This is a genomic window from Enterobacter cloacae complex sp. P38RS (assembly GCF_014930775.1).
Classification (GTDB): Bacteria; Pseudomonadota; Gammaproteobacteria; order Enterobacterales; family Enterobacteriaceae; genus Enterobacter; species Enterobacter bugandensis.
On the sequence record NZ_JADBRS010000004.1, the window covers coordinates 1 to 229,554 of the forward strand.

The window sequence follows — 229,554 nt, forward strand, 5'->3', positions numbered from 1 at the left end:
GCGGGGCGGGGGGGATACCCTTTCCCAGTATGCCCCCAAGGCGCGGGGGTGGGTGGGTCCGTGGGGGTTGTCGAGATGTAAAGCACCGAACGGATATAAAACGGGTGATGTTGATCCACATGGTAATCTTTCTCCTGGTGTAAACAGGGCGTCGGGCCACACAAATAGTAAAAATGATGGGTTTGTACAAAGTCACCACCCAATACAAGATGCTTGGGCTAAGAAAAGAATTAACGGTTACCAGAGAAATACTGCACCTGCTACGTTACTTAAATCCGCATCAGGCAGTCCGCACGATAATATAAGTTCTGCTCAACGAACTCGTAGAGCTTTACCGGGAGGTTGGGATACAACGTTGAAACAAGAGTTTCATATCAGTTACAAAGAAATGATTGATGCAGGTTTTCCAAAGCAGCAGGCAAGGAAATCGATTAGTGACTCGTATAAATATTTTGACCAATTGAGAGAGTCTAATAATAGTAATATTTATTTTGATATATAACCTATTCATTAATAGGTAAGCCGATATGGAAAAACAGGATTTAATTGATCAGTTAAATGAAATTGAAAAACTCATACGCAGGTCTTTACCTTCTGAATATAAGCGCTTTATGATTGAGAACGTCAAGGACACTGATTCTTATGAAATTCAACGAGCAAATGGTGACCTGCTTTATGTATTCAATTGTTTTGATTTACTTGAAAGAAATAATACATATACAATTCAAGAGGTTGAGCCTGACGTTTTATTAATTGGTCAAGATGGTGATCTTGGGTACTTTTTGAATTTACGCAAAGGTACTGATGAGATTTATTCTTTAGATCTTGGAGCGTTAGGAAGCCTGGACATGGATAAAGAAAGTAATAGCATATTTATGCTATAATATTTTTATTTATTAAACGAATTAGTTCAGTATATTGGTAAAATCCACGCCAAAGCGTGGATTTTTTTCATTCAAAACAAATCAAACGTTAAACAGGAAGTTCATCACATCGCCATCTTTAACGATGTAATCTTTACCTTCCGCACGCATCTTGCCTGCTTCTTTCGCGCCTTGCTCACCCTTGTAGGTAATGAAGTCTTCAAACGCGATAGTCTGCGCACGAATAAAGCCCTTCTCGAAGTCGGTGTGGATCTTACCGGCCGCCTGAGGCGCAGTCGCACCCACAGGAATCGTCCACGCACGCACTTCTTTCACGCCTGCGGTAAAGTAGGTTTGCAGGTTCAGCAGCTCATAGCCCGCGCGGATCACGCGGTTCAGGCCTGGCTCTTCCAGACCCAGTTCGGCCATGAACTCTTCACGGTCGGCGTCGTCCAGCTCGGCGATATCGGACTCAACGGCTGCGCAAACCGCCACAACCACAGAACCTTCCGCCGCGGCGATTTCACGGACTTTGTCCAGGTACGGGTTGTTCTCAAAACCGTCTTCGTTAACGTTGGCGATGTACATGGTTGGCTTCAGGGTCAGGAAGCTCAGGTATTTGATCGCCGCTTTGTCTTCGTCAGTCAGGTTTTTCAGCGCGCGCAGCATGCCCGCGTTTTCCAGCTGTGGCAGGCATTTTTCCAGCGCAGCCAGTTCCGCTTTTGCATCCTTATCGCCGCCTTTCGCTTTCTTCTGCACGCGGTGAATCGCGCGTTCGCAGGTGTCGAGGTCAGAGAGCGCCAGCTCGGTGTTGATGACGTCGATGTCGTCAGCCGGATCCACTTTGTTGTTTACGTGGATGATGTTGTCGTTCTCGAAGCAGCGCACAACGTGGCCGATCGCTTCAGTTTCACGGATGTTGGTCAGGAACTGATTACCCAGACCTTCGCCTTTGGAGGCACCCTTCACCAGGCCCGCGATGTCCACGAACTCCATGGTGGTTGGCAGAATGCGCTGCGGCTTCACGATTTCCGCGAGCTGGTCCAGACGCGGGTCCGGCATTGGCACAACGCCGGTGTTAGGTTCGATGGTACAGAACGGGAAGTTCGCCGCTTCGATACCCGCTTTGGTAAGCGCGTTAAACAGGGTGGATTTGCCCACGTTTGGCAGACCGACGATACCGCATTTGAATCCCATTTCTAAATCACCTTAATATCTTGATAATCAATCCGTTAACGATAACCGATTGATGAAAAGTAAATAACTACGCCTATTATACACGTAACCCGCATGACGCGCGGTAAAAAAGCCGTATCGGGCGGATTATTGCGCTTTGAAAGCGTGTAAGCGATTTGTCGCTTTGGTTAAGCCGTCTTGCAACCAGATTTCAGTGCAGCGCGCCGCTTCGTCTACCGCCTCGTCAATCAGTTTTTGTTCGGAAACCGGGGGCTTACCGAGCACAAAACCGACAACTTTGTTTTTATCGCCCGGATGGCCGATTCCCACGCGCAAACGGTGGAAATTCGGGTTATTGCCCAACTTGCTGATGATGTCTTTAAGACCGTTGTGACCGCCGTGTCCGCCGCCCAGCTTGAATTTTGCTACGCCAGGCGGAAGATCCAGCTCATCGTGAGCCACCAGAATTTCATCCGGATTGATGCGATAAAACGTTGCCATCGCCGCCACCGCTTTACCGCTCAGGTTCATAAAGGTGGTGGGCACCAGCAGGCGAACATCCGCGCCTGCAAGGTTGATACGTGAGGTATAGCCGAAGAATTTTGGTTCTTCACGCAGGGGAGCACGTAACCGTTCGGCCAGCAGATCGACGTACCATGCCCCGGCGTTGTGGCGGGTGGCCGCATACTCCGCGCCCGGGTTGGCGAGGCCGACAATCAGTTTAATCGTCACGATTCAATTCCTAATGGGTTCCAGATCTGGCGCGTAGTTTACTGTCTGGCGCGCCGCTTGACAAAATTCTGCGGTTATCCCGGCGAAATTCGAATAATTACTCATCTGAACAATTAGAATTTCAAGCTGTTCAACGCCTTATTTGTAAACTTTTGTTTGTGCGTTATCCGTAATTGTGATCATTCACGCAACTCATAAAAGGGGCGTTGTCTATACTTTACACACAAGGATTAGGGGCTTTTCCCCTGACAACCCAAAGTTCCGGAGGTGACACATGAAACGCAAAAACGCTTCGTTACTCGGTAACGTGCTGATGGGGTTGGGGCTCTTCGTGATGGTAGTCGGCGTAGGTTATTCCATTTTAAACCAGCTGCCGCAGCTTGATCTCCCACAATACTTCGCGCATGGCGCGGTATTGAGCATCTTCCTCGGTGCAGTATTGTGGCTCGCCGGGGCGCGCGTAAGCGGACATGAGGAAGTCTGCGATAAATACTGGTGGGTGCGCCACTACGACAAACGCTGTCGTCGCGACCAGCATAAGCACAGCTAGTGCATGATGAAGAACATCGAAACGACTCCATCCGGAGTCGTTTTTTTTTTGCATAGCATATTGACCCTCACGTAACGTAAGGCTCCAGAGTGGTGGCACTGGCAAAGTAAAAAGGAGCAGTTATGTTGATTCAGGTGGGTGAGCTGGCGAAACGAGCCGGTATCACCGTGCGGACATTGCATCACTACGAGCAAACAGGGCTGTTGCTGCCTTCTGCCAGAAGCGCGGCAGGTTACCGGCTTTACAACCTGGCGGATGTACAGCGTCTGCACATGATCCAGGCGCTGGCAAAAGCGGGGCTGGAACTTGCCGAAATCAGGGATTTTCTGGAAAAGGAGTCGCTGTCGTTGACCGAGCTACTCGATGCGCAAATCACGCAGCTAGATAAACAGCTGCGCAGTATACACACGCTGCGCGACCGGCTGGTGGAGCTGCGTACCGGGCTTACCGACGATGCGACGCCGGATCTGGAGTCCTGGCTACAGACTCTGGAGTTAATGAATATGTACGATCGCTGGTTTAGCAAAGAAGAGTTACAGCAGTTGCCGTTTGCGGTACAGAAGGATGCGCTGGCGGCTATCTGGTCAGGGCTGGTGGCAGAGGCTAACGCGCTGCTGGAACAGGATATACCCGTTACTGAAACGCGGGCGATGGATCTGGCGACGCGCTGGATGGAACGTCTTGAACAGGACACGGCGGGCAAGCCGGAGTTTCTCACCCGGCTGAACGAGATGCACAGCGTAGAGCCACAGATGCAGGCGCAGACCGGCATCACCCCGGAGATGACAGATTACATCACGCGCGCGTTTGCGGAATCTAAGCTCAGCATATGGGAGAAGTATCTCACTGCCGAAGAGATGGCCTTTACCCGGGCGCATTATTTTGACCGCATGATGGAGTGGCCGCCGCTGGTGGCGAAACTGCATCAGGCGCAGCGGGACAATATCGCTCCTGACTCGAAGGAGGCGCAAAAGCTGGCTGAAAACTGGCTGGCATTGTTCCAGTCCTACGCAGGCACCAACCCGGAGACCCAGCAAAAGTTTCGTACGGCTATGCAGCAGGAGCCGCATCTGATGAAAGGAACCTGGATGACGCCTGCCGTGCTTGCATGGCTCCAGCAGGCGATCGGGGTGATGATGCAGAGACGTTTCTCTGCATCAGGTAACTCACAGATCCGCTAACGCGGCTTCACGGTTAGGATAAAAGGCAAGGCGGCCAGGGATCGGCTGCACGCCCGCACGCGCCATGGTGCGCAGGGGCTGGAATTCCAGGTTGCTGACCCGCAGCTCGCAGCCTTCCGGCAGACGTTTCACAAAGCGCTGGAAGGCATCCAGACCGCCGGCATCCAGCACCGGGACGGCATCCCACTTCAGCACCACAACCCGTTTCCCCGCGATGCGGGACTCCAGATCGCTGAACAATCCTTCCGCCGCGGCAAAGAAGAGCGGGCCAATCACGCGCAGCACCAGCACATCCTCAGGCACCTCCACGTTAACCGGAGAGAGGCGCGTCATCTGCGCGATGCGGCGCATAAATAGCAGGGACGCGAGCACGATCCCGACGCTGATGGCGATAACCATATCGAACAGCACGGTCAGAGACATGCAGATTAGCATCACGATGATGTCGTCTTTCGGCGCGCGACGCAGCAGGTTCACCACCTTGTGCGCCTCGCTCATGTTCCAGGCCACCATCAGCAGCAGGGCGGCCATGGCGGAAAGCGGCAGCCAGGAGAGCAGTGGGGCAAGGATCAGCAGCGCCAGAATCACCAGCACGGAGTGGATAACCGCCGAAACGGGTGACGTTGCCCCCGCGCGCACGTTTGCCGCAGAACGGGCGATGGCTGCCGTGGCGGTAATCCCGCCAAAGAACGGTGCGATGAGGTTGCCTAAGCCCTGACCGACCAGTTCGCTGTTGGCTTTGTGCTTGGTGCCGGTCATGCCGTCGAGCACCACGGCGCAAAGCAGGGATTCAATCGCTCCCAGCATCGCCATAGAGAACGCGGCGGGCAGCAGGGCGCGAAGGGAATCCCAGCTCAGGGTGAAGCTCGAACCAGGCATGTCCCACGGCAGCACCAGCTGCGGCAGCAGCTGTGGAATGCCATTACCCTGCGAACCGTCCGCCAGAACATAGTGGAACTGCGAGCCGATAGTCGCGACATGACCGCCGAACATATTAACGATAGCCATCACCGCGCAGCCCAGCAGCAGGGCGGGCAGATGGCCCGGCAGGCGAATACCGAGACGAGGCCAGACGATCAGCGTCCCCAGGGTGACTATTCCGATGGCGGCGTCGCCCAGGTTGGCCGTTGGCAGCGCCATAAACAGCGCCCCCACTTTTTGTAAATAGTGCTCCGGGACGTGGGGCATCTGCAGACCGAGAAAATCTTTGATCTGCATGGTTCCGATGGTGATCCCAATCCCCGAGGTGAACCCCAGCGTCACGGAAAGGGGAATATATTCAATCAGGCGACCAAAACGGGCCAGACCGAACAGAATCAAAAAGACGCCGGACATCAGGGTGGCAACCAGCAGGCCTGCCAGACCAAACTGTTGTGAAACCGGGTAGAGGATCACCACAAAGGCGGCGGTCGGGCCGGAGACGCTGAAGCGCGAGCCGCCCGTCAGGGCAATAACAATCCCGGCAACGGCCGAGGTATACAGACCGTACTGTGGCGCAACGCCGCTGCCAATCGCCAGCGCCATCGCCAGCGGGATGGCAATAATTCCGACGGTGATCCCGGCAATCAGGTCACGGATAAAGCGTGACGAGGTGTACTTCTCTTTCCAGCAGGCGTCGATGAGGGCGCGAAAGGGCAGAACATGTGAGGAGGCTACGTTTTTCACAATTATCTATCATCCGTGTGCGCATCATCTGTCATATGAATGGCAGGTGAAGGAGGCATTAATCATACAAATAAAACCCAGAGACAAAAAAACCCGCCGCAGCGGGTTTTTTGGCCGTGTTCGATTAATGTTCGAACATTGCAGAGATGGATTCTTCGTTGCTGATACGACGAATCGCTTCGGCCAGCATCCCGGACAGGGTCAGGGTACGCACGTTTGGCAGTGCCTTGATCTCGTCGCTCAGTGGGATGGTATCGCATACCACAACTTCGTCAATGACGGAGTTGCGCAGGTTGTTCACGGCATTACCGGAGAAGATCGGGTGGGTCGCGTAAGCGAACACGCGCTTGGCACCGCGCTCTTTCAGCGCTTCAGCGGCTTTACACAGCGTACCGCCGGTATCGATCATGTCGTCAACCAGCACGCAGTCGCGGCCAGCCACGTCACCGATGATGTGCATCACCTGAGAAACGTTAGCGCGCGGACGACGCTTGTCGATGATCGCCATGTCGGTATCGTTCAGCAGCTTAGCGATAGCACGGGCACGTACCACGCCGCCGATGTCCGGAGAAACCACGATTGGGTTATCCAGGTTCAGCTGCAGCATGTCTTCCAGCAGGATTGGGCTGCCGAATACGTTATCAACCGGGACGTCGAAGAAGCCCTGGATCTGCTCTGCGTGCAGGTCAACGGTCAGTACGCGGTCAACGCCGACGCTGGACAGGAAGTCAGCGACAACTTTTGCGGTGATTGGCACACGCGCGGAACGGACGCGACGGTCCTGGCGGGCATAACCAAAGTAAGGGATAACAGCAGTGATACGGCCTGCGGAAGCGCGACGCAGAGCGTCGACCATAACAACCAGTTCCATCAGGTTGTCGTTTGTTGGAGCACAGGTGGACTGGATGATGAAAATATCACCACCGCGTACATTTTCGTTGATTTGTACGCTGACTTCGCCGTCGCTAAAGCGACCTACGGCGGCGTCGCCGAGGGAAGTGTACAGGCGGTTGGCAATACGTTGTGCTAGTTCCGGGGTGGCGTTACCAGCAAAAAGCTTCATATCAGGCACGAGAAGAACCTCAGGCATGCGTCCAGTGGTGGATAGCGTTCGCCGCAAACTGCGGGGCCTAAGCGAAGGCTATCCAGGCGGTGTATTAAAGAGCGCGATGCAACGTCTGGAACAGGGTGACGTTGTCACCGAAACTCAGTCTGCGCCAGAATGGCCTGCTGTAGGGGGGAGGTGTTCATCCCGCGTGCTACAAAACCATGCAGCCAATCCGGCGCTTGCTCAAGCACCTGACGGGCGGCGGATTCGGTGTCAAATTCAGCAAAGACACAGGCCCCTGTACCGGTCAGGCGCGACGGCGCGTATTCTAACAGCCAGGAAAGCACCGCATCAACCTCGCGAAAACGTTTTCTTGCGATATCCTCGCAATCGTTGCTGAATTCACAATTTAATAACGTTTCTATTGACCGTACCGGGGTATTTCTTTTCAGGTCAGGATCTTTAAAGATGACCGGGGTCGGAATACTCACGCCGGGGTGGGCAACCAGATACCATTTCTCCGGCGGGTTGACCGGGGAGAGGATCTCACCTACGCCCTCGGCAAAGGCCGCGTGGCCGCGAACAAACACAGGGACATCTGCGCCCAGCGTTAAGCCCAAACCAGCCAGTTCATCCGTCGACAGCCCGCAGCCCCAGAGGTGGTTCAGCGCAACCAGCACGGTGGCGGCGTTGGATGAGCCCCCGCCGAGACCGCCACCCATCGGCAGACGCTTCTCAATGCGGATATCCGCACCGCTTCCCGCCGGCAGACGGCCCGATTCCGCGGCGGCTTGCATCAGCAGGCGCGCGGCGCGGACGATCAGGTTGTCCTCATGCGCCACGCCGTCGACCGGCGTCAGCAGGCAAATCTGCCCATCCTGACGCGGCTCGATGGCAATCGTGTCGCCATAGTCAATGAACTGAAACAGCGTCTGCAGAGTGTGATAGCCGTCAGCACGCTGGCCGGTGATGTATAAAAACAGGTTCAGTTTTGCCGGAGAAGGCCAGTGGGTCATCATTTAACGATCCAGTTGTCCATTTTCAGCTTGATGCGCTGGCTGCCCTGGGTCAGCTCCATGTTTGATGGCAGCGACGGTTTACTCTTGCTGTCATAGGCGCTGTACACCACTTTCCAGGTTTTGCCGTTCTGGATGTAGTTGACCTGGCTCAGACGGTATTGATCGTCAAGCGTATAGTCGGTCGCTTCGCCCGGCAGGCCGAGGATCCACTGGCGCAGGCTGTTCAGCGGAATTGGCATCCCGGTCAGCTTGCCAATCATCTCTTCAGCATCGGTCGCCGTGTAGTGCTGGCCTTTGTTATCGGTGATCTGGGCTTCGCCCGGTTTGGCGATAAGCTCCAGCTCGGTGCTGCCCAGCGGGTTCAGCAGCAGCAGGCGATAGTTGTCCTGCCCCGTTTGCTGCCAGAAGAAGCGGGCATAAACCTTTTGTTCGTCAGAGAGATACGCGAAGGCGCCGCGCGTCTGGTACTGCTTCAAATTAAGGACGTCCTGCTGGTGCTGACGCCACTGCGGTGAATCAGGGCTTTTGCCCGGGCCTTTTGGTTGGGTGACAGTACAGGCGGTCAGAACCAGTGCTGCCAGCGGCAGCAGGCGAATCAGTCGGGTCATAATGAGGACAAATCCTTGAGATACGTTGCAGTTATAACTGTTAATGCTAGCGCCCCGCAGTGCTACCGTCTACGTTCAAATTATCTCAAAGCGTTGAGTAACCTATTACTCCGAAAGGAGGCGGTCTCTTTTATTGATCTCGCGCATCCTGTATGATGCGTCCTGCTAACCTTATTAACGCTGGTACTACTCCCGCTCAACATGACCCTATTAGCACTCGGCATCAACCACAAAACGGCCCCGGTTTCGCTGCGAGAACGCGTTACGTTTTCGCCGGATACGCTTGACCTGGCGCTGGACAGCCTGCTTGCACAGCCGATGGTGCAGGGTGGCGTGGTGCTTTCGACGTGCAACCGTACCGAGCTGTATTTGAGCGTGGAAGAGCAGGATAACCTGCACGACGCGCTGATCCGCTGGCTATGTGACTACCACAATCTCAACGAAGACGAGCTGCGCAACAGCCTTTACTGGCATCAGGATAACGATGCGGTCAGCCATCTGATGCGCGTCGCCAGTGGTCTGGATTCGCTGGTGCTTGGCGAGCCGCAGATCCTCGGCCAGGTAAAAAAAGCCTTCGCAGATTCCCAGAAAGGGCATCTCAAGGCCAGCGAGCTGGAGCGTATGTTCCAGAAGTCCTTCTCCGTGGCGAAGCGTGTGCGAACCGAAACCGACATTGGTGCCAGTGCGGTTTCTGTTGCTTTCGCGGCCTGTACCCTTGCACGGCAAATCTTTGAATCCCTGTCGACCGTCACCGTGATGCTGGTAGGCGCGGGCGAAACCATCGAGCTTGTGGCGCGCCATCTGCGCGAGCATAAAGTGAAAAAGATGATTATCGCGAACCGCACCCGCGAACGCGCGCAGGTGCTGGCGGACGAAGTGGGTGCCGAGGTGGTTGCGCTGAGCGATATTGATGAACGTCTGAAAGAGGCGGACATTATTATCAGCTCTACCGCCAGCCCGCTGCCGATCATCGGTAAAGGTATGGTGGAGCGTGCGCTGAAATCCCGCCGTAATCAGCCAATGCTGCTGGTGGATATCGCCGTTCCGCGCGATGTTGAGCCAGAGGTTGGCAAGCTGGCTAACGCCTATCTTTACAGCGTGGATGACCTGCAAAGCATTATTTCGCACAACCTCGCCCAGCGTAAAGCGGCGGCGGTGCAGGCGGAAACCATTGTTGAGCAGGAAACCAGCGAATTTATGGCCTGGCTGCGCGCGCAAAGCGTCAGCGAGACCATCCGCGAGTATCGCGGACAGGCGGAGCAGGTGCGTGATGACCTGACTGCCAAAGCGTTAGCGGCCCTGGAACAGGGCGGCGACGCGCAGGCGATTATGCAGGATCTGGCGTGGAAGCTGACCAACCGCCTGATCCATGCGCCAACCAAATCTCTTCAACAGGCTGCCCGTGACGGGGATGATGAACGCCTGACTATTCTGCGCAACAGCCTCGGGCTGGAATAGCGCCCTATACCCATTTTCTAAGACAAGGTGCACTTACGCCTATGAAGCCTTCTATCGTCGCTAAACTGGAAGCTCTGCACGAGCGCCATGAAGAAGTACAGGCGCTGCTCGGCGATGCCGGGACTATCGCAGACCAGGAACGTTTTCGCGCGCTTTCGCGTGAATATGCGCAGTTGAGTGATGTATCAAAATGCTTTACCGACTGGCGACAGGTTCAGGAAGATATTGAAACCGCGCAGATGATGCTCGACGATCCTGAGATGCGCGAGATGGCGCAGGAAGAGCTGCAGGATGCAAAAGCGCGTTCCGAAGAGATGGAGCAGCAGCTTCAGGTGCTGCTCCTGCCGAAAGATCCGGACGATGAACGTAACGCGTTTGTCGAAGTGCGCGCCGGTACCGGCGGTGACGAAGCGGCGCTCTTTGCCGGGGATCTGTTCCGCATGTACAGCCGCTACGCCGAATCGCGCCGCTGGCGCGTGGAGATCATGAGCGCCAACGAAGGCGAACATGGCGGCTATAAAGAGGTTATCGCCAAGATCAGCGGCGACGGCGTGTACGGACGTCTGAAGTTTGAATCCGGCGGTCACCGCGTGCAGCGCGTTCCGGCCACCGAATCTCAGGGCCGTATTCATACCTCCGCCTGTACGGTGGCGGTGATGCCGGAGCTGCCGGAAGCGGAACTGCCGGACATCAACCCGGCGGACCTGCGCATCGACACCTTCCGCTCCTCCGGGGCGGGCGGTCAGCACGTTAACACCACCGACTCCGCCATCCGTATTACCCACCTGCCAACCGGCATCGTGGTGGAGTGTCAGGACGAACGTTCGCAGCACAAAAACAAAGCCAAAGCGTTGTCCGTGCTGGGCGCGCGCATCCACGCGGCGGAAATGGCGAAGCGTCAGCAGGCGGAAGCCTCTACGCGTCGTAACCTGCTGGGCAGCGGCGATCGCAGCGACCGTAACCGCACCTACAACTTCCCTCAGGGGCGCGTGACCGACCACCGCATCAACCTGACCCTGTACCGTCTGGACGAGGTGATGGAAGGGAAGCTGGATATGCTGATTGAGCCTATCGTGCAGGAATACCAGGCCGACCAGCTGGCGGCGCTGTCCGAGCAGGAATAATGGATTTTCAGCGCTGGTTACGCGAGGCGGCCGGTGAGCTTTGCAAAAGCGAAAGCCCGAAGCGCGACGCCGAAATTTTGCTTGAGCATGTGACGGGTAAAGCCCGCACGTACCTGCTGGCATTCGGCGAAACTGAGCTGACCGCAGAGCAGGAAGCACGGCTCGCCGCGCTGCTTGCCCGCCGTAAAAACGGCGAGCCGGTGGCGCACCTTGTCGGTGAGCGCGAGTTCTGGTCGCTTCCGCTTTACGTCTCGGCGGCAACGCTGATCCCGCGTCCGGATACCGAGTGTCTGGTGGAGCAGGCGCTGGCACGTTTACCCGCAGCGGCCTGCCGCATTCTCGATCTCGGGACGGGAACAGGTGCTATCGCGCTGGCGCTGGCCAGCGAGCGGCCTGACTGCGATGTAACGGCAGTGGATGTGATGCCCGACGCGGTGGCGCTGGCGCTGCGTAACGTGGAACGTCTCGGGCTCAGCAACGTAACGGTGCTGCAAAGCAGCTGGTTTACCGCGCTGGAGAGCCGCTCATTTGCGATGATTGTCAGCAATCCTCCTTACATTGACGAACATGATCCGCACCTTGCGCAGGGGGATGTTCGCTTCGAACCGCTGACGGCGCTTGTGGCCGCCAACGCGGGATTAGCCGATCTTGATCAGATTGTGACAACGTCACGAGAGCATTTGCTTCCCGGCGGCTGGCTGCTCGTGGAGCATGGCTGGACGCAGGGAGAATCCGTGCGGGCACTGTTTACCCAGGCAGGCTACGCCGCTGTCGAAACCTGCCGCGACTACGGCGGCAACGAACGCCTGACGCTGGGGCAGTGGTCTTGAGTTCCGGGTATCTGCCATTTACTGATAAAGGCGTAAGGCTGACTGAAAGGCAGTTTGGCGTTATCATCTACATCGTTTTGAGTTTTATCGCGCCTGAGCGTCATTGTTCGCTCAGTCGTTACTGGGGTAAGTCATGAGGTCCTTAGCCGATTTCGAATTTAATAAAGTGCCGCTTTGCGATGGCATGATCCTGATTTCGGAGATGATACGCGACGATTTTACGTCGCAGTACGTCTACGATGAACTGGAGAATCTGGTCAGCCTGGCGCGTGAAGAGATCAATCAGGCGCGCCCGCAGGACTGGCAATTAGAGAAGCTTCTGGAGCTTTTCTACGGCGAATGGGGTTTCTGCGACACGCGTGGCGTGTATCGCCTGTCTGACGCATTATGGCTGGACCAGGTCTTAAAAAATCGTCAGGGCAGCGCCGTTGCGCTGGGCTCTATTTTGCTGTGGGTTGCGCACCGCCTGGATATTCCGCTGGTGCCGGTTATTTTCCCGACGCAGATGATCCTGCGTGCGGAGTGGCTGGACGGTGAGATGTGGCTCATTAATCCGTTTAACGGCGATACGCTGGACGAGCATACGCTGGACGTCTGGCTGAAAGGCAACATCAGCCCGGTGGCCGAGCTCTTTAACGAAGATCTCGACGAAGCCGACAACGCCGAAGTCATTCGCAAGCTGCTGGATACGTTGAAGTCAGCGCTGATGGAAGAGCGTCAGATGGAGCTGGCCTTGCGTGCCAGTGAAGTGCTGTTGCAGTTTAATCCGGAAGATCCGTACGAAATTCGCGACCGCGGGCTTATCTATGCCCAGCTCGACTGCGAGCACGTGGCGCTGAACGATCTGAGCTATTTCGTCGAGCAGTGCCCGGAAGATCCGATTAGCGAAATGATTCGCGCGCAGATCAACGCGATCTCGCACAAACAAATTACACTGCATTAATCTTAATTCCGATTCACACCTGAATAAGGCGATCCTATGAAACAAAAAGTGGTTAGCATTGGTGATATCAAGGTAGCAAACGACCTGCCGTTCGTGCTGTTTGGCGGTATGAACGTGCTGGAATCCCGCGATCTCGCCATGCGTATCTGCGAGCACTACGTGACCGTGACCCAGAAGCTGGGCATTCCGTACGTGTTTAAAGCCTCTTTTGACAAAGCCAACCGCTCCTCCATCAACTCTTACCGTGGCCCTGGCCTGGAAGAGGGGATGAAAATTTTCCAGGAGCTGAAGCAGACGTTTGGCGTGAAAGTGATCACCGACGTGCATGAGTCCTGGCAGGCGCAGCCTGTGGCAGACGTGGTAGACGTAATCCAGCTTCCGGCGTTCCTGGCGCGTCAGACCGACCTGGTTGCCGCGATGGCGAAAACCGGTGCCGTGATCAACGTGAAAAAACCGCAGTTCGTGAGCCCTGGCCAGATGGGTAACATCGTCGATAAGTTTATCGAAGGCGGTAACGACAAGATTATTCTGTGCGACCGTGGCGCTAACTTTGGTTACGACAACCTGGTTGTGGACATGCTGGGCTTCAGCGTGATGAAGAACGTCTCTAACCAGTCGCCGGTGATCTTTGACGTGACCCACGCGCTGCAGTGCCGCGACCCGTTTGGTGCAGCCTCTGGCGGCCGTCGTGCTCAGGTGACCGAGCTGGCGCGCGCCGGTATGGCGACCGGCCTGGCAGGTCTGTTCATTGAAGCGCACCCGGATCCGGCTAACGCGAAATGCGATGGTCCATCCGCGCTGCCGCTGGATAAGCTGGAGCCGTTCCTGAAGCAGATCAAAGCGATTGACGATCTGGTGAAAAGCTTCGACGAGCTGGATACCAGCAACTAATAAAAAAACCCGCTTCGGCGGGTTTTTTTATGGGACATATTGCCGGGTAAGCGCAGCGCCGCTGGGCAAAAAGACTACGCAAAGATCGTCATCAAATACGCTGCAAACAGCGCCATATGCGCCGCGCCGTTCAGGACATTGGTGCGGCCAGTGGAGAATGAAATCTGGCACAGCAGCAGCGAGGCCACCATCACAATCATCTCCGGCGCGCCCAGCGCAAACTGCAGCTCGTTACCGGTCATAAAGGCGATCAGCGTCACCACCGGCACGGTGAGTGAAATGGTCGCCAGCACGGAGCCGAAGAACAGATTCATCGCACGCTGCACCTGATTGTTCAGCACTGCCTTCAGCGCACCTAAACCCTCAGGGGAGAGGATCAGCAGCGCCACCAGGAAACCGGTAAAGGCCACCGGCGCGTTCAGCTCGGTTAACAGCGTCTCCAGCGGGTTGGCGTTCATCTTGGTGACGGCAATCACCGCAATCAGATGCACGATCAGCCAAACCGTGTGCCACGCGCTGCTGTGGGCCGACGGCTTGCCGTGGTGCGGGTCATCGTCGTCGCTGTCATCTTCATGTTCGTAAACAAACAGGCTCTGGTGCGTTTTGGTCTGAATGAGCAGGAACACGCCGTACATGGCGGCGGAAATCAGCGCGACCAGCAGCGACTGGCCGGTGGAGAAGTTTGCGCCCGGCAGCGCCATCGGGAAGACCAGTACGATGATGGCCAGCGGGAAGAGGGCGATCAGATACTGTTTAATGCCGAAAAGATTCATGTACTGGGTCGCAAATTTGCGTCCGCCCAGTAACAGAGAGAAGCCTACCAGGCCGCCCGTCACAATCATAATGATGGAGTAAAGCGTATCGCGCATCAGGGTCGGGGCGGCATCGCCGGTTGCCATCAACGCGGAAATCAGGCTGACTTCGAGAATAACGACGGAAAGGCTGAGAATTAAAGAGCCATAAGGCTCGCCCAGGCGGTGGGCTAATACGTCCGCATGGCGAACGACGCTAAACGCGCTGGTTAAGATACCGACCAGGGCAAGAATATTGATACCAACCACCACTGGCAGTGACTGACTGCTTCCCCAGAAGAGCAGCACAGCCAGTGCCAGAACCGGGAAAATGAGAGACGTCTCCTTGTGGCGGGTCTTTACCGCCTCGTGTGTTGCTGTCATGTGCTTCTCCATCAATGCAGGTGCTTGTAATTATAGATAGATTTTAAGGGCATTAAATTAACAGAAATCTGTTAAATAACCTTTATTTTTTACTTAATTTTACCCTTTGTTATGGTTTTCTTGTTTAATGCCTATAATAAGATATTTCTTTTAAATATATGTTTAATAACAATGAATTATGAAATTCATCCGCTCATTGTTTATGACCGGCTGGCACACCGGCGTATCGTCGTCCACACTTAACTCTTTAGGCAAAAGAGAGGTTAGTGATGCCATATAAAACGAAACTCGAATTACCCGATAACGTGAAAAACGTCCTGCCCGAACACGCGCAGGATATCTACAAAGAAGCGTTTAACAGCGCATGGGATCAGTACAAAGATAAAGACGATCGGCGGGATGATGCCAGCCGGGAAGAGACAGCGCACAAGGTCGCGTGGGCCGCAGTAAAACATGACTATGAGAAAGGAGACGATGATAAATGGCATAAAAAGAAATAGCCGTGAAATTATTCGCTGCCTTCATTTTGACTTTTCAGGCGGTTGAACTGCCGTTGTATTGCAACTGGTCCGCTAATTGCTTATCGTAATTTGACTGCTGGCAAAATGACCAGCACAGAATGCCGGGAAGGCGAATTACAGATGTCGCAAGGAAGCATGCAGTGGCGGAGGTGTAAAGTGTTAACGCGTGATTTCTTAATGAAGGCAGATTGTAAGACGGCATTTGGTGCTATTGAGGAATCGCTTCTCTGGTCAGCTGAACAACGTGCGGCGTCGCTCGCTGCCACGCTTGCCTGCCGCCCGGATGATGGCCCGGTATGGATTTTTGGCTACGGTTCACTGATGTGGAACCCGGCTCTCGAATTTGTTGAATCGGCAACCGGCACGCTGCCCGGCTGGCATCGCGCATTTTGCCTTCGCCTGACGGCCGGACGCGGCAGCGCCTGTCAGCCAGGGCGCATGCTTGCACTTAAAGAGGGCGGACGCACCACGGGCGTCGCGTATCGCCTTCCGGATGCCACGCTCGAAGAGGAGCTGACGCTGCTCTGGAAGCGCGAGATGATCACCGGCTGCTATATGCCGAGCTGGTGCAAGCTGGAGCTCGACGACGGGCGCACCGTTAACGCGCTGGTGTTTATTATGGATCCGCGCCACCCGCTGTATGAAGCGGACACCCGCACGCAGGTGATTGCCCCGTTAATCGCCGCCGCCAGCGGGCCGCTGGGCACCAATGCGCAATATCTCTTCTCTCTCGATCAGGAGCTGACCCGCCTCGGCATGCAGGACGATTGTCTGAATGAGCTGGTGGTGAAAGTGAAGGCGCTGCTGGAAGGGAACCCGCTCAACAGCACGCTGCGACCGGGTTTTGCCTGAGAATACGCCCGGCGAGCCGGGCGTTTAAATTACGCTGCCACGTAGCTGACCGAATGCTCCAGCGACTGACTGTGGCTGTCAATCAGCACATCCCACGTGCCGGTATACGGCACGGTAAGCCAGGCCTTGTCATCCTGCACGGTCAGAATATCCGCCTGGGATTGCTTCTGTGCTTTCGCACTCATCAGATGAATACGACAGCGCTCTGAGCAACGCACCACCACCGTATCCCCGCCAAACAGTTTCAAACTTGTTTTCACCAGTGCCATTTTCTACCCCGTAGATTTTGCCCATCCCGAGCGTGATGTTGTTCACAAAATACTCATTGCATAACACCAAAGCGGGGAGCGAGGGATGCTGATTTTGATCAAAAAATGGCATAACGATTAAACAAAAATGACAAAATTCCTGAAACCTTTCAGCTTACGCGCGTTTACCCTGTTTAACGCGCGCCTGAAGAAAATTAAATGCGGAAATGGCCGGCGGTTTCAGCAAGGTCGCCCGCCTGGCTCTGCAATGCGCTGGCGGCCGCGGCGGACTGCACCACCAGCTCGGCATTCTGCTGCACCATTCTGTCGAGATGGGTCACCGCGTGGTTGATCTCGTGAATGCCTTTCATCTGCTCGCTGGTGGCAATCGAGATCTCGCGCATGATGCCGGAGACGCTGCCGATGCTGGAGCGGATCTCATCCATGCTTTCCCCGGCCAGATGCACGTAGCGCGAGCCGGTGGCCACGCTGTCGGTGGTGGAGTCGATAAGCGATTTGATCTCTTTCGCCGCCTGGGCGCTGCGGCTGGCGAGGTTCCGCACTTCACCGGCAACCACGGCGAACCCGCGGCCCTGCTCACCGGCACGCGCCGCCTCGACGGAGGCGTTCAGCGCCAGAATGTTGGTCTGGAAGGCGATGCCGTCGATCACGCTGGTGATATCGCCAATCTTAGCGGACGCCACTTCGATGGACTGCATGGTGCTGATGGCCTGCGAAACCACTTCACCGCCGCGCGCTGCGGCCGCAGAGGCCTTGCTGGCCTGATCGTTGGCTTCTGCTGCCGATTCATTCGACTGGGTGACAGAGGCGGTGATCTCTTCCACGGCGCTGGCGGTTTCGCGAAGGCTGGACGCCGCCTGCTCGGTACGTCCGGAGAGATCCTGGTTACCTGCCGCAATCTCCTGCGCGGCGTTTTTCACCGAGGCGCTGGCGTCGCGGAGCTGAACCATTACCACCGAGAGCTTATCGCTGAAGGCGTTAAACGCCTGCGCAATTTGCGCCACTTCGTCATCGCCGCTGTCCGGCAGGCGCTGGGACAGATCGTTAGTGCCGTTGGCAATGTTGTGCATCGCGTCACGAATGTCGGACAGGCGCTTCAGCAGGCGGGCAATCAGGACGTGAACAATGGCGCCGCTCAGGAGTGCGAGGATCACCAGCGAAATCGCCGACGCTTTCAGCAGGGAATGCATGCCGGAGGTGGCATCGCTGCTGTCGAGGGCGACGACCAGGAGCCAGTTCGTGCCCGGCACGGCTGAGGCGATAAAGGTTTTTTCCTCGTCATTCAGCGTTCCGTCGACCGGGTTACCGCTCTTCAGCGCCGCAAGGTCGATGCCTTTGATCGTCTCGGCAAACGGCTTCAGCGTCAGGGCCGGCTCGTTGGCGGCAATCACCGTGCCGTCGCTATTCAGAAGCAACCCGCTGCTGGCCGGCGTGGGGTGGATCCCGCGCACGTTCGCCACCACGCTATCCATGGCGACATCGCCCGCCACCACCGCTTTCAGAGCGCCATTCTCCTTCACCGGCACGGCAAACGTGACCACCAGCTTCCCGGTCCCGGCATCAACGTAGGGTGCCGTTACCACCGGGCCGTCCGTGCTCACCACCTGTTGATACCAGGGACGAACGGTGGGGTCATAATCCGCCGGGACGCCTGTCGGGTCGGAGAATTTCGCCGTCTTGCTGGCGTAGCCCACGTAAACGTTGGTGAAACCGCCCGCCTGGGCAAGCTGCTTAAACGCCGGAACCGGATCGTCAGCCAGCGCGATGGTCTGCGCGGAGGTAATCACCGTCATTTTGCTTTTGACCCAGTCGGCAATCGCCATGTTGTGGCTGGCGCTGGTGCTGGTCAGAATATCGCGCTGGGACTGCTGGTTATCCTGGCGCGTGACCTGGAAGTTAATTACGGTATTGAGAAGAAGGGCGACGACGAGGCAGCCTGTCGTCGCGGCGATAATGCGTGCGCGAATGGATCTGAACATAAGTGAAATACCTGCTGTGTTGTTTCCATGCCTATCGGCAACCCCGCAGGTAAACTTGATGCTGAAACCGCGTCCATAAGAAAATAATATTTTTACGGGTTTATTATTAAAAAGTTAATACTTTATCCGCGGTCAGCGTCCATTCGGCCAGTTCAACCAGCGTACCAATTTCTACGCCCTCGATCAGCGGCAGCCCGGTAACGCCGCGCCCGTCGGTGCAGGTCTTACAGAGTTTTACCGGCACGTCCTGCGCGGTCAGGATCTCCAGCATCTGCTGAATGTTGTAGCCTTCCGCCGGTTTTTGACCCTTCAACCCCGCGGTCACGGCATCGGACATTAAAAATATCCGCAATACCAGGTCGCTCTCTTTTTCGCGTAGCGCGATCGCCAGGCGCAGGCTGTTGAAAAGGGATTCGCTGCCGTAGGCCGCACCGTTGGCGACGATCACAATCTTCTGCATGTTGACTCCTGTTTTTATAAAGGCACGAATATTGCTTAATTTCCCCGGAGTTTCGCTGTCCGGGAGAGTAAGCATGACATTAATGGCCGGCATTTCGCCAGGTGCAACCGAATGGCTCCAGCGCGCAAGGCGGATGCGCCGGGAGCAGCTCAGCAGGCTGGCGCAGCTGAACGTGCTGGTGCGCGGTATTAGCCAGCTGGTGCATATGCTCCAGTGCGAGCGCGGCGCATCTAACGTCTGGCTCTGCTCACAGGGTAAGCTCTATGCGCCTGAATGCAAAGCCAGCCGGGCGCTGGTGGACGAAAACCTTGCTGCACTGAACGACATTCTTGGAAAACAGTCCGCCTTTCCGGGAAGCGCCGTTTGCGAACGTATCGGCAATGCGCTGCTCACGCTGGAGACGCTTCCCGCGCTGCGCGACGGTGTAAATCGGCAAACGCTGACGGCTCCGCAGGCAATGGAGCACTACTCCCGCATGCTGCGCCACCTGCTCAGTATCGTACCGCAGCTTAATGACAGCATTGACGACCCGCAAATCGCGGGCCGTTTCGTCGCGCTATATAGCCTGATGCAGGGGAAAGAGCTGGCGGGACAAGAGCGGGCCCTGGGGGCGATTGGCTTCACGCAGGGCTTTTTCGATGACGTGACCCGCCAGCGGCTGGTTGACCGCATTGACGGGCAGCAGGCCTGCTTTGAGATCTTTCTCTCCCACAGCCAGGCCGACGTGCAGACTTCGTTCTCCCTTAATTGTCAGCCCGATCGTGAGACGGAGCAGCTCCGGCGCGTGGCCTGTACCCGCCAGCCTGCCGCAGACAATGGCCATACCGCACTCGCCTGGTTTGCGCTGCAAACGGCGCGGCTGGAGCATCTGCGCGCGCTGGAGGAGACGATCATCGCCGATCTGATGGTCGCGGTGGATGAGCGTATTCAGCGCGACGAGGCATACCCGCTTCCCGGGGATGAACAGGACGATCCGCTGGCGCACTACCCGGATAAACCGCTGCTGACCCTGGTTCGCCAGCAGGCACGAGAGATAGAGCAGCTTTCCCGCCAGCTCGCGTCGCTGCGCGATACGCTTGAGGAGCGCAAAACCATTGATAAAGCCAAAAGCGTGCTGATGACCCACCAGAACATGAGTGAAGAACAGGCCTGGACAACGCTGCGCAAAATGGCGATGGACAAGAACCAGCGCATGGTCGATATCGCCCGCGCGCTGCTTACGGTGAAGAGCGTCTGGCAGGTAACACCAAAGGAGTAGCTGCACAATCAGCGGGCATTTTATGCCTGATTGAGGTGCGTGAACGCGGTCAAAACCGGTTTTCGGCCCTGAAAGAGGGTCTTTAAACCTGGCACTGGCTTTGCATTATTTAATTAACCATTTTTGACGGTGCGCCAACGGCGGTGCATCAGTCTTCGGGATAAAGGCGTCCAGCGGTGCTTCGGCACGGCGGGCGCTTTTTTTTGGCTTTTTTTCGGGAGCGGTTATGGCGGATTTGTCGAGACGGCGATTTTTGCAGGCCAGCATGCTGGCGAGTGGCGCAGCGCTGTTACCGGGTGTTATGCAGGCTGCCTGGGCGGCTGGCTCAGATAAACCGGAACAGGAGACGGTGCGCGTCGGGTTTATCCCGTTGACCGACTGCGCGCCGGTGGTTATCGCAGCGTTAAAAGGCTTTGATAAAAAATACGGTATCACCATCGTTCCCACCAAAGAGGCGAGCTGGGCGGCGGTGCGCGACAAGCTGGTGGCGGGAGAACTGGACGCCGCACACATTCTTTACGGTCTGCTGTACGGGCTGGAGCTGGGCATCGCCGGCAAGCCGCAGCAGATGGCGAATCTGATGACGCTCAATCAGAACGGCCAGGCCATCACGCTTTCAAGCGATCTGGCGGAGAAGGGCGTTCGCGATCTCGACGGGCTGAAAACGCTGATCGGGCAGCAGGCGCCGGGAACCTACACCTTCGCGCACACCTTCCCGACCGGGACGCATGCCATGTGGCTTTACTACTGGCTGGCCAGCGCGGGCATTAACCCCTTTGACGACGTGCGCACGGTGGTGGTGCCGCCGCCGCAGATGGTGATGAACATGCGCATCGGCAACATGGTGGGCTTCTGCGTCGGCGAGCCGTGGAACGCGCGCGCGATTAACGACCGTATCGGCTTTACCGCCGCCACGTCGCAGTCCATCTGGGCCGATCATCCGGAAAAGATCCTCGGCACGCGTCGCGACTGGGTGGAGAAAAACCCGCACACCGCCCGGGCGCTGGTGAGCGCGGTGCTGGAGGCCGCGCGCTGGATCGAGGCGTCCCCGGAAAACAAACGCGAAACCGCGCAGATCCTCTCCCGCCGGGCGTGGCTCAACTGCAAAGAACAGTATCTCACCGGGCGCATGCTCGGCGAGTACGACAACGGCCTGGGCCAGCGCTGGCAGGACGCGCACCCGATCCGCTTCTTCAACGAGGGGGCTGTGAGCTACCCGTATCTCTCCGACGGCATGTGGTTCTTAACCCAGTTCCGCCGCTGGGGCTTGCTCAAAGCCGCGCCGGACTACGCGGGCATCGCGCAGCGCATCAACCAGACCTCGGTCTGGCAGGATGCCGCCACCGCCGTCGGCGGTATGTCCACGCCGTCATCACCGTACCGCAGCAGCACGCTGATGGACGGCACCGTCTGGAACGGCGCCGATCCGGAAGGGTACGCCAGCCGTTTCGCCATTCACCGTAAAGGGGCCTGATTATGCCGCATCTGCAAAACACGAAACCACAAGAGACGCCAGAGAGCGGGGAAGTGATTGTCCTGCCTCCGGTACAGGTTCGCCGCCGCCCGCCCGCGTTAGCGCGCCGGATGAACGACTTTTTCCAGCGCGTTATTCCGGCGCTGCTCGGCCTCGGGCTGCTGGTGGTGCTCTGGCAACTGGCGGCGATAAACAGCAAAGGCTTCCCGACGCCGCTCAGCACGCTTGATTCCGCCATTACCCTGTTTGCCGACCCGTTTTATCGCGACGGGCCTAACGATATGGGCATTGGCTGGAACGTGCTTGCTTCACTGCAGCGCGTCGCCATCGGTTTTGGCCTGGCAGCGATGGCGGGTATTCCGCTGGGCTTTTTGATTGGCCGTTTCACCTTTTTCTCGCGCATGTTCAACCCGCTGATTGCGCTTCTGCGCCCGGTCAGCCCGCTGGCCTGGCTGCCCATCGGCCTGCTGCTGTTCCAGAAAGCGGAGCCCGCGTCGAGCTGGACCATTTTCATCTGCTCTATCTGGCCGATGGTGATCAACACCGCCGAAGGCGTGCGCCGCATTCCGCAGGACTACCTCAACGTCGCCCGCGTATTGCAGCTTTCCGAGTGGACGATCATGCGCCGCATACTCTTCCCGGCTGTGCTACCCGCCGTGCTGACCGGGGTGCGCCTCTCCATCGGCATCGCCTGGCTGGTGATTGTCGCCGCCGAGATGCTCACCGGGGGGCTGGGTATCGGCTTCTGGATCTGGAACGAGTGGAACAACCTCAACGTCGAAAACATTCTGATCGCCATCGTCATCATCGGCGTGGTCGGGTTGCTGCTGGAGCAGGGGCTGATGCTGATCGCCCGTCGCTTTAGCTGGCAGGAAAAATAAGGAGCGAACATGAAACCATTAATTCAGGTCCAGGCCGTGAGCCAGCGTTTTTCCACCGCCAGCGGCGAGTTTCTGGCGCTGCAGAACGTCTCTTTTGATATCCACGAGGGCGAAACCGTGAGTCTTATCGGCCACTCCGGCTGCGGCAAGTCGACGCTGCTTAACCTTATCGCCGGGATCGCACTGCCGACGGAAGGCGGGCTGATTTGCGACAACCGCGAAATCGCCGGGCCGGGGCCCGAGCGCGCGGTGGTGTTCCAGAACCATTCGCTGCTGCCGTGGCTGACCTGCTTCGACAACGTGGCGCTGGCAGTGGATCAGGTGTTCCGTCACACCATGAGCAAGGCCGAGCGCAAAGAGTGGATCGAGCACAACCTCGACCGCGTGCAGATGGGCCACGCGTTGCACAAGCGTCCGGGGGAGATCTCCGGCGGCATGAAGCAGCGCGTCGGGATTGCCCGCGCGCTGGCGATGAAGCCGAAAGTATTGCTGATGGATGAGCCGTTCGGCGCGCTGGATGCGCTGACGCGCGCCCATCTGCAGGACTCGGTGATGCAGATCCAGCAGGCGCTGAACACCACCATCGTGCTCATTACCCACGACGTGGACGAGGCGGTGCTGCTCTCCGATCGCGTGCTGATGATGACCAACGGCCCGGCGGCCACCGTCGGGGAGATCCTGCGCGTTGACCTGCCGCGCCCGCGCAACCGGGTGCAGCTGGCGGAAGACAGCCGCTATCACCACATGCGCCAGCAGATCCTCCATTTCCTCTACGAAAAACAGCCGAAAGCGGCGTAACGAGGGGGCGTTGATGCGACTGGTCATTATCGGGAATGGCATGGCGGCAACCCGGCTGATTGCTTCGCTCACCGGGCGAGCTTCCGGTCGGTTCGCTATCACCGTCATCGGTGACGAGCCGGAGCATGCCTATAACCGCATCCAGCTTTCGCCGGTGCTGGGAGGGGAAAAAACGGCTGCGGGCATCTGCCTTCAGGATGACCAATGGTACCAGGAGCGCGGCGTGACGGTGCTGCGGGGCGAAAAGGCACTCGCCGTGAACGTGGACGCACGGGAAGTGCAAACCACCGCCCGCACGCTGGGCTGGGATGCGCTGGTCTTTGCCACCGGGTCAACGCCGTTTGTGCCGCCGATTCCTGGGGGCGATGCGCCGCACGTCTTCACGTTCCGTACCCTGGAGGATACCCGCGCCATTCAGGCGATAGCCGGTCCGGCGGTGGTGCTGGGGGGCGGCGTGCTCGGCGTAGAGACGGCGGCAGCGCTGGCTCGTTCAGGTGACAACGTCACGCTCGTTCATCGCGGCCCGTGGCTGATGGAGCAGCAGCTGGACCAGCAGGCGGGCGTACTGCTTGAAGAGGCGCTGGCGGCGCGGGGCGTGCGCTCTGAACTCGCCTCCGGCATCGCGGCGATTAACGGGAATAGCGTGACGTTGCTCAACGGACGCCGCGTCGCCGCCGCGCGCGTGGTGCTGGCGACCGGCGTGCAGCCCAACGTCGCGCTTGCGCAGGCCAGCGGTGTTCGCTGCGCGCGCGGCATCGTGGTGGATAGCCAGATGCGGACCTCCGCACCGGACGTCTACGCCATTGGCGAGTGCTGCGAAATTGACGGCCAGACCTTTGGCCTGGTCGCCCCCTGTATGACGCAGGCGGATATTCTCGCCGCGCGGCTGGCGGGCGACACAGCCGCGCCGTTTGCCCTCACCGACAATGGCGTGCGCCTCAAGGTGACGGGCGTGGAGCTGTTCAGCCTCGGGCGCGCGGCGGCGCAGGCGGGCGATGTGGTCTGGAGCTCCTGGGATCCGCTAACCCGTCACTATCGTCGGTTACTGATCCATCAGGGTGCGCTGGCTGGCGTGCTGCTGATGGGCGACTGCCGCAGCGCGGCAACATTTACCGATTTACTGGCAACGGCTGCGCCCGCACGCGCGGACTGGCTGTTCGATCGTTTCACTACGCAACCGCAGGTTGCAGGACAGAACGCTATGACAAAACCTACTCTGGTGGTGGTTGGACACGGTATGGTCGGCCATCATTTTCTCGAAGACTGCGTTAACCGCAATCTGCATCAGCAGTATCAGATCGTTGTCTTTGGTGAGGAGCGCTATGCCGCCTATGACCGCGTGCATCTGTCGGAATACTTTGGCGGCCGAAGCGCGGCGTCGCTCTCGCTGGTGGAGGGGGAGTTCTTTTCCGATAACGGCATTGAGCTGCGCCTCTCGCAGCAGATCGTCGCTATCGATCGCGACGCGCGCGTGGTGCGTACCCCCAGCGGGCATGAGACCCACTGGGACAAGCTGGTGCTGGCGACCGGCTCATACCCGTTCGTACCGCCGGTACCGGGCAACGATCTGCCGGGCTGCTTTGTCTACCGCACCCTTGACGACCTGGACAACATAGCGGCCCACGCGGCGGGCTCGCGTCGTGGCGTGGTGATTGGCGGCGGCCTGCTCGGGCTGGAGGCGGCGAATGCCCTCAAGCAACTCGGGCTGGAAACGCACGTGGTGGAGTTTGCGCCCAATCTGATGGCGGTGCAGCTTGATAATGACGGCGCGGCGATGCTGCGCAGGAAAATCGAGGCGCTGGGCGTTGGCGTTCACACCAGTAAAGCCACCACGGAAATTGCTGCGACGGACGACGGGCTGGTGCTGCGCTTCGCCGACGGTGAACAGCTGGAAACGGACATGGTGGTCTTCTCTGCCGGTATTCGTCCTCAGGACGCGCTGGCGCGCAGCAGCGGGCTGGCTATTGGCGAGCGCGGCGGGATCTGCATTGATGACGCCTGCCGGACCTCCGATTCGAATGTGTTTGCCATCGGTGAATGCGCCCTGTGGGAGGGGAAAATCTTTGGCCTGGTGGCGCCCGGCTACCAGATGGCGCGCGTGGCCGCCGCCGTGCTCGCGGGCGAAGATAAAACCTTCACCGGGGCAGATATGAGCACTAAGCTCAAGCTGCTCGGCGTGGACGTGGCGTCGTTTGGCGATGCTCACGGGCGCACGCCGGGGGCGCTAAGCTACCAGTGGACGCACGGCCCGCAGCAAATCTACAAGAAAATCGTGGTCAGCCACGACGGCCAAACGCTGCTCGGCGGCGTGCTGGTGGGCGATGCCAGCGAATACGCCACGCTGGTGCAGATGATGCTTAACGGCATCAGCCTGCCGAAAGAGCCGGAAACGCTGATACTACCTGCGTTGTCAGGCAGCGCGCCAAAAGCGCTGGGCGTGGCGGCGCTGCCGGAAAGCGCGCAGATCTGTTCGTGTCATAACGTCAGCAAAGGCGATATCTGCCGGGCGGTGAGCGCGGGCGCAGCGGATATCGGCGCCGTTAAGCAGTGCACCAAAGCGGCGACCGGCTGCGGGGGCTGCAGCGCGCTGGTGAAGCAGGTGATGGAGTTCCAGCTTGCCGAGCAGGGCGTGGAGGTGAAAAAGGACATCTGCGAACACTTCCCGTACTCGCGCCAGGAAATTTATCACCTGGTGCGCGTCAACCATATCCGAACCTTCGACCAGCTTATCAGCCGCTACGGTCAGGGGCACGGGTGCGAGATCTGTAAGCCGCTGGTGGGGTCAGTGCTGGCCTCCTGCTGGAATGAGTATCTGCTCAAACCGGCGCATCTGCCATTGCAGGACACCAACGACCGCTACTTCGCCAATATTCAGAAGGACGGGACGTATTCCATCGTGCCGCGCATGCCCGCAGGAGAAGTGACCGCCGACGGGCTGATCGCCATCGGCCAGATTGCGAAACGCTACGGCCTGTACAGCAAAATCACCGGCGGGCAGCGTATCGACCTGTTTGGCGCCACCCTGGAACAGCTGCCGGAAATCTGGCAGGCGCTGGTGGAGGCCGGGTTTGAAACCGGGCACGCTTACGGGAAATCCCTGCGCACGGTGAAATCCTGCGTCGGGTCGACCTGGTGCCGCTACGGCGTGCAGGACTCCACTGGTCTCGCGGTCAGACTGGAGCACCGCTACAAGGGCCTGCGCGCCCCGCATAAAATCAAAATGGCCGTTTCCGGCTGCACCCGCGAGTGTGCGGAGGCGCAGAGCAAGGACGTGGGGGTGATTGCCACGGACAAAGGCTGGAACCTCTATCTGTGCGGCAACGGCGGGATGAAGCCTCGCCATGCAGATCTCTTCGCCAGCGATCTGGATGACGAAACGCTGATCCGCACCGTAGACCGTTTCCTGATGTTCTACATCCGCACGGCGGATCGCCTGCAGCGCACCAGCACCTGGATGGACAACCTGGAGGGCGGCCTCGACTATCTGCGTGAGGTGATCCTCAACGACAGTCTCGGCATCGCCCACGAGCTGGAGCAGGAGATGGCCCGGGTAGTCGAGACGTACCAGTGCGAATGGCAAACCACGCTCAACGATCCTGACCGCCTGGCGCTGTTCCGCACCGCGGTGAACGTCGCGCCGTCGGACGAAAGCAAGCGCTGGCAGGAAATCTGCGGCATTGACGATATCCCGGAGCAGGCGGGCATTGGCGCGCGTCTTGGCCGTAAACCGATCGCGCTGTTCCGCTTTGGCACGTCCGTTTATGCCCTGGACGACCTGGAGCCGGGCAGCAGTGCGAACGTGCTGTCACGCGGCATCCTCGGCGATGCGGCGGGCGAACCGATGGTTATTTCTCCGCTCTACAAGCAGCGCATTCGCCTGCGCGACGGCTGTCAGGTGGAGAACGGCGAACCCGCAGTGCGCGCCTGGCCGGTCAAAATTGAAAATGGCAAGGTGTGGGTCGGCAACGAAGAGCTGGTGATGCGCGCGGAGGCCTCATGACGGAAACCAGGACAACGTGCCCCTACTGCGGGGTCGGCTGCGGCGTGATCGCCAGCGTGGAGGATGGAGCGGTCAGCGTTCGGGGGGATGACACCCACCCTGCAAACTTTGGCCGCCTGTGCGTGAAAGGATCGGCCCTGGGGGAGACAACGGGCTTGCAGGGGCGATTGCTGTACCCCGTTGTCGATGGACTTGAGGTGGACTGGTCCCAGGCGCTGAACGCGGCGGGCGAGCGACTGCGGGAGATCATCGACACATGGGGGCCACGGGCGGTGGCGTTTTACGCCTCCGGCCAGCTGTTAACCGAGGACTACTATGCCGCCAACAAGCTGATGAAAGGGTTTATCGGCGCGGCGAACATCGATACCAACTCCCGGCTCTGCATGTCCTCGGCGGTGGTGGGCTACAGGCGCGCCTTTGGCGAAGACGTGGTGCCGTGCAGCTACGAGGATGTGGAAAACAGCGATCTGGTGGTGCTGGCCGGCTCGAACGCGGCCTGGACGCATCCGGTGCTCTATCAGCGCCTGGTGCAGGCAAAGCACAACAACCCGCAGATGAAGGTGGTGGTGATTGACCCGCGTAAAACCGCTACCTGCGATATTGCCGACCTGCATCTGGCGCTTAAACCCGGCAGCGACGCCGGGCTGTTTGTGGGGTTGCTCAATCTGATCCAGGGCACTGATGAGTGGCCGATTGCCCGCGTGGCGGCGTTTTGCGACCTTCCGGCAGAGGATATTGGTACCTTTTACGACTGGTTTGTTACCGTGCCTCGCGCCATTACGCTCTACACCATGGGGATCAACCAGTCCTCCAGCGGCAGCGACAAGTGCAGCGCCATCATTAACGTGCATCTTGCCAGCGGGAAGTTCAACCGTCCGGGCTGCGGCCCATTTTCGCTGACCGGACAGCCAAACGCCATGGGCGGCCGGGAAGTGGGCGGGCTGGCGAACCAGCTGGCGGCGCATATGAGCTTCGAGCCGGACGATCTTTCGCGGGTGGCGCGTTTCTGGGGAACGGAACGGCTGGCGCAGACGCCGGGGCTGATGGCGGTGGAACTGTTTGACGCCATCGCCCGCGGCGAGGTGAAGGCGGTGTGGATCATGGGCACCAATCCTGCCGTATCGCTGCCGGACAGCCACGCGGTGTGTCAGGCGCTGGCGGCCTGTCCGCTGGTGATTGTCTCTGAGGTGATGAAAGATACCGACACCAGCCGCTTCGCCCATATCCGTTTTCCGGCGCTGGGCTGGGGGGAGAAGGACGGCACGGTGACCAATTCCGAGCGGCGCATTTCGCGCCAGCGCGCGTTTCTGCCCGCGCCGGGTGAGGCGAAGCCGGACTGGTGGATCGTGGCTCAGATTGCAAAACGGCTGGGCTACGGCGAGGCCTTTGCCTGGCAACATCCGCAGGAGATTTTTTGCGAACATGCGGCGCTGACGGCGTTTGAAAATGACGGTGCGCGGGCGTTGAACCTTCAGGAACTGGCGGGGTTAACCCGTGAAGCGTGGGAGACGCTTGAGCCGTACCAGTGGCCGACGGGGAATTTACCGCGCCGAAACGTAGTGCCTGTCGATCCGCTGCCGCACGGCGCGACGGCTACCGCGCTATACCCGGCGATCCTCAACACTGGCCGTATCCGCGACCAGTGGCACACCATGACCCGTACGGGATACGTGCCCCGGCTGATGCAGCATATCGCGGAGCCGTTTGTTGAGGTCTGCGCCGCAGACGCCATTCGGTTTTCACTGTGCGACGGCCAGCTGGCGCGGATCGGCTCGCCGCGCGGCGTGATGGTGGCCAGAGTAAGAATCAACGACGGAATACGGGAAGGCGAAGCGTTTGCTCCTATGCACTGGAACGCTGAGTTTGCCCGCCAGGGAAAGGTTAACGCGCTGGTGGAAGTGCGCATCGATCCGGCTTCCGGGCAGCCGGAGAGTAAGCAAACCGCCGTCAGAATCATGCCCTGGCAGCCCGCCTGGCAGGGGGAGCTCTATGCCCGGGAATGGCCGGAAATCCCCTCTTCGGTTCACTGGTGGCGTAAAGCCTCGCGAATGACGATAGCGGGTGAAAAGCCGCTGCTGTCGTGGGTGATGGACTATGCCAGCGGCCGGGGCTGGCAGTTGCAGATTGCGCAAACCGGGGAACGCAGCAGCGTACTGGCCTGGCATAACGGCCATCTGATGCTGGGTTTCTGGGAAGGCACCGCCTTGCCCGATCTGGCGCACCCGGTGATAGAAGCCGCTTTTCAGTCGCCACCCTCGACACCCGCTGAGCGCCATGCGCTGCTGAACGGGCAGGGCGTGGGGAAGGTTACAGATCCGGGGCGCATCATCTGCAGCTGTTTCAGCGTTGGAGAAAACGCGATACGGGAGGCGATTGCTGGAGGGTGCGGTTCCGTTACCGCGCTGGGGGCGACGCTACGGTGCGGCACGAACTGCGGTTCGTGCGTGCCTGAGCTCAAAACAATGTTTCAGGAAATTCCGGAAAATTCCCCGTAAAGCTGCAAAGAGAGAGAAATCACGTTAAGGTACCTGGTGTTCTTACGTAAGCACCGGGTAATTCTTACGACATTGATGACTGTTTCTCCCCCTTTCCGAACGCTGGTTTTACTCTCCCTCGTTACAGCCGGAGCCGTTCACGGTGCGCCGAATTCCTTTATCCAGCAGGCACAAAATCCCTTTGATAATAACGGGGATAATCTCCCCGATCTCGGTATGGCAGCCCCGACCGGGGAGGGGGAAAAGCATCTCGCCGAAATGGCGAAAGCCTTTGGTGAAGCCAGTATGACCGACAACGGCCTGACTACGGGCGAGCAGGCGCGGCAGTTTGCCTTTGGTCAGGTGCGTGACGCGGTGAGCGGCGAGGTGAACCAGCAGATTGAATCCTGGCTGTCACCCTGGGGGAATGCCAGCGTCAATTTGCTGGTGGATAACGACGGGAAATTCAACGGCAGCAGCGGGAGCTGGTTTATCCCCTGGAACGATAACAACCGTTACCTGAGCTGGAGCCAGCTCGGCCTGACGCAGCAAACGGATGGCCTGGTCAGTAACGCCGGAATCGGCCAGCGCTGGGTGGCCGGAAAATGGCTGCTGGGCTACAACACCTTTTACGATAACCTGCTGGATGAGAACCTGCAGCGTGCCGGGCTGGGCGCGGAGGTATGGGGAGAAAATCTGCGCCTGTCGGCTAACTATTATCAGCCTTTTGCCGGCTGGCGCGACAGCTCTGACGTCCAGGAGCAGCGCATGGCGCGGGGATATGACGTGACCGCCAAAGCCTGGCTGCCGTGGTTTCATCACCTGAACACCAGCGTCAGCTTTGAGCAATATTTTGGCGACAACGTTGACCTCTTCAACAGCGGAACCGGGTATCACAACCCGGTGGCGGTCAATCTCGGGCTTAACTATACCCCCGTGCCGCTGGTGACGCTGACCGCAGGGCATAAGCAGGGCGAAAGCGGAGAGAGCCAGAATAACCTCGGGCTGAAGCTCAACTATCGCTTCGGCGTGCCGCTGGTTAAGCAGCTCTCCGCCGGAGAGGTCGCGGCCACGCGATCCCTGCGCGGAAGCCGCTATGACTCGCCGGAGCGTAACAGCCTGCCGGTGATGGAGTTCCGCCAGCGTAAAACGCTCTCCGTCTGGCTGGCAACCCCGCCGTGGGATCTCAAAGGGGGCGAAACCGTCATGCTGAAGCTGCAGGTTCGCAGCACTCACGGTATTCGTCAGATCCACTGGCAGGGTGATACCCAGGCTTTGAGCCTGACGTCCCCGGGGAAAAGTGACAGCACCGACGGCTGGAGCGTGATCATGCCTGCCTGGAATGACGCTGAAGGGGCGACAAACCGCTGGCATCTCTCGGCGGTGGTGGAAGATGCGAAGGGCCAGCGCGTCTCGTCCAATGAGATCACGCTCGCTGTGGTGCAGCCGCTGGTCTCATTACCTGACGACGACCCGCGCTGGAAGCTGCTGCCGGATGAGTAATGCTTAAAAAATACGTTCCTGATGGACCCACACCGCGGCTTCAACGCGGGATTTTAGCTTCATTTTCTTGAGCATATGCTTCACGTGCACTTTAACCGTGCTTTCGGTGATATCCAGGCGGCGGGCGATCATTTTGTTCGGCAGGCCCTGGGCAATCAGCTTCAGAATATCGCGTTCGCGCGGCGTTAACTGGCTGACGTCGCGGTCAGAGGTGGCGCGGTTCGCCCGCAGGCTGGCGGCCAGCACCGGCGTCAGGGCCTCGCTCAGCACCATCTCGCCTGCGGCGGCCTGCTGCAGCGCCTTGAGCAGGTCTTCCGGCTCCATATCCTTCAGCAGATAGCCATCCGCGCCGCGCTTCAGCGCCGTGACCACATCCTCTTCGTGGTTGGAGACGCTAAAGACCACCACGCGACCGGAAAGGGATTTCTCGCGTAACTTGTCGAGGGTTTCCAGACCGTTCATGCCGGGCATGTTGAGATCGAGCAGGATCAGATCCGGATCGAGGGATTCGGCCAGCTCAATACCCTGTTCACCGTTGCTGGCTTCGCCAACCACGGTAATGTCGGGTGCCATGCTGACCAGCTGTTTTACGCCAGTACGCAGCATCGGATGGTCGTCGATCAACAGGATGGATGCCGGTTCCTGATTAGTCATGGGTTTCTCCTTGAGCAGTTGTAAGCGGTTTTTCGGGAATAAAGGTGACCACAACTTCCGTGCCACCCGTCTCTCTCCGTCGAACCTGGCAATCACCGCGCAGGCTTTGGGCGCGGTCTCGCATAATGATTAAACCATAGTGGTTAGTGCGTTCGGCATTTTCCGGCACGCCGCGACCGTTGTCGTGAACCCTCAGCCTGACCTGGTTAGCGTGCTGGCTGACGGTAACCGTAACCGCCGTCGCTTCAGCGTGTTTGAGCACGTTGCTCAGCGCTTCGCGGGCGATCTGCAGCAGATGAATCGCCTGATGGGAAGGGACAAACCGCGGTGGCAGCTGGTAATCCAGCTTCACCGGGAAGCCAAGCCGGGCGCTAAATTCCTGGCAGCTGGATTCCAGCGCCGGGCGCAGCCCCGGCTCGGTCAGCTGCAGGCGGAAGGTGGTCAGCAGCTCGCGCAGCTGTACCCAGGAGGTGTTCAGCTCGTTGCGGATCTGGCTCAGCAGCTGTTTGTTGCTTTCCGGCATTTCCGCGTCCTGCATCTGCAAGCAGCTCACCTGCATTTTCATACAGGAGAGCGACTGGGCGATAGAGTCGTGGAGCTCGCGGGCGATGGTCGCGCGCTCTTCCATGACGATCAACTGCTGCTGTTTTTCCTGGTGCCTGTCGAGCGCCAGCGTGGCCGTTAACTGTTCAACCAGGGTGTCCACCAGCTGCTGCTGGTCGTGGCTCAGATGACGTCCGGCTGGCAGGGTGGCCAGCAGAATACCGTACTGGGTGTGGCTGTCCGTCAGCCGCCACTTCAGGGTAGTGCCGCCAGAAGCCTGCAGCGGCAGGCCGCGCGGGCACAGGTGACAGCCTTTATCATCGCAGGACATGTCGGACTGACAGGTAAACTCCTGATGATTATCTTCATCTTCCACATCGTAAACCCGCAGCTCCAGGTCATGCAGCAGGGTCAGATTTTGCAGGCCGTTCAGCACCGGCGAAAGGCGTTCACATAGCGGCACCTGCATGTGCAGCCGACGGTTGGCTTGCCACAGGAAGGAGAGGATCTCATTTTTCTGCTCCAGCCCGGCGGTTTTTTCCTGCACGCGTTGTTCCAGCACCGCGTAGCTTTCGGAGAGCTCCGACGACATGGTGTTCAGCGCCTGGCCGAGCATGGCCATCTCGTTGCGGCCGCTGATGTGCGTGCGCTGGGTAAAATCTCTGTTCGTTACGGCGCGCGCCATCGCCAGCAGCTGTTTCCAGGGATTCAGCAGCCGCGCCCGGAGCCAGATAATGGTGAAGATCAGCAGCAGGCCCATAAACAGCGCCATGGCACGGTGTACCATTACCACCCGGTCGATGCGTAATTCGGTGGTTTGGTCGAAAGAGGAGACCAGCGCGTCAATGCGGGAGACGAAACCCGCTACGTCCTGCGCAACGGTTTCGGTGCTGCGCGCCTGTTTCAGACCGGGTTCCAGCTGGGTGTGCCAGTAGCCCTGCAGGGCTTTAAGCTGGGACTGCTGGCCGGCGCGGATGGCGGCGTTTTCCAGTTCGGGGCTGAAGGCCGTGCGCTCCATTTCATCAATTAAGGGCCGATCGTCCTGCGTCAGGGGGACCGACGCCAGCAGACGATAACTCTGCATGCGTAGAGAACCTGCCTCGTTGATGGCATGTGCATTACCCTGTACCCCTTGTACCAGCCAGCCGGAAATCGCCATGCCGGCCACGCCCAGGGCGGTAGACAGCAAAACAATCAGGGCTAGCTGATTGACGAGAGTCAGCGGTGATAAACATCTTTTTAACATAGAGTTGCCGGGCTCCTGACGTGGCCTGCTTGCAGGAATGGCGCTATTCTGGTGCATACCCTGGAGTATACCCATACCAATAAAGGATTACCCCTAAATTGCCAACGGAGTATAGGTGAAGAAGCGGTGGTAGCAAGGAACCTTCAGTGCAGTGAAAAACCACGTCTTTTTTACCGAATTATCCTACTCACTAAGGATAACCCCTTTTTTTGCGCCGCAAATCCCCGCACTTTTCCTTTGATTTATATCAACTTACCGCCGCCCTAAAACCCTAATGTTTGCAGCATCATTCGAGAATCAGAGGTGTCTATGAGTCACTCATCCGCTCCCGAAAGGGAAAATGGTGCCGTTATTACAGACTGGCGTCCAGAGGATCCGGCGTTCTGGCAACAGCGCGGCCATCGTGTAGCAAGCCGGAATCTGTGGATTTCCGTTCCGTGTCTGCTTTTAGCGTTTTGCGTATGGATGTTGTTTAGCGCGGTCGCGGTAAACCTGCCGAAAGTAGGGTTTACGTTCACGACCGATCAGCTGTTTATGCTTACCGCATTGCCGTCGCTGTCTGGCGCGCTGCTGCGTGTCCCTTACGCGTTTATGGTCCCGGTATTCGGTGGACGTCGCTGGACGGCGTTCAGTACGGGCATCATGATCGTCCCTTGCGTGTGGCTAGGTTTCGCGGTGCAGGATACCTCCACGCCGTTCAGCGTGTTCGTGATTATCTCCCTGCTGTGCGGTTTCGCCGGCGCTAACTTCGCCTCCAGCATGGCGAACATCAGCTTCTTCTTCCCGAAAGCGAAGCAGGGCGGCGCGCTGGGTATTAACGGCGGTCTGGGCAACATGGGCGTAAGCGTGATGCAGTTGATTGCGCCGCTGGCGATCTCTGTTTCTATTTTTGCCGCCTTCGGTGGCGGCGGCGTTGAGCAGGCGGATGGTTCTTCCCTCTACCTGCAGAACGCGGCCTGGATTTGGGTTCCGTTCCTGGTGGTGTTCACCCTCGCTGCGTGGTTCTTTATGAACGATCTGAGCGCGTCGAAAGCATCCCTGAGCGAGCAGCTTCCAGTGCTGAAGCGTGGACACCTCTGGGTGATGGCGCTGCTGTATCTGGCTACCTTCGGTTCGTTTATCGGCTTCTCAGCGGGCTTTGCCATGCTGTCGAAAACCCAGTTCCCGGACGTGCAGATCCTGCAATTCGCCTTCTTCGGTCCGTTCATTGGCGCACTGGCGCGTTCGCTGGGCGGCATGATCTCCGACCGTCTGGGCGGGACTCGCGTTACGCTGGTGAACTTTATTGTGATGGCAGTCTTCTGCGCGCTGCTGTTCCTGACGCTGCCTTCTGACGGGCAGGGCGGTAACTTCTTTGCCTTCTTCGGCGTGTTTATGGTGCTATTCCTGACGGCCGGGTTGGGGAGTGCGTCTACCTTCCAGATGATCTCCGTGATCTTCCGCAAGCTGACGATGGATCGCGTGAAAGCGCAGGGCGGAAGCGAAGAGCAGGCCATGCGTGAAGCGGCGACGGATACGGCTGCGGCCCTGGGCTTTATCTCGGCTATTGGCGCAATTGGCGGCTTCTTTATTCCGAAAGCGTTCGGCATCTCGCTTGACCTGACCGGCTCTCCGGCTGGCGCCATGAAAGTCTTCCTCGTCTTCTATATCGCCTGCGTCGTGATTACGTGGCTGGTATATGGCCGTAATACCAAGAAAAATAAGTAAGTGTGATTATCCGTTAACGCGGCCTTCGTGCCGCGTTTTTTTTCGACTGAATAATAGTTACAACATACTGCAAGCTTTTGCAGCAGTCATCTGCGGGTAACACTGTGATCGCCATCGCTTTGCAGGGATGTCTACCCCTTAATACCTGAGATGTTAAATTTTGCCGGGGTTATTGTACGATGAATAATAAATATCTTTATAAATCATTTATTTATTCGTTTTAAAAATATACCGCTTTGGTGGTATTTGGTCTAACCCCTCCTTTTACAGTCCCTCTTCGTCTTGATCGTTATCAATTCTCCCCCTCTTTCAGGGCGTTACCTTCGCTGCAAATCAGCAATGTCGATTTAGAGAGCCACAGGCTCCATACAGGAGATACCCGATGAGCAAATTTTTGGACCGGTTTCGCTACTTCAAACAGAAGGGTGAAACTTTTGCCGATGGGCACGGCCAGGTTCTGGATACCAACCGGGACTGGGAAGACGGTTACCGCCAGCGCTGGCAGCATGACAAAGTCGTCCGGTCTACCCACGGCGTAAACTGCACTGGCTCATGTAGCTGGAAGATTTTCGTTAAAAACGGTCTGGTGACCTGGGAAATGCAGCAGACCGACTATCCGCGCACCCGTCCGGATATGCCGAACCATGAACCGCGCGGCTGCCCGCGCGGGGCCAGCTACTCCTGGTATCTCTACAGCGCCAACCGTCTGAAATACCCGCTGATGCGCAAACGCCTGATGAAAATGTGGCGTGAAGCGAAAGTGCAGCACAGCGACCCGGTTGATGCGTGGGCCTCTATCATTGAAGATGCCGACAAAGCGAAAAGCTTCAAGCAGGCGCGCGGTCGCGGTGGTTTCGTTCGTTCTTCCTGGAAAGAGGTGAACGAGTTGATTGCCGCCTCTAACGTCTATACCGTAAAAACCTACGGTCCTGACCGCGTGGCGGGCTTCTCGCCAATCCCGGCGATGTCGATGGTCTCTTACGCTTCCGGCGCGCGCTACCTGTCGCTTATCGGCGGGACCTGCCTGAGCTTCTACGACTGGTACTGTGACCTGCCGCCTGCCTCTCCGCAGACCTGGGGTGAGCAGACCGACGTGCCGGAATCCGCCGACTGGTACAACTCCAGCTACATTATCGCCTGGGGCTCTAACGTTCCGCAGACCCGTACCCCGGACGCGCACTTCTTTACCGAAGTCCGCTACAAAGGGACCAAAACCGTTGCGGTCACCCCGGACTACGCGGAAATCGCCAAGCTGTGCGACCTGTGGCTGGCACCGAAACAGGGTACCGATGCCGCGATGGCGATGGCGATGGGCCACGTCATGCTGCGCGAATTCCACCTCGACAAACCGAGCCAGTACTTCACCGACTACGTGCGTCGCTACACCGACATGCCGATGCTGGTGATGCTGGAAGAGCGTGAGGGCTACTATGCCGCGGGCCGCACGCTGCGCGCCGCCGATCTGGTGGACGCGCTGGGCCAGGAAAACAACCCTGAGTGGAAAACCGTTGCCTATAACAGCAACGGCGAACTGGTGGCGCCAAACGGCTCTATCGGCTTCCGCTGGGGCGAGAAGGGCAAGTGGAACCTTGAGCAGCGCAACGGCACCACCGGTGAAGAGACGGAGCTGCGCCTCAGCATGTTGGGCAGCCAGGACGAGATCGCCGAGGTTGGCTTCCCGTACTTTGGCGGTGAAGGTTCCGAGCACTTCAACAAGGTTGAACTGAAAAACGTGCTGATGCACAAGCTGCCGGTTAAGCGCCTGCAGCTGGCCGACGGTTCTACCGCGCTGGTTACCACCGTCTATGACCTGACCATGGCGAACTACGGCCTGGAGCGCGGTCTGAACGACGAAAACTGCGCAACCAGCTATGACGACGTGAAGGCCTACACCCCGGCCTGGGCGGAGCAGATCACCGGCGTACCGCGCGCGCAGATCGTTCGTATCGCCCGCGAGTTTGCGGAAAACGCCGACAAGACCCACGGTCGCTCGATGATCATCGTGGGTGCCGGTCTGAACCACTGGTATCACCTCGATATGAACTATCGCGGTCTGATCAACATGCTGATCTTCTGCGGCTGCGTCGGTCAGAGCGGCGGCGGCTGGGCGCACTACGTGGGCCAGGAAAAACTGCGTCCGCAGACCGGCTGGCAGCCGCTGGCGTTTGCCCTTGACTGGCAGCGTCCGGCACGTCACATGAACAGCACCTCCTATTTCTATAACCACTCCAGCCAGTGGCGCTACGAGACGGTTACCGCGCAGGAACTGCTGTCGCCGATGGCGGATAAAACCCGCTACAGCGGCCACCTGATTGATTTCAACGTGCGCGCTGAACGCATGGGCTGGCTGCCGTCTGCGCCGCAGCTGGGCACTAACCCGCTGCGCATTGCACAAGAGGCGAAGAAAGCGGGCATGTCGCCGGTGGATTACACCGTGAAATCGCTCAAGGAAGGCTCCATTCGTTTCGCGGCAGAACAGCCTGAGAACGGCAAAAACCATCCACGCAACCTGTTCATCTGGCGCTCCAACCTGCTGGGCTCGTCCGGTAAAGGCCACGAGTACATGCTGAAATACCTGCTGGGCACCGAGAACGGTATTCAGGGTAAAGACCTCGGCAAGCAGGGCGGCGTGAAGCCAGAAGAAGTGGAATGGAAAGACAACGGTCTGGACGGCAAGCTGGATCTGGTGGTGACGCTGGACTTCCGTCTGTCCAGCACCTGCCTGTACTCCGATATCGTGCTGCCAACCGCCACCTGGTACGAAAAAGACGACATGAATACCTCGGACATGCATCCGTTTATTCATCCTCTGTCTGCCGCCGTTGATCCGGCGTGGGAATCGAAAAGCGACTGGGATATTTACAAAGACATCGCGAAGAAATTCTCCGAAGTCTGCGTAGGTCACCTGGGCAAAGAGACCGACGTGGTGACGCTGCCAATCCAGCACGACTCCGCTGCCGAACTGGCGCAGCCGCTTGACGTGAAGGACTGGAAAAAAGGCGAATGCGACCTGATCCCGGGCGTGACCGCGCCGCACATCATTCCGGTTGAACGTGATTACCCGGCAACCTACGAGCGCTTTACCTCCATCGGCCCGCTGATGGAGAAAATCGGTAACGGCGGCAAAGGCATCGCCTGGAACACCCAGAGCGAAATGGACCTGCTGCGCAAGCTCAATTACACCAAAGCGGACGGCCCGGCCAAAGGCCAGCCAATGCTGAACACGGCAATTGATGCGGCGGAGATGATCCTGACCCTGGCACCGGAAACCAACGGCCACGTGGCGGTGAAAGCGTGGGCGGCCCTGAGTGAATTTACCGGTCGCGACCACACGCATCTGGCGAAGAATAAAGAGGAAGAGAAAATCCGCTTCCGCGATATCCAGGCCCAGCCGCGCAAGATTATCTCCAGCCCGACCTGGTCTGGTCTGGAAGATGAGCATGTGTCCTATAACGCTGGTTATACCAACGTTCATGAGCTGATCCCATGGCGCACGCTTTCTGGTCGTCAGTCACTGTATCAGGACCACCAGTGGATGCGCGACTTCGGTGAAAGCCTGCTGGTGTACCGTCCGCCAATCGACACCCGCTCCGTGAAAGCGGTGATGGGCGCGAAATCGAACGGTAACCCTGAGAAGGCGCTGAACTTCCTGACGCCGCACCAGAAGTGGGGTATCCACTCCACCTACAGCGACAACCTGCTGATGCTTACCCTGTCGCGCGGTGGTCCGATTGTCTGGATGAGCGAAGCGGACGCCAAAGATCTGGGTATCGAAGATAACGACTGGATTGAAGTGTTCAACAGCAACGGCGCCCTGACGGCGCGTGCGGTGGTGAGCCAGCGCGTACCGGCCGGGATGACCATGATGTATCACGCGCAGGAACGTATCGTGAACCTGCCGGGTTCAGAGATCACCGAGCAGCGCGGCGGTATTCACAACTCCGTGACCCGTATTACGCCGAAGCCGACCCACATGATCGGTGGCTATGCGCAGCTGGCCTACGGCTTTAACTACTACGGCACCGTAGGATCGAACCGCGATGAGTTCGTGGTGGTGCGTAAGATGAAGAATATTAACTGGTTAGACGGCGAAGGTAATGACCAGGTACAGGAGAGCGTAAAATGAAAATTCGTTCACAAGTCGGCATGGTGCTGAATCTGGATAAGTGCATCGGCTGCCACACCTGTTCAGTGACCTGTAAAAACGTCTGGACCAGCCGCGAAGGTATGGAGTACGCCTGGTTCAACAACGTGGAAAGCAAGCCGGGCACCGGTTTCCCGACCGACTGGGAAAACCAGGAGAAGTGGAAGGGCGGCTGGATCCGCAAAATCAACGGCAAGCTGCAGCCGCGCATGGGTAACCGCGCAATGCTGCTGGGTAAAATCTTCGCTAACCCGCACCTGCCGGGCATTGAGGACTATTACGAGCCGTTTGATTACGACTACCAGAACCTGCACAACGCGCCGGAAAGCAAACACCAGCCGATCGCCCGTCCTCGCTCGCTGATCACTGGTCAGCGCATGGACAAAATTACCAGCGGTCCAAACTGGGAAGAAATTCTGGGCGGCGAGTTCGAAAAGCGCGCCAAAGACCAGAACTTCGAGAACATGCAGAAGGCGATGTACGGCCAGTTCGAAAACACCTTTATGATGTATCTGCCGCGCCTGTGCGAACATTGCCTGAACCCGGCGTGCGTCGCGACCTGCCCGAGCGGTGCCATCTACAAGCGTGAAGAAGACGGCATCGTACTGATCGACCAGGACAAGTGCCGCGGCTGGCGCATGTGCATCACCGGCTGTCCGTACAAAAAAATCTACTTCAACTGGAAGAGCGGTAAGTCTGAGAAGTGCATCTTCTGCTACCCGCGTATCGAAGCCGGTATGCCGACCGTCTGCTCCGAGAGCTGCGTAGGCCGTATTCGTTACCTCGGCGTGCTGCTGTACGACGCGGACGCGATTGAGAATGCTGCAAGCACCGAGAATGAGAAAGATCTCTATCAGCGTCAACTGGACGTCTTCCTCGATCCGAACGATCCGAAGGTGATTGAGCAGGCCCTGAAAGACGGCATTCCGCAGAGCGTGATTGACGCCGCACAGCAGTCGCCGGTGTACAAAATGGCGATGGACTGGAAGCTGGCTCTGCCGCTGCACCCGGAATACCGCACCCTGCCGATGGTCTGGTACGTGCCGCCGCTGTCTCCGATTCAGTCTGCGGCGGACGCGGGCGAGCTGGGCAGCAACGGTATTCTGCCGGACGTGGAAAGCCTGCGTATCCCGGTTCAGTATCTGGCAAACCTGCTGACAGCAGGGGATACCCAGCCGGTACTGCTGGCGCTGAAACGTATGCTGGCGATGCGCCACTTCAAACGGGCGGAAACCGTTGACGGCGTGAACGATACCCGCGCGCTGGAAGAGGTCGGCCTGACCGAAGCGCAGGCGCAGGAGATGTACCGCTACCTGGCGATTGCTAACTACGAAGACCGTTTCGTGGTGCCAAGCAGCCACCGCGAGCTGGCCCGCGAGGCCTTCCCGGAGAAAAGCGGGTGTGGCTTCACCTTTGGCGACGGTTGCCACGGGTCAGACAGTAAATTCAACCTGTTCAACAGCCGCCGCATCGACGCCATGGATGTGACCAGCAAAACGGAGCCGCACCAATGATTGAACTCGTCATTGTTTCGCGTCTGCTCGAGTACCCGGATGCTGCGCTTGCGCAGCATCAACAGGAACTCTTTGATGCACTCGCGTCATCTGAAAACCTGGATAAAGAGGATGCCCAGAAGCTGGGCGTTTTCCTCCGCGATCTGCTGGCGCGCGATCTGCTCGACGCGCAGGCGGACTACAGCCAGCTGTTTGACCGTGGTCGTGCGACGTCTCTGCTGCTGTTTGAGCACGTTCACGGTGAATCCCGCGACCGCGGTCAGGCGATGGTGGACCTGATGGCCCAGTACGAGCAGCACGGCCTGCAGCTCGACAGCCGCGAGCTGCCGGACCACCTGCCGCTGTACCTGGAGTATCTGGCGCAGCTGCCGAAAGAAGAGGCGCTGGGTGGTCTGCAGGATATCGCCCCGATTCTTGCGCTGCTCGGCGCGCGTCTACAGCAGCGTGAGAGCCGCTATGCCGTACTGTTCGATCTGCTGGTGAAGCTGGCGAACGCCTCTGTAGACAGTGAAAAAGTGGCGGAGAAAATCGCGGATGAAGCCCGGGATGATACCCCGCAAGCGCTGGATGCGGTCTGGGAAGAAGAGCAGGTGAAATTCTTTGCTGACCAGAACTGCGGCGAGTCTGAAATCTCCGCTCACCAGCGTCGTTTTGCCGGCGCGGTTGCCCCGCAATATTTGAATATCTCTAACGGAGGACGGCACTAATGCACTTCCTGAATATGTTCTTCTTTGACATTTACCCGTATATCGCGGGCACCGTATTCCTGGTGGGAAGCTGGCTGCGCTATGACTACGGCCAGTACACCTGGCGTGCTGCCTCCAGCCAGATGCTGGATCGCAAAGGGATGCACGTCGCGTCTAACCTGTTCCACATCGGTATTTTGGGGATTTTTGCCGGTCACTTCCTTGGGATGCTGACGCCGCACTGGATGTACGAAGCGTGGCTGCCGATTGAAGTGAAGCAGAAGATGGCGATGATCGCCGGTGGTGCCTGCGGTGTGATGACTCTGGTGGGTGGCCTGCTGCTGCTGAAACGTCGTCTGTTCAGCCCGCGCGTGCGTGCCACCACCACTGCAGCGGACATCCTGATCCTCTCCCTGCTGATGGTGCAGTGCGCGCTGGGTCTGCTGACTATTCCATTCTCTGCGCAGCATATGGACGGCAGTGAAATGATGAAGCTGGTGGGGTGGGCGCAGTCCGTCGTGACCTTCCACGGCGGAGCGTCCGAGCACCTGGACGGCGTGGCGTTTATCTTCCGCGTTCACCTTGTGCTGGGGATGACGCTGTTTGTGCTGTTCCCGTTCTCCCGTCTGGTGCATATCTGGAGCGCGCCGGTGGAGTACCTGACGCGCAAATACCAGATTGTGCGTGCCCGTCGCTAATTCAGCGTCTTGATACCAACCCCGCAATCGCGGGGTTTTTTTTCGCCCCAGCCCAGGTTGTTGCCCGCTGCAGCAAACAGGATCAGCGCGCCGCCCGCCAGCTGCGTCAGGTTCAGCGAGTGCCCGAACACCAGGTTATCGACAACGATCGCCACCACCGGATAGATAAACGACAGTGAGCCGGTAATGGGGGTAGGTAGCTTCTGAATCGCGCTGTAGAGCAGCTGGTACATAATGCCGGTATGGACGATGCCGAGCGTCAGCAGGATCGGCCAGGGAAAATCACCGGAAAATGACGGCCAGCTGGCAAACGGCAGAAGCATCACGACGCCCGTCAGCACCTGAATAAAGGCAATATGCTGCGGTGCGATAGTTTTCAGTTTGCGCGCAATGATTGCCGTCAGCGCGTAGAAGAAGGCCGCGGCCATTGCCAGACCGATACCCGCCAGCCATTCAGTGTCGTGGGTACCGGCCAGCTCGCTGGAGAGCAGTATCACCACGCCGCCGAAGGCGAGGAACAGCCAGCCCCATTTCACCACGCTGACGCGCTCGCCTAAAAACATCCCCATCAGGACCAGCATAAACGGCTGAGTGTTATAGACCACGGTCGAAAGACCAATAGAGATCCGCTCATAGGCTGCGAAGAGCAGCAGCCAGTTCACCACTAATGCCACACCGCCGAGAATCGCCAGCAGCAGCGTGGTGCGGGTGAGGGGGCTAAAGGGCTTTTGACTTACCCGGATAAAAATGAAAAGCGCTATTGCCCCAATAAGGCAGCGCCAGAAAACCACTTCCGTCACCGGCAGACCGCTGAGCAAAACAAACGCGCCGATAGAGCCGGAAATTAACATCGCCAGACTCATCTGCCAGACGCCTTTATGTAAATCACTCATCATTCACCTCCTGATTAATAACGCTATTGTCGAAAATCGCTGTTGGGTTTTACAGGGGTGAGATAAGGTTTAAGGTGTTAACTGCTTTTTTAAATTAGGTGAAACGAGTGGAATTCCTTATTGATGATATCGATCGGCAAATTTTAGCCTGCCTGGTTGAGGATGCGCGCATGTCGTTGAAGGTGCTCAGCGGCCGCATTGGCCTGACCTCACCCAGCACGGCAGAGCGTCTGAAGCGGCTGGAAGAGCGCGGTGTGATTCAGGGGTATGGCGCACGTGTGAATCTCGCGGCGCTGGGGTATACGCTGCAGGCGCTGGTACGGGTGCGGCCTTTGCCGGGGCTGTTGCATAAGGTGGATAAATACATACAGGCGATGCCGGAGTGTATTGAGAGCGACAAGGTGACCGGGGAAGACTGCTTTGTGATTAGGCTGGTGGTGCGATCGATAGAACAACTGGATGCGCTGCTGGACGGGCTGGCGGAGCATGCCCAATGTAATACGTCGATTGTGAAAAGTTCGCCGGTGAAGCGTCGTTTGCCGCCAATGTAGTCGTCTGTCGCCGGGTGGCGGCTGCGCCTTACCCGGCCTACGAAGGCGGACTCGGTTCGATTTTGTTCGGGTTTTTTGTAGTGATGGTGGTGGGGGAAGGATTCGAACCTTCGAAGTCGATGACGGCAGATTTACAGTCTGCTCCCTTTGGCCGCTCGGGAACCCCACCACGGGGTAATGCTTTTTTACTGGCCTGCTTCCTGCTGGAAGCGGGGCGCATCATATCAAATGAGACGCCCCTGTAAAGCATTCCTTTAGGGAAAAGAAGCTGTTTGCCTGCTTTTTATCCGTAAAGGCGCAAAGCTAATCAATTCATTTTCCGAAAGATTAAAGAATGATGGTTCTGTTACCGTAGACAAAGACACGCTGCGCCAGCACCTGATACAGGGCACGACTCAACACGTTCTTCTCAACGTCACGTCCGGCGCGCATCATATCTTCTGCGGTGTAGGTGTGATCCACGTGAATCACGTCCTGCATGATGATGGGACCTTCGTCCAGATTGTCATTCACGTAGTGCGCGGTTGCGCCGATGATCTTCACGCCGCGCTCGTACGCCTGGTGATAAGGCCGCGCGCCAATAAAGGCCGGCAGGAACGAGTGGTGAATGTTGATAATCTTGTTCGGGAAGCGGGCGACGAAGGAAGGCGTCAGCACGCGCATATATTTCGCCAGCACCACGTAGTCCGGGTTATGCGCTTCAATGGCAGCAGCCATCAGGTTGTCGTGCTCTTCACGGGTATGGCCTTCATGGCTCACCAGCTCAAACGGAATATCAAAACGCTCAACCAGCGTGCGCAGGGTTTCGTGGTTGCCAATAACAGCGGCAATTTCTACGTCCAGGCCGCCGTAATTGGCCTTCATCAACAGATCGCCCAGGCAGTGAGCTTCTTTCGTCACCAGAATCACAATGCGACGACGGCCCGCAGGATTCAGCTCACGCACGGAACCGTCCGGCAGCGCGCTGTCCAGATCGGCCAGCAGGGTGGTGTCGTTGAAAATGCCTTCCAGTTCGGTACGCATGAAGAAGCGACCGGTACGGTGGTCAACGAACTCGTTGTTCTGCACGATATTCAGTTCATGCTTGTAGCAAATATTGGTGATTCGTGCGATCAGCCCTTTTTGATCGGGACAGATAGTGCGCAGAACTTTACGTTGTAATGATTGCATCGCCGGGAAATCCTGTTTGTATTTGCGAAGTCTGGGTTGTCAGGCGTTACTGCCCGCAACACTTTTTGAATTTTTTTCCTGAACCACAAGGGCAGGTATCGTTACGACCAAACTGTGGGCGCGTACCGTCAATATAATACCACTGCCCGCTTTCCTTTAAGAACCGGGAACGCTCGATAATGGCGCCAGGCCTGGCGTTCTCGGTAAAACGGGCAACAAAGCTGACAAAGCCTTCGTCGTGGTGGCTACCGGGTGACGATTCAAACACGGTAAGCCCAAGCCAGTGGGTGTTGGTGAACCCGGCTTCGATCTCCTGTCGGAAATCGGCGGCGTGGCAGGACGGGTGCCAGGTTTTTATCAGGTAGTCTGCGTCTTTGATCACAAAAGCAGTATACCGTGAACGCATGAGGTGTGACGGATCCGGTGCAACCTGATTGCCAGAAAGATATCGCTGGCAACATAGGCTATACTCCAGAGCGCTACCACAGGGGCAGAGTTGAGACACGATTCTCTTCCTGGAACAAAAAATAAGGGCGTAAAACGCCTCGGGTAGCACTATGTTAACTGAGCAGTTGCGTTGACGCTATGTCAGGAATCCAGGGGAAGTAAAACAGGGCTAATGAGAAAGGTTAAAATTGGACTGGCGCTGGGATCAGGTGCAGCCCGGGGATGGTCTCATATCGGCGTGATTAATGCCTTAAACAAGATGGGCGTTGACGTCGATATCGTAGCAGGATGTTCAATCGGATCGCTTGTCGGCTCCGCCTACGCGTGCGGCAAGCTTCCGGATCTCGAAACCTGGGTGCGCTCCTTCAGCTATTGGGACGTTCTGCGTCTGATGGATCTCTCCTGGCAGCGTGGTGGGCTGTTGCGCGGTGAACGCGTCTTTAACCAGTTCCGCCGGGTGATGCCTCTCGAAGACTTTACTGACTGCCGGATGCCTTTCGGCGCCGTCGCAACCAATCTCAGCACAGGCCGTGAACTCTGGCTGACCGAAGGGGATATTCACCTTGCGGTGCGTGCTTCATGCAGTATTCCTGGGCTTATGGCGCCCGTGCCCCATAACGGTTACTGGCTTGTCGATGGTGGCGTCGTGAACCCGGTTCCCATCTCTCTGACGCGCGCCATGGGGGCGGATATCGTCATCGCCGTTGATTTGCAGCACGACGCTCATCTAATGCAGCAAGACCTTATGCCGGTCAATCTGCAGAGCGAAGATGCCGACATCGAAAAGCTTGCCTGGCATGAACGCCTGCGCGGAAGAATTGGTCGCCTGGCCGCACGACGCTCGGTTGCCGCACCGACGGCCATGGAGATCATGACCACCTCAATTCAGGTTCTTGAGAATCGCCTTAAACGTAACCGTATGGCTGGCGATCCTCCGGATATTCTTATTCAGCCTTACTGTCCGCAAATCTCTACCCTTGATTTCCATCGGGCTGAGGCCGCCATCGCAGCGGGCTCGCTAGCCGTCGAAAAGAAAATAGACGAGTTGCTGCCGTTTGTGCGAACAGCACGTTAAGCACCTTTTTTTGACTACTTCAGCAAAATCTGACAGGCGATAGTGCCGATAGCATGCCACTATTTAGTAACTGTCAGCCAGGGGAGGAACCATGACGCAGCCATTGGCCGGAAAACACATTTTGATTGTTGAAGACGAGCCCGTTTTCCGATCGCTACTGGACTCGTGGTTATCCTCGCTGGGAGCAAACACTTTACTGGCTGAAGATGGTGTCGACGCGCTGGAAAAAATGACCGGTATTACGCCCGATCTGATGATTTGCGACATCGCGATGCCGCGAATGAATGGGCTGAAACTGGTTGAACATCTGCGCAACGAGGGTGACCAGATGCCCATTCTGGTGATCTCCGCGACGGAAAATATGGCGGATATTGCCAAAGCATTACGTCTTGGCGTTCAGGATATTCTGCTGAAACCCGTCAAAGATCTGAACCGGTTACGTGAGACGGTATTAGCGTGCCTTTATCCAAATATGTTTAATTCCCGCGTTGAGGAAGAGGAACGCCTTTTTCAGGACTGGGACGCGCTGGTGAGTAATCCGCCAGCGGCGGCGAAATTGTTGCAAGAACTTCAGCCTCCCGTTCAGCAAACTATTTCCCACTGCCGCGTAAACTATCGCCAGCTGGTGGCGGCCGATCAGCCTGGGCTGGTGCTGGATATTGCACCTCTGTCTGATTCCGACCTCGCATTTTATTCTCTGGACGTAACCCGTGCAGGGGATAATGGCGTATTAGCTGCATTGTTACTTCGCGCGCTCTTTAATGGATTATTGCAGGAACAGTTATCACATCAGGGACAACGGCTCCCTGAGTTAGGCAGTTTACTCAAACAGGTAAACCAGCTTTTTCGTCAGGCCAATTTACCCGGACAGTTCCCGCTGCTGGTTGGTTATTACCATAGCGGTTTAAAGAATCTTATCCTCGTTTCTGCAGGTCTCAACGCGTCACTGAATACCGGGGAACACCATATTCAGGTGAGTAACGGGGTGCCGCTTGGAACACTGGGAACGGCGTATCTAAATCAAATTAGCCATCGCTGTTCTTCCTGGCAGTGCCAAATTTGGGGTGCCGGGGGAAGGCTTCGCTTAATGTTGTCCACGGAATAAGCAATTGGATCTTAATTTTAAGATTGCTTTACCTGTGTTTTCTCGGGAGTGCTACTATCGCTGCCCAGATTCATGCGTATTTGTCCTAATTCATCGGCAACGCGTTCTTTTCAGACCCGGACTGCGGGGCGAGGCTGATATACTCAACGCGTTATTTATTGCATAAAAGTTCAAAACTTGAACAGCTCAGGAGAATTTGAATGGCTGCCCTAAATTCGAAAGTCAGAAAGGCCGTCATCCCGGTAGCGGGATTGGGGACCAGGATGTTACCAGCAACTAAGGCGATTCCTAAAGAGATGCTGCCTCTGGTTGATAAGCCATTAATCCAGTATGTCGTTAATGAGTGTATCGCGGCCGGCATTACTGAAATTGTGCTGGTTACGCATTCATCTAAAAACTCTATCGAAAACCACTTCGATACAAGTTTTGAACTCGAAGCCATGCTGGAAAAACGCGTTAAGCGTCAGCTGTTAGAAGAAGTTCAGTCTATTTGCCCTCCGCACGTCACCATTATGCAGGTTCGTCAGGGGCTGGCTAAAGGTCTGGGCCACGCGGTTATGTGTGCACACCCAGTTGTGGGTGATGAGCCCGTCGCGGTTATTCTGCCTGACGTGATTCTGGATGAATACGAATCCGATCTTTCCCAGGACAACCTGGCTGAGATGATCCACCGCTTCGACGAAACGGGCTGCAGCCAGATCATGGTTGAGCCAGTTGAAGACGTGACCGCTTACGGTGTGGTTGACTGCAAGGGCGTGAACCTTGAGCCAGGCGAAAGCGTGCCAATGGTTGGTGTCGTAGAGAAGCCTAAAGCCGACGTAGCGCCGTCTAATCTGGCAGTGGTGGGTCGCTATGTCCTGAGTGCTGAAATCTGGCCTCTGCTGGCGAAAACGCCTCCAGGAGCAGGGGATGAAATCCAGCTGACGGATGCCATTGATATGCTGATCGAGAAAGAGACCGTTGAGGCTTACCACATGAAAGGTAAGAGCCATGACTGCGGTAATAAGCTCGGTTATATGCAGGCGTTCGTTGAATACGGCATTCGCCATAATACGCTGGGTGAAGAATTTAAAGGCTGGCTCAAAGAGAGTATGGGTATTAAGAAATAATCCAGGCGTAAATCTATGAAACCGGTGTGGCCCTGCCCACCGGTTTTTTTATGCCCATAAAACGCCATGATCAGCCTGTTTGTAAGCGAAACTAAATAGTCGAATAACGCTTTATGACGGAGTGTAAGAGGATGTTAGTGATAAATTGCGGGCAAAAAAAATCCCACCAGAGGCGGGATTTTTCTGAATTCGGCTTGATTAATCCTTGATCAGGAAGTCATCCAGCTGTTTACCTTGCTCATCCATAGCTTTCTTGATTACAGCAGGAGTACGGCCCTGGCCGGTCCAGGTTTTAGTTTCGCCGTTCTCATCTACATAGCTATATTTAGCAGGACGGGCAGCGCGTTTTGCTTTGGTACCGGTTTTTGCAGCAGCAATGCTGTTCAGCAATTCATTTGGATCGATACCATCAGCAATCAGCATTTCACGATATTGCTGCAGTTTACGCGTACGCTCTTCGATTTCAGCTGCAGCAGCGCTTTCTTCTTCGCGACGTTCATTAACTACAACTTCTAATTTTTCCAGCATTTCTTCGAGCGTTTCAAGGGTACATTCTCTTGCCTGCGCACGAAGAGTACGGATGTTGTTCAGAATTTTAAGTGCTTCGCTCATTGTAGTAATCTCAAACTTATAATGGGGGGTGGTTTGTTGACCTAATAATAGAGCCATAAATTCAGATGTGCAATAGCCAGGAATGTAAGGAATTCAAAAAATACTAAATAAAGCCGCTATTATTAATTACGCTAACTTAAATTTCCTCTTTGGCAGTCTCGCTTGTTATCACGATAACCTGCTTAACCCCGCCGCTTGCATCTTTTTTTTGTGACATTTGCCGCAGGAATTATAGTTGCGGCGGATAAATATCAGCCTTTTGTATTAGTTCCAGGCGACGGTGTTAAGGCAGGAATAGTTAATAAATAGTGAATTTTAATGAACGTAGATTCCACAATAAAAAGAAGTGTTATGTTTGGCTAATCATATAACCTGTTCACCAGCATGACCGTCATTACTCTCTGTTTTAGCGGATTATTTTTGCGAAAAGAGGGCGTTTTACACCTTTCAGCACGGCATCGTTTGTGCGGCGTGTCGCTGATGACCAGACAAAATATGGTACAATGAATCATCGGGAATATTACACATTGATTAGGGTTTTACGGCCAATGGCACAACTTTATTTCTACTATTCGGCAATGAATGCCGGGAAATCCACCGCACTGCTGCAATCCTCATACAATTACCAGGAACGAGGAATGCGTACCGTTGTTTATACCGCTGAAATCGACGATCGCTTCGGTGCAGGGAAGGTGAGTTCCAGAATAGGCCTCTCTTCGCCAGCCAGGCTGTTTAACCCGCAAACTGACCTGCTGGAGGATATCCGCGCTGCGCATGCGTCAGAGCCCATTCATTGCGTGCTGGTTGATGAGAGCCAGTTCCTGACGCGTGAACAGGTGCACGCGCTCTCTGAAGTGGTTGATGAGCTCGATATCCCCGTTCTGTGCTACGGGCTGCGTACGGACTTCCGCGGGGAGCTGTTTGCCGGAAGCCAGTATTTGCTTGCCTGGTCAGATAAGCTGGTTGAACTAAAAACTATCTGTTTCTGCGGACGCAAGGCCAGCATGGTGCTTCGTCTCGACCAGGCTGGAAAACCTTATGCGGACGGTGAGCAGGTGGTGATTGGTGGTAATGAACGCTATGTGTCGGTCTGCCGTAAGCATTATAAGGAAGCGTTGTCCGTAGGCTCGCTGACGGCGATCCAGCACGACAACAGAAAATAATATCTGCCGTTATTCAGACATAAAAAAAACCCGCCATACAGGCGGGTTTTTTCCTCAGACTGTCAATTAAGCGCTTTTCTTCGCTTTCTTGTCAGCTTTAATGATCGGAGCTTCTGCTTTCACAGCAGCAACGTCACCTTCTTTGAACTCACGACCGTAGTAGGTATCCAGCAGAATCTGTTTCAGCTCGGAGATCAGTGGGTAGCGCGGGTTAGCACCAGTACACTGGTCATCGAAGGCATCTTCAGACAGCTTGTCTACGTGAGCGAGGAAGTCAGCTTCCTGAACGCCTGCTTCACGGATAGATTTAGGAATACCCAGTTCAGCTTTCAGGCTTTCCAGCCATGCCAGCAGTTTCTCAATCTTCGCAGCAGTACGGTCGCCCGGTGCGCTCAGACCAAGGTGGTCAGCGATTTCAGCATAACGACGGCGCGCTTGCGGACGGTCATACTGGCTGAACGCAGTCTGCTTGGTTGGGTTGTCGTTGGCGTTATAGCGGATAACGTTGCTGATCAACAGGGCGTTCGCCAGACCGTGAGGAATGTGGAACTGTGAACCCAGCTTGTGCGCCATAGAGTGGCAAACACCCAGGAAGGCGTTCGCAAACGCGATACCGGCGATGGTTGCTGCACTGTGGACACGTTCACGTGCTACAGGGTTTTTAGAACCTTCGTTGTAGGACGCTGGCAGGTTTTCTTTCAGCAGTTTCAGAGCCTGCAGAGCCTGACCGTCAGAGAACTCAGACGCCAGCACAGAAACGTAGGCTTCCAGCGCGTGAGTCACGGCATCCAGACCACCGAACGCACACAGAGACTTCGGCATTTCCATTACCAGGTTGGCATCAACGATAGCCATATCTGGCGTCAGCGCGTAGTCAGCCAGCGGATATTTCTGACCTGTTGCGTCATCTGTTACTACCGCGAATGGCGTCACTTCTGAGCCGGTACCGGAAGTAGTGGTGACGGCGATCATTTTCGCTTTCACGCCCATTTTCGGGAACTTGTAGATACGTTTACGGATGTCCATAAAGCGCAGCGCCAGCTCTTCGAAGTGGGTTTCCGGATGTTCGTACATAACCCACATGATTTTCGCGGCGTCCATTGGGGAACCACCACCCAGTGCGATAATCACATCTGGTTTGAAGGAGTTCGCCAGTTCAGCACCTTTGCGTACAACGCTCAGGGTTGGGTCAGCTTCAACTTCGAAGAACACTTCAGTTTCGACGCCAGCCGCTTTCAGCACAGAGGTGATCTGGTCAGCGTAGCCGTTGTTGAACAGGAAACGGTCAGTCACGATGAGCGCACGTTTGTGGCCATCAGTAATCACTTCATCCAGCGCGATTGGCAGAGAGCCACGGCGGAAGTAGATAGATTTCGGAAGTTTGTGCCACAACATGTTTTCAGCTCGCTTAGCAACGGTTTTCTTGTTGATCAGGTGTTTTGGACCAACGTTTTCAGAGATGGAGTTACCACCCCAGGAACCACAACCCAGAGTCAGGGAAGGTGCGAGTTTGAAGTTATACAGGTCACCGATACCACCCTGAGAAGCAGGGGTGTTAATCAGGATACGGGCAGTTTTCATCATCTGACCGAAGTGGGCGACACGCTCTGGCTGGTTATCCTGGTCGGTGTACAGACATGAGGTATGACCGATACCGCCCATGGCAACCAGCTTCTCGGCTTTTTCTACCGCGTCTTCGAAATCTTTCGCACGATACATAGCAAGCGTAGGAGACAGTTTTTCGTGAGCAAACGGCTCGCTTTCGTCAACAACTTTAACTTCACCGATCAGGATCTTGGTGGTCGCCGGAACGGTAAAGCCTGCGAGTTCAGCGATTTTATAGGCTGGCTGACCTACGATAGCAGCGTTCAGCGCGCCATTTTTGAGGATGATGTCCTGAACCGCTTTCAGCTCTTTGCCCTGCAGCAGGTAGCCGCCGTGGCTGGCGAAACGCTCGCGTACTGCATCGTACACGGAATCAACAACAACTACAGACTGTTCAGATGCACAGATAACGCCGTTATCGAAGGTTTTAGACATCAGCACAGACGCAACAGCACGTTTGATGTCAGCGGTTTCATCGATAACAACGGGGGTGTTACCTGCGCCTACACCGATTGCTGGTTTACCGGAGCTGTATGCTGCTTTAACCATACCAGGACCACCGGTCGCCAGAATCAGGTTAATGTCCGGGTGATGCATCAGCGCGTTAGACAGTTCAACAGAAGGTTGGTCGATCCAACCAATCAGATCTTTTGGTGCGCCCGCAGCAATTGCTGCCTGCAGAACGATGTCTGCTGCTTTATTTGTTGCGTCTTTCGCACGTGGATGTGGAGAGAAGATGATTGCGTTACGGGTCTTCAGGCTGATCAGCGATTTGAAGATAGCCGTTGAAGTAGGGTTAGTCGTTGGAACAATACCGCAAATGATGCCGATAGGTTCGGCGATGGTGATCGTCCCGAAGGTGTCGTCTTCAGACAGAACGCCACAGGTTTTCTCATCTTTATAGGCGTTGTAGATATACTCAGAAGCAAAGTGGTTTTTGATCACTTTATCTTCAACGATACCCATGCCAGATTCGGCAACGGCCATTTTAGCGAGAGGGATTCGAGCATCTGCAGCAGCCAGAGCGGCCGCGCGGAAGATTTTATCAACCTGTTCTTGGGTGAAATTGGCATATTCACGCTGGGCTTTTTTAACGCGCTCGACGAGGGCGTTCAGTTCAGCGATATTAGTAACAGCCATAATGCTCTCCTGATAATGTTTAAACTCTTTTAGTAAACCAGCGCTCGATACGTCAGACAGTATAGACAGTGCCAATACGACTTGCGTTACATAAAGTAAAACAAAGGGTTACTTTATGCTCCAGTACACTAATTTACTAAAAGAGCCTTACCTTAGCATCATCCCTTTTTGTCAGGTGACCTCCCTGGGGGCGTAATCAAGATTACTCACTTCTGAGTACGGAAATCATGATCTGCGTCAATTTTCCACCAAGCTGATACCTTTCAGCAGGGTTATTTAATGGATATATTTCCACTGTTAATTAATTAAGTAACTATTGGAAGTGACGCTATCATTGTCTCAACATATGTTTAACATTCTGAAATGCTAACGTTTTGGCACAGATTTCTGGTGAAGTATGCTAATAAAAAGCGTATCTTCAGCGCGATTTTTCCTAACAATGTAACTGTCCCGGGCATGCGCAAAAGCGGAGCAAAACGTGATCCAAACGCTCTTTGATTTTCCAACGTATTTCAAATTTTTTATTGGTCTGTTTGCCCTGGTCAACCCGGTGGGGATCATTCCTGTCTTCATTAGTATGACCAGTTACCAGACGGCGGCGGCCCGGAACAAAACCAATCTTACCGCTAACCTGTCTGTGGCAATCATTTTGCTCACCTCGCTTTTCCTGGGTGATGCAATTCTCCAGCTCTTTGGCATCTCGATTGACTCCTTCCGCATTGCGGGCGGGATCCTGGTGGTGACCATTGCCATGTCCATGATCAGCGGTAAGCTGGGTGAGGATAAGCAGAACAAGCAGGAAAAGTCAGAAACCGCCATCCGCGAAAGTATCGGCGTGGTTCCGTTGGCATTGCCCCTCATGGCCGGGCCGGGTGCCATCAGTTCAACTATTGTCTGGGGCACGCGTTACCATAGCCTCATGCATTTGATTGGTTTTTCTGTCGCGATTGCCGTTTTCGCGCTCTGTTGCTGGGGCGTATTCCGCATGGCGCCGTTGCTGGTACGCCTGCTGGGGCAGACCGGCATCAACGTTATTACGCGTATCATGGGGCTGCTGTTAATGGCACTCGGGATCGAGTTCATTGTCACGGGTATTAAAAGCATTTTCCCCGGCTTGTTACATTGATATTTCATACGAAAGAACGGCGCTTCGGCGCCGTTTTTTTTGTATCAATATCAGCAAATCATATAAATAAAGTTGAAAAGCTTACCTGTCATAATAAATTCTACTAATAATGTTCATCTCATATATTTCATAGAGTTATGAATTCATCTCAAGCCTGCCTGCACAGAAAATCTTCGAACGCACTGTTATTTTACTCACACGATAGTCTTGGGCTTGCTGCGGGATAACCGAAATGATATTAGTAATTTCAACATTTCGTTAGATGAATGTGCTAAATAATAATCAATTGTTAAATTTTCGTACAAAACTACCCGATGATAATGCAGCGACGCGCCAGAAGGGAAAATCTTCCATATTATTTTGAATTTTAAGTATTTTTTAGGGTTATCAACGTATGGAAGGGCTGGGCAGGACGATACAGCCTGGGCCGTAAAAGAGAATTGCTTAACAAATTTGCAAAATGTATTGGCGCGTGTTTACGCCATTTGATACTTTCCGGCCTACTATTTTGCAGCCTAAAACAAGTAGATGAGAATTATTTTCATATAATCCTCTTCTCAGATATCCAGCACAGGCCTCAAACAGGGGAGGCCTGGCAAGAATCGACGCAAGACGGCCATACGAGCGGTCAGTAATAAAAAAGTCGGTGATAGCAAGCAGTAAAAAAAGAACCTGACAGCAGCAAAAAAAACTCCTGCGCTGTACAGGCCCCAACAGGGGATTAGACAGCTGGCGAAAGCCAGTAATTATAATGAGTGGAGTACCAACACAATGTCCATCATCACAAAAAAAAATCTGGTAGCGGCGGGGATTTTAACTGCGCTAATCGCGGGAAACGCTGCAATGGCTGCGGACGTTCCTGCAGGTGTTCAACTGGCGGAAAAGCAGACGCTGGTGCGTAACAACGGTGCGGAAGTGCAGTCTCTCGATCCGCATAAAATTGAAGGCGTTCCTGAGTCAAACGTTAACCGCGACCTGTTTGAAGGTCTGCTGGTGACCGACGTTGACGGCCACCCGGCACCGGGGGTGGCAGAAAAGTGGGAAAATAAAGATTTCAAAGTCTGGACCTTCCATCTGCGTAAAGATGCCAAATGGTCCGACGGTACACCGGTTACCGCCGAAGATTTCGTATATAGCTGGCAGCGCCTGGCGAATCCAAATACCGCCTCTCCGTATGCGAGCTATCTGCAGTATGGCCACATCGCCAATATCGATGACATCATCGCCGGTAAAAAGCCGGTCACCGACCTGGGCGTGAAGGCGATCGATGCTAATACCTTTGAAGTGACGTTGAGCGAACCTGTTCCGTACTTCTATAAGCTGCTCGTTCACCCATCCGTCTCGCCGGTACCAAAATCCGCCGTGGAAAAATTTGGTGAAAAATGGACGCAGCCTGCCAATATCGTGACCAACGGCGCCTATAAGCTGAAAGACTGGGTGGTCAACGAACGTATGGTGCTGGAGCGTAACCCGCAGTACTGGGATAACGCGAAGACCGTGATTAATCAGGTCACCTACCTGCCAATCTCTTCCGAAGTGACCGACGTTAACCGCTACCGCAGCGGTGAAATCGACATGACCTATAACAACATGCCGATTGAACTGTTCCAGAAGCTGAAGAAAGAGATCCCGAAAGAAGTTCACGTCGATCCATATCTGTGCACCTATTATTACGAAATCAACAACCAGAAAGCACCGTTCACCGACGTGCGCGTTCGTACCGCGCTGAAGCTGGCACTGGATCGCGATATCATCGTGAACAAAGTGAAAAACCAGGGCGATCTGCCGGCGTACAGCTACACGCCTCCGTATACCGATGGGATGAAACTGGTTGAGCCTGAATGGTTCAAATGGTCGCAGGAAAAACGTAACGAAGAAGCGAAAAAACTGCTGGCTGAAGCAGGATACACCGCAGACAAGCCGCTGACGTTCAACCTGCTGTATAACACATCAGATCTGCATAAAAAACTGGCGATTGCCGTCGCGTCTATCTGGAAGAAAAACTTGGGCGTGAACGTTAAGCTGGAAAACCAGGAGTGGAAAACCTTCCTCGATACGCGTCATCAGGGGACCTTCGACGTGGCGCGTGCGGGCTGGTGTGCGGACTATAACGAACCGACATCATTCCTGAACACCATGCTCAGCGACAGTTCAAACAACACGGCGCACTATAAGAGCCCGGCGTTTGACAAGATCATCGCTGAAACCCTGAAAGTGTCTGACGATGCGCAGCGCGCAGAGCTGTACGCGAAATCAGAAGAACAGCTCGATAAAGACTCTGCAATTGTACCGGTTTACTACTACGTTAACGCCCGTCTGGTGAAACCGTGGGTAGGAGGTTATACCGGTAAAGACCCGTTGGATAATATTTCCGTTAAGAATCTTTATATTATCAAGCATTAATGGCAATACGTGGGGCGAGCCTGGCTTGCCCCACTGTGTCTACTTTGTAACATTCATCAGGCACACGCCAGAAGGTACGGGCAATGTTGAAATTTATCCTGCGTCGCTGTCTAGAAGCGATACCAACGTTATTTATTCTAATTACGATTTCCTTCTTTATGATGCGTCTCGCGCCGGGAAGTCCATTTACCGGTGAACGTACGTTGCCGCCAGAAGTCATGGCCAACATCGAGGCGAAGTATCACTTAAACGATCCCATCACCACCCAATACTTCAACTATCTGAAGCAGCTGGCGCACGGTGATTTTGGACCGTCATTTAAATATAAAGACTATTCCGTTAACGATCTGGTGGCCTCCAGCTTCCCGGTCTCGGCAAAACTGGGTGCTGCAGCATTCATTCTTGCCGTCGTTCTCGGGGTCACTGCAGGCGTTATCGCCGCGCTCAGACAAAATACCAAATGGGATTATGCCGTAATGGGGGTGGCAATGACCGGGGTAGTCATACCCAGCTTCGTTGTCGCGCCATTGCTGGTGATGATATTTGCCATCACGCTGAAATGGCTGCCCGGGGGCGGCTGGAACGGCGGGGCATTGAAGTTCATGATTTTGCCGATGGTGGCATTATCGCTGGCCTACATCGCCAGTATCGCGCGTATTACCCGTGGTTCAATGATCGAAGTGCTGCACTCAAACTTCATCCGCACCGCGCGCGCGAAAGGGCTGCCGATGCGCCGGATCATCTTCCGCCACGCGCTCAAGCCGGCGCTGCTGCCTGTGCTCTCCTATATGGGACCGGCATTCGTCGGCATCATTACGGGTTCAATGGTTATCGAAACAATTTACGGCCTGCCGGGTATTGGTCAACTGTTCGTAAACGGGGCGCTTAACCGTGACTACTCGCTCGTTCTGAGCCTCACGATCCTCGTGGGCGCACTGACCATTCTCTTTAACGCCGTTGTCGATGTGCTTTATGCCGTTATCGACCCGAAAATTCGTTACTAACGCTGGAGCACGCCATGATGTTGAGTAAGAAAAACAGCGAGGCGCTGGAAAACTTCAGTGAAAAACTGGAAGTAGAAGGTCGTAGCCTCTGGCAGGACGCGCGCCGTCGCTTTATGCATAACCGTGCGGCGGTCGCCAGCCTGGTTGTGCTGGTGATCATCGCGCTGTTTGTCACCCTGGCGCCGATGCTGTCGCAATTTACCTATTTCGATACGGACTGGGGCATGATGTCCAGCGCGCCTGATATGGAGTCCGGCCACTATTTCGGTACCGATTCATCCGGCCGTGATTTGCTGGTGCGCGTGGCGATTGGTGGCCGTATTTCTCTGATGGTCGGTATCGCCGCCGCGCTGGTGGCGGTGATCGTGGGGACGCTTTACGGGGCGCTTTCCGGCTACCTTGGCGGCAAAGTAGACTCGGTGATGATGCGTCTCCTGGAAATCCTGAACTCCTTCCCGTTTATGTTCTTCGTGATTTTGCTGGTGACCTTCTTCGGCCAGAACATCCTGTTGATCTTCGTGGCCATCGGGATGGTTTCCTGGCTGGATATGGCGCGTATCGTGCGCGGCCAGACGCTGAGCCTCAAACGCAAAGAGTTTATCGAAGCGGCGCAGGTAGGGGGGGTATCAACCAGTAATATCGTGGTTCGCCATATCGTGCCTAACGTGCTGGGCGTGGTGGTGGTCTATGCCTCACTGCTGGTGCCAAGCATGATTCTGTTTGAATCCTTCCTCAGCTTCCTGGGGCTGGGCACGCAGGAGCCACTGAGCAGCTGGGGCGCGCTGCTGAGCGACGGCGCAAACTCGATGGAAGTTTCACCGTGGCTGCTGCTTTATCCGGCGGGTTTCCTGGTCGTTACCCTGTTTTGTTTTAACTTTATCGGCGATGGCCTGCGTGATGCCCTCGACCCGAAAGACCGTTAAGGAGCGCCGTCATGACAATTATTGAAACGGCCACCGCGCCACAGGCGCAGCAGCAGAGCAATCTTCTGCTGGATGTTAAAGACCTCCGCGTGACCTTTAAAACCCCGGACGGCGATGTTACTGCGGTCAACGATCTCAACTTTAACCTGAGCAAAGGGGAAACGCTGGGGATCGTGGGTGAATCCGGCTCCGGAAAATCCCAGACGGCATTTGCGTTAATGGGCCTGCTGGCCGCTAACGGCGTGATTGGCGGTTCGGCGAAATTCAACGGTCGCGAAATTCTTAACCTGCCGGAGCTCGAGCTGAACAAGCTTCGCGCCGAACAGATCTCAATGATTTTCCAGGATCCGATGACCTCCCTGAACCCGTATATGCGCGTCGGTGAGCAGCTGATGGAAGTCCTGATGCTGCACAAAGGTCTGGGCAAAGCGGAAGCTTTTGAGGAATCCGTTAAAATGCTGGATGCGGTAAAAATGCCGGAAGCGCGCAAGCGCATGCGCATGTTCCCGCACGAGTTCTCTGGCGGTATGCGTCAGCGCGTGATGATTGCCATGGCGCTGCTGTGCCGGCCAAAACTGCTGATTGCCGATGAACCGACTACCGCGCTGGACGTCACCGTGCAGGCGCAAATCATGACCCTGCTGAACGAGCTTAAGCGTGAGTTCAACACGGCGATTATCATGATCACCCACGATCTGGGGGTGGTTGCCGGTATCTGTGACAAAGTGCTGGTGATGTACGCCGGGCGCACCATGGAATACGGCAAAGCGCGCGACGTGTTCTATCAGCCAGCCCATCCGTACTCGATTGGCCTGCTGAACGCGGTGCCGCGTCTTGATGCGGAAGGGGAGTCCCTGCTCACCATTCCGGGCAACCCGCCAAACCTGCTGCGACTGCCGAAAGGCTGTCCGTTCCAGCCGCGCTGCCCGCACGCGATGGAAATCTGTAACAGCGCGCCGCCGCTGGAAGAATTTGCCCCAGGCCGTCTGCGCGCCTGCTTTAAGCCGCAGGAGGAGCTGGTATGAACGCAGTAGATGAAAAACGCAACGTGCTGCTCGAAATCGCCGACCTCAAGGTGCATTTCGACATCAAAGATGGCAAGCAGTGGTTCTGGCAGCCGCCGAAGACCCTGAAAGCGGTAGATGGCGTTACCTTGCGTTTGTATGAGGGGGAAACCCTGGGAGTGGTGGGTGAATCCGGCTGCGGTAAATCCACCTTTGCGCGTGCGATTATCGGTCTGGTGAAAGCCACCGGCGGCAAAGTGGCCTGGCTGGGTAAAGATCTGCTGGGCATGAAGCCTGACGAGTGGCGCGACGTGCGCAGCGATATCCAGATGATTTTCCAGGATCCGCTGGCGTCATTAAACCCGCGTATGACCATCGGTGAGATTATCGCCGAACCGCTGCGCACCTATCATCCAAAGATGCCGCGTCAGGAAGTCCGCGACCGCGTGAAGGCGATGATGCTCAAAGTCGGGTTGTTGCCTAACCTCATTAACCGTTACCCGCATGAATTTTCAGGCGGCCAGTGTCAGCGTATTGGCATTGCGCGTGCGCTTATCCTTGAGCCGAAACTGATTATTTGTGATGAACCGGTCTCTGCGCTTGACGTGTCGATTCAGGCGCAGGTGGTTAACCTGCTTCAGAAACTACAGCGCGAAATGGGGCTGTCGCTGATCTTCATTGCGCACGACCTGGCGGTGGTAAAACACATCTCCGACCGCGTGCTGGTGATGTACCTGGGCCATGCCGTGGAACTGGGAACCTATGACGAGGTGTACCATAACCCGCTGCACCCCTATACCAAAGCGCTGATGTCGGCGGTGCCGATCCCCGATCCGGATCTGGAAAAGAATAAAACGATTCAGCTTCTGGAAGGGGAATTGCCGTCGCCGATCAATCCGCCGTCGGGCTGCGTGTTCCGCACGCGATGCCCGATGGCCGGGCCGGAATGCGCGAAAACGCGACCGGTGCTGGAGGGCAGTTTCCGACATGCGGTTTCCTGCCTGAAAGTAGACCCGCTATAATCGCAAGGGCTGACATGACGTCAGCCCTTATTTTTTTGCGAGGTTACCGTGTCGCGTTTATTCACTTCAGCCCGTCGGCGGCTCTATCATCTTTTATTCGATCCTGAAACGGTATCGGGACGCCGTTTTGAAGGTCTGTGTGCGCTGTTTGCGCTATTGAGCGTAGTGGTCATCTTTATTGAATCGGGGGTGGGGACGCAATATCACCTGACATTTGAGGAATGGCATGCGTTTGTCTGGCTGGAACTTATTATTACCCTGGTCTTTACCGCTGAGTATATTCTGCGTGTTGTTTGCTGGCCCAACCCGGCAAAGTACGTCTTTAGCTTCTGGGGCTTTATTGATTTAGCGACGATCCTGCCGCTCTATGTGATGTGGCTGTGGCCGGAGATCAGCCTCAACTATGTTTTCGCCTGGCGAGCGATGCGCGTTATTCGGGTCTTGCGTATCCTGAAGTTACTGCGCTTTATGCCGTCGCTGCGCGTATTCTGGAGCGCGATCGTCAGCGCACGCCATCAGCTTATTCTGTTCTATTCGTTTATTGCCATCGTGATGATTGTTTTTGGCGCGCTGATGTATTTGATCGAAGGGCCGAAATATGGCTTCACGACGCTCAACGCTTCCGTCTACTGGGCGATAGTGACCGTTACGACCGTGGGGTATGGCGATATCACGCCCCATACGCCGCTGGGACGGATTGTGGCATCCGTGCTGATTCTGATTGGGTATTCGGTAATTGCCATTCCGACGGGGCTTATTACCACGCACATGAGCAGCGCGTTTCAGAACCATAAACAGCGGCGCAAATGTCCGAACTGCCACCAGGCCGATCATGAACACAGCGCGCGGTTTTGCAACCGCTGCGGAAGCGCGTTACCGGATTAAATAAAAAAGGCTGCTATCGCAGCCTTTTTATTATTCGCGCCAGAGTATGTGGCACAGCTTGTGGTCTTTCTCTCGACACAGCAGGACGCGCGCAAAAATGTCGTTAATTTCACCGCCGTCTTCATCAGCCAGCCCAATAACCACTTCGGCAAAGAAGTCAGGGTTCAGGTCGAAATCTACATGTTCGGCCCAGTCCTCTGAAGGGTCGAACAATTCGGCACCGCCGCGCTCTTCGAACTGCAGATTAAAGAGGATCACGTCTGCGGGATCGAGGTTATCAACCGCCAGTTCGAGAAAAATGTCATAGGCCTGCTCGAGCGTTTCGTCTTCGGTCAGGCGATTGTTCAGATCCATTTCCATGATGACTACCTGTTTAACATCGTTGGGCACGTTTTACAGCAACGGACTAAAGAAGTAAAACAGTCGTTCAGCTATTCGCTGCCATAACGGACGTTTTACCCACAGCCTGGCATCCAGCAGCCGCGAGCGGGAGATATAGTCATCCTGAACCGCCGCCAGGTCACCGCCAAAGCCGGCGTCATCAATCACCAGGGTGATTTCAAAGTTTAGCCACAGGCTGCGCATATCAAGGTTAACCGTGCCCACCAGGCTTAATTCGCCGTCGACCAGCACGCTCTTGGTGTGCAGGAGCCCGCCTTCAAACTGGTAAATTTTCACCCCGGCGGCAAGCAGTTCGCTAAAGAAGGCACGGCTGGCCCAGCCCACCAGAAGGGAGTCATTTTTGCGTGGCAGAATGATACTGACATCGACGCCGCGCTGCGCTGCGGTACAAATCGCGTGCAGCAGATCATCGCTGGGGACAAAGTAGGGCGTCGTCATGATCAGATATTCACGCGCGGAGTAGGTTGCCGTCAGCAGCGCCTGGTGAATCAAGTCCTCCGGGAAGCCTGGTCCGGAGGCGATGGTATGAATTGTATGACCGCTGGCCTCTTCAAACGGCATAATATTGCCATCCGGCGGTGGCGGCAGGATACGCTTGCCGGTTTCTATCTCCCAGTCGCAGGAGTAAACGATCCCCATCGAGGTGGCAATCGGCCCCTCCATTCGCGCCATCAGATCCACCCATTGCCCGACGCCGGAGTCCTGTTTAAAGAAGCGCGGGTCAACCATGTTCATACTGCCGGTGTAGGCAATATAGTTATCGATCATGACCATTTTACGGTGCTGGCGAAGGTCCATCCGGCGCAGAAACACGCGCAGGAGATTCACCTTCAGTGCCTCAACCACCTCTATACCGGCGTTACGCATCATGCCCGCCCAGGGGCTACGGAAAAATGCCACGCTGCCCGCGGAGTCCAGCATCAGACGGCAGTGGATCCCCCTGCGTGCGGCCGCCATCAGGGATTCAGCGACCTGGTCAGCCATGCCGCCGGGCTGCCAGATATAAAACACCATCTCAATATTATGGCGAGCCAGCTGAATATCGCGGATTAACGCCTGCATGACATCATCGGACGACGTCAGAAGCTGGAGCTGATTGCCCTTAACGCCGCCAATCCCCTGGCGGCGCTCGCAGAGCTTAAACAGCGAGGAGGCGACGCTGCTGTTCTCCTCGGCAAAGATATGCTTACAGGCTTTGAGATCGTTAAGCCACTTCGCGGTGGAAGGCCACATTGCGCGCGCCCGCTCGGCACGGCGTTTACCCAGATGAAGCTCACCGAAAGAGAGATAGGCAATAATTCCCACCAGTGGGAGGATATAAATGATCAGAAGCCAGGCCATGGCAGAGGGTACGGCTCTGCGCTTCATCAGGATGCGTAACGTCACACCCGCGATTAACAGCCAGTATCCCAGAATGACCAGCCAACTCACCACGGTGTAGAAGGTTGTCATAGATAAAAAAATCCTTTTGAAAGCGTATTGTTATGAGTGTACGCATCAGGATTCATCTGGCAAATAAAAACGCCAGGTAAAAGCGCTGGTTTGCTGCCGGGTTGGGTTTATAATGGCGGCTCTGTTTGAGAAAGAGTTGTAGACATGAAGCGCAGTAGAACAGAAGTAGGGCGCTGGCGTATGTTGCGACAGGTGAGTCGTCGCAAGGCTCGTTGGCTGGAAGCACAATCCCGCCGCAATATGCGTATCCACGCCATCAGAAAATGTGGATTGACCCGGCACCGCAATGCGTTGCTGTTCGCAGTCCAGGATATCTGAAACCCATGAGGGCACCGCAAGGTGCCCGCTGATTATATTTTGTCTTATTTTGCGAATATCGTTATTGCGGCGATATTCTGGTTATTTTTAGCAAAAGGAGGGAGAGGTGTTTGCGGAGTTTGGTGTACTGAATTTCTGGACGTATGTTGTTGGCGCATTTTTTATCGTGCTGGTTCCCGGGCCAAACACCCTGTTTGTGCTGAAAACGGGGATCGGTCACGGTGTTAAAAAAGGGTATCTTGCCGCGACCGGCGTGTTTATCGGTGATGCGGTATTGATGTTCCTGGCCTGGGCGGGTGTTGCGGCATTGATCCAGACGACCCCCGTACTCTTTAATATCGTGCGCTATCTCGGGGCTTTCTATCTGCTGTGGTTGGGCGGAAAAATGCTCTGGTCGGTGATCACACGTCAGAATAATACTCAAGAGAGCGGAACCGAGCCTGCCAGCACGATCATGAAACGCTCCCTCGTCCTGAGCCTGACCAATCCAAAAGCGATTCTGTTCTACGTTTCGTTCTTTGTGCAGTTTATCGACGTGAATGCGCAAAATACCGGGACCTCTTTCCTGATCCTCGCTACCACGCTTGAGCTGATTAGCTTTATGTACATGAGCTTCCTGATCTTCTCTGGGGCGTTTGTTACGCGTTATCTGAAAACCAAAAAGAAACTGGCAAAGCTGGGGAACGGGCTGATAGGGCTGCTGTTTGTCGGGTTTGCGGCGCGGTTAGCGTCACTGCATTGATGTGAAGAAAGGCTCCTGCGGGAGCCTTTTTAATGTCTGGCGTAGCTGGAAAGCCGCGCCAGACAAGGCTTCACGTTTTACTACTAGCAGTCAAAAGCCATAAAAAGCGGCTAGGGTGTGGACACATTGTGGACACTCTGACCACCATTAGCACCTTCAGCGCGCCTGACAAAATCGCAGCGCGACCAGATATCACGCATCCGGATTGACCTCGCACAGCACGGCATCACGCCGGAACGGTGGGAGCTGGATGTACTGGCGCGAGGTGCGACGGTGACCTACGGCGAGAAAAAATTCAGTTATGCGGTTGTTGATGAGTGGCCGGGGGCTTCAACACAATCGGAGTGGAAACAATGACAACCAAGATAATCCAGATAGGTAATTATCATACACATAAAATGAATATGTGCGTGATATTTTTACTTTCCTCCCTTTGTTATACATAACACCGTGTATTTACACAGTACTTATTGTGAGAGCTAAGTGGATAGAGAGCTAGATGAGCAGGTTGTGCTTGAACGAGTAGAAATGTTAGATTTTAATTATAAGCACTCTGAGGTAATTTCAGAGTGCTTAGTAGTAAATTAAATCTAAGAGGCGAAGTTGGTTACAGTAGAGAATATTTCTTCGAATATTTCTTCTGGAAAGTTAATGGAACCATTGGAGTTTACCTCCAAAGATTCATAACCAGCATTGTTCTTTACATTAAGTTTTACTTTATCGATGGTGAATTTAGCATTCTTGAAGATATTCTTAATCTCATCAATAGCATCGCTTGAAGACTCAAGTTCCAAAATACCAGAAGTATGTTTGTTGAAAGTTAAATCTTTCAATTTGGCTTTATGAACTTGCACTTTTTCGAACTGAGGTGTAAGCAATTGAATGAAATCATCAATTTTTATAGTTAGTAACGAAACGTTAAAGTCAGACTCCGTTGCCTTAATAACATTTGATATAAAGCTTTTTATGCTTCTTGGTGGAGATTCAATAATAAGAATAAATCTATCATTATGTGCTCTACAAAACCAAAAGTTAAAATGGATATATTTGAAGTGTTCAAACTCAGTTTCATTACCATATGGATCAGTGATGATTTCACGTACTTCAATTCTTTCAACATACTTTGATGATATAAAATTTTCTTCATATGTGTTAATGCTAAAACCCCATCCTTTATCACTGTCAAAAGGAGTGTCAATGATAGATTTATATAACCCATCAAGTCCTGCTGGGAAGTTGGCATTAAACCATTTTGTTTTCATAGCAACTCCTTTTATTATTCAGTGACAACCTCAAGTGTATGCGAGGAAACTATTTTCCCAGAAATAGCTCGAGCTGTATTTTCTATGGATAATAATAACACATTCTCTTTTTCTTTATCTACATTTTGGCGGTGAGTGTAATCATTTATTTTTTTGTACTTGTAGAGACCGCGAACTAAGTAAGAAAACAATTTACAATTGTCGGGGTCCACGAATTGAGCTTCGAATTCATATTTATCGGAATCTTTGAAGTGCTCTACTACTGAAATCCAAACAATCTTAGTAATGTAAAAACCTTTACTTAATAACTCTTTTAGTTCTGGTGATTCCAGTACGCCGCGACCTTTGAGTGATGCCTTGGATATATGATAACCAGTGTCAATGACAGTATCATCGTCATCATCATCATGTTCATCGTCATCAACAGGTTCATTATCTTGTTTAGGATGTTTTTTTGCCTCTAAAATAGGGTGGGTTACATAAACATCTGAAACATCTATACATTTATAGTTAGGCATGCTGATAATCAATTGCTTAAAGAAATTACTTCGCTCAGTGTGATCTTTAACAGTTTCAAGCGATATCTCTTCTAAGCTGGCTTGAGCTTCTTGATTCTCTTCTTTAATCTTTCCAATGAGACGGTCGTTAAAATCTCTGGCCTTAGCATTCTGCGGAAAACGAGTGATATATTCTCCAGTCTCATTAATTTCGACTTGGATTTTAGCTTCGCGAGATGATGACTGGCGGAATTCACTCATTTTATAGTCTAATTTTACATATTTTACTGATACATCGAATCCTTTTTCGGTGAAAGTTATGTTTGTTATATCACCTTCCTTTTGGAGATCTTCGCAAATGGATTTTAGAGTTGCCTCCATATCATCTTTTTTAATAGAGGTGTTAACAATGTTAATAGATAATTTCTCTCTTCTTCCGACTGAACCAAGAATTCCAGAAAGATATTCGAAATCATCATATCCATGATAGTTTTTTGAAAAATCTAATGCTAAAGCTTTACGTTTCGTCTCTTTGGATATGATTGTACCTCTTTTGAAGAAAAGGCTTTTCATATCTTCATGAGTAACCTTTGTTTGATTTAGCGCATCAAACATAGCCTTGTCATTTACACTATATAAACCGATTTTCATTATTATCGTTCCCAACCAATTTCAACTGAACTAAATCGAGGTTTGGTAAATTCCACTTGGTGAAAGTCAATTGTGTTTATTATTTTTTGTTTGTGTTCGTCAAAACCCCATTCTCTAGAATAAGTTTCTTTAGCTCGCATAAAAATGCTGCGCACATCTTTAAATATATTTGGATGAACGATCCTGATTCTTATTTTTTCATTGCCATCAAGAAGTTGATATTTTGATAATGTATCTAGTATATAAATGAACTCTAATTCATTTTTTCCTTCGCCGTTGTAGTAAATTACATATCCGTGGTCAAATGTCTTTTCCCACTTTTCTGTGTCTTCATTACAATGCTTAACATCATTGTGTTTAATAATAAGAAATGGGTCGGTTAATAATTCGACTGTTGCTGGATGATCTTCAGGAGAGCCACTGACTTTATGCAATGATAAATCAGGATAAAAGAACTGATAATTTCTACCGAGTGGAAACTCTCGTTTATGGCTTAAATGAGATAAGTCAGAGATTATGGATTGAAGATAATTTATCGTTCTTGGTTCGATTATATGTATTTTTTGACCTTGTTTTAAAGGTATATTGTCAAGATTTATACCTCGTTGTATTTTATCCGTTTCTGAAACGTGAGACTGGTAAAATACATCATAAAAAGATTGGTCGAAATCACCATCATGATTATAAACAAATAACATACCTCTGACCTCAGAGGATCCGCTTTGATAAGAGTACCGTTCTTTCCATTCCTTACTACCTTCGGCACAGTCTATTGAATTGGCTAATGACACCAAGGCTTTCCGCATTGAAGTTGAAGTGATAGAACCTTTAACATAACTCTTTAAATCAGTGTTTAAAAAAACAGTTCTATTCAGATAGGGGTCTTTGTAGGAAAAAACCACATCTGTTGGATGAGTACCTGATTTAGCCTTATGTTGTTCTTTTTTCATACATGGGAAATTCTCATTAGTTGTACCAACGAGGTCCCATTTAAACCATCTAAATAAATCAGAAGATAATTTTTCTGCCATTTTTGAAATATTTTCTGTTTCACCTGCCATGGATAGTCACCTATATTTTGGGGTAAGTCTCTAAATGTCAGCCTACGGTCAGACTCATCTGTACGCTACGAGAAAGACCTGACATAGAGATCAGTATCATATTCTTCATTTCTTTGCATTGTATTGCATGGAAATGCATGACTTTTTTCAACCGCGGTCATCCATTTCAATGTAGGCAGCTCAGGGTTGTATGGCGAAGTGCAACTGCATTAAAACCGACCCATAAAGCGGGCAGGCGAGGCGGGGATAGCACTGCGCGCCAGACGTGGTGACAGGATTTATTTTGCGCGTCTGTGCGCGTCGTGGTGGCGTGCTGCGCTGTGGAAGGCGCTCAATGTGATGCGGTAGTGATTGCGTCGCGTGCGCGCCGTCTAACGTGCTTTGAGAGTGTGCCGCCCGGAGGCGGCATTTTGGGCGGGTTTAGTCGGTATCGATGCTGTAATCCTTAAAGCGGATCACCACCATTCCTAACCAATCATTAATCTCTTTAAACCGCTCCTGCAGCGGCGTCAGCTCGTTACGTACAAATACCCGCGCCACCTTCTCGATATCGCCCATCGAGCCGATATTTTCAGGCTTGCAGCTCATGAGCTGGAACGGCACGCGGTGCGCATCGAGCAGGTCAGCGGCGCTCACCTTCTTGATGTTAAAAAAATCTTCCTCCGTAGCGACTTCACTCAACGGCACAATCTTGATGCCATCCGGTTTCCCGCTCGGGGCGTAGAAAAACAGATTTTTGAAATTCCCGAGTCCTTTCGAGTCGTGCATCGCGGAGCGCAGCGCCTCGACGTCGGTGCTGCTCTGTGCCGCGTCGTTCACGTATATGATGTAACCCGCGTGCGCGCCGTTCTGGTAATACTTGCGGCGAAACAGCGTGGCGGATTTATTCAGCCAGGCGGAATTGAGCGCGCTCAGGTATTCCGGCATCCCGTAGAGCTCCTGATTGATATCGGGCTCAAGCAGATGAAACACCGAACCGGGGGCGAACTGGTGCGGGTGGGTAAAGCTCGACACGTACCAGTAAACGCCATCCTCCACGCCACGGCGGGTGTATTTGGCCGGTGAGGTTACCAGCTTCATGAGCTGGCCAGTCACGCTCATGCGCTTTTCGAGATAGCCGTTTGCAAAGACCAGATAATCAAGCACAAGGCGGCTGAAGTCCTGACGCGACAGCAACGGGTAAGGGATAAAGGTGCTGGTAAGTATGTTGCGCTTGACGTAAATCGGGGAGCTGTGGTGCACGGCAGCGCGCAGGCTTTTTGCCAGTCCCGAGAAGTTAACCGGCGGCTCGTACCATTTGCAGTTATTGATGCACTCGACATAGTCGAGGATGTCGCGGCGATCCAGAACGGGTGACGGCTCTCCAAAGGTGAACGCCTCCATTTTCTGCGGCGCGCTGGCGGTCATGCTGGTCTGTTTTGGCTGTTTCTTTTGGCGTTTTTTCATCTTAGTTAATATCCAGAATGGAGCTTGATTGCATACCGCTACCGGCGGAAAGCGGCTCGTTTAACAGCGCGTGCATGGTTGCCCACGCGATATCCGCGTGGCTGGCTTCCTCGCTGCGACTGGCTTCATAGGTGGCGCTGCGGCCACTGGTGGTCATCGTTTTGCGGATAGCCATAAATGACTATTACGGGAATGGATATTCAGGCCGGGGCGAAAATAGCCCCGGCGTTTATGCTCAAGCTGGATAACGAGGATATCACGCAGGATTTTAGCGACCGCCATATCAGCCTGACCATGACCGACAATCGCGGATTCGAGGCCGAGCAGCTCGATATCGAGCTCGATGACACTGATGGTCAGATAGCAATGCCACCGCGCGGCGCAACGTTGACGCTGTGGTTAGGCTGGCAGGATTCCGCGCTGATAAAAAAAGGGAAGTTCACGGTCGACGAAATCGAGCACAGGGCGCGCCTGATACGCTGACCATCCGGGGGCGAAGCGCCGATTTTCGCGGGACGCTGAACTCTCGCCGGGAACAGTCATGGCATGACACCACGCTCGGGAAAATTGTTGAAACGATTGCGGTACGCAATAAGCTGGCCGCCAGCGTGGCCGACACGCTGAAAGCCGTCGCCGTGCCTCACATTGACCAGTCGCAGGAATCCGACGCGGTGTTTCTGTCCCGCCTGGCTGACCGGAACGGGGCGTCGGTTTCGGTAAAAGCGGGAAAACGGTTATTCCTGAAAGCGGGGAGCGGTAAGACGGCCAGCGGAAAGCCCATTCCGCAGATGACGCTTGAGCGCGGGGACGGCGATCGTCATCAGTTTACCATTGCTGACCGGGAAGCCTATACCGGCGTGACGGCAAAGTGGCTGCACACCAAAGACCCCAAGCCGCAAAAGCAAAAGGTGAAGCTCAAGCGTAAGCCCAAAGAGAAGCACCTCCGCGCACTGCAGCACCCGAAAGCGACCAAAGCCCCGGCAAAGGCCATAGCCAAGAAAGAGCAGGAAGCGCGCGAGGGCGAGTACATGGCCGGTGAGGCTGACAACGTGCTGGAGCTTACAACCATCTACGCGACAAAGGCGCAGGCCATGCGCGCCGCTCAGGCGAAGTGGGACAAGCTGCAGCGAGGCGTTGCGGAGTTTTCAATCTCGCTGGCGATTGGCCGGGCAGATTTATTTCCTGAAACGCCAATCGCGGTGAAAGGGTTTAAGCGCGTCATAGACGAGCAGGAATGGATAATCAGCCGGGTGGTGCATAACCTTAACGGGAGCGGCTACACGACGGGCTTAGAGCTTGAGGTTAAGGTTGCGGATGTGGAGTATGAAAGCGAAGAATTAGAACAATGATATATATTTAACTATTTGTTATGTAAGGGTAAGTTTGGTAAAGTTAGCGCATCGGAAATTAAATGAGGTGCTCGCCATGTTTCACTGTCCAAAATGCCATTTTGCCGCTCACGCCCGCACAAGTCGCTATTTTACTGACACGACCAAAGAGCGTTATCACCAGTGTACAAACATCAATTGCAGTTGCACGTTTGTCACTACTGAGACGGTCGAGCGGTTTATCGTTTCACCGGGTGAAATAGTGCCGGCGCCGCCTCATCCGACATCGTCAGGTCAGCATCAAATGCAGTGGATTTAAGATGATAGTCATAGCATGTTAGATACTGATTTGTGTTACCAATGATAATAATTCATGTGGTATATTGCATATCACATGAAGTTACTCAATCATTAATCTTTAGTTAATATCTATCGTCAGTATAAGGAATTCGACTTGAAATTAATTCATCTGAAAATTGATAAGTTATTTGGACTTCTGGATTATGAGATTCCGCTAGATCATCATGAGATTACTATGCTTACAGGTCCTAATGGGTATGGTAAGACGATGATTTTGAAGATTATAAATAGTATCATTACTAACGAATTAAACATATTTTGTAAACTAAAATTCGGTTCTGTTAAAATTGATTATCAAGGTGGTTCTGTTCAGATTACGCAAGATGCTAAGAAAGACACTTTGATATTGAATCATCTAGATAATCACTCTGGAAAAACTCTCACTGAGAAGCTAAAGTTAGAAAAAGCTGAGCCTAGCATGGAGGAGGTTTTCTATATACGTTGGAATGGAGGGGAGGCTAAACCGAAACAAAAACCCCAACCTGATAAACCCCTAACTTCCAAACTATTAAGTGCGATTACATCGAGTGAAGACGTTTCCTTTATTTGTGCTGACCGATTACAGGTCAAGGCTGATGATGAAACTGTAATCGATTTATGTGCAAGAAAATTAAAAGATTTAATGGAAAGTGCTCAAGATGATTCCGCCGAATTATCTCAAAGATTGGATGCAACATTTCCAATTAGATTGTTTGATCGTTTAGAACAACAAAAGCGATTTTCATCAGAGAATATTCAAGCGCGTCTAAATGGTATACAAGATAAACGTCGCCATTATATGAGGTATGGTCTTATTCAGGGCGAGAATGACCTCATGCCTGAAAAAAGCACAAGCCTCTATAGTAGTAATGAATATTTAGGCGTTTTAGATCTTTATATTGAAGATGCGCTCGGAAAATTATCACCGTTCCAGATGTTACATCAAAAAATTGATCTATTTGAAACAATATTGCATGAAAAGATCCTAGCATTTAAAAAAGTGATGATTGATAGAGAGAATGGTTTTTATTTCGAAAGTTTAAACGGCGATTCGATTGACCGAAATATGCTTTCATCAGGTGAACAGAACCAAGTGGTGCTTCTATTTAATCTTATTTTTGATCTCGTTTCTCAAAAAGTAATCCTAATCGACGAGCCTGAGATATCGCTGCATGTTGCTTGGCAACAAACTTTCTTGGATTCACTTAAGAAAATACAAAAAATAAATCAATATGAGAAAGTGATTATCGCTACACATTCTCCTCAGGTTATCAGTAAAAATTGGGACTTGACTTATGATCTTTATGAGATGATTAAAAATAAGGATGGAAAGCAACAATCTTCAGAAGGTAATGAATAATGATATCGTTACGTGATGCTCTTAGCGAAGATAATTGGCTTAGTAGTGTGAGGTTAATGTTTAATAATGAAATGCATCGTCATAGCATACTAATTGTTGTAGAAGGGATTACTGATATAAGATTTTTCAATACCTATCGGTTAGACAATCGATTGATATATGAATCTCCAGAAAATGGTAAAAGAGAAGTTATATCTGCAGTGAATGAGTTGCGACAAGCTGGGAATGATGCTGTTTACGGCGTGTGCGATGCTGATTTTGATGGATTAAGTGGAATAACTTATGAAGGAGTATTTTATACAGATGCCCATGATTTAGAAATGATGCTAGTTAAAGGTGGCGTAGTCGATAAATTTATAATGTCGCACACAAAGCGTAAACTTGTTCAAGGTGATTTAGCAGAATCATTTTGCCGTAAGGTTAAAGAAAATATTCTTTGTGTATGCTATCGTGTCGGCTTGTTGAAGTGGTACAGCTATCTTACTCGCAGTAATCTAATTTTTAAGGGAATGAATTTTAGAGAGTTTATTACCATAAATGGCAGTGAGGTAATTATAGATGAAATTGCCTTCGTGCGTCATATCTTGGCTAAGAATAGAGCTTATGCCGGGTTATGTGAGTATGAATTGCACAATGAAATGCGTAAACTTGAAATAATGTCTCCAGAGCATTTTTCAATATGTAATGGTCATGATTTTACTAGTATTCTTAAACTGTTATATGAAACAGATATTTCTTTAAACAAAAATATGCGATTGGATGAAATAGACGGTTACATGCGTCTGAGTTATGATCAACCTACATTTAGAACAACGAATTTACATTCTTCGTTGAAAAATCTCTTACGGTTGCATTGATTGTATGTTTATAACTATTAATAAAAACACAACTTTGTAGCCTCTTGCATGACTGCAGAAAGACCCTAGTTACGCTTAGCCAAAATCTAAGTATTAGCCCCGAAGATGCGGGGCTTTTAGTATCGATGTGGTCAACATGTGGACGTGACCGGAAATAAATCCTTTTATTTCATTGTGTTGAAGCGTTCACAAAAGCTCCTGAGGGAGCCTTTTTACCTCAGAACACTTTCTTATACGGTCGCACCGTCACTTTCGCATACACACCCGCCGCAACGTATGGGTCTGCGTCAGCCCAGGCCTGCGCCGCTTCAATAGACTCAAACTCAGCAATAACCGTGGAGCCAGAAAAACCGGCGGCTCCCGGGTCATTGCTGTCAACAGCAGGCATTGGACCTGCGGTCAGCAAACGGCCTTCGTCCTGGAGCAGCTGCAGGCGAGCCAGATGGGCAGGGCGAACAGAGAGGCGTTTTTCGAGGGAATCAGCGACATCTTCAGAGTAAATCACGTAAAGCACGGTGAAGCTCCTTAAGCGTTATAAAGTGTCAGTTACGTTATGTGAAAGGGCAATTGACTGCAATGTAAAGATAAAAACAACGTTAATACCCCGATCTGGATGTCCTTTTTTTGACCACTCCTGCGCTTAAATTGCGCCAGAACAAAGTGTCTTATTGAATATGATTGCTATTTGCATTTAAAATCAGGGTCCGGTTTTTTAACGTTGATGATTATGACTTCGATGACCCTTGATTTACCTCGCCGCTTTCCCTGGCCGACGCTGTTGTCCGTCGTGATTCACGGTGCCGTCATGGCGGGTTTGCTCTACACCTCGGTTCATCAGGTTATTGAAATGCCCGCACCCGCCCAGCCGATCTCGGTAACCATGGTCTCGCCAGCGGATCTCGAACCGCCGCAGGTTGCGCCACCACCGCCACAGCCGGTTGCTGAGCCTGAACCGGAACCCGAGCCTGTACCGGAGCCACCGAAGGAGGCACCGGTGGTGATCCACAAACCTGAACCGAAGCCAAAACCTAAGCCGAAGCCAAAGCCGGTGAAGAAGGTCGAGGAGCGTCCTAAACGTGAAGAACGCCCGGTTGAACCGCGCGCGACCCAGCCGGTCGAGAATGCAGCGCCTTCGCGTCCGGTCATGAATAACAGCGCACCGGCGGCGAAGCCGACGGTTGCCGCACCAGCGGGCCCACGTGCGTTGAGCCGTAATCAGCCTCAGTATCCGGCGCGGGCTCAGGCCTTGCGTATTGAAGGTCGCGTACGGGTGAAATTTGACGTCACTGCGGATGGCCGCGTGGATAACGTGGAAATCCTGTCTGCGCAACCTTCTAATATGTTTGAGCGCGAAGTGAAGTCGGCGATGCGCAGATGGCGCTACGAACCCGGTAAACCGGGAAGCGGACTGATCGTGAACATTGTTTTCCGCCTGAACGGCGGGGCGCAGATGGAATAAAAAAAGCCTCCGAAAGGAGGCTTTTTTTTGCCTGCCATTCAGGCTGGCGGAAGCTGACGAGGTTTACCCTCGCTATCGACAGCGACATAAATAAACAGCGCTTCAGTTGCTTTATAGCGCTGTCCAATCGGTTCAGAAGAGACTTTCTTCACCCAGACTTCAATGTTGATGGAGATGGATGTATTGCCGCGCTTTACGCAGCGGGCGTAACAGCAAACCACATCACCTACCGCAACCGGGCGCAGGAAGGTCATTCCATCCACCCGCACGGTCACCACGCGTCCGTGAGCAATCTCTTTTGCCAGAATTGCGCCGCCCATATCCATCTGCGACATCAGCCAGCCGCCAAAAATATCGCCATTGGCATTGGTGTCAGCGGGCATTGCCAGTGTGCGTAAAACCAGTTCGCCCTGAGGGGCGTTATTTGTTGTCATTGTTTTAACTCATAACGGAAGACTTCAGGCGGGATGCTACTATGATTTCACAGCGGAGAGAATAGACCAGAACGCCTGTCGAACACGTTCTGGTCAGTCAGCAATCAGTGCTTGTCGTCCTGCGGCATGTGGCGATAGATATAAATGCCGCTTAGCAGGGTGAATATCAGCGTCAGGGCCGTCAGGCCGAAGACCTTGAAGTTGACCCAGATATTCTGTGGCAGCCAGAAAGCGATATAGATATTGGCAAGACCGCAAAGGATAAAGAACACGGCCCAGGCGATATTCAGGCGCGACCAGACTTCCTGAGGCAGCGTCAGCTCTTTGCCGAGCATGCGCTGGATCAGCGGCTTTTTCATCACCCACTGGCTGATGAGCAGCGCACCCGCAAACAGCGCGTAGATCACCGTAACTTTCCACTTGATAAATTCATCATTGTGGAAGAAGAGGGTTAGCCCACCGAATACGGCGACCAGGACGAACGTTACCAGCGCCATTTTCTCAACTTTACGGTAGCGAACCCAGCTGTAGATCAGCACAACCGCTGTCGCAATAATCAGCGCTGTGGTGGCAGCATAAATGTCATACAGTTTGTAAAACGCGAAAAAGACCACCAGCGGTAAAAAATCAAGAAACTGCTTCATTCTGTGATTCCATCTTCTTTGTTGAGCCGGGCCCTGTCATGCACCCGGCATCAGGGTTACTGACGAATTAACATATACAGGCGGAACAGATAGACAAGCAGCACCGCTGAAATCAGGTTGCTCAGTGTATTCGCGACCACCGCGCCAACGTTCGGGGTTAATACCGCAAAACTCGGTGCAAACAGGAGCAGGAGCGTTTTTGCCAGCAGCCAGGCAATGACTGCGGGAGCCACCAGACGCATATTAGCCCATGCGAGTCGGATGCTGCTGCGCATCGCGGTAAAAATTCCCATTTTATCCTGCACGACCATTACTGGGGCAAAAGCGAGCACAATAGCCAGTAAGACGCCCGGCACCACAACCAGCATAATTCCCATCTGCACCAGCATGGTGGTTAAAAAGATCAGGATAAACAGCTTAGGTAAGACCGGCGCGCTGGCGCCAATTGCCCGCAAGGCGCTGACCCGGTGGCCCGCCGACACCAGTTGGATCATCAGCAAAACGCCGCCCGCCAGAATGGCGTTACCAATCAGGCCAGAAAACGTGGATGCGGCAGACGCCCGCAGCAGAATTTGTTGCTGCTCTGGCGTCATGTTTTGCACCAGTTCAAATAGCCCCACGCTTCCTGCAAGATGGTCGCCCTGGCTCAGGCTGGCAATCTGTTCTTCACTCGGTGAGAACGCATGACCCAGCACCACAGTGATAAAGGCGCAAAGCAACGCGATCAGTAAAAAGGTAATGAACTGATTGCGGAAAAAATTTCCCGTGTCACGGTAGACAGACTTCGCCGTGATAGACATGCACTCTCCTTGAGTATTGCAGGTGTTAATTAGCCGGCAATTGTACACCGGATGAACCTGCTGTGGCAGCATCAAGGCTTGTATGGAAAAGCATATCTTTGTAAAGCGGCGGTAATCCAAAGCGCGCGCGGGCGCGATTACAGGCTTCGTTGACCTGCCCATCTTTCCCCGACATGGCAAATTCCCGGCACGGGCTGGGGCGATCCTCATAGATTGCGCACCGGGTCGAAACCCCGGGCTCACCTTGTAAGGCCGCGCAGCGGGCCTGCTTTTGATTGGTGCCGCTCATGCAGCGCAGAAAGGGGGTTAACGGCTCAGTAAGATGAACCGGAACGGTACCGCCGCCATCGCTGGCTTCAGCCCAGTAGAAAGAGACTCGAAAATACGCACAACAGGCTCCGCACGTCATGCACGGGTTAACTTCACTCATGGCACACCTGCAAAAAAGAACGCATCAAATCAACTTGTGAGAGCGATAAATTATCCAGCCGACAGAGGAAGAGCAAGAGGGGGAAAAGAGAAAATTTTGTAACTGTGAAATGCCAAAAATTGACATAGAAACAACTTATTGCTTTTCAAAGCGCCACAAAAAATTAACCCAGATCAATGAATGTTAACTTACTGGTTTTAATGTGATCTGTGGCAGATCACTTATTACTCTTTTGTGAGTATATTCTCATCCGCGATTAAAACCACAACGATGGAGCGGATATGAAAAAATTAGCGGTGGCAGCCCTTGTATTAAGCAGTCTCTCTGGCGGCGCGTATGCGCATGAAGCAGGCGAATTCTTTGTTCGTGCCGGTTCGGCTACGGTTCGCCCAACTGAAGGATCGGATAACGTACTGGGGATGGGCGGTTTTAACGTCAGTAACAACACCCAGTTAGGTTTAACATTCACCTGGATGGCGACGGATAACGTTGGGGTTGAGCTTCTGGCGGCAACGCCGTTCCGTCACCGTGTCGGTCTTGGTGCGACCGGTGATATCGCCACGGTTCACCATTTACCGCCAACGCTGATGGCGCAATGGTACTTTGGCGATGCCAGCAGCAAGGTGCGTCCATATATTGGCGCGGGTGTGAACTACACCACCTTCTTCGATGAGAAATTCAACGATACCGGCAAAGAAGCAGGACTCTCCGATCTCAGCCTGAAAGACTCGTGGGGTATGGCTGGGCAGGTTGGTCTGGACTATCTGATTAACCGCGACTGGCTGATCAACGCCTCGGTCTGGTATATGGATATTGATACGGACGTACGCTTCAAGGCGGGCGGCGAGCAGCAAAGCATCAATACGCGTCTGGATCCGTGGGTGTTCATGTTCTCTGCGGGTTATCGTTTCTGATCCCCGTCAAACTGGCCACAGGGTGGCCAGTTTGCTTTGCTCGCTTCAAAACGACGGATAAACCTGCCGCTCATCAAGCTTTACGCAGTGCCTCAGGATCTTTTCCCCATCATATAAATAGCTGAAAGCGTCGCTGGACAGGGAATGGAAGAGAATATCACCGTTGGCAAACGGGATAATTTCGGTATCACCCACACGTTTATGACCCGCGCCAGTTTCAAAATGACCGCGCCATCGTTCCTGAGTATGGTCATAGACGTGCAGAATAACCTCGACAAGTCCTCTTTCCGGGCAATTAAGACGCAGGAAGGTCGAAGAAAAATTCAGGGACAGTGCGTGGAAGGGAATGAATAAGGCGAAAACCAGTAAAGCTCGTAAATACATCAAACCGCGAAAACCTCCTTCAACAGGGAAATGAGATTTTACTTAAGTCAAAAATCGCGTTTTTGCCGTGGATCAACATGGCTTATAATTCAATAGGATAAAGGCCCCTTGCGAGGCCCTTAGCGATCATTTTTGAATCAGATAGCGAATGGTTGGGCCATCCTGCTGGATATCCAGCACCGTATAACCGTGGTTTTTTGCATCCAGCGGAATGTTGTTGATGGATTGCGGACAATCGCTCACCACCTCCAGAATTTCACCTTTTTCAAGCTGCGGCAGTGCCTCAAGCGTGGCAACCGCCGGATACGGGCAGGGTTCACCGACCATATCCAGACGATAGTTGGGGACGATCTCTTTCATGCAGCGTTCTCCTGCGTTTCAGTTTTGACGACGGCACGGCGGAAGAAGCGTTTCTCCTGCGCGACAACCAGTAAAAAAGCGACCAGCAGCAGGGCATAAGTCACCAGCAGGCCGCCGAGAGGGCCGAAAGCGCTCAGCAGGTTAACCTTGTCCCAGTTTGTGGCAAGCACCGGGGACACGTCGTCCCAGAAGTATGCGAGGAGTGTGGATCCAAGGACATTCCCAAGCCCGACCCACCAGTAGTGCACCTGTCCCTCAACCGCGCGGTACATCCAGCCGGTTTCACACCCGCCCGCCAGCACAATCCCGAAGCCAAACAGCAGACCGCCAATCACCGCGTTCGGGCCAGCCCACATGATCTTCGGTTCAACACCGAGCTGAACATAGCTGAAAATGCCGATAGCGCTCACCGCCATGCCGGCAATGATTGCCTTCGCCATCATCGTCCTTCCGGTGATCCACATATCGCGAAACGCAGAGGTAAAGCAGATCTGCGCGCGTTCGATCAGCAGGCCAAAGCCGACGCCGAACAACATCGCCAGGCCAAGCTTCGGCTGATTCATCGCTGTGCAAATGGCCCATGCGATCATAGCAAAAAAGACCAGCATACCCAGGCGGAAACGGCGCTTTGCCTGCTCCGGTTTTTGGGTTAGCGGGGACGCCGCGCTGACTTTTGTCATTTTCACCGGAATGCGGAACAGCGGCAGAAGGGTGAATTTTGCTCCGAAGTAAGAGCCAATCGCCGTGGCCACGGCAAAAAACCAGGCATGAAGGGAGAACTGCGGAATCCCCGTAAAGAACGCGGCCAGATTACAGCCCATCGCCAGGCGGGCGCCAAACCCGGCAATCATACCCCCGACTACCGCCTGCATGATGCGAACGCGGCTTTTGGGCATGCGCAGCTTAACGTTGTTTGCCCACAGCGCCGCAGCGAAACAGCCGCCGAACATGCCGATAATCATCATTCCGTCGATGCGGGTAAGCGGGGTGCCGTCCAGGTGAATAAGTTTGAAGTATCCCCACTCTTCGGTGTGTACGCCTGCGAGCTGCAGCAGTTGCCCACCCCAGCGGGTGAATTCACCGGTGACGGCCCAGAAGGTGCCGGTAATGCCGAAATAATAAGTAGAGAGAATGCCTGCCGCGATGACGGCCGGAACAGGTGACCAGAACTTAACCAGGTAAGTCTGTTTGAAGGATTGCCATGACATGAATAAGCCTCTGAACTCAGAAGGATTAGTGCTAAAAAGATTCCAGATCATACGCTTACGCGAAAGTTTGAAAAGCTATTCACACCGAAAATATCGACGGGATCAATTTTGACGTAATCCTTTGTAGAGGATGGAGAAGGAGGAGTAACCGTCTGGCAGGGTTGCCAGACGGTGGAGGGATTATGCTTTACGCGTCGCTGCTTTCATTGCGGTCACGAACGCTTTCAATTCGCTCAGCATCTGCTCGGGCTTGTCCACGTTCTTCTCGATGATCTTCACAATCGCGGAGCCGGAGATGGCGCCCGCCGCCTTCGCGTCAATCGCCGCGGTGACCTGATCCGGAGAGGAGATCCCGAAGCCCTGCAGCGGCGGCGCGGCATGGTACTCGGCCAGCTTTTCCACCAGATGATGCAGCGGCAGTGCAGCTTTATTTTCGGCGCCGGTCACGCCCGCGCGCGAAAGCAGATAGGTATACCCGCGTCCGTAAGAGGCTATCTGGCGCAGCAGTTCATCGTCGGCGTTAGGCGGGCAGATGAAAATAGGGGCGACATTGTGACGCATCGCAGCCTGGCGGAACGGCGCGGACTCTTCCACGGGCACGTCTGCTACCAGGACCGAGTCGACACCCACGCGCGCGCATTCTGCATAGAACTCGTCAACACCACGGTTGAACACCAGGTTGGCGTACATCAGCAGACCAATCGGAATGGTCGGGTGCTTCTGGCGGATCGCCGCCAGCATTTCAAAGCACTGGGTTGGGGTCACGCCTGCCGCAAAGGCGCGCAGGGTGGCGTTCTGGATGGTCGGGCCATCCGCCAGCGGATCGGAGAAAGGAATACCCAGCTCCAGCGCGTCGGCGCCGGCTTCAATCAGGGCGTCGATAATCTTCAGAGACTGCTCAGGGCCAGGGTCGCCCAGGGTAACGAAGGGGACGAACGCGCCTTCCTGGCAGGATTTCAGTTCTGCAAATACGTTATCGTAGCGTTCCATCAGATTTCCCCTCGTGCTTTCAAAATATCGTGAACGGTGAAGATATCTTTGTCACCGCGACCGGAAAGGTTCACCACCAGCAGTTGCTCTTTTTCCGGGTTTTCTTTCATCATTTTCAGCGCGTGCGCCAGCGCGTGAGAAGACTCCAGCGCCGGGATGATCCCTTCGCTGCGGCACAGCGTTTTGAAGGCTTCCAGCGCTTCGTCATCGGTAATGGAGACATAGTCCGCGCGCCCCGTGCTGTTCAGGAACGCATGCTGTGGCCCAACGGACGGGAAGTCCAGTCCGGCAGAAATTGAGTAAGACTCTTCAATCTGCCCTTCGTCGGTCTGCATCATCGGGGCTTTCATGCCGAAGTAGATCCCCACACGGCCATGCTTCAGCGGCGCGCCGTGCTCGCCGGTTTCAATCCCATGACCGGCAGGCTCGACGCCAATCAGCCCTACGCGGGTTTCGTCGATAAAATCGGCAAACATGCCGATGGCGTTAGACCCGCCACCGACGCAGGCAATGACTGCATCCGGCAGGCGACCCTCTTTTTCAAGGATCTGCGCTTTGGTCTCTTCACCGATCATGCGCTGGAATTCGCGCACGATGGTCGGGAACGGGTGAGGACCTGCCGCGGTGCCGAGCATATAGTGCGCGGTTTCGTAGCTGCCGGACCAGTCGCGCAGCGCTTCGTTACAGGCATCTTTCAGCGTCGCAGAACCGCTGTGCACCGGGATCACTTCCGCACCCATCAGGCGCATACGGAACACGTTCGGCGACTGACGCTCAACGTCTTTAGCACCCATATAGATGCGGCACTTCAGGCCGAGCAGGGCGCTGGCGAGCGCAGAAGCCACGCCGTGCTGGCCCGCGCCGGTTTCGGCGATGATTTCGGTTTTACCCATACGCTTCGCGAGCAGCGCCTGGCCCAGCACCTGGTTAGTTTTATGCGCGCCGCCGTGCAGCAGGTCTTCACGCTTAAGATACAGCGTGGTTTTGGTGCCTTCGGTCAGGTTGCGGCATTTGGTCAGCGCGGTTGGACGCCCGGCGTAGTTTTTCAGCAGGTCGGTAAACTCCGCCTGAAACGCCGGATCTTTCTGCGCGCTCACGAACGCTTCTTCCAGCTGGCGCAGCGCGGGCATCAGGATTTGCGGAACGTACATCCCGCCGAATTCACCAAAATACGGGTTAAGTAATGTCGTCATCTTCTCTTCCTTAATATGCACGCAGAGTTTTAAACACCGAGGCCAGCTTGCTGGCATCTTTGATACCCGGTTGCGACTCTACGCCTGAATTGAAATCGAGGCCTGCGCAGCCGGTTTTCGCGGCTTCCACACAGTTATCCGGGCTTAGTCCGCCCGCCAGCAGGACGCTGTCCAGCTTATCGCCGTTCAGCAGCGACCAGTCAAAACGTTGTCCGGTGCCGCCCTGGCCGTTGTCGAGCACGTATTTGTCAACGTGGTGAAGATTACGTGCGGGCAGGGTGGTGCCCACGCTTTGTGCTTTCCAGATTTGAACCTGCGGTGCGAGCGCGTCGCGCAGGGCATTGATATACGCCTGATCTTCATCGCCATGGAGCTGAACGGCACTCAGGGATAACGCGTCGGCTTTTGCCACAACATCCGCGACATCCGCATTGCGGAACACGCCAACATAGCTCAGCGGGGCCGCCGCGATTACCTTGCGGGCCTGTTCCTCATTGACTGCACGAGGAGAGGTGTCGACGAAGATTAAACCGCCATAGATTGCTCCAGCCTCATACGCGGCCAGCGCATCCTGTTCGCGGGTTAGGCCGCAGACTTTGTTTTCACCCAGCAGCACGCGACGCACCGCCGCATTGAGGTCGTCATGTTCCATCATGGCGGAGCCAATCAGGAAACCGTTGGCGAAGTGGCTCAGCTCGCGCACCTGGGCGTAGCTGTTAATGCCGGACTCGCTGATCACCGTGACGCCCGCACCCAGACGTGGCGCCAACTGGCGGGTGCGGTTCAGGTCAATCGACAAGTCGCGAAGATCGCGGTTGTTGATGCCGACCACTTTGGCTTCCAGCGCGATGGCGCGCTCAAGCTCTTCTTCGTTACTCACTTCGGTCAGCACGCCCATTTTCAGGCTGTGCGCCACGGCAGCAAGCTGGCGATACTGTTCGTCGTCCAGTACCGAGAGCATCAGAAGGCAGGCATCGGCCTGGTAGAAACGCGCCAGCCAGATCTGATACGGGTCGATAATAAAGTCTTTGCACAGGATCGGCTGCGGTGCGATGCCGCTGACGATCGGCAGAAAATCGAAGCTGCCCTGGAAATATTTCTCATCCGTCAGCACGGAGATTGCCGACGCATGATGCTTATAAATACCGGCGATACGCGCCGGGTCGAAATCGTCACGAATAACGCCTTTTGAGGGAGAGGCCTTTTTGCACTCCAGAATAAAGGCGGTACGTGCACCCTGCAGGGCGTCATAGAAACGACGGCTGCTCGGGACGACGTCATTCTGGAAACTGGCAAGCGGCTGCTCTGCTTTGCGTGCTTCCACCCAGATGGCCTTATCGGCAACGATTTTCGCTAAAACGGTCTGCATTCTTTACCCTCTTGCCGCAAGTGCGGTAACGCGATCGTAAGCTGCACCGGAGCGCAGTACATCCAGAACTTTTTGAGCATTGGCCTTCAGGTCTTCCTCACCGTGCAAACGCATCAGCATGGCGACGTTGGCAGCCACGGCGGCCTCATGAGCGGCCTCACCTTTACCTTGTAGTAAGCGCGTCAGAATGTCACGGTTTTCTTCCGGCGTACCGCCTGCCAGCGCTTCCTGATGGTACGGCGTTAAGCCGAAATCAGATGCCTCAAGCTGATAGCTGAGTACTTCACCATCGTTAAGCTCGGCCACCAGCGTCGGCGCATGCAGCGAAACTTCATCCATTCCGCCGCTGTGCACCACGGCGGCGCGTTTGTAACCCAGCACGCGCAGCGTCTCGGCAATCGGCAGGACCAGCTCAGGGCTGTAAACGCCAATTAATGCCAGCGGCGGATGGGCCGGGTTGATCAGCGGGCCGAGCACGTTAAACAGCGTGCGGGTTTTAAGCTGCTGGCGAACCGGCATCGCGTGGCGGAAACCGGTGTGATATTTCGGCGCAAACAGGAAGCAAACGCCCAAATCGTCCAGCGCTTCACGCGAACGCTCGGCATTCATCTCCAGATTGATGCCAAACGCGGCCAGCAGATCGGACGAGCCTGAACGGCTGGAGACGCTGCGGTTACCGTGCTTGGCCACCTTCAGGCCGCAGGCCGCCGCCACAAAGGCGCTGGCGGTCGAAATATTGATGCTGTTGCTGCCGTCGCCACCGGTCCCGACGATATCCGCAAACTGATAGTCCGGACGCGGGAACGGGGCGGCATTTTCCAGCAGCGCGGTTGCCGCACCGGCGATCTCCTGCGGGCTTTCGCCGCGCACTTTCATGCTCACCAGCGCCGCCGCCAGCTGCTCAGGCTTCAGCTCGCCGCGCACCACGGCGGAAAAAAGCTGGTGGCTCTCCTGTTGGCTCAGGGTCTGTGCCTGATACAGTTTTTCCAGAATCGGCTGCAGGGTGTTGGTCTGCTCCAGCTTCTGTAACGCCCAGTCAAGGGTCTGCTCCAGCAGGCGGGCGCCATTGGAGGTCAAAATAGATTCCGGGTGGAACTGCATCCCGCAGACGCGATCCGCATCGTGGCGTACCGCCATCACCATCCCTTCAAACGAGGCGTTGATGGTCAGCCCGGCCGGAATGTTGCTGCCGACCAGCGAATGATAGCGCGCGACCGGGAGCGGATTCGGCAGCCCGGCAAACATTGCTTGGCCGTCATGTTCAATGCTGGAGGCTTTACCGTGCAGGATCTCGCCCGCCTGGCCGACGTAACCGCCGTAAGCTTCCACGATTGCCTGGTGACCAAGGCAGATACCGATAATCGGCAGCTTGCCGCGCATGCGGGTCAGCAGTTCGGGCATACAGCCCGCTTCGCTCGGCGCGCCCGGCCCCGGGGAGAGCATCAGCACCGGGTTTTGCATGGTCGCCAGACGGTCAATCAGGGTCTGAGCAGGAACGTGGTTGCGGTAGATAACGACGTTGTGACCATTCGCACGCAGCTGATCTGCCAGGTTGTAGGTAAAGGAGTCGATGTTATCGAGCAGCAGAATGTCAGCCATCAGAAAATCTCCTGTGCGTGGTGTGCGGTAGCGATGGCGCGCAATACCGCGCGTGCTTTATTGCGGGTTTCGTCAGCTTCAGACTGCGGAACAGAGTCAAGAACAATCCCGGCGCCGGCCTGAACGGTGGCAATACCGTCTTCGACGTAGGCGGAGCGGATCACGATGCAGGTATCAAGGTCGCCGTGTGCGGTGAAGTAACCTACCGCGCCGCCGTAGCTTCCGCGCCGACGTCCTTCCGCTTCGGCGATAAGCTGCATGGCACGCACCTTCGGCGCGCCGCTCAGGGTGCCCATATTCATGCAGGCACGGTAGGCGTGCAGCACGTCGAGGTCGCTGCGCAGTTCACCCACCACGCGGGAGACCAGGTGCATCACGAAGGAGTAACGGTCAACTTTGGTCAGGTCTGCCACGTAGCGGCTGCCCGGGGTGCAAATGCGCGCCAGGTCGTTACGCGCCAGGTCAACCAGCATCAGGTGTTCGGAGAGCTCCTTGTGGTCGGTTCGCATTTCCAGTTCGATGCGGCTGTCCAGATCGCGGTCCAGCGAGCCATCGGCACGACGGCCACGCGGACGGGTGCCTGCAATCGGGTAGATCTCAATCTGGCGGCTGGTGGCGTCGTACTTCAGCGAGCTTTCCGGCGAGGCGCCGAACAGCGTGAAATCATTGTCCTGCATAAAGAACATATATGGGCTCGGGTTGCTCTTCTTCAGCACGTCGTAAGCCGCCAGCGGTGACGGGCAGGGCAGCGAGAAACGGCGGGACGGCACAACCTGGAAAATCTCCCCGGCGCGAATAGCCTTTTGCATCTGGCGAACCACGGCCCCGTATTGATCGTCGGTCTGGTTAACGTCGCATGTCATTTTTTCCATGTGCTGTACCGGCAGTGCAGGCGGCGCTTCCGTCATCTGCTGCTGGAGCTGAGCGATGCGATGCTCAAGGCGGTTTTTCTCAGACGCAGACGGCGTGAACAGGCTTGCCTGGATGCGGGTATATTTTTTCTGATGGTCGATCACCAGCAGGGTTTCGGCCAGGTAGAAACAGTAGTCCGGACAGCGGTTGCCCTGCTCGGTTTCCGGCAAATCTTCAAAACCGGCGACCAGGTCGTAAGCAAACAGCCCGCCGAAGAACATTGCTTCGCGCTCATCTTCCGGCACGGTGACAAGATTTTGCAGCAGGCGGAAGGCATCGAACACGGACAGCGAGCAGAGGCGCGCGTCTTCGTCCAGCAGCTGGCTTACCGGCGGGAAATGCAGAATTCGCAGGTCCGGGTGACGTTCATTGTCGATGCCCGCGGGCAGAGCCGCATCCAGCAGCGGCAGCAGCGATGCGCCATTATCAGAGAGCGCCTTAATGGTGACGGTGTCACCTAACGCGGTAATGCGCAGCGCGCTGTCGACCAGCAGCAGGCTTTTCAGATCGTCCTTGCTGTCGATATCCGCAGACTCCAGCAGCAGCGTCGCCGGACGCGCGCCGCACACCTGATGAAACAGCGCGGTCGGGTTGTGGCGATAGACCGCCTCGCAGGTCAACAGTTCGAGATGAGGTTTGGCTGTTTGCATGTTGTGATTCTCATTTATTCTGTTCAAAAAAAAGCCCGCTGGGTAGCGGGCGGGTATCTGTTTGCATTTCGCAGATGCGTGACACTGCCCGAAGATCAGGAAGTGCGCCACCAACCGTGCAGAGTGAAATGTGCTGTCATTTTCAGATACCTTTCTCGTGTGAACTTGCGTACTAGTTAACTAGTTCGATGGCGTATTGTCAACCCTTGATTTCAGAATTTCACGTTAAGTCGGTATCATGGCGTTTTCGGATGTCTCCAACCTGTTATGGGAAGTGCTTTGAGCGATACCACCTACGCGATTATTTATGATTTACACAGCCATACTCAGGCCTCTGATGGCCTGCTGACACCCGAAGCCCTGGTTCATCGCGCGGTTGAAATGCGTGTCGGCACGCTGGCGATAACCGATCACGATACCACCGACGCCATTCCGGCAGCGCGCGCCGAGATTGCCCGCAGCGGGCTGGCGCTGAATCTGGTGCCCGGCGTCGAGATATCGACCGTCTGGGAAAACCATGAGATTCATATCGTTGGCCTGAACATTGATATAGAACATCCGGCACTTCTTGCCTTTTTGCAAGAACAAAAAACGCGCCGCAACCAGCGCGCGGAGATGATCGGCGAGCGTCTGGAGAAGGCGCATATTCCGGGCGCGCTGGAAGGTGCGCAAAAGCTGGCGAACGGCGGGGCGGTCACCCGCGGTCATTTCGCCCGCTTTCTGGTTGAAGCGGGCAAAGCGACGACCATGGCGGATGTCTTTAAAAAGTATCTGGCGCGCGGGAAAACCGGATACGTTCCGCCACAGTGGTGTACAATAAAACAAGCTATTGATGTCATTCATCATTCTGGCGGTAAGGCCGTGCTGGCCCATCCGGGACGGTATAATCTTTCTGCTAAATGGCTGAAACGGCTGCTGGCGCACTTTGCCGAATGCGGTGGCGAGGCGATGGAAGTCGCCCAGTGTCAGCAGGCGCCCAACGAGCGCGCGCAGCTCGCGACTTACGCCCGCCAGTTTGGCCTGCTAGGGTCACAGGGCTCTGATTTCCACCAGCCCTGCGCGTGGATCGAGCTGGGACGCAAGCTCTGGCTACCCGCTGGCGTTGAGCCGGTCTGGCAGCTCTGGGAGCAGCCGCAGCAAATTGAAGAGAGGGAAGTATGAGTCAGTTTTTCTATATCCATCCGGACAATCCGCAGCCACGTCTGATTAACCAGGCCGTGGAGATCGTCCGCAAAGGCGGCGTGATAGTCTACCCGACCGATTCCGGCTACGCGCTGGGCTGTAAAATTGAAGATAAAGGAGCGATGGAACGCATTTGCCGTATTCGTCAGCTGCCGGACGGCCATAACTTTACCCTGATGTGCCGCGATCTCTCTGAGCTGTCGACCTATGCGTATGTCGACAACGTGGCGTTTCGCCTGATCAAGAACAACACGCCGGGTAACTACACCTTCATTTTGAAAGGGACGAAGGAGGTCCCGCGCCGCCTGCTGCAGGAAAAGCGTAAGACTATCGGCATGCGCGTGCCGTCGAACCCGATTGCCCAGGCGCTGCTGGAAACCCTCGGCGAGCCGATGCTCTCTACCTCACTGATGCTGCCGGGCAGCGAGTTTACCGAGTCCGATCCGGAGGAGATAAAAGATCGTCTGGAGAAGGTGGTGGAGCTGATTATTCACGGCGGTTATCTCGGCCAGCAGCCGACTACCGTTGTGGATCTGACCGAAGACGCGCCTGAAGTGATTCGTGAAGGCGTGGGTGATGTTAAGCCTTTCTTGTAAAGGTGTAAGCAGATATACTACGCGGCCATCAAAGCAGGGCTCGGCTCTGCTTTTGACCTGATTCGACGCCTGTGAAGGCGACACCTGAGGAAGCTCAATGAGCGAGAAGTTACAGAAAGTGCTGGCGCGCGCCGGCCACGGTTCACGCCGTGAAATCGAAGCCATTATTGAAGCGGGCCGCGTGAGTGTGGACGGTAAAATCGCCACGCTGGGTGACCGCGTAGAAATCGTACCGGGGCTCAAGATCCGCATTGACGGTCATCTTATCTCCGTGAAAGAGTCCGCGGAACAGATCTGCCGCGTGCTGGCGTATTACAAGCCGGAAGGCGAGCTGTGTACGCGCAACGACCCGGAAGGTCGTCCAACGGTGTTTGACCGTCTGCCAAAACTGCGCGGCGCCCGCTGGATTGCGGTGGGGCGTCTGGACGTGAACACCTGCGGTCTGCTGCTGTTCACCACCGATGGTGAACTGGCAAACCGTCTGATGCACCCAAGCCGTGAAGTTGAGCGTGAATACGCCGTTCGCGTCTTCGGCCAGGTCGACGAAAATAAACTGCGCGATCTGTCGCGTGGCGTGCAGCTGGAAGACGGCCCTGCGGCGTTCAAAACCATCAAATTTACCGGTGGTGAAGGGATTAACCAGTGGTACAACGTGACCCTGACCGAAGGCCGTAACCGCGAGGTGCGTCGTCTGTGGGAAGCGGTAGGCGTGCAGGTTAGCCGCCTGATCCGCGTTCGCTACGGCGACATTCTGCTGCCGAAAGGTCTGCCGCGCGGTGGTTATACCGAGCTGGATCTTACCCAGACTAACTACCTGCGCGAGCTGGTTGGCCTGACGCCGGAAACCACCTCTAAAGTGGCGGTGGAGAAAGATCGTCGTCGTATGAAGGCGAATCAGATCCGTCGTGCGGTGAAACGCCACAGCCAGGTGAACAGCAATCGTCGCTCTGGCAGCCGGAATAACAACGGTTAATTGAAAAAGCCCGGTGAACTCACCGGGCTTTTTCTTTAGTAATCAATGCCAATTTGTGCTTTGATGCCTGCATCAAACGCATGCTTGACCGGACGCAACTCGCTGACGGTATCTGCCAGCTCCAGAATCTCACGATGACACCCACGACCTGTAACGATAACAGTCTGGTGCGCAGGGCGGCTCTTCAGTGCATCCAGCACCTCCTCCAGCGGCAGGTAGTCGTAGGCGACCATATAGGTGATCTCATCCAGTAGCACCATATTCAGCGAGGGATTGGCCAGCATTCTTTTAGCGTGCTCCCAGACGGCCAGACAGGCTGCGGTATCGGTTTCCCGGTTCTGCGTATCCCACGTAAACCCGGTCGCCATCACCTGAAACTCAACGCCGTGAGGTTCAAGCAAATTACGCTCACCGTTGGGCCATTCCCCTTTGATAAACTGGATGACCCCCACTTTTTGCCCGTGGCCGACGGCGCGCGTAGCGGTGCCAAACGCGGCAGTAGTTTTGCCTTTGCCGTTGCCGGTAAAAACGATGACGATCCCACGCTCCTCCTGAGCTGCCGCGACGCGCGCGTCAACCTGTTCCTTCAGACGCTGCTGTCGCTGCTGATGACGTTCTTCACTCATTGCGAAATTCCCGGTTTGCGGCCCGGCTGGGCATCAAAGGTCATTCCGGTTTTGCGGCGGCTGTCGTCGCCCATCAGCCAGAGATAGAGCGGCATAATGTCTGCCGGGGTTTTCAGCTTCAGCGGATCTTCCGTCGGGAACGCGCTGGCGCGCATGCTGGTGCGCGTACCCCCCGGATTAATGCAGTTTACGCGCAGATGGCGGCTCTGATACTCATCCGCCAACACCTGCATCATGCCCTCGGTCGCGAATTTTGAGACAGCATAAGCCCCCCAGTTTGCGCGTCCCTCGCGGCCTACGCTGGAAGAGGTGAAGACCAGAGATCCAGACTCGGATTTGAGTAATAAAGGAAGCAAGGCCTGCGTGAGGAAAAAAGTACCATTAACGTTAACCTGCATCACCTGCTGCCAGATTTCAGGATCCTGTTCATCCATTGGACGCACTTCACCTAACAAACCGGCGTTGTGCAGTACGCCGTCAAGACGTGGGTAGTGGGTACTGATACGGTGAGCAAGCTCCTGGCAGAGCGCTGGGGTGCATGTCAGCAAATCGAGCGTGTACCAGGGGGCAGGTGTCCCGCCTGCGGCCTCAATTTCCTGAGCGACCCCTTTGAGCTTTTCTTCGTTACGCCCAATCAGAATTACGCTTGCGCCATATTCAGCGTACGTCAGGGCCGCTTCGCGACCAATACCATCGCTGGCGCCGGTGACAAGAATGATTCGGTTCTGCAGCAGGTTTTTTTGCGGTTGATAATGCACGGTGACTCCTCAGGCGCACGGGGTCTCAATCACGCCTTCATAATGACTTTTCGGCTTTATGCCCGAGTTAGCGTGAGAATTCAATCAGTCTACAGGACGCATTGCTGCAAAATTAACAATTTGCAAATATTTAAACCGCAGCGCGGGGATTCCTGAAGACGGCTCGCAGAGGTAATGTCACGGGCGAGACGCAGGGGCAGGGCTGTTGTACACTGCCGTGAAAGATTCGTGGTTAAATCAAGGTGGAACGCGTGGAATTACTTTCTCAATATGGGTTGTTTTTGGCCAAAATCGCGACGGTGGTGATTGCCATTGCCGTGGTTGCCGTTCTGATTGTCAACCTGACGCAGCGCAAGCGTCAGCGTGGGGAGTTACGCATCACCCGCCTGAGCGAGCAGTATAAAGAGATGCAGGAAGAGATGTCCCTCTCGCTGCTCGATAGCCATCAGCAGAAGCTCTGGCTGAAAGCCCAGAAGAAAAAACACAAGCAGGAAGCCAAAGCCGCGAAGGCGAAGGCAAAGCTCGAGACGCCGCAGGGCGACGCAAAACCCCGCGTCTATGTGCTCGATTTTAAAGGCAGCATGGATGCGCATGAAGTCGCTTCGCTGCGCGAAGAGGTGACTGCGGTTCTGGCCGTGGCAACGCCGCAGGATCAGGTAGTGGTGCGTCTTGAGAGCCCGGGCGGGGTGGTACACGGTTACGGGCTGGCCGCTTCACAGCTGCAGCGTCTGCGCGAGAAGCAGATCCCACTTACCGTGGCGGTAGATAAAGTCGCGGCGAGCGGCGGCTATATGATGGCCTGCGTGGCGGACAAAATCGTTGCGGCGCCGTTTTCCATCATAGGTTCCATTGGCGTGGTCGCACAGATCCCTAACTTTAACCGCTTCCTGAAAAATAAAGAGATTGATATCGAACTTCACACGGCGGGTCAGTACAAACGCACCCTGACGCTGCTGGGGGAAAACACGGAAGAGGGGCGCCAAAAATTCCGTGAAGATCTGAATGAAACTCACCATCTCTTTAAAGACTTCGTACATCGCATGCGCCCAACGCTGGATATTGAACAGGTGGCGACCGGTGAGCACTGGTACGGCATCCAGGCGCAGGAAAAAGGGCTGGTGGATGAAGTAGGTACCAGTGATGACCTGCTGCTCAACCTGATGGAAGGCAGGGAACTGGTAGGCGTGCGCTTTACACAGCGCAAACGGCTGATGGACCGCTTTACCAACAGTGCGGCGGAAAGCGCGGACCGCCTGCTGCTTCGCTGGCTACAGCGCGGACAAAAACCGCTGCTGTAAACAAAAACGCGAGGCATATGCCTCGCGTTTTGCATTAATCGACCAGGTGATATTTCTCTGAAAGCGTATGCGCCAGGTATTTAAACATATTAAACACGGCAGTGCTTTTCGGGGTCGGTAACCCCTGCTCGTCAAGGAAGTATTCGCCGCTGAAAACCAGCACGCCATTACGTTGCTCAACGCCGGTGGCTTCAATGCCTGCCAGCGTATCTTCATGGTCACGAATAAGCTTGTTTGCTTCGATAAGCAGAGAGGCTCGGTCAATGGGTTGGGTCGTATTCTGCATAATCCACTCCTTAAACAGTGACAATAGTCTACGCCGGGGGCGCTTTGGGGGCAAATTTTCCCTGTAATGTGAGGGGATAAGATGCAGAGGGCAGGTTGGCGGGATTTGCTTTTGCATGCTAATAAAGTTGCGTAACGAATTTTATCAGGTAGAGTGTGCGCTTTCGTCATTCTGGCAACAGAATTGCTTGACATTCGACCGGGAATTCGTCACGAATTATACGAGATGTGAGAAAAATACCCGAAAACTCAATGACCTGGATGTCGCCATTCTGACGTTCGGTAAGACATAGGGGTTGATATCCCCTGACGCAGTCGCAATATCATTGGCTCGTCGTCAGCGGAAGGGAAATCAACGTGCGGCGTATTCCTGGAAGAATTAAATTAGGTAAAGGTGAATATGGGTAAAGCTCTCGTCATCGTTGAGTCCCCGGCAAAAGCCAAAACGATCAATAAGTATCTGGGTAATGACTACGTGGTTAAGTCCAGCGTTGGTCACATCCGCGATTTGCCGACCAGTGGCTCAGCCAGCAAAAAGAGCGCAGACTCTACCTCCACCAAAGGGGCTAAAAAGCCTAAAAAGGATGAACGTAGCGCGCTTGTCAACCGCATGGGTGTTAACCCATGGCACAACTGGGATGCACAATATGAAGTGCTGCCCGGGAAAGAAAAAGTCGTTAACGAGCTGAAGCAGCTGGCTGAAAAAGCAGACCACATCTATCTCGCAACCGACCTTGACCGCGAAGGGGAAGCCATTGCGTGGCACCTGCGGGAAGTGATCGGCGGGGATGACAAACGCTACAGCCGCGTAGTGTTTAACGAAATTACAAAGAATGCGATTCGTCAGGCGTTTGAGAAGCCGGGCGAGCTGAATATCGACCGTGTGAACGCCCAGCAGGCGCGTCGCTTTATGGACCGCGTTGTGGGCTACATGGTTTCTCCACTGCTGTGGAAAAAGATTGCCCGCGGCCTGTCTGCAGGACGCGTGCAGTCTGTAGCCGTGCGTCTTGTCGTTGAGCGTGAACGCGAAATTAAAGCCTTCGTGCCGGAAGAGTTCTGGGAAGTTGACGCCAATGTCACCACCCCGGGCGGTGATGCGCTGCCGCTGCAGGTAAGCCATCACAACGATAAGCCTTTCCGTCCTGAAAACCGCGATCAGACCATGGCCGCCGTGGCGCTGCTGGAAAAAGCGCGCTATCAGGTACTGGAACGTGAAGATAAGCCGACCAGCAGCAAGCCTGGCGCGCCGTTTATCACGTCCACACTGCAACAGGCGGCGAGCACCCGTCTGGGTTACGGCGTGAAGAAAACCATGATGATGGCCCAGCGCTTGTATGAAGCGGGTTACATCACCTACATGCGTACTGACTCAACGAACCTGAGCCAGGACGCGGTGAACATGGTGCGCGGCTACATCAGCGACAACTTCGGTAAAAAATACCTGCCGGAAAGCGCCAACCAGTTCGCCAGCAAAGAGAATTCTCAGGAAGCGCACGAAGCGATTCGTCCCTCTGATGTCTCTGTTTTAGCCGAGTCGCTGAAGGATATGGAAGCCGACGCCCAGAAGCTGTATCAGCTGATCTGGCGTCAGTTTGTCGCGTGTCAGATGACGCCAGCGAAATATGATTCCACTACGCTGACCGTTGGCGCGGGCGACTTCCGCCTCAAGGCACGCGGTCGTATTCTTCGTTTCGACGGCTGGACGAAAGTGATGCCTGCGCTGCGTAAAGGTGATGAAGACCGTACGCTGCCTGCGGTAAACAAAGGCGACGAGTTGTCGCTTGTCGACCTGGTTCCGGCCCAGCACTTCACCAAGCCGCCTGCGCGCTTTAGTGAAGCGTCGTTGGTTAAAGAGCTGGAAAAACGCGGGATTGGGCGTCCGTCAACCTACGCGTCAATCATCTCGACCATTCAGGACCGCGGTTACGTTCGCGTAGAGAACCGCCGTTTCTATGCCGAAAAAATGGGTGAGATTGTCACTGACCGTCTGGAAGCTAACTTCCGCGAATTGATGAACTACGACTTCACCGCGCAGATGGAAGACAGCCTCGACGAAGTGGCCAGTCACAAGGCGGAGTGGAAGAAGGTTCTCGATAGCTTCTTCAGTGACTTTACCAACCAGCTTGAGAAAGCGGAGAAAGATCCTGAAGAGGGCGGCATGCTGCCTAACCAGATGGTTCTGACCAGCATCGACTGCCCAACCTGCGGCCGCAAGATGGGGATCCGTACTGCGACAACGGGCGTGTTCCTTGGCTGTTCAGGCTATGCGCTGCCACCAAAAGAGCGCTGCAAAACAACCATCAACCTGGTGCCGGAGAACGAAGTTCTCAACGTGCTGGAAGGTGATGATGCGGAAACCAACGCCCTGCGCGCGAAACGCCGCTGCAAAAAATGCGGCACGGCGATGGACAGCTATCTGATCGATCCTAAACGTAAGCTGCACGTGTGTGGTAACAACCCAACGTGCGACGGGTATGAGATCGAAGAGGGTGAGTTCCGCATTAAAGGCTATGACGGTCCGATTGTGGAGTGCGAGAAGTGTGGCTCTGAAATGCACCTGAAAATGGGGCGTTTCGGTAAGTACATGGCCTGCACCAACGACGAGTGTAAGAACACGCGCAAAATTCTGCGCAATGGTGAGGTTGCTCCGCCGAAGGAAGATCCGGTTCCGCTGCCAGAATTGCCGTGTGAAAAATCCGACGCGTACTTCGTGCTGCGTGATGGTGCCGCAGGTGTCTTCCTGGCCGCCAACACCTTCCCGAAATCGCGTGAAACGCGCGCCCCGCTGGTGGAAGAGCTGCATCGCTTCCGCGATCGTCTGCCTGAGAAGCTGCGTTATCTGGCCGATGCGCCACAGCAGGATCCTGAAGGCAATAAGACGGTGGTCCGTTTTAGCCGTAAAACGAAGCAGCAGTACGTTGCGGCAGAGAAAGAGGGTAAAGCGACCGGATGGTCCGCCTTCTTTGTCGATGGCAAATGGGTTGAAGGCAAGAAATAATCTTTCTTTACCGTAGCTTACCCGTGAAAGGGCCGGACTTCCGGCCCTTTTTTATTACCTTATTATTATTTTTTGTTCCGTACTATACAGTCAGGCTATAAGTGATATAGTGGTTATAGTTAACCCTTTTTTTATTATCAAATCGTCTTAAGCGATTGACCGCGTGCGCTAAATCGGATGGTATGGCATGAAATTACAACAGCTTCGTTATATCGTTGAGGTGGTGAATCACAACCTTAATGTCTCTTCCACCGCCGAGGGGCTATATACCTCGCAACCGGGCATCAGCAAGCAGGTTCGCATGCTGGAGGATGAATTAGGTATTCAGATTTTCGCCCGCAGTGGTAAGCACCTTACCCAAGTGACGCCAGCGGGGCAGGAAATCATCCGTATTGCGCGGGAAGTCCTTTCCAAAGTCGATGCGATTAAGTCTGTGGCGGGGGAACATACCTGGCCGGATAAAGGCTCGCTGTATATTGCCACGACGCACACCCAGGCGCGCTATGCGCTACCGGGCGTTATCAAGGGCTTTATCGAGCGTTATCCGCGCGTCTCCCTGCATATGCACCAGGGATCGCCGACGCAAATTGCGGAGGCGGTGTCGAAGGGCAATGCAGATTTTGCCATTGCAACGGAAGCGCTCCATCTCTATGACGATCTGGTCATGCTGCCGTGCTATCACTGGAACCGCTCCATTGTGGTGACCCCGGATCATCCGCTGGCGGGCAAGGGGTCGGTGTCAATCGAAGAGCTGGCGCAATATCCTCTGGTCACCTACACGTTTGGCTTCACCGGACGATCTGAGCTTGATACCGCCTTCAACCGGGCCGGGTTAACGCCGCGGATTGTCTTTACCGCCACCGATGCCGACGTCATAAAGACCTATGTACGGCTTGGCCTGGGGGTAGGGGTGATCGCCAGCATGGCGGTCGACCCGGTGTCAGACCCTGACCTGGTGCGTCTTGATGCGCATGATATTTTCAGCCACAGCACGACAAAAATTGGCTTCCGCCGCAGTACCTTCCTGCGAAGCTATATGTATGATTTTATTCAGCGCTTTGCACCGCATTTAACGCGTGACGTGGTGGATACCGCCGTGGCATTACGATCAAATGAAGATATCGAAGAGATGTTTAAAGATATCAAACTCCCCGAAAAATAATCACACCCGGTATCTTTCCCTGAGGGAAAGATACCGAAATATCGGCTTAAAGCTAAATTAGAATTATCATCATCTGCACTTCCCCTGTCATATATTGTCATTATCCTTTTAATTTGTGTGGCTTTAATGTCGTGAATTGGCGACAAAAATAGAAACTAATTAACGGCTACGCAAATTTTTCTTTTCAAATATTTATTTCTGGTCAAAAGATTGAATATTTCATGCCTCTTGTTGCGTAAATTCACTGGCTTTTCGGCTAAAGTTTCTTTAGGATTTATCTCAACAGATGATTAATTGTACCAATTGTTTGGTCCTAAATGATAAGCGATATCGATTGTATGAGGTTAGCAATGCCTTCAGGAAGTGAAGAACCGCAAAGGGATCCTGCGCTCAAGCGTAAAGCCTGGCTGGCGGTCTTTCTCGTTTCCGCCCTGTTCTGGGTGATGGTTGCTCTCCTGGCCTGGAAATATTGGGGTTGAATATGGCAGTGACGGTACGTACAGAAACGGCTAAGCGGATGTGTCAGCATCATGACACTGTTCACAAGGGACGCAAAGCGCCTGCAACAGCAGTGCCAGCATCCTGGAAACTGACGCCGCAGCAGCAGGCTTTTATTGATGTGTTCGCGGAAGACGAACCCAAAAAACAATAATTTAGTTTATTGCGTAATGATGCAGTTAGTCTGAATAATGACTATGCGCCTTTGTACTCTTTAATAAATACACATCAGCGATATAGCACGAGGACCTGCCTCGGAATGTTTAATAAATAATGCCTGGTGTCCCTATGATGAATAACATGATGTCTCAAAAATACTGGTCATGGATCGGCGTTTTTACCCTGTCGATTCTGTTCTGGAGTCAGCTCATCTGGCTGGCCGTCCACTAAATCATAAAACCTCGCTGCGGCGGGGTTTTTTGTTTTACCCTCCTCTGGACCATTCCTAAATTTATCAATTTGGGTTGTTATCAAAACGTTACGACATCTTTGTGTTATCTTTAATTACGGCCCTGATGATTGTCAGGACATCTCTGTAATTAAGGAGGAGCTTATGTCGTTAACCCTACGCGAAGCCAGTAAGGACACGTTACAGGCAGAAAATAAAACCTGGCACTACTATAGCCTGCCGCTGGCTGCCAGAACGCTTGGGGACATTTCGCGTTTACCCAAGTCCTTGAAAGTTTTGCTGGAAAATCTCTTGCGCTGGCAGGACGGTGACTCCGTGACCCTCGACGATATTCAGGCGCTGGCAGGGTGGCTTAAGAATGCCCATGCCGACAGAGAAATTGCCTACCGCCCGGCAAGGGTTCTGATGCAGGACTTCACCGGCGTTCCTGCCGTGGTGGATCTCGCCGCCATGCGTGAGGCGGTTAAACGCCTCGGCGGCGATACGGCTAAAGTGAACCCGCTTTCACCCGTCGACCTCGTGATTGACCACTCCGTAACCGTTGACCACTTCGGTGATGACGATGCCTTTGGCGAAAATGTGCGTCTCGAGATGGAGCGAAATCACGAGCGTTATGTCTTCCTGAAGTGGGGTCAGCAGGCGTTCAGCCGCTTTAGCGTGGTTCCACCCGGCACCGGTATTTGTCACCAGGTTAACCTTGAATATCTCGGTAAAGCCGTCTGGAGTGAATTGCAGGACAAAGAGTGGGTGGCTTATCCGGACACGCTGGTGGGTACAGATTCCCACACCACCATGATTAACGGCCTCGGCGTGCTGGGCTGGGGTGTCGGCGGTATCGAAGCGGAAGCCGCCATGCTCGGTCAGCCGGTCTCCATGCTTATCCCTGATGTTGTGGGCTTTAAGCTCACCGGGAAGCTGTCTGAAGGCATTACCGCCACCGATCTGGTGCTCACCGTTACCCAGATGCTGCGTAAGCATGGTGTAGTGGGAAAATTTGTTGAATTTTACGGTGACGGGCTGGATTCGCTGCCGCTGGCTGACCGCGCGACCATCGCCAACATGGCGCCAGAATATGGTGCAACCTGCGGATTTTTCCCCATTGATGACGTCACGCTGGAGTACATGCGCCTGAGCGGACGCAGCGAAGAGCAGGTGGCGCTGGTGGAGGCGTACACCAAAGCGCAGGGCATGTGGCGCAATCCGGGGGATGAGCCGGTATTTACCAGCACGCTTGCGCTTGACATGGGAAGCGTTGAGGCGAGCCTCGCCGGTCCGAAACGTCCGCAGGATCGCGTAGCGTTAAGCGACGTGCCAAAAGCGTTTGCCGCAAGCAACGAGCTGGAAGTTAACGTGGCGAAGAAGGACCATCGCCCAATCGACTATGTTCTGAACGGACATCAGTATCAGCTCCCGGACGGCGCGGTTGTCATAGCCGCCATTACCTCCTGCACTAACACCTCAAACCCCAGCGTATTAATGGCGGCCGGCCTGCTGGCTAAAAAAGCGGTTGAGCTGGGGCTGAAACCACAGCCCTGGGTCAAAGCCTCTCTGGCACCGGGCTCCAAAGTGGTCTCGGATTACCTGGCGCAGGCCAGGCTAACGCCGTATCTTGATGAGCTGGGCTTTAACCTCGTGGGCTATGGTTGTACCACCTGCATCGGTAACTCCGGCCCGCTGCCTGAACCTATTGAAACGGCGATCAAGCAGGGCGATCTGACGGTTGGCGCAGTCCTTTCCGGTAACCGTAACTTTGAAGGACGTATTCATCCGCTGGTGAAAACCAACTGGCTCGCTTCGCCGCCGCTGGTGGTGGCCTACGCGCTCGCCGGGAACATGAATATCAACCTGGCTACCGATCCTATTGGTCACGACCGCAAGAATGAGCCGGTCTATCTGAAAGATATCTGGCCATCCTCACGTGAAATTGCGATGGCCGTTGAAAAGGTCTCCACCGAGATGTTCCGCAAAGAGTATGCGGAAGTGTTTGAAGGCACGCCGGAATGGAAAGCCATCAACGTTGTGGGCTCGGACACCTATGACTGGCAGGACGATTCCACCTATATCCGCCTGTCGCCGTTCTTTGATGAAATGCTGGCCGAGCCTGCACCGCTTCAGGATATTCACGGGGCGCGCATACTGGCGATGCTGGGAGATTCCGTCACCACTGACCATATCTCTCCGGCGGGGAGCATCAAAGCCGACAGCCCGGCGGGCCGTTATCTGCAAAGCCGGGGCGTGGAGCGCCGCGATTTTAACTCCTACGGATCGCGCCGCGGTAACCATGAAGTGATGATGCGCGGGACGTTTGCCAACATCCGCATTCGTAACGAAATGGTTCCGGGCGTGGAAGGGGGGATGACGCGCCATCTTCCGGGGACGGAAGTCGTGTCGATTTATGACGCAGCCGTCAAATATCAGCAGGAAGGTACGCCGCTGGCGGTGATCGCCGGGAAAGAGTACGGTTCCGGCTCCAGTCGTGACTGGGCGGCGAAAGGTCCGCGACTGCTTGGCGTTCGCGTGGTCATCGCCGAGTCGTTTGAACGTATTCACCGCTCGAACCTGATTGGCATGGGGATCCTGCCGCTTGAGTTCCCGCAGGGCGTCACGCGCAAAACGCTGGGCCTGACGGGGGAAGAGCAGATTGATATTAGCGGCCTGCAAAACCTGCAGCCGGGCAAAACGGTGCCGGTGAAGCTTACGCGAGCAGACGGGAAAAGCGAGGTACTGGAATGCCGGTGTCGTATTGATACTGCAACCGAACTGACCTACTACCAGAACGACGGCATTTTACATTATGTGATTCGTAAAATGCTGGATTGATAAAAAAAAGCCCGGCATCTGTGCCGGGCTTTTTACTTTCACTCTTTCAGAAGATGGCCCATTTTAGCCGCCTTGGTATCGAGATAGTGGGCATTTTTCGGGTTGCGGCCGACAATCAGCGGTACACGCTCGACGATGTTGATCCCGGCTTCGGTGAGGATTTCCACCTTTTTGGGATTATTGGTCAGCAGGCGAACCTCGTCCACGCCCAGCAGCTTGAACATATCGGCGCAGAGGGTGAAATCACGTTCATCGGCGGCAAAACCGAGCTGGTGGTTGGCTTCCACCGTATCGTAGCCCTGGTCCTGCAGCGCATAAGCGCGGATTTTATTCAGCAGACCAATGTTACGACCTTCCTGACGGTGATAGAGCAGCACGCCGCGGCCTTCTTCGGCAATATGGGTAAGGGCAGCTTCGAGCTGGAAACCGCAATCACAGCGCAGGCTGAACAACGCGTCGCCGGTCAGACACTCCGAATGGACGCGGGACAGCACCGGCGTCTGCCCTGAAATGTCGCCGTAGACCAGCGCGACATGATCCTGTCCGGTTGCCAGTTCTTCAAACCCCACCATCAGGAAATCGCCCCATGGGGTTGGCAGTTTGGCTTCTGCCACACGTTTAAGCTGCATGTGATTCTCCAGAGTAGGCTGACACGTTTCGTGCCTTGCGCCTGTTTTGCTTTCTGTATTTGTCCATTTTGCCACAAGCTCAGCACGTTCGCCTAATGGGCGCCATGCTATATGAACGTTAAACGCACGATCCGACATATCCACCCATCGAATGAATTTCAGTTATGATTGTGAGGCTTAGCGAAAAAGGAGAAGACATGCTTTCAATCGCCAGACGTACGGCAGCAGGCGCGGCCATTTTACTGATTATGCCTTTCGCCGTGTGGGTCTCCGGCTGGATGTGGCAGCCGGGGCAGAATGCCACGTGGCTGAAAACGTTATACTGGGTAACGGAGACGGTCACGCAGCCGTGGGGAATTATTACCCACGTTATCCTCTGCGGCTGGTTCTTGTGGTGCCTGCGCTTTCGACTTCGCGCGGCGTTGATGCTCTTTGCTATCCTCGGTGGCGCGATCGTTATTGGACAGGGCGTGAAGTCTTGGGTGAAGGATCACGTTCAGGAGCCAAGACCTTTTGTGGTCTGGCTGGAAAAAGCGCACCATGTTCCGGTGGATGAGTTCTACAATTTAAAGCGTAAAGATCGCGGCGCGCTGGTGAAAGAACAGCTTTCAGAACAGGAAGATATTCCAAAGTTCCTGCGTAAGCACTGGCAAAAAGAGACGGGATTCGCGTTTCCTTCCGGCCATACGATGTTTGCAGCCAGCTGGGCGTTGCTGGGCGTTGGGCTGCTTTGGCCTCGACGTCGCACCATGACCATCGCGATTTTACTGGTTTGGGCGACAGGGGTGATGGGCAGCCGCTTGCTGCTGGGAATGCACTGGCCGCGGGATCTGGTGGTCGCTACGCTGATCTCCTGGATGCTGGTGACGCTGGCAACCTGGCTTGCAGAACGGTTCTGCGGCCCGCTCACGCCACCGCCTGAAGAGAAAGAAGAGATCGCCGAAAGGGAGCAAAGCGACGCCTGACGGTTGATATTGTGCATTTTGCCCATAAATCCATGACGTGCGCGTTACTTTTTCCGTTTCGCGCCCGTCGCTAAAATGGTAGTTTATAAGGCTGATTGCGGTGAGTTGAACACACTTTATTCGCTTGAACCACATAACGGGAAGTAATGTGAAATATTTACTCATTTTCTTACTGGTATTGGCGATTTTTGTCATTTCAGTCACATTGGGTGCACAAAACGATCAACAGGTGACGTTTAACTATCTGCTGGCGCAGGGTGAGTATCGGGTCTCCAGCCTGCTGGCGGTCTTATTTGCTGCAGGCTTTGCCATCGGCTGGCTAGTTTGCGGTCTTTTCTGGTTGAAAGTTCGTGTTTCTCTTGCGCGCGCTGAACGTAAAATTAAACGACTTGAACAGCACATTGCGCCTGCGTCCGACATGCCGGAAAGTTCAGGTGTGCCGGTCGTGAAGGAATAATCGACTATGCTGGAGTTGTTGTTTCTGCTTTTGCCTGTAGCCGCAGCCTATGGCTGGTATATGGGCCGCAGAAGTGCGCAACAAACGAAACAGGATGAGGCTAACCGACTCTCCCGCGACTACGTTGCGGGGGTGAACTTCCTCCTGAGCAATCAGCAGGACAAAGCGGTAGACCTGTTCCTCGATATGCTGAAAGAGGATACGGGGACCGTCGAAGCCCACCTCACTCTCGGTAACCTGTTCCGCTCGCGCGGCGAGGTTGACCGCGCTATCCGTATCCACCAGACCCTGATGGAAAGCGCCTCCCTGACCTACGAACAACGTCTCCTGGCGGTACAACAGCTGGGCCGAGACTATATGGCCGCGGGGCTGTACGATCGCGCTGAAGATATGTTCACACAGCTGGTGGATGAAACGGATTTCCGTATCGGCGCGTTGCAGCAGTTACTGCAGATTTACCAGGCCACCAGCGACTGGCAGAAAGCCATTGATACGGCCGAGCGTCTGGTGAAGCTGGGCAAAGACAAGCAGCGCGTTGAAATTGCGCATTTCTACTGCGAGCTTGCCCTTCAGCAGATGGGCAACGACGACATGGATAAAGCCATGGCGTTGCTCAAGAAAGGCGCCGCCGCAGACCGCAATAGCGCGCGTATCTCTATCATGATGGGGCGCGTTTTTATGGCCAGCGGCGACTACGCTAAAGCCGTTGAAAGCCTGATGCGGGTGATTGACCAGGACAAAGAGCTGGTCAGCGAAACGCTTGAAATGCTGCAAACCTGCTATCAGCAGCTGGACAAGCAGGAAGAGTGGGTGGCATTTCTGCGCCGTTGCGTGGAAGAGAATACCGGCGCGACCGCTGAGCTGATGCTCTCTGACGTGGTTGAGCAGTATGAGGGGAGCGACACCGCACAGGTTTATATTACCCGTCAGTTGCAACGTCATCCCACGATGCGCGTATTCTACAAGCTGATGGACTACCATCTGAACGATGCGGAAGAAGGGCGCGCGAAAGAGAGCCTGATGGTGCTGCGCGACATGGTTGGCGAGCAGGTGCGCAGCAAGCCGCGCTACCGTTGCCAGAAGTGTGGTTTTACCGCCTACACGCTCTACTGGCATTGTCCGTCCTGCCGGGCCTGGTCCACCATCAAGCCAATTCGCGGCCTGGATGGGCAGTAATTTTTTAAAAAGCCTTCATTTTAGTTACAACATACTGATGGCTTTTACCGCTTTCTCAACACCGTGCGGCTTGCTGGCCTAGCAGGGGCATAAATGGATTCTGTCAATTTGCGGCGACGGCAGGTAGAATGCAGGCCGTTTATCTGTTCCGCGCCGCTGCGCGCCCATAGACGAAAAGGGCTGGTCATGACGTCTGTTACTTCCTCCACTTCCCGCGTTATTACGGATTCTCCTGTTGTTGTTGCGCTTGATTACAATAAGCGTGACGCAGCGCTGGCCTTTGTCGACGGTATCGATCCTCGCGATTGTCGTCTGAAAGTTGGTAAAGAGATGTTCACGCTGTTTGGACCGCAAATCGTCCGCGATCTGCAGCAGCGTGGTTTCGATGTCTTCCTCGATCTCAAATTCCATGATATCCCGAACACCACGGCGCACGCGGTTGCCGCCGCTGCGGAACTGGGTGTATGGATGGTCAACGTCCACGCGTCGGGCGGGGCGAGAATGATGACAGCCGCTCGCGAAGCACTCCTGCCGTTCGGCAACGATGCGCCATTACTGATTGCGGTTACCGTGCTGACCAGCATGGACGACAGCGACTTGCGCGACCTCGGCGTGACGTTGTCACCTGCCGGGCACGCCGAGCGTCTCGCGCGTCTGACGCAGAGTTGTGGTCTCGATGGCGTCGTTTGCTCCGCGCAGGAAGCGGTACGCTTTAAGTCAGAGTTGGGCAAAGATTTTAAACTGGTCACGCCAGGCATTCGTCCTGCTGGCAGCGACGTGGGCGATCAGCGACGCATTATGACGCCTGAGCAGGCGTTGGCAGCAGGCGTTGACTACATGGTTATCGGCCGGCCGGTGACGCAGTCTGCGAACCCGGCAGAGACGCTTAAGGCTATCAACGCATCACTGAAAAAGGGGGCGCAATGACTGATTCCAACAGTCGGCTGGTCTACTCGACGGAAAGCGGGCGCATAGACGAACCGAAAACGAAAGCAGAACGTCCGAAAGGTGACGGTATTGTTCGTATCCAGCGTCAGACCAGCGGGCGAAAAGGAAAGGGGGTCTGCCTGATCTCCGGGATTGATCTGGATGATGCGGAGCTGAACAAGCTGGCAGCAGAGTTGAAGAAAAAATGTGGCTGCGGCGGCGCCGTGAAGGACGGCATTATCGAAATTCAGGGTGATAAACGCGATTTAATTAAATCGCTCCTTGAAGCCAAAGGCATGAAAGTTAAACTGGCAGGCGGCTAAAATAAATAAGCCACGGCAAATGCCGTGGCTCGTGTTATATACGTGCGTTAGTCAGACCTGAAATGCGATGCTAAATCGCCTTAACGGGAAGGCTGATAGAATAATTATTTGCCAACCTGGTGACCGATAATACCACCGACAGCAGCGCCGCCTAATGTACCCAGCGTACTACCATCCGTTAATACTGCACCACCGAGCGCACCAGCACCGGCGCCAATTGCGGTGTTACGGTCACGTTTAGACCAGTTAGAGCACGCGCTCAGGGACATTGCTACAGTGATTGCCAGAACAGCGGCGGCTAATTTTTTGCTGGTTAAGGTCATAATACTTTCTCCTGAATTATCGATTCACGGAAAGATGTACACATTAAGTATAGTCAAAATAAATACTCAATTCTTTTTTCCGTGAAAGCTGGTCGCGCAGGCGTTACGTAATCACGCAGGTGATAGTCACTTCCTGTTATATCGCTAACATTAATTTTACGACTTTACGGCAGGTTAAACAGGTAAAAACTCTTAAAGGATGGATAGGAATCCTCTCAGACGAAGGGGGCATATGCGCCCGGAATACGGGCGCAAATGGACTCAGGCGGGCGTTTTTATAATATCGACAATGAGACCGTCATCTTCCAGTTTATTACGATGTTCGTCGCTTAACCTTTCATCGGTAATTACGCGGCTAAAGCGTGAGGCTGGACCCATGGTGTAAGGATGGACGGCGCCAAATTTAGAGCTGTCGGTCAGCACAATGGCTTCACACTCTTTTTCCAGAACGGCATTCACAACGTCAGATCGCATCATATCCCGTCCGGTGAAGCCTGTCTCCGGCTGCCAGCCGTCAATACCGATAAACGCCTTACTGAAATGAACCTGCTGGACATACTGCCGGGTTAGCGGGCCTACCATGCTCTCACTTTTTTTCTGGTAAATGCCGCCCAGCAAAATCACCTCACAGCGCGTCTCTTTGAGCAAATGGGCGATATAGCTACTGACGGTGATGATGGTAACGTCTTTTTGTTCGGCGAGCGTACGTGCCAGAAGAGCGTTGCTGCTGCCGTTTTCAATAAAGACCGTCTCGCCAGGGTTTACCAGCGATGCGGCAAATTCTGCCAGTTCTCGTTTAAGCGCGTAGTTATTCATCATGCGCGTCTCAACGTCGTCGCTGTCCAGCGGCACGGCATAGCCATGCGCACGGCGCAGGTAGCTCTGTTTTTCCAGCAGATTAAGATCCTGACGGATGGTCACTTCTGAAACGCCGGTGGTTTTAGCCAGCTCAACGACGCTTACGCGCCCCTGATCGATGACCATCTGCAAAATGAGTTGTTGTCGGGAATTCATAGCATCCAATTAATAAAGCGAAACGAGGTCTGAGACAGTGGGATTAGACTTCCCACGGCGCTTTAGGCTGTCGGTTTTCGGGGGCATTGTCAGCGCCATCCTGAGCGAGAAGTTCAGACTTCAGGATCTCGAGATTACGGATTGCAGAGTGATAATCACCCGCCACCAGGATATCCAGCACGGTATCAATACGTTGTGCTACAGCTTGTGGATCAATAGTAGACATCATCTCTCCCCAGGAGCGAAAAGTTAATAATTTCAATGATGCAGAAAATAGGTTCAAAAGAGAAGGGAAAAAACGCCATAACGAAATTACCTATACGAAAGTGAACCTCTGTATGACGTTAACGTTGTTGTCGTGCTTGATATCGTTTTAGCCAGCGCTCGAATGCGGCAGCGGGCATCGGCTTAGCGAAAAGAAAACCCTGCCGTTCGTTGACGCCGTTTTTGGTCAGAAAGGCATCTTCTTTTGCGTTCTCCACCCCTTCGGCAATCACCTGCAGGTTTAACGCCTGCGCCACTGCGACAATGGCGCGTACCAGAGACTGGGAGACAGAGTGCTTATGAATATCTCTGACAAAAGCCTGATCGAGTTTAATGGCATCAATAGGAAAACGCGCCAGCTGGGAAAGGGAAGAGTAGCCGGTACCGAAATCGTCCAGATGAATTTGTGCCCCGAGCCGACTGAATTGCTGGATCACCGAGAGCGCCAGCTCTTCGTTTTCGATAAGACAGCTTTCGGTTAATTCAACGTCGATAGGGCAGTACTCAAAATGCAGATCCTTAAGCGCCTGCTTTAGCTCGCTGAAAATCGTCTGGTCGGCCAGCTGACGTGCAGAGACGTTCACGGCCACGCGCAGGTTAATTCCCTTGTCACGCCATTTTGCCACCTGGCGAACCACATCAAGCATCACCCAGCGACCCAGCGGCACAATCAAACCGGACTCCTCGGCATAAGAGATAAATTCCAGAGGGGGGATCAGCCCGCGCTCGGGCGACTGCCAGCGGACCAGCGCTTCAAGGCTTCGGACTTCGCCGCGCCAGGTCATTTTCGGCTGGTAGTGGATCAGGAGCTGATCGTTATCCAGCGCTTTACGCAGGTTGGTGTCCAGCCACAGGTACTCAAACACGCGCTGGTTCATCTCGGGGGAGAAGACGCAGAATTTGCCACGGCCATTCTCCTTGGCGGTGTACATGGCGATGTCGGCATTGCGAATCACGCTTTCCCGATCGTTCCCATGCTGCGGCGCGAGGGCGATCCCCAGGGAGCAACCGGTGTAAACCTCAATGAGACCGATTCTGAACGGCTGGCGCAGGCGTGTCAGAATACGCGACGCCATCGCTTCCAGCGAGCCCTGAGAGGTATTGGTGGCCATAACGATAAACTCATCGCCGCCGAGCCGCGCTAAAACCTGCCCCTCATCCAGACAACTCAGAAGGGCAAGTGCAACCGCCTGCAGGAGCTGATCGCCGAACATATGCCCGTAGGCATCGTTAACCTTTTTGAAGTTATCGAGGTCGAGGTACACCACGCCAACCTGCGTGTCGCCGCGGCTATTGATGGCGTCTGAAATCAGCTCATGGATCGCATTGCGGTTGGGCAGGCCGGTGATGGTATCGGTATTGGCCAGCACGCGCAGGCGCTCCTGTGCCCGTCGTTCTTCGGTAATGTCGGTCCCGGAGCAGATAAGGAAAATTTCATTTTTACCGCTGCCGCTGTGAACGAATTTATTTCTGAACAGAAACAAGCGTTGCCCTTTTCGCGTTTTAATCCAGCGTTCGACTTCGTAGGAGCTGCCGTTGCGAAAGAAACCCGCAATGTTGCGCTTCGAGGCTGCCGCTTCGCTGCGGCTCATGAACAGTTCAAACACGTTTTGACCAATGACTTCATGTTCTTTCAGACCGGTATACTCTTCGCTCAGGCGGTTAAAGCGCTGAATATTGCCGTTTTGATCGAGAATGACAATGACGGAATTCGCTTCAGAAACAACCTGTTCCGCAAAGGAGAGTCCCTGAGCCAGATCGCGTGCCACGGAGGGCGTATCGTTCCAGGCGGAAGCCGTTCCGGCCCACTCGTTTCGGGTGATTTTGCGTCCGACAAGATGGACGGGAACTTGCTCGCCGTAAAGAGAGAGGTTCAGGGAAATGCTGGTGGTCATTACCGTTAGCTGACGGATCTGTGCGGCCTGTTCATCATCCAGTACGATCTCCTGAGTCACGTCAGCATTTTCGCTGGCGGCAAGGTGCAGAGCGTTGCTGTCAGCCGACAATCGCCACCACGGGCTGTGAGTACCCATGTAACGAAACAGCAAATTTTGCTCAAGTTCGTCGATCATGATTTCTCCCGCCGCGACGCATTAGCGAACAAATTATTCATTAGTCGTCGACTTTTCCGTTGAAAATAGCGGCAAAGCCGCAGTGAAAGTATTGTTTTTCTGAACTTTTTTATAATAAAACGCATCAGGCATATAAAAATGCTGAGCGTATAAAATCCACGTGCCCGAACAGGGCAGCACTCTTTAACTGTAGATAATTATGGCTGGTTTGGGCGGGCTGGGGCCGAAAAAGTAAGAAAAATGATGCTTTTGCGAGGGGAAAGACAGGGAGAAAATTGTCGGCCTTTCTGAACGGAAATGACCGACAATTGAGCAGGTTATCAGGCGACAGGGCGCGCAATAATACTGCGGGTTTCCATGCGAACTTCAGCGATAGTTACATCAATCACGTCAGTGACTTTGTAAACCGTCTCGCCTTTAATTTGCACGGTGCCGCTTTCCTGACTGCAGACCAGTTCGTCACGAACGGCGTGCAGGAACGGGGCAGGGATAAAGGCGACCGCACCGTTATCCACCAGACGTACGCGCATTCCCCCGCGGCTGATATCAATAATTTCTGCCGCGAAGCGGGTATCGGTACCGGCTTTATCCTGCAGGAAGCGCGCGTATAGCCAGTCTCCAACGTCACGTTCCGCCATGCGGTTCAGACGGCGACGCTCGGCCATCTGTAGGGTCGTGTCGTCCTGTGGACGGGCAATGGTTTCGCCCTTGATAATTGCTTTCAGCAGGCGGTGGTTAACCATATCGCCATACTTACGGATCGGGGAGGTCCAGGTGGCGTAGGCTTCCAGACCGAGGCCAAAGTGCGGGCCTGGCTCGGTGCTGATTTCCGCGAAGGACTGGAAGCGGCGAATACGGCTATCCAGGAAACCGGACGGCTGAGCGTCCAGCTCGCGGCGAAGCTTGCAGAAGCCCGGCAGTGTCAGCACTTCTTCCGGATCAACATGCACATCGTGATTCTTCAGCAGGGCCGCGAGCGCTTCGGTATTGGCAGGATCGAATCCAGTATGAACGTTGTAAATACCGAAGCCCAGCCTGTCGCGCAGCACGCGCGCGGCACAGATGTTGGCGGCAATCATCGCTTCTTCGACGATGCGGTTAGCAATGCGCCGCGGCTCAGCCACGATATCCAGCACTTCGCCTTTTTCACCGAGAACAAAACGATAATCCGGACGATCCTTGAAGACCAGGGCGTGAGTCTTACGCCACTCGCCGCGGTTCAGGCAGATGCGGTGCAGCAGACGAATCTGTGCTGCGATAGCATCGGATTCAGGTTTCCAGCTGCCGGTGTTTTCCAGCCAGTCGGAGACATTGTCATAGGCCAGCTTGGCTTTGGATTCGATGGTGGCGGCAAAGAATTCGGTATCGTCTTCAATCGTGCCATCTGCGGCAATGGTCATGCGGCAGGCGAGAACCGGGCGCACCTCATTTGGGCGCAGCGAGCAGAGGTCGTCAGACAGTTCGCGCGGCAGCATCGGGATGTTAAAGCCCGGCAGGTAGTTGGTGAACGCGCGGATTTTCGCCGTTTCGTCCAGCATGCTGCCTTCCACAATCCAGGCGGTTGGATCGGCAATGGCGACGGTCAAATGCAGTTTGCCATCAGCGCTCTCTTCAGCGTAGAGCGCATCGTCCATATCTTCTGTGCTGGCGCTGTCGATGGTGACAAACTCCAGCGCGGTAAGATCGCGGCGCGCCAGGCCTTCATCCTGCATCTCAGTTGCCACGCCGTTCGGCGCTTCTTTTTCAAGATTATGGCGCGCCAGCGTGACCCACCACGGGACGAAATGGTCGTCGCCAAAGGTGATGAACTGGGTCAGTTCAGCATAGAAACCGCGGTCGCCTTTCAGAGGATGACGGCGCATTTCTGCCACGGCCCAGTCACCTTCTTTAAAATCATGCTCAACGCCGCGGGCGGCGCGGCAGGGAATGGCATCTTTCAGCAGGGGGTGATCCGGCACGACAGAAAGACGATCGTCCTTTCTCTGCACTTTGCCCACAAAGCGGGTCAGGAACGGCTCGATCAGTTCTTCCGGCTCGGCGGATTCACGTTCCTTCTCGGTATGGATGACGGCCATGACGCGATCGCCATGCATCACTTTCTTCATCTGCGGTGGCGGAATGAAGTAGCTTTTCTGCGCGTCAACTTCAAGGAAGCCAAAGCCCTTTTCCGTGGCTTTCACGACCCCTTCTGCACGCGGCGTCTGGGAATGCAGTTGCTGTTTAAGCTGCGCTAGCAGCGGGTTGTCCTGAAACATAATGTTCTATTTTCGTAGCCATTGAGCGGCTGACAGTTTTACGCGATTCTCACTGCTACAGCAAGCGCTCTTTGGGGAAAGAGTGTGGTTATTCCGCTTTGCCGGACGCGACTTTTAGTCGATTGATCCAGCCCTCCAGCGCGCATTGGCTGAGCAGGTTGATCGCCTGAACGGCAGTAAGTCCTTCTTCCGTGAGCGGGGTAAATTGTGCGGCGCTGAAGCGGTCCGGCGAGCGTGTCAGCAATTCGGCTGCTGCCGAAAGCGCCGGAGGAGGCAGCGAAACCGTTTCCCGGCTGTTTATCAGGATCTCCCCCATCAGATCGAGCAAGGTCGGTTCATGGCACAGGACCGGCGTCAGCGCCTCAAGCGTGGGCTCTGCCTGCCAGCGGGAGAGGGACTCAAGCTGATGCGCACTGGCATAGCGAAGCTCGACCACGGGCAGAAGCGAGATCCACGCGTCGGAGGACGTTGGCAGGGTGTGCGGCTGAATATGATGGCCCGGCAGCCAGCGGACGGGATGGCCGAGCAGCGCCTGAAAGACGGCGACCACGCGCGCCTGAAAACCGATAAAGCCGATTATCTGGTTAATTACCACAACGTCATAGATAGACAGACCTACCTCATCAAGCTGGTTTCGCGCCTTATCATCAATGACGTCAGGTGAGCTGGCGAGCTGGCGGGCGTACTGCGTGATTTGCGCCAGCCGTCGGTTACTTTCGCGGGAGGAGTCAGGGCCCGGCAGCGGGGCGAGGAGGGCGGCGTAGTGGTTGCACAGCCGCTGAACGCCGCAGGCCTGCGCCACCGTCAGCGCGGTACTTAACCGATCGTAGGCGCTAAGCGTTCGCAGGCGGTTTACGGGAAGTGAGAGCGGGAACAGCTGGTGACATAAGGATCTGGCAGGAGCGAGCCAGCCGGTACAGGCGGCGACAATCTCATCTGGCAGGGCTAAATCGAGCAAAAAACGATCGTCGACGTTAGCGGCTTCGGGCACCAGGGGCAGCACATCCGGCTGCGCGTGGTTAGACTGGGTTTCGTGATACCAGTGGCCTTTGCCGGAAAAACGGCGTTGTTCCATGGGCGTTCCTTGATCTCAAAATGGCGATCAATATCCTGGCGTAAGGCAGATAAAGGGAAAAATATTGTTAGGTGATAACAAATAGCAGAACGGAATAACGAAGGGGAGTGCGGAGGGGGAAAGCTCTCTTCCCGTGCGGGAAGAGAGCCACAGCTTATTTAATTTCCAGCTCGTTCATTGCAGCGATGTTGAAGCCGCCGTCAACGTGAACCACTTCGCCGGAGATACCTGCGGAAAGGTCAGAGCACAGGAATGCAGCAGAGTTACCCACATCTTCAATGGTAACGGTACGACGAATCGGGGTAACAGCTTCGCAGTGTGCCAGCATTTTACGGAAATCTTTGATGCCGGACGCCGCCAGGGTGCGGATAGGGCCAGCAGAGATGGCGTTAACGCGCACGCCTTCTGGACCCATTGCGTTCGCCATGTAGCGGACGTTGGCTTCCAGAGATGCTTTCGCCAGGCCCATAACGTTGTAGTTAGGGATAGCACGCTCTGCGCCCAGGTAGGACAGGGTCAGCAGCGCTGCGCCCGGGTTCAGCATTGCGCGGCAAGATTTCGCCATTGCAACGAAGCTGTAGGAGCTGATGTCGTGCGCGATTTTAAAGCCATCACGGGTTACCGCGTTCACGTAGTCGCCGTCCAGCTGGTCGCCAGGAGCGAAGCCGATGGAGTGAACGAAACCGTCGAATTTCGGCCATGCTTTTGCCAGTTCAGCAAACATGCCGTCGATGCTTTCGTCTTGTGCAACGTCACATTCCAGAACAATGCTGGAACCCAGCTGCGCGGCAAACTCTTCAACACGGCCTTTCAGCTTGTCGTTCTGGTAGGTGAACGCCAGCTCAGCGCCTTCGCGATGCATTGCCTGTGCGATGCCGTATGCGATGGACAGTTTGCTGGCAACGCCAGTCACCAGAATGCGCTTACCGGAAAGAAAACCCATAGCTTTAATCCTTATATTCATTGCTTATTTTGCCTTGTAATTCATAGCGTTACAGGCAGTATTTCAAAATCATTCGAAATTAGCTCGAAATTATAGCCCACTCACGGCCCCTTGTGTCACGATATTTCTCGTCGATCTCCGAAGAGGAATGCCCCAAAAGGTGAGGCGCGGGCTGGCGGGGGCTCAAAATTTCAGCATTCGTCCAGTATATCACCCGGCAGCAGCTTCGCCTCATCCAACCAGCAAGGTTCCGCGATTCGTCAGCGGTATTCACACTTTCCTGGCGTTTTCGACGAAACGCGCAACGACAATAAAGAATACCGGGACGAAAAAGATCGCGAGAAGCGTGCCGCTGATCATGCCGCCAAACACCCCGGTGCCGATAGCGTGCTGCGTGCTGTCACTCGCGCCACGCGCCAGCATCAATGGCACCACGCCTAACGTAAAGGCTAACGATGTCATCAGAATAGGGCGCAGACGCTGGCTTGCGGCCTGTATCGTAGCCGCCAGCAGGGGTTGTCCTTCCCGGTGGAGCTGCCTTGCAAACTCGACAATCAGAATAGCGTTCTTGGCGGACAGGCCTATCAGGGTGATAAGACCGACCTTAAAGAAAACATCATTCGTCATGCCCGCAACGGAGACGGCAACTACCGCACCGATAAGCCCCAGGGGAACGACCAGCATGACCGCAAAGGGAATTGACCAGCTCTCATACAGGGCGGCGAGCACCATGAACACGACCAGTATCGACAGAACGATCAGACCCGGGAGCTGAGATTCGGAATTTCTCTCCTGCAATGAGCTCCCGGCCCACTCGCCGGCCATCCCCTGCGGTAAATCCCGTGACAACGTCTCCATGGCCTTCATTGCAGTGCCGCTGGATTTGCCTGGGGCCGCACTGCCGGTAATGCGGATAGCAGAATATCCCTGATAACGCGTCAACTGCTGCGGCGCAACGTTCCAGGAAAGCGTCGCAAACGTAGATACTGGCACCATCTGCCCCATACGGTTTTTTACCGATAATTTCAGGATCTGCTCAGGCTGCATGCGGTAAGGGGCGTCGGCCTGAATAATGACCTGCTGAACACGGCCCTTGTTCGTGTAGTCATTAACGTAGTTCGACCCCATGGTGACCGAGAGCGTCTGATTGATTTCATCAAATGAAACGCCCAGCGCTTCCGCTTTTTCCCGGTCAATCTGAAGGGCCAGGCTTGTTCCTTCCGGCAGACCGTCTATATACACGTCACTCAGTTCAGGACGTTGATTAGCTTTCACAACCAGCGCATCGGCCGCTCTCTTTAACGCCTCGTAGCCCAGTCCCGCTCTGTCCTGCACGTACCAGGTGAAGCCCGAGGAGGTGCCCATATCCGAAATGGCCGGCGGGAGAAGGCTCATCGTGACGGCATCAGAGACGTTAGCCATGCTGGCCTGTATATGGTCGGCTTCATTCTGTGCGGTCGTACCCTGCCGATCTTTCCAGTCCTTCAGCGTGGTGAAGGCCATGGCCGAATTCGGTCCCGAGCCTGAAAACCCAAATCCCAGAATCATAATGTTGCTTTCAATATCCGGCCGGGCCGCAATTTCCTCTTCAAATTTTTTAACCACTCTCAGGGTGCGCTGCATTGTGGCATCGGAAGGCAGCTGAATTGAGGACATAAAATAGCCCTGATCTTCATCCGGAAGAAAGGACGAGGGCAGCGAAGAAAGCCCCAAACATAGGGCAGCACATAGCGCAACATACAACAGCAGCATTCGCCCGGTACGTCTCAGCACCGCGCCCAGCCCGGATTCGTACCACGTCGTGAGGGTACGAAAGCGGGCGTTAAACCCTGCTGCGAACCTGCCACCTACGTGCTTTGCTGCGCTGTGAGGCTTAAGCAGCGTCGCGCATAGCGCGGGGGTAAGCGTGAGGGCAAGAAATGCCGACAACAGTATGGAGACCGCCATGGAAATACAAAATTGTCGATAAATAATCCCGACGGATCCTTCGGCGAAACCCATGGGAATAAAGACGGCGGTAAGCACCAGCGTGATCCCGATAATTGCCGGCGTGATTTCTTTCATGGCCTCCCGGGTCGCGTCGCGCGGAGAGAGTTGTTTTTCTTCCATCAGGCGCTCGACGTTCTCCACGACCACAATAGCGTCATCTACGATAATCCCGATCGCCAGAACCATGCCGAACATGGTCAGAATATTGATGGAGTATCCACTCAATAGCATCACCGTGAAGGTGCCAAGCAGTGCGACGGGGGCAACAATCGCCGGGATAAGCGTACAGCGTATCTTATGCAGAAACAGCAGCATTACGAGGAAGACCAGAACCATCGCTTCCACAAATGTCTGCACCACCTTCATGATGGAGATCTTCACAAAAGGCGCGGTATCGAAGGGAACCGTAAACGTCATTCCTTCCGGCAACACCTGAGAAAGTTCGTCGATGCGTGCGCGTACGTCTGCAGCCGTGCTCATCGCATTGGCGCCAGGCGATAGCTGGACCGCCGCAGCCGTTGCGGGAACCCCATTTTCGCGGATACCGAAAGCGTAGCTTTGCAGGCCGGACTCAATGCGCGCGACGTCGGACAGCTTCAGCCTTGCGCCGGACGCCTCTGATTTCAGAGTTATATTACTGAAAGCCTCTACGGAAGTGAGTTGCCCCTTCACGGTGATCGGATACGTTACGCCTTGCCCTTCAGATGCCGGTTCATCTCCCGTTTTGCCGGGCGAAACCAGGGCATTTTGCTGGCCAACGGCGGTAAGCACATCGCTCACCGAAAGTCCGTAGCTATGAAGCTTCATCGGGTCCAGCCAGATGCGCAGCGCTTTTTCGCCACCAAACAGCTGAATTTTCCCTACTCCAGGTACGCGGCGCAGCTCGTCGCTGATATGCCGGGCAAAGTAATCGCTTAAATCGGCTTCCTCAAATTTACCGGTTGCGGACTTCAGCCCCACCATCATTAAAAAACCGGAATTGGCCGCCTCGACGTTGATGCCATTTTGCCTGACCGCCTGTGGCAAACGCGGCTCCACAATTTTAATCTGGTTCTGAAGGTCCATCTGCGCCAGCTTGATGTCCGTGCCGGGCTTAAACGTCACGGTAATAGACGCAGAACCGGTTGTGTCACTGGATGATTCGAAGTAAAGCAAATTATCGACGCCAGATATTTCGCGCTCAAGTAACGACACCACCGACGTATTCATAATATCGGGGCTGGCGCCCGGGTAGGTGACAGAAATAATAATCCCAGGCGGTGCCACCGCCGGATACTGCGCAACCGGCAGCCGGGGGATAGACAATACACCCGCCAGGACGATAAAAAGCGCCACGACCCAGGCGAAAATGGGACGTTCAATAAAGAAATGAGGCATTAATTTAACTTCCAGATACGTGACTATTTCAGTGAGTTATTTTGTTCAAGATGGTGTGATGGAGAGTCTACAACTCGCCTGTTTAGCGGACATGGGCGGTTTATGGAGAGAGTGTGGAGCGAAACAACGCGGTTGTTTAAATCATTCTCACGATGAGGTACAACGGTGAACCGCCAAAAAAGAGAATTAAATAACACTCATAGTAAAACACCAAATCGTTAAAATCTGGCGTAGCGTTCAGCAGCACAGTGAACGTAATAATGAGATAAACAAAAATCACCATCAGCCAGAAGGCGATGAGAAGTAATTCAGTGAACGCGCCTGCTTTGTTTTGTATTATCAGAGAGACAACCGACAAGGCGATGCAGCCATAGATAATGGGGGAAGAGAGTAGCGTTGCGGCGACTTTCTCATCCATTTTATGCATCAATACCAGCCAGGTATAAAGTAATCCCCACGATAGCAGCAGGAAGAGAGAAAATATGCCGATTTTTTTAGGAGAGAAGTATTTCGAAAGTTCCATGTTCATTATCTCAGCCAAATTCAGAAAGCCTTTAAGCGACAGGGGTATTTACCACGTTAAACGAAAGATGGTTTAACTCCGAATAACTATTGTGGACTGACATTGTCGAGTCTTTATTGACTGAATGTGTAGGCTGTATGGAGAAATTGCCGGGAACTTAAATTAATCCAGGAAATTTTCGCGGCCACGGCACTTTTTCCCGGAGCCTGTGTCTTATTGTGCTAAAGATATCTGATAGCGTGCTCAAAGGGATTTCACCCGCGGAGATAAAATGAACAAAAATACTCTAATCCTTGTTGTTGAAGATGAAAACGAAATTGCCGATATACTGATGAGTTACTTAGAGCGTTCTGGGATGAAAACGCTGAGAGCCCGGCAGGGCGAGCAGGCGATAGCGCTTAATCGGCTCCATAAACCGGATCTTATATTGCTGGATATCCATCTGCCCGTATGCGATGGCTGGAGCGTACTCACGACGCTCCGTCAGGAAAGTTCTGTGCCCGTCATTATGGTGTCCGCACTCGATCAGGACGTGGATAAGCTGATGGGGCTGAGGCTTGGCGCGGATGATTACGTCATCAAACCTTTCAACCCTTCCGAAGTGGTCGCGCGAGTTGAAGCCGTGCTGCGCAGAACCAGACCCGCTCTTCAGCAGGCGGGTGCCGTGCCTCTCAGGACGCCTTTTATTACGGTCTACCCGGACGATTTCTACGTTGAGGTCACCGTGGGCGAAGAGGTAGTCTCCCCGGTATTAACGACGACGGAATTCAAACTTCTTACTTACCTGGTGAGATACCCGCGAAAGGTCTGTTCCCGGGAAGAGTTACTTAACGCGTGTCTGCCGGAAGGCGATACGCTCGACAGAACGGTAGACAGCCATATGAGCAAGCTGCGTAAAAAGCTGGAGCTTGCAGGCCTTTATGGCGTTCCTGAGAGCATCAGGGGGATGGGCTATCGGCTCGGGGAGAAAAAATGAACAGAGATTCTGTCCTGAGTCGGCAGATCTTAACGTATATGCTGCTGCTGACGTTTATGATCATTGCCATTGCGGTACTGGGTTCCTGGTTTTTTTACTCTTTTATTCTCGATCACCTACCCGGCGGTGCCGTTGAGGGCGATGACGAGCAAATGACGATGTGGGACTGGGTATGGATCGGGACTGCGACAACAATCAGTCTGTTAATCGCGATATTTTTAACGATAAAACTTTCTTCACGAATACTCACCCCGTTGAACGCGGTAGCGTCCAGCCTGAGAAAAATTTCTCAGGGCCAGCTGGATGCCCGTGCTTATTGCGCCAGCTCCCGTCTGGGAGAGGTCAATCATCTGGTCACGGATTTCAATGAAATGGCGGAAAAACTCCAGACGCTGGATATTCAGAGGAAATCCTGGAACGCCGCCATTGCCCATGAGCTGAGAACCCCGGTCACGATTTTACGCGGGCGGCTTCAGGGGCTGGTTGACGGCGTTTTTGAGCCGGATCCGCTGCTTTTTAATAATCTTCTCAAGCAGACTGAGGGGTTAACCCGTTTGATTGAAGATCTTCGGGTGATCAGCTCTGACGGCGGGGCGGGTTATACGCTGTATAAATCCAGAACGGACCTCAAAGGCACAATCCAGGATGCGCTTGATACTTTCATGCCCGAGTTCAAGCACAATCAGTTTGTGATTAAAACAGAGTTGAGGGAACAGCGATGCGTGTTCGATCCGTTGCGCATCAATCAGTGTCTGGCCGTTCTGTTTGACAACGCATTACATTATTCAACTTCGCGAAAACTCATCGTAAAAAATGGCGTCTCTGATAAAGGCAATTATATCCTTATTGAGGATGGCGGGCCGGGCATCCCCAGGGAATTTCATGATTTCTTATTTCAACCTTTCCAGCGGGATAAAGGTGCCAGAGATGTTAATCCCGAAGGATGTGGTTTAGGGTTATCGGTGGTAAAAGCCATCATGCTGGCTCATGGTGGCGATGTAACGTATACCTTATCGAAGCAAAACCACTCCCTGTTCAAACTGACCTGGCCCGATGCCTGAGTCCTGGCGGCAGGTCAGCCCGGCCTGCCCGCCGATAGCGGCAACTGCCATATATCGCCTAACTTTGTATCCCATTCCAGAGGGGTAATTCGCAGTTTGCCCCGTTTTGGGCTTAAGGTTATTTCACTGAAGTAAATTTCATCGCTTTTCAACATGAGGTCAACGCGGCAGTAGTCAAGACCCTTCGCCAGCTCCTGAGCGGCCAGCAGAGCCTCACGGAACAATTTCGGCTCGCCGGGCGCAACCGGCGTATTAGGATATTCCATCTGGAAGGGCTGTAAATTCCAGTGTCGGTCGTAAACGTTGATAAACTCTCTGCCGAGGTCATCCGTAAAATCGGCCTCAACATAGTGTGCGACCCCGTGAAAACAGTGAATTCTCAGCATTTCCGGCGTGCTGTTCCTGTCCGCATTATTGAAAAGATCGACATAGGGCTCACACAGTATAACGGGTATAATATTTTTGTACTGCCACTCGCGCGTGGTGTAATACAAATTCTTCTTTAATGCGAGAGTGAGCTTTTTACGGGCCTGTCGGTAATTGAACTGGTTTTTGTTTGTACAGATTATTGTGCTTCCACTGTCATGATTGCACTTAAGGACGAATTGATCGGGCAGTGTTGAAAAATCGATATGCGAAAACCTGCGGTATACACCAATCAAAGGCACCGCTTTTACTCGCGTTGTTCTGGACGCAACGTATTCGCGGACGGCGAGTTTATCGGCAAGCATTGTGTAGAGATTATTATGGTCATAGACCAGGCGATGACATATTTTTTCACTCAACGTAGTGGGTGATTTAATGTCAGGGGTTATGCCTGATGTCTTTTTGAGTTTTGCAGTGTGAAAATTGAGGTCCGTCATGAAATATGAACGGCATTTTCTGATGAGATACTCCGTATATTTTAGAACATATGTGGTGGTGTTCATTTCTTCTCCTCCGTAATGTTCCGGTATTCTGGAGAAGAACTATTGCTGGATATTGCTTAAAATATGGAGCAGGGATGGAGACAAAAAATAAAAGGATTAAATAGCGCACGCAGGCTATTTAATCCTTATTTGAGCGGAGCAATCCGTGTTTACCGCCGCGCTTAACGGTCTTTTCTCCACGCATCGGCGGTCAATGCTTCACCGAAATGCCCGGCAATCAGCCTTTTCGTCAGCTCATGAAGCGGGGAGGCCATCACATCCGCCGTGCTGCCGCGCTCGACGACTTCCCCCTGGTGCATGACCATCACCTGATCGCTGATGTGCTTCATCATCCCCAGATGCTGGGTGACGTAGATGTAGGAGATACCCTGCTTTTCCTGTAATTCGAGCATCAGGTTAATCAGCTGCGAACGCATCGACATATCCAGCGAGGCAAGCGCTTCGTCTGCAACGATCACTTTCGGGCGCAGAATCAACGCGCGGGCCAGACCCAGACGCTGTTTCTGACCGGGAGCCAGCATATGCGGGTAGTAGCTTTCGTGATCCGGTAACAGCCCAACCATACGCAGTGTTTCGAAGATACGCTTGCGGCGCGCCTCTGGCTCCAGTTCGGTATTCAGACGCAGAGGGAAATCAAGGATCTGCGAAATGCGCTGGCGTGGATTAAGCGAGGTAGACGGATCCTGGAAGATCATGCGGATGCGCTGGCTGCGGAAAGAGTAATCGCCAAACTGCAGAGGATGATCGTCAATCAACACTTCTCCAGCAGTGGGCTCGACCATGCCGGCAAGCATTTTCGCCAGCGTGGATTTGCCGGAGCCGTTTTCGCCGATGATCGCCAGCGTCTGTTTTTCACGCAGGGTAAAACTCAGCGGCTTAACCGCTTCGACAGTCTGACGATGAAACAGCCCCGTGCGATAGCGAAAGGTCTTACTCAGATTGCGGACTTCCAGCAAGGTTTCGACCATTTCACTCTCTCTCCATGTTCAGCGGGAAATGACAGGCGTAAAGATGATTTTTGGCGCCGGTCAGGCGCGGCGTCTCGATACATTTACGCTGAGCATACGGACAACGCGGCCCCAGACGACAGCCTATCGGCAACGATTCCAGCAGCGGAATCGCTCCGGGCAGGGTATTCAGACGGCTCTTGTGCGGCATGGCGCTGCCAAAATCAGGAATGGCGCGGATAAGCGCCTGCGTATATGGATGGTGCGGCGCGGCGATCAGCTCCTCACTCGGGGCAGTTTCGACCGTTTGCCCGCAGTACATTACGTCAATTTTATCCGCCCATTTGCTGAGCATTTGCAGGTCATGGCTGATCAGCAAAATGGTGGTGTTATTGTTCTGGTTCAGGCGCGACAGCAGGCGGAAAATTTGTGCCTGGGTGGTCGGCTCCATCGCGTTGGTGGGTTCATCCGCAATCAGCAAACGCGGCTGATTAGCCAGGGCGATGGCAATCATCACCTTCTGGCATTCACCGTCGGTCAGCTCATACGGGAAGCTGCGCATCGCGTCTTTATGGTCTTTGATCCCGACGCGGTGTAATAGCTCAATGGCGCGGCGCTTGCGCCAGCCGAAACGCTGCCACCAGCGGCCTTTATAGGTCCAGCCGGGAATGTTCTGCATCAGCTGTTTGCCTACGCGCTCGGACGGATCGAGGCAGGACTGTGGCTCCTGGAAAATCATCGAGACGTTATGGCCAACCAGCTTGCGACGCTCGCGCGGAGAGAGGCGCAGCAGGTCTATATCGTCGAACCGCATGCGGTCGGCGGTCACGCGCCAGTTGTCTTTCGCCACGCCGCAGATCGCTTTGGCGATCAGGCTTTTTCCCGAACCAGATTCACCCACCAGCCCGCGAATCTCGCCCTCGGCGAGAGTAATGCTGATGCGATCGACGGCTTTAACCCAGCCTTCACCGGTTTTGAATTCAATGGTGAGGTTGCGAATATCAAGAAGCGGCATTATTGCACCCCCGCGTTAATTGCACGGCGAATACCATCGCCCAGCAGGTTGATCAGCAACACGCTTACCATAATCGCCGCCCCCGGCAGCATAACCGTCCACGGCGCCACGTAGATCAATTCCAGCGCGTCACCGAGCATCGCACCCCATTCAGGGGACGGCAGCTGCGCACCGAGGTCGAGGAACCCGAGCGCAGCGATGTCCAGGATCGCCATCGACAGCGCACGGGTGATCTCGGTGACCAGCCCGGCGGCGATGTTTGGCAGAACGGCAAACCACAAAATATTGAAGGTCGTCGCGCCGTCCAGACGGGCCGCAACGACATACTCTTTTTCCAGCTCGTCATGCACCATGCTGTAAACCGAGCGCACGATGCGGGGGAGGATAGCCAGCCAGACGGCGAACATGGCATGCGACAGATGCGGACCGGCAAAGGCAACCACAATGATTGCAAGCAGCAGAGACGGAATCGACAGCAGCGTGTCCAGAATGTGGTTCAGCACCGCCGAGCGCAGGCCATGCGTGGAGCCCGCGAAAATACCGAGCGCCAGTCCACAGAGCGTCGCCGCGAGCGTCACGACAAACGCGCCGCCCACCGTCGGGGCTGCCCCGCTTAACAGACGGCTCAATACGTCGCGTCCGAGATCGTCAGTGCCGAGGAAGAATGAGACTTCGCCGTAGCGTGACCAGGAAGGCGGTAGCAGCTGATAGCCAAGGAACTGCTGATCAATGCCATAAGGCGCAAACCACGAACCAAAGAGGCAAAGCAATACCAGACCGGCGCAGCCATAAAGGCCGATCATTGCCGTGGTGTCACCATAGAACTTACGCCACACGGTACGCAGCGCACCGGGCGTGCGCTTTTCACTGTAAACGTTATCGTAAGGCATACCATTCCTTATGCTTCAATGGGTTAGCCATCGCACCCAAAATATCGGACAACACGTTAACAATAATGACCAGCGAACCAATCACCATCACACCCGCTGAGATAGCAGCATAATCCTGCTGACGGATGGCGTTAATCAGCCAGCGTCCCAGCCCGGGCCAGCTAAAGACCATCTCGGTGATCATGGCCAGCGTAAGCATGGTGGAAAACTGCAGCCCCAGGCGCGGAATTACCGGCGGCAGAGCGTTGTGCAGGACGTTGCGGCGCAGTATGGTCAGGCGCGACAATCCGCGCGTGGCGGCAGCTTTGACATAGTTCTGCTCAAACACCTCGATGGTGCTCAGGCGCATCAGACGGATCACCTCGGTTGTCGGCGCAACCGCCAGCGTCAGCACCGGCAGTACCATATGACGCAGGGCGCTGACGATCATCTCATGGCGCCAGACGGAATCGGACAGCCAGGCGTCAATGATGGCAAAACCCGTTACCGTTTTAACCGTATAGAGCAGGTCAAAACGGCCAGAGACCGGTAGCCAACCCATCGTCAGCGAGAAGAACAGCGTCAGCAGCAGCGCCAGCCAGAATACCGGGATAGAGAAGCCGAGCAGGGCAAGGGCGCTGATAAACTTATCCTGCCACTTGTTGCGGTAGATCCCGGCCAGCATGCCCACGGGAATACCTACCATCAGGGCAAAGCCGAAGGCCAGAATGCACAGCTCCATCGTGGCCGGGAACACCTCTTTCAGCTGCTCGGAGATAAGCTGCCCGTTGATGCTCGACACGCCGAAATCCCAGTGCAGCAGACCGTTAAACCAGAACAGCCAGGCATCCCACAGCGATGAGCCCTGTAGCGGAGCATGCGGCGTGAAATAGCTCAGGCTGAAGCCGACAAAGTTCAGGAAAAAGAGCGTCACCAGCAGTAAAAGGAGCCGACGCAAGGTAAAAATAATCATGGTTTTTTCACCTCTTGTTCTTTTTCACGCGATACGCCGGCGAACGAGGCGTTGCCGAACGGGCTCAGCACCAGGCCTTTAATATCATAGCGGTAGGCCTGAAGGCGCAGGGAAGAGGCCAGCGGAAGCACCGGCAGTTCCTGAGCGAGTATCTTTTGCGCTTCATCGTAAGCGTCAATGCGCGAGGCCAGCTGTTGGGAAGAGAGCGCTTTTTGCAGCACGGCGTCGAACTCCCGGTTACACCAGTGGGCGTAGTTGGTCTGCGAATTTATCGCAGCACAGCTCAGCAGCGGCCGGAAGAAGCTATCCGGATCGTTACTGTCGGTAGCCCAGCCTGTCAGGGTGAGGTCGTGATTCATATCCATCAGGCGCGCCTCCTGGAAACGGCCCTCAACCGGTACGATGATCACCTTGACGCCCACCTGCGCCATATCCGCCTGCAGCAGTTCAGCGGTTTTCAGCGGGCTCGGGTTCCACGCCTGGGAGCTGGTGGGCACCCAAAGCTGGAGCGTCAGGTTTTCCGCGCCCAGCGCTTTCAGTTGTTCACGCGCTTTTGCCGGATTGTATTCCGTAATTTTAGCCTCACCGTCGTAGGCCCACGAGGCGCGCGGTAAAATTGAGGCGGCGGTTTCCGCCGTGCCGTAGTAAATCGACTGCATCAGACGCTGGTTGTTGATCGCCAGCGCCAGAGCGTGACGTACGGCAGGATTGTTCAGCGGCGGCTTATCGGTGTTAAAGGCCAGATAAGCGATGTTCATCCCCGGGCGTAACGTCAGACGCAGACGCGGATCGTCGCGCAGAATGGTGAGCTGGCTGGCAGCGGGCCAGGCGAGCACGTCGCATTCCCCGGTGAGCAGTTTCGAGAGCCGTCCCGTTCCGCCAGACCCGAGATCGATCACCACCTGCGGCATCAGCGGCGTACCGCGCCAGAAATGTTCGTGGCGCTGCAGGCGAATATATTGCCCCGCTCGGTATTCGGCCAGCTGGAATGGACCGGTACCCACCGGCTGGCGGTCGAGCAGCTCCTGACGATCTTTTTTCGTCAGCTTCGCCGCGTATTCGGCGGACATAACGGACGCATAGTGGGTCGCCAGGTGCCAGAGGAAGGAGGCATCCGGGCGCGTCAGCGTAAATTCAACCGTCCGGCTGTCCAGCTTGCGCACGCTTTTAACGGTGTCGGCAAACTGCAGGCTGTCGAAATAGGGGAAATTATCCCCGTTAACGTTATGCCACGGGTGGTTACGGTTAAAGATACGCTGGAAGGTGAAGACCACGTCATCCGCGTTCAGCTTGCGCGTAGGGGTAAACCACGGCGTACGCTGAAACGCGACATCATCGCGCAGGCGAAAACGGTAGGTTGCACCGTTATCCAGGACTTCCCAGCTTTCCGCAAGTTCAGGCACCAGGCGATAGGTGTACGGGTCGACATCAAGCAGACGGTCGTAAAGCTGCGCGGCGAGCGTATCCACAATCAGCCCGCTGCCCGCTTTTTGCGGGTTGAAGGTGTCCACCTGGCCACTTACGCAATAGACGAAGCCGCTGTCACGAATGTCAGGCTGCGTAGACTGCCCGGGCGCAGCAAACGCCAGGCCGCTGAACAGACCGAGTGCAAAAAAGGACGATAAAACCAGACGCATAATTTTTAAGGTTTTTAGGTTCGATCTGCAAAGTGTATCGCACTTACGCCTGCTTCGTAAAAATGTCTGCGGGTAAGTGCCGATATTGTCAGCGCATTTGATGCTTTTTAAGCAATGCCCGTAACTGATGGTAGGTCAGGCCCAGGAGTTCGGCCGCGCGTTTCTGGTTATATTTCGCCGCCTTCAGGCTTTGCTCCAGCAGCTGTTGCTCCTGCTCGTGCTGGAACTGGCGCAAATCAAGGGGCAGCGCGGGAGTATCGCCTGACGATGACGGGGAGGAAACCGGCGGCGCATTGCGCTGAAAAGGATCGATAATGATATTGTCCAGCTCCGTCTCGCTGCTGCCGTGGCGGTAAACAGAACGCTCCACAACGTTCTTCAGTTCGCGGATATTTCCCGGCCAGCGGTAGGCCAGAAGCGTCTCCCGCGCATGATCGCTGAAGCCGGGGAAAAGAGGGAGACCGAGCTCGCGGCACATCTGAATCGCAAATTGTTGAGCAAGCAGCATGATGTCGCTTCTCCTGTCGCGCAGGGGCGGAAGCTGAACGACGTCAAAGGCCAGGCGGTCAAGCAGATCGGCACGGAATTTCTCCTCCGCAACCATCTCCGGCAGATTGGCGTTGGTGGCGCAGACCAGGCGCACGTTAACCTGCAGCGGCTGGCTGCCGCCGACGCGCTCCAGTTCACCATACTCAATCACGCGTAGCAGCTTTTCCTGCACCAGCATCGGCGCGGTGGCGAGTTCATCAAGGAACAGGGTGCCGCCGTCGGCGCGCTCAAAACGTCCCGGATGGCGCTTTTGAGCGCCGGTAAACGCGCCCGCCTCGTGGCCGAACAGCTCGGTGTCGAGCAGGTTTTCATTCAGCGCCGCACAGTTTAGAGAAATGAAGGGGCCGTCCCAGCGTCCGGATAAATAGTGCAGACGGTTGGCAATCAGTTCCTTACCCGTGCCGCGCTCGCCGATAATGAGTACCGGTTTGTTGAGCGGCGCAAGGCGAGAAACCTGTTCCAGCACCTCAAGAAAGCTGTTGGCTTCGCCGAGTAAGTTATCTTTGTATTGAGCCATGATGAAATTAACCACTCCTTAGCGATATTCACCAGGTCAGCATAGTTCTGTGCTGAATAAAAATCAATCACGCCGTGTAAAATCAATAAGATAAAAAACTGGCACAGGAATTGTATTGTCAGTACAGCAGGGCATAGCCCGATAACAGAACTATGAGGATTTGATTATGGGTATTTTTTCTCGTTTTGCCGACATCGTGAACGCCAACATCAACTCACTGCTGGAGAAAGCAGAAGATCCGCAGAAGCTGGTGCGCCTGATGATTCAGGAGATGGAAGACACGCTGGTTGAAGTGCGTTCTACCTCCGCCCGTGCGCTGGCTGAGAAAAAACAGTTAACGCGCCGTATTGAGCAGGCCACCGCTCAGCTCAATGAATGGCAGGAAAAGGCGGAACTCGCCCTGCGCAAAGATAAAGAAGATCTTGCTCGCGCAGCGTTAATTGAAAAGCAGAAGCTGGCGGACATGATCGCTACGCTGGAGCATGAAGTCACGCTGGTGGAAGACACGCTCACCCGCATGAAAAAAGAGATTGGTGAGCTCGAAAATAAACTGAGCGAAACCCGCGCGCGTCAGCAGGCGCTGACCCTGCGTCATCAGGCGGCAAGCTCTTCCCGCGACGTGCGTCGTCAGCTGGACAGTGGCAAGCTGGATGAGGCCATGGCGCGTTTTGAGTCATTCGAGCGTCGTATCGACCAGATGGAAGCGGAAGCAGAGAGCCACGGCATCGGTAAGCAAAAGTCGCTGGATCAACAGTTTGCCGATCTGAAAGCGGACGATGAAATCAGCGAGCAGCTGGCGGCATTGAAAGCCAAAATGAAGCAAGATAACCAATAATAATGTTGCGGCACCTGAGCGTGCCGCTAAGCATCCGACGACAAGGAGTACACATGAGCGCGCTTTTCCTGGCCATTCCCCTGACGATTTTCGTGCTGTTTGTTTTGCCGATTTGGCTATGGCTGCACTACAGCAACCGTTCTTCAGGGAACGATTTATCCCAGAGCGAACAACAACGTCTTGCGCAGCTTACCGACCAGGCTAACAAGATGCGCGATCGCATTCAGGCGCTGGAAGCAATCCTGGATGCAGAACATCCTAACTGGAGGGACCGTTAATGTCAGGACTGAATCTGAACAAAAAATTGTGGCGAATTCCACAGCAGGGCATGGTGCGCGGCGTTTGCGCCGGGCTGGCCCATTATCTCGACGTTCCGGTAAAGCTGGTTCGTGTGGTCACGGTGCTGTCGATATTTTTCGGCCTGGCGTTTATCACTTTCGTGGCCTACATCGTGCTGTCGTTTGTACTTGACCCGATGCCGGAAGGCGAACTGGCTGCGGAAGGCGCGCCTACCAGTAACGATCTTCTCAATGCGGTTGACGATCTGCTGGCTGAAGGGGAGAAGCGGTTACGTGAAATGGAACGCTATGTCACATCCGATACCTTTACGCTGAGAAGTCGTTTTCGTCAGCTTTAAGAGAGAATATACATGAAGAAAAACTGGCAACAGGCCGGTCAGAAGGTAAAACCCGGCCTGAAAATCGCAGGTAAACTGGTTCTGATGACGGCGTTACGTTACGGCCCGGCAGGTGTGGCGGGCTGGGCGATCAAATCTGTTGCCCGCAAGCCGGTCAGAATGTTGCTGGCCGTGGCGCTTGAACCTCTGTTGCAAAAAGCGGCAAAGCGGCTGTCACGCCGCTACTTATCCCGATAATTCACGCTCGCGTTAGCCCTTTCTCTCCCCGGAAGGGCTAACGACATTTCATCCCTTTCCCTCACTTTCTTTGCGGCAGCTCACATTACTGCACAGAGCTGCTTTGTAATTGCGTTTTTCAGCCTCCCGGTTCGTTGACAGATATTTTTCAGGGGAGTAGATTGCCCTTCGTGGGACCGCTACCATGGAAAATAATGTGAACGCAAAAATTAAAAAACTTATCAATCATATTTACGGTGAATCATTTTCTGAAGCACATTTTAAAGTGTTATTAACAAAGCTTGAACAAGCTGCTGTTGATATTACAGAAAAGCGTAAATCAGGCTGGGATGAAAAAGATGTCGTTCTGATCACCTACGCCGATCAGTTCTCCGCGAAAGGGGAGAAAGCGTTGCCGGTATTTACCCGCTTTTATAATGAGTGGCTTGCTCGCACGTTTTCCCATGTCCACCTTTTACCTTTTTATCCGTGGTCCTCTGATGACGGATTTTCCGTTATTGATTACCACAACGTTGCGCCTGAAACCGGGACCTGGCAAGACGTTGCTGATCTAAAACAGTCTGCCAGCTTAATGTTTGATTTCGTCTGCAACCATATGTCAGCAAAAAGTGAATGGTTTGCTAATTATCTTGCGCAGAAACCTGGCTACGAAGATTTCTTTATTGCTGTCGATCCAGAAACTGATTTATCTGCGGTGACGCGTCCTCGCGCATTACCGTTGCTGACGCCATTTACGCTGCATGATGGCAGCGTGCGTCATCTTTGGACCACCTTCAGCGATGACCAGATCGATCTCAACTTCGCCTCGCCTCAGGTGCTGATTGCAATGGTTGACGTGCTGCTCCATTACCTGGCGGAAGGGGCGCGTTATATCCGTCTGGACGCCGTCGGATTTATGTGGAAGATCCCTGGAACAAGCTGCATCCATCTGGAACAGACTCACTGCCTTATCCAGCTTTTCCGTGCTATTACCGAGGCCGTGGCGCCGGGTACCGTGATCATTACTGAGACGAACGTTCCGCATAAGGACAATATCTCTTATTTCGGTGACGGTGAAAATGAAGCTCAGATGGTCTACCAGTTCTCCTTGCCGCCGCTGGTGCTGCATGCTGTGCACAGTCAGGATGTTAACGCTCTCTGTCAGTGGGCGGGATCGCTGGCGCTGCCTTCAACAAAAACGACCTGGTTCAATTTCCTGGCGTCTCATGACGGTATCGGTCTGAACCCACTGCGCGGCATTCTGCCGGAATCAGAAATCCTCGCACTGGTTGAGAAACTTCAGCAGGAAGGGGCGCTGGTCAACTGGAAAAATAATCCTGACGGTACGCGCAGTCCTTACGAAATTAATGTGACCTATCTTGACGCGTTAAGCGCGCAAAACAGTTCAGATGATGAACGCATTGCGCGCTTTATTCTGGCGCATGCGGTGCTGTTAAGTTTCCCAGGTGTACCTGCCGTGTATATTCAAAGTATTCTTGGCTCCCGTAACGATTATGAAGGGGTCGAGCGCCTCGGCTATAACCGCGCGATAAACCGCAAGAAATATAATGCCGGTCAGGTTGATCTCGAACTTAATAATAAAAATAGCATTCGTCATAAAATTTATTCCCGTTTAAGCGAGTTTATTGCGATTCGTCGTGGGGAAAGTGCGTTTCACCCTGATGCCCAGGCATTTTTTGAATCACTGGATGAACAAATTCTTAAAATTGTTCGCGTGGCTGATAACGGTGAGAGAATTACAGCCCTGTTTAATTTTAGTAATAACGTTCATACCGTTTATGGGGACACGCTTACTGGTATGGAATTACTATCAGGACAAGCTGTTAGCGGTAAAGAGCTGACCCTCAATCCATGGCAGGTTATGTGGATTAAAGAAAACTAAAAAGGACCCTAAAATGAAAATGCCCAAAATTGTGCTGTTATCAGCACTGGTTTCGTGCGCCCTGTTATCAGGCTGTAAAGATGATAAAGCGTCTGCTGTGACCATTGAGTTCATGCACTCGTCAGTAGAGCAGGAGCGCCAGGCGGTTATTACGAAACTGATCGAAAAATTCGAGAAAGAAAACCCCGGCATTACGGTGAAGCAGGTGCCGGTGGAAGAAGATGCCTACAACACCAAAGTGATTACGCTCGCCAGAACGGGCGCGCTGCCTGAAGTGATTGAAGTCAGCCATGATTACGCGAAAGTCATGGATAAGGAACAACTGCTGGATCGCAAGGCTATCGGTGAAGCCATTGAAGCGGTAGGCGAAAAGACCTTCTATGACGGGATCCTGCGCGTTGTGCGTACTGAAGACGGCACAGCCTGGACAGGGGTGCCGATGAGCGCCTGGCTATCCGGCGTCTGGTATCACAAAGATGTGCTTGCCGCTGCGGGTATTCAGGAACCGCATAACTGGGAACAGCTGCTGAAAGCCAGCCAGAAGCTTAACGACCCGGCCAACAAACATTACGGTATTGCGCTGCCCACCGCGGAAAGCGTCATGACCGAGCAGGCGTTCTCCCAGTTTGCGCTTTCCGGCGGCGCGAACGTTTTTGATGCCAACGGAAACGTTGAAATTGACACCCCTGAAATGGCGAAAGCACTGGTGTTCTATAAAGCGCTGGCCGCGACCACCATGCCGGGCTCGAACGACGTCATGGAGATCAAAGATGCCTTCATGAACGGTTCTGCACCGATGGCCGTCTATTCCACCTACATCCTGCCAGCGGTATTCCAGGATGGTAACCCTGCCAACCTTGGCTTCGTTGTCCCGACAGAAAAGTCCTCTGCCGTTTATGGCATGGTCACCTCGTTGACGATCACCAGCGGACAAACCGAAGAAGAAACGCAAGCGGCTGAAAAGTTTGTGACGTGGATGGAGCAGGCTCAAAACGCAACCGACTGGGTCATGATGTCGCCGGGCGCGGCGCTGCCGGTGAACACGCTGGTCGTAGGAACGGATACCTGGAAAAACAACGAGGTGATTAAAGCGTTTGGGCAACTGCCTTATGAACTGATCGCCCAATTCCCGAACGTACAGGTGTTTGGTGCTGTCGGCGACAAAAACTTCACGCGCATGGGCGATGTGACAGGGTCCGGCATTATCAGCTCCATGGTGCATAACGTCACCGTGGGTAAACAAGATCTCAGCGCAACGCTTAGCAAGAGCCAGACGCGACTGACTGACCTGATTTCACAACGATAGGAGCGCTCTGCGGAAGGAAATTATGAAGACGTTGTTTTCTGGTCGTTCAGATATGCCTTTCGCCATGCTGCTGTTGGCCCCCAGCCTGATTTTGCTGGGGGGCCTGGTGGCCTGGCCAATGATTTCCAATATTGAAATCAGTTTCTTACGTCTGCCGCTTAACCCGCGTATTGATGCGGTGTTTGTTGGCCTGGATAACTACATCCGCATTCTGGGGGATGCTGCGTTCTGGCACTCGCTGTGGATGACGTTCTGGTATACGGCGCTGGTCGTGCTCGGCAGCACCGGGCTGGGGCTTGCCGTCGCCATCTTCTTTAACCGTGAGTTTCGTCTCCGGAAGACGGCGCGTTCGCTGGTGATTTTATCCTACGTGACACCCTCTATTTCCCTGGTATTTGCCTGGAAATACATGTTCAACAACGGCTACGGCATTGTGAACTATCTGGGCGTCGATCTGCTGCATCTGTATGACCAGGCGCCGCTCTGGTTCGACAACCCTGGCAGCAGCTTCGTGCTGGTGGTGCTGTTCGCCATCTGGCGCTACTTCCCGTATGCCTTTATCTCATTCCTGGCAATTTTGCAGACCATTGATAAATCGCTGTATGAAGCGGCAGAGATGGACGGAGCCAACGCCTGGCAGCGTTTCCGTATCGTCACGTTGCCCGCCATCATGCCTGTACTGGCAACGGTGGTGACGCTGCGAACCATCTGGATGTTCTACATGTTTGCGGATGTTTATCTGCTGACCACGAAGGTCGATATTCTGGGCGTGTATCTCTATAAAACTGCCTTTGCATTCAACGATCTGGGCAAAGCAGCCGCCATTTCTGTTGTGCTGTTTGTGATCATCTTCGCCGTCATTCTGCTGACCAGAAAAAGGGTAAACCTCAATGGCAACAAATAAACGCATACTGGGCCGTATTGGTTTCTATCTGGGGCTGACGGTATTTCTGATTATCACGCTGTTCCCGTTCTTCGTGATGCTGATGACGTCATTCAAGAGCGCGAAAGAGGCCATATCGCTGAATCCGACTATTCTGCCGCAGGCGTGGACGCTTCAGCATTACGTTGACATCTTTAACCCGCTAATTTTCCCGTTCGTGGATTATTTCCGCAACAGCATGGTGGTGTCGCTGACGTCATCGGTAATTGCGGTGTTTCTCGGCACGCTGGGCGCTTACGCCTTGTCCAAGCTGCGTTTTAAAGGACGCGCGACGATCAACGCGAGCTTCTACACCGTCTATATGTTCTCCGGGATTTTGCTGGTGGTGCCGCTGTTCAAAATCATCACCGCGCTCGGCATTTACGACACTGAACTGGCGCTGATCATCACCATGGTGACCCAGACGTTGCCTACGGCGGTATTCATGCTGCGCAGCTATTTCGACACCATTCCGGACGAAATAGAAGAGGCCGCGATGATGGATGGTCTGAACCGCCTGCAAATCATCTTCCGCATTACCGTGCCGCTGGCCATTTCCGGTCTCGTGTCGGTGTTTGTTTACTGCTTCATGGTGGCATGGAACGACTACCTGTTTGCCTCCATTTTCCTGTCCAGTGCCAGCAACTTTACCCTGCCGGTCGGGCTGAACACGCTCTTTAGTACGCCAGATTATATCTGGGGTCGCATGATGGCGGCATCGCTGGTGACGGCGCTTCCGGTGGTCATCATGTACGCACTCTCTGAACGTTTTATTAAAAGTGGTTTGACCGCCGGTGGCGTCAAGGGCTAAGGCGGCCAATTTTTTATCAGGAGCAAGTTATGAAGAAATTAATTGCGACAGCGCCACGCGTAGCGGCGCTGGTGGAGTATGAAGACCGTGCTGTGGAAGCACATGAAGTGAAAATTCGCGCCCGCTTTGGCGCCCCGAAGCACGGAACGGAAGTCGTGGATTTCCGCGCGGCAAGCCCGTTTATTGATGAAGAGTTCAACGCAGAGTGGCAGATGTTCACGCCGCGTGAAGAGGGCGCTGCACGCGGTATCGAATTCGGTAAGTTCCAGCTGGGCAACATGATCGTTGGCGACATTATTGAATGCGGTGCTGACGTAACGGAATACCAGATCGGCGACAGCGTCTGCTGCTACGGCCCGCTGCAGGAGACGGTCATCGTTAACGCGGTGAACAACTATAAGCTGCGTAAAATGCCGCAGGGCGCGTCCTGGAAGAATGCCGTTTGCTACGATCCGGCGCAGTTCGCCATGAGCGGCGTGCGAGATGCCAACGTCCGTGTGGGTGACTTTGTTGTCGTGGTCGGTCTGGGAGCCATCGGACAGATTGCGATTCAGCTGGCGAAAAAAGCCGGTGCGTCAGTGGTTATCGGCGTTGATCCGATTGAACACCGCTGTGAGATCGCTCGCCGTCACGGCGCGGACCACTGCCTGAATCCAATCGGTACCGATGTCGGTCTGGAAATTAAAAAGCTGACCGGCAAGCAGGGCGCGGACGTGATCATCGAAACCAGCGGCTTTGCAGATGCATTGCAGTCCGCGCTGCGCGGGCTCGCCTACGGCGGCACCATCTCCTACGTGGCCTTCGCCAAACCGTTTGCGGCAGGCTTCAACCTGGGCCGCGAAGCGCACTTTAACAACGCGAAGATTGTCTTCTCCCGCGCCTGCAGTGAACCGAACCCGGACTATCCGCGCTGGAGCCGCAAGCGTATCGAAGAGACCTGCTGGGAATTGCTGATGAACGGTTATCTGAACTGTGAAGATCTGATCGACCCGGTCGTCACCTTCACCACCAGCCCGGAAAGCTATATGAAGTATGTCGATCAGCATCCGGAACTCAGTATCAAAATGGGCGTCACTTTTTAAGCTAAGGACAGCAAATCATGAAGATCGCAACACAAAACCAGGCCTTTTTCCCGACCAACATCATGGAAAAATTCGAGTACATCAAAGCGATGGGTTTTGATGGCTACGAAATTGACGGCCGTCTGCTGGTGGAAAATCTCGACGAAGTGAAAGCCGCAATCAAAGCCACGGGCCTGCCGGTGACGACAGCATGTGGCGGGTACGATGGCTGGATCGGTGATTTCATCGAAGAACGCCGTCTGAACGGATTACAGCAGATCGAACGCATTCTGGAAGCGCTGGCGGAAGTCGGCGGAAAGGGCATTATCGTGCCTGCTGCCTGGGGCATGTTTACCTTCCGTCTGCCGCCAATGACCTCTCCACGCAGCCTGGACGGTGACCGCAAAGCCATAAGCGCCTCGCTGCGCTGGCTGGATGAGGTGGCCGCGCGCACCGGCACCACCGTCTACCTGGAGCCGCTGAACCGCTACCAGGATCATATGATCAACACCCTGGCAGACGCGCGTCGTTATATCGAAGAGAACGGCCTGAAGCACGTGCAGATCATCGGTGATTTCTATCACATGAACATTGAAGAAGACTCGCTGACGGACGCGCTGCATCAGAACCGCGATCTGCTGGGTCATGTTCACATTGCAGATAACCACCGCTATCAGCCGGGCAGCGGCAGCCTCGATTTCGCCAGCCTGTTCGGTCAGCTGCGTGCCGATAACTATCAGGGATACGTGGTGTATGAATGCCGTGTTCGCGCCGAGGATCCGGCTAAGGCTTATCAGGACTCTCTCACTTATTTGCGTGAATGCTAAGGATGACGAGCGTGATGAGTGCTTCTACACCTTCGCCTCTGCGCGTCGCCATTATTGGCGCCGGGCAGGTCGCGGACAAAGTGCATGCCTCGTATTACGCCACGCGCAGTGATGTTCAAATGGTGGCTGTCATGGACAGCCGCCTTGAGCAGGCACAGGCGTTCGCGGAACGTTATGCTATTCCATCGGCATGGCAGGACGCTCACGAGATGTTGCAGGCAGTAAAACCGGATGTGGTGAGCGTCTGTTCGCCCAACCGGTTCCATTTTGAACACGTGATGGCGGCGCTCGAGGCGGGTTGCCATGTGATGTGTGAAAAGCCCCCGGCGATGACGCCGCAGCAGGCTGATGAGATGCGCATCGCGGCGCGCAAGGCAGGAAAAGTCCTGGCCTATGATTTTCACCATCGCTTTGCCCTGGATACCCAACTCCTGCGCGATGCGGTAATGAACGGAACGCTTGGTGAAATTTACTTTACCTCAGCGCAGGCGCTGCGTCGCTGCGGTGTGCCGGGGTGGGGCGTTTTTACCAACAAATCGCTACAGGGCGGTGGACCGCTGATTGATATCGGCATTCATATGCTCGACGCCGCAATGTATGTCCTGGGTTTCCCGGCGGTCAAACGGGTGACTGCGCACAGCTTCCAGAGGCTGGGAAACCGTAAAAGCACCGGTCAGTTTGGCGAGTGGGATCCTGCGCAATTTACCGTGGAAGATGCGCTGTTTGGCACGATTGAATTCTGCAACGGCGGCATTTTGCGTCTGGACACCTCCTTTGCGCTTAACATTCGCGAGCAGTCAATCATGAACGTCTCTTTCTGCGGTGAAAAGGCGGGTGCAACGCTGTTCCCGGCGCACATCTACAATGACGAAGCCGGTGTTTTAGAAACCCTTACCCAGCGCGAAGAGGCGGACGATCAGCGCCATCTGCGCAGCATGGATGCTTTCGTACGTCACGTGCTGGGAGAGCCCGTGATGATTGCCGATGCAGAACAGGGACTGGTAATTCAGCAGCTTGTTGGCGCACTTTATGAATCCGCAGAAACAGGGGAAAGCGTAACACTATGCTGAACGTCTCTGTATTAACCGATCCGGGCTTTTGTCCACACAGCCTGAATAAATACGCCTCCATCATGGCATGCGGCAATGGCTACATGGGCATTCGCGCTGCGCATGAAGAAGAGTACACCCAGCAGACCAGAGGCATGTATCTCGCTGGGCTGTATCATCGCGCGGGGCGCAACGAGACCACCGAGCTGGTCAATCTGCCGGATATCACCGGTATTGATGTAGAGCTGGACGGCGTCAATTTCACCCTCCTGGCTGGGGAAATTCTTGAGTGGCAGCGCGAGCTGGCCTTCGCTAACGGCGAACTGCATCGTAACGTTGTCTGGCGTTCGCCCGACGGCAAGCGCTATCGGCTGGAGAGTCGTCGTTTTGTGTCGCTGGACCAGTTGCCATTAGTGGCTATGCAGCTCGCGATCACGCCTCTTGATGCCGCCACGCATGCCGTGCTGAAAACCGGCATTGATGCGACGCAAACGAACAGCGGCAGACAGCATCTGGATGAACTCTCGGTCAGGGTCTTTGATCAGCACTATATGCAGGGGGTGTATGAAACGCAGGACCGGGCGTCGGAGGTTGTTGTTTCGGCGTTTTGCCAACTCTCCTCGAAGAGCGACAGCTGTTTCACCGCCAAAAATCGGCGTCTCAGCGTACATCATTCACTGACCATTGCTCAGGGTGACACTGTCACGCTTGAAAAGATCGTCTGGGTGACGCATCGCAGCGATAAAGCGCTGTCACAGGAGTCTTTTGCGCGCAACGCGCTGGCCGATCTCAAAGTTTCTGCCGCAAGAGGTTACGACGCATTGCTTGAAAGCTCAGCGTATGCCTGGAAAGAGGTCTGGCGTGATGCCCGGGTGGAAGTGACTTCCGCAGAGCAACAGGATCAGATGGCGCTGGATTATGCGGTCTGGCACCTGACCACGATGACGCCTGCCCATGATGAGCGAAGTAGTATTGCCGCAAAAGGACTGACGGGCGGAGGGTACAAGGGGCACGTCTTCTGGGATACCGAAATTTTCCTGCTGCCTTTCCATCTGTTTACCCGCCCGCAGGTTGCCCGCAGCCTGCTGCGCTATCGCTGGCTTAATCTGGCTGGCGCACGGGAAAAAGCCCGTCGTAACGGCTGGCCGGGCGCGTTGTTCCCATGGGAAAGCGCCGCAAGCGGTGAGGAAGAGACGCCGGAGTTCGCGGCAATCAACATCCGCACCGGGGTACGCCAGAAGGTGGCTTCCGCACTTGCTGAGCATCACATCGTGGCTGATATTGCCTGGGCCGTCGTTGCGTACTGGCAGGCGACGCATGATGACGCGTTTATGCGTAACGAAGGCCTGACGCTGCTGATGGAAACGGCTTTGTTCTGGATGGGACGCGCAACGGAGGTCAATGGTCGTCTGGAAATCCATGATGTGATCGGACCGGACGAATACACCGAGCACGTGAACAACAACGCTTACACCAACTATCTGGCCTGGCACAACGTTGCCTGCGCGCGCCAGTTTATGGCGATGTTTGGGCGTGAGGATGCGCGTTTTACGGAGAATGCCGCGCAGTTCCTGGCGCGCTTATGGCTACCGGAGGCCGATGCAGACGGTGTGATCCCGCAGGATGATTCCTTCATGTCAAAACCTGCCATCGATCTGAGCCGTTACAAAGCCAAAGCGGGTAAACAGACGATTCTGCTCGATTATTCCCGCGCGGAAGTGAACGAGATGCAGATCCTGAAGCAGGCCGATGTGGTGATGCTTAACTACCTGCTGCCAGAACGGTTTACGCCACGGCAATGCGCCGCCAATCTGGCGTTCTATGAGCCACGCACGATCCATGATTCCTCCCTGAGCAAGGCCATTCACGGGATTGTGCTCGCGCGCTGCGGTGATACGCAGGGGGCCTATGCCTTCTGGCGCGATGGCATCGCCATTGATTTGGGCGAGGATCCGCACAGCAGCGATGAGGGCATTCATGCCGCGGCAACCGGTGCGATCTGGTCTGGCGCAATTCAGGGATTTGCTGGCCTGCAAATCATTGAAGGGGAACTGCATCTCGCGCCAAAACTGCCTGCTCACTGGCAGAAACTCGCTTTCCCGCTGCGGTGGCGGAACGCAGCAATGCACTTCACGTATGAAAACGAGGTGTTAACCATTGAAACCACGGCGCCTGCCACGCTGACGCTGTGGGGCAAAACGCTCCATATCCCGGAGCGAGAAGTGTTCGCGTATAAGGATTTTCTTGCGTCCGTGAATGGGACCGCTACCACGGAGGGGCAACATGACGCTTAAGGCTGTTGTATTCGATTTGGACGGTGTGATCACCGATACCGCGCATCTTCACTTTCTGGCCTGGCGTGCCGTGGCGGAGGAAATTGGCATTACCTTCGACGAAGTGTTTAACGAACAGCTTAAGGGAATAAGCCGCATGGATTCCCTCCAGCGCATTTTGAAGCACGGCGGAAAAGAGGGGATGTTTAGTGAGGAGCAGTGCCTGGCGCTTGCGACGAAAAAAAATGCGCTTTACGTCCAGTCGCTGGCATCACTGACGCAGGATTCTCTGCTACCGGGGATCCGCGACGTGCTGGCGGAGATCCGTGCCGCGAAGGTCAAGATTGGGCTGGCATCCGTATCGCTCAATGCCCCAGGGATTTTGCACGCGCTGGGCATTCATCAGGCCTTCGATTTTTGCGCTGATGCTTCCCGCATTTGCCGTTCAAAGCCGGACCCGGAGATCTTCCTTGCGGCCTGTGCGGGGCTGAACGTGCGTCCTGCAGAGGCGATTGGCATTGAAGATGCCGCTGCGGGTGTTGAAGCAATCAACGCCGCAGGAATGCTGTCTGTCGGGATTGGGCCTGGCCTTAACCATGCGGGATTACAACTTCATTCAACGCGGGAACTGACCTGGAAATGCCTGACAGAATTCTGGGCGTCCCGGGCGTATTGATAAGGAATAAATTATGGCTCAACTTTCTCTGAAACATATTCAGAAAATCTATGATAACCAGGTCCACGTGGTTAAGGATTTCAACCTCGAAATTGAAGACAAAGAGTTTATTGTTTTCGTCGGTCCGTCGGGCTGCGGTAAATCCACGACGCTGCGAATGATTGCCGGTCTTGAGGAGATCAGCGCGGGTGAACTGATTATCGACGGCGTGTGCATGAATGACGTGCCTGCCAAATCGCGTGATATCGCGATGGTATTCCAGAACTATGCGCTTTATCCGCATATGACGGTCTACGACAACATGGCGTTTGGCCTGAAAATGCAAAAAATAGCGCCCGCGGTGATTGAAGAACGCGTGAACTGGGCGGCGCAGATTTTAGGGCTACGCGAATACCTGAAGCGTAAACCTGGCGCTTTATCGGGTGGTCAGCGCCAGCGCGTGGCGCTGGGCAGGGCGATCGTGCGCGAAGCGGGCGTCTTCCTGATGGATGAGCCGTTATCCAACCTCGATGCCAAGCTTCGCGTGCAGATGCGTGCCGAAATCAGCAAGCTTCACCAGAAGCTTAACACCACCATGATCTATGTTACGCACGACCAGACGGAAGCCATGACGATGGCGACCCGCATCGTGATCCTGAAAGACGGCATCATTCAGCAGGTGGGTGCGCCGAAGCAGGTATACAACGAGCCGGCTAATATGTTTGTCGCAGGGTTCATTGGCTCTCCGGCAATGAACTTCATTCGTGGCGCTATCGACGATCGCTATTTCGTAACGGAAACGCTGCGTCTGGAGATCCCTGAGGACAAGCTGGCCGAGTTGAATGCGCAAGGTTACCAGCGTAAAGCGGTCGTCTTCGGGATCCGTCCGGAAGACATTCTTACCCTGCAGAGCAGCGGAGAAGATATTGCGGCGAAAGTCAGCGTCGCTGAGCTTACCGGTGCCGAATTTATGCTTTATGCCACCGTGGGCGGACATGAACTGGTTGTCCGCGCAGGCGCGGCCAATGACTACGTAGCCGGAGATACTATCGGCATTCAGTTCGATATGAATAAGTGCCATTTCTTCGACGCCGATACCGAAGCGGCTATTAGATAAGAAAGGTGTTTGCCGGAAATGCAAATTTCCGGTTTTTTTTGTTTGTTAATTATAAAGGGAATATTTTATGAGTACTCTACTAAGAAGTGCTGCGCTCGTTCTGTGCGCAGGGGTTAGCTGCGCGCAAGCAACAGAACCCGCAAAGCAGTGGGCGTTTAATATCGGTGCCATGTATGAAATTGAAAACGTCGAAGGTCAGAGCGACGATAAAGATGGATTATATGAACCCTCCGTATGGTTTAATGCAACATGGGATGCCTGGACAATCTCTCTGGCAATGTATCAGGAAGGGCCGGTTGATTATAGCAGCATGACGCGTGGCACCTATTTCGATCGCCCGGAATTTGAATTGCGCTATCGCTTTATTGGCACCGATGATTTTACGTTCGGTCTGACCGGTGGCTTCCGCAATTATGGTTATCACTTTAAAGATGAACACGGTGCCAAAGACGGCAGCGCTAATATGCAGCGCTATAAAGTTCAGCCTGACTGGGATATTAAATTAACCGACGACTGGCGCTTTGGCGGCTGGTTTGCCATGTATCAGTTTGCCAACGATCTCGATAAAACCGGTTATTCTGACAGCCGCGTCGAGACCGAAACCGGTTTTACCTGGACCATCAACGAAACGTTCTCTGCGAAAGTAAATTATTATTTAGAGCGCGGCTTCAATATGGACAGCTCACGTAATAACGGTGAGTTTTCTACCCAGGAAATTCGTGCCTACCTGCCGATTTCGTTAGGCCAGACGACGTTAACGCCTTATACCCGTCTGGGACTCGATCGCTGGTCAAACTGGGACTGGCAGGACGATCCGACGCGTGAAGGACATGATTTCAACCGTCTGGGTATGCTGTACGCCTATGATTTTAACAACGGTTTATCCATGACGCTGGAATATGCCTACGAATGGGAAAACCATGACGAAGGTGAGAGCGATCGCTTCCACTACGCGGGTGTCGGCGTGAACTACGCGTTCTGATCATGATTTACCAGGGGCGATTGCCCCTGGTTATTAGCGCAAGGACGCCGCATCCGAAAAATGCGTATCAACCAAAATCTTATGCGACGCAGGTTTACCCGCAATACGCTTAAACAACACGTTGCAGCTCTCTTCGCCGAGCTTTCTCGTCGGAATATCAAACCCGCCTGGCGCAGGGGTTAAAACGAGAGACAGCATCGGATCGCTGTAGCCTGCCATAACAACCTGCTCGGGAACCATCAGATTTAACTCATCCGCAGCACGATAAAGACCCAACAATTTCATACTGTCAGTAGCAAAAACGGCATTGGGCGGGTTGTCAGACGAGAGTAATTTGCAGGCTGCCTGGAGCGCGCTTTCATGGGTATATCCGCCATCAATGACCCAGTCCGGGTTAATGTCGATACCCTGCTTCTCAAGGCTGGATTTATAACCCGCAAGGCGATCGATAGAAACGTGATAATCGAGCGGGGCATGCAGACAGGCAATTTTAGTTCGCCCATGTTTAATAAACGAATCGACCAGAATAGCGCTGTCGTGAAAATTGTCCGTATCAACAGAATAAATATTCTGGAACTTACCTTCTACTTTTCCAATAACCACTACGGGCACACCGTATTCGTCCAGCGTGGTAAAAAAAGATTCGTTTGCGGGTGAACTCAGCATGATGATCCCTTTGATCATCTTCTGCTTTATTTTTCCCACGCACTTCTGCAGATCGTCCTCACTGCTTTTCGAGGTTTGTAAAATAACGTCAAACCCTTCCTCTTCCGCTTTTGCCGTAATGGCATGAAGAACATCGGAGAAAAAAGGGTTACCGGCAGTAGTTTTGGTCGAGCGGGTTGAAATAACCATAATGGCATCAAAGCCAGAAGAGGTCAGGGCGCGGGCCAGTTTGTTGGGCTGATAATTTAATTCGTCTATCGCCTTAAGCACTTTGTCTCGCGCTTCAGGGGAAATATTCGTTTGTTTATTCAGAACGCGGGAAACGGTTGATTTCGATACGCCCGCAACCCGTGCGATATCATAGATGGTGGGTGACATACACCTTACTCACTCCGGACTGACAGCAATGTCGTTCATCTTACTGGAGAGAAAACGGCAATAGCAATAAATAAGAATTGATAATCAACGATCTGCCCCCATTTATTGTATTCTGAAGCCATACATTCCTGGCTTCCGGGCAATGAAGGATGGCGATGAAGCGATTTAAGAACGAACTCAATTCACTGGTGAACCGCGGCGTTGATCGACATCTGCGTCTGGCCGTTACCGGCCTGAGCCGCAGCGGTAAGACGGCGTTCATCACCGCGATGGTAAACCAGTTGCTGAACCTGCACGCCGGTGCGCGGCTGCCGTTGCTCAGCGCCGTGCGCGAAGAGCGTCTGCTGGGCGTTAAGCGCGTCCCTCAGCGTGATTTTGGCATACCGCGTTTTACCTACGACGAAGGGCTGGCGCAGCTTTACGGCGATCCGCCCGCGTGGCCGACGCCAACGCGAGGCGTCAGTGAAATTCGCCTTGCGCTGCGCTTTCGTTCTAATGAATCGCTGATACGTCACTTTAAGGATACCTCAACCCTGTATCTGGAAATCGTCGATTATCCCGGCGAATGGCTGCTCGACCTGCCGATGCTGGCGCAGGACTACCTCAGCTGGTCCCGCCAGATGACGGGCTTGTTGCAAGGGCAACGCGCAGAGTGGTCAACGAAATGGCGACAGCTGTGCGAGGGCCTTGATCCGCTGGCGCCTGCGGACGAAAACCGTCTGGCGACCATTGCTGAAGCCTGGACGGACTATCTGCATCAGTGCAAACAGGAAGGGCTGCACTTCATCCAGCCGGGCCGTTTTGTCTTGCCGGGTGATTTAGCAGGCGCGCCCGCGCTGCAGTTCTTCCCGTGGCCGGATGTGGACGGCGCAGGCGAGTCGAAGCTGGCACAAGCCGACAAACACACGAATGCCGGCATGCTGCGCGAGCGTTACAATTACTACTGCGAAAAGGTGGTCAAAGGTTTTTATAAAAACCACTTTTTACGTTTCGACCGCCAGATTGTTCTGGTGGATTGCCTGCAGCCGCTCAACAGCGGGCCGCAGGCATTTAACGATATGCGTCTCGCGCTGACGCAGCTGATGCAGAGTTTCCACTACGGGCAGCGGACGCTGTTTCGTCGTCTGTTCTCACCGGTGATCGACAAGCTACTGTTTGCGGCCACAAAAGCCGATCACGTTACGGTCGATCAGCATGCCAACATGGTTTCTCTGCTGCAGCAGCTGGTGCAGGACGCCTGGCAAAACGCCGCGTTTGAAGGCATCAGTATGGATTGTCTTGGGCTCGCATCGGTGCAGGCGACCCAAAGCGGCCTGATTGACCTTAACGGCGAGAAAATACCAGCATTACGCGGGAATCGACTCAGTGACGGCGAGCCGCTTACCGTCTATCCCGGCGAAGTGCCCGCGCGGCTGCCGGGCCAGGCCTTCTGGCAGAACCAGGGCTTCCAGTTTGAAGCCTTCCGCCCTCAGACCATGAGCGTCGATCGGCCGTTACCGCACATCCGTCTGGATGCGGCGCTGGAGTTTTTGATTGGAGATAAACTGCGATGACGGAACCGTTAAAACCGCGCATAGACTTTACCGGAACGCTTGAGCCCGAGCGTCAGGACGCCTTTAAAACGGCGCAGACGTTCAGCGGCGCGCAGGCGGAGAACTTTGCCCCGGCGCTGCCGGACGATCCCACCCTCGAAGACGGTCCGGCGGAGGCGGTCGTGGAAGCCGTTCTGCGTCCTAAACGCAGCCTGTGGCGCATGATGGTCACCGCCGGTCTGGCGCTGTTTGGCGTCAGCGTGGTCGGGCAGGGCGTCCAGTGGGCGATGAACGCCTGGCAAACCCAGGACTGGGTTGCGCTGGGCGGATGTGCCGCGGGCGCGCTCATCGTGGGGGCGGGCGTCGGGTCGGTTGCCACCGAGTGGCGCCGCCTCTGGCGTTTGCGACAGCGCGCGCACGAGCGCGATGAAGCGCGGGATCTCCTCCACAGCCACGGCACTGGCAAAGGCCGCGCCTTCTGTGAAAAACTGGCCAGTCAGGCCGGTATCGATCAGTCGCATCCGGCGCTCCAGCGCTGGTACGCCGCCATCCATGAAACCCAGAACGACCGGGAGGTGGTCACGCTCTACTCCCATATGGTTCAGCCGGTGCTGGATGCCCAGGCGCGACGAGAGATTAGCCGCTCGGCGGCGGAATCCACGCTGATGATTGCCGTCAGCCCGCTGGCGCTGGTGGATATGGCCTTTATCGCCTGGCGTAACCTGCGCCTCATCAACCGTATCGCGAACCTTTACGGCATAGAGCTGGGTTACTACAGCCGGCTCAGGCTGTTCAAACTGGTCCTGCTCAATATCGCGTTTGCGGGCGCGAGCGAGCTGGTGCGCGAAGTGGGAATGGACTGGATGTCGCAGGATCTGGCGGCGCGTCTTTCAGCCCGTGCAGCCCAGGGCATTGGCGCGGGCTTGCTGACGGCGCGTTTGGGTATCAAAGCGATGGAGGTGTGCCGTCCGCTGCCGTGGATTGATGGCGATAAGCCGCGGCTGGGGGATTTCAGGCGTGAACTGATCGGTCAGCTGAAGGAAACGCTCAATAAAAAACCGTCTCCTTAAGGCTTTGTTCACTAATCGTGCTGGCTGTCAATATTTGTTGACAGCCATCTTCCGGTTCACCGAGTTCTGACTTATCATTTTAACGTTATTGGCTTAAAACGGTGAATTTCCCATGCGTCTTGAAGTCTTCTGTGAAGACCGTCTCGGTCTTACCCGCGAATTACTCGATCTTCTTGTTTTACGTAGCATTGATTTACGTGGCATTGAGATCGATCCTGTCGGGCGAATTTACCTCAATTTTGCCGAAATTGAATTTAACACGTTCAGCAGCCTGATGGCGGAAATACGCCGTATCGCTGGCGTTACGGATGTACGCACCATCCCCTGGATGCCCTCCGAACGTGAGCACCTCGCCCTGAGCGCGCTGCTTGAAGCGATGCCCGAACCGTTCCTCTCTTTGGATCTGAAAAGTAAAGTCGAGCGCGTTAACCATGCGAGCTGCCAGCTTTTCGCGCAGAGCCAGGAGAAGCTCAGCAGCCACCACGCCGCGCAGCTGATCCCTGGTTTTAACTTCCAGCGCTGGCTGGACAGCAACCCGCAGAATACGCACAGCGAGCATGTGGTGATTAACGGGCAGAATTTCCTGATGGAGATCACACCGGTCTATCTGAAAGGAGAAGGAAATAGTCGCGTATTGACCGGGGCGGTGATCATGCTGCGCTCGACGCTACGCATGGGGCGCCAGCTGCAAAACCTCTCCAGCCAGGACGTTGGCGCATTCAGCCAGATTATTGCCGTCAGCCCGAAAATGCGCCACGTGGTTGACCAGGCGCGTAAGCTTGCCAGCCTTACCGCGCCGCTGCTGATTACCGGCGATACCGGTACCGGGAAAGATCTGCTGGCGCACGCCGTGCACCTGGCAAGCCCGCGTGCGGCAAAACCGTATCTGGCGCTTAACTGCGCTTCAATTCCAGAAGATGCCGTCGAAAGCGAGCTGTTTGGACACGCGCCGGAAGGCAAGAAAGGGTTCTTCGAGCAGGCCAACGGCGGCTCCGTGCTGCTGGACGAGATCGGCGAAATGTCGCCGCGTATGCAGGCTAAACTGCTGCGTTTCCTGAACGACGGCACCTTCCGCCGCGTCGGTGAGGATCACGAAGTGCATGTGGACGTGCGCGTCATTTGCGCCACCCAGAAGAACCTGGTGGAACTGGTGCAAAAGGGGATTTTCCGCGAAGATCTCTATTACCGCCTCAACGTCCTGACGCTGAACATTCCACCGCTGCGCGATTGTCCGCAGGACATCATGCCGCTAACGGAACTGTTTGTGGCCCGCTTTGCCGACGAGCAGGGTGTTCCACGTCCGAAACTGTCTGCAGATCTCGGCACGGTGTTAATGCGCTACGGCTGGCCGGGCAACATTCGTCAGCTTAAAAACGCCGTTTATCGCGCGCTGACCCAGCTGGAAGGGTATGAACTGCGCCCTCAGGACATTCTGTTGCCGGATTACGACGCCGGGACGGTATCGGTAGGCGAAGAAGCGATGGAAGGCTCGCTGGATGATATCACCAGCCGCTTCGAGCGTTCTGTGCTGACGCAGCTGTACCGCAGCTACCCCAGCACCCGCAAGTTGGCAAAACGGCTTGGCGTCTCGCATACCGCGATTGCGAATAAGCTACGTGAGTATGGATTGAATCATAAGAAAGGTGACGAATAACAAAAAGCCTCTGTAAAGAGGCTTTTTTAATGCTTATTCCTTCGCCAGCGGCGTGGTCACGAGCTCTGTTTTTGTCTCGCCCTGAATCGACGCAATCTTGCTTTCGACGTCCTTCACCTGCTGCGCGCTGTGTAGCAGGGTATAGGTCAGGTCAAACTGAGCGCTGGCACCTGGTTGCAGCTGCTTAACCCGCTTCTGCTCGCGTTCAATGGTGACGGGGTAGGCGTAGCTGGTGCCTGGCTCAATCCCCGTGACATAGCCCTGTTTTGGCGTATCGGTATTTTTCCACAGGGTCAGCACGGGCAGCTGGCGGGTATCAAACTGAATTGACGCGCCTTTGTCACCGGCTTTATTCACCACCGCCGCGAGGGTTTCATGATTGCTGTCCGCAAGCGGTTTGATGTTAAAGACCATCTCATCAAAGTCTTTTGTCGGCCCGGCGTAGGTTTGCCAGTCGTTAACGCCCGCTTTCGCGTAATCATTGAACGGGTTCACGCTTGCCGCCGGGGCAAGGAAGCGCGCGCCTTCTTCGAGGACAGGCGCCCCGAAGTTGCTGTGGTAGATGATCTGATAGTCATGAGGGTAATCGGCATGGTTCGTCAGAACGTCATGCAGGCTGAACTGGTTGGTTCCTGGAACGTAACGCAGTTCGGTCATGGTTTGCAGATCCGCTTTTTTAAAGGTGCTTTCTTTGATGAGACCGCGAATACGAATTTCATGCGGGGCAGCATCCGCAATTTCTACCTCCACCTGAGATGCCGGTGTATTCCCCGCCTTGCCATGCAGGGTGTAAATCTGGCCGTCAGCGGTGACCGGGTGCCCCGTCCATTCGTAGCCACAGCGGACCATCATCTCGTTGAAACCTTCCAGCCAGCCAAGTCCGTTTCGGCTTTCCAGATTGATATACGCCGGATTAACGACCTCTTTAACGGGGGAGTTCCAGCCCAGCCTGGTGCCAAAGCCCTCCACATGCAGAAGGTTCATCCCGCGCGTCGGGCTTAAGGTGATGGTCAGGCCGTTTTTACTGCTAATAACGATCACTTTACTGCCTTCCTGCTTGCCGCCGTGCAACACTTTTTGCTCGATGCTGAACGTTCGATCGTTAATTTTCAGCTCATCGCTGGAAATCTTCCAGTTTCCTTTTTCCACGCTGCTTTCAGCGCTTGTCAGCACCCAGGTTTTTGCTGCGGCATGGCCCGAAACCAGTACCGAAAGGAGCGTTAAAGCCAGTTTTATTTTCATATTTATCCCTTTTTGCTGAAACGATTATTTAACTTCGTAAGCAAATCTAATGTTTTGGCGATAAGGGAAATGTGATGCGCCTCACTGAGGGTAAATTCAGGGTTGTTTAACGATCAATATGCGGATCTGATCGCTATTTTGGTGAATTCTTGAAACTGAATTGCGTTAATTTTGTGACGCAAGCTCATTATTGCTTTAACGATTCAGTGAGTAGTTAATAAAAAACCCCGCCATAGCGAGGTTTTGAAAAAGCGGTATAGAATGCTAAGTAATGATTATGCTTTCAGCTTTTCCAGCGCGGCGGTGTAATCCGGCTCGGTAGTGATTTCATTAACCAGTTCGCTGAAGATGACAGTGTCGTTTTCATCAAGAACCAGTACCGCGCGTGCTGCCAGGCCTTTCAGAGGGCCTTCGGCGATGCTGACGCCGTAGTTTTCGAGGAAATCCGGGCTGCGCAGGGTGGAGAGGGTGATAACGTTGCTCAGGCCTTCAGCGCCGCAGAAGCGAGACTGGGCGAACGGCAGGTCAGCAGAAATGCACAGTACAACGGTGTTGTCCATTTCAGTTGCCAGCTGGTTGAACTTACGCACGGATGCGGCGCAAACACCGGTATCAATGCTCGGGAAAATGTTCAGCACTTTGCGTTTGCCCGCAAACTGAGCCAGTGTGACGTCAGACAGATCTTTAGCCACCAGAGTAAAAGCCTGCGCTTTGCTGCCAGCCTGCGGAATGGAACCTGCAACAGCAACCGGGTTGCCCTGGAAATGAACGAGTTGTGACATAGATATCTTCCTGTTTACATATAGTTAACGTCGGGGCTAGTGTATGCCATCCGCGGATAACACGGCAAACCAAATTTTTTCGCCTTTCCGGGCTGCAAGGAGTCAGTGATGAGAAGCGTTAAGGTCTATGAAGAAGCCTGGCCATTGCATACCCCGTTTGTGATCTCCCGCGGCAGCCGAAGCGAAGCCAGCGTGGTGGTCGTTGAAATCGAAGAGGACGGTTTTAAAGGCGTAGGGGAGTGTACGCCTTACCCGCGCTATGGTGAAAGCCTCGCGTCAGTGATGGCGCATATCATGACGCTGGTGCCAGACCTGCAAACCGGACTCACGCGCGAGGCATTACAGCATCGTTTGCCCGCCGGGGCCGCACGTAACGCCATTGATAGTGCGCTCTGGAGTCTGGAGGCGGCGAAACAGCAGCAACCCCTGACAGCATTGCTGGGCGTGGCGCTGCCGGAATCGTTGGCTACCGCGCAAACGGTAGTGATTGGCGAGCCGGAACAGATGGCCGCCAGCGCCAAAGCGCTTTATGACGCCGGGGCCCGGCTACTGAAGGTGAAGCTCGACGATCGTCTGATTAGCGAGCGGATGGTCGCCATTCGCGCGGCGGTACCCTCAGCCACGCTGATTGTTGATGCCAATGAATCATGGCATCCAGAAGGGCTGGCCGCCCGCTGTCAGCTGCTGGCCGACCTGGGGGTGGCCATGCTGGAGCAGCCTCTGCCAGCAAAAGATGACGCGGCGCTGAAGAACTTTATCCATCCGTTACCCGTTTGTGCGGATGAAAGCTGTCACACCCGCGCGAGCTTGAGCGAGCTGCAGGGCCGCTACGAGATGATTAATATTAAGCTCGACAAGACCGGCGGGCTGACAGAGGCGCTGGCCCTGGCGGCAGAAGCCCGGGCGCAAGGTTTTTCACTGATGCTGGGCTGTATGCTCTGTACGTCCCGGGCAATCGGCGCGGCGCTACCGCTGGTCAATCAGGTCCGTTTCGCCGATCTGGACGGCCCGACGTGGCTGGCGGTTGACGTCTCTCCCGCGCTCCATTTTACCAGCGGCGTGCTTCATCTCTGAGGCTGCCAGCGTAAAAGATCCACCATGGCTTTTAAGTATTTTTCGCTGGCCTCGTCGGAGGAGATCGGCGGGAATTCAGCGGTTATGCAGGGCAGGCTCAAATCGGCGCACCAGCTACCGAACGAGCCCGGCGTTTCATAGCCCACGCTGGTCACGAGCGGCAGGGCGAAAGCGTCTGCCAGCCACGCGCCAAGCTCGGAGTGACGCGGATCTTCAATACAGGCCAGCGGATCGTGGAAGGAGACCACCCACGCGGGATGGATCTTATGGATTAGCTGGCACAGCGCCTGGGTTTCCGGCTCTGAGCCTGGCTTATCTCCCGTTAGCAGAACCACATCACGCTCCTCGGCGGAGCTGTTCCAGCGATACACCGTTTCCCCGGCGCGCCAGTTTGCTGATGGAAAATTACGGTTTAAGTCAACGCCTCGCGCATTGGCGCGAAGACCCAGCTGGCAGCCGTCCGGGTTAACCGCCAGAATCACGTGATGACGTCGCAATGACGGCGTCAGCGTCCGCAACGCGCAGGAAAGTGTCACGATGGAGGAGTTTTCATCCCCGTGCGTGCCGGCAAGAATCAAGCCGCTTTCGCGGTCTGCGTCGGGGGCGGGGAACCAGATCAGCGATGCGCCTAAAAAGGAGCGGCCATATTGCTCAGCGCCCGGCGGAAAGGCGCCGCGTTCCGCTCTCGGTCGGGTGGTTGCCATACGAAATCCTGTTAAAGAAGTCACTACTGGCAGTGTTGTGCAAAACCCGCTGTTAATCAAATAGTTTCCGTAATGGCTAAGAATTGCCTTAAATCACTATTCAGGCGTAAGTTATTTGCATTTCTCTTTGTCGAAACAAATAATTACGCATCTGCTTAATACCTGAATTCATCAAAGGGGATCTTATGAAGCATCCTGTTTCGCGTCTTTTTGCCGCACTGTGCCTGTGCGGGCTCTCTTCACTTTCTTTCGCAGCTGACGTGCCGCAGGGCACTGCGCTGGCGCAAAAACAGGAGCTGGTCAGGCATATTAAAGACGAGCCGGCTTCGCTGGACCCGGCGAAAGCCGTGGGGTTGCCAGAGATTCAGGTGATTCGCGATCTCTTTGAAGGCCTGGTTAATCAGAATGAGAAAGGGGAGCTGACGCCGGGCGTGGCGACACGCTGGCAGAGCAACGATAACCGCGTCTGGATGTTTACCTTACGCGATGACGCGAAATGGTCCGACGGCTCCCCTGTCACCGCCCAGGATTTTGTCTACAGCTGGCAGCGTCTGGTTGACCCGAAAACCACCTCTCCGTTTGCCTGGTTTGCCGCGCTGGCGGGAATTAATAACGCGCAGGCCATTATTGACGGCAAAGCCGCGCCCGATACGCTGGGTGTGACGGCGGTGGACGCCAGAACGTTACGCGTTCAGCTGGACAAACCGCTGCCGTGGTTCAGCAACCTGACGGCGAACTTTGCTTTTTATCCAGTACAAAAAGCTAACGTCGAAAGCGGTAAAGAGTGGACGCGACCGGGCGCGCTGGTGGGGAACGGGGCTTACGTTCTGAAGGACCGCGTGGTGAATGAAAAACTGGTTGTGGTGCCCAATACGCACTACTGGGACAATGCCAAAACGGTACTGCAGAAGGTGACCTTCGTGCCGATTAATCAGGAATCGTCGGCGACCAAACGCTACCTGGCAGGGGATATTGATATTACCGAATCGTTCCCAAAAAACATGTATCAGAAGCTCATGAAGGACATTCCGGGGCAGGTTTATACGCCGCCTCAGTTGGGTACGTATTACTATGCCTTTAACACCCAAAAAGGCCCGACGGCGGATGCACGGGTTCGTCTGGCGCTGAGTATGAGCATCGACCGTCGTATCATGGCAGAAAAGGTGTTAGGGACGGGGGAGAAGCCCGCCTGGCACTTCACCCCAGACGTGACGGCAGGGTTCACTCCGGACGCCTCGCCGTTTGAGCAGATGTCGCAGCAGGAGCTCAACGCCCAGGCCAAAACCTTGCTGCAGGCTGCAGGATACGGTCCTCAGCGCCCGCTGAAGCTGAACCTGCTGTATAACACTTCGGAAAACCACCAGAAAATCGCGATTGCGGTGGCCTCCATGTGGAAGAAAAATCTCGGTGTGGATGTCAAACTGCAAAACCAGGAGTGGAAAACCTACATTGATAGCCGTAACACCGGCAACTTTGATGTGATCCGCGCCTCATGGGTGGGCGATTACAACGAGCCATCAACGTTCCTGTCATTGTTGACCTCCACTCACAGCGGCAATATCTCCCGTTTTATTGACCCTGCCTACGATAAGATCGTCCAGCAGGCGACGCTGGAAACCACCGCGAAGGCGCGCAATGCGGACTACAACATGGCGGAGAAAATCCTTATGGAGAAGGCGCCCATCGCGCCAATTTATCAGTACACTAACGGTCGCCTGATTAAGCCCTGGGTGAAGGGCTACCCCATCAATAACCCGGAAGACGTGGCATATAGCCGGACGATATATATTGAAAAGCACTAATCGGTACTGGCTTGCTGTTAACGCGAGGTAACCACGGCTAAATCCAGAGCTGGCGCGGCTGACAGCGCCAGTTTTCATTAGCGTCCTGAAAAGAGATGTCCTCAAATGACGGTTTTTAGCCATGACGCTATATCCTGGGTCGGCAGATTATTCAGTACATTCCAGGTATCTTTCATCGGCCACCATACACCGTCTCCCCTGGCGAAGGCCGTGCGATAGCCTGTCATCGTATCATCCGGTTTCAAACGCAGCTCATCCAGTAACGCAGAGAGGGGTAATACGTCTTTAGTGAACGTTTGGCCGGTCACACGTTCAACAGTTTCTGCCAGTTTTCCGTATGAGGTTGTTTCACCTGCGACAAATATCACTTCATTTACGATCCGCGGCTGATGCAAATAAATTTCGGTGGTGAGTCGGCCAATATCCGCAGGTGATGTTACGGTGACCTGTGTGTCCCATCCCCCGAGCGCATTAATGGTTTTTTCGGATAAATTCACCACATCAAATGCCGGTTCGAAGAGAAAACTGGTAAACATGCCGGTTGAAACAATCACCCATTCCGTCGCGTTCTGTTCCCGCAGTAGCGTCCTGACATCATACTGCTCGTCCCAGACGGGCTGACCGCTCCCTTTGCCTACCACATCGTAATTCACGCCAAACTGCCAGGGAAAATAGCGTTGAACGCCAGCCTCCAGTACCGCGCGAGTAATCTTTATCTGTGTTCCCGCGCCAGCGACAAACCCCATGCAGTTGATAACAGTATCAAAATCCGTGAAGTGGTTTTTTAACGCGTCAATCGTGCTGGCAGCGACATCGACAGAGATAAATTTGGCCCCTGCATCAGCCAGTTTTTGATGCGTTTCGGACTGAAGCTTACCCCGGCTGTCCCTGGAGCCGGGCGATACGATAACGGAGACAGCGCCGTCGCGCTGCGTGACTGCCGGAACCAGATACTCCAGCACGGCAGCGCCCAATTGTCCTGCACCAAGCACTAATACTTTTTCGCCTGTCGTTATATCACGTTCTTTCATACTGAGCCTCTCTTTGTTAAATCGCTTGATTACTTCAACTTGAGCAAGGTTATGTCAGATGGCTGCATTCGATAAGACGACAAGCATAAGTTAGACTGTTCGTAAAAATGGGATAATCGATCTTTTCATGCGCGGTGGGAATATGGATAAACTGGAATCAATGCGGGTATACGTTTGTGTGGTCGAGACCCATAGCTTCGCCAGGGCGGCAGAAGTGCTGGGGCTACCGCGCTCAACCGTATCGCGGGTCGTTAAGGAGCTGGAGACATACCTGGGCATTCAGCTTTTACAGCGCACCACCCGGAAACTCAGCGTGACCGCAGAAGGCCGACGTTACTATGACGAGAGCAAACGGCTGCTGACGGATATTGCGACAATGGAGTCTTCCTTTCCCGGCAGATCCGCGCAGCCCAGAGGCCGTTTTAAAGTCGGGATGCCGCAGTCTCTCGCCCGACATTGCATTCTTCCCAGTCTCCCTGAATTTCTCCACCAGTATCCCGAGCTGGAACTGATACTCTGTTCCAGCGATAACGTGGAGGACATTATTCAGGAAGGGTATGACTGCGTGATCCGCACCGGGAGGATCGAAGATTCAACGACGCTGGTCGCGCGCCCTCTGGCGAACTTCAGATGGGTTGTTCTGGCTTCTCCGGGCTATATAGCCGCCTGTGGTAAGCCGGAAAATCTCGACCAACTGGAAAAGCATTACGCAGTCGGCTACCTGAACCACCGCACCGGGCGTACCATTGACTGGTTTTTTACGCGTGATGACGGCGATTGTGCAATCCGCATGAAGGAGACGCTGATCGTTGATGACACAGACGCCTATATCCAGGCCGGAATTCATGGGCTCGGATTAATTCGCGTGGCCAGCTATCTGGCTGAGCCGTATCTGAAGAGCGGGGCGTTGGTCCGCTGTATGGAGGACGTCTCTTTCGATTTACCGCTTTCGCTTGTCTATCCACAAAACCGCTATCTTCCGCCTTCGGTACGCGCCTTTTATGACTGGAGCAGAGCGGTGCTACACCAACATGGTGACTGACGGGCGAGAACCCTGGTTTTGCTTAATAGTCGGAAATAAAAAAAGCCCGTCAGAGAACGGGCGAAATAAGCAAATGATTTAGTGATTCGTTATCAACATTGTTGGAGGATAACGCCGCGTATCTTACGTGGCTGAGGGTAATGCAGATACCTGACAAATGCGGTAGGTGAAACAATAAATTAAACGTGCACTACAGTGCGTCAAAAGTGGGGTAGAGACTGTTTTCCAGATATTCAACGAAAAACCAAATCTCACCGCTGAAAATAAACCATAAGCCAAATATAATAAGCAATAAAATAATTAAGGTGAGTATTATTTCTGTCTTTCCCATTGTTGCCACAACCCACCCGTCGTTAATTTACTTAAGCTGGGCATTGTAGCGGGGCTTTTCACGATACTCCAGTTTCATGCCGCAAGGACTTTATTACGCCCATCGTTTTTGGCGCGATAGAGCGCATCGTCGACACGTTTAAACAGCGCGTCAATACTCTCTTCCGGGTCATGCCGAGCCACGCCAATACTGACGGTAAAGCGTGGTAAGCCTGGGAGGGTAATATGGGCGACCGCCGCACGGACGGATTCGGCAATCTTCAGCGCCGTTTCGAGAGACGTACGCGGCAACAGGATGACAAACTCTTCACCGCCCCAGCGAAACACCAGGTCATCTTGTCTGCTGCAGGCTTCCAGCGTTCGGGAGAGGGCGATGAGCACCTCATCACCCTTCAGGTGACCAAAGAGGTCGTTAATATTTTTAAAATGATCGGTATCCACCAGCAGCAGGCTAAATTGCTGCTGGGCGGAGAGGTGGCTCAGGTTGGTTTGGTCGATAACGTTATAAAACTGACGTCGGTTGAGTAACCCCGTCATCGAGTCACGTAATGCAGCATTTTCCAACTCCTGCTCAAGCCTCTTTTGCTCAGTAATATCATGGATTATGCACAGCATCAGTTTGTCGCCGTAGATCTCAATGGGCCCCGCGTAGGTCTGGACGTGGCGAGTGGTGCCATCGGCAAGGCGGTGAATAAAATTAAGCGGCTTATGTCCGCCGGGCAGTGCGGCGATCTCCGTCATGATGGGCATGACGCCTCTGCCAAGCGTGTTAATTTCCCAGGTGTGCTTCCGGCACATCTCATCATGTGAATAACCGTAAAAGCTGAGCGCGGCCAGGTTTGCATCGACAATTTGCCCGTCACGGGCAGGATCGATTAGCAACATTGGTGCGCTGTTGGTCAGGAAAAAGCGTGCGTAAAACCCCTGTTTTTTGCGTTGATAGGTTGCGGAACGGCTGGCTTTCAGGCCTGAGGGGGCGTGCGAAGAGATCCCTTCGAAAACGATAACATCACCATCCGGCGTGACGTGGGTGAGGGAGAGGCGACAGCTTATCGGTACGTCCTGCCCGCCCCGGCTAACTGTCCAGATCTCGACAATATCGTGATCGTTTTTCAGTTCGGGAACATACATCGACAGTACGGTTTGCGCACTTGCAGAACAGGGCCCTTTACGCAGGTCATTCAGCGTTTTATTACCCGTTAGCTGTATTGCGGCCACATTTGCAAAAATAATCTGTTCCGAAACTGGAGAAATGAGCCACACGGGCGTTTTAATTGCATTAAGCGCATCAAAACTATTTTGCGACATAGTATTTTCCTGTTCATCGGCACGATACGCTGGTAATCATGGCAGAACTGACCCGCATGTATACTCCCTTGAAACATACTCTACTCAATCCCGTCAGGCATGATTTTTTTGTGAAATAAATTCGGGGTCCGTTTGAATTTTACTTATGGGTATAATTTGTTTGTCTGAGTTTTTTTGTAGCAGCAGCCACGGAACCTGTTCAGCGGGCAAGGGGCGGGAGAAAAGGTAGCCCTGGAGATAGTCACAGCCGAGGCTGGTCAGTATTGCCTGCTGTTCGTCCGTTTCAATCCCCTCGGCAACGACAGTCATTTCCATGGTGCGGGCAATATTAATAATGGTTTCCACCAGCTTGCGGCTTTTTTCATTTCCCAGCATAGAGGACACAAAGCTCTTGTCGATTTTAAGCTCTTTTGCCGGAAGAACGCTCAGCATCAGCAGGTTGGAATAGCCCGTGCCAAAATCATCAATAGAGACGGTGATCCCCGCATGGTTAAAGGCGTTGAGCAGCTCGATGCTGCGGTCGAGGTTTTTTAGCGCGGTACTCTCCGTGACCTCCAGGATCAGCCTTGAGGGCGACAGATTATATTTATCCAGCATGGACGACACGATGTGAAAGATATCCGGCTGTTCGAACTGAATGGGAGATAAATTGAGCGATAACGTCCACTGGCTGAAACCTTGTTCAGTCCAGAAATGAAGCTGCCGACACGCGGCTTCAATAGCCCAGTTGCCAACCGGAATAATCAAACCCGTTTGTTCCAGAGTGGGTAAAAACAGACCTGGCAGCAAAACGCCTTGCTCCGGATGCCGCCAGCGCAGAAGAGCCTCAAAACCGTGGATCGTCTTATCTTTAGCATGCCAGGTTGGCTGATACCACAGTTCAAACCGATCGCTTTCCAGCGCTTGATAAAGTTCCTGCAGAAAACCCGGCTGCGCCGGAACCGCCGTTGACATCTCAGGGCGGTAAAACGCCCAGCCGTTACGACCTTCTTGCTTAACGTGGTGTAAGGCGGCATCCGCCTTAAACTTCAGTTCATGCAGCGTTTCGCCATCCTGAGGATAAAGGCTTACACCCGCGCTGAGGGTGGTACTCAGCATATGTCCGCAAAGGGATAGCGGACGGCGCATATCCGCGAGCAGCGTCGTGAGCAGGGTAGTGAGCTTTTCTTCGTCGTATTCGGGAACCAGCAGGATAAAGGCATCCCCACCCAGCCTGGCCAGCGTCATCTCTCGGGTAAGTAGGGAGGTGATGCGCTGGGCAATGGTAATTAATAACTCATCACCGACGCTGTGACCCCAGGTATCATTCACGCGTCTGAAGCGATCGACATTCAGAAAAACCACGGCAAATTGTTTGTTACTCAACAAGGCGCTGTGCAGACAATCCTGCATTCGGATATCCATCTGCTGGCGGTTTGCGAGGCCGGTGAGAGCGTCAAAGCGAACCTGTAGCTCAAGCTGACGGTTGAGTTGGCGCAAATTATCCGTCAGCCGGCTGGTCCGCCAGTGCGAATCGATAAGCGAAATAATTAACATCATGCCGAGCAGGGAGAGCGTGGTGACGGAAACCCAGATGGATAACCCCAGCTCGCTGACCCCGCCGGGGAGCGTATGCGCCATCTCATGGAAATGCGCGGCGCTCATGCCCGTATAGTGCATCGCGCAAATGGCGGCGCCCATGACTAACGCGGCGAGAATGCGAGTCACAAAGACCCCTTTGTGCTTATCTCTAAGGCGAAAAGCCAGCCACAGCGCCACACCGGAGGCGACCACGGCGATCATCACGGACACACCCACAATGCGCCGATCCCAGAGGATGCTTCCTTCCAGCATCAACGCGGCCATGCCGATATAGTGCATAGCGACCACGCCAGCGCTGAGGATAACCGTGGCGAAGAACAGCCGAAAGGGAGAGAGGTGTTTGCCCGTAACGGCAATATTTATTGCTATCGTGGAGGCAACGATAGCCACGCCGAGAGACGCAAGGGTTAGCCATAGGTCATAGCTCATCATCATCGGCATTTGCATCGACAGCATACCGATGAAGTGCATTGACCAGATCCCGATGCCCAGCGTGATCCCGCCGGCAATGCGCCAGAACAGAGCCGCTTTACGGCTGGAAAGGGGAATTTTCCCGGCGCTGTCCAGGGCCACAAAGGAGGCGATAAACGCCACCAGATAAGAGACAGCGATCAACACAGGGTCCCACGATATATTGAGCATTATGCAATCCCACGCCTGAGAGGGTTACCGATTTTGCCGGCCGGCACGTCTTTATCTGGCAACGAACATGCGCATTCAAACCATATTAGTTATTTATCGTGGAAAAGAGCCACTTATATAAAAGGTCAAACTTACCCGAAATATAAAATATATTCTTTATGTTAATGCATTAAGTACTGCTAAACATAGTCGATAGATTGTAGCAAAGCGTCTTAAATATGTGTGCATGCACCGCAGATAATGGTATCGCTTCAGGGGGCTTTGGACCAGCAATACAGTATATAGGGCATGACATTTCTACTAAAACCCCTTTTTTATCTGACTTAAGTTAAATACAGGGTGGGTAACGGCGAAACGAGAAGCCAGCGTATTATGTGAGGACAAACGCAAAAGTGAATGCTATAAATCTAAATGCCGACCAAAATATAAGTTGTGGGTAAAATCATGCTAAGAAATATTAGTGTCAGGACCTTTATTGCCTGGTTCCTGCTGTGCCTGTTTTTAGTGAATGCAGGTATCGTTGCTCTATTTTCCAGCAATCTTCCTCTTTTCGTTTCGATTAATCTGGTCAATTTCGTTGGATTATTTTTGCTCTGGAGTTATATGACGAAGTTTCTTGTGACGCCGATCAATACTGTGAAAAAAAGTATTGAAGAAGTGACCGCAGGCAACTTAGGCGTCTCTATCCCCGAGTTTGGCAATAACTGCGCGGGGCGATTAATTCCCGGGATTAATACTCTTTCCAGCAACATCGCTACGCTGGTGCGTGAGATCAGGGCATCATCACAAAACGCCATGGCCTTGTCGGATCAGCTATCTTCCCGCAGTGCTCAGCTCTCGGTGAAAACAGAGCAGCAGTCTGCATCTCTGGTGCAAACTGCGGCAAGTATGGAGCAGATGGCGGCAAGTACCCGAAACAATGCCGATAATACCCGGCTGGCGAGCGAGCAGGCAAACGCCGCGACGCTGCAGGCGCGCAAGGGCGGAGATCTGATGGAACAGGTTGCCAGCAATATGCAATCCATTACCGAGTGCGCGCAGCAGATGACGGAAATTATCTCCCTGATCGACGGGATTGCATTCCAGACGAATATTCTGGCGCTTAACGCGGCCGTCGAGGCCGCGCGGGCGGGCGATCACGGGAAAGGGTTCTCCGTGGTCGCAGAGGAAGTCCGAAACCTGGCTCACCGCAGCGCCGAGGCGGCGAAAAACATCAAAACGCTGATTGACGTTACCAGCAGTAATGTCACCCAGGGTGCCAGCGTTGTGTCGGAAGCGGAGAAGAATATGCGTGACATCGTGACCGGCTCCGGCAACGTCAGCCGGTTAATGGACGAAATTTCTACCTCAACCGCAGAGCAGGAGAAGGGCATTTCCCAGATCACGCTGGCGCTGTCCGAACTGGAGCGGGTCACGCAAAGCAACGTGGCGATGGCGGAGGAGCTCAACGGTTCCTCTGATGTGCTGCGTAATCAGGTGATCGAACTGCAGACGCGGACCCGAAATTTCAGGCTGGACCAGGGGCACCCCCCGTCACCCGTAGCCAGCCCTGTCTCGTTTCATCCGCGCCCCGAGCACTCTCATTGACAGCTTCCCGAAGCCTGGCATACCAGGCTTTTTTATTCTCAAAATATAGCGTGTACAATTCCTGAGCGATTTCAGCGCGATGCGAAACATAGTTGTTGCTTAACCCCTGATGGAAGCTAGACTGACATCGAAAGAGCCAAACAGGGGAGGCGCTGTGGAGAGCATTAAAGGATCCGAACTTAACGTTCCTGACGCAGTTTTTGCGTGGGTGCTGGACGGTCGCGGCGGTGCCCGACCGTTGGAAGATGATGATGTCATTGATAAAGAGCATCCCTGCTGGCTACATCTGAACTATACCCACCCGGACAGCGCTGACTGGCTGGCCTCGACTCCGCTGCTGCCTAACAACGTACGTGATGCGCTGGCGGGGGAAAGCCTGCGGCCTCGCGTAAGCAGGATGGGTGACGGGACGCTTATCACCCTGCGCTGTATAAACGGCAGCACGGATGAACGTCCCGATCAGCTGGTTGCGATGCGCGTCTATATGGACGATGGGCTGATTGTTTCCACACGTCAGCGTAAGGTTCTGGCGCTGGATGACATTGTGAACGACCTCAAAGAGGGGACCGGACCGGTTGACTGCGGCAGCTGGCTGGTGGACGTCTGTGACGCCCTGACCGATCATGCGAGCGAATTTATTGAAGAGCTGCACGATAAAATCATCGACCTGGAAGATAATCTGCTCGATCAGCAGATCCCGCCGCGCGGCTTTCTGGCGCTATTGCGCAAGCAGCTGATCGTGATGCGTCGGTATATGACGCCACAACGGGATGTGTATGCCCGTCTGGCCAGTGAAAGACTCAACTGGATGAATGACGATCAGCGCCGCCGGATGCAGGACATTGCTGACAGGCTGGGCCGCGGGCTGGATGAGATCGATTCCTGTATCGCCCGAACGGCGGTGATGGCGGATGAAATCGCGCAGGTGATGCAGGAGTCGCTGGCGAGAAGAACCTACACGATGTCCCTGATGGCGATGGTCTTTTTACCCAGCACATTTCTGACAGGGCTTTTTGGCGTCAATCTGGGCGGTATACCCGGCGGCGAATATCGGTACGGCTTCACCGCGTTTTGCGTCATGTTAGTTGTTTTGATTGGTGGTGTTGCATGGTGGTTGCATCGTAGTAAATGGCTGTAAATTTACGATTTTTTCACCTTTTTCGAGGATTAAAACGCTCTTTTAATTGAGCGAAGTCAATAAACATCACCCCCGTAAGGTGCAATATTACTCCCGCAGGTGAATGCAACGTCAAGCGATGGGCGTTGCGCTCCATATTGTCTTACTTCCTTTTTTGAATTACTGCATAGCACAATTGATTCGTACGACGCCGACTTTATAGTCGGCTTTTTTTTGCCTCCTGTTTCTCAGCGTCTACCCTAAAAGGAACGACAGCAAATCCTGGAGGGAAAGATGAGCATTTTACTCGCTCTGCTACTGCAACACGCGCGTCAGTCCGATCCTGTCCCCACCGATCCCGTGCCGATGCCCGATCCCATTCCGCGTCCGCAGCCGATGCCAGACCCGCCGCCGGACGAAGAACCGATTAAATTGTCGCATCGAGCCCCGAGATCTGCGAGGATACGCGCCATCTGACCGTAAAGATGACCACGAGAGATTATTGTGACCGCTTTTTCTACCCTGAATGTTCTGCCTGCCGCCCAACTCGACAACCTCAACGAGTTGGGATACCTCACGATGACGCCTGTTCAGGCGGCCGCGCTACCCGCTATCCTTGAAGGCCGGGACGTGCGTGTGCAGGCGAAAACGGGCAGTGGGAAAACGGCCGCTTTCGGTCTTGGTCTGCTGCAGCATATTGACGCGTCGCTGTTTCAGACCCAGTCACTGGTCCTGTGCCCGACCCGCGAGCTGGCAGACCAGGTCGCGGGTGAACTGCGTCGCCTGGCGCGCTTCCTGCCCAATACCAAGATCTTAACCCTCTGCGGTGGGCAGCCGTTTGGCGCACAGCGCGATTCGCTCCAGCACGCGCCGCACATTATTGTCGCGACGCCCGGCCGCCTGCTTGATCACCTGCAAAAAGGCACCGTTTCGCTCGATGCCTTAAGCACGCTGGTGATGGACGAGGCGGACAGGATGCTGGATATGGGCTTCAGCGATGCCATTGATGAAGTGATCCGCTTCGCGCCGGCCGATCGTCAGACGCTGCTGTTCTCTGCGACATGGCCTGAAGCCATCGCCGCGATCAGCGGTCGCGTGCAGAATAATCCGCTCACCATTGAGATCGACAGCGTCGATGCGCTGCCGGCCATCGAACAGCAGTTCTTTGAAACCTCGCAGCAGGGAAAAATCCCGCTCCTGCAGAAACTGCTGAGCCAGCACCAGCCTGCGTCATGCGTAGTGTTCTGTAATACCAAAAAAGACTGCCAGGCGGTTTGTGATGCCCTGAATGCGGCGGGGCAGAGCGCACTGTCTCTGCATGGTGATCTGGAACAGCGCGATCGCGATCAAACGCTGGTGCGTTTCGCCAACGGCAGCGCCCGCGTGCTGGTCGCGACCGACGTCGCCGCCCGCGGTCTGGACATCAAATCCCTTGAACTGGTGGTGAACTATGAACTGGCCTGGGACCCGGAAGTGCACGTCCATCGTATTGGTCGTACCGCGCGCGCCGGAAACAGCGGCCTGGCCATCAGCTTCTGCGCACCGGAAGAGGCGCAGCGCGCCAATATTCTCTCAGAAATATTGCAGATCAAACTGAACTGGGTGAACGCGCCGGGGAACGTCAGGCTGATGCCGCTGGAGGCCGAAATGGCGACGCTGTGCATTGATGGCGGCAAAAAGGCCAAGATGCGACCGGGGGATGTGCTGGGCGCACTGACCGGAGATGTGGGGCTGGAAGGGGCGGATATCGGGAAGATTGCGGTTCATCCGGCACACGTGTACGTGGCGGTTCGCCAGGCGGTTGCGCATAAGGCGTGGAAGCAGCTGCAAAACGGCAAGATTAAAGGCAAAACCTGCCGCGTACATCTGCTGAAATAAGGCATAAAGCGTCTCAGAAGGTCTTTCTGAGACGCCCATCGCTTATTTCACTTCAAGCACGTTCAGACGCAACTCTTCGAACTGATTGTCATCATCTTCCGGCTGCCAGCCCGCAGGCTGCATTGGGATCTCTTCCCGGTCAAACGCCAAATCGCCACCATTCACCACCTCCGAGCCGTGGTTGATACCTTTGAAGTCGAACAGCTCTACGTCAGCGAGGTGGGAAGGAACCACGTTCTGCATCGCGCTGAACATGGTCTCAATACGGCCCGGATAACGTTTGTCCCAGTCGCGCAGCATGTCGCCAATCACCTGACGCTGCAGGTTCGGCTGTGAGCCGCACAGATTGCATGGAATGATCGGGAACCCTTTCGCCTGAGAAAAACGCTCAATGTCTTTTTCCCGGCAGTAGGCAAGAGGGCGGATCACAATATGCTTGCCGTCATCGCTCATCAGCTTAGGCGGCATGCCTTTCATCTTGCCGCCGTAGAACATGTTCAGGAACAGCGTTTGCAGGATATCGTCGCGGTGATGGCCCAGCGCAATTTTGGTCGCGCCCAGTTCCGTTGCTGTACGATAGAGAATGCCGCGGCGCAGACGGGAGCAAAGCGAGCAGGTGGTTTTTCCTTCCGGGATCTTTTCTTTCACGATGCCGTAGGTGTTTTCTTCGACGATTTTGTACTCAACGCCCAGCTGTTCAAGATATTCCGGCAGAATGTGCTCCGGGAAACCCGGCTGTTTCTGGTCAAGGTTGACCGCCACCAGGGAAAAATTAACCGGCGCGCTTTGCTGAAGATTACGCAGGATCTCCAGCATGGTGTAGCTGTCTTTACCCCCTGACAGGCAAACCATGATGCGGTCGCCTTCTTCAATCATGTTGAAGTCCGCAATGGCCTCGCCCACGTTACGGCGCAGGCGCTTTTGCAGTTTATTCAGGTTGTATTGCTCTTTCTTTGTATTTGATTGATTTTCTTGCATTTATTACTACCTTCGGAGCCAGTAGGGGCATAATAGGGGCAAAAATTTATCAGCGTGCGAGCTTATCGTTAAGCATCAGCACCTGTTCGCCATTCATTTCTTCAATCCACGCACCGTAGACTTCATAAACCATTTGCGCGTTTTCATGCCCCATCTGGCTGGCTATGAAAGACGGGTTAGCGCCGGCAGATAACAGCCAGCAAGCAAAAGTATGCCGCGTATGGTACGGATTCCGGCGGCGAATACCAGCACGTTTTACAGCTGCGTTGAATCTCGCACCTATGCTCGATAAAGAGTAGTAGGCTTTCTGTTCTCCCTTGCGCATCCGGGGTATGAAAACGAATCGCAGACTTTGATGTTCCACTGCGCCATACTCGCGATGATTAAAGACAATTTCGGTTTTAGGCTGCAGCGCCGTCAGCTTGCGCTGTGCTTTCAAGGCTTCAAGTGCCGGCTCTAAAAGGGTGATAACCCGGTTACCTGCTTCGGTTTTTGGTGGGCCGAACATGCCCAAGGCATTAAGATTGCGCTGTATATGAGCCGTACCTTTTTCCCAGTCAATATCTTCCCAGGCAAGGGCTGCGAGCTCTCCATGACGCACACCTGTATAAACTGCGAACGTCCACATATTGAGACTTTGGCCACGCTCGGATTCGGCAAGCAAGCTAAACTCCTGCTTCGTTAAAGGATCCGGTTTACTTTCCCTTTGTGTAGTTTCTTGATCCCTTCAAAAGGTTTGCCACTGATAAAGCCAGATTTGTGTGCAAACCGAAGAAGGGAGCACAGAAGCGATATATAGTTGTTCACGGTACGCACAGTGCGTCCCTGTTTGTTACTTCTCGGATTTGCCAGGTAAAGTGTCTCACCGTTCAACAGCTCCTTTCTGTATTTAAGAATGTCGCTGTGGCGTATAGTTGAAACAGGCGTATCTCCGTTAATGATGTGCATTAACGTACCGAGTTGTGAGCGAGTCTTACGCATCGTGTTCGCGCTAATTTCGGTTTCTTTAATGCTCGTCCATAGTTCACACAGTTCTGAAAAGGTTTGAACTGAAACGGTGGTTACGGTTTTTTTTGCTCTGGACGATGAAGGAAAGCGCTGGTGGTAATCAAACTCTCCAAGGTTGATCTCACTAACGATCACAGCCCGAAGATTCCCGGCTTTTTTGATGTTCGCCGGGGTGTTAATCCAACCTTTGAGAATTTCGCGGCATCGCTTTCCTCGGTACATAAACCAGATACAAATCTTATTGTTTCTGATTTCGACACCTGTAGGCAAAGCTGCCATCTTACGCATCCCTTATTAACTGATTAATTCTCGGATAGTTGTACCAGGTTGTGCCACGCAAGGTTTTTTCTCCGGAAGGAGAAACCCGTTTAAAATGGACACCTTCCACCCAACAGCCCTGTCGATACTTCTCAATCTGTCGTTCGGTCAGGCCTGTTTTTTCTGTGAGTCTTGCGCCAACAACCCATTCTTCGTTAAAAATTACCTGCGACATGGTTCACCTCAGGTAACCGGCATGAGTATAGATATGCCGGTCTGTAGTCGTTGATATTTCAGTTTCAGTTTGCCTGGCCGGGCAGGGAACGCAGTCGGCGCATACCAGTCATTGCTGTGGCCACGTAGCTTGCCTTGCAGTTGACCACTTCAACCCAGACCTTCACGCCTTCCACTCTCACCGTATAGGTCTCTTTCATCTTGCTGCGCCCATAGTCGCCGTATCTTTGCTGGTGGGCTGCGAGTGCGATTTCACATGCCTGGCGAGCCAAAGGGGATTGCTTACTGCCTCGATTAATCAGTCGCATTTCTTCTCCTTGAGGGAGGGTTTCCCCTCCCGATCTCGTTAGTCCACGTATTCCGGTTTCATATCCGCCAGGGTGATGCTGAACTGACCATGCAATTCGTCGCCCAGATGGCGTTTAGACGATGCAAGAACGCGCTCTACCTCTGCGAACCGCGCAGCTGCATCGGGTTCATCTGAAGGTGGCAAGGAATTGATGGCTGCTTCGACTTTGTTCCGTGCATCAACCAGGTAATAACGCTTCACGGCCTTGTTTTTCAGCTCAGTGAACAGGGCAGAACCCAGCATTGCTTTCACGGTTTCAATATCTGCGCGCAGAGCTTTAGCGCTATCCACATCCTGAGCCGCCTCGATGCGGTCACGAAAATCATCAGCAAGTGCATCGATGTTTTGAGCTGATTCCTGAGCCGTTTGAGTGGTAGTGACGTTGTCACCTGAAATGTCTGCAAGGCTAACGTGCTGCGCCGGTGCAGGGTTTACCTCTCGTTCTTCTCGTCGATCATCGAGCTCATCAGGGGTGTAAACGCCCAGAATCACATCCGGACAGAACAGTCTCGCCCAGCGTTTGACGGCCAGGTATGCCAGCTGCTGGCGGGGGTCGTCAGCCCAAAGGGTAGAGTTTCGGGTTCGGGCCTGAGCCAGCAGCAAATCGAGTTCCCTTGGCTGATCTTCACCTTTCAGGGTTGCGCGGATAATAATGCCGATCCCGGCTTCGTCAGCCAGGGTCCAGCCCGGGACGCGGTACTCGCCTTTGTCGCCTTTACGGATATGGAATTTCCCAACAACCTTTTCCCATGGTCCGTACCATTCATATTCAAAGCGGCTGGCCAGCACGCCGCTGCGTGAAATGACGGCATTAACCAGCTGCGCTTCATACCCGAGCACACCGTTAATCAGGTGCGTTTTTTGGGCCACGGCAAAGGGATTCATCTGCCACTGTGCCGCTTGCATCGCTACAGCCATGCAGTCGGCCTGGTTGCCCTGCAGGTGTTTAGGAACGGTAGCAGTGCCCTGCGCCATGATCTGCGCGAACGTGCTGATGGCGTTCAGATACTGGGAATCAAACAAAGCCACGTTGGAGTTAATAACGGTGTTCTGGTCAGTAACGGTAAGGTTAGTGTTATGCATAAATCCCCCTTAAGCCTGAGCGCGCAGCGCTTCGAGGCGGCGCAGGTCGAAATCGTTCAGTTCATCTGTGTAATCGGTAGTGATCGGCGCTGGCCATTCGCCCGTGTCGAATCCGGTTGCGATGGCGCGCATTGTTTTGCGGTACTCGAGCATGCCCAGTTCCAGCAATTCAGTGGATGCCTCAATGATGGCGATCCAGTGGTAGTTCTCGTCTTTGTTGACGAAAATCCAGAAGAACTGGTCCAGCGCCGCGGTCTCGCAATACATAGCCGCACTGAGGTGGTAGTCCCGGTCAATGATTTCCCGGTGCAGCCTGGCGCGCAGGCTTTCCTGTTTCACATTCCACATGCTGATGGTTTTCAGGTCCGCACCGATGCGCACGCCGTCCAGTTCGATTTCGAGGTCCGGACGTACACGCACTTCTAAACCTGTTTCGTCGTCAAAGCCGAAGTAGCTCACTTCAACGGCGCGGCTTGGATGTGTCAGCAGCATGCCAGCGGTCGGGTGCGCCAGGAGTGCAGACTGAATTGCCAGTGCTGTGGCCAGCTGCTGGCGGGTAACCAGAATCTTTTCGCCAGGGTTGTCGCGCCAGGCATCCAGCAGCTCGTCTGCGAACACGGCATCGGGCTTAACTGATTTAACTGCCTGGATCATGTCTGCTTTGCTGCCGGAGACTTTCAGCGGCGTCTGTTTCTGCGCTTCCTGTGCGACCAAATCAGGATTGATGATCGCTAATTGCTCGAGTAGCGCATCGCGGCTGCCGCTGGTTTTAACCGGCACGGGCAGGGTGGCGTTGTACTCTTTAATGCATGCCTTCATTGCCGTGGCTGTCTGCTTCTGGCCTTCTTCAATACGCTGGTACTCAGCAGGGAGAGCCATATAGCTTTGAGCCGTTTCTTCCAGGCTGGTGCAAGGCGCCACTGGAGCGGGAAGGGATGCGTTATGTTCTTCAAGCAACGCTTTAATCTCGTCAGCGCTCAGGAGTGCCGGCAGGCTGGCGTTGTACGCGTCGATGAACTCACGCAGAGTTGCGGTGGTCGTAAACGCACTTTTAGGGATCTCCGGTTCTACGCTGAACTCTGCTTCGAGGTTTTCCGGCTGCAGTGCAAGGGCGTGCACCAGATTTCCCATATCCAGCACTTTGGATGCTGTGCGCGGGATGGTTTTAGCCACATGGCGCGCGTTAAAGTACATCAGGCTGACGCGGGCATCTTTCACCTGGGTTGAGCTAATGCCGTTCGCAGCGTGATAAACGTCATTCGGTAGGCCTTCGTATCGGCCAGGTTCGAAGTCTGCAGGGAACTCCACTTCTGGGTTCGATTCCTGAACGTCAATTGTTGTTTCCTGCAACTGGTCTGCTTCTACGGAATCTGTCTGCGAATTAGCTGCATCAGTGCTTTCGCCCGGTGGTACCGAACCAACATCTTCGTCTTTCTCTGGCTTAGCCGCTTCCATCTGCACATCGCTGGTGGTCTCCGCTGTGTTTTCCGTTTTTACGACTTCATTTGAGGTGGTATTGATGCCCGGATTGTTATTTCCACCCATCAGGCCATCGATGGAGAACGCTCCACTGCCGAGATTTTCAACCTGCGGTTGTTCAACTGGGGCTTCAGTCTCAACTACAGGAGTAGGCAACGGCAGTAACTCCACAGCAGAGATAAACTCAGCCGTCATGGTTTTATTCACAAACTCAAGATGAGCCGCTGGCGTGTGGTGGATGTTTTCCGGCGCTATGCGGATCAGATTGAAGATTGCTGCACGGTTCACCGCCATTACGCCGGGCTGATTACGCAGGATGGTGCTCCATGATTTCCATGGTTCTTCTTTCTTCGCCACGATTTCTTTGCCGCGACGTAAAACGCTTGAGGGGATTTCAAAGTGATGGAAATCCATAGGCAGCAGGGCACATGCGATCTCAAGATCGAGAGTGTCCAGAGTGTGGTGCGCGCCTTCGCCACGATCCGTCACATAGCCACCGTCTGCATTGGTACCAGAATCAGTGCGCTGAACATTACTGATACGATTACCGGCAGCCCATTCACGAACGAGAATGCCGCGATCGATATGCTCGGTGTTGAACCAGGTCTTAAAGAAATGAATGACAAGAGACAGCTCTGTCCGCTTCCCGTCTAACGGGAATACAGTCTTCAGAGCCTCAACAACCCTAGCAATTTCGAATTCAGTCGCTTTTTTGAACGCATCGACGTTCTCTGCAGCGAGCAGCATGTTTTGAACGTAGCTGTTATCGACATCCATCTCGAGCTGTTGAATTTCTCTCTTCTGCTCAGTGTCGATGTGATAGGCGTACTCGTCAGAAATGAACTGAGCCAGAATGCGCTGACGCAGTGGGAGCGTAGCAACGGTGAGCAGCTCAGGCATCTTTGTGTCGGTAGCAGTAATACTGCAAGTTGACTGCTCAGAAGAGTTCTGGTGAGAATCTTCAAGCTGTAACTTCACTTTCCACGTACGCTGGTCTTCGTCCAGTTCGTAGCGTTTGCACCAGGTGTAATCCACGGTGCTTTCTTCCGGGAGGTCGTCGAAGACTGGGAAATCGGTGCGAACAGGTTTGGCATAATCCTTACCGCGGCCGGTTTCAACACCGGCATCTTCCAGCTCAACATCGAGCTGCAGGTTGGCACGGGCTTCAGATTTCGCAGTGAACCAAATCACTGCGTCTTCTTTGCCAGATTTCTGCGTAGCCTTCACTACATAGAAAAATTCCATGTGAGATCCTCTTTTTTGGATGTAAGATCCCCGGGCCAGAGAAAGCGCCCATTGGGTGAACTTTGGTTTATTAAGTAGTTTTCCGGTGTAACTTTGGTCGGGAGCACCGGACGTACGGGCCGCCTTGCGCGGCTTTTACGTTATGCCTCGTGTGCCATCTGGTCGTACGAAGCACAACGTTCAGAGCAGTATTCTTTTTCTTTGCGCGCCAGCTGTGCGCCGTTGCGATAGTGAAGGGTACTTTTGACTACTTCCTCCGGTTTAGCCGGCTTGCCGCAGTACCCGCATTTTGTTGAGTTACACATCTGGATTCCCCTTTTGCGCCAGCAGGTAGCACAAGCGGCGAAGAATCACTTCGAAGAAGTTCAGCTTTACAGCCTGCTGCCGTCCTGGCTTGCGTGCGAAATCAATCATTCTCACCCTCGTTTGCCTTATCGCCGGCCAGCGGAACGTTTACACCTGATGCGCGTTAATCTCTCCACCTCATCCGACTATTCGTATGCCGTCGGCGGCTACTTCGTGGGCGTCCTGCCTTGGTGGTTTGTAGTGCGTCTTGGTGATATCGATTAAATCACTGGTTTATAGTTGTGTCAATCACAAGTTTGTTATGGGTGTAAATCTACAGTTTACATTTCGATTTTTGTGAAGATAACGATATGAGGAAGGCAAAAGATATTGAGCTCAGGAGGGAGGAAATGAGGGATGGATTTTGCTTAGCGGTTCAGGGTAAAAAAAACCCGGCCTGGGCCGGGTTAGTAAATTATGCAGTGAGAATAAGAATACGGTCGGCTAACTTGTCGAACTGATAAGCAAATTGGTCACGGCTTTCCCGCATGGTGTTTAATGCATGACCAAATTGACCTGCTTCGGCAATTTGTTGATTCGTTAACGAGAACACAGGTGTTGATAAACGTTGGCTAATGGCTATCAACGAGTTGAAGTCAGAAATATGGGCCAGATTATAGGCCGCTAATTCTGATTCAGTCTGAGTTAACGCCTCTTGTACTTTCTCTCTTGGCATAACACAGTTTAATTCTGTTAACTGAGGAACCAAAATGTTATCCACGGCTTGGCTAATGTTATCAATCCATTTCTCAAAGGATTTCGCTGGAGAACCGTTACGAGGTCGATATCTTTGCTGGATCGTCCCTAAGAATTTAGGACTGTTTCCAATCGACCTGGCTGCACTTGCATGCGATTCATTTTGTTCTTTGAAATTACGGATTTCACGATACCATTTCAGTATATTAGTCGAAAGTGAACTTACAGCTTGCCAGCAGAAGAAGTCCGGAGCAGTAGGGACAATAAAGTAATCACTAGACATAAGCATTACTTCATTTAAACCGCCAACATTCGGGCTAAGGTCGTACAAAATATAGTCAACTTCATTATGCGCAGCTACAAGTTGCAACAGTTTAGGAAGGTTGCCAGGAATATTTCTTGTTGCAGGGATACCTGCAGCGATTTTAAGGGAAACACTGATTTGCGAGTCAAGATCCGAGACGCTTAAATGCCCCGGTAAAAGGAAAAGATTATCATTTAATGTTGGAGTTAGCTTTCCTTTATCTTGGGAAAGATAAGTCTCCGGTTGACCACCATTTATGAGGTAATCGACAATTGGTCCCATCGTCAAGTTTTCACGACTCTCGTAAAAGCTTTCAAGGCCTTCGTCCATTTTCTCAAAACCCAGAACCATTCCACTTAGGTTGCACTGAGAATCCAAATCAACCATTAAGACTTTCTTGCCTTTGCTTGCAATGCTCCATCCTAGATTGAAGGTTGTAGTCGTTTTACTTACTCCACCCTTGTGGTTGAAAAAACAAATTGACTTAGGCAAAGTCACATCTCCAGAAGTACGCTGTGTAGCCATAATTAGTTCCTTAATTATATCACTAAACAATCTATTTTTCAGATGAAGCGATTCACTGCTTGGAATATCTCGACAACGTTGAAAGCAATGACATTCAAGTGCTTGTTTGTTTTGGAGTAATCAGTGACATCTACATAGAAGGTTGTTAATCACTCTCTATTATTTCTTAAACGGCCTTTCATATACTTCTCATACAATTCATCAAGTTCTTTAAGACGAAGCGCAAAGATGCGAAGCATATTTTGCTTTTCTTCTTCAGGCAGTTGGCGATAGAGCTCAAGCAATCGTTGTTCGTCAGGTTTGATGCCATTTTTTTCGCCGACGTCCTCACCGAGAAGCCAGGCAACCGATACTCCTACTGAATCTGCAATAGCAAGTGCGGATTTCTTACTAATTACGCCTTTTTTGAACCAGCCGTTAACGGCCTGAGGAGTGACTCCGGCTATGCGCGCCATATCTGCTTTGGTGATGCCTCGGTTAGTGATTTCTGTGAGGCGATCCACCAATACTAAGTTGGGTTCTTCTTTTCTCATATCGGCATTGTAAATATTTGGTTTATACATGCAATACACTCTGGGTTTGCATTGAGTGTAAATCTGTGGTTTACTCTGACTTTTAATATGAAGGTAAAGAAAATGTCCGCACTTGATAAAGCAATTAGAGCTGCTGGGTCTGCCAGGAAACTAAGCACTGCACTTGGAGTAACAAGTATGTCCGTAAGCCACTGGAAGAATCGTGATCACGGGGTGGTACCCCCGCATTTCATTTTTCCCATTTTCAAAATGACAGGCGTAACTCCGCATGAACTACGCCCAGATCTCTACCCAAACCCAACAGACGGTTTACCTAAACAGGAGCCTTAACAATGCAAACTGTTTCATTTCAACAGAGTAGCAGAGCTTCCTCTAATTCACTGATATTCCAGTGTCATCAAAGCGAATCGGCAGTGAAGGATATCGATCATCGCGATATCTGCTCAGCGGTACGAGCTTGGGCGGCGGCAGAAGGGCGCATAGCTGTAGCACTTCAAATCCAAGAGGCGGCGGAAGAGCTTCAACTTGATGGCGTGGATTTCTCAGGCCAGGCCGATGTCTGGAACGTGAAGCTGTTTCGCTGGCTCGACAACAAAGAAGACTCCGCATCGTACCGGAGAAACGTCGAACAGCTGGTGCCCGCGATCATGTCTGTATTACCGATTCGGTACCGCGACCGTGTCGTTAAAAACGACTCCTATGCCTACCGGATGGCCAGGCTGGAGAAAGAGGTGAGTGAGGCGAAGCAAGCTCTGATGCTCGATGCACCAAAGAAGGAAAAGCTGAAGGAGTTAGGCGAGGGGATTTTTGAGATGTTCCGTGTCGATCCGGACCTTACTGCGCAGCTGCTGGCGATGGTCACAACCATGCTGGGGGCAATGTGAAGACTTCTGAAAAGGCGAAAGCCGCGGTGCTCGAACACCAACGGCTTTCAGGTGCAAAGACGGAGTGTAATTGCCGAGCTAAGTATGTCAAACACAGCTGAAATTATCAATTTCCCCCACAGAACCGAACAACCGGGAGGTCGTATGGCCGACCTGTCGAATGGGTATACCAAGGTCGCTAACGAGATCCAACAGCTAAAACCTCGTCTGAGAATGTCAGGCCGGGAGTGGCAGTGTTTTGAGGCGGTGATCTGGCTTACCTACGGCTGGAACAAGAAGCAGGACCGCGTTACGAACACGGTGATCGCCGAGCTTACAGGATTGAGTGATTCGCATGTTTCTGATGCGCTCAAATCGCTCGCAGAACGCAAAATTATCTTCAGTCAGAAGCAGGGCGTGATGAAAACGGTCGGTATAAATACTGACCTTTCTGCCTGGATTTTAGACAAACCGAAAACGGGAAAAGTCTTCCCGAAATCGGGAAAAGTGTTACCGAAAACGGGAAAAACCTTCCCGGAAACGGTAGACACCCAAGACTATAACAAGAACAATATTAAAATATCCTCGTCTCGGAATTCTGACGAATCCCGAAACCAGAAAACTCAACAGTTTCTCTCACGCCATCCAGAAGCTGCCGCTGGGATATACACCCCAGCAGGTAAATCATGGGGATCCGCTGATGACCTCAAGGCCGCACGCTGGATTTACGACAGGCTTCTTACCGTCAACGCATCGCTATCTGAACCCAACTGGGCTGAATGGGCGAATACCATCAGGCTGATGCGTGTCCAGGACAAGCGTACTCACTACGAAATCTGTGACCTGTTCCAGTGGGCTAACCGGGACGAGTTCTGGAAAGACAACATCCTGAGTCCTTCCAGTCTGCGCAAGCAGTGGGATCAGCTCACCACCAAGCGGCTGCGCGCAACCGGAACGGCAAAGCCATCCCGGGGCGGCATTGACCTGCATAACACCGACTGGATTGACGGGGTGCTGAAATGAAAAACCTTGCCGAGAGTATTCGCGATTTTGACCGGGAACAGGCACGCCGTGTGGCACACAACATGCCTGAGCAGTACACCGAACGCGAACAAACGCAGCAGGTGGCGCAGATTATCAACGGGTTATTCGTACAGCTGGCGGCCGCGTTTCCGGCAAGCCTGGTTAATCGAAGCCAGGAGGAAGTAAACGAGATCCGCCGTCAGTGGGTGCTGGCCTTCAAAGAAAACGGGATCACCACTCTGGAACAGGTTGAAGCGGGCATGTGCATGGTACGGCGCCAGGAGCGTCCATTCCTGCCTTCGCCAGGCCAATTCATCAAGTGGTGCAGGGAAGGGCGCAGCGTACTGGGGATCACCACCGCTGACGTCATGGCTGAGTACTGGAAGTGGCGTAAGCTGGTGTTCCGGTACCCGAGCAGCGAGCTGTATCCGTGGCCGAAGCCGGTTTTTTATCACATTTGTCTCGAACTGCGGCGCCGCGGAACCGATGGCCAACTGAGTCACAAAGAGCTTGAGCGTGAGGCTGGAGATATACTGGGTATGTGGGAAAAGCGGGTGCTGGCCAGGAAGCCGATTCCGCCCGTTCGACGGGCGTTGGCTGCACCAGTTGCTCCGAAGGGGCCGACACCGGCGGAGCTTTTGAAAGCTAAATATCAGCGGATGAAGGCCGAAGGGACGGCATAGGGAACATATAGTCTGATATGAGCGAGGAGCGGACTCTACCGTGGATTTTATCAACACTCAGGGTTTGCTTTTAAAATTGTTATCCAGTTTTACTGCATGAGGTATCCCATAATTGTCCTACCGTTTTACTCATTTTTTGTCTCTTTTATCTATGACATCAATGGTTAAGATTACAACGTCTGAGCAGACGTACTAATTTAAATTCTGTCATTCAGTCGTAGCGATTCTGTGAGGCATCTTTTTATTTTAAACAACTCAAAAAGGTGGAAATAACGATGAAGCGTCCAAACTGGTTTCAAGTTTCCGATAAAGGTGGCAAGGCTATAGCAGCGCTCCATCATTACGCCACTACTGGTACAGGTTTACCTGCCGAGCTGATCCATTTAATTTTTTTAAGAGTTTCCCAGATCAATGGTTGTGCACACTGCATAGATATACATACTCGCGATCTTATCAAGAGTGGCATGTCCGTCGAAAAGATTGTATTGGTGCCTGTCTGGCGAGAAGCTACCTATTTATTCTCGGATATAGAGCAAGCTGCCCTCTCATGGGCGGAAGAAGTTACCCGTGTTAGTGAAACACATGCTTCCGATGAAGCATATTCCGCAGCGCTTTCTGTATTCGGTGAAAAAGATTTGGTTGAACTTACCATTGTTATTGCCACCATGAATGCCATTAATCGTATGGGTATTAGTTTTCGAATGAAGCCGCTTGCTAAAGCTTGACAGATGTAAATAGCTCCCATAAAGGACTCTGGAGCTATATTAAAGTCTGCTTCTGGCACACAAATGACATCCCAGCCTGTGCATGACCGTAAAAACTACCTTCACTTGATAAGCCGCTTCGGGTTATGACGAGGCGCTTGTGTGACATGCTGGAAAACCAACCTAGATGTTTACTGAAAGCCTCATTGCCGTAAGGCTAAACGAACCTTAGAAATTTTCAAGGCGAAATAAACACATAAGTCTTCTCCACGTGTGTTATAACCGAGTTTGAAATCGCCACCACTGGCGGTTAAGAGGCATCTCATGAAACTACGCATCACAAGAGCAATCGGCCTCAGCAAGTTCTCGCCACGTTGGGTTAAGGTTATCTGTTTACGGTTGACTAAAAACGATATTGAGCGCTCCCTCAACGCGCTTCTGACCAACATCGATGAATCTGATCTCTCTCCGGATCAAGTGAAAGCATTGAGGGAATGTGTTGACAGAATTAACCTGGCAAGAGGAAAGAGGTTTCAGGCGTGAGAACGTAAGACACTGATCGCATAACGATTTAAAGGTTTTCTTCCTATTCTTATATTATGTTTTTCATTATCTAAATTTTCTAAGCTACAGATTTTCTAAGAGGTAATGGTGGAAAAGGACTTAACGTCAGAACAAATCGAAATCGTAAACCGTATTGTCTTTGAGCAGATTGACAAGATGCAGGCTAGGGTAGCCGAGATTGTTGCTGAGACGGAGAGAACTGCACATCAGCAGTTGCGGGATCACTGGATTGATATGACTGAGTTTTATCCGGCGAATAAGGATTTTTTGATGATGACCCTTGTTCAGCACTTGATTGATAAAGTGCATGGCGGCGATATGTGTCTTGCCCAAAAGGTGATCACGATGGAGGCGAGACGGCTGAATGTTAATGTAAACGTTGAGGCCAATAAAACGAGAGATTGAGTTGACAGTAGCAGAACTGCAACGCTTGTTTGTCTAGCGCAGGCAGCACCAGTGGCACCGAAGGGGCCGACGCCAGTGGAGCTTTTGAAAGCAAGATATGAGCGCATGAAGGCTGGTGGAAGGGTAGAGGGATGAAATGATCCGCTTTGAGCGAGAAACGGACATAACCGTATACTACGTTAGTTCACAACGATGGAATCACTAACATATATCGAATACGAATCTACGGGGAACAGGTCATAATCACGAGGAATGACTTAGAACCTACCCCATTAAGCGTATCGTTACAGGTAGATTGTACACGGACAGAGCGTAAGAACCGGAGTGTACACGTAGTACATGAAAACTCTGAGTACTGCCTATGGACAAACAGGAAAACAAGATAACTCTAATGGGATAGACTCTTACAGAGTTTTCTGAACCTGAATCACATGAAATAGTTATCTATAGCAGCAAATAGATCGGTGATACATTGAGATAACATGCTATCGGTTTATGTATAGATCACAGAAAACGAAATGAGGTTTGCAAATGGGCACATATGCAAGTATCACGCTAAACGGATTTACAATCGAAGAGTGGAAAAATACTTGGCATCGCTGGCATTTCCGTGAAAGCGAGCGCGTACGTGAGCTTGATAAAGATTCAGGCGAAGTTATATTTCAAGGATATCGTTCAACTGCGGGTACTATTCGTAAACGGCTGGCACTGGAAGGATACACAGAGAAACAACTGGAAAATGAGTTTCATGACGTGCGAAAAACCTGGATTAGCAAATTGGAATCGTGGGGAGAAAGCGATTACGAATGTGCGCTAAAAATTCTAAGACATCACACTAACATCAATGAGTGGATTCATCTGTTTATTGACGCCAATAAAATTGGATATTCTGAGCATGAATCACAAAGTCTGCACAATGATAATAACCTACTAAATTTTATGCTTTCAGACGATTTTGATGAATACCCAAATTATACCGCTGGAGACTTTCACTTTCCATGTAAGACATCCGAATGCTGGACAGTTGCCATTCTTAGCTTTACACCAGATGATGCATTGGTTGAGTTAGATATGACTGATCTGATTAGTGCTGGCTGGGCTGATGACTTTAACGACATTGCGGAAATGCAATCAGGCAAGACGTCATTTTATAGTAACTTCTCCAGTTTCCTTGATGAGCTGGTAATTCTTCCCACGAATCTGCCAGAATTTCACTTAATGCAACGCTTAGCATTCAGTGGCGTATTCTCAGCATTAGAAGCTTACCTGTCTGACACCATGAAAAAGCAGGTTCTTAATCGCCCTGCAGTAAAGCGTCGATTTATTGAGTCTCATGACAAATTTTCTGGCATGAAAAAATTTACCTTTAATGAAATATTCAAAAAAATGGATGAACTTGATCAGCTGATAATTGATGAATTGGATTTTATATCCTTTCACAATATGGATGTTATTCCCGAACTTTTTAAAAGGGTCCTTTTTATCGACTTTCCAAAAGATTGCATTAGTGCATTATGTGAAGCGGTAAAAAAACGTCATGACATCGTTCACAGAAACGGCAAGGATACATCGGGGAAGTTAATTTCTGTAACTAATCAAGATGTGATAGCTCTTACTGATCTGGTTAGGCGAGTGGTTTCCCATATAGACAATCAAATTTTAAATTTACAACGAAATGATATCGAATGAAGTAATCAATCCATTAATCTATTATTTGATATGACTCGTCGTTAAAAACTTGCAGGCGTTAAAACTAAGAGCCTATCTCTTTTAGCTCAGACTTGACCTGACAGTTTTATCTGGCAGCAGACTATCAAATCTGACAGTCTGCTTTGAGCGAAAAATTAACATTAAAGCTGAGATAATGATCTACAAAAATTGGTAACGTTTTTTTGTGTTAGCGTGTCTTAATTAGAAAGTATACAGGCTTATATTGGCTACCATACATCCTGTCAGGTTGAGTTTCTTTTGCATATCGAAAGAAGTCTTCAAAAGACTTTAAATTAAAAACAGCACTTTTCCTTACAAGAGATAGAATGTCCTCTTTTTCTAGCAAACATCCATTTTTTTTCAGCTTACTTATTGGATTTAAATACTCATAAAAATTAATTTGGTTAAGATTTATCCATGCGTGAGTGTTACAACTCGATAAATCCCATATATTTACAGCCATAGGACAACCAGCTATCACTGGAACTCCATTTTCTTTGCCTGCTTTATTAAAATCTTCTAGTCCCCCATTAATGGTTACATATACTTCACGGTCATCATGTTCATTAATTTTCGGCCTGCGAGGAAACATTACTAGCACATGAAACCAGTCATCTTTATGAAGATGCTTTGAGATATTACTAAGCTCTCGAGATATCCACGGAAACACCGGAGCAACATAACGATATTGTTCCTGTAAAATCTTCTTTAATGCTGGTACTAAATAGTACTCAGCGCTGTGTTCACTAATGTAACTAGTCGCCATATATCTCCTTGCACACTAACGTCCTACTCATCGGAGTTTCAGGGTTGAAGCAAGTGAAATTTCCGAAGACAGTTGATTGTTATTTCTTACACGCCGACATATCTTTTTGTTTTAAAATACATTTTACCCAATGGGGTATCCCATAAGTCTATATGATACCCCAAGCTAAGAGATTCTATATCAATCACTTGCTGCCGATCTTGAGGATTTATTTTGTAACCGATGTCAGACAAATATTGATACATCAGTTGCATTCCTTCTTGAGATGTTCTTGCGTTTTTAAAGAAATAAGCATCTTTTATACTCTTACCATCTCCAATTGGTATTGCCTTTTTTACAGCGAAAATACCACCTAGTGTTGCCTTTCGCATCATACATAATTCAACATAATGTTCTAATTGCCATGTTACAGTTGGATTTATGATTTTTTTTACATTTAAATGTTCAAGAACCGAACAAATAATATTTAGCATGTTTTCTACATTTTTGTCTTCTAGTCTTCTAGCAGCAATTATTCCATTACCAAGATCGCCTGAAGAAACTAAAATATTGCTACCGTAATTGGGGTGTACAAACTCGCATAAGTAATCATATACTTCGAGTGCATCTTTAATTTCAGTACTAAGTGATTTGATTGCCTCATTTACATGGATTGCTTTAGCACCATCTTCCGCATACGATTTACCTTGTCCTGCGTAAGTGCGTTGTAAAATTTTTTCGCACTTCCCCATGATTTCACTTATCTTTACAAGCACACCCTGATCTTTTAAACTTTCAAGCATATCTCCAATTGAATAAATACAGTAATGATACACAGCCATTTGTTCGATAATTGCCCTTGTATTATTGGCAAGTGTGAGAGGGTTACTCGTCTCGATACTATTCAGGATCCCCTTAGCCAGAAGATAAATTTTGTAGTCAAATAGTTCGATTAAATAGAAAGTATTTTTAGATATTGTGTAAAGCCGTTCTGATATTACATTCAAAGGTGGGGTAAGTTTTTTAAACTCAAGTTTTAATCTCTTACTCTGCGCACCAAACCTTTTATCGTGATCTCTCAGGCTATCATTATTTTCAATATCTTCAATAAAACTCTTTAGAAGATTCTCTGCTTTTTCAGTTATTTTCATCGCAAATACTCGGCTTTAATTCCTAAGCAATACAATCGGTTAGGTCATTAAGGCAAGTCGAACGTTAATCAACCTACCTCCCTGTTTTTTACGTATATCAACTTAACTTTAATGTGGCTATATTTCAACAAGTTCCTCTGAAATCGATAATTTTTTTTCAGATAATAACATATACAAGTAGCACGCTAGCTATTATTAAATTTAAGTCTTCCACACATTCGGGACATAAACCAGTAGCTTGAGTCAATTAAACGGATGACAAAGTGAAGCTTTTACATTACCTAGGTCCGCTCTTGGCACAATGCGTACATGCCATCAAGGACTAGAACAGCTAAAACAATTGACTGATGATCATTTTAAATCACTACGGTTATGACGAAACGAGTATGTGCCATGTTTGAAAAAATGTCACAGGACTCGCCGTAAATTATCAAGCATTAAGCTGGGGCCAGCTCATTTCTGGCCACCAGCCTGAAAGGAGCTTCAGTTATTGTGTTCTGATGAAAGCAGTCCTTGAAAGGGTCATTTGCGTCTGACAGTCGACCATTTTCTTAACTTCTGAATCAGTTCCCTGCATTGAAACTTTGCCACACATAGCATCCTTTGTTTTGATCCACTGGCGCTGAGAAGGCAGTAACTCCTTTTTCTTTGTCGGCGTTAATGCGCTCCAGGCGGTATTCAAATCAGAGTCGGCATTCGCAAAGGCCATTCGGGACTGATCAAGGCTCCCAGTGTTTTGCTGTTGGACCTGCTGTTCTGCCTTTTCTTGTGCCTGCAGCTGTGTCTGTCTCTCAATTTGCTGCTCTGCCTCATACTGGGCCTGTTGCTGCGCCCTGAGTTGAGCCTGCTGTTGCGCTTCAATTTGGCTCTGCTGGGCATCCTTAGCCTGTTGGATCTTCTGCTGTTCAACGATCGGGTTGATAATTGAAAGCGATGTAAGTGCAGCGGCACCCACAGATATCGGATTATCAGAGGAGGCTTTTACGAACACGTTTTTCTGATCGTCGGTCGCCTGTGCTGTGTAGGAGATGCGTTTTGAAAAGCTGTTTGCGTTGTTATCTAAAGACAGGCTTTCCATTTGCTTATCGAGATTACGGTTAAAGTTTTTTCTGTAAGCATCGGAAAGCTGAGCGTACTCATTTGCAGGTAGGGTCATCGTCACAGTACCTTCACACGTTTTCATTGTGCTACCAGTGTCACTTGAGGTTGTGGAGATTTCAGAGATGACCAGTTTTATCTTGTCCAGGGCGCTTCGTTTGGTCTGATTTGTGACGTCAGGATATTTGTCGACCTGTTCAGAGAGACCTTCATAAGCAGATTTTTTTAATAAATCCATGAGCGCTGACTGAGTCATTTCAGAAGAACAACCGATCACGTCTTTTTTATCATCACAGCCTGTAATGGCAACGGCGAGTATGAGTGCTGCATATTTTAATCTCATAAGTTCCCTTTATATTAAGGATTGGCTTTGATGAGGCGGTATGTAATCAGTCCGGATGGCCAAAGCAAACAGCACTGAACACTGAACGCGTCACAAGCAAGGACCAGAGTAGTATCGGCAATGGCTGAAAAATCTTTAATTCAAATGATGGGAACATTTGCAACGGGAACTTGAACGATGATCTCAAAGCGCGAATCTACAAGGCAGGTTCTGGCTGGAGAGTGTGGTCATGACATGTTGCTTGTGAGCCATGATACATATCCAAATGTTCATTCATGCTTCCGCTTTAAAACACTCAAACCACAGAAACTTCAAGTCTTCACGCTAGAAGTTACCTGTTGCTTGTTTGGGGGGGCACATTCTCCGTGCGATAGATTGTTATCACATAAAACGTTGCAAAATCCGTTACATAAGTTTATAAATATACTGTACATGCATACAGTAATTCATTGCGGAGGGGAAAGTGAAAATCGAGTTAGCCATTGATCGCATGAAGAAACTTCCTGATGGAGCTATACCTGCACTCGAGTCAGAACTGCTCAAAAGGCTCAGTAAACAGTTTTATGAATGCCAGCTTACGATTAAGCGTGCCAGCAATGATGGTCTGAGTGTTTTCGGGGGCGACAAGAAAGAGGTTGAGCAAATCGTGCAGGAGACCTGGGAAAGCGCCGACGAGTGGTTTTATTAATCGCGTGAATTTCACTGGAGCAGTTTCAAAGAGTATCGCTGTTTGCGTTCCCCTGGCTGTTCCCGATTACTGTTTACCGCGTCAATAAGTCGCTCTGGGGGAAATAGTGTGTAGTGCAGATGCCTTTAATGCAGATGATCAATGGTACGACGTGGTCAGAAGGGCCGATAAAGCAGTTATCTATAGCTTCCCGGCGGAAGGGAGATATCTGGTTTATCGAGTAAATGGAATAGTTTCATTACGACCGTTACTCGAAGAGGAAGAAATATTCACTCTAAACGGGTTTATGCAATTTGCAAAACGGCTTGGGTACCGAATTACACCACCGTCTGATATTATTCTTTCATAGGCCTGAACAACCTATACCTGATGCGCCACGGAGAGAACCATGGCGCTAGAATTACAACTTATCAAACACCATTCAGGAATACTGATCCCGGCTACGCCCGAGACCAGCGATATCCTGCAATCAAAAACCCGGCTCGGCGATGTTCTTGTTGCCGAGTTCAGGCGGGTACGAAACCCGGCATTTCACCGGCGCTTTTTCGCGCTTCTCAATCTCGGTTTTGAATACTGGGAACCAGCCGGCGGTGCTATCTCGAGTAACGAGAGGAAGCTGATTACTGGCTACGCCAAGTTCCTGGCTTCGTATGCCGGGAATGAGGGCGCGCTGATCGATGCTGCTGAGCAGTATCTTGAGCAGGTTGCATACCGCCGGGTCACAAATGGCATTAGCCTGTGCAAATCCTTTGACGCTTACCGCTCATGGGTGATCGTTGAGGCAGGGCACTTTGATGCCATTCAGCTACCTGACGGAACACTAAAAAAACATCCTCGTAGCATCTCATTCGCCAACATGGACGAGTTCGAGTTCCAGCAGCTCTATAAAGCTGCGCTCGATGTTCTTTGGCGCTGGGTCCTGTCGCGTTCATTCCGTAGTCGTGATGAGGCAGAAAATGTCGCCGCGCAGCTGCTTGGCTTTGCGGGGTGATGGAATGAAGAAGACTTGGTTCCACCACAACGATTGCAGCACCGAACAGGCCGACGAGCTGGTTAAGCGTTACAAAGCGCGCGGCGTGCGAGTTGAGCGCAGCCTTAACCCGGATTACGTGACCTGGACTGTCAGTGCATTCCTTCCGACATCTAACACACCAGCGCGCCCGGATAGCCGCTGGCGAAACCGGTTATGGGGGGGAACATGAAGACATATCAAATCACTTTGCCCTGGCCGCCGAGCAATAACCGGTATTACCGGCACAACCGCGGGCGTACACACATTAGTGCTGATGGCGTCGCGTATCGCTATGAGGTGGCCACTGTTATTCGAAGCGCCCGGCTTAATATCCGCACGGCCGCACCACTCAAAATCCGAATTGAATGTCACATGCCCGACCGCCGGCGCCGCGATCTGGATAACCTGCAGAAGGCAGCTTTCGACGCTTTAACCAAGGCGGGATTCTGGCTGGATGATTGCCAGGTTATCGACTATCGCGTTGTGAAAATGCCTGTCGTTAAGGGCGGGAAATTAGAACTCACCATCACCGAGCTGGAGATCGCATGAATCTTGAAAATACCCTCAAATATCACTTCGCCAAATCGACCATGATTAGCGATTCTCCGCGCGCTACGGCGTCAGACTCATTAACCGGAACGGATATCATGGCCGCTATGGGCATGACGCAGGAACGGGCAGCATTGGGTTATAGCGCCTTTCTCGGGAAGATGGGTATCAGCAACAATGACCGGGTGAGGGCGATTGAGTTGCTGGCTCAGTATGCGCTGACCAAGTGCGATCGGGTGGCTGCTCTGCGCAAACTGGATGCCGGGGTTAAGCCACTAATGATGCATCGCTTGGCCAGCTTCGCGTTCGAGGACTATTCCCGCAGCGCCGCCAGCGAGAAGCTGTGCGATGGCTGCAATGGGGAAGGATTTATTGACGCTGAGGTTTTCAGTATGAAGTCTCACACTCCGGCAAGAGAGAAGAAGTTCTTGAAGATGTCCCTGAACATGGGCGCAGAGGATATTCGACCTTCTGAGTATGAAGTAGGCAGGGAGGTCAGGGAGGTTGCACGCATTCTCTGCGCTCAGTGTAAGGGGAAGAAGGTAGTAAGCTGTGCCTGTAATGACTGTCATGGACGCGGGAAAGCCATTAATCAGGCTCTTACAGAGCAGCAGGGCGTTCCGGTACTTGCTGATTGCAAGCGCTGCAGTGGGCGAGGGTTTGAGCGAATTCCTTCAACTGAGGCTTACGCCGCGGTGTGTCAGATAACGGATGCAATCAGCCTCGATACATGGAAGAAATCTGTTAAGCCATTTTACGATCAGCTAATAACCAAGTTTGATATCGAAGAGGCCTGGGCTGAAACGCAGCTTAAGCAGATTACAAAATAGGGCGTGAATTTATCGTGAACTATTTACTTTTCCCGAATCTGTGGTAATTTTGCTCTAACGATGGGTTATTGCCTTCGTTTAAAGCCCTGCGGTTAACCCCGTGGGGCTTTTTTATGACGTCAGAATGCATTTTAAACCCCCAAAGAGGTTAAATATTATGATAATGTGAATATAAATTCACTTTCAGACATTTAATGGAGGGGTATGATTGTAAGAACATGGCATGGTTGCGTACCAGTACGACACGGTGATGGGTTTGCTGCGCATCTTGAATTAACGGGAGTTAAGCACTCTAAAAGTGTTAATGGCAACCAAGGTGCATACGTACGGCGTGAACGACAGGGAGAATGGGAGCATTTCTTTCTGGCAACTTATTGGCGTGATCTCTCATCCATTAAGGCTTTCGCAGGTGAAAATTACCACGTAGCGGTAACCTATCCAGACGATGAGCAATTTGAGCTTCTTTCTGATCCCTATGTCTTTCAGTTTGAAGTATCTGAGATGAATGAGATCTGACTGAGTAGTTCGGCAACAGTGATGAGGAAGTCCTATCCTCATGACAGAAATAAATCCTGAGTATATCTAACGCCATTCATCTCAACTCAGCAATATACTCATCTCATCATGTTAAGGAGATGATCATGCAAGAAGGTTACTACTGGATTCAGCACAACGGCAGGATTCAGGTTGCTTACTACAGCAATGGCGTTACTGAAGACCTTGAGACGGGACTTACTTTTAATGGTATTTGGCATCTGACACAGGGTGACGACATCTGCGATAACGGAGAGGCCGAGGTGATTGAAGGCCCTCTTCCTGTACCATTTAAATGAATATATTCATTTGATTACGTGGCAGATTCTTCATACTGCACATATGCTTCTTAAGCATCCTGCAGAATGGATGTTTCTGAAAGCGTTTTAGTGGTGGATCCCCCTAAGCGGAGGGGCGGTTCAGCAGGACATTTCTCCAGAGTGTCTAACCAGCGCGCGGGAATGAATGCTGTGATCATTTCCACCGGGAGGCACCCGGCACCACTCCCTCAGTTATTGCCAACTTAGCTATTTATGCCTGCTTGTCCGAGCAGGCTTTTTTTTTGCGAATGTTGAATAGTATTGACCGGGTGAATGCTTCATGAGTAATTTATGCATGTGGTGAATCCTTTCTAAGCGAAAGGGCGTTCCAGTCAACTGCGCTCTGCAGGTATGCACGCGGCCTTGCTGACTGGGGTAGGGTCACCGGGAGGCACCCGGCACCATGACAACAACAATACAAGTTTCAAATTCCTTGAGAGCCTGCCATAAAAAGCAGGCCTTTTTTTATGGTTTTGTAATCTGCTGCTACGCTTTGAGTTGTGAGATGTGCCTACCTCTCCGGTGGTTCTCCTGAGCCTATAGTGAATCAGCCGATACAGTTTCACTCCTGAGCATAGGTCTCACTCACACCTACCTTACAAATAGTCAACTCATTGGCCCGCTTCGAAAGAGCGGGCTTTTTTTTATTCCCAAATTTAGCACCCGCACAGAGCGAGGTGAGAGCATGTATCGCATGGACAAATTAACCACCGGCGCTGCATACGGCGCTTCAGCCGGCAGCATCCTAAACGGCATGCTGAATGCCTACAGTCCCGAGCAGTGGAACGCTATCGGCGTGCTGGTGGGCATCATCGTCGCCGTACTGACCTATCTGACGAATCTCTATTTCAAGATCCGCGAAGATAACCGCCGCAGTAGGAGCCGAGATGAACCCGACACTCAGAAATAAGCTGGTGGGCGCCATTGTTGGCGGATCAGGTGCAATCTCTATTGCTGCTGTTATGCTGGGCAATGCAGATGGTCTCGAAGGACGTCGCTATTATGCTTATCAAGACGTCGTTGGTGTCTGGACTGTTTGTGATGGACATACTGGGGCTGACGTTCGCCGCGGTCACCGATACACCGATAAAGAGTGTGACAACCTACTGAAGGCAGATCTGCGAAAGGTGGCTAATGCCATCGACCCGCTAATCAAGATTCATATCCCTGAGCCTACCCGCGCCGCGCTTTACTCCTTCACCTATAACGTTGGCTCTGGTGCGTTTGCCAGCTCAACGCTGCTGAAGAAGCTGAACTCCGGTGATGTGCCGGGGGCATGCAAAGAACTGCAGCGCTGGACATATGCCGGTGGCAAGCAGTGGAAGGGGCTGATCACCCGGCGCGAGATTGAGCGTGAAGTCTGCGAGTGGGGCCAAAAATGAGCCGATTAACAGCAATCATCTGTGCTGTCGTTATCTGCCTGCTGGTTTCCATGGCCTTGGCGCTTAACCACTACCGTAGCAACGCCATCATCTATAAAGTGCAGCTCGATAAAGCTAACGAACGACTGAACCTGGCGAACGCCACCATCAAAGACATGCAGACCCGCCAGCGTGACGCAGCGGCACTGGATGCTAAATACACGAAGGAATTGTCCGATGCGAAAAAAACCATTAATGATTTGCATCGGGATGTTGATTCTGGCGCTAAACGGCTGCGCATCGCCGCAACTTGCCCTGGAGTGTCAAAAGCCACCTCCGCCCCCGGCGTGGATGATGCAGGATCCCCCGAACTTACTCCAGACGCTCGACGGAATTATTTCTATCACCGGGACGGAATCGCAACCGCTGACAAGATGATTCTCGGGATGCAGGACTACATCAAAGAGCAGTGTCTGAAATGAGAATTATTATAACATCATTCTTTACCCAGACCGCTCAAGCCAGATAGTGTTAGCCCTGATATCTTGAAATATTCCAAGTCTTTGGCAATTTGCCTTCCGCGCTTAATGCCTTCTATGCGATACAGCGTTTCTACGAGTGCACTTAGATTGGCATTATGTTCTTGCATCTCTTCAAGAGTGATAGTTTTTGAATTTTTATCGCTGTAAAGGGCTTCATCATATGGAGATTCCTCAGGCTTGTGATTTTCCCAAAAAACGAGCTTTACAGTATTGTGAGCAATTATATTTCTGATTTCTGTAAGCTCATCAATATGTTTGTAAGCCTGAATAAGTTCCTGCTGAAGGTCCGGGTGTTCTTCAGAGCATTTGAGGATATCTGTGATAATCTTTATTTTATTGCTCAGAGCTATCTCTTTGATATGTTTGTATATTGTAGGTGGAGTTAACTCCTCAAGAAGGCTGCGAGTAAAAGATTCAACGGCACCGAATTCGAGAATAAACATGCCTACATGTGGTGCCCATTTCTCAATGTCTACTAATTTCATGTTCTGCTCCGTTGATGGTCCCGTGAGGACTTTATCACCCAATTAATGCCTCTGGGAGTAATAATAATGCCAGATATCTACCAAATCACGCTAACCACCCAAACAGGCGACATCTTCACGGGCAAGATGTCACGACGTCAGCCTGAGTTGGTGAATGGCTTTGTACTGCTAGCGTCCGAGACGGGATAGTGGCTGTATTTCGCGCCTGCCGATGTGAAGCGCGTGCAGTTCACGTCTGCACCGGCAGAGCAGACGTAACAACAAACGGAGTAACGAATGAGCAAACCGGACTGAGAGGACATTGAGACGGCGTTCCGGTTTGCTCAACTAATCAAGCCACGCGGTTTCCGATAGTTGCTGGAAGAGGAATCAATATTTCCCAGAATGGTTGTGGTAAAAATGTCGTGCCAGCCCAGTAATGTTCAATCTGATAGGTATAAACTAGGCAGGAATTCGCATTGTTCAAAAGTGCCATATCACCTCTGTGAATTAAATCTTCATTTGCCTCAACTTCATAAATTGGAGAGTTAGGGCTTCTGTATTGCGACCTAAATGCGACGGCTCCTGCTAATGTTTCACACGCAAAAATGCATTCATATCGTGATGGTGTAGAAGGCCGCATTGCTCTTCTATAAAACTCGAGCCCCCAATCTATCGAAAAGTTGATCTGTCCTGCTATCGCATTGGCAGAAAGAAAATAACCATCACCATGCTTTGATACTCCGCGTGGGAAAAGGCTAGTGACCATATTGTGCAATTCGATTGGCTGAATGGAGGGAGTGATTGGTCTAGCCACCATCCCAGGTGAGTAGTAATTACTTGAATCAACTGTATAGTAAGTAGTCATAAATTCTCCAGGGGAAAGCAATGGCCCTCACCGGCAAACAAGAGGTTTTCGGTCCCGAGCATCGGGAATATATTATTTTTTTGTGGCCTTATGAGCTGCCTGTATTAAATACTCTAGTTTATCTTTAATGTTGTTTGGCCAGCTGTGATCTGAGGTTTTTATTTTATGTATGTAAACATTTGCAGCCCCTATTTCAAGTAGCCCTCTAGGTGTAACATCTTCATGTAATATAATGAGTGTGGGTTTTTTTAAAGTTAATGCTATGGCTGTTTCAATTTGATTCCACTCAGTTGGTAATGTGATTCCATTAGTGTCTTTATCCTTTATCTTTCCTGTTTCAATGAATATTTGAGGGAGCGCAAATATTATGGCGCATTTACACCGATCCATCAGTTCAATAATGTCATTGAAAGGGGTTTGTAAACATGGCTGGCTTATTCCGATGGTGTTCGGAAATATCATTAAATCCTCTAATAGGCTATAAAATTTTTCTAAGTCAGATTCTAATTGCTCGGGTAACCAATTAGGTCTGGAAATAAATGCCTCCAAAAACTCGGTCTCTATACTCATTAAATGTCTCCATTGAAATAATCATAGTCAATATAATCAAACCGGAATGAGAAAACTCACCCGTTGATAGTTATGCTGAGTTTTAATCATCCCTTTGATTCACATGCTTAATATCTACCTTCAATCGAAAAAAAACCAGAGAAATTTATGGCAAAACCGGACTGGGGCGAGCTTCAGCAACGGTTCCTGTCCGAACATGCCGCAACCGGCGTATCACCAAAGGAATGGTGTGAAGCGCAGGGACTGAACTATTCTACTGCTCGCCGATATATTAAAAAACCTTCTACACAAACTGCGCAACATTCTGCGCAGAAAAAAGTGCGCACTGCGCAGAAAGAACAAAGCGCAGAAGTGCTGGTGGAGATAAAGCTTAGCGCGAAGGTAAAGCGCTTCATTGCTGAGTACCTGAAGGACAATAACGCCACAGCCGCCGCTGCGCGTGCTGGATATAGTGACCCAAACTACGGTCGTCAGCTCATAACGAATCCTAACGTTGCGCAGGTCATTGCGCAGCAGCAAAAAGCCGCCATTGTGCGCACGCTGGGCAGTGCCGATGAGGTCCTCGCGCAGATGTGGCAGCTCGCTACCTTCGATGCCAATCAGCTGTCGCAGTATCGCCGCGGCGCGTGTCGTTACTGCTGGGGCTTTGGTCACCAGTATCAGTGGCGTGATGCCGTGGAGTTCGAAGAGAAAAGACTCGAGGCGCTTGAGCGTGACAGACGTGAACCCGAAGATTCCGGCGGCTATGGCTACGACCACAACCGAGAACCAAACCCAGAATGCCCGCGCTGCAACGGTGACGGCATCGGTCAGCCTTATTACCCTGATACGCGCAAACTTCCGGCAGCTTCCCGTCTCGCTTACTCCGGCGTGAAGGTTGGCAAAAACGGCGTCGAAATTACAGCCATCAGCCGTGAAAGAATGTTCGAAGCGGTAATGAAGCGACTTGGCCTGGCCGATAACGAGTTCGCCCAGCGCCTGCAGCAGATTGAAATCGAACGCCGGCAGCTTGAGGTCGAGAAACTCCGTAAAGAGTTGGCCGGTGATGGTGAGGACGATGAACCGACCCCAGTGCAGATCAATATCAACGTAGTGGATGCGAGGGCAGACGATGGGAATCAGCCCGACACTTAACATTCCTCAGGCGCGCTTCCTCGCGATGCAGCACAAATTCAAAGCCTATGTTGCCGGGTTCGGTTCGGGTAAAACGTGGGTGGGTTGTGGCGGCATCTGCAAAGGGATGTGGGAGCACCCGAAGATTAACCAGGGCTATTTCGCGCCGACGTACCCGCAAATTCGTGACATCTTCTACCCAACGATTGAAGAGGTGGCCTTTGACTGGGGCTTGAGCGTCAAAATCAACGAGGGGAACAAAGAGGTTCACTTCTACGAGGGGCGACGGTACCGCGGGACGACAATTTGCCGTTCGATGGAGAAGCCCGGCTCGATAGTCGGCTTTAAAATCGGTAACGCGATGGTGGATGAACTGGATGTCATGGCGGCAGCCAAAGCACAGCAGGCCTGGCGAAAAATCATCGCTCGTATGCGTTACAAGGTTGATGGGCTTCGTAACGGCATCGATGTAACGACTACGCCGGAGGGCTTCAAGTTCGTCTACCAGCAGTTCGTGAAGGCCGTACGTGAAAAGCCAGAGCTTGCGGCCCTGTACGGTCTGATTCAGGCCAGCACATTCGACAACGCAAAGAATCTTCCGCCTGACTACATTCCATCGCTTCTGAGCTCTTACCCTGACGAACTGATTCAGGCGTATCTGCGAGGGAAGTTCACGAACCTCAATAGCGGGACCATTTACCACACGTTCAACCGTAAGCTGAATAACTGTTCTGAAGAGATTCAGGATGGGGATCCGCTCTTCATCGGTATGGACTTCAACGTGGGGAAAATGGCCGCGATTGTTCACGTAAAGCGTAACGGCCTACCGCGTGCGGTTCGTGAACTCGTGAAGGTCTACGACACACCGGCAATGATTAAGCGCATTCAGGAAGAGTTCTGGCGCTACGAGGAGGGGCGATATGTGAAGAGCCGAGAGATTTACATCTATCCGGATGCCTCAGGCGACTCCCGTAAATCCCAGAACGCCAGTAAGACCGATATCGCCCAGCTCAACGAAGCCGGATTCAGCGTCATTGTTGATGATGCCAACCCGCCGGTTAAGGATCGCATCAACTCGATGAACGCCATGTTCTGCAACGCCAACGGAGAACGCCGCTACCTGGTGAATGTGCAGAATTGCCCGGTTTACACCGAAAGCCTCGAACAGCAAATCTGGGCGGCCAATGGCGAACCGGACAAATCAGCAGATAACGATCACCCCAACGATGCTGGTGGGTACTTCATCGTGAAGGATTACCCGATCGTGAAACCGGCATACTCAATCACCATGGACACCACTTTCTGATATGGCAAACGACGACATCACCTGGGTTCGACCAGAACACCGGGCGGCTTCTGCTGCCTGGAGGAAATACAGGGACTTTTGCAAAGGGGCTGAGGCCGTAAAAGCGGCGGGTAATAAATATCTGCCGTATCTCGACCCAACCGATAAATCCACGCGTAACCGTAAACGCAACGAAGACTATCTGAGTCGCGCGGTGTTCTATGCCATTGCCGGCAACACGAAAATCGGCATGCTTGGAATGGCGTATCGAAAGGATCCAACTTTCAACGGACCGGAGAAGCTGAAATACCTGCTGGACAATGCTGACGGGGCCGGCACAAGTATTTACCAGCAGTCGCAGCTGGTGACCGAGAACGTGCTGGAAGTTGCGCGAGAGGGGCTTTATGTCGACTACGCAGAAGCCTCCGATGAGGCGATCATCCTCCGCTATCCGGCAGAGAACATTATCAACTGGCGAACAAAGCGAATTAACGGACGCGATCAGCTGGTGCTTGTGGTCCTGCGCGAATGCGTAGAAGAGCCAGATGGTTACGCGTACAAGGATGAAATCCAGTATCGCGAGCTGGCGCTGGAAGAAGGGCGGTTCATCTGCCGGGTATGGCGCCGGGCTGGTGGCACCGCAAGCGGAACCTACACAGTTGACAGTGAGTACCACCCTAAGCCCAAAGGGCAGGACTCCTGGGACGAAATCCCGTTCACCTTTGTCGGTGCTCAGAACAACGATCCCACTATCGATGATTCCCCCCTGGCGGCGCTGGTGGAGATAAACCACGGTCATTACCGAAACAGCGCTGACTATGAAGACAGCGTATGGTTCTGTGGCCAGGTGCAGCCGTACATGACTGGGCTCGATACCAACTGGCGCGACCACCTCGAGAAGAAGGGCGTGAAAATTGGTTCCCGATCACTGCTTTTGCTTCCCAAAGAAGGCTCGTTTGGCTATGCCCAGGCGCAGCCGAACATGCTGGCTAAAGAGGCCATGGACAGTAAGCGCGATTACATGGTGCAACTAGGGGCCAGACTGATTGAGCAGAACACCACGGCGAAGACGGCTACTCAGGCGAGCGGCGAGCAAACATCATCAACGTCTGTACTCGGTATCTGCGTTTCGAACGTTTCTGAGGCCTATACGCTGGCGCTGGGATGGTGTGCGAAATACCTTGGCATCAATGGTGAGACGACGAGTTACACCATCAACCAGGAATTCATTGCTAAGGTTGCCGAGTCGGGCATGGTGACGGCAATCGTCAACGCCTGGCAGTCCGGTGCGCTGCGTGACAGCGATATGATTCGCGCACTGCAGAAGCTTGACCTTATCGACCCGGCTGACAGTCCGGACGAGGTAATTGATGCGCTTCGCAATCAGGCACCAACGTTGACCGGGGGCTGATATGGCAACCGTAAACGAAAGCCTGCGCGATGAGTCGATCGCACACTCCGTCTGGTTAAGCCGCTATGCCACTGGCGTGGCAAACCGAATGGTGAAGTTGCTCAACGAGACGGACGCAGAACTGTCGGCACGCCTGCTGGATGCGCTGGACAGATTGCCTCCGGAGAGCTTCACCGTTAATCGTCTGCAGAGTTTACTGGGCAGCGTACGCGAACTTAATCATCAGGCCGTAGCTACCATGCAGGCAGGGCTCGAGGGTGAGCTGGTGGCCCTGGCAAAGAACGAAGCCAGTTATCAGCTGAGCCTGTTCGATTCCCTTCTGCCATCTCAGGTGCTAGCGCGATATCCGCTGCAGGGCATTACAGCCGACATGGTGTATGCAGCAGCAATGGCGCAACCCTTTCAGGGACGACTTTTGAGTGAATGGGCGGAGAATCTGGAATCGGACAGGCTGGCGCGTATCGTGAACGCCGTCCGCAGGGGTTATCTTGCCGGCGACACGGTAGAAACAATCGCGCGCAGTGTTCGCGGCCACGCCAATAAAGTTTATCGCGACGGCGCGCTGCAGATGAGCAGGGTAAACGCCGCCAGCATCGCTAAAACAGCCGTGAATCATCTGGCTGCCACAGCACGCAACAGCTTCACCAGCGCCAACAGCGATATCGTGAAAGGTAAGCAGTGGCTGTCTACGCTGGACAATAAAACCAGCCACGACTGCATTATTCGTGACCTGCTGCGCTACACCCTGGATAACAAACCTGTCGGGCATAAGGTGCCTTACCTACAGGGACCCGGGAAAATCCATTTTTGCTGTCGTTCTACCGAAACCCTGATTCTCAAGTCATGGCGCGAACTTGGCATTGATATTGACGAGATGGACGAGGGCACTCGTGCCAGCATGGATGGTCAGGTGCCAGCTAAAACCACGTATCTGGAATGGCTCGAGCGTCAGCCAGCTCAACGGCAGGATAAGGTTCTGGGTGCCGAGCGTGGCCGTCTTTTCCGCACAGGTGAAATCGACCTGGCTGATATGTTCACTGATAAAGGCGAATGGATCAGCCTGGAACGTCTGAAGCAGCTCTCAGGCACTGACATCTAACAACCATTTCATACTTCACGCCCTGGCATCCGCCGGGGCTTTTTTATGGGCGAGGCCCGGCAAAATCCCAAGGGGAAATTATGTTAATTCGAAATATGCTCTTGAAATTTTACGCACCAGAAAGCGGCGGAGAGGGCAGCGGTGGCGGTGGTATCGAAATCACGCCAGAAATACAGAAGCTGATTGATGAGCGTGTGACCAGCGAAGTTACAGGCCTGAAATCAAAAAACTCTGAGCTGCTGGGCACCATCAAGCAGCAAAAAGAAACCCTGTCGCGCTTCGATGGTATCGATCCTGATGCTGTACGTGGGATCCTCCAGCGTTTTTCCGACGACGAAGAGGCAAAGCTGATTGCCGCCGGGAAAATTGATGAGGTGCTCGATAAGCGCACCGAGCGTCTGCGTGCTGACGTTGATAAGCAGATTAAAGCCGCAAATGAACGCGCCGACAAAGCCGAAGCGTTCTCCAACAAATTCCGGGACCGCGTCCTGGGCGATGCAATCCGTGCAGCAGCCTCAAAAGCTGGCGCGCTGCCGGAAGCATCCGACGATCTGATTCTGCGTGCCAAAGGCACATTCCAGCTCAACGACGAAGGCGAGGCCGTAGCAGTTGATGCAAATGGCGATGTTCTGTTCGGTAAAGACGGCAAAACTCCACTAAGCCCGCTTGAGTGGGCGGAGTCTCTTAAGGAGACGGCTCCGCATCTGTTCCCACGCGCAGAAGGCACCGGCGCGGGCGGACACAAACCAAACGGCGGTGGCAGCCTGAAACGTTCCGAAATGAGCGCCAGCGATAAAGCGGACTACATCCGCAAGCATGGCCAGCAGGCCTTCCTCAAACTTCCGAAATAAGGCGTTTCCCGAATGACGACTGTTAATACCGACCTGATTATTTATGACGACCTGGCTCAGACCGCTTTCCTTGAGCGCCGACAGGATAACCTGGCAATCTTTAATGCCTCTTCCAACGGGGCGATTCTGCTGGATAACGAGCTTATTGAAGGTGATTTCCGCAAACGTGCCTTCTACAAGGTGGGCGGCTCGATCGAATCGCGTGATGTTAACTCCACCGAAAAAGTGACGGGGAAGAAGATTGGCGCAGGTGAAGCCGTCTCCGTCAAAGCGCCGTGGAAATACGGTCCATACGAAACGACTGAAGAAGCATTCAAACGCCGTGGCCGCTCGGTTGACGAGTTCTCCGAAGTAATCGGCACTGATGTGGCTGACGCGACGCTGGAAGGCTACGTGAAATATGGCCTGAAAGCGCTGACTGCGGCGATTGGCGCTAACGCCGACATGGTCGTAACCGCCGACATTGAGACTGACGGTAAAAAGACCCTGACGCGCGGCCTGCGCAAATACGGCGATAAGTTCAACCGTGTGGTGCTCTTCGTTATGCACTCCGCCACTTACTTCGACATCGTGGATGAGGCGATTGCCAACAAAATCTACGAAGAAGCAGGCGTTGTGGTTTACGGCGGGCAGCCGGGCACGCTGGGTAAACCTGTACTGGTTACCGACACTATGGATGCTGATGCGATCCTTGGGCTGGTGACCGGAGCGGTTACCGTCACCGAGTCTCAGGCGCCGGGCTTCCGTTCCTACGACATCAACGACCAGGAAAACCTGGCTATCGGATACCGCGCTGAAGGCGTGGTGAATGTCGACCTGCTGGGTTACAGCTGGGATACCTCCAAAGGCGATAACCCAGACCTGACCAAAATCGGCACTGCAGGTAACTGGAAGAAGCACTTCACCAGCAACAAATCTACGGCTGGCGTGCTGATTAAGCTGGGATCCGCGGCGGGGGAGTAACGCTGTCAGCGGATAAAACCTCCGCAACCGCTGACAGCACCGATACGGTCACCATTTCCCTGAAGTACACGCTAAACGGCGCAGGTGTTTCCGGTAAAACTGTTGCATGGAGTTCAACGGGCGGCACGCTTAGCACGGCCAGTTCTCAAACAGGCTCTGCTGGTGGTGCAACGGTGAAACTCACATCAGACGTTGCTGGCACCTTCACGGTAACCGGCACGGTTGAAGGTGTGGCGAAAACCACTGATGAGATCACCTTTACTGCGCCTGCCGGAGAATAACGAATGGGGCGAAAGCCCCATAAACAGGATTATTCGATGATCAATACCGATATCACCTCTTCTGATGCCAACAGCTACGCCAGTGAAGAGGATCTTGCCTCGTTTGCGGCAATACGCGGCATTGAACTACCTGACAAGCTTACTCCTTTGTTGATTAAGGCAATGGATTATCTGGAAGGGCTTGATTGGGTAGGTTCCAAAGCAGACCCTCGACAGCCGCTGGCCTGGCCACGAGCAAATGTCATTCTGGATGGACACGACTTCCCATCCGACCAGGTGCCGCGGCAGGTTATCACCGCACAATGCATGCTGGCTATCGAGGCGATTGAGGGCGATTTGCTTTCAAGCGTTCGTGAGGCCGCGGTTAAAACCGAACGTGTCGAAGGCGCCGTAACCATGACCTATGCGGTTGCCGATGGTGAGGTGTTCACACCATCCTACCCGGCGGTAATGGCTATTCTCGGCGACCTGGCTGGTGGGCGTGGATATGCAATCAATGCTTTCGCGGAGCGCGCGTAATGGCCATCAACTATCAGCGAATGCAGGCGACAACGACTCGTATGCTCAAGCAGAACGGCATTGCATACAACGTCACGCGTAAGGGCTCGTTAATCGTCATCGGTGGTGTGGAGCATTGTTCCGATGATATCCAGTTCACCGCCACAGGAGTTAAGACGGATTACGCGCCAGGTGAAATTGACGGAACCGTCATTGAAAACGGCGATGTTCGGATTGTCTTCAGTGCTGAGAAGGACATTAAAACCGGCGATCTGATCGACGTGGACGGCGTAAGCCACCGCGTAGTTAAACCAAACCCCGTGAAACCGGGCGCTGTGGTGCTCTGCTACAAAGCTCAATTGAGGGCATAACATGGACGATAATAAGGCGTTCACGGCTGCCATCACCGCGTTCGTGGACAAAGCCAAAGCGAATCAGGAAGCGGTCGTACGTGCTGTCGGCATTCGGATCCTTAATCAACTGGTGATGATGTCACCTGTCGGCAACCCCGAACTCTGGGGCATCAACCAGACGGCAGCCTCTTACAATCAGGCGGTATACGACCATAACGAAGCGCAAAAATCGGACCCTGCCAACCTGACTAAAACCGGACGACTTAAAAAGAAGGCTCGACTAGTTGATGGGATGGATATCAAAACACCGCCGGGGTATACGGGCGGACGCTTTCGCGGTAACTGGCAGGTGTCTTTTGATGCACCGACCACATATGAAACGGGACGTGTAGATAAAACCGGAAATCTGACAAAAGCCGCAGGGAATTACACGCTGTCCCTGTTCAAAGTCGGGATGAAGGCTATTTATTTCTGCAACAACGTCCCTTACGCGTATCGACTGGAGATGGGGCACTCTTCCCAGGCTCCGGGTGGGATGGTACGCATTACTGCTGCTGAGTTTCAGCGATTTTTTGAAGACGCAGTAAGGGAGGTGACTAAATGATTCCCGATATTGCGGCGGCGCTGGCCACAAGGCTCGGCGAGTGGGCTGATGCTGAAGGGATCCCAGTTGCCTGGGAAAACGTGCCTTTCACACCGCCATCTGATGCGTTCTATCTTGCTGTCCATGACATGCCCGCCACGCCGCGTACGGTAGACCTTGGATTGCGCTGCCGCATTTATTCAGGTGTATACCAGATTAACGTTGTGGCCCCTGTCGGCATAGGCCGTACCGATGTAGTGGCTCTGGCTGACCGCGTGGCTGAATTGTTCCCCGAGGGGCAGGAGATTGAAGGCAGGGGTTTTACATGCTGGATAGACCAAACGCCTGGTGTTTTCCGCGGGATCACTACATCTGTCGCTTATACCGTTCCCGTTAGTCTCAATTATCGAGCTGATATCTCCAGCTAATCCTCACAACCTTCTAAACCTGACCGGTTCTTTGCCGGTTTTCCCGTTTCTAAAGGAGTAACCAATATGGGCTTTGCATTGCCTAACGGCGCTCACGTCTATCTGGCATCGGGTTATGGCCCAGCCATTACTTTCACCGGGGCGACGAACGCCGAAAACATGGTGATCATCGTGAGTGAAGCGGATGCTCTCAAGGTGGGTGATATTGTTCATGTGAACTGCAACTGGTCCGGTGTTGATAACGTCATTGCAAAAATTGATGCGATTGCCGAAAGCGCCGTAACTCTTCGCAATATCAATACCACCAACAAAAACAAATATGCCGCTGGTGGCGGTACCGGTTCGATCCGCAAGGTGCTTGAATGGACTGAGCTGTCGCAAATTACTGAGGTGTCGAAATCTGGTGGCGATCAGAACACCACACAGATTCAGTTCCTGAGCGATGATCGCCAGCGCAACCTGAATACTTATAAATCCGCTGTCTCTCAGACCTACTCGATCGCTCACGACTCAACTCTCCCGGTATATCCGTTGCTGCGCCAACTGGACGAAGACGAAGAGACGGTTGCGGCTTACATGTACGTGCCGAAGGCGAAGGAAAACCGTTACTGGGCGGCCACGGCGTCCTTTGACGATACGCCAACTACTGCGGTTAACGAGGTAGAGACAGTAAGTGTGGTGCTGAACCTGCAGTCACCGGCGATGACGTTCTACAAGGTGACTGACGCTGCCGCCTAGCCGTCAGAGCTTTCACTATTTCATGCCTCCCATTGTGGAGGCTTTTTTCCGTTAAGAGGTATCGATGGCGACCAAATTCACCCTTCAGCCAAAACCTACATTTAAGGCCAACGTCTCGATCCCGCGCGCCGGCGATGAGGATGGCGTGCTGACCTTCACGTTTAATCATAAGCCACTCAAAGAGCTGGCTAATCTGGAAAAACTGGAAGGCAAAACCGCCACTGATTTTCTGATGGAAATCATTGCTGGATGGGCACTTCCCGATGCATTCAACGCGGAAAACCTGTCGGTGCTGCTGGAAAACTATCCGGCGGCGATGAAGGCCATCCCGGAAACCTACTACCGCGAGCTGATGGGGCAGCGCGAAAAAAACTGATAGCGGTTGCCTCTGCGTTCTATACGCCTGAACCCACAGCGGCAGACCTGGCACCATACGGGCTTACGCCGGATGATTACGACGATCATTACATCGACGTCTGGCCAGATGTATGGACTTCATTCCTGGTGTTTCAGACTGTCAGTACGCAATGGCGAACGGGAATGGGGGGCGCGTCCGGGCTCGACTATAACGTTTTGCCCTGGGTGATGCGTTTGCACAACGTCGACGACGAGGCAACCGCGCTTTCGGACATCCGGGTGATGGAAAGTGCTGCGCTAAAAATTATGCATAAAGAGAGGGCGGAATGAGTAACGATATCGCCACGATTTCCCTGCGTGTAAATACCAGTGAGCTGGAGCGCGGTAATCAGGCACTGGATCGCTTTCAGGAGACCGCGTCCGCCGCGGCAGGTAAAGCGGATGACCTGAATAGTACGTTCCGCACCGGTATCGATAACCAGAAGAAAAACAGCGAAAGCCTCAAGCAACAGCGGCAGGAACTGCAGAACCTACTGAATAAAATCAGCCCCGTAAACAAGGCGCTGGATGAACTGGACACGATCCAGGAGAGCCTGGCGAAGTTTCGCGGTAAAGGGCTTGTAGGGGATGAAGACTTTACTCGCTACAACAGCGTGCTTGAGACGACCCGAGCTAAACTGGCGCAGGTCATGGAGTCTGAGACCGCAGAGGGGCGGGCTCGCATTGAACAGGCACAGGCAGCGCAGCGGGCAGCTGCAGCGGGCAAAACCTTTATCGATTCGCTGGAAGAGCAGGTCACAGCAATCGGGAAAACGCGCGTAGAACTGTTAGAGCTAAAAGCAGCCCAACTTGGCGTGTCCGATCGTGCTGCACCGATGATCGCCCGACTGAAAGAGCAGGAAGAAGCGTGGAAGTCAGGAGCGATCAGCGCGGGGCAATACCGCAACGCGATGCGTTATCTTCCAATGCAAATGACCGACATCGTAACTTCATTAGCGTCCGGTATGCCGGTTTATATGGTAGCCATTCAGCAGGGCGGCCAGCTGCGCGATTCGTTTGGCGGTGTAGGCAATGCTCTGAAAGCGATGTTGTCGATGGTGACTCCTGCCCGAGTGGCCATTGGTGGCCTGGCCGGTGCTGTACTGATTGCGGCCAAAGCGGGATCGGACTACTTCACCGCCTACGACGAAATCAACAAGGCCATTATCAGGACTGGCAACATTGCCGGCACGTCAGCGCTCAAGATCATGGCTTCCTCCCAGTCTATTGCTGCCTCTACTGGCGCTACTGTAGGTACCGTTCAGAGCTTGATGACTGAGCTGGTTGGCATGGGATCGCTGACACAGCAGCAACTTGAAAAAGCAGCGGGCTCCACGGCGTTGGCGGTTCAGACCGGTATAGTCTCGGCGCAGGACATCGCCAAAGCCTATAAGGACATCGAAAAAGACCCTGTTAAAGCGCTGCAGAGTCTCAACGAACAATATAATTTCCTGAACGTTTCACAACTTAAGCAGGTTGACGATCTGATAAAGCAAAAGGACCAGACCGCGGCCGTTACGCAGGCTATGGACCTGTTTGGCGATACGATGGCAAAACGTGGGGAGCAGGCTTACGACTCGCTGACGCCGTTTGGTCGCCTGTGGCTGGATATCAAGGGCTGGGCGTCTGAGGCCATGCAGAGTATCGGTCAGTGGGTAGCTGAGCTGGCATCAAACACACTGAAGGAATTCAACGCAATTTATTACAGCGTTGCGATCGTTTTCCAGAAGCTGAACCAGATCATTTCTTCCTCTATCGCTGCCGCGATTAACCTCGTTCCTGACTGGGCGAAAACAGATACTTTGCAGGGATGGCAGGACTACAACGAACAAATGGCCGGCGCATATGGTGACAGCGTCTCTCAGCTGAAAAAAGACTGGGATGCGGCTGATATCAGTGCAGGTAAATACCTCGATACGACCAGAAAGATAAGTGCCGCAACCACCCAGAAGGATCGGGAAGGAGTCGCTGCTTTTGGCAAAAAAACCAAAACCGGAAAGCAGGGCACTTTATCGGCTGGCGATCGCAGCACGGATGCTGCCCAGGCCGAATTACTGGCGCTTCAGGCACAGTTACGCGCGCTGCAGCAGCATAAAGGGCTGAACGACACTATCAGCCAGCAGCGCAAAGATCTGTGGACGACTGAAGCGAAATTTCAGGTGCTGGAGGAGGCCTCGCGTTCACGTTCACTGACAAAGCAGGAGAAATCCCTGCTGGCGAGTAAATACCAGGTGCTTCAGTTGGCACGGCAGAAAGCCCTGTTAGGTGATCAGATTACCGCTCAGGAACAGCTGAACAAGCGAATGGATACCTCGCAGAAATATGTCACGCAGATGGCAGAGAAGCAGGCTGCATTAGTGAACGGTGCCGGGATGAGTGACCGTCAGGCACAACGTGAACTTGCGAAAAGTCAGCTTGCCGCTGGCTGGAAGAATGCTGGAGGTTCGCTTGATGATGAGGGTTATCAAAAGCAGCTTAAAGCGGCGAATGATTACTATGATGCAGAGGATCAGCTACGCGGTGACTGGCTGACCGGTGCGAAACAGGGCTGGGCTGATTTCGAAGACAGCGCGACAAATGTTTACTCCCAGGTGCAGACGGTTACCAATAATGCGTTCACCGGGATGGCCAGCACACTTACTGACTTTTTTACTACTGGTAAATCTAACTTCTCAGATTTCCTGACTACCTTCCTGAAGGGCATCGCCCAGATGCTGACTCAACTGGCTCTGGTTAATGGAATGAAGTCAGCCTTTGGTGGAACGGGTATCGGGGCGTTTTTTGGTTTCTCTGGTGGCGGTCTGGTGCCGAGATTCGATAGCGGCGGTTACACCGGTGGTGGCGGTAAATACCAACCGAAAGGCGTAGTTCACGGTGGTGAGTTTGTCTTTACGAAGGAAGCGACCAGTGCGCTGGGTGTCGGCAATCTCTATGCGCTTATGCGTGGAGCTCAGGGGTATGCAAACGGCGGTTATGTTGGCACAGCCCCAATGTATGGGCTGCAATCGAATGCAGCTGGTGGCGTAACCGTTCAAACTTCCGTGATCGTTCATAACCAGAACACTCAGCAGCAGACTTCTGGTGACAACGACGCTATTTCGCGGGCCTACAAGCAGACCATTGATCAGTCAGTGCGCGCAGGTATTGCCAAACAGCTCCAGCCTGGTGGTCTCATCTGGAATGCAACAAAATCAAGATAAGACGAATCGGTGTTTTTTTTGATCATATTATTCATCATGTTAAGATGTTTCCGATTGCAATCAAAGGAAACGCAAAATGAAGAAGGTAGTGGCTTTAGCTGTTGGGGCTTTAATGTTGTCTGGCTGTACTGTTCGTGTTGCTGATATGACCGTTGGTAGTACCAAAAATTACAACCTGAACGCAGCTAAGTTTGAAAAAGGTCAACGTGTGACTGGTGAAGACAAAGCTCCAATTGTTATTTTCCCGTTGGGCATTCCAAGCGTTAAAACTGCAATGGATCGGGCTATTGAAAAAGATAAGTGTTCCGTAGGCTTAAGCGACGTTGTTATTTATCAATTAAACCACGCATTTCTGTTCGGCACATATGGTTACCGTGTTGAAGGCACGCAGATTATCGACAAATCTCAGCTTGGTTGTGAAACCCGCTAATTTCCTTCTCATACTGTCACAAGCCACCCTCGGGTGGCTTTTTTTATGGAGCAAACATGGCCTTAGAAACGTTCACCTGGCGAACCCAGATTCAGGCGGGAATGGAAGGGGGGCTCACTTACGCAACACGCTCTGCATCCTTCGGAGACGGATTTGAACAGATCGCCGGTGAAGGCATCAACCCTGAAAAACAGTCATGGCCGATGACCTTAACGGGAAAAAAAACTGAGATGCTCGATGCGCTGAGGTTTTGCCGCAAGCACATTACAAAATCCTTTATCTGGACGTCTCCTGTCGGCGAAACCGGTTTATACCGGATTGAAGCTGATTCCATTAAAGTCCAGCCGCTATCCAGCAAAGTGATGACCATAAAAGCAACCTTCAAACAGGCATATGCACTATGATTACTGAAGATTATCAACGCCTCGAACCGGGCGAAAAAATACGTCTTCTTGAGGTAGACGGTTCTGCGTTTGGCCTGGACGACGTTCTGCGCTTTCACGCTTATAACCTCCCGCATACTGAAGAAGAGATTGCGGCTGCTGGTGGCGACGAATCAAAGTTAAAGGCGAAGAGTATCTGGTGGCAGGGCGAAGAGTATGGTGCCTGGCCATATAAGCTCGAGGGACTGGAAGCTTCAACCGATGGCAGTAGCGCCCAGCCGACGCTCACCGTTGCCAACATTGACAGTTCTATCACTGCGCTCTGTCTGGCCTATGACGATATGCTGCAGGCCAAAGTTACGATTCATGACACTTTTGCGCATTACCTGGATGCGCGCAATTTCCAGGATGGAAATCCAACAGCAGATCCCTTGCAGGTGAGAAAGCGGGTTTTCTATATCGACGGTAAAAATAGCGAGCTTCCCGGTGAAAGTATCGAGTTTGTTCTTACCAGCCCGATGGATCTGCAGGGGTTGATGATCCCGACCAGGCAGCTGCATTCCCTTTGCACATGGTGCATCCGGAATAAGTACCGCACCGGTGATGGGTGCGATTATGCCGGCACGCTTTACTTCGACAAAAACAACAATCCGGTAAGCGATCCCTCATTGGATAAATGCAACGGCACGCTCACCGCCTGCAAGCTTCGGTTTGGTGAACACAATGAACTTCCTTTCGGTGGTTTTCCTGGAACATCTTTGATCAGGAGTTAACATGCGTCAGAAAACAATTCAGGACATCCTGGCGCATGCTGCGAAAGAATATCCCCGCGAATGCTGTGGTGTGATAGCGCAGAAAAGCCGGGTGGAACGCTATTTTCCATGCCGTAATCTGGCTGCCGAACCAACGGAGCAGTTTCACCTTGCGCCAGAGGATTACGCTGCTGCTGAAGACTGGGGCACGATAACGGGAATCGTTCATAGCCACCCGGACGCGACGACTCAACCAAGCGAACTGGATAAAGCGCAATGCGATGCAACCCTTTTACCCTGGCATATCGTGAGCTGGCCGGAGGGGGATTTACGGACCATCCAGCCGCGCGGAGAACTGCCGCTGCTCGAGCGTCCGTTTGTGCTTGGTCAATTTGACTGTTGGGGGCTGGTGATGAGCTATTATCGGCAAACGTACGGGATAGAGCTTCACGATTACCGGGTCGATTATCCCTGGTGGGAAAACGACTATCCGGACAACTTCTACCAGGATTGCTGGTATGAGTGCGGATTCCGTGAATTCGACGGGCCGCCAAAACCAGGCGATATGGTGATCATGCAGATTCAGGCTGATAAGTGGAATCATGCGGGGATTCTGCTGGAAGGCAACATGCTACTGCATCACCTTTATGGGCATCTGAGCCAGCGCGTGCCGTATGGAGGTTACTGGATGGAAAGGACCATGAAGATACTCAGACATAAAATTTTATTAGGGCACGGTTAAAAAATGAGCGCCACATTCAAGGGGGCCGAAATACTACAGCAATCTTTATTGTCGTGCATTCCAACCAAGTCATGGATTTTGTGCAAAAAGTGCTATTTATGGCCTTCTTGAACTCTTCAAGCAGATCATAGGCACAGCCTATCTCCTGAGAACGTGACAATAGTTTACTATTACCTGAGGGGTAAGTTCTGCGAAAAGGTGGTTAACTTGCAAAGCGGCCACGATAAAGTTCGTCGAACTTGCATCCATCTTCAGACATCGGCCCATTGCTCAAATATGACTAATGGTATTAAATTGTCCTCAACCACTTGAAGTGGTCATGAAATCTTTGGATGTGTTTACATCCTACAATTTGAGAAAGCACTGCCAAACGTGCATGAGGGTGATAATCATGGGTCACGCATTAAAAAAGGCAGATCGCTTGTACATTCCGCCTCGTGACAAATCCACGGTGGCGAAACCTCGTGCAGCGATCAGCAAAACATGTTCACATACTGGTCAAGTTAAAAACGCCTTTGAGTTTGGGTTTGCTAGATACGAGAAGGCGATGGAAGAACTTTCAAAGGTCTGAGTAGAAACGGATGACGATAGAGTATGTTGAAGGAGTAAATTATCTTTCCATTGAAGATATCGTTTACATCAACAGGTCTCTGATCGAGACTCAGACGCCAAATGAACCAATAGGCGTCCTGAATCCGAACAATCTCAGTTCTTCACAGTCACGACCAAGTACCATTCGATATTATGAGCAGACAGACGATATGTTTCGTCTGTCTGCTGTTCTAATTGAAAGCCTGATCCAGAATCATCCATTCGCAAATGCAAACAAACGCACTGCCATGATGGCTGGTTACGTATTCCTGTTGCTCAATGGATATGAGCTTACAGCACCCAGTGATGAGGTTGTAACCATCGCAGAGGGTTTGGCTCGTAAGGATTATTCAGTGGATGACCTGGAAAATTGGTTATGTCACTGGTCTCGAGAGTACGATTCCAGAACGTTATGTGCAACTGGCGGAAATTCGCTACAGGCTCTCGTGGCAACCTCGCACTACATCCGAATCATATCGAACAAATGAATCCGCTGAGAGGCGGTTTTTTGCTGGCTAATACAGAATTTATAACCCGCTTCGGCGGGTTTTTTTATGGAGTAAATATGGCAATTTCACTCGATAAAGAACCGCTCAGAACCGTCCGGCTTTATGGCGTGCTAGGTGCCACCTTCGGGCGTGAATATCGTTTATCAGTAGCTTCACCAAAAGAGGCCATCCGTGCACTAAGCTTCATCGTGCCGGGTTTTGAGCGTTTCCTGAATACCAGTAAACAACGAGGTTTAACTTATGCGGTATTCAGCGGGAAACGAAACCTCTTAAACGATGAGCTCAGCATGGACAGGAGCACAGAGGAAATCCGCATCGCGCCGGTGATCATCGGCAGTAAGAGAGCCGGGGTGTTTCAGACAATCCTCGGGGTTGCCCTTGTCGCTGTTGCTGCGTTCGTTACGGGAGGGGCCGCGATCGGGATTGGTGGTACCGCTTTCGCTGGTGGATGGGGCGCAGTGGCGGGGATTGGGGCATCAATGGCGATCGGCGGCGTAGTCCAGATGCTTTCTCCACAGACTACCGGGCTCGCCAGTAAGCAATCTGCGGATAACCACGCCAGCTACGCCTTTGGTGGAGTAACAAACACGACAGCCCAGGGGAATCCGGTACCACTTCTTTATGGACGCCGGCGAATCGGCGGCGCGATTATTTCTGCCGGGATTTATGTCGAAGACCAGCAATAAATAAAAACCTTCTTCAGGCCACCTTCGGGTGGCTTTTTTTATGGGCGCAATATGGCAACTGCAATCGCTATAAAAGGCCGCAAGGGCGGCAGCTCAAGTTCCCGAACTCCTACCGAACAGCCTGACGATCTGCAATCTGTAGCAAAGGCAAAAATTCTCGTTGCACTGGGAGAGGGGGAATTTGCAGGGCAGCTGACGGCGAAAAATATCTACCTGGACGGAACGGCTCTGGAGAATGCTGACGGCTCTCAAAATTTCAGCGGCGTTACGTGGGAATTTCGCGCGGGAACTCAGGCGCAAAAATATATTCAGGGCATACCCGGTACCGAAAACGAAATCAACGTGGGAACTGAGGTATCGAGCGCTACAGCGTGGACGCGCACGTTTACCAATACGCAGCTTTCAGCTGTTCGCCTGCGCCTGAAATGGCCTTCGCTTTTCAAGCAGGAGGACGACGGCGATCTGGTCGGTTACTCGGTTAATTATGCGATTGACCTGCAGACGGACGGCGGCACATGGCATACGGTACTCAATACCAGCGTGACCGGCAAAACGACGTCAGGTTACGAGCGCAGCCACCGTATTGATTTACCTCAGGCTGGCAGCACCTGGACAATCCGACTCCGTAAGATTACGTCTGATGCCAACAGCGCAAAGATCGGTGACACGATGCTGCTGCAGAGCTTCACCGAGGTAATTGACGCCAAATTACGCTATCCAAACACAGCGCTACTTTATATCGAATTCGATTCCAGCCAGTTTAACGGCTCTATCCCGCAGATCTCCTGCGAGCCCCGCGGCCGCGTTATCCGCGTACCAGATACTTACGACCCCGAAACCCGCACTTATAGCGGTATGTGGGCCGGGACATTTAAATGGGCCTGGACCGATAACCCTGCATGGATTTTCTACGACCTGGTGGTTAGCGACCGTTTCGGACTTGGGGATCGTCTTACAACGGCCAACATAGATAAATGGACGCTCTACCAGGTTGCACAGTATTGCGATCAAATGGTACCGGACGGCAAAGGCGGAAGTGGTACCGAACCACGCTATACCTGCAACGTGTACATTCAGGAACGCAACGACGCTTATACGGTCCTGCGTGATTTTGCCGCCATCTTCCGTGGGATGACCTACTGGGGTGACGACCAGATTGTGGCGCTGGCGGACATGCCGAGAGATGTTGATTTTACATACACGCATGCGAACGTTATTGATGGGCGCTTTACCTATTCCAGCAGCACCACAAAGAACCGTTACACCAATGCGCTGGTGTCCTGGTCTGATCCTGATAACGCTTATTCTGATGCGATGGAGCCTGTTTTTGAGCAGGCGCTGGTTGCGCGTTATGGGTTTAATCAACTTGAGATAACTGCGATCGGTTGTACCCGTCAGTCGGAAGCGAATCGCAAAGGGCGATGGGGGATCCTCACCAACAACAAAGATCGCGTTGTTACTTTCAATGTAGGGGAAGATGGCAACATTCCACAGCCTGGCTATGTAATCGCTGTAGCGGACCGAAATCTCTCCGGCCACGACCTGGGCGGCCGTATCTCTGCGGTGAATGGTCGCGTGCTGACGCTGGACAGGGCGCCGGATGCTTCGGCAGCCGACCGGATGATTGTCAATCTTCCCTCGGGTGTTTCACAGTCACGCACCATTCAGTCGATTACGGGCAATAAGGTGACCGTTACGACCGCTTACAGCGAAACGCCTGTGGCTGAGGCCGTATGGGTCATTGAGTCTGATGAGCTCTACGCACAGCAGTATCGCGTCATTACGGTAACTGATAATAATGACGGCACGTTCACAATCATCGGTGCAAATCACGATCCGGATAAATTCGATCACATTGATACCGGAGCCATCATTGACCAGCGGCCGGTGAGCGTGATCCCGCCGGGCAACCAGTCGCCGCCTGCGAACATCGTGATCAGCTCGTTTTCCGTGGTTCAGCAAAATATCAGCGTCGAAACGATGCGCGTGAGCTGGGACCAGGCGCAGAACGCTATCGCCTATGAAGCGCAATGGCGCCGCAATGACGGGAACTGGGTTAACGTGCCGCGCAGCTCCACCACGTCATTCGACGTCCCGGGGATTTATGCCGGGCGCTATCTGGTGCGCGTGCGCGCAATCAACGCCGCTGAAATTTCATCTGGATGGGGGTATTCAGAAGAGAAAACGCTGACGGGTAAAGTGGGCAATCCACCGAAGCCGGTTGGCTTCATCGCTTCTGAAAACGTGGTTTTCGGTATCGAGCTGAACTGGGGATTCCCGGCGAATACCGACGACACGCTGAAGACCGAAATTCAGTACAGCCTGACGGGTACTGAGGACGATACGATGTTGCTGGCAGATGTGCCATACCCGCAGCGTAAATATCAGCAGATGGGATTGAAGGCAGGACAGATTTTCTGGTACCGCGCGCAGCTGGTCGACAGAACGGGTAACGAGTCCGGGTATACGGATTGGGTGCGCGGGCAGGCCAGTATCGATGTTTCCGACATAACCGATGTGATCCTGGAGGACATCAAAGGGTCTGAGACGTTCAAGGACCTGATAGAGAATGCTGTAGATACCAGCGAAAAAATTGCTGGTATGGCTGACGATATCCTGCAGGCAAACAATGAACTCGAACAGCAGGCGCTTGCCATACAGAAAAACTCTGACGGACTGGCCAAGGCTGAGGTGAGAATCGATGAAATGTCTGTCTCTATGGACGGCATGACAGGAGGCGTAAAAAACTCAGCAATAGCCATTATTCAGAACGGGCTGGCGCAGGTGGCCGCGCGTAAAACGCTGTCGGCATCGGTCGCAGGTAACAGCGCGCAGTTAGACCGTCTCGACGAAGTGATAGTAAACGAGAAGGAGGCAACAGCACGCGCATTGCTGAGCCTGCAGACAGATGTCAACGGCAATACAGCATCCATCAACAGCCTGAGCCAGACGGTTTCGAATTATCAGCAGGCCACGTCCACGCAGATAAACTCCATCACGGCGACCTTTAACGGTCATACGGCGGCGATTACAACGAATGCCCAAGCAATTGCGAACGTAAACGGCGAACTCAGCGCGATGTACAACATCAAAGTTGGGTTAACGAGTAACGGCCAGTATTACGCGGCAGGCATGGGGATCGGCGTTGAGAATACGCCATCCGGTATGCAGTCTCAGGTTATCTTCCTGGCCGACCGTTTTGCTGTCACCACGGCAGCTGGCAACGGTGTGGCGTTACCGTTTGTTATCCAGAACGGGCAGACGTTTATCCGGGCCAGCTTCATTCAGGACGGTACTATTGAAAACGCCAAAATCGGCAACTTTATTCAGTCCAATAACTATGTGGCGGGATCTGCCGGCTGGAGACTCGATAAAGGGGGAACGTTTGAAATTAACGGTGTGGGCGGCGGCGGAAGGATGCTGATATCCAGCACGCTCATTCAAATCTACGACAGCAACAACGTGCTGCGCGTCAGAATGGGGTTATGGTAATGCCACAGGGTTTACAGTGCTGGGACGGCGCGGGGCGTATTGCCGTCGATTTAAGTGATTACGCTATTCGGTATATTGGAAGCACTTCAGTAACATTTGCGGCGGGGGAAACGACTAAGGATGTTTCCTATCCCGGCATTACTCAAGACGGTACATTTATATCGATTGTCACGGCTGGCGTTACTGCAAACGAATATTACTGTCGTGCTTATAATGGCGGCTTTACTGCATTCTATTTGCCTATCACAGGTAGCCCGGCATTCACTTTTAATGTTGAGGTTTATAACTTTCAATGAGTGGATTTGAAGTTTACAACAGTGCTGGCAAGTTGCTCGTCGATTCGCAAAACAGGTCCACCCTTTTTTATGATCAGCGCTCTCTGGGGGCTGTGACTGAAAAAGGGTTTTACCGTGTAGACAGCCCGTTTGGTGACGGAAGCACGCTGGGATTTACCCAGCAACAATTCTGGAATGACGGGAATTTGCGCTGGCTTCAGCTGGATGCAAATAAGTATGGTTTACCAGGCGCTGACCTTCTGGAAGACAATGCGGGCAGTATGATACGCACGTCCAGAAACGTTGGAATGCAGAGCGGATATCTGGATGTTTTCGACAGCGCGGGGAATCTTATCTGGAGCGCCGCCTCGGCATCGAAAATGCCGCGCGTGGTGGGCTTTTTCGACGTGCCTGCCAATTATGATCTGCAAAACAATACCTTTGCGATAAACCTGAGTTTTAATCCGTGGATTCTGGTTAACAACTGCCCAGGCAACCTAAGTGACGACGGAACTGTCGTTGGTTATTCAGGGATCGTACTCAAATGGACAGGCTCACAGCTGCAGGGGAGGTACATCACAAAAAATCAGCGCAACTGGAGCCAGACACTTCAGGGGCGAGGGCTACGAATTCCCATCGCTCAGTTTGTCGGAATTTGATACGGGCGGGACGCGCGGGTATTGAGTAGCGATCATGTTTTGCTTCACACCTTTTGCAGGTTCGAAGCGGTATACGACATCAAGCTTATCCGTTTTCTTATAACAGATATTGCTTAGCCGCTTATTTATATGTCGGCTGAAAATGCCATTGCTGCTATCTGAAATTACGTTAACTTCCCTCGTGGAACAGTCGATATTTACGTGAATATCTCCCCCCAGAGATAAGCGCGCCGCATCCACCGGGTAATCCATTTTAAAGGCATAGTCTCTGTCTTTATCGGCACAGCCAGCCGCCAGCAAAAGTGCCACGGCGAATAATCGTTTCATTTCTACATTCCTGTATCTGCGGGAATATCCATTTTATTCGAGTTTAAAAAATAGTCAGATTGATAAGAGCGATCAATTTTACATTATTGATCGCTTTAAACGATCGTTATTATCGTGAGGTAGTTCATGCTTTATAACACTGGTACCATTGCTATCAACGGAAATACAGCCACCGGGACGGGCACAAACTGGACGGCGCCAGCCAGCCAGATTCGCGCTGGCCAGACTATTATTGTCTTGTCCAACCCGGTGCAGATGTTTCAGATTTCATCCGTGAACAGCGCCACGTCAATGGCGGTTACGCCTGCCGCCGCTCCGGCACTGAGTGGTCAGAAGTATGGAATCCTGGTGTCCGACAACATCTCTGTCGACGGACTGGCACAGGCGATGTCGCAGCTCATCAAAGAGTATGACGAGAACATTGGCGCGTGGGAGACGTTCGCCACAACCTCAGCCAACCAGAATATCACCGTTACAATCAACGGCACCGCCATAACCATCCCCGGCATCGGTAAACTTGTTCAGAAAGGGAGCAATGGAGCGACCCCGATTGCGCTGGGCGGGACAGGAGCAACGAATGCCGTTGACGCTCGAACAAACCTCGAATTAGGTACTGCTGCAACCAAAAATACAGGTGAGGGTGATAACAACGTGCTGGCACCAGGATCATTTGGTGTAGGTTCTAAAAACTTGGCAGTAATTGGCGACATCTGGGATAAAAGCCAGGGTACTCGCTTCTGCAACGTCTCACCTGCCACGTCAGGAGGACCAGGTATGTATGGTTCAGGTATCAGGTTATCGGATAGAAATATTGGGAGCGGTAGCTCAGCAGCAGCGCAACAATCTTTTGCTGCACTGATCCTTAGTGGAAAAGTTATACAATTTATGGGAATGGCTGATGGCGTAGACACTGGCTGGATGAAGATTTACCACACCGGGAACACGACTCGGGCAGCCGATGGTACGCTGAAAGGTGCATCGCCTATTGTACAGTTGTTCGGGAATGGGGCATGTCAGCTTAACGATGAGTCTGAGGGGTGCGCCGTAACCCGCTTGGATATCGGGGAATACCTGATTGAAGGTTGTACCGGCTTGAATGCAGATGCTGCATGGGGCGGTATAGATGGCGGTTTTGACATTCCTACTGACCGTAACAAACAGCCACTCATCTGGCTTGATTATAAGGTTAATTCCGACGGTTCTGTGCTGGTTAAAACCTATCACCGCACCCACCCGTCGGCCCCTGAATTTGCCAGAAATGAGCGGGCGGGGTTAGCTGATGGAGACCCGGTTGATATCCCGTCAGATCAGTTCGTCAGCGTTCGTGTAGAAATGCCAGCTAACAGCATCTGGAATAAAAAACTTGATGCGGCCAGAACTGTGCTTAATGACGAGCCGGAACAAGCTGTTTAAAAGATGGCCTAATTTTGCTCATCCAGGGCCATTGTCGAAAAATTTACAAAAGCCATAATTCGAAGCGTGAGAAAAGCTTAGAAACGAAACGGCGAAGCTTTAAGCAGTGACGGTTGGGCCTGTATCTTGCGGACACTTATAAATAAAACTACTGTATATAAAAACAGTATTTGAGGTGTGTGTAATGGAATTCATCAGGCCAACAGAACTGCGAGAAATCATCGCTCTCCCGCTTTTCAGTGACTTAGTCCAGTGTGGTTTCCCGAGCCCCGCGGCTGATTACGTGGAACAGCGCATCGATCTCAATGAGTTACTTGTCGCTCACCCGAGCTCCACATATTTCGTTAAAGCCGCGGGTGATTCAATGATCGAAGCCGGGATCAGCGACGGTGATTTGCTGGTGGTGGACAGCTCTCGTACAGCTGAGCATGGTGACATTGTCATCGCCGCTGTAGAAGGGGAGTTCACTGTTAAACGCCTGCAGCTGCGCCCGACCGTGCAGCTCAATCCTATGAACAGCGCCTACAGCCCTATCGTTGTTGGCAGCGAAGACACGCTGGATGTTTTCGGCGTCGTGACTTTCATCGTTAAATCTGCGAGCTGAATATGTTTGCTCTCTGTGATGTGAATTCGTTCTATGCATCATGCGAGACGGTGTTTCGGCCCGACTTAAAAGGGCGTCCAGTAGTTGTTCTCTCGAACAATGACGGCTGTGTAATAGCGCGCAGCGCCGAGGCCAAAGCCGCTGGAATTACTATGGGAGAGCCGTTCTTCAAGCAAAAGGAGCTTTTCCGGCGCGCTGGCGTTGTCTGCTTCAGCAGCAACTATGAGCTGTATGCTGATATGTCGAATCGAGTAATGACCACACTGGAGGAGCTGAGCCCTCGCGTGGAAATTTACAGTATCGATGAAGCTTTTTGTGACCTGACAGGTGTTCGCAATTGCCGGGATCTTACTGAGTTCGGCAAAGAAATCAGCGCTACCGTTCTGAAGCGGACGCACCTGACCGTCGGGGTAGGAATTGCCCAGACAAAGACGCTGGCCAAGCTGGCCAACCACGCCGCCAAGAAATGGCAAAGGCAGACGGGTGGGGTTGTTGATTTGTCCAATATCGATCGCCAGCGTCGCTTGTTGGCTATAGTGCCTGTGGAGGATGTCTGGGGCGTCGGCAGGCGCATCAGTAAGAAGCTGAACGCCATGGGCATCAAAACGGCTCTGGACCTCTCAGAACAAAGCACATGGATTATCCGTAAACATTTTAACGTGGTGCTCGAGCGAACGGTCCGGGAGCTACGCGGAGAACCATGCCTGGATCTGGAAGAGTTTGCACCAGCAAAGCAGGAAATTGTCTGCAGCAGGTCATTCGGCGAACGTGTCACTGAATACGAACAAATGAGGCAGGCTATTTGCTCTTATGCCGCCCGAGGCGCTGAAAAACTACGTGGAGAGCACCAGTACTGCCGTTTTATCTCGGCGTTCGTAAAGACGTCACCTTTTGCCCTGAATGAGCCATATTACGGTAACAGTGCGTCAGTGAAGCTTCTCACCCCTACTCAGGATACCCGCGACATCATCAATGCAGCGGTAAAGTGTCTGGACAAAATCTGGAAGGAAGGCCACCGGTACCAGAAAGCTGGCATTATGCTCGGAGACTTCTTCAGTCAAGGTGTGGCCCAGCTCAACTTATTCGATGAGAACGCACCGCGAGCAGGTAGCGAAAGGTTGATGGAAGTGCTCGATCGCCTGAACGCTAAAGATGGAAAAGGCACACTCTACTTTGCCGGGCAGGGCATACAGCAGCAGTGGCAGATGAAGCGAGAAATGTTGTCGCCACGATATACTACAAGATATTCGGATCTTATTAGAGTCCGCTAAATATAGGTTATTAAGCCTGAATTTAACAGGCTTAAAGTATGTGATATTAAATTTTTAAGTTCATTATTCCATTTTAGAGAAATGGAAATAATTAAAAAGGCGATTTAAATATTACGATAAGTGATGTCCAAAAAAGGTCATAACAATCTTTAATGCGTTTCGCGCTAAAAATAGCACCTCTTCGGAATTTAAGGGCACCTGCTTACCGATGATGACCGATGTATCACCTGTCTTATCGATATATTTTTGGTCGACAACTCCTAATGAATGTACAAATAAGTGCCTTTTTTGAAAAACTTTTATAAACATTCTCCAATCATCAACAATTTTGTCAATTTTAATCAAGTGAGCAATATCATCTTTAACAGCTATAATATTTTGAAAGGAGGGTGTTTTATAGGTCGTAATTTTTTTATTAGACATATGAATTTGAAAGCAGCGTTTCATTACACCATCGAAAGCGCTCACAATATCATTTGTTAATTGAATTAGCTTTTCTCGGGAGTGATTTTCCTTATGAGCTATTTCAGCTTTCTCTACAAAAGAGAATAAGATCTCCCTAGGATTTTCAATACAGCAAAAAGGGCATCTATGGACATATCCGTTAAAGGCATACGGAGTCTTGTATCGACTGCATATAGTGTCAATATCAAAATTACCAGCTTCTTCTCTTTTTATTGCTTTAGGTTGGAATGTTTCGACAAATCCACCATACCCACAAGCGGAAGGACAAGCTAAATAAATTTGGTCATCCCAATCACTTCTGCTTTCTGATAGTTTTAGCCAGCTAAGGGCATTACATTGAGGACAAGTAATTACAATGCCTGACCTTTCAGGATCGAGGCTCGCAAGTTTTTTTTTATAATTTTCATCTTGTAACGCAAAAAATTTTCTACTATTCTCATTTGACGACACAATTAACCTCCATATTGAAAAAGCGCAACTTAACAACTAACGAGTGTGCTAAGGAACATTATTAGAGTTTGAATCATAAAAAGTAAAGCTCAATGTGTAAATCCTTAGAAGACGCCACCGCTAAATTTTTGTTTGTGATAGTGTGCCATTATTTATGCTGTTTGAACAATACGATTTCTGGTCCTTTTCCAAAGAAATCACTTCTTTGATGCGCCTATATTGATAACTTCGATTAACTCAGGCCCTTGGTTTTTCACGTTTCCCACCGCATGCATCACGGCGTGCCAGATAAACTTGTCAGCTGGCACAGCACCGTCGGCGGCTATCTCCTCAGCTTCTTTCCCGCCTATATCCTGGCGCATCCACTCCCGGGCCGCCTCAGGCGACAGAACCAGTGGCCGGCGGTCGTGAATGTCGACCAGTCCTTTGTCAGCTGCAGACGTCACGATCAAGAAACCTTCTGCATCATCGCCGCGTTCGAACGGCGTACTGCCGATCGCTACCATAAATATCGGCTGACCGTCTGCCCGGTGAATGAAATATGGCTGCTTCTTGTCGTCTTCCTTCTTCCACTCGAACCAGCCATCAGCAAAGCAGATTGCCCGGCCATGTTGCCACAGAGGTTTAAACATTCGGCTTGCGGCCGCGGTTTCGACGCGAGCGTTAATCAGTGGCGGCTTATCCCACCACGCGGGCGCATAACCCCAGAAAACCGGATCAAGATGCAGCTGCTCGTCGCGTTCGCTCAACAGCAGCACTTTGGTGCCGGGCGCGACGTTGTATCGGCCAATAGGTTCAGGGTCGTATGCGATGTCGCGATCAGCTTCATCGGACAGGTAAGCCAGGTATTCTTCACGCGTTTGAGCTTGTGCAAAACGCCCACACATAGAAACCTCCAGCCAGATGTCAGACTTAAAGTATAGGGCAGGGAGAAGAAGGGGGGCACACTGGCTAAAGTTAGGGGCAAATTTAGGGGCAAAAATGCGAAATAGGGGCAAAAAAAGGGCACAAAATATGTAGTTCTGGGTAGCTTTAGGGAGAAGTTATTATGCTATAACTAATTGAATTAAATGATAATATAAATGATATCAATGAGTTGGCTAAATCAGCGTAGCTTATTCAGGTTGTATTGCTCTTTCTTTGTATTTGATTGATTTTCTTGCATTTATTACTACCTTCGGAGCCAGTAGCGGCGAAAGACGGGTTAGCGCCGGCAGATAATAGCCAGCAGGCAAAAGTATGCCGCGTATGGTACGGATTCCGGCGGCGAATGCCAGCACGTTTTACACTCTGCGCAATAGCTAATAAAGCGTAGTCGGCTTTCTGTTCGCCATCCGGGAGGGGGGACCAAAACAAACTGGCGTTATCGTTGAACGCGGAAGCCATAAGGTACTGCTTGCTCATGACGGCGCGTATGCGAAGCTTCACAAAATGCAATTCGGTGCGTCGAAGAGGTCATTCATTTTGAGGCCCGCATGCAATAGCGGGCTGATAGCACCTGACCGGATACATGCGTAAGATAGCGTATAATGCTTTCCCGACATACGCTTACATATTCCGTGACTGACCCTATGACATTGAATCGCTTTTGTTTTGTTCTGCTGATCCTCGCTGCGATCGGCAGCTTTTTTTCCTCGTATCCTTTTGCCATGTGGTTTCTGCTGATTAATATGCTGACGATAGCGATTTATGGTGTCGACAAAACGGCGGCACGAAAAGCGATGCGCAGGATACCGGAAGTCACTTTACTGACGTTTGGTACTGTGGGAGGGTGGCCAGGCGCCATATTGGGCCAACAGCTCTTTCGCCATAAAACGCAGAAGCAGCCCTTCAAAACCTGGTTTTTGCTGAGCATCGTCGTGAATATTTCAGCCACGGCGGCGCTTTATCATTTCTGTCCCTTTATTCTTTTTTGAACATCATCAGGACCGCACAAATTCACCGTTGACCTCAAGTTAACTTGAGCTTTTAAGATGGCTACGACATGTTGATACAGGAGTAACATCTTAAAATGAAAGACATTGATGTAGGATTCACTCATGTTGCGTTTATGGTCAGGGATCTGGAGAAGAGCCTTGCTTTCTATCGCCGATATGCCGGGATGGACGTCATCCATTCGCGTGAGCCCGATCTTCCAACTGCCCGTAAAGTGGCGTGGCTAACTGACCATACGCGTCCTTTTGCGCTGGTTCTGGTGCAGGCGGACACCGTGACCGATACGCCGCTGGGGCATTTTGGCCATCTTGGGATTGCCTGCGCCACGCGCGAAGAAATTGACAGAAAAACCGCGATGGCTGCTAAAGAAGGGGTGTTGAGGAAAGCGCCGGAAGATCTGGGTGACCCCGTCGGCTATTATGTATTTTTTGCCGATCCTGACGGTAATACCCTAGAGCTCTCATACGGCCAGCGTGTCGGAATAACAGCGATCCAGGCGAAAGAGTAAAACGCCTGAAAACGGTCTGAAAATCCTGCTACGCTTGTTTGTTGTATCAGGAGCATGAGTATGAAGAACAAAGACGAACAAACAGGATTAGTGGGGCTGGCGATTGGGGCCGCCGTTATAGGGCTGGTTTCATCGCAAAAAACGATCGATCGTGACAGCATTGTCAACGAACTGGTCAGGCTGGGCAGGCAGAAAGGCGATGGTGTGGAAGATGAGGTTTTTCTCAAAGCTGCCGAACTGGTAAGAAAAGGGGTATAGCCAATGGCTGACATTCGTCATGCACAGTGCCACTGTGGTGCGGTGGCTTTTACCGTCGAACTGACTGACGGCTTGAATACCGCGCGGCGCTGCAGCTGCTCTTTTTGCCGTATGCGGGGCGCGGTTGTGGTCTCTGCACCGCTGTCGGGTATCACCGTGACCAGAGGTGAGGATAAGCTGACGGAGTACCGGTTCAACACGGGGACGGCGCGGCATTTCTTCTGCTCGGTCTGCGGGATTTACACGTTCCATCAGCGTCGCTCTAACCCAAATGAATACGGCGTCAATGTGGCCTGTTTTAAAAATGTGTCGCCGTTTGATTTCCCAGAAGTGACGGTGATGGATGGCGTAAACCATCCGAGCGACGGCGAAAGCGGCGTTTTTGGCTATCTCTCGTTTCGCAAAAAAGAGAGCAATCAAGATTAATTACCGCCTGGCCTTTTTTTTATCAGCCTGGCTATAGTGGGAAGTGGGTTTCTAAAACAGGAGAAATTATGCTCTGTGTAGAAAAAGACGATCCGCGTGAGGCCCCGGAATCAGGGGATAAAAAACCTCAACCCGTGAAAAAATAACGCTCGAAATGCGTATGACCGCCACCGGCACTGCTGGTGGCTTTTTGTTTCCAGGAAGTAAGAGTTAATGGCGATCCAGATGGTTTAACAGCGCGCCGAGATGCCCGACAATATCTCGAAAATCAAAGATTAACGCCATCCACAAGCATGCTAAAAGTGTCAGAATGGTAACGGATATACGACCAAACAACGCAGGTATCCTTAATGAAGAGGGGGATATCGGCGCAGTCTAACCCGCTTTCTTTCAACTTATCCTCAACAATATCGCGATAAAGCGCTGTTGTGAGACAAACATCAAAAAAAGGAGAGCCCGCATGACGCTGCGGGCTCTGACCATCAGAACTGGTAAACCAGGCCTAATGCAACGACATCGTCGGTGCTGATACCGTTGTTTTTGTAGAAGCTGTCATCTTCATCCAGCAGGTTGATTTTATAATCAACGTAGGTAGACATGTTCTTGTTGAAATAGTAGGTCGCGCCTACGTCCGCATATTTAACCAGGTCCTGATCGCCCTGACCGTTGCCCAGGTCTTTCCCTTTAGACTGCAGGTAAGAAATGGCCGGACGCAGACCGAAATCGAACTGGTACTGTGCGGTCACTTCGAAGTTCTGAGTTTTGTTGGCAATACCGCCGCCTGATTTGCTATCACCTGAACCGTACGGCGTCATATTACGGGTTTCAGAATACATCGCCGCCAGGTAGATATTATTTGCGTCATATTTGAGGCCTGCAGTCCAGGCATCCGCTTTATCACCACCCGCATATTGAGACGCAGCGCCAGTACCTGCGCTTACCTGGTCATTTGTACGGTCAGATGAGGCGTAGGCGGCACCGGCACTGAACCCCATGCCGAAATCATAGGTGGTTGAAATACCGAAGCCGTCGCCATTCTCATAACGCATGTCGCGGCCGTTGTTGGTGCCTTCCTGATTGTTGCTGGCATCTTCATTGTTGCCCTGATACTGCAGCGCGAAGTTCAGACCCTGCACCAGACCATAGAAGTCAGTGTTGCGGTAGGTTGCCACGCCGTTGGCGCGGCCGGTCATAAAGTTATCCGCATAGGTGTAAGAGTCGCCACCGAACTCAGGCAGCATATCGGTCCAGCCTTCCACGTCGTACAGCACGCCATAGTTACGACCATAATCGAAGGAACCGTAGTCACCCACTTTGACACCCGCGAAGGCCAGACGCGTCCAGGACTGATTATCAGACCCTTCGGTGTTATTCGCCTGAATGTTATATTCCCACTGCGCGTAGCCGGTCATCATGTCGTTAATCTGCGTTTCACCTTTGAAACCCAGACGCATGTAGGTTTGATCGCCGTCTTTTGAGGCATCATCGGAGAAATAGTGCAGACCATCTACTTTTCCGTACAGATCTAATTTGTTGCCGTCTTTATTATAAATTTCTGCCGCATGTGCGGCGCCAGCCATTAACAGAGCTGGAATCATCAGAGCCAGTACTTTTCTTTGCATCGCGATATTCCTTTGCAGTTGTTTTTATTTGATTACCTGTTGAACTTTCTGAAACCGAAAGTTGTCCCATGCTAAATCACTCCTGCGAAAGAGTAATAAAATATAATTGTTACTAATTGAGTAAAATCTCAAATGAATAAATCCGCGGAAATGATCATTGTTGTGGTGAATGATTGAAAATGATTCATATTAAATAAAAATTATTAATCAGCGGTTGAATCAGGTAATCTCTGCCCCGTTATATGCCTTTAAGATTATTTATCCATGATTATCGTGAATGTCATTTGGGAAACTAAAGAGAGATTCATTAATTATCTGGATTAGCCCGATGTGAAGACATCGGGCTTTTTTTATGGCAAAAAAATGCCCGGACAAGCCGGGCAGTGGAGTTAGTCGCTGGTTGATTTTTCGGCTTTACCCGCCATTTGTGCCAGGAAGTCATACCGTTTTTGCAGATCTTCGGCGGCGTCTTTCCAGAGCTGTTCTGCCACCTCAGGCTGTTGCGCATTCAGACGGCGGAAGCGCTGTTCCTGCATCAGCGTCTCTGCCAGGGCATCTGACGGCGGACGTGAATCCAGCGCCAGCGGTAATTTGCCCTCGTCCGCACGGCGCGGATCGAACCGGTAGAGCGGCCAGAAGCCGGTGGCCGTCAGCTGACGCATCTGATCGTGGCTGAGGGCCAGGTCGTAGCCATGCTCTTCGCACGGGCTGTAGGCAATTATCAGCGACGGCCCCGGATACGCTTCAGCCTCCTGAATGGCTTTCACCGTCTGGTTAAGCTGCGCCCCCAGCGAGATTTGCGCGACGTAAACGTGGCCGTACATCATCATGCTCACGCCAAGGTCCTTACGCGCCTTGCGTTTTCCGTGTTCACCGAATTTCGTGACGGCGCCCAGCGGCGTGGCTTTCGATGCCTGCCCACCGGTATTGGAATAACACTGCGTATCCAGAACCAGAATGTTGACGTTTTCGGTCAGGCTTAACACATGATCCAGCCCGCCAAAGCCGATGTCGTAAGCCCAGCCGTCACCGCCAATCAGCCAGATCGATTTTTCGACCAGGGCGTCAGCGTCGGTCAGAAGCTGTTCAGCGCCGTCAATTCCCTTGAGTGCGCTGCGAAGTGCAGCTACCTGCTCGCGACGAACCTCTGGCGTGGCTTCTGCGTGTAGCGCCGCGTTAAGTTCAGCCGGGATCTTATCGGCAAATTGTTCAAGCAGGCGCATTACGCGCGCGCGGTGCTGGTCAACGGTGAGTCGGAAGCCCAGGCCAAATTCGGCGTTATCCTCGAATAACGAGTTTGCCCATGCCGGACCGCGCCCATTCGCATCGGTGGTGTACGGCGTGGAGGGCAGGTTACCGCCATAGATAGACGAGCAGCCGGTGGCGTTGGCAATCAGCATCCTGTCACCGTACAGCTGGGTAAGCAGCTTAATGTACGGCGTTTCACCGCAGCCGGAGCAGGCGCCGGAGTACTCGAACAGCGGCGTGATCAGCTGCGAGGTACGAATATCAATGCGTTCCAGCTTGCTGCGATCGATTTCCGGCAGGTTCAGGAAGAAGTCATAATTCACTTTTTCTTCTTCAACGTGTTCAAGGCGCGACATCATATTGATGGCTTTGATGTCCGGGTTCTGCCTGTCCTTCGCCGGGCAAACCTCAACGCACAGGTTACACCCGGTGCAGTCTTCCGGTGCGACTTGCAGAACGTATTTCTGGCCGCGCATGTCGCGGGATTTTACATCCAGAGAGTGCAGGCTGGCCGGGGCATCTTCCATTGCTTCCGGTGACACCACTTTGGCGCGAATGGCCGAGTGCGGGCAGGCCGCGACGCAGTGGTTACACTGGGTACAGAGTTCTTCTTTCCAGATGGGGATCGCTTCGGCGATGTTGCGTTTTTCCCAGCGGGTGGTGCCCATCGGCCAGGTTCCGTCCGGCGGCAGCGCAGAGACGGGCAGGGCGTCACCCAGCCCGGCCAGCATGGCGGCCGTGACGGTCTTCACGAAATCAGGTGCGGAATCCGAGACCACCGGAGGGCGATTCGGGCTGGCGTCATTGACCGGCTGCAGCGGCACCTCGAACAGCGACTCGCGCGCCAGCGCCAGCGCCTGCCAGTTTCGCTCTACCAGCTCCTGCCCCTTGCTGCTGTAGCTTTTGGCGATGGCGCCCTGAAGTTCCACCAGCGCGCTGTCGCCCGGCAGGATATTGGTCAGATGGAAGAAGGCCATTTGCATGACGGTATTAATACGCGCGGCCAGGCCACATTCGCGGGCAATTTTCGCCGCGTTAACCACATAGAATCGGGCTTTTTTCTGATTCAGCACCGTCTGTACTTCCTGCGGCAGGCGCGCCCAGACCTCATCCGCATTGTATGGCGTATTGAGGAGGAAAATACCGCCGGGCTTCAGGCGCTCAGCCATCTGGTACTTGTCGATAAACTGCAGCTGATGGCAGCCAACAAAGTCGGCCTGAGAAATAAGGTAGGCCGAGCGGATGGGCTGCTCGCTGACGCGCAGGTGAGAAACGGTCAGACCGCCAGCTTTTTTGGAGTCGTAGACGAAGTAACCCTGCGCGTACCACGGGGTTGAATTGCCGATGATCTTGATGTTGTTTTTGGTGGCCGAGACGCTGCCGTCGCTGCCCAGGCCGTAGAACAGCGCTTCAAGTTTGGCCGTCGCAGGCAGGGTATTTTCCGGTAAAGGCAGGGAAAGATTCGTTACGTCATCATAAATGCCGACCGTGAAACGCGGCTTGGGTTTCGCTTCCCTTAGCTCGTTAAACACGGCCAGCACGCAGTCCGGCCCAAACTCTTTGGAAGACAGGCCATAGCGACCGCCAATAACGCGCGGTAACGTTTCACGTTCGCCGTTATTAAAGGCTTCAGCGAGGGCGGTCATCACGTCAAGATACAGCGGTTCCGCGTGTGCGCCCGGCTCTTTGGTTCGATCGAGCACCGCCACGGTACGCGCGCTTTCCGGCAGGGCAGAGAGCAGATGTTTAGCCGAGAACGGGCGGTAAAGACGCACTTTAAGCACGCCGACCTTTTCGCCGCGGGTCAGCAGCTCGTCAACGACTTCTTCACAGGTGCCGATAGCGGATCCCATCAGCATAATCACGCGCTCGGCCTGCGGATGGCCGTAGTATTCGAACGGCTTGTACACGCGTCCGGTTGCGGCGGCAAAGTCATTCATTGCCTGCTCGACGTGGTCATAAACCGCGTTGTACCACGGGTTTGTGGCCTCGCGTGACTGGAAATAAGTATCCGGGTTTGCCGATGTCCCGCGAATTACCGGATGTTCCGGGTTAAGGGCGCGGGCGCGATGCGCGTCGATTTCCGCCTGCGGCAGAAGCTCAAGGATAGTCTCGTCCGCCAGCGGGACGATTTTGTTGATTTCGTGAGAGGTACGGAAACCATCAAAGAAGTGAATAAACGGCACGCGACTTTTGAGCGTGGCGATATGCGAAATTAAGGCAAAGTCCTGCGCTTCCTGAACGCTGCTGGCACACAGCATCGCGCATCCGGTCTGGCGCACGGCCATCACGTCCGAGTGATCGCCAAAAATTGAGAGTGCGTGGGTGGCCACCGTACGCGCCGCGACGTGCAGGACGAAGGGGGTCAGTTGTCCCGCGAGTTTGTACAGCGTTGGGATCATCAACAGCAATCCCTGAGAGGAGGTGAACGACGTGGAAAGCGCGCCAGTCTGCAGCGCACCGTGGACCGTAGCAATCGCACCCGCTTCAGACTGCATTTCAACCACTCTCGGGACATCGCCCCAGACGTTTTTTAACCCGTTTCCCGCCCAGGCATCCGCCTGCTCGGCCATAGTTGAACTTGGCGTGATCGGATAGATGGCGATAACTTCACTGGTGCGAAACGCGACTGAGGCAACTGCACCATTACCGTCAATAGTTTGCATAGGACGACACCCTTACATTGCGCAAAAAATAGGGGGCTGTCATAAGGCGACAAACCCTGAATATTATCTGTGTAGTCTAGCAAACAGGGGGTTTTACGATTTTCGCTTTTGTGTCCTCGGTATTCCCACCATCAATGGTTAGATCAAACTTAGGGCGAAAAAATTGCGAGAAATTGTTTCAGCGGCGCATAAATACGCACTTCCGCTCTCGACGACACGGGATGTGATGCCTATTATGCTTAGGTTTCGCACTAATTACGGGGAAGAGAGCATGCGTTCAGCATTTTGGGTAGGATGTGCCGCGTTGTTGTTGTCGGCATGTAGCAGTGAACCTGTGCAGCAGGCCACGGCGGCCCACGTGGCGCCGGGAATGAAAGCGGCAATGTCCAGTTCAGGCCAGGCCAACTGCGCCATGATTGGCGGCTCGCTGTCTGTTGCCCGCCAGCTTGACGGTTCGGCTATTGGGATGTGCGCCTTGCCAAACGGCAAACGCTGCAGTGAACAGTCGCTTGCCGTTGGAAGCTGCGGTAGCTACTGATTATTCTGCTCGCTTAAACATCAGCGTCTTATCGGCCGTCGCCAGCGTCAGCTGGTCTTCAGTCAGGTCGACCTGCGCCCCTTTGCGCAGCATGTCGCCGATGGCCTGATCCAGCTCGTTAAGCTGTGGTTCGGTACAAAATTTGCGGGTCATCGCCAGCGTTTTCACTTTCAGTTCACCTTCGGACAGCTTTCCCTGCCCGTTGAAGCGGTTACACATCTGGCCCGAAACGCTAATGTTATCAATGAGGCTAATGTCGGGAAGCGCGTTAAAAGCGATCTCAGGCTGCGTTGTCATGCCCTTCACGGATTTGCCGTCCACGTTTTCCAGAACAAAACGGTGGCTCTTCAGCTGATCCGGCTGAACGGATGCTTTGCCTGGATTAACGCAGCCGCTGAGGACAAGGCTGATAACACTTAACGCGATGAGCTTTTTCATTTTTCTTCTCAAATAATAAATTCTGTGAATCTTTTACCAGTGTAACGATACTCTGCGGTGCGTTAATGGGGTTTATCTGAAAGTGCGGGGTGGTGCCGGGCAGCGCAGGGCTGCCCGGAATGAAGTTTAATGCGATTTAAACCCGGCAGCCGTCATCAGCATGCGAAAGAGCATGCTGACTGCTGCCAGCGCAAGAACGCTGCCGCCCCAGATAATGGCCAGCCACAGCAATCTTTTCCAGACAGGTTGTTGCATCAGTGATAACCCTCCCCAGGCTGAACTTTGCCGCGAAATACGTAGTAGCTCCAGAAGGTGTAGACCAGAATAACGGGAATGATCAACAGCGCGCCCACCAGCATAAAGCCCTGGCTTTGCGTCGGCGCGGCGGCCTGCCACAGGGTGATCGACGGCGGTATGATATGCGGCCAGATGCTGATCCCAAGCCCGCTAAAGCCGAGAAATATTAGCCCAAGCGTCAGAATAAACGGCCGAGCATGGCTGTCAGGATTACTCAGGCAGCGCCACTGGTAGAAGCTAAACATGATGACCAGGGCAGGGACTGGCAGCAGATAAAACAGATTCGGCAGCGTAAACCAGCGCGCCGCGATGGCCGGGTGCGCCAGCGGCGTCCAGAGGCTGATCGCTGCGATAAACGCCAGAAGCACGATTAACAGCGTTTTCGATACCTCACGCATCCGCTGCTGCAGCGCATTTTCGCTTTTCATCACCAGCCAGGTTGAGCCTAACAGCGCGTAGGCCACCACCAGACCCGCGCCGCAGAACAGGTTAAACGCGGTAAACCAGTCAAACGGTCCACCGGTATACGTTCTGCCAGTGACGCTAAAGCCGTTAATGACGGCACCTACCGTCACGCCCTGGGTAAAGGTCGCCAGAACGGAACCGCCAATAAACGCCTTATCCCAGAAAGGACGGTGGGCCGGGGTGGCTTTAAAGCGAAATTCAAACGCCACGCCGCGGAATATAAGTCCGATCAGCATTAACGTCAGCGGAATGGTCAGAGCATCAATAATCACCGCATAGGCCAGTGGGAATGCACCGAACAGGGCGGCACCACCCAGCACCAACCAGGTCTCATTGCCGTCCCAGACCGGTGCGACGCTGTTGACCATCACGTCGCGATCGTCGGCGTTTTGTGTTGCCGGGAACAGAATACCGATTCCCAGATCAAACCCGTCCATGACGATATACATCAGCGTGGCAAAGACGATGATGACAAACCAGATAATGGAAAGATCGATACCCATTATGGCTGCTCCTTATGTTCAGCTGTGACGGCAGAAAGCGGGCGCGCCGGGCGTCCATCGGACTCGGTGGCGAACGATTCATGCGGCTGCGGGCCTTTTCGGATGAGGCGCACCATATAGCTGTAGCCCACGCCGAATACCGAGGTATAGACGACGAAGAAGGCCAGCAGGCTCACGCTCATATGCAGGTCACCATGGGCTGAAACCGCATCCTTCGTTCGCTGGAGTCCGTAGACCACCCACGGCTGGCGGCCGACTTCGGTGGTGACCCATCCGGCCAGAATGGCAATCAGCCCGGATGGCCCCATCAGCAGGGCAAACCACAGGAACGGACGCGAAGAATAAACCCGCTTTTTATAACGCAGCCAAAGCGCCACTACCCCAAGCAGCAGCATCAGCATCCCTAAACCCACCATAATGCGGAACGACCAGAAGACGATGGTGGAATTAGGACGGTCTTCTTTTGGAAACTCTTTTAGCGCAGGGACCTGTTTATCCAGGCTGTGCGTCAGGATGAGGCTACCAAGCGCCGGGATCGCCAGTCCAAAGCGGGTGCGCTCCTGCTCCATGTCAGGCCAGCCAAACAGCAGCAGCGGGGTAGGCTCGCCCGGCGGGTTTTCCCAATGGCCTTCAATAGCGGCAATCTTGGCGGGCTGATGCTTTAAGGTGTTCAACCCGTGCATATCGCCAACCAGGGCCTGGATGGGTGCAACAATCAGCGTCATCCACAGCGCCATCGAAAACATCGCCCGAATGGCAGGGGTATTATTCCCGCGCAGCAGATGCCATGCCGCGGATGCACCGACAAACAGGGCGCTACTCAGGAATGCCGCAATCGACATGTGCAGCAGGCGGTAGGGGAAAGAGGGGTTAAATACCACGGCGAACCAGTCCACCGGTACCACCTGACCGTTGACGATCTCGTAGCCTTGCGGGGTCTGCATCCAGCTGTTCGAGGAGAGGATCCAGAAGGTTGAGATAATGGTGCCCAGCGCCACCATGCAGGTGGAGAAGAAGTGCAGCCCTGGCCCCACTTTATTCCAGCCGAACAGCATCACGCCGAGGAACCCGGCTTCGAGGAAGAAGGCGGTAAGCACTTCATAGGTCAGTAGCGGGCCGGTAATGCTGCCTGCAAACTGCGAAAAGCCGCTCCAGTTGGTGCCAAACTGGTAGGCCATCACCAGCCCGGAGACCACGCCCATGCCAAAGTTGACGGCAAAAATCTTCGACCAGAAATGGTACAGCGAGCGCCAGACCGGATTTTTTGTTTTCAGCCACAGCCCTTCGAGCACGGCAAGATAGCTGGCCAGGCCGATGGTGATGGCCGGGAAAATAATGTGAAAGGATACGGTAAAGGCAAACTGTATCCGCGCAAGGTGAAAAGCATCTAAACCAAACATGCAATACTCCGCGATGTAATTATGTCGATGCCATTCTAAGCCGCGCCAGCGCTGGGTTGCAGAGACAGACCTGGGTTATTTATCTATAACAGTTTTCTTGCCTGCCTTTGCTTTATATTGCTGGGCGGCAATATTTCTGCCCAAGGGAGGTTCATTTTCGTAATGCCCAGAGGTAAATCAACATGGCATTGAGCAAAAATGAGAAGATGAAAAGCAACAGTGTATAGCTTTCACTCCATTCAAGTTCAGTCATAAAGCCAAAATGTCTGGTGAAGAGATGATAAAGTAATACATCAGGCATGAAGTAACATACAAGTGAGTAAATAACAAACAGCATCAATGTTTCAACAACCCAGGTCAGGGTATGCTTTTTTGCATTCATCAATATACCTGTATTGTTCCAAGTGCATCTAACCCAGCAGTAACTTTAAACGTGCCGGATGCCAGTAGACCATGCATCAGAATTCTGTAATGGGAGTGATTTGGCAACGTAATACATCCATTGCTAATCCCAGATTGTCCCGCCGGGTGTAACCGGAAAGAACCACGCTCAACATTATTGATAAAAGTTCTGTCGTCAATGTGAGTATCGTGGCGGTAAAGAGCAAACCAAAAGTCACGGTTTGATCCGCTTTCTAACCCTTTAATTGCGTCATGCCAGTGAGTACCAAAACCGCCTCGTGGACGTGTCACGATATAATAGAGTCCTGGGGGTAAGGGGCCCACCTCAGGAGTCGCAACGGCATTAGGATTATTTCTGTTATGCCCGGAATTTCCAGAATACGCGGGGAAAAAGCCTAAGCCGGGGCAACTCAAAGTGGAAAGCTGATAGCCGTTCAAATGAAAAGTGCACCGAATCATCTGTCTTTCCACTCGTCAGAAAAAATAATATTACCGTCACAGTGTTTCCAGGTTATTTTTTCGTAACGCAGGGAGATACTTTCCAGATGGTTATGCTTCTCCGTTGCCGGGTTTTTAATGTCATGCATGAGTGGACATATAGAGACGACTTTGACATTTTCTAGCTGCATATTGAAGTATTCAACTTCCTGCCCGGAATCGTTGATCTTATACCATTTAAATTCAGCCCCTTTCAGCGTCTGACCTTTTGCTACGGCTTTGTAGAGATAGGGACTTGATCTGTCGAATTCCTTCTCAAAAACGAGAGCTGAATGAATACGAGTACCAGTAATTTTCCCCGTCATGTTATCTGTTGGTAGATGCAGGCCATGACTAAATCCCAACACCTCGATACTGCCCTCACGATCTTGTACATCGACAGCGCCTTTGATATCTGCTCCACCGTCGTCTTTTAGGCACAGGTATGCTGGAATGGCCATCTTAAACTCCTTTTTCTTTCACAGTTCGTATACCGAATGGATGTTAATACTCCCAATGTGTTATGGTGATTAGACAAAAAATGCCATGCAAAATATTTATATTTCATTGATTTATAAATGTTTTTCTTGAGATTGGTCCCGCTAATATTTTGTGCCGCATTAAGCGTTTCTGAATAAAAACACTATTTTTATGAATTTTAGGCATTAAACCGCTTGCTTTGTCGTCATCGCCGTGCGTTAATGGTCTTCTGGTTTTGAGTCCAAAAAAATATCTGACGTAGTTTCATAAAGCAGTTCTCATCACGTTGTGCCTCTCCGCAGCCTCTCTTGGGTCTTTATCTACATTCCGATTAGTTTTGTTTAAAACCATTATTGCCTGATCGGCTCATGAGTAATTTACGTTTTTACGTTCACAGGAGAATCCTATGACTTCTTATATCCATTTCCGCTGCCCATGCTGTCATGGCTCGCAGTACCGTACCTCAGTCTTTGATGTATCTGAGAAAAACCCGCTCGGTGCGAAATGCATCTTTTGCAAATCGTCAATGATCACGCTCGATCACCTGGCCGCTGCGCGTCAGGCGCAAAGCCACGTTACCGAGTACCGTAAGTAATTTTTACTTAAACTATAACAGTTAGCAAAATCTTCTCTTTTTCTCCTGCTGATATACACTGTCGGCAATAAGGAGAATCTGATGAAAAAATACCAGCGTCTGGCGCAACAAATTATCTCGCAGATTGAGCTTGGCGTTTGGCTGCCAGGCGATAAGCTGCCTTCCCTGCGAGAGCAGGTGGCAAGCAGCGGCATGAGCTTTATGACCGTTGGCCACGCGTATCAGATGCTGGAAAGTCAGGGGCGCATTGTCGCCAGGCCGCAGTCGGGCTATTACGTTGCCTCGCGCCCGACCGCACAACAGCCTGCGCCGCCTGCCCAGGTAATGCGTGATGAAGCGGTAGATATCAACACCTATA

Annotated in this window: 228 protein-coding genes, 1 tRNA gene, 9 pseudogenes and 1 other annotated feature (1 of these 239 only partly in view); of the genes and pseudogenes, 144 read left to right on the forward strand and 94 right to left on the reverse strand. The window is 53.1% G+C overall.

Annotated features, from left to right (window positions below):
- Together IM303_RS07400 and IM303_RS07405 are read left to right on the forward strand one after the other, a co-directional pair.
- The coding region (locus IM303_RS07400; protein ID WP_193359769.1) for a Rhs family protein at positions 1-502 on the forward strand (502 nt) is incomplete at its 5' end.
- Positions 503-527: 25 nt separating this feature from the next.
- Positions 528-884 (forward strand): hypothetical protein, encoded by a 357-nt coding sequence (locus tag IM303_RS07405; protein WP_048998412.1) that lies wholly within the window; start codon positions 528-530, stop codon positions 882-884.
- Positions 885-965: 81 nt separating this feature from the next.
- Here IM303_RS07405 and ychF read toward each other — a convergent pair whose 3' ends face one another.
- Positions 966-2,060 (reverse strand): redox-regulated ATPase YchF, encoded by a 1,095-nt coding sequence (gene ychF, locus IM303_RS07410; protein ID WP_003856650.1) that lies wholly within the window; start codon positions 2,058-2,060, stop codon positions 966-968.
- 126 nt (positions 2,061-2,186) lie between these two features.
- Positions 2,187-2,771 (reverse strand): aminoacyl-tRNA hydrolase, encoded by a 585-nt coding sequence (gene pth, locus IM303_RS07415; RefSeq protein ID WP_008499504.1) that lies wholly within the window; start codon positions 2,769-2,771, stop codon positions 2,187-2,189.
- A gap of 274 nt (positions 2,772-3,045) precedes the next feature.
- On the opposite strand from pth, the gene ychH reads away from it, so the two are divergent.
- Together ychH and IM303_RS07425 are read left to right on the forward strand one after the other, a co-directional pair.
- Positions 3,046-3,321 carry a stress-induced protein YchH gene (gene ychH / locus IM303_RS07420; RefSeq protein ID WP_008499505.1) on the forward strand — a complete coding sequence of 92 codons (276 nt, stop codon included), beginning with the start codon at positions 3,046-3,048 and terminating at the stop codon, positions 3,319-3,321.
- 122 nt (positions 3,322-3,443) lie between these two features.
- On the forward strand, positions 3,444-4,502 hold the full coding sequence (locus IM303_RS07425; protein WP_193359770.1) for a MerR family transcriptional regulator: 1,059 nt from the start codon (positions 3,444-3,446) through the stop codon (positions 4,500-4,502).
- Here the strand turns inward: IM303_RS07425 and dauA are convergent.
- The 4 genes from dauA to lolB form a co-directional block, all read right to left on the reverse strand.
- A complete protein-coding gene (gene dauA, locus IM303_RS07430) occupies positions 4,488-6,167 on the reverse strand; it encodes a C4-dicarboxylic acid transporter DauA (protein WP_049138204.1) in 1,680 nt (559 codons plus the stop codon). The genes IM303_RS07425 and dauA overlap by 15 nt on opposite strands.
- A gap of 124 nt (positions 6,168-6,291) precedes the next feature.
- The gene (gene prs, locus IM303_RS07435) at positions 6,292-7,239 is read right to left on the reverse strand and encodes a ribose-phosphate diphosphokinase (protein ID WP_003856663.1); all 948 of its coding nucleotides are present in this window, start codon (positions 7,237-7,239) and stop codon (positions 6,292-6,294) included.
- Between the two features lie 125 nt (positions 7,240-7,364).
- Positions 7,365-8,234: a 4-(cytidine 5'-diphospho)-2-C-methyl-D-erythritol kinase gene (gene ispE / locus IM303_RS07440; RefSeq protein WP_192971182.1), complete on the reverse strand. Its 870-nt coding sequence runs from the start codon at positions 8,232-8,234 to the stop codon at positions 7,365-7,367.
- Positions 8,231-8,842, reverse strand: coding sequence for a lipoprotein insertase outer membrane protein LolB (gene lolB / locus IM303_RS07445; protein WP_048998397.1), 612 nt, complete (start codon positions 8,840-8,842; stop codon positions 8,231-8,233). The genes ispE and lolB overlap by 4 nt, the downstream gene beginning before the upstream one ends.
- Positions 8,843-9,043: 201 nt before the next feature.
- Between lolB and hemA the strand changes: the two genes are divergently transcribed.
- The 6 genes and pseudogenes from hemA (at position 9,044) to kdsA (ending at position 14,088) form a co-directional block, all read left to right on the forward strand.
- Entirely contained in the window at positions 9,044-10,300 is a 1,257-nt protein-coding gene (gene hemA / locus IM303_RS07450) for a glutamyl-tRNA reductase (RefSeq protein ID WP_021240361.1), read from the forward strand.
- 41 nt (positions 10,301-10,341) lie between these two features.
- Positions 10,342-11,424, forward strand: a complete 1,083-nt coding sequence (gene prfA, locus IM303_RS07455; protein WP_021240360.1) for a peptide chain release factor 1 — start codon at positions 10,342-10,344, stop codon at positions 11,422-11,424.
- Positions 11,424-12,254 carry a peptide chain release factor N(5)-glutamine methyltransferase gene (prmC, locus tag IM303_RS07460; RefSeq protein WP_192971181.1) on the forward strand — a complete coding sequence of 277 codons (831 nt, stop codon included), beginning with the start codon at positions 11,424-11,426 and terminating at the stop codon, positions 12,252-12,254. Before prfA ends, prmC begins: the two co-directional genes overlap by 1 nt.
- An 8-nt stretch (positions 12,255-12,262) precedes the next feature.
- Positions 12,263-12,346: pseudogene (locus IM303_RS22175) on the forward strand (siroheme synthase); the annotation flags it as partial.
- A gap of 41 nt (positions 12,347-12,387) precedes the next feature.
- Complete coding sequence (gene sirB1, locus IM303_RS07465) at positions 12,388-13,197, forward strand: invasion regulator SirB1 (protein WP_028013460.1); 810 nt, start codon at positions 12,388-12,390, stop codon at positions 13,195-13,197.
- A gap of 36 nt (positions 13,198-13,233) precedes the next feature.
- On the forward strand, positions 13,234-14,088 hold the full coding sequence (gene kdsA / locus IM303_RS07470; RefSeq protein WP_028013459.1) for a 3-deoxy-8-phosphooctulonate synthase: 855 nt from the start codon (positions 13,234-13,236) through the stop codon (positions 14,086-14,088).
- Between the two features lie 74 nt (positions 14,089-14,162).
- On the opposite strand, the gene chaA is transcribed toward kdsA, so the two are convergent.
- A complete protein-coding gene (gene chaA, locus IM303_RS07475) occupies positions 14,163-15,263 on the reverse strand; it encodes a sodium-potassium/proton antiporter ChaA (RefSeq protein WP_048998393.1) in 1,101 nt (366 codons plus the stop codon).
- Positions 15,264-15,532: 269 nt separating this feature from the next.
- Between chaA and chaB the strand changes: the two genes are divergently transcribed.
- Positions 15,533-15,763 carry a putative cation transport regulator ChaB gene (gene chaB, locus IM303_RS07480; protein ID WP_193359771.1) on the forward strand — a complete coding sequence of 77 codons (231 nt, stop codon included), beginning with the start codon at positions 15,533-15,535 and terminating at the stop codon, positions 15,761-15,763.
- 177 nt (positions 15,764-15,940) lie between these two features.
- Entirely contained in the window at positions 15,941-16,636 is a 696-nt protein-coding gene (locus IM303_RS07485) for a gamma-glutamylcyclotransferase (RefSeq protein ID WP_028013457.1), read from the forward strand.
- 29 nt (positions 16,637-16,665) lie between these two features.
- Here the strand turns inward: IM303_RS07485 and IM303_RS07490 are convergent, their stop codons facing one another.
- The 3 genes from IM303_RS07490 to IM303_RS07500 form a co-directional block, all read right to left on the reverse strand.
- A complete protein-coding gene (locus tag IM303_RS07490) occupies positions 16,666-16,905 on the reverse strand; it encodes a DUF1883 domain-containing protein (protein WP_013096243.1) in 240 nt (79 codons plus the stop codon).
- Between the two features lie 194 nt (positions 16,906-17,099).
- Positions 17,100-18,884 (reverse strand): methyl-accepting chemotaxis protein, encoded by a 1,785-nt coding sequence (locus IM303_RS07495; RefSeq protein WP_193359772.1) that lies wholly within the window; start codon positions 18,882-18,884, stop codon positions 17,100-17,102.
- 106 nt (positions 18,885-18,990) lie between these two features.
- Positions 18,991-19,344: a DsrE/DsrF/TusD sulfur relay family protein gene (locus IM303_RS07500; RefSeq protein WP_048998380.1), complete on the reverse strand. Its 354-nt coding sequence runs from the start codon at positions 19,342-19,344 to the stop codon at positions 18,991-18,993.
- A gap of 73 nt (positions 19,345-19,417) precedes the next feature.
- Here IM303_RS07500 and nasR point away from each other — a divergent pair, with 73 nt between their 5' ends.
- The 7 genes from nasR to IM303_RS07535 all read left to right on the forward strand — a co-directional run bounded on the left by nasR (position 19,418) and on the right by IM303_RS07535 (position 31,732).
- Complete coding sequence (gene nasR / locus IM303_RS07505; RefSeq protein ID WP_045261104.1) at positions 19,418-20,602, forward strand: nitrate regulatory protein NasR; 1,185 nt, start codon at positions 19,418-19,420, stop codon at positions 20,600-20,602.
- A 226-nt stretch (positions 20,603-20,828) separates the two neighbouring features.
- On the forward strand, positions 20,829-22,076 hold the full coding sequence (locus tag IM303_RS07510) for a CmpA/NrtA family ABC transporter substrate-binding protein (protein ID WP_028013453.1): 1,248 nt from the start codon (positions 20,829-20,831) through the stop codon (positions 22,074-22,076).
- A gap of 2 nt (positions 22,077-22,078) precedes the next feature.
- Positions 22,079-22,957: a nitrate ABC transporter permease gene (gene ntrB / locus IM303_RS07515; RefSeq protein WP_193359773.1), complete on the forward strand. Its 879-nt coding sequence runs from the start codon at positions 22,079-22,081 to the stop codon at positions 22,955-22,957.
- A 9-nt stretch (positions 22,958-22,966) separates the two neighbouring features.
- Entirely contained in the window at positions 22,967-23,755 is a 789-nt protein-coding gene (locus IM303_RS07520; protein WP_028013451.1) for an ABC transporter ATP-binding protein, read from the forward strand.
- Positions 23,756-23,768: 13 nt separating this feature from the next.
- Positions 23,769-27,755: a nitrite reductase large subunit NirB gene (gene nirB / locus IM303_RS07525; protein WP_192971178.1), complete on the forward strand. Its 3,987-nt coding sequence runs from the start codon at positions 23,769-23,771 to the stop codon at positions 27,753-27,755.
- The gene (locus IM303_RS07530; protein ID WP_193359774.1) at positions 27,752-30,250 is read left to right on the forward strand and encodes a nitrate reductase; all 2,499 of its coding nucleotides are present in this window, start codon (positions 27,752-27,754) and stop codon (positions 30,248-30,250) included. The genes nirB and IM303_RS07530 overlap by 4 nt, the downstream gene beginning before the upstream one ends.
- Positions 30,251-30,325: 75 nt before the next feature.
- The gene (locus IM303_RS07535) at positions 30,326-31,732 is read left to right on the forward strand and encodes a YchO/YchP family invasin (protein ID WP_193359775.1); all 1,407 of its coding nucleotides are present in this window, start codon (positions 30,326-30,328) and stop codon (positions 31,730-31,732) included.
- A 3-nt stretch (positions 31,733-31,735) separates the two neighbouring features.
- On the opposite strand, the gene narL is transcribed toward IM303_RS07535, so the two are convergent.
- A complete protein-coding gene (narL, locus tag IM303_RS07540; protein WP_003856701.1) occupies positions 31,736-32,386 on the reverse strand; it encodes a two-component system response regulator NarL in 651 nt (216 codons plus the stop codon).
- Positions 32,379-34,175, reverse strand: coding sequence for a nitrate/nitrite two-component system sensor histidine kinase NarX (narX, locus tag IM303_RS07545; RefSeq protein WP_192987052.1), 1,797 nt, complete (start codon positions 34,173-34,175; stop codon positions 32,379-32,381). The genes narL and narX overlap by 8 nt, the downstream gene beginning before the upstream one ends.
- A 309-nt stretch (positions 34,176-34,484) precedes the next feature.
- Here narX and IM303_RS07550 point away from each other — a divergent pair, with 309 nt between their 5' ends.
- The 5 genes from IM303_RS07550 (at position 34,485) to narI (ending at position 42,924) form a co-directional block, all read left to right on the forward strand.
- The gene (locus IM303_RS07550) at positions 34,485-35,882 is read left to right on the forward strand and encodes a NarK family nitrate/nitrite MFS transporter (RefSeq protein WP_047364940.1); all 1,398 of its coding nucleotides are present in this window, start codon (positions 34,485-34,487) and stop codon (positions 35,880-35,882) included.
- Between the two features lie 382 nt (positions 35,883-36,264).
- A complete protein-coding gene (locus IM303_RS07555; protein WP_048998355.1) occupies positions 36,265-40,008 on the forward strand; it encodes a nitrate reductase subunit alpha in 3,744 nt (1,247 codons plus the stop codon).
- The gene (gene narH / locus IM303_RS07560) at positions 40,005-41,540 is read left to right on the forward strand and encodes a nitrate reductase subunit beta (protein WP_028013444.1); all 1,536 of its coding nucleotides are present in this window, start codon (positions 40,005-40,007) and stop codon (positions 41,538-41,540) included. Before IM303_RS07555 ends, narH begins: the two co-directional genes overlap by 4 nt.
- Positions 41,537-42,247, forward strand: a complete 711-nt coding sequence (gene narJ, locus IM303_RS07565; RefSeq protein ID WP_045261096.1) for a nitrate reductase molybdenum cofactor assembly chaperone — start codon at positions 41,537-41,539, stop codon at positions 42,245-42,247. The genes narH and narJ overlap by 4 nt, the downstream gene beginning before the upstream one ends.
- A complete protein-coding gene (gene narI / locus IM303_RS07570; RefSeq protein WP_021240339.1) occupies positions 42,247-42,924 on the forward strand; it encodes a respiratory nitrate reductase subunit gamma in 678 nt (225 codons plus the stop codon). The genes narJ and narI overlap by 1 nt, the downstream gene beginning before the upstream one ends.
- On the opposite strand, the gene IM303_RS07575 is transcribed toward narI, so the two are convergent.
- Complete coding sequence (locus IM303_RS07575; RefSeq protein ID WP_048998351.1) at positions 42,921-43,817, reverse strand: DMT family transporter; 897 nt, start codon at positions 43,815-43,817, stop codon at positions 42,921-42,923. The genes narI and IM303_RS07575 overlap by 4 nt on opposite strands.
- A gap of 107 nt (positions 43,818-43,924) precedes the next feature.
- On the opposite strand from IM303_RS07575, the gene IM303_RS07580 reads away from it, so the two are divergent.
- Entirely contained in the window at positions 43,925-44,368 is a 444-nt protein-coding gene (locus IM303_RS07580; protein ID WP_048998349.1) for an Lrp/AsnC family transcriptional regulator, read from the forward strand.
- Between the two features lie 84 nt (positions 44,369-44,452).
- Here the strand turns inward: IM303_RS07580 and IM303_RS07585 are convergent.
- The 3 genes from IM303_RS07585 to IM303_RS07595 form a co-directional block, all read right to left on the reverse strand.
- Positions 44,453-44,537: transfer RNA gene (locus IM303_RS07585), tRNA-Tyr, on the reverse strand.
- A 158-nt stretch (positions 44,538-44,695) separates the two neighbouring features.
- Positions 44,696-45,538 carry a formyltetrahydrofolate deformylase gene (gene purU / locus IM303_RS07590; protein ID WP_028013439.1) on the reverse strand — a complete coding sequence of 281 codons (843 nt, stop codon included), beginning with the start codon at positions 45,536-45,538 and terminating at the stop codon, positions 44,696-44,698.
- 46 nt (positions 45,539-45,584) lie between these two features.
- The gene (locus tag IM303_RS07595; protein WP_048999274.1) at positions 45,585-46,043 is read right to left on the reverse strand and encodes a YchJ family protein; all 459 of its coding nucleotides are present in this window, start codon (positions 46,041-46,043) and stop codon (positions 45,585-45,587) included.
- Between the two features lie 114 nt (positions 46,044-46,157).
- On the opposite strand from IM303_RS07595, the gene rssA reads away from it, so the two are divergent.
- The 3 genes from rssA (at position 46,158) to galU (ending at position 49,274) form a co-directional block, all read left to right on the forward strand.
- Positions 46,158-47,060: a patatin-like phospholipase RssA gene (rssA, locus tag IM303_RS07600; protein WP_047368711.1), complete on the forward strand. Its 903-nt coding sequence runs from the start codon at positions 46,158-46,160 to the stop codon at positions 47,058-47,060.
- 91 nt (positions 47,061-47,151) lie between these two features.
- Positions 47,152-48,165 (forward strand): two-component system response regulator RssB, encoded by a 1,014-nt coding sequence (gene rssB, locus IM303_RS07605; RefSeq protein ID WP_028013436.1) that lies wholly within the window; start codon positions 47,152-47,154, stop codon positions 48,163-48,165.
- Positions 48,166-48,365: 200 nt separating this feature from the next.
- A complete protein-coding gene (gene galU, locus IM303_RS07610) occupies positions 48,366-49,274 on the forward strand; it encodes a UTP--glucose-1-phosphate uridylyltransferase GalU (protein WP_028013435.1) in 909 nt (302 codons plus the stop codon).
- A gap of 198 nt (positions 49,275-49,472) precedes the next feature.
- Here galU and hns read toward each other — a convergent pair whose 3' ends face one another.
- Positions 49,473-49,886 carry a histone-like nucleoid-structuring protein H-NS gene (gene hns, locus IM303_RS07615; RefSeq protein ID WP_028013434.1) on the reverse strand — a complete coding sequence of 138 codons (414 nt, stop codon included), beginning with the start codon at positions 49,884-49,886 and terminating at the stop codon, positions 49,473-49,475.
- 548 nt (positions 49,887-50,434) lie between these two features.
- Between hns and tdk the strand changes: the two genes are divergently transcribed.
- Entirely contained in the window at positions 50,435-51,049 is a 615-nt protein-coding gene (gene tdk / locus IM303_RS07620) for a thymidine kinase (protein WP_028013433.1), read from the forward strand.
- Between the two features lie 66 nt (positions 51,050-51,115).
- On the opposite strand, the gene adhE is transcribed toward tdk, so the two are convergent.
- Positions 51,116-53,794 carry a bifunctional acetaldehyde-CoA/alcohol dehydrogenase gene (adhE, locus tag IM303_RS07625; RefSeq protein ID WP_048999273.1) on the reverse strand — a complete coding sequence of 893 codons (2,679 nt, stop codon included), beginning with the start codon at positions 53,792-53,794 and terminating at the stop codon, positions 51,116-51,118.
- A gap of 478 nt (positions 53,795-54,272) precedes the next feature.
- Between adhE and IM303_RS07630 the strand changes: the two genes are divergently transcribed.
- The 7 genes from IM303_RS07630 (at position 54,273) to IM303_RS07660 (ending at position 62,161) form a co-directional block, all read left to right on the forward strand.
- A complete protein-coding gene (locus tag IM303_RS07630) occupies positions 54,273-54,920 on the forward strand; it encodes a YchE family NAAT transporter (protein WP_041909604.1) in 648 nt (215 codons plus the stop codon).
- 771 nt (positions 54,921-55,691) lie between these two features.
- On the forward strand, positions 55,692-57,323 hold the full coding sequence (gene oppA / locus IM303_RS07635) for an oligopeptide ABC transporter substrate-binding protein OppA (protein ID WP_028013430.1): 1,632 nt from the start codon (positions 55,692-55,694) through the stop codon (positions 57,321-57,323).
- Between the two features lie 83 nt (positions 57,324-57,406).
- Positions 57,407-58,327 (forward strand): oligopeptide ABC transporter permease OppB, encoded by a 921-nt coding sequence (gene oppB, locus IM303_RS07640; protein ID WP_028013429.1) that lies wholly within the window; start codon positions 57,407-57,409, stop codon positions 58,325-58,327.
- A 14-nt stretch (positions 58,328-58,341) separates the two neighbouring features.
- Complete coding sequence (oppC, locus tag IM303_RS07645) at positions 58,342-59,250, forward strand: oligopeptide ABC transporter permease OppC (RefSeq protein WP_028013428.1); 909 nt, start codon at positions 58,342-58,344, stop codon at positions 59,248-59,250.
- 11 nt (positions 59,251-59,261) lie between these two features.
- A complete protein-coding gene (locus IM303_RS07650) occupies positions 59,262-60,275 on the forward strand; it encodes an ABC transporter ATP-binding protein (RefSeq protein ID WP_028013427.1) in 1,014 nt (337 codons plus the stop codon).
- A complete protein-coding gene (gene oppF, locus IM303_RS07655; RefSeq protein WP_041909608.1) occupies positions 60,272-61,276 on the forward strand; it encodes a murein tripeptide/oligopeptide ABC transporter ATP-binding protein OppF in 1,005 nt (334 codons plus the stop codon). Before IM303_RS07650 ends, oppF begins: the two co-directional genes overlap by 4 nt.
- Positions 61,277-61,324: 48 nt before the next feature.
- The gene (locus IM303_RS07660) at positions 61,325-62,161 is read left to right on the forward strand and encodes an ion transporter (protein ID WP_045260682.1); all 837 of its coding nucleotides are present in this window, start codon (positions 61,325-61,327) and stop codon (positions 62,159-62,161) included.
- A gap of 30 nt (positions 62,162-62,191) precedes the next feature.
- On the opposite strand, the gene IM303_RS07665 is transcribed toward IM303_RS07660, so the two are convergent.
- Entirely contained in the window at positions 62,192-62,521 is a 330-nt protein-coding gene (locus IM303_RS07665) for an HI1450 family dsDNA-mimic protein (protein ID WP_006810881.1), read from the reverse strand.
- A gap of 33 nt (positions 62,522-62,554) precedes the next feature.
- Positions 62,555-64,015 carry a cardiolipin synthase gene (gene cls / locus IM303_RS07670; RefSeq protein ID WP_028013424.1) on the reverse strand — a complete coding sequence of 487 codons (1,461 nt, stop codon included), beginning with the start codon at positions 64,013-64,015 and terminating at the stop codon, positions 62,555-62,557.
- Between the two features lie 144 nt (positions 64,016-64,159).
- Here cls and IM303_RS07675 point away from each other — a divergent pair, with 144 nt between their 5' ends.
- From IM303_RS07675 to IM303_RS22180, 3 genes and pseudogenes are all read left to right on the forward strand, one after another.
- Positions 64,160-64,333 (forward strand): YciY family protein, encoded by a 174-nt coding sequence (locus IM303_RS07675; RefSeq protein WP_086379783.1) that lies wholly within the window; start codon positions 64,160-64,162, stop codon positions 64,331-64,333.
- 106 nt (positions 64,334-64,439) lie between these two features.
- Positions 64,440-65,075, forward strand: a complete 636-nt coding sequence (gene leuE / locus IM303_RS07680; RefSeq protein WP_048999271.1) for a leucine efflux protein LeuE — start codon at positions 64,440-64,442, stop codon at positions 65,073-65,075.
- Between the two features lie 147 nt (positions 65,076-65,222).
- Positions 65,223-65,432: pseudogene (locus tag IM303_RS22180) on the forward strand (replication endonuclease); the annotation flags it as partial.
- 233 nt (positions 65,433-65,665) lie between these two features.
- On the opposite strand, the gene IM303_RS07685 reads toward IM303_RS22180, so the two are convergent.
- The 5 genes and pseudogenes from IM303_RS07685 to IM303_RS07705 all read right to left on the reverse strand — a co-directional run.
- Positions 65,666-66,337, reverse strand: a complete 672-nt coding sequence (locus IM303_RS07685; RefSeq protein ID WP_193359776.1) for a hypothetical protein — start codon at positions 66,335-66,337, stop codon at positions 65,666-65,668.
- A 14-nt stretch (positions 66,338-66,351) separates the two neighbouring features.
- On the reverse strand, positions 66,352-67,485 hold the full coding sequence (locus tag IM303_RS07690) for a hypothetical protein (RefSeq protein WP_193359777.1): 1,134 nt from the start codon (positions 67,483-67,485) through the stop codon (positions 66,352-66,354).
- A gap of 2 nt (positions 67,486-67,487) precedes the next feature.
- The gene (locus tag IM303_RS07695; protein ID WP_193359778.1) at positions 67,488-68,546 is read right to left on the reverse strand and encodes a hypothetical protein; all 1,059 of its coding nucleotides are present in this window, start codon (positions 68,544-68,546) and stop codon (positions 67,488-67,490) included.
- A gap of 420 nt (positions 68,547-68,966) precedes the next feature.
- The gene (locus IM303_RS07700) at positions 68,967-69,992 is read right to left on the reverse strand and encodes a phage portal protein (RefSeq protein WP_193359779.1); all 1,026 of its coding nucleotides are present in this window, start codon (positions 69,990-69,992) and stop codon (positions 68,967-68,969) included.
- A 1-nt stretch (position 69,993) separates the two neighbouring features.
- Positions 69,994-70,173: pseudogene (locus tag IM303_RS07705) on the reverse strand (oxidoreductase); the annotation flags it as partial.
- A gap of 11 nt (positions 70,174-70,184) precedes the next feature.
- Here IM303_RS07705 and IM303_RS07710 point away from each other — a divergent pair.
- The 4 genes and pseudogenes from IM303_RS07710 to IM303_RS07725 all read left to right on the forward strand — a co-directional run bounded on the left by IM303_RS07710 (position 70,185) and on the right by IM303_RS07725 (position 73,876).
- Positions 70,185-71,341 (forward strand): annotated as a pseudogene (locus IM303_RS07710) (phage late control D family protein).
- A gap of 76 nt (positions 71,342-71,417) precedes the next feature.
- Positions 71,418-71,639 (forward strand): DNA-binding transcriptional regulator, encoded by a 222-nt coding sequence (locus IM303_RS07715; RefSeq protein WP_193359830.1) that lies wholly within the window; start codon positions 71,418-71,420, stop codon positions 71,637-71,639.
- Between the two features lie 135 nt (positions 71,640-71,774).
- Positions 71,775-73,019 carry an AAA family ATPase gene (locus tag IM303_RS07720; RefSeq protein ID WP_193359780.1) on the forward strand — a complete coding sequence of 415 codons (1,245 nt, stop codon included), beginning with the start codon at positions 71,775-71,777 and terminating at the stop codon, positions 73,017-73,019.
- Positions 73,019-73,876 (forward strand): DUF4435 domain-containing protein, encoded by an 858-nt coding sequence (locus IM303_RS07725; protein WP_193359781.1) that lies wholly within the window; start codon positions 73,019-73,021, stop codon positions 73,874-73,876. Before IM303_RS07720 ends, IM303_RS07725 begins: the two co-directional genes overlap by 1 nt.
- A 217-nt stretch (positions 73,877-74,093) precedes the next feature.
- Here the strand turns inward: IM303_RS07725 and IM303_RS07730 are convergent, their stop codons facing one another.
- The gene (locus IM303_RS07730) at positions 74,094-74,390 is read right to left on the reverse strand and encodes a YciI family protein (protein ID WP_069732833.1); all 297 of its coding nucleotides are present in this window, start codon (positions 74,388-74,390) and stop codon (positions 74,094-74,096) included.
- 222 nt (positions 74,391-74,612) lie between these two features.
- Here IM303_RS07730 and tonB point away from each other — a divergent pair, with 222 nt between their 5' ends.
- Positions 74,613-75,335 (forward strand): TonB system transport protein TonB, encoded by a 723-nt coding sequence (tonB, locus tag IM303_RS07735; protein WP_193359831.1) that lies wholly within the window; start codon positions 74,613-74,615, stop codon positions 75,333-75,335.
- 38 nt (positions 75,336-75,373) lie between these two features.
- Here the strand turns inward: tonB and yciA are convergent, their stop codons facing one another.
- From yciA to IM303_RS07755, 4 genes are all read right to left on the reverse strand, one after another.
- Positions 75,374-75,769 carry an acyl-CoA thioester hydrolase YciA gene (yciA, locus tag IM303_RS07740; protein ID WP_028013420.1) on the reverse strand — a complete coding sequence of 132 codons (396 nt, stop codon included), beginning with the start codon at positions 75,767-75,769 and terminating at the stop codon, positions 75,374-75,376.
- 104 nt (positions 75,770-75,873) lie between these two features.
- The gene (locus IM303_RS07745; protein WP_028013419.1) at positions 75,874-76,413 is read right to left on the reverse strand and encodes a septation protein A; all 540 of its coding nucleotides are present in this window, start codon (positions 76,411-76,413) and stop codon (positions 75,874-75,876) included.
- Between the two features lie 56 nt (positions 76,414-76,469).
- Positions 76,470-77,213 (reverse strand): YciC family protein, encoded by a 744-nt coding sequence (locus tag IM303_RS07750; RefSeq protein WP_193359782.1) that lies wholly within the window; start codon positions 77,211-77,213, stop codon positions 76,470-76,472.
- 25 nt (positions 77,214-77,238) lie between these two features.
- Positions 77,239-77,643 carry a YkgJ family cysteine cluster protein gene (locus tag IM303_RS07755; protein WP_048998823.1) on the reverse strand — a complete coding sequence of 135 codons (405 nt, stop codon included), beginning with the start codon at positions 77,641-77,643 and terminating at the stop codon, positions 77,239-77,241.
- Positions 77,644-77,924: 281 nt separating this feature from the next.
- Between IM303_RS07755 and ompW the strand changes: the two genes are divergently transcribed.
- Complete coding sequence (gene ompW, locus IM303_RS07760; protein WP_048998821.1) at positions 77,925-78,557, forward strand: outer membrane protein OmpW; 633 nt, start codon at positions 77,925-77,927, stop codon at positions 78,555-78,557.
- A 144-nt stretch (positions 78,558-78,701) separates the two neighbouring features.
- On the forward strand, positions 78,702-78,911 hold the full coding sequence (locus IM303_RS07765) for a hypothetical protein (RefSeq protein WP_048998820.1): 210 nt from the start codon (positions 78,702-78,704) through the stop codon (positions 78,909-78,911).
- A gap of 156 nt (positions 78,912-79,067) precedes the next feature.
- Here the strand turns inward: IM303_RS07765 and yedF are convergent, their stop codons facing one another.
- The 8 genes from yedF to trpL form a co-directional block, all read right to left on the reverse strand.
- Positions 79,068-79,301 (reverse strand): sulfurtransferase-like selenium metabolism protein YedF, encoded by a 234-nt coding sequence (gene yedF / locus IM303_RS07770; protein WP_048998819.1) that lies wholly within the window; start codon positions 79,299-79,301, stop codon positions 79,068-79,070.
- Positions 79,298-80,509 (reverse strand): selenium metabolism membrane protein YedE/FdhT, encoded by a 1,212-nt coding sequence (yedE, locus tag IM303_RS07775; protein ID WP_048960531.1) that lies wholly within the window; start codon positions 80,507-80,509, stop codon positions 79,298-79,300. Before yedE ends, yedF begins: the two co-directional genes overlap by 4 nt.
- A gap of 180 nt (positions 80,510-80,689) precedes the next feature.
- Positions 80,690-81,499 (reverse strand): tryptophan synthase subunit alpha, encoded by an 810-nt coding sequence (gene trpA, locus IM303_RS07780; RefSeq protein WP_048998818.1) that lies wholly within the window; start codon positions 81,497-81,499, stop codon positions 80,690-80,692.
- Positions 81,499-82,692 carry a tryptophan synthase subunit beta gene (trpB, locus tag IM303_RS07785; protein WP_028013413.1) on the reverse strand — a complete coding sequence of 398 codons (1,194 nt, stop codon included), beginning with the start codon at positions 82,690-82,692 and terminating at the stop codon, positions 81,499-81,501. The genes trpA and trpB overlap by 1 nt, the downstream gene beginning before the upstream one ends.
- Positions 82,693-82,702: 10 nt before the next feature.
- Positions 82,703-84,061: a bifunctional indole-3-glycerol-phosphate synthase TrpC/phosphoribosylanthranilate isomerase TrpF gene (gene trpCF / locus IM303_RS07790; RefSeq protein WP_193359783.1), complete on the reverse strand. Its 1,359-nt coding sequence runs from the start codon at positions 84,059-84,061 to the stop codon at positions 82,703-82,705.
- A 3-nt stretch (positions 84,062-84,064) separates the two neighbouring features.
- Positions 84,065-85,660 (reverse strand): bifunctional anthranilate synthase glutamate amidotransferase component TrpG/anthranilate phosphoribosyltransferase TrpD, encoded by a 1,596-nt coding sequence (gene trpD, locus IM303_RS07795; RefSeq protein WP_028013411.1) that lies wholly within the window; start codon positions 85,658-85,660, stop codon positions 84,065-84,067.
- Positions 85,660-87,222 carry an anthranilate synthase component 1 gene (locus IM303_RS07800; protein WP_193359784.1) on the reverse strand — a complete coding sequence of 521 codons (1,563 nt, stop codon included), beginning with the start codon at positions 87,220-87,222 and terminating at the stop codon, positions 85,660-85,662. Before IM303_RS07800 ends, trpD begins: the two co-directional genes overlap by 1 nt.
- Positions 87,223-87,247: 25 nt before the next feature.
- Positions 87,248-87,341, reverse strand: a sequence feature (Trp leader region).
- Positions 87,318-87,362: a trp operon leader peptide gene (gene trpL, locus IM303_RS22375; RefSeq protein ID WP_106993556.1), complete on the reverse strand. Its 45-nt coding sequence runs from the start codon at positions 87,360-87,362 to the stop codon at positions 87,318-87,320. (Overlaps the previous feature by 24 nt.)
- A gap of 139 nt (positions 87,363-87,501) precedes the next feature.
- On the opposite strand from trpL, the gene rnm reads away from it, so the two are divergent.
- The 3 genes from rnm (at position 87,502) to rluB (ending at position 89,973) form a co-directional block, all read left to right on the forward strand.
- Positions 87,502-88,383, forward strand: a complete 882-nt coding sequence (gene rnm / locus IM303_RS07810) for an RNase AM (RefSeq protein WP_028013409.1) — start codon at positions 87,502-87,504, stop codon at positions 88,381-88,383.
- A complete protein-coding gene (locus IM303_RS07815) occupies positions 88,380-89,000 on the forward strand; it encodes an L-threonylcarbamoyladenylate synthase (protein WP_003856793.1) in 621 nt (206 codons plus the stop codon). The genes rnm and IM303_RS07815 overlap by 4 nt, the downstream gene beginning before the upstream one ends.
- A 97-nt stretch (positions 89,001-89,097) precedes the next feature.
- Positions 89,098-89,973 (forward strand): 23S rRNA pseudouridine(2605) synthase RluB, encoded by an 876-nt coding sequence (gene rluB / locus IM303_RS07820; RefSeq protein WP_028013408.1) that lies wholly within the window; start codon positions 89,098-89,100, stop codon positions 89,971-89,973.
- A gap of 35 nt (positions 89,974-90,008) precedes the next feature.
- Here rluB and cobO read toward each other — a convergent pair whose 3' ends face one another.
- Together cobO and IM303_RS07830 are read right to left on the reverse strand one after the other, a co-directional pair.
- Positions 90,009-90,599 carry a cob(I)yrinic acid a,c-diamide adenosyltransferase gene (gene cobO / locus IM303_RS07825; RefSeq protein WP_049001070.1) on the reverse strand — a complete coding sequence of 197 codons (591 nt, stop codon included), beginning with the start codon at positions 90,597-90,599 and terminating at the stop codon, positions 90,009-90,011.
- Positions 90,596-91,357, reverse strand: a complete 762-nt coding sequence (locus tag IM303_RS07830; RefSeq protein WP_028013406.1) for a YciK family oxidoreductase — start codon at positions 91,355-91,357, stop codon at positions 90,596-90,598. Before IM303_RS07830 ends, cobO begins: the two co-directional genes overlap by 4 nt.
- Positions 91,358-91,608: 251 nt before the next feature.
- On the opposite strand from IM303_RS07830, the gene sohB reads away from it, so the two are divergent.
- Positions 91,609-92,655, forward strand: a complete 1,047-nt coding sequence (sohB, locus tag IM303_RS07835) for a protease SohB (protein ID WP_150144038.1) — start codon at positions 91,609-91,611, stop codon at positions 92,653-92,655.
- Positions 92,656-92,689: 34 nt separating this feature from the next.
- Here sohB and IM303_RS07840 read toward each other — a convergent pair whose 3' ends face one another.
- Positions 92,690-92,941 (reverse strand): YciN family protein, encoded by a 252-nt coding sequence (locus IM303_RS07840; RefSeq protein ID WP_003856804.1) that lies wholly within the window; start codon positions 92,939-92,941, stop codon positions 92,690-92,692.
- Between the two features lie 399 nt (positions 92,942-93,340).
- Here IM303_RS07840 and topA point away from each other — a divergent pair, with 399 nt between their 5' ends.
- From topA to acnA, 6 genes are all read left to right on the forward strand, one after another.
- Positions 93,341-95,938 carry a type I DNA topoisomerase gene (gene topA, locus IM303_RS07845; protein WP_041909639.1) on the forward strand — a complete coding sequence of 866 codons (2,598 nt, stop codon included), beginning with the start codon at positions 93,341-93,343 and terminating at the stop codon, positions 95,936-95,938.
- Between the two features lie 187 nt (positions 95,939-96,125).
- On the forward strand, positions 96,126-97,100 hold the full coding sequence (cysB, locus tag IM303_RS07850; protein WP_028013403.1) for an HTH-type transcriptional regulator CysB: 975 nt from the start codon (positions 96,126-96,128) through the stop codon (positions 97,098-97,100).
- A 338-nt stretch (positions 97,101-97,438) separates the two neighbouring features.
- Positions 97,439-97,579, forward strand: coding sequence for a YmiA family putative membrane protein (locus IM303_RS07855; protein ID WP_213743510.1), 141 nt, complete (start codon positions 97,439-97,441; stop codon positions 97,577-97,579).
- A gap of 2 nt (positions 97,580-97,581) precedes the next feature.
- Complete coding sequence (locus IM303_RS07860) at positions 97,582-97,752, forward strand: hypothetical protein (RefSeq protein ID WP_032644881.1); 171 nt, start codon at positions 97,582-97,584, stop codon at positions 97,750-97,752.
- Positions 97,753-97,889: 137 nt separating this feature from the next.
- Positions 97,890-97,988, forward strand: a complete 99-nt coding sequence (gene ymiC, locus IM303_RS22185; RefSeq protein WP_032644994.1) for a small membrane protein YmiC — start codon at positions 97,890-97,892, stop codon at positions 97,986-97,988.
- A 163-nt stretch (positions 97,989-98,151) separates the two neighbouring features.
- Entirely contained in the window at positions 98,152-100,827 is a 2,676-nt protein-coding gene (gene acnA, locus IM303_RS07865; RefSeq protein WP_028013402.1) for an aconitate hydratase AcnA, read from the forward strand.
- Between the two features lie 38 nt (positions 100,828-100,865).
- Here the strand turns inward: acnA and ribA are convergent, their stop codons facing one another.
- The gene (ribA, locus tag IM303_RS07870; RefSeq protein ID WP_028013401.1) at positions 100,866-101,456 is read right to left on the reverse strand and encodes a GTP cyclohydrolase II; all 591 of its coding nucleotides are present in this window, start codon (positions 101,454-101,456) and stop codon (positions 100,866-100,868) included.
- A gap of 197 nt (positions 101,457-101,653) precedes the next feature.
- Here ribA and pgpB point away from each other — a divergent pair, with 197 nt between their 5' ends.
- The 5 genes from pgpB (at position 101,654) to yciH (ending at position 105,304) form a co-directional block, all read left to right on the forward strand.
- A complete protein-coding gene (gene pgpB, locus IM303_RS07875; protein ID WP_049001072.1) occupies positions 101,654-102,421 on the forward strand; it encodes a phosphatidylglycerophosphatase B in 768 nt (255 codons plus the stop codon).
- A 148-nt stretch (positions 102,422-102,569) separates the two neighbouring features.
- Positions 102,570-102,878: a LapA family protein gene (locus IM303_RS07880; protein WP_028013399.1), complete on the forward strand. Its 309-nt coding sequence runs from the start codon at positions 102,570-102,572 to the stop codon at positions 102,876-102,878.
- A gap of 6 nt (positions 102,879-102,884) precedes the next feature.
- On the forward strand, positions 102,885-104,054 hold the full coding sequence (lapB, locus tag IM303_RS07885; RefSeq protein WP_049001074.1) for a lipopolysaccharide assembly protein LapB: 1,170 nt from the start codon (positions 102,885-102,887) through the stop codon (positions 104,052-104,054).
- Between the two features lie 186 nt (positions 104,055-104,240).
- Entirely contained in the window at positions 104,241-104,981 is a 741-nt protein-coding gene (gene pyrF / locus IM303_RS07890) for an orotidine-5'-phosphate decarboxylase (RefSeq protein ID WP_045260660.1), read from the forward strand.
- Positions 104,978-105,304, forward strand: coding sequence for a stress response translation initiation inhibitor YciH (gene yciH, locus IM303_RS07895; RefSeq protein ID WP_045630534.1), 327 nt, complete (start codon positions 104,978-104,980; stop codon positions 105,302-105,304). Before pyrF ends, yciH begins: the two co-directional genes overlap by 4 nt.
- A 104-nt stretch (positions 105,305-105,408) precedes the next feature.
- Here the strand turns inward: yciH and osmB are convergent, their stop codons facing one another.
- From osmB to IM303_RS07940, 9 genes are all read right to left on the reverse strand, one after another.
- Positions 105,409-105,627: an osmotically-inducible lipoprotein OsmB gene (gene osmB, locus IM303_RS07900; RefSeq protein ID WP_008501216.1), complete on the reverse strand. Its 219-nt coding sequence runs from the start codon at positions 105,625-105,627 to the stop codon at positions 105,409-105,411.
- Positions 105,628-105,888: 261 nt separating this feature from the next.
- Positions 105,889-106,641, reverse strand: coding sequence for a DNA-binding transcriptional regulator YciT (locus tag IM303_RS07905; RefSeq protein WP_041909650.1), 753 nt, complete (start codon positions 106,639-106,641; stop codon positions 105,889-105,891).
- A 43-nt stretch (positions 106,642-106,684) separates the two neighbouring features.
- Complete coding sequence (locus IM303_RS07910; protein WP_041909652.1) at positions 106,685-106,867, reverse strand: hypothetical protein; 183 nt, start codon at positions 106,865-106,867, stop codon at positions 106,685-106,687.
- A gap of 118 nt (positions 106,868-106,985) precedes the next feature.
- Positions 106,986-108,977, reverse strand: coding sequence for a cyclic di-GMP phosphodiesterase (gene pdeR, locus IM303_RS07915; protein ID WP_028013393.1), 1,992 nt, complete (start codon positions 108,975-108,977; stop codon positions 106,986-106,988).
- A 320-nt stretch (positions 108,978-109,297) separates the two neighbouring features.
- Positions 109,298-111,232 carry an exoribonuclease II gene (locus IM303_RS07920; protein WP_049001080.1) on the reverse strand — a complete coding sequence of 645 codons (1,935 nt, stop codon included), beginning with the start codon at positions 111,230-111,232 and terminating at the stop codon, positions 109,298-109,300.
- Between the two features lie 88 nt (positions 111,233-111,320).
- Positions 111,321-112,307, reverse strand: coding sequence for an oxidoreductase (locus IM303_RS07925; protein ID WP_049001084.1), 987 nt, complete (start codon positions 112,305-112,307; stop codon positions 111,321-111,323).
- Positions 112,308-112,461: 154 nt separating this feature from the next.
- On the reverse strand, positions 112,462-113,250 hold the full coding sequence (gene fabI, locus IM303_RS07930) for an enoyl-ACP reductase FabI (RefSeq protein ID WP_003856831.1): 789 nt from the start codon (positions 113,248-113,250) through the stop codon (positions 112,462-112,464).
- 270 nt (positions 113,251-113,520) lie between these two features.
- The gene (locus IM303_RS07935; protein WP_193359785.1) at positions 113,521-116,616 is read right to left on the reverse strand and encodes a multidrug efflux RND transporter permease subunit; all 3,096 of its coding nucleotides are present in this window, start codon (positions 116,614-116,616) and stop codon (positions 113,521-113,523) included.
- A 136-nt stretch (positions 116,617-116,752) separates the two neighbouring features.
- The gene (locus IM303_RS07940) at positions 116,753-117,139 is read right to left on the reverse strand and encodes a hypothetical protein (protein WP_049001146.1); all 387 of its coding nucleotides are present in this window, start codon (positions 117,137-117,139) and stop codon (positions 116,753-116,755) included.
- Between the two features lie 271 nt (positions 117,140-117,410).
- Between IM303_RS07940 and IM303_RS07945 the strand changes: the two genes are divergently transcribed.
- Together IM303_RS07945 and IM303_RS07950 are read left to right on the forward strand one after the other, a co-directional pair.
- Positions 117,411-118,115: a response regulator gene (locus IM303_RS07945; protein WP_028013388.1), complete on the forward strand. Its 705-nt coding sequence runs from the start codon at positions 117,411-117,413 to the stop codon at positions 118,113-118,115.
- Complete coding sequence (locus tag IM303_RS07950) at positions 118,112-119,176, forward strand: ATP-binding protein (RefSeq protein ID WP_049001089.1); 1,065 nt, start codon at positions 118,112-118,114, stop codon at positions 119,174-119,176. The genes IM303_RS07945 and IM303_RS07950 overlap by 4 nt, the downstream gene beginning before the upstream one ends.
- 14 nt (positions 119,177-119,190) lie before the next feature.
- On the opposite strand, the gene IM303_RS07955 is transcribed toward IM303_RS07950, so the two are convergent.
- From IM303_RS07955 to pspF, 7 genes are all read right to left on the reverse strand, one after another.
- Positions 119,191-120,105: an ATP-grasp fold amidoligase family protein gene (locus IM303_RS07955; RefSeq protein WP_193359786.1), complete on the reverse strand. Its 915-nt coding sequence runs from the start codon at positions 120,103-120,105 to the stop codon at positions 119,191-119,193.
- A gap of 161 nt (positions 120,106-120,266) precedes the next feature.
- Positions 120,267-121,073, reverse strand: coding sequence for a putrescine export ABC transporter ATP-binding protein SapF (sapF, locus tag IM303_RS07960; RefSeq protein ID WP_028013385.1), 807 nt, complete (start codon positions 121,071-121,073; stop codon positions 120,267-120,269).
- Position 121,074: 1 nt separating this feature from the next.
- Complete coding sequence (sapD, locus tag IM303_RS07965; protein ID WP_028013384.1) at positions 121,075-122,067, reverse strand: putrescine export ABC transporter ATP-binding protein SapD; 993 nt, start codon at positions 122,065-122,067, stop codon at positions 121,075-121,077.
- Positions 122,067-122,957, reverse strand: coding sequence for a putrescine export ABC transporter permease SapC (gene sapC / locus IM303_RS07970; protein WP_028013383.1), 891 nt, complete (start codon positions 122,955-122,957; stop codon positions 122,067-122,069). Before sapC ends, sapD begins: the two co-directional genes overlap by 1 nt.
- Positions 122,944-123,909 carry a putrescine export ABC transporter permease SapB gene (gene sapB, locus IM303_RS07975; protein ID WP_041909670.1) on the reverse strand — a complete coding sequence of 322 codons (966 nt, stop codon included), beginning with the start codon at positions 123,907-123,909 and terminating at the stop codon, positions 122,944-122,946. Before sapB ends, sapC begins: the two co-directional genes overlap by 14 nt.
- Positions 123,906-125,546 (reverse strand): ABC transporter substrate-binding protein SapA, encoded by a 1,641-nt coding sequence (gene sapA / locus IM303_RS07980; protein WP_192971162.1) that lies wholly within the window; start codon positions 125,544-125,546, stop codon positions 123,906-123,908. Before sapA ends, sapB begins: the two co-directional genes overlap by 4 nt.
- A gap of 88 nt (positions 125,547-125,634) precedes the next feature.
- Positions 125,635-126,627, reverse strand: coding sequence for a phage shock protein operon transcriptional activator (gene pspF, locus IM303_RS07985; RefSeq protein ID WP_162497080.1), 993 nt, complete (start codon positions 126,625-126,627; stop codon positions 125,635-125,637).
- Positions 126,628-126,778: 151 nt separating this feature from the next.
- On the opposite strand from pspF, the gene pspA reads away from it, so the two are divergent.
- The 15 genes from pspA to IM303_RS08060 all read left to right on the forward strand — a co-directional run bounded on the left by pspA (position 126,779) and on the right by IM303_RS08060 (position 141,206).
- On the forward strand, positions 126,779-127,447 hold the full coding sequence (gene pspA, locus IM303_RS07990; protein ID WP_028013379.1) for a phage shock protein PspA: 669 nt from the start codon (positions 126,779-126,781) through the stop codon (positions 127,445-127,447).
- A gap of 53 nt (positions 127,448-127,500) precedes the next feature.
- A complete protein-coding gene (gene pspB, locus IM303_RS07995) occupies positions 127,501-127,725 on the forward strand; it encodes an envelope stress response membrane protein PspB (RefSeq protein WP_028013378.1) in 225 nt (74 codons plus the stop codon).
- Positions 127,725-128,084 (forward strand): envelope stress response membrane protein PspC, encoded by a 360-nt coding sequence (gene pspC, locus IM303_RS08000; RefSeq protein ID WP_049001098.1) that lies wholly within the window; start codon positions 127,725-127,727, stop codon positions 128,082-128,084. Before pspB ends, pspC begins: the two co-directional genes overlap by 1 nt.
- A gap of 12 nt (positions 128,085-128,096) precedes the next feature.
- The gene (gene pspD, locus IM303_RS08005; protein ID WP_028013376.1) at positions 128,097-128,321 is read left to right on the forward strand and encodes a phage shock protein PspD; all 225 of its coding nucleotides are present in this window, start codon (positions 128,097-128,099) and stop codon (positions 128,319-128,321) included.
- Between the two features lie 184 nt (positions 128,322-128,505).
- A complete protein-coding gene (locus IM303_RS08010) occupies positions 128,506-130,203 on the forward strand; it encodes a sugar phosphorylase (RefSeq protein WP_049001100.1) in 1,698 nt (565 codons plus the stop codon).
- Between the two features lie 13 nt (positions 130,204-130,216).
- The gene (locus IM303_RS08015) at positions 130,217-131,509 is read left to right on the forward strand and encodes an ABC transporter substrate-binding protein (RefSeq protein ID WP_049001102.1); all 1,293 of its coding nucleotides are present in this window, start codon (positions 130,217-130,219) and stop codon (positions 131,507-131,509) included.
- 22 nt (positions 131,510-131,531) lie between these two features.
- Positions 131,532-132,413, forward strand: a complete 882-nt coding sequence (locus IM303_RS08020) for a carbohydrate ABC transporter permease (RefSeq protein ID WP_028013373.1) — start codon at positions 131,532-131,534, stop codon at positions 132,411-132,413.
- Positions 132,400-133,242 carry a carbohydrate ABC transporter permease gene (locus IM303_RS08025; RefSeq protein ID WP_049001105.1) on the forward strand — a complete coding sequence of 281 codons (843 nt, stop codon included), beginning with the start codon at positions 132,400-132,402 and terminating at the stop codon, positions 133,240-133,242. Before IM303_RS08020 ends, IM303_RS08025 begins: the two co-directional genes overlap by 14 nt.
- A gap of 29 nt (positions 133,243-133,271) precedes the next feature.
- Positions 133,272-134,324, forward strand: coding sequence for a zinc-binding alcohol dehydrogenase (locus IM303_RS08030; RefSeq protein WP_049001107.1), 1,053 nt, complete (start codon positions 133,272-133,274; stop codon positions 134,322-134,324).
- Positions 134,325-134,341: 17 nt separating this feature from the next.
- Positions 134,342-135,130, forward strand: coding sequence for a sugar phosphate isomerase/epimerase (locus IM303_RS08035; protein ID WP_192971161.1), 789 nt, complete (start codon positions 134,342-134,344; stop codon positions 135,128-135,130).
- Positions 135,131-135,141: 11 nt separating this feature from the next.
- Complete coding sequence (locus IM303_RS08040) at positions 135,142-136,200, forward strand: Gfo/Idh/MocA family protein (protein WP_192971160.1); 1,059 nt, start codon at positions 135,142-135,144, stop codon at positions 136,198-136,200.
- The gene (locus IM303_RS08045) at positions 136,194-138,473 is read left to right on the forward strand and encodes a glycoside hydrolase family 65 protein (protein WP_193359787.1); all 2,280 of its coding nucleotides are present in this window, start codon (positions 136,194-136,196) and stop codon (positions 138,471-138,473) included. Before IM303_RS08040 ends, IM303_RS08045 begins: the two co-directional genes overlap by 7 nt.
- Positions 138,463-139,128 carry a beta-phosphoglucomutase gene (gene pgmB / locus IM303_RS08050; RefSeq protein ID WP_045260648.1) on the forward strand — a complete coding sequence of 222 codons (666 nt, stop codon included), beginning with the start codon at positions 138,463-138,465 and terminating at the stop codon, positions 139,126-139,128. The genes IM303_RS08045 and pgmB overlap by 11 nt, the downstream gene beginning before the upstream one ends.
- A 13-nt stretch (positions 139,129-139,141) precedes the next feature.
- Positions 139,142-140,224: an ABC transporter ATP-binding protein gene (locus IM303_RS08055; protein WP_041909689.1), complete on the forward strand. Its 1,083-nt coding sequence runs from the start codon at positions 139,142-139,144 to the stop codon at positions 140,222-140,224.
- A 67-nt stretch (positions 140,225-140,291) separates the two neighbouring features.
- On the forward strand, positions 140,292-141,206 hold the full coding sequence (locus IM303_RS08060) for an OmpG family monomeric porin (RefSeq protein WP_028013365.1): 915 nt from the start codon (positions 140,292-140,294) through the stop codon (positions 141,204-141,206).
- 33 nt (positions 141,207-141,239) lie between these two features.
- Here IM303_RS08060 and IM303_RS08065 read toward each other — a convergent pair whose 3' ends face one another.
- Entirely contained in the window at positions 141,240-142,250 is a 1,011-nt protein-coding gene (locus tag IM303_RS08065; protein WP_193359788.1) for a LacI family DNA-binding transcriptional regulator, read from the reverse strand.
- Between the two features lie 155 nt (positions 142,251-142,405).
- Between IM303_RS08065 and IM303_RS08070 the strand changes: the two genes are divergently transcribed.
- The 3 genes from IM303_RS08070 to tyrR all read left to right on the forward strand — a co-directional run bounded on the left by IM303_RS08070 (position 142,406) and on the right by tyrR (position 146,506).
- Positions 142,406-143,803, forward strand: a complete 1,398-nt coding sequence (locus IM303_RS08070; protein ID WP_193359789.1) for a YcjX family protein — start codon at positions 142,406-142,408, stop codon at positions 143,801-143,803.
- Positions 143,800-144,852 carry a YcjF family protein gene (locus IM303_RS08075; RefSeq protein WP_193359790.1) on the forward strand — a complete coding sequence of 351 codons (1,053 nt, stop codon included), beginning with the start codon at positions 143,800-143,802 and terminating at the stop codon, positions 144,850-144,852. The genes IM303_RS08070 and IM303_RS08075 overlap by 4 nt, the downstream gene beginning before the upstream one ends.
- 112 nt (positions 144,853-144,964) lie before the next feature.
- Positions 144,965-146,506, forward strand: coding sequence for a transcriptional regulator TyrR (gene tyrR / locus IM303_RS08080; protein ID WP_028013361.1), 1,542 nt, complete (start codon positions 144,965-144,967; stop codon positions 146,504-146,506).
- A 33-nt stretch (positions 146,507-146,539) separates the two neighbouring features.
- Here the strand turns inward: tyrR and IM303_RS08085 are convergent, their stop codons facing one another.
- Positions 146,540-147,748 carry an aldose 1-epimerase family protein gene (locus IM303_RS08085; protein ID WP_049001125.1) on the reverse strand — a complete coding sequence of 403 codons (1,209 nt, stop codon included), beginning with the start codon at positions 147,746-147,748 and terminating at the stop codon, positions 146,540-146,542.
- A gap of 275 nt (positions 147,749-148,023) precedes the next feature.
- Positions 148,024-148,530, reverse strand: coding sequence for a thiol peroxidase (tpx, locus tag IM303_RS08090; RefSeq protein ID WP_028013359.1), 507 nt, complete (start codon positions 148,528-148,530; stop codon positions 148,024-148,026).
- Between the two features lie 108 nt (positions 148,531-148,638).
- Here tpx and ycjG point away from each other — a divergent pair, with 108 nt between their 5' ends.
- Positions 148,639-149,604 (forward strand): L-Ala-D/L-Glu epimerase, encoded by a 966-nt coding sequence (gene ycjG / locus IM303_RS08095; protein ID WP_049001127.1) that lies wholly within the window; start codon positions 148,639-148,641, stop codon positions 149,602-149,604.
- On the opposite strand, the gene mpaA is transcribed toward ycjG, so the two are convergent.
- Complete coding sequence (gene mpaA, locus IM303_RS08100; protein ID WP_028013357.1) at positions 149,595-150,308, reverse strand: murein tripeptide amidase MpaA; 714 nt, start codon at positions 150,306-150,308, stop codon at positions 149,595-149,597. The genes ycjG and mpaA overlap by 10 nt on opposite strands.
- 185 nt (positions 150,309-150,493) lie before the next feature.
- Here mpaA and IM303_RS08105 point away from each other — a divergent pair, with 185 nt between their 5' ends.
- On the forward strand, positions 150,494-152,110 hold the full coding sequence (locus IM303_RS08105) for an ABC transporter substrate-binding protein (RefSeq protein ID WP_193359791.1): 1,617 nt from the start codon (positions 150,494-150,496) through the stop codon (positions 152,108-152,110).
- 101 nt (positions 152,111-152,211) lie between these two features.
- On the opposite strand, the gene IM303_RS08110 is transcribed toward IM303_RS08105, so the two are convergent.
- Complete coding sequence (locus tag IM303_RS08110; protein WP_063154337.1) at positions 152,212-153,141, reverse strand: aromatic alcohol reductase; 930 nt, start codon at positions 153,139-153,141, stop codon at positions 152,212-152,214.
- 142 nt (positions 153,142-153,283) lie between these two features.
- Between IM303_RS08110 and IM303_RS08115 the strand changes: the two genes are divergently transcribed.
- A complete protein-coding gene (locus IM303_RS08115) occupies positions 153,284-154,183 on the forward strand; it encodes a LysR family transcriptional regulator (RefSeq protein WP_047368665.1) in 900 nt (299 codons plus the stop codon).
- A 190-nt stretch (positions 154,184-154,373) separates the two neighbouring features.
- Here IM303_RS08115 and IM303_RS08120 read toward each other — a convergent pair whose 3' ends face one another.
- The 3 genes from IM303_RS08120 to IM303_RS08130 all read right to left on the reverse strand — a co-directional run bounded on the left by IM303_RS08120 (position 154,374) and on the right by IM303_RS08130 (position 158,044).
- Positions 154,374-154,514 (reverse strand): Ecr family regulatory small membrane protein, encoded by a 141-nt coding sequence (locus IM303_RS08120; protein WP_032644880.1) that lies wholly within the window; start codon positions 154,512-154,514, stop codon positions 154,374-154,376.
- Positions 154,515-154,588: 74 nt separating this feature from the next.
- The gene (locus IM303_RS08125; protein ID WP_049001133.1) at positions 154,589-155,821 is read right to left on the reverse strand and encodes a sensor domain-containing diguanylate cyclase; all 1,233 of its coding nucleotides are present in this window, start codon (positions 155,819-155,821) and stop codon (positions 154,589-154,591) included.
- Between the two features lie 93 nt (positions 155,822-155,914).
- Positions 155,915-158,044 (reverse strand): bifunctional diguanylate cyclase/phosphodiesterase, encoded by a 2,130-nt coding sequence (locus tag IM303_RS08130; RefSeq protein ID WP_049001136.1) that lies wholly within the window; start codon positions 158,042-158,044, stop codon positions 155,915-155,917.
- A 444-nt stretch (positions 158,045-158,488) separates the two neighbouring features.
- Here IM303_RS08130 and IM303_RS08135 point away from each other — a divergent pair, with 444 nt between their 5' ends.
- The 4 genes from IM303_RS08135 to dbpA all read left to right on the forward strand — a co-directional run bounded on the left by IM303_RS08135 (position 158,489) and on the right by dbpA (position 162,626).
- On the forward strand, positions 158,489-159,631 hold the full coding sequence (locus tag IM303_RS08135; RefSeq protein WP_059357664.1) for a methyl-accepting chemotaxis protein: 1,143 nt from the start codon (positions 158,489-158,491) through the stop codon (positions 159,629-159,631).
- A gap of 154 nt (positions 159,632-159,785) precedes the next feature.
- The gene (zntB, locus tag IM303_RS08140; protein WP_028013350.1) at positions 159,786-160,769 is read left to right on the forward strand and encodes a zinc transporter ZntB; all 984 of its coding nucleotides are present in this window, start codon (positions 159,786-159,788) and stop codon (positions 160,767-160,769) included.
- A gap of 291 nt (positions 160,770-161,060) precedes the next feature.
- A complete protein-coding gene (locus IM303_RS22190) occupies positions 161,061-161,225 on the forward strand; it encodes a hypothetical protein (protein ID WP_320700827.1) in 165 nt (54 codons plus the stop codon).
- A gap of 27 nt (positions 161,226-161,252) precedes the next feature.
- Positions 161,253-162,626: an ATP-dependent RNA helicase DbpA gene (gene dbpA, locus IM303_RS08145; protein WP_049001141.1), complete on the forward strand. Its 1,374-nt coding sequence runs from the start codon at positions 161,253-161,255 to the stop codon at positions 162,624-162,626.
- A gap of 42 nt (positions 162,627-162,668) precedes the next feature.
- On the opposite strand, the gene ttcA is transcribed toward dbpA, so the two are convergent.
- The 10 genes and pseudogenes from ttcA to IM303_RS08190 all read right to left on the reverse strand — a co-directional run bounded on the left by ttcA (position 162,669) and on the right by IM303_RS08190 (position 171,693).
- Positions 162,669-163,604, reverse strand: coding sequence for a tRNA 2-thiocytidine(32) synthetase TtcA (gene ttcA, locus IM303_RS08150; protein ID WP_045260636.1), 936 nt, complete (start codon positions 163,602-163,604; stop codon positions 162,669-162,671).
- Positions 163,605-163,653: 49 nt separating this feature from the next.
- A pseudogene (locus tag IM303_RS08155) lies at positions 163,654-164,891 on the reverse strand (Arm DNA-binding domain-containing protein).
- Between the two features lies 1 nt (position 164,892).
- Positions 164,893-165,105 carry an excisionase family protein gene (xisR, locus tag IM303_RS08160; protein ID WP_014884030.1) on the reverse strand — a complete coding sequence of 71 codons (213 nt, stop codon included), beginning with the start codon at positions 165,103-165,105 and terminating at the stop codon, positions 164,893-164,895.
- A 64-nt stretch (positions 165,106-165,169) separates the two neighbouring features.
- Entirely contained in the window at positions 165,170-165,412 is a 243-nt protein-coding gene (locus IM303_RS08165) for a DUF4060 family protein (RefSeq protein ID WP_020882485.1), read from the reverse strand.
- A gap of 38 nt (positions 165,413-165,450) precedes the next feature.
- Positions 165,451-166,536 carry a RecT family recombinase gene (locus IM303_RS08170; RefSeq protein ID WP_193359792.1) on the reverse strand — a complete coding sequence of 362 codons (1,086 nt, stop codon included), beginning with the start codon at positions 166,534-166,536 and terminating at the stop codon, positions 165,451-165,453.
- A 9-nt stretch (positions 166,537-166,545) separates the two neighbouring features.
- Positions 166,546-169,260: a RecE family exodeoxyribonuclease gene (locus tag IM303_RS08175; protein ID WP_193359793.1), complete on the reverse strand. Its 2,715-nt coding sequence runs from the start codon at positions 169,258-169,260 to the stop codon at positions 166,546-166,548.
- Between the two features lie 140 nt (positions 169,261-169,400).
- Complete coding sequence (locus IM303_RS22195; protein ID WP_227014136.1) at positions 169,401-169,565, reverse strand: YdaE family protein; 165 nt, start codon at positions 169,563-169,565, stop codon at positions 169,401-169,403.
- Positions 169,558-169,713, reverse strand: a pseudogene (locus tag IM303_RS22200) (hypothetical protein); the annotation flags it as partial. The pseudogene IM303_RS22200 and the gene IM303_RS22195, both read right to left, overlap by 8 nt.
- A 307-nt stretch (positions 169,714-170,020) precedes the next feature.
- Positions 170,021-171,130: a ParA family protein gene (locus tag IM303_RS08185; RefSeq protein WP_070533033.1), complete on the reverse strand. Its 1,110-nt coding sequence runs from the start codon at positions 171,128-171,130 to the stop codon at positions 170,021-170,023.
- A gap of 149 nt (positions 171,131-171,279) precedes the next feature.
- A complete protein-coding gene (locus IM303_RS08190) occupies positions 171,280-171,693 on the reverse strand; it encodes a helix-turn-helix domain-containing protein (protein WP_193359794.1) in 414 nt (137 codons plus the stop codon).
- Between the two features lie 72 nt (positions 171,694-171,765).
- Between IM303_RS08190 and IM303_RS08195 the strand changes: the two genes are divergently transcribed.
- The 8 genes from IM303_RS08195 to IM303_RS08230 all read left to right on the forward strand — a co-directional run bounded on the left by IM303_RS08195 (position 171,766) and on the right by IM303_RS08230 (position 177,594).
- Positions 171,766-171,993 carry a YdaS family helix-turn-helix protein gene (locus tag IM303_RS08195; RefSeq protein ID WP_084832179.1) on the forward strand — a complete coding sequence of 76 codons (228 nt, stop codon included), beginning with the start codon at positions 171,766-171,768 and terminating at the stop codon, positions 171,991-171,993.
- Between the two features lie 2 nt (positions 171,994-171,995).
- Positions 171,996-172,547, forward strand: coding sequence for a toxin YdaT family protein (locus tag IM303_RS08200; protein WP_193359795.1), 552 nt, complete (start codon positions 171,996-171,998; stop codon positions 172,545-172,547).
- Positions 172,548-172,631: 84 nt separating this feature from the next.
- Positions 172,632-173,549, forward strand: a complete 918-nt coding sequence (locus IM303_RS08205; RefSeq protein WP_038419655.1) for a replication protein — start codon at positions 172,632-172,634, stop codon at positions 173,547-173,549.
- Positions 173,546-174,232, forward strand: coding sequence for a replication protein P (locus tag IM303_RS08210; RefSeq protein ID WP_193359796.1), 687 nt, complete (start codon positions 173,546-173,548; stop codon positions 174,230-174,232). Before IM303_RS08205 ends, IM303_RS08210 begins: the two co-directional genes overlap by 4 nt.
- 275 nt (positions 174,233-174,507) lie before the next feature.
- Positions 174,508-174,957: a carboxymuconolactone decarboxylase family protein gene (locus IM303_RS08215; protein ID WP_014832179.1), complete on the forward strand. Its 450-nt coding sequence runs from the start codon at positions 174,508-174,510 to the stop codon at positions 174,955-174,957.
- Between the two features lie 303 nt (positions 174,958-175,260).
- The gene (locus tag IM303_RS08220) at positions 175,261-175,479 is read left to right on the forward strand and encodes a hypothetical protein (protein WP_038419652.1); all 219 of its coding nucleotides are present in this window, start codon (positions 175,261-175,263) and stop codon (positions 175,477-175,479) included.
- A gap of 105 nt (positions 175,480-175,584) precedes the next feature.
- Positions 175,585-175,905 carry a nitroreductase gene (locus IM303_RS08225; RefSeq protein WP_227014137.1) on the forward strand — a complete coding sequence of 107 codons (321 nt, stop codon included), beginning with the start codon at positions 175,585-175,587 and terminating at the stop codon, positions 175,903-175,905.
- Positions 175,906-176,436: 531 nt separating this feature from the next.
- Positions 176,437-177,594 (forward strand): HEPN/Toprim-associated domain-containing protein, encoded by a 1,158-nt coding sequence (locus IM303_RS08230; protein ID WP_182035515.1) that lies wholly within the window; start codon positions 176,437-176,439, stop codon positions 177,592-177,594.
- 208 nt (positions 177,595-177,802) lie between these two features.
- Here IM303_RS08230 and IM303_RS08235 read toward each other — a convergent pair whose 3' ends face one another.
- The 3 genes from IM303_RS08235 to IM303_RS08245 form a co-directional block, all read right to left on the reverse strand.
- Positions 177,803-178,381, reverse strand: coding sequence for a hypothetical protein (locus IM303_RS08235; RefSeq protein WP_193359797.1), 579 nt, complete (start codon positions 178,379-178,381; stop codon positions 177,803-177,805).
- Positions 178,382-178,467: 86 nt separating this feature from the next.
- Positions 178,468-179,511: a hypothetical protein gene (locus IM303_RS08240; protein ID WP_038419650.1), complete on the reverse strand. Its 1,044-nt coding sequence runs from the start codon at positions 179,509-179,511 to the stop codon at positions 178,468-178,470.
- 487 nt (positions 179,512-179,998) lie between these two features.
- Positions 179,999-180,952, reverse strand: coding sequence for a lysozyme inhibitor LprI family protein (locus IM303_RS08245; protein ID WP_038419649.1), 954 nt, complete (start codon positions 180,950-180,952; stop codon positions 179,999-180,001).
- Positions 180,953-181,415: 463 nt separating this feature from the next.
- On the opposite strand from IM303_RS08245, the gene IM303_RS08250 reads away from it, so the two are divergent.
- The 10 genes from IM303_RS08250 (at position 181,416) to IM303_RS22325 (ending at position 186,728) form a co-directional block, all read left to right on the forward strand.
- A complete protein-coding gene (locus IM303_RS08250) occupies positions 181,416-181,640 on the forward strand; it encodes a DinI family protein (protein WP_038419647.1) in 225 nt (74 codons plus the stop codon).
- Positions 181,641-182,028: 388 nt separating this feature from the next.
- A complete protein-coding gene (locus tag IM303_RS08255; protein WP_193359798.1) occupies positions 182,029-182,631 on the forward strand; it encodes a DUF1367 family protein in 603 nt (200 codons plus the stop codon).
- Between the two features lie 4 nt (positions 182,632-182,635).
- Entirely contained in the window at positions 182,636-182,842 is a 207-nt protein-coding gene (locus tag IM303_RS08260) for a hypothetical protein (protein WP_193359799.1), read from the forward strand.
- Positions 182,839-183,201: a crossover junction endodeoxyribonuclease RusA gene (gene rusA / locus IM303_RS08265; protein ID WP_045371254.1), complete on the forward strand. Its 363-nt coding sequence runs from the start codon at positions 182,839-182,841 to the stop codon at positions 183,199-183,201. Before IM303_RS08260 ends, rusA begins: the two co-directional genes overlap by 4 nt.
- Positions 183,198-184,031, forward strand: a complete 834-nt coding sequence (locus IM303_RS08270; protein WP_193359800.1) for an antitermination protein — start codon at positions 183,198-183,200, stop codon at positions 184,029-184,031. Before rusA ends, IM303_RS08270 begins: the two co-directional genes overlap by 4 nt.
- 204 nt (positions 184,032-184,235) lie before the next feature.
- Complete coding sequence (locus IM303_RS08275) at positions 184,236-184,547, forward strand: hypothetical protein (protein WP_072049799.1); 312 nt, start codon at positions 184,236-184,238, stop codon at positions 184,545-184,547.
- A 125-nt stretch (positions 184,548-184,672) separates the two neighbouring features.
- Positions 184,673-184,864: a hypothetical protein gene (locus IM303_RS08280; protein ID WP_028013331.1), complete on the forward strand. Its 192-nt coding sequence runs from the start codon at positions 184,673-184,675 to the stop codon at positions 184,862-184,864.
- A 706-nt stretch (positions 184,865-185,570) separates the two neighbouring features.
- Positions 185,571-185,795 carry a class II holin family protein gene (locus IM303_RS08285; protein WP_103948522.1) on the forward strand — a complete coding sequence of 75 codons (225 nt, stop codon included), beginning with the start codon at positions 185,571-185,573 and terminating at the stop codon, positions 185,793-185,795.
- On the forward strand, positions 185,773-186,267 hold the full coding sequence (locus tag IM303_RS08290; RefSeq protein WP_193359801.1) for a lysozyme: 495 nt from the start codon (positions 185,773-185,775) through the stop codon (positions 186,265-186,267). The genes IM303_RS08285 and IM303_RS08290 overlap by 23 nt, the downstream gene beginning before the upstream one ends.
- On the forward strand, positions 186,264-186,728 hold the full coding sequence (locus tag IM303_RS22325) for a lysis protein (RefSeq protein WP_023616472.1): 465 nt from the start codon (positions 186,264-186,266) through the stop codon (positions 186,726-186,728). The genes IM303_RS08290 and IM303_RS22325 overlap by 4 nt, the downstream gene beginning before the upstream one ends.
- Before the next feature lie 14 nt (positions 186,729-186,742).
- Here the strand turns inward: IM303_RS22325 and IM303_RS08300 are convergent, their stop codons facing one another.
- Entirely contained in the window at positions 186,743-187,273 is a 531-nt protein-coding gene (locus IM303_RS08300) for a hypothetical protein (protein ID WP_023616473.1), read from the reverse strand.
- Between the two features lie 66 nt (positions 187,274-187,339).
- On the opposite strand from IM303_RS08300, the pseudogene IM303_RS22220 reads away from it, so the two are divergent.
- A pseudogene (locus IM303_RS22220) lies at positions 187,340-187,531 on the forward strand (hypothetical protein).
- 73 nt (positions 187,532-187,604) lie between these two features.
- Here the strand turns inward: IM303_RS22220 and IM303_RS08305 are convergent.
- Both IM303_RS08305 and IM303_RS08310 read right to left on the reverse strand, forming a co-directional pair.
- A complete protein-coding gene (locus IM303_RS08305; protein WP_128569225.1) occupies positions 187,605-188,120 on the reverse strand; it encodes a DUF2441 domain-containing protein in 516 nt (171 codons plus the stop codon).
- 72 nt (positions 188,121-188,192) lie between these two features.
- Positions 188,193-188,690: a hypothetical protein gene (locus tag IM303_RS08310; RefSeq protein WP_193359802.1), complete on the reverse strand. Its 498-nt coding sequence runs from the start codon at positions 188,688-188,690 to the stop codon at positions 188,193-188,195.
- A gap of 147 nt (positions 188,691-188,837) precedes the next feature.
- On the opposite strand from IM303_RS08310, the gene IM303_RS08315 reads away from it, so the two are divergent.
- From IM303_RS08315 to IM303_RS08435, 25 genes are all read left to right on the forward strand, one after another.
- On the forward strand, positions 188,838-189,824 hold the full coding sequence (locus IM303_RS08315; RefSeq protein WP_193359803.1) for a terminase small subunit: 987 nt from the start codon (positions 188,838-188,840) through the stop codon (positions 189,822-189,824).
- Positions 189,802-191,109, forward strand: coding sequence for a terminase large subunit domain-containing protein (locus tag IM303_RS08320; RefSeq protein WP_028015667.1), 1,308 nt, complete (start codon positions 189,802-189,804; stop codon positions 191,107-191,109). The genes IM303_RS08315 and IM303_RS08320 overlap by 23 nt, the downstream gene beginning before the upstream one ends.
- Before the next feature lies 1 nt (position 191,110).
- Positions 191,111-192,499 (forward strand): DUF4055 domain-containing protein, encoded by a 1,389-nt coding sequence (locus IM303_RS08325; RefSeq protein WP_193359804.1) that lies wholly within the window; start codon positions 191,111-191,113, stop codon positions 192,497-192,499.
- A 1-nt stretch (position 192,500) separates the two neighbouring features.
- Positions 192,501-193,598 carry a hypothetical protein gene (locus IM303_RS08330; RefSeq protein WP_193359805.1) on the forward strand — a complete coding sequence of 366 codons (1,098 nt, stop codon included), beginning with the start codon at positions 192,501-192,503 and terminating at the stop codon, positions 193,596-193,598.
- Between the two features lie 80 nt (positions 193,599-193,678).
- Positions 193,679-194,449 (forward strand): hypothetical protein, encoded by a 771-nt coding sequence (locus IM303_RS08335; protein WP_022651278.1) that lies wholly within the window; start codon positions 193,679-193,681, stop codon positions 194,447-194,449.
- Between the two features lie 12 nt (positions 194,450-194,461).
- Complete coding sequence (locus IM303_RS08340) at positions 194,462-195,412, forward strand: major capsid protein (RefSeq protein ID WP_193359806.1); 951 nt, start codon at positions 194,462-194,464, stop codon at positions 195,410-195,412.
- Positions 195,413-195,471: 59 nt separating this feature from the next.
- On the forward strand, positions 195,472-195,693 hold the full coding sequence (locus IM303_RS08345; protein WP_232959709.1) for an Ig-like domain-containing protein: 222 nt from the start codon (positions 195,472-195,474) through the stop codon (positions 195,691-195,693).
- A gap of 36 nt (positions 195,694-195,729) precedes the next feature.
- Complete coding sequence (locus tag IM303_RS08350) at positions 195,730-196,212, forward strand: DnaT-like ssDNA-binding protein (RefSeq protein ID WP_193359807.1); 483 nt, start codon at positions 195,730-195,732, stop codon at positions 196,210-196,212.
- A complete protein-coding gene (locus IM303_RS08355; protein ID WP_025913019.1) occupies positions 196,212-196,562 on the forward strand; it encodes a hypothetical protein in 351 nt (116 codons plus the stop codon). Before IM303_RS08350 ends, IM303_RS08355 begins: the two co-directional genes overlap by 1 nt.
- A 1-nt stretch (position 196,563) precedes the next feature.
- Positions 196,564-197,148 (forward strand): hypothetical protein, encoded by a 585-nt coding sequence (locus tag IM303_RS08360; protein ID WP_193359808.1) that lies wholly within the window; start codon positions 196,564-196,566, stop codon positions 197,146-197,148.
- The gene (locus tag IM303_RS08365) at positions 197,145-197,555 is read left to right on the forward strand and encodes a DUF4128 domain-containing protein (RefSeq protein ID WP_193359809.1); all 411 of its coding nucleotides are present in this window, start codon (positions 197,145-197,147) and stop codon (positions 197,553-197,555) included. The genes IM303_RS08360 and IM303_RS08365 overlap by 4 nt, the downstream gene beginning before the upstream one ends.
- Before the next feature lie 66 nt (positions 197,556-197,621).
- The gene (locus tag IM303_RS08370) at positions 197,622-198,293 is read left to right on the forward strand and encodes a phage tail protein (protein WP_193359810.1); all 672 of its coding nucleotides are present in this window, start codon (positions 197,622-197,624) and stop codon (positions 198,291-198,293) included.
- 64 nt (positions 198,294-198,357) lie between these two features.
- On the forward strand, positions 198,358-198,669 hold the full coding sequence (locus tag IM303_RS08375; protein ID WP_025913015.1) for a phage tail assembly chaperone: 312 nt from the start codon (positions 198,358-198,360) through the stop codon (positions 198,667-198,669).
- A gap of 47 nt (positions 198,670-198,716) precedes the next feature.
- Entirely contained in the window at positions 198,717-198,980 is a 264-nt protein-coding gene (locus IM303_RS08380; protein WP_050437749.1) for a DUF1799 domain-containing protein, read from the forward strand.
- Positions 198,977-201,889 (forward strand): phage tail tape measure protein, encoded by a 2,913-nt coding sequence (locus IM303_RS08385; protein WP_193359811.1) that lies wholly within the window; start codon positions 198,977-198,979, stop codon positions 201,887-201,889. The genes IM303_RS08380 and IM303_RS08385 overlap by 4 nt, the downstream gene beginning before the upstream one ends.
- Before the next feature lie 76 nt (positions 201,890-201,965).
- Complete coding sequence (locus IM303_RS08390; protein WP_023617196.1) at positions 201,966-202,319, forward strand: hypothetical protein; 354 nt, start codon at positions 201,966-201,968, stop codon at positions 202,317-202,319.
- Between the two features lie 56 nt (positions 202,320-202,375).
- Positions 202,376-202,723 (forward strand): phage tail protein, encoded by a 348-nt coding sequence (locus IM303_RS08395; protein WP_193359812.1) that lies wholly within the window; start codon positions 202,376-202,378, stop codon positions 202,721-202,723.
- Positions 202,720-203,475, forward strand: coding sequence for a phage minor tail protein L (locus tag IM303_RS08400; RefSeq protein ID WP_193359813.1), 756 nt, complete (start codon positions 202,720-202,722; stop codon positions 203,473-203,475). Before IM303_RS08395 ends, IM303_RS08400 begins: the two co-directional genes overlap by 4 nt.
- Before the next feature lies 1 nt (position 203,476).
- Positions 203,477-204,196, forward strand: coding sequence for a C40 family peptidase (locus IM303_RS08405; protein WP_193359814.1), 720 nt, complete (start codon positions 203,477-203,479; stop codon positions 204,194-204,196).
- Positions 204,197-204,587: 391 nt separating this feature from the next.
- Positions 204,588-204,767, forward strand: a complete 180-nt coding sequence (locus IM303_RS08410; protein ID WP_193359815.1) for a hypothetical protein — start codon at positions 204,588-204,590, stop codon at positions 204,765-204,767.
- A 10-nt stretch (positions 204,768-204,777) separates the two neighbouring features.
- Entirely contained in the window at positions 204,778-205,275 is a 498-nt protein-coding gene (locus tag IM303_RS08415; protein ID WP_193359816.1) for a type II toxin-antitoxin system death-on-curing family toxin, read from the forward strand.
- Between the two features lie 77 nt (positions 205,276-205,352).
- Entirely contained in the window at positions 205,353-205,982 is a 630-nt protein-coding gene (locus IM303_RS08420) for a tail assembly protein (protein ID WP_193359817.1), read from the forward strand.
- A gap of 51 nt (positions 205,983-206,033) precedes the next feature.
- A complete protein-coding gene (locus IM303_RS08425; protein WP_193359818.1) occupies positions 206,034-209,474 on the forward strand; it encodes a host specificity protein J in 3,441 nt (1,146 codons plus the stop codon).
- A complete protein-coding gene (locus tag IM303_RS08430) occupies positions 209,468-209,770 on the forward strand; it encodes a hypothetical protein (RefSeq protein WP_224065694.1) in 303 nt (100 codons plus the stop codon). Before IM303_RS08425 ends, IM303_RS08430 begins: the two co-directional genes overlap by 7 nt.
- Positions 209,767-210,408, forward strand: a complete 642-nt coding sequence (locus IM303_RS08435; RefSeq protein ID WP_193359819.1) for a hypothetical protein — start codon at positions 209,767-209,769, stop codon at positions 210,406-210,408. The genes IM303_RS08430 and IM303_RS08435 overlap by 4 nt, the downstream gene beginning before the upstream one ends.
- Here the strand turns inward: IM303_RS08435 and IM303_RS08440 are convergent.
- Entirely contained in the window at positions 210,373-210,735 is a 363-nt protein-coding gene (locus tag IM303_RS08440) for a hypothetical protein (RefSeq protein ID WP_193359820.1), read from the reverse strand. The two genes, IM303_RS08435 and IM303_RS08440, sit on opposite strands and share 36 nt — an antisense overlap.
- 126 nt (positions 210,736-210,861) lie before the next feature.
- Between IM303_RS08440 and IM303_RS08445 the strand changes: the two genes are divergently transcribed.
- The 3 genes from IM303_RS08445 (at position 210,862) to IM303_RS08455 (ending at position 214,023) form a co-directional block, all read left to right on the forward strand.
- Positions 210,862-212,148, forward strand: a complete 1,287-nt coding sequence (locus tag IM303_RS08445; RefSeq protein ID WP_193359821.1) for a phage tail protein — start codon at positions 210,862-210,864, stop codon at positions 212,146-212,148.
- Between the two features lie 184 nt (positions 212,149-212,332).
- The gene (locus IM303_RS08450) at positions 212,333-212,752 is read left to right on the forward strand and encodes a translesion error-prone DNA polymerase V autoproteolytic subunit (RefSeq protein WP_020884462.1); all 420 of its coding nucleotides are present in this window, start codon (positions 212,333-212,335) and stop codon (positions 212,750-212,752) included.
- Between the two features lie 2 nt (positions 212,753-212,754).
- Complete coding sequence (locus IM303_RS08455) at positions 212,755-214,023, forward strand: Y-family DNA polymerase (RefSeq protein WP_193359822.1); 1,269 nt, start codon at positions 212,755-212,757, stop codon at positions 214,021-214,023.
- A gap of 111 nt (positions 214,024-214,134) precedes the next feature.
- Here the strand turns inward: IM303_RS08455 and IM303_RS08460 are convergent, their stop codons facing one another.
- The 3 genes and pseudogenes from IM303_RS08460 to IM303_RS22225 all read right to left on the reverse strand — a co-directional run.
- Positions 214,135-214,938, reverse strand: coding sequence for a hypothetical protein (locus IM303_RS08460; protein WP_193359823.1), 804 nt, complete (start codon positions 214,936-214,938; stop codon positions 214,135-214,137).
- 197 nt (positions 214,939-215,135) lie between these two features.
- Positions 215,136-215,825 (reverse strand): SOS response-associated peptidase, encoded by a 690-nt coding sequence (locus IM303_RS08465; protein WP_193359824.1) that lies wholly within the window; start codon positions 215,823-215,825, stop codon positions 215,136-215,138.
- A 298-nt stretch (positions 215,826-216,123) separates the two neighbouring features.
- Positions 216,124-216,228: pseudogene (locus IM303_RS22225) on the reverse strand (site-specific integrase); the annotation flags it as partial.
- Positions 216,229-216,291: 63 nt separating this feature from the next.
- On the opposite strand from IM303_RS22225, the pseudogene IM303_RS22230 reads away from it, so the two are divergent.
- The 6 genes and pseudogenes from IM303_RS22230 to IM303_RS22235 all read left to right on the forward strand — a co-directional run.
- Positions 216,292-216,381 (forward strand): annotated as a pseudogene (locus IM303_RS22230) (ABC transporter); the annotation flags it as partial.
- A 128-nt stretch (positions 216,382-216,509) separates the two neighbouring features.
- Positions 216,510-216,854, forward strand: a complete 345-nt coding sequence (locus IM303_RS08470; RefSeq protein WP_028013319.1) for a DUF1294 domain-containing protein — start codon at positions 216,510-216,512, stop codon at positions 216,852-216,854.
- Between the two features lie 95 nt (positions 216,855-216,949).
- The gene (locus IM303_RS08475; RefSeq protein WP_192979456.1) at positions 216,950-217,381 is read left to right on the forward strand and encodes a VOC family protein; all 432 of its coding nucleotides are present in this window, start codon (positions 216,950-216,952) and stop codon (positions 217,379-217,381) included.
- 60 nt (positions 217,382-217,441) lie between these two features.
- Positions 217,442-217,639, forward strand: coding sequence for a hypothetical protein (locus IM303_RS08480; RefSeq protein WP_028013317.1), 198 nt, complete (start codon positions 217,442-217,444; stop codon positions 217,637-217,639).
- Between the two features lie 3 nt (positions 217,640-217,642).
- Positions 217,643-218,065 carry a GFA family protein gene (locus IM303_RS08485; RefSeq protein ID WP_193359825.1) on the forward strand — a complete coding sequence of 141 codons (423 nt, stop codon included), beginning with the start codon at positions 217,643-217,645 and terminating at the stop codon, positions 218,063-218,065.
- A 68-nt stretch (positions 218,066-218,133) separates the two neighbouring features.
- Entirely contained in the window at positions 218,134-218,211 is a 78-nt protein-coding gene (locus IM303_RS22235; protein ID WP_223239581.1) for a hypothetical protein, read from the forward strand.
- A gap of 336 nt (positions 218,212-218,547) precedes the next feature.
- On the opposite strand, the gene ompC is transcribed toward IM303_RS22235, so the two are convergent.
- On the reverse strand, positions 218,548-219,687 hold the full coding sequence (gene ompC / locus IM303_RS08490; RefSeq protein ID WP_028013315.1) for a porin OmpC: 1,140 nt from the start codon (positions 219,685-219,687) through the stop codon (positions 218,548-218,550).
- Between the two features lie 389 nt (positions 219,688-220,076).
- On the reverse strand, positions 220,077-223,601 hold the full coding sequence (gene nifJ, locus IM303_RS08495; RefSeq protein WP_193359826.1) for a pyruvate:ferredoxin (flavodoxin) oxidoreductase: 3,525 nt from the start codon (positions 223,599-223,601) through the stop codon (positions 220,077-220,079).
- Positions 223,602-223,872: 271 nt separating this feature from the next.
- On the opposite strand from nifJ, the gene IM303_RS08500 reads away from it, so the two are divergent.
- Positions 223,873-224,139, forward strand: coding sequence for a DUF333 domain-containing protein (locus tag IM303_RS08500; protein ID WP_028013313.1), 267 nt, complete (start codon positions 223,873-223,875; stop codon positions 224,137-224,139).
- On the opposite strand, the gene hslJ is transcribed toward IM303_RS08500, so the two are convergent.
- The 6 genes from hslJ to IM303_RS08530 form a co-directional block, all read right to left on the reverse strand.
- A complete protein-coding gene (hslJ, locus tag IM303_RS08505; RefSeq protein WP_048999940.1) occupies positions 224,140-224,577 on the reverse strand; it encodes a heat shock protein HslJ in 438 nt (145 codons plus the stop codon). It abuts the gene before it with no gap.
- Positions 224,578-224,703: 126 nt separating this feature from the next.
- Complete coding sequence (locus IM303_RS08510) at positions 224,704-224,832, reverse strand: DUF2474 domain-containing protein (protein ID WP_008501283.1); 129 nt, start codon at positions 224,830-224,832, stop codon at positions 224,704-224,706.
- Complete coding sequence (gene cydB / locus IM303_RS08515; RefSeq protein WP_048999938.1) at positions 224,832-225,842, reverse strand: cytochrome d ubiquinol oxidase subunit II; 1,011 nt, start codon at positions 225,840-225,842, stop codon at positions 224,832-224,834. The genes IM303_RS08510 and cydB overlap by 1 nt, the downstream gene beginning before the upstream one ends.
- A complete protein-coding gene (locus IM303_RS08520; RefSeq protein WP_048999936.1) occupies positions 225,842-227,242 on the reverse strand; it encodes a cytochrome ubiquinol oxidase subunit I in 1,401 nt (466 codons plus the stop codon). Before IM303_RS08520 ends, cydB begins: the two co-directional genes overlap by 1 nt.
- A 381-nt stretch (positions 227,243-227,623) precedes the next feature.
- A complete protein-coding gene (locus tag IM303_RS08525) occupies positions 227,624-228,103 on the reverse strand; it encodes a DUF2778 domain-containing protein (RefSeq protein ID WP_072058755.1) in 480 nt (159 codons plus the stop codon).
- Entirely contained in the window at positions 228,100-228,582 is a 483-nt protein-coding gene (locus IM303_RS08530) for an Hcp family type VI secretion system effector (protein WP_193359827.1), read from the reverse strand. Before IM303_RS08530 ends, IM303_RS08525 begins: the two co-directional genes overlap by 4 nt.
- A 425-nt stretch (positions 228,583-229,007) precedes the next feature.
- Here IM303_RS08530 and IM303_RS08535 point away from each other — a divergent pair, with 425 nt between their 5' ends.
- Positions 229,008-229,196, forward strand: coding sequence for a hypothetical protein (locus IM303_RS08535; protein WP_028013309.1), 189 nt, complete (start codon positions 229,008-229,010; stop codon positions 229,194-229,196).
- A gap of 81 nt (positions 229,197-229,277) precedes the next feature.
- On the forward strand, positions 229,278-229,554 hold the 5' portion of the coding sequence (locus tag IM303_RS08540; protein WP_048959047.1) for a PLP-dependent aminotransferase family protein. The gene runs 1,133 nt beyond the window's last position; the window shows 277 of its 1,410 coding nt (coding positions 1-277); the start codon lies at positions 229,278-229,280; the stop codon falls past the right edge of the window.

Excerpts from the sequence above, each read along its gene's own strand:
- pspC (WP_049001098.1), top strand. The coding sequence starts at position 127,725 with ATGTCAGGACTGAATCTGAACAAAAAATTGTGGCGAATTCCACAGCAG.
- IM303_RS08200 (WP_193359795.1), top strand. The coding sequence starts at position 171,996 with ATGCAAACTGTTTCATTTCAACAGAGTAGCAGAGCTTCCTCTAATTCA.
- IM303_RS08330 (WP_193359805.1), top strand. The coding sequence starts at position 192,501 with ATGGCAACCGTAAACGAAAGCCTGCGCGATGAGTCGATCGCACACTCC.
- IM303_RS07950 (WP_049001089.1), top strand. The coding sequence starts at position 118,112 with ATGAACAGAGATTCTGTCCTGAGTCGGCAGATCTTAACGTATATGCTG.
- ntrB (WP_193359773.1), top strand. The coding sequence starts at position 22,079 with ATGCCGCATCTGCAAAACACGAAACCACAAGAGACGCCAGAGAGCGGG.
- IM303_RS07490 (WP_013096243.1), bottom strand. The coding sequence starts at position 16,905 with ATGGCACTGGTGAAAACAAGTTTGAAACTGTTTGGCGGGGATACGGTG.
- IM303_RS08325 (WP_193359804.1), top strand. The coding sequence starts at position 191,111 with ATGGCAAACGACGACATCACCTGGGTTCGACCAGAACACCGGGCGGCT.
- IM303_RS08055 (WP_041909689.1), top strand. The coding sequence starts at position 139,142 with ATGGCTCAACTTTCTCTGAAACATATTCAGAAAATCTATGATAACCAG.
- IM303_RS07695 (WP_193359778.1), bottom strand. The coding sequence starts at position 68,546 with ATGGCAGGTGAAACAGAAAATATTTCAAAAATGGCAGAAAAATTATCT.
- IM303_RS08305 (WP_128569225.1), bottom strand. The coding sequence starts at position 188,120 with ATGACTACTTACTATACAGTTGATTCAAGTAATTACTACTCACCTGGG.
- IM303_RS08390 (WP_023617196.1), top strand. The coding sequence starts at position 201,966 with ATGAAGAAGGTAGTGGCTTTAGCTGTTGGGGCTTTAATGTTGTCTGGC.
- adhE (WP_048999273.1), bottom strand. The coding sequence starts at position 53,794 with ATGGCTGTTACTAATATCGCTGAACTGAACGCCCTCGTCGAGCGCGTT.
- narX (WP_192987052.1), bottom strand. The coding sequence starts at position 34,175 with ATGTTAAAAAGATGTTTATCACCGCTGACTCTCGTCAATCAGCTAGCC.
- IM303_RS08170 (WP_193359792.1), bottom strand. The coding sequence starts at position 166,536 with ATGCATAACACTAACCTTACCGTTACTGACCAGAACACCGTTATTAAC.
- IM303_RS07940 (WP_049001146.1), bottom strand. The coding sequence starts at position 117,139 with ATGGAACTTTCGAAATACTTCTCTCCTAAAAAAATCGGCATATTTTCT.
- acnA (WP_028013402.1), top strand. The coding sequence starts at position 98,152 with ATGTCGTTAACCCTACGCGAAGCCAGTAAGGACACGTTACAGGCAGAA.
- oppC (WP_028013428.1), top strand. The coding sequence starts at position 58,342 with ATGATGTTGAGTAAGAAAAACAGCGAGGCGCTGGAAAACTTCAGTGAA.
- ttcA (WP_045260636.1), bottom strand. The coding sequence starts at position 163,604 with ATGCAAGAAAATCAATCAAATACAAAGAAAGAGCAATACAACCTGAAT.
- osmB (WP_008501216.1), bottom strand. The coding sequence starts at position 105,627 with ATGACCTTAACCAGCAAAAAATTAGCCGCCGCTGTTCTGGCAATCACT.
- pspA (WP_028013379.1), top strand. The coding sequence starts at position 126,779 with ATGGGTATTTTTTCTCGTTTTGCCGACATCGTGAACGCCAACATCAAC.
- ompC (WP_028013315.1), bottom strand. The coding sequence starts at position 219,687 with ATGCAAAGAAAAGTACTGGCTCTGATGATTCCAGCTCTGTTAATGGCT.
- hemA (WP_021240361.1), top strand. The coding sequence starts at position 9,044 with ATGACCCTATTAGCACTCGGCATCAACCACAAAACGGCCCCGGTTTCG.
- nifJ (WP_193359826.1), bottom strand. The coding sequence starts at position 223,601 with ATGCAAACTATTGACGGTAATGGTGCAGTTGCCTCAGTCGCGTTTCGC.
- sapB (WP_041909670.1), bottom strand. The coding sequence starts at position 123,909 with ATGATTATTTTTACCTTGCGTCGGCTCCTTTTACTGCTGGTGACGCTC.
- IM303_RS07495 (WP_193359772.1), bottom strand. The coding sequence starts at position 18,884 with ATGTTCAGATCCATTCGCGCACGCATTATCGCCGCGACGACAGGCTGC.
- IM303_RS07855 (WP_213743510.1), top strand. The coding sequence starts at position 97,439 with ATGAGGTTAGCAATGCCTTCAGGAAGTGAAGAACCGCAAAGGGATCCT.
- cobO (WP_049001070.1), bottom strand. The coding sequence starts at position 90,599 with ATGAGTGAAGAACGTCATCAGCAGCGACAGCAGCGTCTGAAGGAACAG.
- pyrF (WP_045260660.1), top strand. The coding sequence starts at position 104,241 with ATGACGTCTGTTACTTCCTCCACTTCCCGCGTTATTACGGATTCTCCT.
- IM303_RS07800 (WP_193359784.1), bottom strand. The coding sequence starts at position 87,222 with ATGCAAACAGCCAAACCTCATCTCGAACTGTTGACCTGCGAGGCGGTC.
- IM303_RS08370 (WP_193359810.1), top strand. The coding sequence starts at position 197,622 with ATGGGCTTTGCATTGCCTAACGGCGCTCACGTCTATCTGGCATCGGGT.
- IM303_RS22195 (WP_227014136.1), bottom strand. The coding sequence starts at position 169,565 with ATGTGTAACTCAACAAAATGCGGGTACTGCGGCAAGCCGGCTAAACCG.
- narL (WP_003856701.1), bottom strand. The coding sequence starts at position 32,386 with ATGACTAATCAGGAACCGGCATCCATCCTGTTGATCGACGACCATCCG.
- IM303_RS08480 (WP_028013317.1), top strand. The coding sequence starts at position 217,442 with ATGAAGAACAAAGACGAACAAACAGGATTAGTGGGGCTGGCGATTGGG.
- ychH (WP_008499505.1), top strand. The coding sequence starts at position 3,046 with ATGAAACGCAAAAACGCTTCGTTACTCGGTAACGTGCTGATGGGGTTG.
- IM303_RS07840 (WP_003856804.1), bottom strand. The coding sequence starts at position 92,941 with ATGCAGAATACGACCCAACCCATTGACCGAGCCTCTCTGCTTATCGAA.
- IM303_RS08320 (WP_028015667.1), top strand. The coding sequence starts at position 189,802 with ATGGGAATCAGCCCGACACTTAACATTCCTCAGGCGCGCTTCCTCGCG.
- lolB (WP_048998397.1), bottom strand. The coding sequence starts at position 8,842 with ATGACCCGACTGATTCGCCTGCTGCCGCTGGCAGCACTGGTTCTGACC.
- IM303_RS08485 (WP_193359825.1), top strand. The coding sequence starts at position 217,643 with ATGGCTGACATTCGTCATGCACAGTGCCACTGTGGTGCGGTGGCTTTT.
- IM303_RS08425 (WP_193359818.1), top strand. The coding sequence starts at position 206,034 with ATGGCAACTGCAATCGCTATAAAAGGCCGCAAGGGCGGCAGCTCAAGT.
- IM303_RS07745 (WP_028013419.1), bottom strand. The coding sequence starts at position 76,413 with ATGAAGCAGTTTCTTGATTTTTTACCGCTGGTGGTCTTTTTCGCGTTT.
- IM303_RS07650 (WP_028013427.1), top strand. The coding sequence starts at position 59,262 with ATGACAATTATTGAAACGGCCACCGCGCCACAGGCGCAGCAGCAGAGC.
- IM303_RS07920 (WP_049001080.1), bottom strand. The coding sequence starts at position 111,232 with ATGTTTCAGGACAACCCGCTGCTAGCGCAGCTTAAACAGCAACTGCAT.
- IM303_RS08300 (WP_023616473.1), bottom strand. The coding sequence starts at position 187,273 with ATGAAATTAGTAGACATTGAGAAATGGGCACCACATGTAGGCATGTTT.
- IM303_RS07755 (WP_048998823.1), bottom strand. The coding sequence starts at position 77,643 with ATGAGTGAAGTTAACCCGTGCATGACGTGCGGAGCCTGTTGTGCGTAT.
- IM303_RS08045 (WP_193359787.1), top strand. The coding sequence starts at position 136,194 with ATGCTGAACGTCTCTGTATTAACCGATCCGGGCTTTTGTCCACACAGC.
- IM303_RS08455 (WP_193359822.1), top strand. The coding sequence starts at position 212,755 with ATGTTTGCTCTCTGTGATGTGAATTCGTTCTATGCATCATGCGAGACG.
- oppB (WP_028013429.1), top strand. The coding sequence starts at position 57,407 with ATGTTGAAATTTATCCTGCGTCGCTGTCTAGAAGCGATACCAACGTTA.
- IM303_RS08165 (WP_020882485.1), bottom strand. The coding sequence starts at position 165,412 with ATGCGACTGATTAATCGAGGCAGTAAGCAATCCCCTTTGGCTCGCCAG.
- purU (WP_028013439.1), bottom strand. The coding sequence starts at position 45,538 with ATGCAATCATTACAACGTAAAGTTCTGCGCACTATCTGTCCCGATCAA.
- IM303_RS08525 (WP_072058755.1), bottom strand. The coding sequence starts at position 228,103 with ATGATTCGGTGCACTTTTCATTTGAACGGCTATCAGCTTTCCACTTTG.
- galU (WP_028013435.1), top strand. The coding sequence starts at position 48,366 with ATGGCTGCCCTAAATTCGAAAGTCAGAAAGGCCGTCATCCCGGTAGCG.
- IM303_RS07700 (WP_193359779.1), bottom strand. The coding sequence starts at position 69,992 with ATGAAAAAACGCCAAAAGAAACAGCCAAAACAGACCAGCATGACCGCC.
- IM303_RS07685 (WP_193359776.1), bottom strand. The coding sequence starts at position 66,337 with ATGAAAACAAAATGGTTTAATGCCAACTTCCCAGCAGGACTTGATGGG.
- IM303_RS07665 (WP_006810881.1), bottom strand. The coding sequence starts at position 62,521 with ATGGAAATGGATCTGAACAATCGCCTGACCGAAGACGAAACGCTCGAG.
- IM303_RS22235 (WP_223239581.1), top strand. The coding sequence starts at position 218,134 with ATGCTCTGTGTAGAAAAAGACGATCCGCGTGAGGCCCCGGAATCAGGG.
- IM303_RS08210 (WP_193359796.1), top strand. The coding sequence starts at position 173,546 with ATGAAAAACCTTGCCGAGAGTATTCGCGATTTTGACCGGGAACAGGCA.
- IM303_RS08225 (WP_227014137.1), top strand. The coding sequence starts at position 175,585 with ATGGTGGAAAAGGACTTAACGTCAGAACAAATCGAAATCGTAAACCGT.
- IM303_RS22325 (WP_023616472.1), top strand. The coding sequence starts at position 186,264 with ATGAGCCGATTAACAGCAATCATCTGTGCTGTCGTTATCTGCCTGCTG.
- IM303_RS08115 (WP_047368665.1), top strand. The coding sequence starts at position 153,284 with ATGGATAAACTGGAATCAATGCGGGTATACGTTTGTGTGGTCGAGACC.
- xisR (WP_014884030.1), bottom strand. The coding sequence starts at position 165,105 with ATGTCGCAGGTAATTTTTAACGAAGAATGGGTTGTTGGCGCAAGACTC.
- IM303_RS08030 (WP_049001107.1), top strand. The coding sequence starts at position 133,272 with ATGAAGAAATTAATTGCGACAGCGCCACGCGTAGCGGCGCTGGTGGAG.
- tdk (WP_028013433.1), top strand. The coding sequence starts at position 50,435 with ATGGCACAACTTTATTTCTACTATTCGGCAATGAATGCCGGGAAATCC.
- IM303_RS07555 (WP_048998355.1), top strand. The coding sequence starts at position 36,265 with ATGAGCAAATTTTTGGACCGGTTTCGCTACTTCAAACAGAAGGGTGAA.
- IM303_RS08365 (WP_193359809.1), top strand. The coding sequence starts at position 197,145 with ATGATTCCCGATATTGCGGCGGCGCTGGCCACAAGGCTCGGCGAGTGG.
- IM303_RS08475 (WP_192979456.1), top strand. The coding sequence starts at position 216,950 with ATGAAAGACATTGATGTAGGATTCACTCATGTTGCGTTTATGGTCAGG.
- yedF (WP_048998819.1), bottom strand. The coding sequence starts at position 79,301 with ATGAAAGAGATCGTCCCCAACTATCGTCTGGATATGGTCGGTGAACCC.
- pspB (WP_028013378.1), top strand. The coding sequence starts at position 127,501 with ATGAGCGCGCTTTTCCTGGCCATTCCCCTGACGATTTTCGTGCTGTTT.
- IM303_RS07955 (WP_193359786.1), bottom strand. The coding sequence starts at position 120,105 with ATGAACACCACCACATATGTTCTAAAATATACGGAGTATCTCATCAGA.
- IM303_RS08110 (WP_063154337.1), bottom strand. The coding sequence starts at position 153,141 with ATGAAAGAACGTGATATAACGACAGGCGAAAAAGTATTAGTGCTTGGT.
- sapA (WP_192971162.1), bottom strand. The coding sequence starts at position 125,546 with ATGCGTCTGGTTTTATCGTCCTTTTTTGCACTCGGTCTGTTCAGCGGC.
- pgpB (WP_049001072.1), top strand. The coding sequence starts at position 101,654 with ATGCTTTCAATCGCCAGACGTACGGCAGCAGGCGCGGCCATTTTACTG.
- IM303_RS08335 (WP_022651278.1), top strand. The coding sequence starts at position 193,679 with ATGTTAATTCGAAATATGCTCTTGAAATTTTACGCACCAGAAAGCGGC.
- IM303_RS08350 (WP_193359807.1), top strand. The coding sequence starts at position 195,730 with ATGATCAATACCGATATCACCTCTTCTGATGCCAACAGCTACGCCAGT.
- IM303_RS07530 (WP_193359774.1), top strand. The coding sequence starts at position 27,752 with ATGACGGAAACCAGGACAACGTGCCCCTACTGCGGGGTCGGCTGCGGC.
- trpB (WP_028013413.1), bottom strand. The coding sequence starts at position 82,692 with ATGACGACATTACTTAACCCGTATTTTGGTGAATTCGGCGGGATGTAC.
- IM303_RS07690 (WP_193359777.1), bottom strand. The coding sequence starts at position 67,485 with ATGAAAATCGGTTTATATAGTGTAAATGACAAGGCTATGTTTGATGCG.
- IM303_RS07925 (WP_049001084.1), bottom strand. The coding sequence starts at position 112,307 with ATGGAACAACGCCGTTTTTCCGGCAAAGGCCACTGGTATCACGAAACC.
- IM303_RS07550 (WP_047364940.1), top strand. The coding sequence starts at position 34,485 with ATGAGTCACTCATCCGCTCCCGAAAGGGAAAATGGTGCCGTTATTACA.
- IM303_RS08035 (WP_192971161.1), top strand. The coding sequence starts at position 134,342 with ATGAAGATCGCAACACAAAACCAGGCCTTTTTCCCGACCAACATCATG.
- IM303_RS08205 (WP_038419655.1), top strand. The coding sequence starts at position 172,632 with ATGTCAAACACAGCTGAAATTATCAATTTCCCCCACAGAACCGAACAA.
- IM303_RS08450 (WP_020884462.1), top strand. The coding sequence starts at position 212,333 with ATGGAATTCATCAGGCCAACAGAACTGCGAGAAATCATCGCTCTCCCG.
- IM303_RS08070 (WP_193359789.1), top strand. The coding sequence starts at position 142,406 with ATGAAGCGATTTAAGAACGAACTCAATTCACTGGTGAACCGCGGCGTT.
- yciH (WP_045630534.1), top strand. The coding sequence starts at position 104,978 with ATGACTGATTCCAACAGTCGGCTGGTCTACTCGACGGAAAGCGGGCGC.
- fabI (WP_003856831.1), bottom strand. The coding sequence starts at position 113,250 with ATGGGTTTTCTTTCCGGTAAGCGCATTCTGGTGACTGGCGTTGCCAGC.
- IM303_RS07575 (WP_048998351.1), bottom strand. The coding sequence starts at position 43,817 with ATGAGTGATTTACATAAAGGCGTCTGGCAGATGAGTCTGGCGATGTTA.
- sapD (WP_028013384.1), bottom strand. The coding sequence starts at position 122,067 with ATGCCGCTTCTTGATATTCGCAACCTCACCATTGAATTCAAAACCGGT.
- topA (WP_041909639.1), top strand. The coding sequence starts at position 93,341 with ATGGGTAAAGCTCTCGTCATCGTTGAGTCCCCGGCAAAAGCCAAAACG.
- narH (WP_028013444.1), top strand. The coding sequence starts at position 40,005 with ATGAAAATTCGTTCACAAGTCGGCATGGTGCTGAATCTGGATAAGTGC.
- IM303_RS08415 (WP_193359816.1), top strand. The coding sequence starts at position 204,778 with ATGACGATAGAGTATGTTGAAGGAGTAAATTATCTTTCCATTGAAGAT.
- trpA (WP_048998818.1), bottom strand. The coding sequence starts at position 81,499 with ATGGAACGCTACGATAACGTATTTGCAGAACTGAAATCCTGCCAGGAA.
- oppF (WP_041909608.1), top strand. The coding sequence starts at position 60,272 with ATGAACGCAGTAGATGAAAAACGCAACGTGCTGCTCGAAATCGCCGAC.
- rssB (WP_028013436.1), top strand. The coding sequence starts at position 47,152 with ATGACGCAGCCATTGGCCGGAAAACACATTTTGATTGTTGAAGACGAG.
- IM303_RS08520 (WP_048999936.1), bottom strand. The coding sequence starts at position 227,242 with ATGTTTGGTTTAGATGCTTTTCACCTTGCGCGGATACAGTTTGCCTTT.
- IM303_RS07425 (WP_193359770.1), top strand. The coding sequence starts at position 3,444 with ATGTTGATTCAGGTGGGTGAGCTGGCGAAACGAGCCGGTATCACCGTG.
- IM303_RS07815 (WP_003856793.1), top strand. The coding sequence starts at position 88,380 with ATGAGTCAGTTTTTCTATATCCATCCGGACAATCCGCAGCCACGTCTG.
- IM303_RS08230 (WP_182035515.1), top strand. The coding sequence starts at position 176,437 with ATGGGCACATATGCAAGTATCACGCTAAACGGATTTACAATCGAAGAG.
- IM303_RS08410 (WP_193359815.1), top strand. The coding sequence starts at position 204,588 with ATGGGTCACGCATTAAAAAAGGCAGATCGCTTGTACATTCCGCCTCGT.
- IM303_RS08235 (WP_193359797.1), bottom strand. The coding sequence starts at position 178,381 with ATGGCGACTAGTTACATTAGTGAACACAGCGCTGAGTACTATTTAGTA.
- IM303_RS08255 (WP_193359798.1), top strand. The coding sequence starts at position 182,029 with ATGGCGCTAGAATTACAACTTATCAAACACCATTCAGGAATACTGATC.
- IM303_RS08340 (WP_193359806.1), top strand. The coding sequence starts at position 194,462 with ATGACGACTGTTAATACCGACCTGATTATTTATGACGACCTGGCTCAG.
- IM303_RS07500 (WP_048998380.1), bottom strand. The coding sequence starts at position 19,344 with ATGCAGAAGATTGTGATCGTCGCCAACGGTGCGGCCTACGGCAGCGAA.
- IM303_RS08535 (WP_028013309.1), top strand. The coding sequence starts at position 229,008 with ATGACTTCTTATATCCATTTCCGCTGCCCATGCTGTCATGGCTCGCAG.
- sirB1 (WP_028013460.1), top strand. The coding sequence starts at position 12,388 with ATGAGGTCCTTAGCCGATTTCGAATTTAATAAAGTGCCGCTTTGCGAT.
- prfA (WP_021240360.1), top strand. The coding sequence starts at position 10,342 with ATGAAGCCTTCTATCGTCGCTAAACTGGAAGCTCTGCACGAGCGCCAT.
- IM303_RS07910 (WP_041909652.1), bottom strand. The coding sequence starts at position 106,867 with ATGTCTACTATTGATCCACAAGCTGTAGCACAACGTATTGATACCGTG.
- IM303_RS08285 (WP_103948522.1), top strand. The coding sequence starts at position 185,571 with ATGTATCGCATGGACAAATTAACCACCGGCGCTGCATACGGCGCTTCA.
- pgmB (WP_045260648.1), top strand. The coding sequence starts at position 138,463 with ATGACGCTTAAGGCTGTTGTATTCGATTTGGACGGTGTGATCACCGAT.
- lapB (WP_049001074.1), top strand. The coding sequence starts at position 102,885 with ATGCTGGAGTTGTTGTTTCTGCTTTTGCCTGTAGCCGCAGCCTATGGC.
- rusA (WP_045371254.1), top strand. The coding sequence starts at position 182,839 with ATGAAGACATATCAAATCACTTTGCCCTGGCCGCCGAGCAATAACCGG.
- IM303_RS08190 (WP_193359794.1), bottom strand. The coding sequence starts at position 171,693 with ATGTATAAACCAAATATTTACAATGCCGATATGAGAAAAGAAGAACCC.
- trpCF (WP_193359783.1), bottom strand. The coding sequence starts at position 84,061 with ATGCAGACCGTTTTAGCGAAAATCGTTGCCGATAAGGCCATCTGGGTG.
- prmC (WP_192971181.1), top strand. The coding sequence starts at position 11,424 with ATGGATTTTCAGCGCTGGTTACGCGAGGCGGCCGGTGAGCTTTGCAAA.
- IM303_RS08385 (WP_193359811.1), top strand. The coding sequence starts at position 198,977 with ATGAGTAACGATATCGCCACGATTTCCCTGCGTGTAAATACCAGTGAG.
- IM303_RS08010 (WP_049001100.1), top strand. The coding sequence starts at position 128,506 with ATGGAAAATAATGTGAACGCAAAAATTAAAAAACTTATCAATCATATT.
- ispE (WP_192971182.1), bottom strand. The coding sequence starts at position 8,234 with ATGATGACCCACTGGCCTTCTCCGGCAAAACTGAACCTGTTTTTATAC.
- IM303_RS07905 (WP_041909650.1), bottom strand. The coding sequence starts at position 106,641 with ATGAATTCCCGACAACAACTCATTTTGCAGATGGTCATCGATCAGGGG.
- pdeR (WP_028013393.1), bottom strand. The coding sequence starts at position 108,977 with ATGATCGACGAACTTGAGCAAAATTTGCTGTTTCGTTACATGGGTACT.
- IM303_RS07750 (WP_193359782.1), bottom strand. The coding sequence starts at position 77,213 with ATGTCTATCACGGCGAAGTCTGTCTACCGTGACACGGGAAATTTTTTC.
- cydB (WP_048999938.1), bottom strand. The coding sequence starts at position 225,842 with ATGGGTATCGATCTTTCCATTATCTGGTTTGTCATCATCGTCTTTGCC.
- IM303_RS08280 (WP_028013331.1), top strand. The coding sequence starts at position 184,673 with ATGCAAGAAGGTTACTACTGGATTCAGCACAACGGCAGGATTCAGGTT.
- IM303_RS08435 (WP_193359819.1), top strand. The coding sequence starts at position 209,767 with ATGAGTGGATTTGAAGTTTACAACAGTGCTGGCAAGTTGCTCGTCGAT.
- mpaA (WP_028013357.1), bottom strand. The coding sequence starts at position 150,308 with ATGGCAACCACCCGACCGAGAGCGGAACGCGGCGCCTTTCCGCCGGGC.
- IM303_RS07520 (WP_028013451.1), top strand. The coding sequence starts at position 22,967 with ATGAAACCATTAATTCAGGTCCAGGCCGTGAGCCAGCGTTTTTCCACC.
- cls (WP_028013424.1), bottom strand. The coding sequence starts at position 64,015 with ATGACAACCTTCTACACCGTGGTGAGTTGGCTGGTCATTCTGGGATAC.
- IM303_RS07510 (WP_028013453.1), top strand. The coding sequence starts at position 20,829 with ATGGCGGATTTGTCGAGACGGCGATTTTTGCAGGCCAGCATGCTGGCG.
- ymiC (WP_032644994.1), top strand. The coding sequence starts at position 97,890 with ATGAATAACATGATGTCTCAAAAATACTGGTCATGGATCGGCGTTTTT.
- sapC (WP_028013383.1), bottom strand. The coding sequence starts at position 122,957 with ATGCCTTACGATAACGTTTACAGTGAAAAGCGCACGCCCGGTGCGCTG.
- IM303_RS08440 (WP_193359820.1), bottom strand. The coding sequence starts at position 210,735 with ATGAAACGATTATTCGCCGTGGCACTTTTGCTGGCGGCTGGCTGTGCC.
- IM303_RS08175 (WP_193359793.1), bottom strand. The coding sequence starts at position 169,260 with ATGGAATTTTTCTATGTAGTGAAGGCTACGCAGAAATCTGGCAAAGAA.
- IM303_RS08245 (WP_038419649.1), bottom strand. The coding sequence starts at position 180,952 with ATGAGATTAAAATATGCAGCACTCATACTCGCCGTTGCCATTACAGGC.
- IM303_RS08315 (WP_193359803.1), top strand. The coding sequence starts at position 188,838 with ATGGCAAAACCGGACTGGGGCGAGCTTCAGCAACGGTTCCTGTCCGAA.
- yciA (WP_028013420.1), bottom strand. The coding sequence starts at position 75,769 with ATGACAACAAATAACGCCCCTCAGGGCGAACTGGTTTTACGCACACTG.
- nasR (WP_045261104.1), top strand. The coding sequence starts at position 19,418 with ATGACATTAATGGCCGGCATTTCGCCAGGTGCAACCGAATGGCTCCAG.
- cysB (WP_028013403.1), top strand. The coding sequence starts at position 96,126 with ATGAAATTACAACAGCTTCGTTATATCGTTGAGGTGGTGAATCACAAC.
- IM303_RS08310 (WP_193359802.1), bottom strand. The coding sequence starts at position 188,690 with ATGAGTATAGAGACCGAGTTTTTGGAGGCATTTATTTCCAGACCTAAT.
- IM303_RS08395 (WP_193359812.1), top strand. The coding sequence starts at position 202,376 with ATGGCCTTAGAAACGTTCACCTGGCGAACCCAGATTCAGGCGGGAATG.
- tonB (WP_193359831.1), top strand. The coding sequence starts at position 74,613 with ATGACCCTTGATTTACCTCGCCGCTTTCCCTGGCCGACGCTGTTGTCC.
- IM303_RS08465 (WP_193359824.1), bottom strand. The coding sequence starts at position 215,825 with ATGTGTGGGCGTTTTGCACAAGCTCAAACGCGTGAAGAATACCTGGCT.
- IM303_RS08130 (WP_049001136.1), bottom strand. The coding sequence starts at position 158,044 with ATGCTCAATATATCGTGGGACCCTGTGTTGATCGCTGTCTCTTATCTG.
- IM303_RS08445 (WP_193359821.1), top strand. The coding sequence starts at position 210,862 with ATGCTTTATAACACTGGTACCATTGCTATCAACGGAAATACAGCCACC.
- chaA (WP_048998393.1), bottom strand. The coding sequence starts at position 15,263 with ATGACAGCAACACACGAGGCGGTAAAGACCCGCCACAAGGAGACGTCT.
- IM303_RS08470 (WP_028013319.1), top strand. The coding sequence starts at position 216,510 with ATGACATTGAATCGCTTTTGTTTTGTTCTGCTGATCCTCGCTGCGATC.
- pspD (WP_028013376.1), top strand. The coding sequence starts at position 128,097 with ATGAAGAAAAACTGGCAACAGGCCGGTCAGAAGGTAAAACCCGGCCTG.
- trpD (WP_028013411.1), bottom strand. The coding sequence starts at position 85,660 with ATGGCTGACATTCTGCTGCTCGATAACATCGACTCCTTTACCTACAAC.
- IM303_RS08020 (WP_028013373.1), top strand. The coding sequence starts at position 131,532 with ATGAAGACGTTGTTTTCTGGTCGTTCAGATATGCCTTTCGCCATGCTG.
- ycjG (WP_049001127.1), top strand. The coding sequence starts at position 148,639 with ATGAGAAGCGTTAAGGTCTATGAAGAAGCCTGGCCATTGCATACCCCG.
- IM303_RS08430 (WP_224065694.1), top strand. The coding sequence starts at position 209,468 with ATGGTAATGCCACAGGGTTTACAGTGCTGGGACGGCGCGGGGCGTATT.
- IM303_RS08420 (WP_193359817.1), top strand. The coding sequence starts at position 205,353 with ATGGCAATTTCACTCGATAAAGAACCGCTCAGAACCGTCCGGCTTTAT.
- hns (WP_028013434.1), bottom strand. The coding sequence starts at position 49,886 with ATGAGCGAAGCACTTAAAATTCTGAACAACATCCGTACTCTTCGTGCG.
- hslJ (WP_048999940.1), bottom strand. The coding sequence starts at position 224,577 with ATGAAAAAGCTCATCGCGTTAAGTGTTATCAGCCTTGTCCTCAGCGGC.
- IM303_RS08185 (WP_070533033.1), bottom strand. The coding sequence starts at position 171,130 with ATGGCTACACAGCGTACTTCTGGAGATGTGACTTTGCCTAAGTCAATT.
- kdsA (WP_028013459.1), top strand. The coding sequence starts at position 13,234 with ATGAAACAAAAAGTGGTTAGCATTGGTGATATCAAGGTAGCAAACGAC.
- IM303_RS08510 (WP_008501283.1), bottom strand. The coding sequence starts at position 224,832 with ATGCAACAACCTGTCTGGAAAAGATTGCTGTGGCTGGCCATTATCTGG.
- IM303_RS08065 (WP_193359788.1), bottom strand. The coding sequence starts at position 142,250 with ATGTCACCCACCATCTATGATATCGCACGGGTTGCGGGCGTATCGAAA.
- IM303_RS08125 (WP_049001133.1), bottom strand. The coding sequence starts at position 155,821 with ATGTCGCAAAATAGTTTTGATGCGCTTAATGCAATTAAAACGCCCGTG.
- IM303_RS08215 (WP_014832179.1), top strand. The coding sequence starts at position 174,508 with ATGAAGCGTCCAAACTGGTTTCAAGTTTCCGATAAAGGTGGCAAGGCT.
- IM303_RS08105 (WP_193359791.1), top strand. The coding sequence starts at position 150,494 with ATGAAGCATCCTGTTTCGCGTCTTTTTGCCGCACTGTGCCTGTGCGGG.
- IM303_RS08060 (WP_028013365.1), top strand. The coding sequence starts at position 140,292 with ATGAGTACTCTACTAAGAAGTGCTGCGCTCGTTCTGTGCGCAGGGGTT.
- IM303_RS07535 (WP_193359775.1), top strand. The coding sequence starts at position 30,326 with ATGACTGTTTCTCCCCCTTTCCGAACGCTGGTTTTACTCTCCCTCGTT.
- IM303_RS07945 (WP_028013388.1), top strand. The coding sequence starts at position 117,411 with ATGAACAAAAATACTCTAATCCTTGTTGTTGAAGATGAAAACGAAATT.
- IM303_RS08085 (WP_049001125.1), bottom strand. The coding sequence starts at position 147,748 with ATGAAAATAAAACTGGCTTTAACGCTCCTTTCGGTACTGGTTTCGGGC.
- IM303_RS08015 (WP_049001102.1), top strand. The coding sequence starts at position 130,217 with ATGAAAATGCCCAAAATTGTGCTGTTATCAGCACTGGTTTCGTGCGCC.
- IM303_RS07715 (WP_193359830.1), top strand. The coding sequence starts at position 71,418 with ATGTTTCACTGTCCAAAATGCCATTTTGCCGCTCACGCCCGCACAAGT.
- IM303_RS08275 (WP_072049799.1), top strand. The coding sequence starts at position 184,236 with ATGATTGTAAGAACATGGCATGGTTGCGTACCAGTACGACACGGTGAT.
- yedE (WP_048960531.1), bottom strand. The coding sequence starts at position 80,509 with ATGTCATGGCAATCCTTCAAACAGACTTACCTGGTTAAGTTCTGGTCA.
- sapF (WP_028013385.1), bottom strand. The coding sequence starts at position 121,073 with ATGGTCGAAACCTTGCTGGAAGTCCGCAATCTGAGTAAGACCTTTCGC.
- IM303_RS07860 (WP_032644881.1), top strand. The coding sequence starts at position 97,582 with ATGGCAGTGACGGTACGTACAGAAACGGCTAAGCGGATGTGTCAGCAT.
- IM303_RS08400 (WP_193359813.1), top strand. The coding sequence starts at position 202,720 with ATGATTACTGAAGATTATCAACGCCTCGAACCGGGCGAAAAAATACGT.
- IM303_RS08025 (WP_049001105.1), top strand. The coding sequence starts at position 132,400 with ATGGCAACAAATAAACGCATACTGGGCCGTATTGGTTTCTATCTGGGG.
- IM303_RS08240 (WP_038419650.1), bottom strand. The coding sequence starts at position 179,511 with ATGAAAATAACTGAAAAAGCAGAGAATCTTCTAAAGAGTTTTATTGAA.
- IM303_RS08135 (WP_059357664.1), top strand. The coding sequence starts at position 158,489 with ATGCTAAGAAATATTAGTGTCAGGACCTTTATTGCCTGGTTCCTGCTG.
- IM303_RS07405 (WP_048998412.1), top strand. The coding sequence starts at position 528 with ATGGAAAAACAGGATTTAATTGATCAGTTAAATGAAATTGAAAAACTC.
- IM303_RS08260 (WP_193359799.1), top strand. The coding sequence starts at position 182,636 with ATGAAGAAGACTTGGTTCCACCACAACGATTGCAGCACCGAACAGGCC.
- rssA (WP_047368711.1), top strand. The coding sequence starts at position 46,158 with ATGAGAAAGGTTAAAATTGGACTGGCGCTGGGATCAGGTGCAGCCCGG.
- rluB (WP_028013408.1), top strand. The coding sequence starts at position 89,098 with ATGAGCGAGAAGTTACAGAAAGTGCTGGCGCGCGCCGGCCACGGTTCA.
- IM303_RS08270 (WP_193359800.1), top strand. The coding sequence starts at position 183,198 with ATGAATCTTGAAAATACCCTCAAATATCACTTCGCCAAATCGACCATG.
- tyrR (WP_028013361.1), top strand. The coding sequence starts at position 144,965 with ATGCGTCTTGAAGTCTTCTGTGAAGACCGTCTCGGTCTTACCCGCGAA.
- IM303_RS08195 (WP_084832179.1), top strand. The coding sequence starts at position 171,766 with ATGTCCGCACTTGATAAAGCAATTAGAGCTGCTGGGTCTGCCAGGAAA.
- ompW (WP_048998821.1), top strand. The coding sequence starts at position 77,925 with ATGAAAAAATTAGCGGTGGCAGCCCTTGTATTAAGCAGTCTCTCTGGC.
- nirB (WP_192971178.1), top strand. The coding sequence starts at position 23,769 with ATGCGACTGGTCATTATCGGGAATGGCATGGCGGCAACCCGGCTGATT.
- ribA (WP_028013401.1), bottom strand. The coding sequence starts at position 101,456 with ATGCAGCTTAAACGTGTGGCAGAAGCCAAACTGCCAACCCCATGGGGC.
- IM303_RS08530 (WP_193359827.1), bottom strand. The coding sequence starts at position 228,582 with ATGGCCATTCCAGCATACCTGTGCCTAAAAGACGACGGTGGAGCAGAT.
- ychF (WP_003856650.1), bottom strand. The coding sequence starts at position 2,060 with ATGGGATTCAAATGCGGTATCGTCGGTCTGCCAAACGTGGGCAAATCC.
- IM303_RS08120 (WP_032644880.1), bottom strand. The coding sequence starts at position 154,514 with ATGGGAAAGACAGAAATAATACTCACCTTAATTATTTTATTGCTTATT.
- oppA (WP_028013430.1), top strand. The coding sequence starts at position 55,692 with ATGTCCATCATCACAAAAAAAAATCTGGTAGCGGCGGGGATTTTAACT.
- IM303_RS07725 (WP_193359781.1), top strand. The coding sequence starts at position 73,019 with ATGATATCGTTACGTGATGCTCTTAGCGAAGATAATTGGCTTAGTAGT.
- narI (WP_021240339.1), top strand. The coding sequence starts at position 42,247 with ATGCACTTCCTGAATATGTTCTTCTTTGACATTTACCCGTATATCGCG.
- IM303_RS08290 (WP_193359801.1), top strand. The coding sequence starts at position 185,773 with ATGAACCCGACACTCAGAAATAAGCTGGTGGGCGCCATTGTTGGCGGA.
- IM303_RS07935 (WP_193359785.1), bottom strand. The coding sequence starts at position 116,616 with ATGCCTCATTTCTTTATTGAACGTCCCATTTTCGCCTGGGTCGTGGCG.
- IM303_RS08405 (WP_193359814.1), top strand. The coding sequence starts at position 203,477 with ATGCGTCAGAAAACAATTCAGGACATCCTGGCGCATGCTGCGAAAGAA.
- IM303_RS08075 (WP_193359790.1), top strand. The coding sequence starts at position 143,800 with ATGACGGAACCGTTAAAACCGCGCATAGACTTTACCGGAACGCTTGAG.
- IM303_RS08355 (WP_025913019.1), top strand. The coding sequence starts at position 196,212 with ATGGCCATCAACTATCAGCGAATGCAGGCGACAACGACTCGTATGCTC.
- IM303_RS07765 (WP_048998820.1), top strand. The coding sequence starts at position 78,702 with ATGGAAGAGAATATCACCGTTGGCAAACGGGATAATTTCGGTATCACC.
- IM303_RS08360 (WP_193359808.1), top strand. The coding sequence starts at position 196,564 with ATGGACGATAATAAGGCGTTCACGGCTGCCATCACCGCGTTCGTGGAC.
- IM303_RS08500 (WP_028013313.1), top strand. The coding sequence starts at position 223,873 with ATGCGTTCAGCATTTTGGGTAGGATGTGCCGCGTTGTTGTTGTCGGCA.
- chaB (WP_193359771.1), top strand. The coding sequence starts at position 15,533 with ATGCCATATAAAACGAAACTCGAATTACCCGATAACGTGAAAAACGTC.
- narJ (WP_045261096.1), top strand. The coding sequence starts at position 41,537 with ATGATTGAACTCGTCATTGTTTCGCGTCTGCTCGAGTACCCGGATGCT.
- IM303_RS08375 (WP_025913015.1), top strand. The coding sequence starts at position 198,358 with ATGGCGACCAAATTCACCCTTCAGCCAAAACCTACATTTAAGGCCAAC.
- IM303_RS08220 (WP_038419652.1), top strand. The coding sequence starts at position 175,261 with ATGAAACTACGCATCACAAGAGCAATCGGCCTCAGCAAGTTCTCGCCA.
- tpx (WP_028013359.1), bottom strand. The coding sequence starts at position 148,530 with ATGTCACAACTCGTTCATTTCCAGGGCAACCCGGTTGCTGTTGCAGGT.
- IM303_RS07675 (WP_086379783.1), top strand. The coding sequence starts at position 64,160 with ATGAAGCGCAGTAGAACAGAAGTAGGGCGCTGGCGTATGTTGCGACAG.